The organism is Nocardioides pini (assembly GCF_026712185.1).
Taxonomy (GTDB): Bacteria; Actinomycetota; Actinomycetes; order Propionibacteriales; family Nocardioidaceae; genus Nocardioides; species Nocardioides pini.
On record NZ_JAPPUX010000003.1, the window covers coordinates 222,489 to 450,500 of the forward strand.

The following is a 228,012-nucleotide window of genomic DNA, read 5'->3' on the forward strand; positions in this document are numbered from 1 at the left end:
AGCTGTCCGAAGTGCTTCTGGACGCCGTCCAGCACGACGAGGGGCTCACCCCGGCCGGCGCTGACGGTGCCCGTTTCCTGCGCGGTCATAGGCGCAACCTATCGGCAGGTGGACCGCAAGGGCCATCACGCATGGCCCGTCGGGACTATTACAGACTGGTGACGATTCCGGCGTCGGGATCCCAGCGGCGCAACGATGCGAGCGTCAGGACCGCGTCCTCGTGCCCGAGCACCTCGACGGCGCGGCCCACGTCGGCACGATCCATCCTCCGGGCCAGGGTGACGTGCGGCAGCCAGCCCAGGTGCTGCACGTCGCGCACCCGCGAGCGGAGCAGGAGCACCGCCCGCGCGAGCTCGTCGGGCACGTCGAGGACGCGGACCACGGAGACGCGGGTGCCGCCGAGGAGCGCGATCCCCGATGCCCGCACCTGCACCGGCAGCAGTCCCGCCACCAGCTCGGCGGCCCGCCGCTCGTCGTCCGGGTCGAGCGCCGGGGCGGCCAGCACAGTGACGTGCGGGCTGTTGGTCGCGCCGCGGTGGTCGAGCTGGGAGGGAACGCCGGCGTCGCGCAGCAGCTGCCAGTCACGGCGTACGACGTCGCAGCCGGCGTCGTCGGGCAGCAGCTCGAGGGCGTGCATGCGGGGCATGCCGCGAGCCTAGGAGCGGCCTCGCGATTCCCGGGCCCCCGCCGGTCGCCGTACCCTTGTCCGGTCATGAGCACCGTCGCAGAGACCCCCGCCCGCACCTACGAGGTCAAGACCCACGGGTGCCAGATGAACGTCCACGACTCCGAGCGGCTCAGCGGGCTGCTGGAGGACGCCGGCTACGTCCGCGCCGGCTCCGACGAGCAGGCGGACGTCGTCGTCTTCAACACCTGCGCGGTCCGGGAGAACGCCGACAACAAGCTCTACGGCAACCTCGGCCACCTCGCGCCGGTGAAGGCCCAGAAGCCCGGCATGCAGATCGCCGTCGGCGGCTGCCTGGCCCAGAAGGACCGCGACACGATCACGAAGAGGGCGCCCTGGGTCGACGTCGTCTTCGGCACCCACAACATCGGCTCGCTGCCGGTGCTCCTCGAGCGCGCCCGGGTGCAGGAGGAGGCCCAGGTCGAGATCCTCGAGTCGCTGTCGGTCTTCCCCTCGACGCTGCCCACCAAGCGCGAGTCGGCGTACGCCGCCTGGGTCTCGATCTCGGTCGGGTGCAACAACACCTGCACGTTCTGCATCGTCCCGTCGCTGCGCGGCAAGGAGAAGGACCGCCGGCCCGGCGAGATCCTCGCCGAGGTCGAGGCGCTCGTCGCGGAGGGCGTCACCGAGATCACCCTGCTGGGGCAGAACGTCAACGCCTACGGCGTCGAGTTCGGCGACCGCCAGGCCTTCTCCAAGCTGCTGCGCGCGTGCGGCGACGTCGAGGGCCTCGAGCGGGTCCGCTTCACCTCCCCGCACCCGGCGGAGTTCACCGACGACGTCATCGAGGCGATGGCCGAGACGCCCAACGTGATGCCGTCGCTCCACATGCCGCTGCAGTCCGGCTCCGACAAGGTGCTGCGCGACATGCGCCGCTCCTACCGCCAGTCGAAGTACCTCGGGATCATCGAGCGCGTGCGCGCCGCGATCCCCGACGCCGCGATCACCACCGACATCATCGTCGGCTTCCCCGGCGAGACCGAGGAGGACTTCCAGGCGACGCTCGACGTGGTGCGCGCCGCCCGCTTCTCGGCCGCCTTCACCTTCCAATACTCCAAGCGTCCCGGCACCCCGGCGGCCGTCCTCGAGGACCAGGTCCCGCCGGAGGTCGTGAAGGACCGCTACCAGCGGCTCGTCGAGGTCGTCGAGGAGATCGCCTGGTCGGAGAACACGGCGCTCGTGGGTCGCACCGTCGAGCTCATGGTCGCCGAGGGCGAGGGCCGCAAGGACCTCGCGACCAAGCGGCTCTCCGGCCGCGCGCCCGACAACCGGCTCGTGCACTTCGCCGCCGACTTCTCCGCGGTGTCCGAGGACTCCGTGCGGCCCGGCGACATGGTGACCGTCGAGATCACCTACGCCGCGCCCCACCACCTCGTCGCCGACGGCGCGGTCCGGTCCGTCCGCCGCACCCGCGCCGGCGACGCGTGGGAGCGTCGTACGTCCGCCCCGCCCGCCGCGTCCTCCGTGGGCCTCGGCATGCCGTCCGTCGGCGTCCCGGCACCCCTCCCGCCCGCGGCGAACGCCTGCGGCTGACCGGCGCGCGCGCTCTCCGGCCGCGGCGGTCACCGGATATCCGGTGACTCACCCGCCACCGTGGTGGATCCGAGCCACCAGGTGACCCGGATGCTCCATGATCTCGTCATCCACAGATCCCCGCTGGGCGATCGCGACGGCCGGCCCCGGGCAGCACAGTGGACGGATGACCGATCTCGACGCGATCCTGGCTGTCCAGGGCGGCGTGGTCTCCCAGGCGCAGGCGCTGTCACTCGGGCTGCGACCACATGACGTACGTCGTCTGGTCCGTCGGCGCGAGCTCGCCCCGCTCCTTCCCGGTGTCTACCTCTCGCACACCGGCGACCCCACCTGGGTGCAGCGTGCGTGGGGTGCCGTGCTGGCCTGTGCCAGCTCGCGGGCCCTTGCCGGGGCGGACCTGGGCGCTGCGCTCGGCGGCAGCTCCGCGATGCGCGCTGCGGACGGCCCGGGCCGCACCGACGGCCACGATGGTCCGATCGAGGTCGTGGTCCCGAGGGCGCGACGCGTCGTGGCGCCCGCCGGGGTGCGTGTGACGCGCACGTTCGGCCTCGACGAGCGCGTCCACTGGAACCTGGGTCCGCCGCGCCTGCGCTACGACGAGGCCGCGCTCGACGTTGCCCTGGGCACGGCGGGGGACTTCGCCGCCGTGGGGGTCGTCGCTCGCGCCGTGCAGGGCCGCCACACCACCGCCGTACGCATGCAGCGGGCGCTGGCGTCCAGGACCCGCGCGCCCCGACGGTCGTTCCTCGAGGGCGTCCTCGCGGACGTCGCCCACGGCACCTGCTCGGTGCTCGAGCACGCGTTCCTCACCGGGATCGAGCAACCGCACGGCCTGCCGCGCGCCTCGAGGCAGGTCCGCGCCGGCACGGCGACCGGGATCGTCTTCCGCGACGCCGCCTACGGGGAACGGCTCGTGGAGCTGGACGGTCGGATGTGGCACGACACCGCCGAGCAGCGAGACCGTGACTTCGAGCGAGACCTCGACGCGGCGGTGGAGGGGCACGCCACCGTGCGACTCACGTGGGGCCAGGTGGTCGGTCGTCCGTGCTCGACCGCGGCCAAGCTGTCGCTGCTCCTCCAGCGGGACGGGTGGCCGCCGGGCAGGGCCTGCGGGGTCGGCTGCGCGCTCGCCGTCGTCGCGTGACCGTGGAAGTTCCGAGCCACCCGGTGACTCGGGACTTCCACGGTGGCCGAGCGATCCCCGGATATCCGGTGACCGCCCCCCGGGCGGCGAGACGGGACGTCGGCAGGAGCGAGAGGGCGCCTCAGGCGGGAGGCTCGGGCGAGCCGTCCTCGGCCTCCTGGCCGGCGGAGGGCCCACCATCGGAGTCGGAGTCGGAGTCGGAGTCCGAGCGCGGGGTGTCGGACTCCTTGTCCTCGACCTCCCCCTCGGGCGCCTGCGGCTTCTCGTCGGGTGCGGCGATCTCGTCGGGCAGGACGTCGTCGACGGCGGGGTTGTCCTCGGGGTCGAGGTCGCGCGCGAGGCCCGTGTCGGCGGGGTCCTCCTCCAGCGCGTCGACACCGCCGGGCACCAGCTGGGGCTCCTCGGTGTACGGCTCGGGCATGGGGCTGAGCTCGTCGTGGTTCATCGAATCCCTCCCTGGGGGTCGCTCATCGGAGATCCTGTCGCGGCGGTCGTGCTCCGGCCACCCCCGCCCGGGCGGGCGTCCCACCCGAAGGTGAGGTAGCCGTCCCCGGAGAAGAGGTGGGCGAGGGCGTGCGCCTCGTGCGGCACCATCGGCTCGGGGAGCGCGTCGAGCGCGAACCACCCCAGCTCCGCCGCCTTCTCGGGCTCGACGATCCGCGGCTCGCCGGTCCACGAGCGGGCGGTGAAGAACCAGTCGACCCGCTCCTCTACGGCCGGCCCGAACTGGCTGCGCTGCATCGTCAGGACGAACTCGAGGGCGACGTCGGTGATGCCGAGCTCCTCGAGGGCCTCGCGGCGCGCGGCGTCGTACGCCGTCTCGCCGGGCTCGACGTGCCCCGCGGCCGCGGCCGCCCAGTGCCCCGGCATGTAGGGCACCGGGCCCCGACGCTGCAGCAGCACCTCCGTGCCGTCGGCCCCGTCGCGCAGCAGGTAGACGTAGGACGCCGGGACGAGGGCGAAGCGGTCGGTCACGCGGCCACCGTAGGGGGCGGTCAGCGGGTGGTGCCGGGCGGGATGTCGTCGTTCTTGCCGTCGAGGGAGTCGAGGGCGTCGCGCGCCTTGCCGGTCGCCTGGTCGATCTTGTCGGCGTGCTTGCCGCCGGTCTTCTCGTTGACCACGCTGCCGGCCTTGTCGATGCCCTGCGCGATCTTGTCGCCGTGCTGGTCGACCGCGTCGGTGAGCGCGGCCTTCGCCTTGTCCATGAAGCCCATGGGTCCTCCTCGGTGCGGACGCCGGCCCACCCGGCGGATGGGGACTCCGGCGCTGTCGAGACTAGCCACGCTGCGACAATCGGGGCATGCCTCGTCCGGTCGTCGCCCTCGTCGGCGCCACCGCGTCGGGCAAGACGGGCCTGAGCCTCGACCTCGCCGAGCGGCTCGGGGGAGAGGTCGTCAACACCGACGCGATGCAGGTCTACCGCGGGATGGACGTCGGCACCGCCAAGCTGCCGGAGGCCGAGCGGCGGGGGATCCCCCACCACCTGCTCGACCTCTACGAGGTCACCGCCCCGGCGACCGTCGCGCTCTTCCAGGGCTGGGCGCGTGACGCGATCGCCGACATCCGCGGCCGCGACGCCACCCCGGTGCTGGTCGGCGGCTCCGCGCTCTACACCCGCGCGATCCTCGACCGCTTCGAGTTCCCCGGCACCGACGACTCGTTGCGCCGCGAGCTCGAGGTCGAGCTCGAGCGGGTCGGCAGCCACGCGCTGCACCAGCGGCTGGCGGGCGTCGACCCCGAGGCGGCGGCGCAGATCCTCCCCGACAACGGCCGACGCGTGGTCCGCGCCCTCGAGGTCGTGGCGCTCACCGGCCGGCCGTTCAGCGCGAGCCTCCCGAGGCTGGAGTACGTCGACCCGCTGACCGTGCAGGTCGGCGTGGACATCGACCGGCCGACCCTCGACGCGCGGATCGCCCGGCGGGTCGAGGAGATGTTCGCCAACGGGTTCGTCGAGGAGGTCGAGGCGCTGCTCGCCCGCGGCCTCGCCGACGCGCGCACCGCGTCGCGGGCGATCGGCTACCGCGAGGTGATGGGCTACCTCGCCGGCGACCGGAGTCTGGCCGAGGCGATCGAGCAGACGACGGTCGCCACCCGCCGCTTCGCGCGCCGCCAGGACTCGTGGTTCCGCAAGGACCCCCGCATCGTCTGGGTCGCGCACGACGACCCCGACCGCGTGGAGAAGGCGGTCGGGGCGGTCGAGCGGCTCGGCGGCTGACGTCAGGCCGCGGCCGGCCACGTCCGGTCGAGCGGGTTGTCGGTGGATGGTGCCATGGTGGTCCGATGGCGACGATCTACTACACCGGCTGCACCCTCGACGGCTTCATCGCGACCGACGACCACTCGCTCGACTGGCTGACCTCGCGCGACATCGACGACCAGGGGCCGATGGCCTACCCCGCCTTCCGGGAGCGGCTCGGCGCCTGCGTCATGGGCGCCTCGACGTGGCAGTGGATCCTCGACCACGACGACGACCCGTGGGGTCCGCTGCCGACGTGGGTGCTGACCCACCGCACCTTCCCGGACGCCCCGCCGAGCGTGCGGTTCGACTGCGACGACGTGCCGCGCGTCCACGCCGAGATGACCGAGGCCGCCGACGGTAAGGACCTGTGGGTGGTGGGCGGCGGTGAGCTGGTGGGGCAGTTCCACGACGCCGGCCTGCTCGACGAGGTCTGGATCCAGTACGCCCCGGTGACCGTCGGCAGCGGCGCTCCCGTGCTGCCGCGCCACGTCGAGCTCCGCCTCGAGGAGACCGCCCGCAACCGCGACTTCATGTGCGGGCGCTACTCCGTCGTCCGCTGACGGACGCACCCGCGAGGGTGTTGGACAACCCGCAGGGGCGGAGGCAGGGTGGTGCCATCGACTCTCGGGAGGAAAACCCATGCCCCACCTCGCCCGCCGCGTGACCGCCGGCGTCTCCGCCGCCAGCGGCCTGGCCGTCGCCGCCGCCCTGGTCGCCACCCCGGTCCCGGCCCAGCCCGCGCCGCAGGCCGCGCCGTCGACCACCTCCGACCGCCCCACCGTCAAGGACCCGACCGCGGTCGGCAAGGGCGGCGCGATCAGCACGGTCGACCCCGAGGCGAGCGCGGCCGGGCTCAAGGTGCTCAAGGCGGGCGGCAACGCCGTCGACGCCGCGGTGGCGGCAGCGGCGACGCTCGGCGTGACCGAGCCCTACAGCGCGGGCATCGGCGGCGGCGGCTACTTCGTCTTCTACAACGCCAAGTCCGGCAAGGTCCGCACCCTCGACGGCCGCGAGACCGCGCCGATGAAGATGCCGCAGGACGCCTTCATCGATCCCGCGACGGGCAAGCCCTACACGTTCACCCCCGACCTCGTGACCAGCGGCGCGAGCGTCGGCACGCCCGGCACCCTCGCCACCTGGGACAAGGCCCTCGGCAACTGGGGCACCCTCTCGCTCGCCGACGCCCTCGCCCCGGCCACCAAGGTCGCGCGCCGCGGGTTCAAGGTCGACGAGACGTTCCGCCAGCAGACCCTCGACAACGAGGAGCGCTTCGGGGCGTTCAAGGACTCCAAGAAGCTGTTCCTGCCCCAGGGTGACGCACCGAAGGTCGGCTCGATCTTCCGCAACCCCGAGCTCGCCGACACCTACGACATGATCGCCCAGCGCGGCACCAAGGCGTTCTACCGCGGCAAGCTCGCCCGCCTCATGTCGGAGGTGGTGCGCAAGCCGCGCACGACCGAGAACACCGACCTGCCCGTGCCCGCCGGCTGGCTCACGGCCCGCGACCTGCGCGACTACAAGGTCCGCTCGCAGCGCGCCACCCGTACCAGCTACCGCGGCCACGACGTCTACGGCATGGCGCCCTCGTCGTCGGGCGGCACGACGGTCGGGGAGGCGCTCAACATCCTCGAGCGCTACGACCTGTCGGCGATGACGACCGAGCAGGCGCTCCACCACTACCTCGAGGCGAGTGCGCTGGCCTTCGCCGACCGCGGCAAGTACGTCGGCGACCCGGCGTTCGTCGACGTCCCGACCAAGCGGCTCCTCGACGACCGGTTCGCCGCCGAGCGGGCCTGCTCCCTCAACCCGGCCAAGGCCGCGACCAAGCCGGTCGCGGCGGGTGACGTGTCGTCCTACGACGGCGTGTGTGCCCCGGCGTCGGCGAAGGGCACGACCGACGCCGACACGGAGAACATCTCGACCACCAACCTCACGGTCGCCGACCAGTGGGGCAACGTCGTGGAGTACACCCTCACCATCGAGCAGACCGGCGGCTCGGGCATGGTCGTGCCGGGTCACGGCTTCCTGCTCAACAACGAGCTCACCGACTTCTCGACGGTGTACGACGCCGCCGACCCCAACCGCATCCAGCCGGGCAAGCGCCCGCGCAGCTCGATGTCGCCGACGATCGTGCTCAAGGACGGCAAGCCGTTCCTGGCGCTGGGCTCGCCCGGTGGTTCGACGATCATCACGACCGTGCTGCAGATGCTGGTCAACCGCATCGACCTCGGCATGACCATCGAGGAGGCGATCGCGGCGCCGCGCGCGACCCAGCGCAACACCGCCAACGTGACCGCGGAGCCGGCCTTCATCGCGGCCTACGGTCCGGCGTTGACGGCGCTCGGCCACAACCTGGTTCCCGCGGGTGACGCGTTCACCAGCGCCGCCGAGATCGGCGCGGCCACGGCGATCGAGCTCGGCCCGCGCAAGCGGATGACCGCGGTGGCCGAGCCGAGCCGTCGCGGCAAGGGCTCGGCGAAGGTGGTCGACCCGCGCTGACGGTGGGCGCGCCTGCCACAATCGGGGCGTGAGCTACCCCTTCCTCAAGGGCCACGGCACGGAGAACGACTTCGTGGTGCTGCCCGACGCCGACGGCACGGTCCACGGCGACCTGTCCGCGGAGCGCGTGCGCGCCCTGTGCGACCGCCGTTCCGGCATCGGCGGCGACGGGGTGCTGCGCGCGGTCCGGGAGGGCGACGGGTGGTTCATGGACTACCGCAACGCCGACGGGTCGGTCAGCGAGATGTGCGGCAACGGCATCCGGGTCTTCGCGAGATACCTCCACGAGCGCGAGGGCGAGGCGTTCCCGATGCGGATCACCACCCGCGCCGGCGTCAAGGTCCTCGACCGGGCCGGCGACGAGCTCACCGCCGACATGGGCCGGCCCGAGGTGCTCGGGGAGACCGAGGTGTCGGTGATGGGCCGGACCTGGCCCGCGCTCCACGTCTCGATGGGCAACCCGCACGCCGTGGCGTACGTCGACAACCTGGCCGAGGCGGGTCCGCTGCTCGAGCCACCGGAGCACGACGACGCCGTCTTCCCCGAGGGCGTCAACGTCGAGTTCGTGGTGCGCCGCGGCGAGCGGCACGTCGCGATGCGCGTGCACGAGCGTGGCTCGGGCGAGACCCGCTCGTGCGGCACCGGCGCCTGCGCGGTGGCGGTCGCCACGGCGCTGGCCGACGACGCGCCCCGCGGGACGTCGTACCGCGTCGACGTGCCCGGCGGCACGCTGCACGTGGTGTGGACCGAGGACGACCGCGTGCTGATGACCGGTCCTGCAGTGCTCGTCGCCGAGGGCGTCACCGACCTCTGAGGCGAGCAGCGTGGACCGAGGCACGAGGACGACGGGTGGGCTCGCCCAGGTCGAGTGGCCGCGCGCCTGAGGAACGAAGGCGCGTACGGCTGTACCGAGACCGGGCAATAAGATCCGCGCCATGGACATCACCGGATCCACCGCCATCGTCACCGGCGGCGCGAGCGGCATCGGTGCCGCCGTCGCCCGCGCCCTCGCCGACCGGGGTGCGACCGTCGTGGTCGCCGACCTGAACGCCGAGAAGGGCGAGGCACTGGCCGCGGAGATCAGCGGCGTCTTCGCCGCCGTCGACGTCACCAAGACCGACCAGGTCGCCGCCGCGGTCGTGGCGGCCGCCGAGATCGCGCCGCTGCGCGCGTGCGTCAACTCCGCCGGCATCGGCTGGGCGCAGCGCACCATCGGTCGCGACGGTCTGCTCGAGCAGGCCCACGACCTCGACGCCTTCCGTCGCGTCGTGGAGATCAACCTCATCGGCACCTTCGACATGACGCGCCAGGCCGCGACCGTGATGAGCCGCAACGAGCCCGACGCCGACGGCCAGCGCGGCGCGATCGTCAACCTGGCCTCGGTCGCCGCCTTCGACGGCCAGATCGGCCAGGCGTCCTACTCCGCCTCGAAGGGCGGCGTCGTCGGCATGACCCTCCCGGTCGCCCGCGACCTGTCCGCCGCCGGCATCCGCCTCAACACCGTCGCCCCGGGCCTGATCGACACCCCGATCTACGACGCGTTCCCGGACCCCGAGGAGTTCAAGGCCAACCTGGGGCAGAACGTGCTCTTCCCCAAGCGCCTCGGCCGGCCCGAGGAGCTCGCCAGCATGGTGGTGGAGTGCCTGACCAACTCCTACATGAACGGCGAGACGATCCGCGTCGACGGCGGCATCCGGATGCCACCCAAGTGACGCTCCGCCCCCTGTCGCCGGCCGGCTGACTGGTCCAGACCGTCGTCCACGATTCGGTCGATCCCCACACGCGGCACCCGAAAGGGTGGATGGTGCAGGCGGGAAGCATGCATCACAGCCTGTGGGGGGCCGAGGATGACCAACGTGGTGGGGCCGCGCACAGCTACGGCCGGCAACGACGAGAGCGAGCTCGCGACGCTCGTACGACGATGGGTGGGCGCGCGCCGTGGGGGTGCCCTGCGGGTCGCGCCCGTTCCGCCCGCCGGACCGCCTGCCGAGCCGAGCGCCGAGGTGCTCGCCCGCACCGAGCCGGCCCAGCCGGTCCCGGCGGCCGCGGCGCCGCCTGCCGATGACGCCTCCGGGCTCCCTCCCCTCGCTCCCACGCGGGTGCTCCCGCGGCGCCCGGCCGGCGACGACCCCGAGCAGGCGCGGCGCGTCGCGGTGCTGATCGACGCCCGGCGCACCTCCGCGGACGTCGCTGCCGGGCTGCTCGACCGGCTGCCCGGGCGCGGCTCGGTCACCGTGTGCCGCGCCTACGCCGACTGGACCTCCTCCGACCTCGGGTCGTGGGTCGAGCACCTGCGCCGCCAGGGACTGCACTCCTTCCACCAGCTCGCCGACGACGACGCGCAGGCACGGGTGGCGCTGGCCATCGACGCGGTCGACATCGCCCGCGAGGCCTCCGTCGACGAGGTGGTGCTGGCCGGTGACATGACCTCGATGCTGCCGCTGCTGCACCGCCTCCACGCGGCCGGCGTACGCGTCGTGGTCGTGGGTCCCGGCCACACGCCCCACGACGTGCGCGCGGCGTGCGACGAGTTCGTGGACGAGGGCTCGCTCGTCGGGGCGCCCACGGTGCCCGCCGGGCGGCACCGCGCCTGAGGCGTGCGTCAGCCCTGCGCGAAACCGTTCGCGCGGGTGACGCCCAGCGACCTACCCTTGTCGGTATATGACGAACGCACCTGACTTCAACCTGCGCGACGCCCTCGACGCCACCCGTGGCTGGGACGACGACACGATCGAGCTCGACGACGAGCTCCTCGAGCCCGACGCCCCCTTTGACGAGTCGGGCTACGCCGACGACGGCGACTACGACGACGCCGACCCCGAGGAGCTCACCCTCGGCGCGCAGGAGCTCGCCGAGCGGCACGCCCTGCGCCGCGTCGCCAGCCTGCGCACCGAGCTCGAGGACATCACCGAGGTCGAGTACCGCCAGCTCCGCCTGGAGAAGGTCGTGCTCGTCGGTGTCTGGACCGAGGGCTCGGTCACCGACGCCGAGAACTCCATGGCCGAGCTCGCCCTGCTCGCCGAGACCGCCGGCTCCGAGGTGCTGGAGGCGGTCTTCCAGCGCCGGCAGAAGCCCGACCCGGCGACCTACATCGGCCGCGGCAAGGTCGAGGCGATCCGCGAGATCGTCCAGGCCACCGGCGCCGACACCGTGATCTGCGACGGCGAGCTCGCCCCGAGCCAGCTGCGCAACCTCGAGGACAAGATCAAGGTCAAGGTCGTCGACCGCACCGCCCTGATCCTCGACATCTTCGCCCAGCACGCGAAGTCCAAGGAGGGCCAGGCCCAGGTCGAGCTGGCCCAGCTCCAGTACATGAAGCAGCGCCTGCGCGGCTGGGGCGGCAACCTGTCCCGGCAGGCCGGTGGCCGTGCCGCCGGCGGTGAGGGCATCGGTGGCCGCGGTCCCGGTGAGACCAAGATCGAGACCGACCGGCGTCGCATCAACACCAAGATCGCCAAGCTGCGCCGCGAGCTCAAGGAGATGCGCGGCACCCGCGAGGTCAAGCGCCAGTCGCGCCGCCGCAACCACGTGCCGAGCGTCGCGATCGCCGGTTACACCAACGCCGGCAAGTCCTCCCTGCTCAACCGGCTGACCGACGCGGGTGTCCTCGTGGAGGACGCGCTCTTCGCGACCCTCGACCCGACGACCCGTCGTACGACGACCAGCGACGGCCGCGTCTACACGATGTCCGACACCGTGGGCTTCGTCCGCCACCTGCCGCACGACCTCGTCGAGGCGTTCCGCTCGACGCTGGAGGAGGTCGCCGACGCCGACCTGCTGCTCCACGTCGTCGACGGGTCGCACCCCGACCCCGAGGGCCAGATCGCCGCCGTGCGCGAGGTGCTCGCCGAGATCGGCGCGACCAAGGTCCCCGAGATCATCGTGGTCAACAAGGCCGACGCCGCCGACCCGCTGGTCATCGACCGGCTCCGGCGCCGCGAGCCGCACAGCGTGGTGGTCAGCGCCAAGACCGGTGCCGGCATCGAGGAGGCGCTCAGGACCATCGAGTCCGAGCTGCCCCGGCCGCAGGTCGAGTTCGACGTGCTGCTGCCCTACGAGCGCGGCGACCTGGTCAACCGGATCCACCAGGAGGCCGAGATCGGCTCGATGGAGCACACCGGCGACGGCACGCTCGTCGTCGGCCGGGCCAACGCCGACCTCGCGGGCGAGCTCGAGGCCTACGCCCGCTGACCCGGCTCGTCAGCGATCCCCGGTTGACCGGGGATCGCTGAACGTGTCAGGGCGTGCACGGGCCGACAAGCTCAGGGATCCCCGGCCGACCGGGGATCCCTGAGCCCGTCGATGACTCAGGCCTTGTTCCGCTTGCAGGCGTTGCCCACGTCGATGCTCTCGCCGCGGTCGACGATCACCTCACGGGTCGCCAGCACGTTGCCGCGCTTGTCGGAGCAGCTCAGCAGCCAGGCCTCCTTGGTGCCGGTCGGGCTGGGCGGGTTCGGGTTCCGGAAGGACACCGTGCCCGACCAGTCGTACTGCGCCGTGCCGCCGGCGTAGTTGTCCGCCACCAGGGTGTACGTCCCCGGCTGGGGGTCCGGGACCGTGATCTTCTCCGGGTTGGCCAGCGTGGCGCCCGACCCGACGGGCTCACCGTCGGGACCGTAGAGCGTGAAGTCCCAGTCCTGCGCCTCCGGGTCCGCGGTGGCCGGCCACCCGACCGACAGGTCCAGCCACCCGTTGTCCACGGCCGGCAGGCCCTGCACGGTGAACGTGGTGGACTCGCTGGCCCCCACCGCCGGCACGCCGGCGGGGTTGGTCAGCGTGATCGGCGCCTGCGGGGGAGCCAGGGCCTCGCGGCCGTAGCGCCCCATCACCAGCGGGCGGGTCGAGGGATTCACGTCGAAGTCGAACCTGCCGCCGGTCGAGGTGTAGTCGGTGCGCAGGTTGTCGGTGTAGAGGAGCGGCGGTCCGACGCTGCCGTCGAGCTGGATGACCGGCGAGGTCTCCGACGTCACGGTCTTCGTCACACTGACCGTGTGCTTGGCCGGGGCGGTGCCGGTGATGACCGAGTGCAGGTCGCGGTCGGCGGCTGCCTGCAGCGCGAGCCAGTACGCCTCGCGGTTGCCGCCGAGCCCGGCGCCGTCGGCGGGAGCCAGACCGAGGTACTCGCCGACGACCGCCTCCTCGTAGGCGGGGTGGAAGCCCTCGTCGCCGATCTCGAAGGTGTAGCCGAAGCCACCGGTGACCCAGTAGCTCCAGTCCTCGGTCGAGCCCGAGGTGTCGTACAGCTGGTACGACGCCTGGCTGGTGTAGTCGTTCTTCGACGCCATCGCGTCACCGAGGGCCTTCAGCTCCGGCTCGTCGATCGCGAGGCCGGTGGTCGCGATGGCCGGGGGACGCAGCACCAGGTTGCTGAAGGTGTGGTTGGAGATCATCATCGTGACCGCACGCTCGGAGATGAGCTTGCGGACCGCGTCGCTCTCCGGCTCGCTGCCGGGGCCGTCGCCGCGGAAGGTGTCGCTCGACCAGGCCGGGCTGGCGCCGCCGCCGCCCCAGAAGCCGGGGTAGTTGCGGTTGAGGTCGGTGCCGCGCAGACGGCCGGCGAGGTTGTTGTCGCACGTCCCGGTCCGGTACTGCGCGGGGGTGGCGACCGAGATCGAGCAGTTCTTGCGCTTCATCTCGTAGTCGAACGTGGAGAAGTTGCCCAGCGGTGTCGCGGAGCGCGAGATCTTGAAGCCGTCCACGTTGACGACCGGCACGAGGATCACCCGCGAGCGCGACAGCAGGTCGCGTGCCCGCGCGTCACCGTCCCGGTAGGACTGGAGGAGGTCGAAGGCGAACTCCATGGTGTGCTCGGCGCTGGGCCACTCGCGGGCGTGGTGGGCGCCCATGAGGAGGAACACCGGCTTGCCGTCCTTGACGTTGTCGGCGTCGACGGTGACCTCGATGCCGTGGATGTCCTCCCCGAGGACGGTCTTGTTCGCCAGCGTCAGCGGGCGGGTGAGGGACGGGTAGGTCCGCGCCAGCTGGTCCATGTCGCTCAGGTAGTCGGCGTAGGTGCGGTAGGACGTGCGGCCGCTGGGCAGGCCCGACGCGGCCACCGAGGCGGCGTACACCTTGTCGGCCTTTCGGTTCTTCTTCGTCAGAGCCTCGAGGTCCTTGACGGTGACCCGCCAGGTGAAGCCCGCGTCGCGCAGCGTCCGGGCGTCCTGCGCGTCATGGAGGACGACCTCGATCCCGCGCTGGTCGGCGTGCTCGGTGACGTCGAGCCCGAGGCCGATCACCTCGTTGCGTTCTTCGACCGTCGGCGCGTGCACCATGACGATCTGGGTGGCATCGCCGTCCGCCGTGCGGGCCAGCTCGCGTGGTGCGTCGTCGCGCCCGGCGTTGCCCGTGGCACCCGCCGCGGTGGCGGCGAGTCCGGCGGCGACGAGAGCGGTGACGGTGGCCAGCCTGGTGGCGCCGGCTCGTGGAAGTGGAATGCGTGGTGACATGTGTGCTCCCGAAAGGTGACGCCCGCGAGGGGGGACGCGGGGTGTGATCCACACAACACTGCGGCCTGATGCGCTGTCGATACCCACGACGGCGTACAGTCACTCGCGTTTTGTGTCGCGGGACCCGCCCGGAACCTTCCGCCGCGGCCGCCCGTTGACCCGTCCGGGCCCGGATTCGGGCGTTCGAAGTCTCGTCATGGAGGATGTCGCGCATGTCACGTGGTGTCTGGGTCCGCTTCATCCTCGTCGTCGGGCTCCTGATCGGGTGTGTCGCGCTCGCCGTCAACGTCAAGCCCAACCTGGGCCTCGACCTCCGCGGTGGGGCGCAGTTCATCTTCGAGGCCGAGGGCACCGAGCAGACCCCCGCCAACGCGGAGAACGTCGACAAGACCCTCGAGGTCCTGCGCGGCCGCGTCGACGCCCTCGGTGTCGCCGAGTCCACGCTGGCCCGGCAGGGTGAGAACCGGATCCTCGTCGAGCTGCCCGGCGTCACCAACGACGAGGAGGCCCAGCGGGCCGAGGAGCGCATCGGCAGCACGGCCAAGCTGACGATCCACGAGGTCATCGGCACCGCCCAGCCGGACGCCAAGCCCGCCAAGAAGGACAACCAGGTCCTGCCCTCCGACCAGGGCGACACGATCGAGGTCGGCCCCACGGTCATCCAGGGCGAGGAAGTCACCGGGGCGAGCGCCCAGCAGCCGGACAACAGCGTCGACTGGGTCGTCGGGATCGACTTCAACGGCAAGGGTGGCGACACCTGGGCCGACATCACCGGCAAGGCTGCCTGCAACCCGTCCGGCGACCCGAAGCGTCGCATCGCGATCGTCCTTGACGGCGAGGTCATCTCCTCGCCCGAGGTCAACACCGACGTCGGCTGCAACGTCGGCATCCGGGGCGGCAGCACCCAGATCACCGGCAACTTCACCTCGACGGAGGCCAAGGACCTTGCCGCCCTGATCGAGGGCGGCGCGCTGCCGCTGGAGCTGAAGGCGATCTCCGACCGCCTCGTCGGCCCCTCGCTGGGCGCCGCGGCGATCGACGCCTCCATCGAGGCCGGCATCATCGGCATCGCGCTGACGGGCCTCTTCATCATCTTCGTCTACCGCCTCGTCGGCTTCGCCGCGACGATCGCGCTGGCGTCGTACGCCCTGCTCGCCTACGCCATGCTCGTCGGGCTCGGCTCGACCCTGACGCTGCCGGGCCTCGCGGGATTCGTGCTCGCCATCGGCATGGCGATCGACGCCAACGTCCTCGTCTTCGAGAGAGCCAGGGAGGAGTACGTCGCCTACCCCTCGGCGGGGCTGAGGCGCGCGCTCTCCGTCGGCTTCAACAAGGCGTGGAGCGCGATCATCGACTCCAACGTCACCACGCTCCTCGCCGCGGGCCTGCTGTTCTTCCTCGGCTCCGGTCCGATCAAGGGCTTCGGTGTGACGCTGTCGATCGGTGTCATCGCCTCGATGATCTCGGCGCTGATCGTCGCCCGCGTGCTGTGCGACCTCGCCGTGTCCAACAAGCCGGTCGCCGCCCACCCCAACGTCAGCGGCCTGAGCCACCTCGGCACGGTCCGCACGTGGCTGGACCGCAAGGACCCCCAGCTGATGAAGCGCCGCACGACCTGGCTCGGCCTCACCGCCGCGGCCCTGGTCGTCGCGATCGCGGGCATCGTCACCCAGGGCCTCCAGCTCGGCGTCGAGTTCACCGGCGGCCGCCAGCTCGACTACTCGGTCAGCAAGGACATCTCCATCGACCAGGCGCGCCAGGCCGTCGCGGACGCCGGCTTCCCGGAGGCCGTCGTCCAGACCGCCGACACCGCCGACTTCACCGTGCGCACCGGTGAGATCTCCAACGACGAGGAGCAGCGCATCGAGCAGGAGCTCGCGGCGGTCGGCGGCACCGTGGACAAGATCGACGACCAGACGATCGGCGCCTCGCTCGGCGACCAGCTGCGCAACAACGCGCTCATCGCCTTCGGTGTCGCCTTCCTGGCCCAGCTGCTCTACCTCGCGATCCGGTTCAAGTGGACCTTCGGTGTCTCCGCCGTGCTCGCGATGGCGCACGACGTGATCCTCGTCGTCGGCCTCTTCGCCTGGCTGCACAAGCCCATCGACGGGATCTTCCTCGCCGCCGCGATGACCATCGTCGGTCTGTCGGTCAACGACACCGTCGTCGTCTTCGACCGCATCCGCGAGCGCTGGTGGGGCTCGAAGCCCGACGACAAGTTCATCGACGTCGCCAACAGGGCCGCCGTCGAGACGATCCCGCGCACGGTCAACACGGGTCTGGGCTCGATGTTCATCCTCGCCGCGCTCGTCTTCCTCGGCGGCGACTCGTTGCAGGACTTCGCCATCGCGCTCCTCGTCGGCCTCATCGTCGGCACCTACTCCTCCGTCATCGTGGCCACCCCGCTCCTGACCTACTTCCACGAGAAGTGGCCGATGAGCCGGGTGAAGAAGGAGAAGGTCGAGCGCGCGCCCGAGGACTCCGGCGCCGTCGTCTGAGGCGTGCCTCCCTGGCTCCTCCGTCGGTTTCCCCGCTCGAGCGGGGAAACCGACACCTGGAGGCCGTCCTACACCCCTCCGAGTGTCAGCTTCCGCCGACAGGTCGGCGTTGTCGGCGCCACGTAGGATCACCCCATGTTGTGGATCCTGCTGATCGTCGTCCTGGGCGTGGTCGCCTACCGCTACCGGGTCAAGATCCTCGCCCGGGTCCTCGGCCAGCCCGAGCGCCGCATCGAGCGCCAGATCGGTCGCAAGAAGAACTAGTCCGGTGCGCCGGTCTCTCGCCTGCTGCGCGTCGCCATGCGAGCGCGCTGGCGGCGTTGTCCCGCGCTCGACGGGCCTCCGGCCCGCCTTCGGCGCTCCGCCTTGCCATCACACTCGCCTGACGCCGCTCGCGACGGCGTCGACCGACGCCCCGGACTGATGGCGGCTGTGGACGGCGTACGACGGAGCGTCGGCGCCGCCGCGTAGGGTGCTCTGGTGCCCGAGACCGCCACCGCCGCCCCCTCCGTCGGCACGCCCGTCACCGAGGTCCTGAGCACCGCGGTCGCCGCCCTCGGCGGGCAGCAGCGCGACGGCCAGGTGCAGATGGCGACCGAGGTCGCCGAGGCGATGGAGGAGGGCCGCCACCTCCTCGTGCAGGCCGGCACCGGCACCGGCAAGTCGCTGGGCTACCTGGTCCCGGCGATGCTCCACGACAAGCGCGTCGTCGTCGCCACCGCGACCCTCGCCCTCCAGCACCAGCTCGTCGAGCGCGACCTGCCCCGGCTGGTGGAGGCCGTCAGCCAGATCAAGAAGGACGTGCCCGGCCTCGACACGTCCTACGCCGTCCTCAAGGGCCGCTCCAACTACGCGTGCCTCCACCGGATCCGCGCCGGCGTCCCCGACGACCAGGGCACGCTCGTCGACGTACCCCTCGGCGCCATGGCCGAGAAGGTCCTCGAGCTGCGGGCATGGGCCGAGGAGGAGTCCGAGCAGGGCGGCAGCGGCGAGCGCGACAACGCCCCGCGCCACACCGACCGCGAGTGGCGGCAGGTCTCGGTCAACCACCGCGAGTGCCTCGGCGCGAGCAAGTGCCCCTTCGGCGCCGAGTGCTTCGCCGAGCTCGCGCGCGAGAAGGCCCACCGCAGCCACCTCGTCGTCACCAACCACTCCCTCCTCGCGATCGACGCGATCGAGGACGTGCCGATGATCCCCGACTACGACACGGTGGTCATCGACGAGGCCCACGAGCTGACCGCGCGCGTCACGCAGGCGGCGACCGACGAGCTCGGCGTCTCCGACATCGAGCGCGCGGCCCGCCGTGCGACGCGCTGGACCGACGGCGAGGGCGACCCGGCCGGCGACCTCGAGGACGCCGCCCAGCAGCTGGCCGAGGCGATCGAGGCGACGCCGCCGGGCCGCATCGACCAGATGTCGACGCAACTGTCCGACGCGCTCGTGCTCGTACGAGACGCGGCGCGCGCCTGCCTGTCGGCGTTCCCGCGCGAGTCCGGCGGCGAGGGGGAGGCCGACGCCGGGCGCACGCAGGCCAAGGGCATGGTGCAGGAGGTCTTCGTCAACGCCGAGCGGATGGCCGCCGGCTCACAGGCCGACGTGCTGTGGCTGGGCGAGGCCCGTGACCGCTTCCCGGCCCGGCTGCACGTCGCGCCGCTGCAGGTGTGGGGGCCGATGCGCGACAAGCTCCTCACCGAAAAGACCGTCGTCTTCACGAGCGCGACGCTGATGCTCGGGGGCGAGTTCGGTGCGGTCGCCACCTCGCTCGGCCTCAAGCCGACCGAGCGGGTCGGCCACCAGGTGGCCACCACGGACGCCGACGACGCGCTGCCGTGGAAGGGCATCGACGTCGGCTCGCCGTTCGACTACGGCCAGCAGTCGATCCTCTACGTCGCCCGCCACCTCCCGCAGCCCGGCCGCGACGGCCTCGGCCCGGCGCAGCTCGACGAGATCTGCGACCTCGTCGACGCGCTCGACGGCCGCACGCTCGGCCTCTTCTCGTCCCGCCGCGCGGCGGAGACCGCGGCCGAGGCGGTGCGGTCCCGCCTGCCACACCTCACCACGCTCGCCCAGGGCGACGCCCAGCTGCCCGAGCTCGCCAAGCAGTTCGTCGAGGACCCCCACACCTGCCTCTTCGGCACGCTCTCGCTGTGGCAGGGCCTCGACGTGCCGGGCGACACCTGCCAACTCGTGATCATCGACCGCATCCCCTTCCCACGCCCCGACGACCCGCTGATGTCCGCGCGCCAGCGAGCCGCCGACCAGGCCGGCGGCAACGGCTTCATGCAGGTCGCCGCCACCCACGCCGCGCTCCTCATGGCGCAGGGCGCGGGGCGCCTCATCCGTACGACGTCCGACCGCGGCGTCGTCGCGGTCCTCGACCCGCGCCTCGAGACCGCGCGCTACGGGCGGTTCCTCAAGGCGTCGCTGCCGCCGATGTGGTCCACCACCGACCCCACCCTCGTGCGCCAGGCGCTCAAGCGGCTCGGGCAGGCGTAAGTCCGCCGCGTCCGTGCTCCGGTCGCGCGTCGGCCCGGCCCGGGACGTCATGGCGCACGGTCGCCCGGGCAGCCGCCAGCCATGACGTACGCCGACAACGTCATGGCGCGCGGTCGCTCGGGCAGCCGGCGCCCATGACGTCCGCGACTCAGGCGGGTGGGCGGTAACCGAAGACCTGGTAGTCGCGGGCGTACATCCGCGCCACGAGCTCCCGGAGCTCGTCGGAGACCTGCCGGTCCCGGCCGCCGGGGGCGGTCTGGTTCTTCGGGGCCGTCGGCACGGCGGGAGCGCCGATGCGCTCGCACACCTCGGCGAAGTCGCGGTCGAACGTCTCGAGCCGGCCGACGAAGTCCACGCGGTTGAGGTCGATCATCCGGCTCTGCAGCGTCAGGTGCTGGTCCGTGCCCGGCACGGCGGACAGGTCCTGCGCGGCGGTCCAGCGGGCGAACTCCTCGACCACCTGCATCCGCTCGTGGGTCTCCGGGTCGAAGTCGTAGTAGTTGTTGTCGACGACCTTGTCGTGCCACGCGGAGACGAAACGGTCCAGCGGGTCGCGGACGAAGGCGAAGGTGAAGTAGTCGGCGAAGCTGGCGAGCGGGTAGCGGATCCGCATCGCGTGGTCGACGTCCATGCTCACGCCGTGCGTCTCGCAGTGGTGGCGGATGGTGCGCGTGGCGACCTTGGCCACGCGGTACCAGACGAACCGGTGGCTGTGGCTGATCGTCAGGTTGTACGCCAGCGGGCTGAGCCAGCCGGACGTCTCGCCGGCCGCGGCCAGCCGGTCGACCTCCGCCTGCGCGTCGGGCGTCAGCCGGCGGCGGTTGCCCGGGCGGGTGCGGAAGAGCTCCGGAGGAGGAGCGTCGGGGCCGGCGGCAGACATCGCCGCGAGGCTACACCGGCGCCCCCTCAGCCGAGCGGGATGCGCCCTCGCAGGGACTCGGGGTCCGACACGGGCGACTCGCTGGTCTCCTCGATCAGCTCGCGGGCCTTGTCGACGCTGTCCCAGACGTTCCACAGCAGCACGCCGCGGACCTGGCCCGACCTCAGGTAGTAGACGACGCCGGTGCCGACCTCGCCGTCCTTCCAGTCCTCGACCATGTCGAGCCGGCTGCTGGTCTCGCCGACCGCCTCGTAGCCGTAGTCGAGGATGTCGGACCAGAAGAACGGCGTGTAGCCGTAGGCGTCGTCGGCGCCGGCCATCACCTTACCGGCGTGCTCACCGGACTTCTCGGCGTGGTCGACGTGCTCGACGCGGCGGCGCCCGAGGAGGGCGTCGGGGTAGGACGCGACGTCGCCCGCGGCGTACACGTCCGCGTCGCTCGTGCGCAGGTGCTCGTCGACCACGACGCCGTTGTCGACCTCGAGGCCCGCGGCCTCGGCGAGGCCGGTGCGCGGGAGGACGCCGACGCCGATGACGGCCGCGTCGGCGGTGATGGAGGTGCCGTCGTCGAGCCGGATCCGTACGCCGCCGTCCTCCTCCTGGCCGCCCTCCACCGAGCCGTGGACGACGGTGACCCCGCGGTCCTCGAAGGCCCTGGTGAGCGTGGCGGCGAGGGCGCGGGGGAACATCTGCTCCTGCACGTCCTCGAGGTCGAGCACGAGCGTCACCTGCACGCCGTTCTGCACGAGGGCGGAGGTGATCTCCGAGCCGATGTAGCCGCCGCCGATGACGGCGACGTGGCTGCCCTCGGTCGCGACGGCGCGCAGCCGCTGGTAGTCGGCGGCGGTGCGGTAGTAGATGACCCGCGGGCCGGGGTCGACGGCGAGGACGCGGGGCTCGGCGCCCGTGGCGAGCAGGAGCTTGCCGTAGCCGACGGTGCTGCCGTCGGCGAGGCGTACGACGTGGGCGCCGGGGTCGACCTCGGTCACCGTGGTGTCGGTGACCAGGTCGACGTCGTCGTCGTCGTCGAGGTCGCCGGCGAGCGAGGACCCCTCGAGGGTCTCGTCGTCCTTGAGCCAGAGGTCCTTGGTCAGCACGGGCCGGTAGACCGGCTTGTCGGGCTCGGAGCCCAGGACGGCGATGCGGCCGCTCCCGTCCTGGGACCGGATGCCCTTCACGGCGCTCGCCGCGGCGACCCCCGCCCCGACGATGACGTAGTCGTAGGACTGCTCGACGTTGCTCATGCCGCCATCGTGGCCGGTGGGTCCGTGCCTTTCAACGGCCTCCCACCCCTGCGGTCGTCAGAGGCTGCGCAGCACAGCCGTCACGACGCCGAGGATCGTGGCGTCGTCGCCCGGGATCGGGTCGTAGGCGTCGTTGTGGGGGAGCAGCCACACGTGGCCGTCCTTGCGCTGGAACGTCTTGACGGTCGCCTCGCCCTCGATCATCGCCGCGACGATCTGGCCGTTCTCGGCCGTCTGCTCCTGGCGGATGACGACGTAGTCGCCGTTGCAGATCGCCGCGTCGACCATCGAGTCGCCGGCGACCTCGAGGAGGAAGAGGGTGCCGTCGCCGACGAGCTGCTTGGGCAGCGGGAAGACGTCGGTGACCTGCTCCTCGGCGAGGATCGGGCCACCGGCTGCGATGCGGCCCACGACCGGGACGTTGGTCGCGACGGGGTTGGCGTCGCCGATGCCGGTCTCGTCGAAGGTGCTCTCGTCGGCGCTCGACATGCTGCGTCGCGCGGCCATCACCTCGGGGAGGAACACCTCGAGGGCGCGGGGCCGGTTGGGGTCGCGCTTGAGGAAGCCCTTGCCCTCGAGCACGCGCAGCTGGTGGGCGACGCTGGACGACGACGTGAGGCCGACGGCCTGGCCGATCTCGCGCATCGACGGCGGGTAGCCCTTGGTCTCGATCGAGTCCTTGATCGTGGCGAGCACCCGCTGCTGGCGCGGGGTCAGGCCGGTGGCGTCCGGGGGGCCGTCGGGCATCTCGATGACGTTCTTGTCGTCCTGCTTGGCCATGCGTCCTCCACTAGCGTCGCCCCCTCCGCCCGCGGCTGGACAGGGAGGATCCGGTGCGCCCACCGTAGTCCTCCCGGCGCCGCAGGATCAAACACCTGTTCGAAGCCGCGTGTCGCTACTGTCCGGGCATGCCGACAGCGCTCCAGACCTCGTGCGTCGTGACCGGTGGTGCCCGTGGGATCGGCCGCGGCATCGCCGAGCTGATGGTCGCGCGCGGCCACCACGTCGTGATCGGCGACCTCGACGGGTGGGCCGCGGCCGCCACGGCGGCCGAGATCGGTGCGGTCGCCGGCCTCGCCCAGGACGTACGCGATCCCGCCTCTCACCGCCTCGTCGCGGAGGAGGCCGGGCGGCACGGTGCGCTGACGGCGTGGTTCAACAACGCCGGCGTCGGCGACGACGGCACGCTCGCCGAGCTGTCGGAGGAGCAGGTGCGCCGGCTGGTCGAGGTGAACCTGCTCGGTACGACGTGGGGCACCCGCGCCGCCCTCGCGGCCTTCGGCCCCGCCGGTGGCGACGTCGTCAACATCGCCTCGCTCGCCGGGCTCGGGCCGGTGCCGGGCTACAGCATGTACGCCGCGACGAAGGCGGCCGTCGTCTCCCTCTCGACCTCGGTCAACGCCGAGGCGCCGCGCGGGGTGCGGGTGCACGCCGTGTGCCCCGACGGCGTCGACACCGCGATGCTCGCCGCCCAGGACCCGGCCGGGCTCGGGTCGCAGCTCGTGTGGTCGGGCGGCCCGATCCTGTCGGTCGACGAGGTGGCGACCGCTGCCGTCTCGCTGGTCGGCTCGCGGCGCGTGGTGCGGGCGGTGCCGGGCTGGCGCGGGGGAGTCGTGCGCGGCTCGGCAGTCGCGCCCGGGCTGATGCAGCACGCCGCGAGGGTCTTCGCGGCCCAAGGTCGCCGGGCGATGCGACGGCGCTGAAGTCGTTCGAACACGCCGAACATTTGTTCGACCAGGTCCTTGAGTTGTTCGAACACGTGCTCTAACGTCGTACACATGTTCGATCGAATGTCTGATCGACCCCCGGTGGCCCAGGCCACTGTCGGTGGGTCCGACTAGACATTCGCTCGACAGAACACGACCGGCTGATCTTCCCCAGGAGGCCACCATGAGCACCCTCAGCCTTGCCCCCGCTTTCACCGCCACCCCGCGTGCCCGCTCGACGGTCCGCCTGACCCGTCGCGGCCGCCTGGCGGTCTTCCTGACCTCGCTGTTCCTCGTCCTCGGCGTGGCGTTCATGCTCGCCGGCGGCGCGGTCGGCACCGGGGAGGCCGGTCAGCCGGCTCCGACGGAGATCGTCCAGGTCGCGCCCGGCGACACCCTGTGGGGGATCGCCAGCGAGCTCGCCACCGACGGCGACGTCCGCTCCGTGATGAGCGAGATCGAGCGGCTCAACGCCCTCGAGTCCGCCGGCCTCTCGGCCGGCCAGAAGCTCCGCGTCCCAGTCGTCTCCGACTGACGCAGAGGCCTCCATCAGCCGCTTCGACCCCGGCTGGTGGAACCAAGGGGAAGACCGAGGGGCGGGCCCAGTGGCCCGCCCCTCGGCGCATTTGTGGTCGCGTGTTCCTCGCTCACGGGATCCGGGTGCTCGGGGTGCGGGCGAGGGTGGCGGCCAGTGCGGGCGGCGCGGCCGAGGGTGGCGGCGTACGACATCACCGAGGCACGTGTTGTTGTCGTTCGCCGCCACGGTGAGCGGGGCGGCTGGTTGGCGCGCGAGAGGGTGGCGGCATACGACATGGCCGGGGCCCGTGTTGTTGTCGTTCGCCGCCACCCTGGGTGACTTCTCCACAGGTTTTGCCGTCGGGGTGGTTCCGCGGTCGCCCGGATGGGTAGTTTCAGCGTGCTGACGCTGTTCTCGGGAAGGCCCCTCATGCATCCACGCCGCCTGCACGTACGCCGCGCACTCGCGCTGACCCTGACGGTTCCCCTCCTGCTCGCCGGGTGCTCCGACGACCCCGAGCCGCAGCCGAAGATGCCGGAGACCACCAGCTCCTCGCCCACGCCGACTCCGACCGAATCCGGGACGCCGCAGGCGGAGAGTCCGGAGGACTTCATCCGGCGGTGGGTGAGAGCCGGCGACGAGATGCAGGTGACGGGGGAGACGGCTGAATACGAGAGTCTCGTGGATGGGACATGCAAAGCCTGTATCTCGTTCGTGGAATCGGTGAAGGACGTCTACAGCAACGGCGGGTCGGTGGACTTTGCTGGCTCAGAGGTCAATGCCATCAAGAGGCGTGAGCCGAAGCCGCCCACGTTCGCGCTGACAAAGACACTCCCCAGGACGGTTATCCGACGGCAGCAGGGATCACAGCCCGAAGTCCTCCCGCCTGGGCGGACAACTTTGCTCGTCATCCTCAAGCAGAAGCCGGATGGGTGGGCCATCTCCTATTACGGGATCCTTTGATGCTGCGAGTCGTCCTCGCCTTTGTGCTGGCAGGAATTGGCGTGATGGCCATCCCCTCCGGCGTTCAAGCAGCGGGTTGCCTCGCGGTCGGAATGGACGGTGTTTCAGCCGAGTGCGTCTGGAGCTACTCGGACTACGAGAGCTCGTCCGGCTCAGGCGACGGCCACACCTGGGTCGTGTCCATCCAGTGCGACAACGGCGGCATCTGCACCGAGCACGTCGAGTGCGTCGAGGGCGGCCAGGAGGGATACGTCCACGACGTCTTCATGGACGGCACGGACGTCGGCGACGTCTGCGTGCCGGACAATGCCGTACAACAAGTCGACATCGCCAAGCTGGTGATCCGCCAGTTCAAACGGATCGCGTGGCCGGCGTCCAAGCTCGTCGTGCAACCGCGCGGTGGGCGGACTCTCGTGAACTTCGAGACGAACTTCTACACACCCGACCACCGCTCCATCGATCAGGACCTCACGATCGCCGGCCAGGCGGTGGTGATCCGCGCTGTACCGGTCTCGTACACCTACTACTTCGGCGACGACGACAGCACCACGACCGCGAGCCCTGGGAGCCCGCACCCCGATCTGGAGATCACCCACATGTACACGCGCACGGGCGACGTCGTCGTACGGGTGGACACGACGTACGGCGGTGAGTACCGCATCGGGCAGGGGGAGTGGACGTCGATCCCGGACACCCTGACGGTCCAGGGGGAGGGGCAGGACCTCGAGATCGTCGAGGCGCTCCCGCAGCTCGTCCTCGAGTGACGACAACGTGGAAGATCCGAGCCACCAGGTGACGCGGATGTTCCACGCTCAGCGAGCCGCGCGCTTCCCGCCGACGGGCCGCGGAGGAGCGCCGTCGGAGGGTGGGGGCGAGGTGATCCCCAGCGCCCGCGTCAGCCGCGCCAGCAGCAGCAGCCCGACGAAGAGGCAGGCGATCGCGCCGAGGCAGGCGAGCGCCATGAAGCTCCAGGCCGACCCGCCCGACCCCGCGCGCGCCGCCGTACCGAAGTCGATGGCCGCGTAGACGAGGTAGCCCCAGGCGACCAGGCAGAGGGTGATCGCGGCACCCAGACCGAGGGCAGCCTTGTTCAGGGTCCGCGGCGCCGGGGCGGCCCTCCGCGACCCTGCTCGCTTACCCCCCGTGGACACGGACCTCATTGTGTCGGACGCGGCCTGATCGGGCACGGAATCGGGTGAGGTGTGGGCCCCGACACGCCGCCGGAGGACGTCCCCACGACGGGTGACAGGGGCACTGACCTGCGGTTTTACCGAGGCCCGGAAATTGATCCGACGAGGTCGGGCATTCGCTTGCGCAGCGTTGTGGTCGGGGCGTACGGTTACCACTACATCTAGTAGTTACACCGCTGTAGTTATCCACATCTGGTGCACAGGCCAGAGGGCGAACCACACAGCAACCGGCTAGTTGTCCACAGGAACACCCCCAGTCCACACCCTGTTCTACAGGTGTGTGAAGCGCGCCCGAGAGGAGGGCCCCATGCACTGTCCCTACTGCAAGAACGAGGACACCAAGGTCCTCGACTCCCGGGTCGCCGACGACGGGGGTTCGATCCGCCGCCGTCGTACGTGCGCCGCCTGCGACCGCCGTTTCACGACGGTCGAGAAGATGCAGCTCACGGTGCTCAAGCGCTCCGGCGCGACCGAGCCGTTCAACCGCGACAAGGCGATCGCCGGCGTCCGGAAGGCCTGCAAGGGTCGCCCGGTCACCGACGCCCAGCTCGCCTGCCTCGGCCAGGAGGTCGAGGACGCCCTGCGCCTGAGCGGGCAGGCCGAGTTCGACGCCAACGAGGTCGGGCTCGCGATTCTGGCGCCGCTGCGGGTGCTCGACGAGGTGGCGTACCTCCGCTTCGCGAGCGTCTACCGCGCGTTCGAGTCGGTCGACGACTTCGACGCCGAGATCAAGATGCTGCGGCTCGAGCGAGCCGCGGACGATCAGCCCGTCCAGACGGGCTGACCCACAGACGGCCCGGCAGACCGTGGGGAAGCGGTCTGCCGGGCTCACCAAGCACCCGCGAGAAGACTCGCGATGTTGAAACCACCACCACCACAGGAGACGGCATGACCGAGACGGTGAGCACCCGCGCCAAGGCGAGGGGCAAGGGCCTGAAGCTGGAGCGCGTCTTCAGCACCGAGGGCACGCACCCCTACGACGCCATCACGTGGGAGCGTCGCGACGTCGTCCAGCAGAACTGGAAGACCGGCGAGACCGTCTTCGAGCAGCGCGGCGTGGAGTTCCCCGACTTCTGGTCGGTCAACGCCTCCACCATCGTCACCACCAAGTACTTCCGTGGCGCCGTCGGCACCGACGCCCGCGAGTGGAGCCTCAAGCAGCTCATCGACCGGGTCGTGAAGACCTACACCAAGGCCGGCATCGACCACGGCTACTTCGCCACCGACGGTGACGCCGAGATCTTCGAGCACGAGCTGACCTGGCTGCTGGTCAACCAGTACTTCTCCTTCAACTCGCCTGTCTGGTTCAACGTCGGCACCCCGTCGCCGCAGCAGGTCTCTGCCTGCTTCATCCTCTCGGTCGACGACTCGATGGACTCGATCCTCAACTGGTACAAGGAGGAGGGCTTCATCTTCAAGGGCGGCTCCGGTGCCGGCCTCAACCTCTCCCGCATCCGCTCCTCCAAGGAGCTGCTCTCCTCCGGCGGTACGGCGTCCGGCCCCGTCTCCTTCATGCGCGGCGCCGACGCGTCCGCGGGCACCATCAAGTCGGGCGGCGCGACGCGTCGTGCGGCCAAGATGGTCGTCCTCGACGTCGACCACCCCGACATCGAGGAGTTCGTGATGACGAAGGCGCGCGAGGAGGACAAGATCCGCGCGCTGCGCGACGCCGGCTTCGACATGGACCTCGGCGGCGCCGACATCACCTCCGTGCAATACCAGAACGCCAACAACTCGGTCCGCGTCAGCGACGAGTTCATGCGCGCGGTCGAGGACGGCACCGAGTTCGGCCTGCGCTCGCGCGGCACCGGCGAGGTCATCGAGACCGTCGACGCCCGCGACCTGTTCCGCAAGATCAGCCAGGCCGCGTGGGAGTGCGCCGACCCGGGCCTGCAGTACGACGACACGATCAACGACTGGCACACCAACCCCGAGACCGGCCGCATCACCGCGTCCAACCCGTGCTCGGAGTACATGTCGCTCGACAACTCCTCGTGCAACCTGGCGTCGCTCAACCTGCTGAAGTTCCTCAAGGACGACGACACCTTCGACGCCGCGCTCTTCGCCAAGGCCGTCGAGTTCATCATCACCGCGATGGACATCTCGATCTGCTTCGCCGACTTCCCGACCGAGGCGATCGGCAAGACCACCGTCGACTACCGCCAGCTCGGCATCGGCTACGCCAACCTCGGCGCCCTGCTCATGGCGATGGGCCTGGGCTACGACTCCGAGGGCGGCCGCTCGATGGCTGCCGCGATCACGTCGCTCATGACCGGTACGTCGTACAAGCGCAGCGCCGAGCTCGCCGGCATCGTCGGCCCGTACGCCGGCTACGCCCGCAACGCCGACGCCCACAAGCGCGTGATGCGCAAGCACCAAGCGGCCAACGACGTCGTCCGCGTGCTGCACACCGAGGACGGCCGCGTGCACAAGCTGGCCACCAAGGCGTGGGCCGACGTGATCAAGGTCGGCGAGAAGAACGGCTTCCGCAACGCGCAGGCCTCGGTCCTCGCGCCCACCGGCACCATCGGCTTCATGATGGACTGCGACACCACTGGCATCGAGCCCGACTTCTCGCTGGTGAAGTTCAAGAAGCTCGTCGGCGGCGGCTCGATGCAGATCGTCAACCAGACGATCCCGCGGGCCCTGAAGAAGCTCGGCTACCAGCCCGAGCAGATCGAGGCAATCGTCGCTTACATCGCCGAGCACGGTCACGTCGTCGATGCGCCCGGCCTCAAGACCGAGCACTACGAGATCTTCGACACCGCGATGGGCGCCCGCTCGCTCAAGCCGATGGGCCACGTGCGGATGATGGCGGCCGCGCAGCCGTTCCTCTCCGGCGCGATCTCCAAGACGGTCAACCTGCCCGAGGACGCCACGGTCGAGGAGATCGAGGACGTCTACCTGCAGTCCTGGAAGCTCGGCCTCAAGGCGACCGCGGTCTACCGCGACAACTGCAAGGTCGGCCAGCCCCTCGCCGACGGTGGCGGCAAGGCCAAGAAGGACGCCGCGGACAAGGCTGCCGCCTCGGCTGAGGTCGAGACCAAGGTCGTGGAGAAGGTCGTCTACGCCCCGGTCCGCAAGCGCCTGCCGAAGTCACGCGTCTCCCGTACGACGTCGTTCACCGTCGGCGGTGCCGAGGGCTACATGACCTCCGGCGCCCACGACGACGGCCAGCTCGGCGAGGTCTTCCTCAAGCTCGGCAAGCAGGGCTCGACCCTGGCCGGCGTGATGGACGCCTTCTCGATCGCGGTGTCGATCGGCCTGCAGTACGGCGTCCCGCTGGAGACCTACGTCTCGAAGTTCACCAACCTGCGCTTCGAGCCCGCCGGCCTCACCGACGACCCCGACGTGCGGATGTCGCAGTCGATCATGGACTACATCTTCCGCCGCCTCGCCCTGGACTACCTGTCCTTCGAGGAGCGGTCGATGCTCGGCATCTACTCCGCCGAGGAGCGCCAGCGCCACCTCGAGACCGGCTCCTACGAGCCGCTCGTCGAGGAGACCGGCTCGGCTGCCGAGCTCGTGGAGCCCGCCGCCTCGTCCTCCTCGTCGACCGTCCAGGTCGAGGACGTCGAGACCAAGGACACCCACGGCTCCGAGGCCCGCGAGGTCCCGGCCCACGTGACCACGGGCGAGGCGAAGACCACCGCCGAGCTCTTCGAGAAGCTCACCGGCACCGCCGTCGACTCCCCGCTCTGCATGACCTGCGGCACGAAGATGCGGCCGGCTGGCTCGTGCTACGTCTGCGAGGGCTGCGGGAGCACCAGCGGCTGCAGCTGACCTGATCAAAATGTCGAGGGCGGGCCGCGCACGGCCCGCCCTTCGACGGTGAGACCTGGGGGGTTGCCGTGAACGAGCGTCGGGGGGCTGGTGGCCGACCACCGGACCGGAAGTACAGCGTGATATTCCTCGGTGCTGGAGCATCAAAAGCAGCCGGACTGCCGCTGACCGAGGAACTGCTCCGCCACCTCTGGCCCAGAGAGCACGAAGCGACCTCCACGCCGTGGGATGACTTCAAGACAGCTAGACAATGGAAAACAGACCTTGAGAGTGCAGTCAAGGTGCTTTACCCGGATGGCGAGTCAGATGGTTTCCGGCCCCTAGTGAGTGAGTTCTTCACCCTGCTTGAGGTCATGGATCGTGTTCACTCCGGCCGTGAACGCTTGCCATTGGACGCGGGGGAGCTTCTGCAATCCCTTCGTTCAGAAATTGCGCTGGGTCTGATCCGGGCTGTTGACGGTCAGAGGCGCCGAACCGCGAGGCTTCCGCAGTACAAGTGGCTCACCTCTTCAGTCGGGCGGCCGGCCGTCATCGTGACGTCGAACTGGGACACAATTTCTGAACAGGCGGCGCTCCGTGCTGGCTTGAACGTGAGCCTGGGATGGCCGCGGACAAAATCCGGGGATCGGCTGAAAGAACTTCCAGCTAAGACTGTCGTGATTCTCAAATTGCACGGCTCGACGGATTGGGGTCGCGCGGACGATCCACGCGTGCTTGCGGCAGCGAGGGAGTGGGAGTACGAGCGGCTGGACGTCGTCGTCGAGCCAGGCGTCACGCGACGGCGACACAGCCGCGACGGCAGTGAACAGATCGTCCGCTTCCGAACTTATGATCATCCGGTTGCGAGCGAGAGAGCACGGATGGGATTTGATGAGCCACTCATGGCAACGATGGCTGCGGGAAAGGACACGTTCATCAGTGACCTGCAGGGGATCTGGGACGACGCCTATTGGGTCCTTTCCCGAGCAGACAAGTTGGACATCGTCGGTTACAGCTTCCCTAGTGACGACTTAGAGCTGCGCACACTCCTGAGAGTGTCAACGCGGCGCGCAGGCGCCGCCGGGCTGAGCGATGGCGTAGAGGTGGCAGTCTGCAACCCCTCGCCCGATACCCACGATCGAGCGAGGTCGTTCCTAGGGATGGACCTAGTTTCGTCATATGAAGGCGCCGGCGCTTGGCGTATGCGCAGAAGGAAGAGTTCATGACTGAGAGCTCACATCGAGAAGCAGGTTCAGCCAATGTCCACCCACGCATCGCCGTCACACTTGCACTGATTCTCGCGGTCTCGGGAATAATCTGCGCTGGCGTCGCGATCGCTGCCGCCGACGACGGGGATGCTTCGGCTCTCTTCTCGACAATGGCCATAGCTGGATGGGCGTCCGGCACGCTCGCCTATCGGCGGCGCAGACCGGGACCGTTTCAGGGCTGGCTCGGATACGTGCCGATACTCCTGATGCTGTTGGGCGCCGCAGGCGGTTCCTATGCTTATGGTCGCGGAATGGCCTCCACCTGGGTTGTGGTCAGCCTGCTGTTGCCCGTCGCTCTCGGGTACGCGTTGGAGGCACGGATGGACGGCAAGCGGGAGCCCCTGGTTGAGGGGAGGCGCAAGCGTTCATCGGACGCTGTCGGCGCCCGTCGATAGGGTCATCCTGTGACAGGGGTCGAAAAGGAAAGCCGTCGGGGGACGGTCGCAGCAGTTCCGGAGATCGGGCAGATCGTGACAGTCCGCGGTGCCAACTGGGCCGTGACCGACGTGACGCAGCAGGGTCTGACTCGCAGTAGCGCGGACGATGCCGTCCAGCAGCTACAGCACGCGGTCAGCTTGCAGTCTGTTGAGGACGATCGCCTCGGACACGAGCTTCGCGTCGTCTGGGAGCTCGAGCCCGGACGAAGCGCGAGCGCGCACCGCGGGCTCCCGGAGAAGATCGATCCCGAGCGCTTCGACGACCCCAACAAGCTGGCGGCATTCGTAGACGCGCTCAGGTGGGGTGCGATCACCAGCGCCGACGATCAGACGGTGCAGGCACCGTTCCACTCGGGTGCGAACGTCGAGGCATACCAGTTGGAGCCACTCAAGCGCGCCCTGGCCAGCCCTCGCGCCAACCTCCTGCTGGCCGATGACGTCGGCCTCGGAAAGACGATCGAGGCCGGCTTGGTGATCCAGGAGCTGTTCCTGCGACACCGTGCGCGCACCGCCATCATCGTCTGTCCGGCTGGCCTCCAGCTGAAGTGGCAAGACGAGATGGACCAGAAGTTCGGCCTCCACTTCGAGGTCGTCAACTCCGAGACCATGAAGCAGGTGCGTCGCACCCACGGCATCCACGCCAATCCGTTCACCCTGTTCCCGCGCATCATCGTGTCCATGGCTTGGCTGCCCGGTCAGCGAGCCCAGCGACAGCTCCGCGATGCCTTCAGTGCCAACGACAACCGTTTTGCCTTCGACATCCTGGTCGTGGACGAGGCTCACCATGTCGCACCGAGCAGCCCCTCCCGTACGGACAATGTCGGGCGCGAGCGTCGTGGTTACGCCGTCGACTCCCAGCGAACACGAGCTGTGCGCGAGCTGGCCGAGCGAGCCGAGCACCGGTTGTTCCTCTCGGCCACGCCCCACAACGGATACACGGAGTCCTTCGCCGCGCTCCTTGAGATGGTCGACCCTCAGCGATTCGTACGGAGCAACAAGATCGATCCACAGGCGCTCAGTGAGGTGGCGGTACGCCGCCTCAAGCGTGATCTCCGCGAGGCCAAAGGGTTCCAGGAGCGAGAGGTCCTGCCACTGCCCTACGAACCTAGCGACGACGAGTCCGAGGCCTACGACCGACTCCTGGCCTTCACGAAGCGCCGTGACGCGGAGGTCGCGCGCCATGGTGGAAGCAAGCACGCGAAGGACATGGCGACGCTTCTCCTCAAGAAGCGGTTCTTCTCGTCGCCGGTGGCCTTCGCGCGCACGATCGATGTGTACAAGGACACGCGGACGCGCGGGCTGAACGTCGACTTCGATGCCGAGTACGACGAGATCCTGGGGTTCGCCGCCGACGATCTCGAGGAGGGCAAGGTCGACCAGCCCGAACTCCGGGCGCTCGAACAGACCAAGGGCTCGATGCCGGCGCTCAGCGAACAAGACCTGGCGGATCTGCAATGGCTCAGCGAGTGGGGCCACCAGTACGACGCGCGCCCCGACAGTCGCCTGGAGGCGCTGATCGGCCATCTCGAGGGCCAGCTCCGTCCCACCGGCGACTGGGGCAACGAGCGCATGGTGGTCTTCACCGAGTACGTCGACACCCTGGAGTGGATCAGGAGCATCCTGCGCCAGCAGGGCTACGACAACGATCGCGTGGAGGTGATCGACGGGAGCACCGACGCCGACGCACGTGAGCTCGTCCGGGCACGCTTCAACGAATCTCCCGCCAAGACCCCCGTCCGCGTGCTCTTGGCTACAGATGCGGCCGGAGAGGGCATCGACCTCCAGCGCCACTGCCACCGACTCGTCAACTTCGACATCCCGTTCAATCCGAACCGTCTCGAGCAACGGATCGGGCGCATCGATCGTTACGGACAGAACCAGCCGCCGCAGGTACGCCACTTCGTCCCTCGTGTCACCGCCACAGGCGCCCTAGCTCAGGACACCGAGATGCTGGGTCGGGTGGCATCCAAGGTCGCCAAGATCATGCACGACCTCGGTTCGGCCAACGAGATCATCGCCCCCGACATCCAGCGCCAGCTCGGCGGGATCGACGTCAGACCGAGCAAGCCCAAGGCCGAGAAGGACCCGATCACCGGGATGATGCAGGGCGAGCGAGTGCTCAACGCGGAGCTGACCAGCCTCGAAGCAAGTCTTGTCGAGAGTCGCGACAAGCTGCACCTCCGCCCGGCCAACCTCCAGCGCGTCGTCGAGACAGCGTTCGAGCTCAACCAGTTCCCACCGCTGGCGCTTGAGGGCTCGGAGGACACTGATGTTCCCGTCTTCAGGCTGCCTGCCCTCGACGCGAGCTGGGAGCCGATCACTCGCGAACTGACGAATCGGCTCGACCCGGACCACCTCAGGCCCATCGCCTTCGACCCTCAGGTTCTGGTGGACGACCCGGATGTGGCCCACATGCACTTGGGGAGCCAACTCCTCCAGAGGTCCACTCGGCGACTACGTTCGGCACTGTGGGGCGGTGAGCGCTCACTCCAGCGGGTCAGCGCGATGGTCGTGCCGGATCTCGAGGAATCCTTCGCTGTCGCCGTCACACGACTCGTCCTCGTCGGACGCGCAGGCCTGCGGCTCCACGAAGAGGTCTTTCTCGCTGGCACCCGCCTCGCGCGCCGTCAGGCAGTCGGCGAGCACCGCGCGGAAGAGCTGCTCGAACAGGCCCTCGACACTGACGGTATCCGCCCTGTGTCCACGTCGATCGCCCGGCAGCTCGCCGAGGCCTGGAACTCAGAGGACGGCATCAGTCAGCGCGTCGAGGACGCGATCCGTGACCGAGCCGAACGGCGCCGGCGAGAGGTGGCGGACCTGCTCCAAAGCCGCCGGGAGGCAGATGAGGCACGCGTGGGCAACATCTTCGACCGCTTCTCCGACTCGTTGCGCGACGCCCTGAGGGAGGCCGAGCAGATCGACGCGGATCCGCAGTTCGGCCTCTTCGAAGACGAGCGCCGACAGAGCGAGCGCGACCTCCGGGAGATCCGACGCCGCATCGACGCACTCGACGATGAGCGTGACCGCGAGCTGGCGGCCGTCGCCGGTCGCTACGAAGACGTGCGCGCGTGGGAATTCCCAGCCGCCGTGATCTTCGCGCTGTCACCCGATGACGTGGACAAGGGGATGAACATCCGATGAGGCGCCGTACTCGCTCGGTCGCAGAGCTGCACGAGGACTGGCTGGCTCAGGTCGAGACCGAAGGGCCGTTCCTCGCGCTCCCGGTCATCAAAGACATCTGGCGTGACGGCGTCGACCGCCTCGGCGACGCGGACGACAGGATGGTCACCTTCAAGCAGGCCTTTGTCACCTGGCAGCGCGAGGTGGACGCCTACGCACTCGCCGACCGGACGCCGGAGGTCGTGGAGCGGTACGACGAGGTGAGACATGCCTGGATCCACGCCGTCCTCGATGACCTGGCCGGCTGGGATGGTCTTCGCCACACCACCGATGAGCTCCCCGCGACGTTCGAGATCCGCTCGCCGGGCGAGCAGATCACTGTGCGCCCGAGCGGCGCGCTGAAGGGCCGCGACGCCGAGTACGCCGCACTGCTCCTCGTCGCAGAGCCGACCACCAGCCTGCGCGAGACAGGCCTCGATGGATGGGCCGCCACCGAGATCGACCGGATGGCGATGCTCTTGCGCAAGTCCCATGTAGAGGTCGGCGTCGTCACCGACGGCCAATGGTGGGCCATCGTGTGGGCCAAGGACGGCAAGCCGACCGGCTCCGGCATGGTCAACGCCCTCACCTGGGCCGAAGAACCGCTGCTGCGCGACGCATTCCTGACCCTGCTCGACCAACGGCGGTACCGCGCCAAGGACCCCGATCAGCGACTGCCGCGGCTCTTCGAGCGCAGCGAGCTCGAGGCCGAGGAGATCACCGAAGCGCTCGGCACTCAGGTGCGTCGTTCGGTGGAGCTCCTCGTCCAGTCGTTCTCGGAAGCCAGGCTCGCCGCGGACCGGCAAGGCGATCCCGATCCGTTGACAGAGGATCCGGATGAGATCTACCAGGCCGCCGTGACGGTGATGATGCGGGTCGTGTTCCTGCTCTTCGCTGAGGAGCGCGAGATGCTCCCGACGGAGCAGCTCTATTGGGACTCGTACGCCATTCGCGATCTCCTGTCGGACCTGAAGCGGCAAGCCGCTCAGGGTGAGGAACCGCTCGACGAGTCCTTCGATGCCTGGCACCGACTCCTGGCCGTCAGCCAGGCGCTGTACGGCGGTGTCAACTACGACGAGATGCGAATGCCGGCGTACGGCGGGTCGCTGCTGGATCCCGAACGCTTCCCCTGGCTGCACGCCACCGACGAGCGCGGCCGGTTGCGGCTCGAGGTCTCCGACCGGGTCATGCTGCACGTCCTCGAATCCGTGCAAACGGTGACCGTGAAAAGTGAACAGCGTCGCGTCTCCTTCCGCGACATCGACGTCGAGCAGATCGGCTACATCTACGAAGGACTGCTCGGCTACTCCTGTGCGGTGGTCGAAGACGGAGTGATCATCGGCCTGGTCGGCAAGCCCGGCGAGGAGCCGGAGATCGATGAAGGCACCCTTCAGCGCCTGTACGACGACAGCTCGGACGGAAAGAGCTTCGCCACCGCGCTCCGCGAGTGGATCAAGAACGATCAGCCCGCAGCGACTCCGCTGACCGCAGCGAAGCTGGCAAAGTTCTACGACGCCGAGCTCGGTGCCGCCGAAGAAGCAGACGCGCGACGATTGCTCACCCCGGTCGCCGGTGGCGACGAGGAACTGCTCGGTTTCCTTGTCGACTGGAGCAGATTCATCCGTCGAGACCTCCGCGGCATCCCGCTTGTCATCCCGGTCGGTGGACTGGTCGTGGTCGAGACCCCGTCACGCAAGAACGCAGGCGCTCACTACACGCCTCGCTCACTCGCTGAGGAGGTCGTGCTGCACGCCCTTCAGCCGCTCGTCTATGAACCCGGGCCGTTGCAGACCAACGACGAGAACGCATGGCGGCTGAAGTCCAGTAGCGCGATCCTCGACCTCAAGGTCGCCGACATCGCTGCTGGATCCGGCGCCTTTCTGGTAGCGGCAGCCCGGTACCTCGCTGACCGCGTCGCCGAGGCCTGGACTGTCGAGGGGCGGCTCAACGCGGACCAGGTCGTGGACCCCCAGCGAGTGAAGGACCAAGCGATCCGCGAGGTCATCGCCCGATGCCTCTACGGCGCCGACATCAACCAGATGGCAGTCGAGATGTGCAAGCTCTCGCTCTGGCTCGTGTCGATGGACAAGACCAAACCGTTCTCGTTCGTCGACGATAAGGTTTTCTGCGGGAACTCGCTGCTGGGGGTCACCGACCTCGACCAACTGCGGTACCTCCACCTGTACCCCGACTCGAAACGGATGGACACCCAGCTATTGGTTGACATCGACGGCAAGATCGCCGACGCGATGCGGCTGCGGAGGGAGCTCGCATCCCCGGTCGAAGAGAATGATCCAATGCGTTCCACTCGGGGAAAACTTGCGTTGCTTGCTCAGCTGGGCCAGGCTACGAACGACTTGCGGCTCGTTGCTGACGGTGTAATAGCGGCGGGTCTTCCGCTCGACGGTAAGCCGAGCGGCCGTCTTGATGACGCCTATATGGTGCTGAGTTGGGAGGTCGGTGAGGCATTCCCCGTTGATGGCTCCCAGGGCGATCGTGCGAAGCTTTGGGAGCGTGCTCGCACTGGACTGACTCCGACAGTTGATACGGACTATCAGCAATGGCGGCCATTGCACTGGGTGCTAGAAGCGCCCGATGTGCTGATCGATAGGGGCGGTTTTGACGCGATCATCGGTAACCCTCCGTTCCTCGGGGCGAAGAAAGTCACGCCGGCCCTGGGGAAGAATTTCCGCCAGTGGATCATCAACGTGGTGGCGGGAGGACGGGAGGGAAATGCCGACTTGGTCGCCTACTTCTTCCTCCGAGCGGCCGCCCTGGGGTCGAGCAGGTACGTGAGTGGACTCATCGCAACCAACACGATCGCGCAAGGCGATAGCCGCGAGGTGGGACTCGACCAGTTGGTCCGACGTGAAACGATCCGACGGTGCGTCCGCAGTGAACGTTGGCCGGCCGCATCGGCTCAACTTGAGTATGCAGCCGTTTGGACAACGCGGGTCCCGTTGACTGGCGGTTTATGCGTCGCAGACTCGGTGACATGCTCGCGCATCTCGCCTCTCCTGGAGCCTGAGGGTCGCTCGTCGGGAGTTCCCTACCGCTTAAGTGCGAACCGCAACCGCGCTTCAGTTGGCTCAAACGTGAATGGGACTGGGTTTGTACTCACAGTTCCCGATGCCGCTCGGCTAGTTGCGGAAAGCCCAGAGTCCGAGGCCGTGATCAGGCGCTACCTGCGGAGTGACGAAGTCAATGGCTCTTCATCACATGAATCTACGGCTCGGATCATCGCGTTCGGCGACATGTCTGAGGCTGACGCGCGGAGATTCCACGGAGCCTGGAGACACGTGGAAGCGGCCGTGAAGCCTCACCGATCGCGGATCGCAAACAAGCCGCGGGTACGAGACATCTGGTGGCAGTTCGAGAGCAGCGCCAAAGCCCTCTACGAGCGACTTGAATCGCTCGATCGTTGCATCGCCATTGTGCAGACAAGTAGGACCCAGGTTCCCGTTTTCATCAACCATAAAGATGGCGTCTTTACGCACAAGATTGTGGTTGTCTCGTCGGACTCGGCTGCGGAGCTTGCGGTCCTGACAAGTTCCATGCATTGGTCTTGGATCATCCAGCGGGGATCGACGATGAAGTCGGACACCGTGTACACGCCAACAGACGTCTACCAGACTTTCCCGCGACCAGGACTCATCTCAGGACTGGAACGAGTGGGCACTGAGCTGGACACCGTTCGCCACGAAATTATGCGTCGCCGGGACTTGGGGCTGACCGCTCTCTACAGCCTCGTAAACGATGCCGATGTCCAACGCGACTCTGACGTCGATCGGATCCGTGAGATACACGTGGAGGTTGATCGAGCCACCATGACGGCGTATGGCTGGGACGACGTTGACCTTCATCACGGATTCCACACCTATCGCCAGATGGAGCGGTGGACGGTGGCGCCGGCCGCCCGCGTTGAGATCCTCGACCGGCTGCTTGAGCTCAACCACGAGCGGGCGTGGGCGGAGGGCCAAGACGTGCCGGAGCAAGGAGAGCTCTTCTGATGAGCATCAGTCCGTCGACGGTCGTCCGGTCCGAACTGCTCGGGTTGATCGAACAGGAGCTGCTCGGACCGCGGAGCGGCCCAGAGGAAGAGACCAAAGGGACGCCGCGAGCGGCCTACGCCGTGGGCGGCCTGGCGCCGGTGACCATCGACCCGAGCCGAGTGGGCCCGGTACAGGCAACTGGTGAGGGTGCAGACCCCAACGAGACCGGTCTCGGCATCAACGACATCGACCCGACCACCCAGGGGCAGCGTGGCGTTCCGGTACTCACGGATGAGGAACCGAGCACCGCCGATGATGATGAAGAGCGGGACGAGGGGCCCAAGGGGGCGTTGACCTTCCCGTCGTCGATGGGGCTGCGGTTTCAAGTGCCGCGCGATTGTGAGCTCCTCACCGTTACCGCGAGTTGGGGTCGATACGCCTCGTTCCGTAAGGAGAACGAGGACGGACGCAAGTTCCTGTGGTCCAAGCGGACACCCGTTAAGAAGACTGCGCAGCTAGATGTCCGCGGTCATGATGAGCACGTCGTCCTCGCGCCCATCACGCTCGACGACGACGTCACGCTTCGCGTCGAGCTTTTCCCGCGGACCGACCGGGTCATCGTCGAGCTCGCGCTCAGCAACGACCGGGTCACCGGTATGGACGCACCGCCCGGAGACTGGCTTTTCCAGACCAAGCTCCGCGTCGCGGCGGCCAGTGGTGACGCGGTGTTCTTGCCGACGAGAGACGTCTTGCTGCCCGATTACGACGAGGTCGACGAGGAGCGCCAACGCCTCGATCTCCAGTACCGACACCGACTCGAGTTCGCCATCGGCCGCACCACCTCAGTGACCTGGGACGAGCCGGTCGACGAACACGGCAATGGCATTCGTCTGGCGAGATCCGTGGCGACCACCTGGCTGCCGACGGCTGAGGTGCCGCAGACTATCGCCGGCTCCGCCGGCGCGGCCGTCACTTCGATGCGCGAGCTCGCCGAGCTCGTGGCCGACCAGGCCGAGGCAGCGTTCGGCCCCCTGGTCGACGGCTACCTTGAGTGGTTGCGGGGCCAAGAGGAGACAGCGGACGAGTTGCCTGACCATCTCCGCGACCTCGCCGGCGATGCGATCGCGGAGGCGCAGTTGGTGGCCGACCGGCTCGCCGAAGGCGTACGACTCCTCTCCGAGGGTGGCGAGGCGCTGACCGCGTTCCGCTTCATGAACCGCGCCATGCGCGATCAGCGCATCCGAAGCCAGGTCGCCGCAAAGCGGGCAGCCGACGACGACCTGTCGATCGCCGATGCCCTGTCGGCCGTCAAGGCCGAGGGCGACAAGGCGGCATCCTGGCGCCCGTTCCAGCTGGCCTTCATCCTGCTCCAGCTACCCGCGCTCACCGACCCAGCCCATCCCTACCGCAGCGGCGACGCGGCCAACGTCGAGTTGCTCTTCTTCCCAACCGGCGGCGGCAAGACCGAGGCCTACCTCGGTCTGGCTGCCTTCACGTTCGCCATCCGCCGCCTCCAGGGTGAGCTCGAGACGGATGGCGGAGTCCTCGATGGCGGAGGCGGCGTCGCCGTGCTGATGCGCTACACACTGCGACTGCTCACCTCACAGCAGTTCCAACGTGCAGCAGCGCTGGTGTGCGCTGCTGAACTGATCCGCCAGGAGGACCCGGCGACATGGGGCGAGGAGCCCTTCAGCATCGGCCTCTGGGTCGGGTCCGCGGTGAGCCCGAAGCGGTACGCGGAAGCCGAGGCGCAGGTCCAGGCGGTCCGCAGCAACGACAGTATGCGTGCGTTCGGGCTCACGGTGCTGCAGCTCCAGCGCTGCCCGTGGTGCGGCACGAGGATCGACCCCAAACGCGACGTCCACACGGTGAAGACCCGCGAACGGATCGAGGTCTACTGCGGCGATCGGCATGACGACTGCCCGTTCGCGATCGACGGTGATGCCGACGGACCGCTTCCGATCACCACCGTCGACGACGAGATCTACCGCAACCCGCCGACGTTCCTGCTCGCCACCGTCGACAAGTTCGCCCGACTGGCCCGGGAAGGCGAAGCGGCGAGTCTCTTCGGCTATGTCGTCGAATGGTGTCCTCGGCACGGCTACCGCCATCCAGACTCCCACGGCTCCTGCACCGGGCAGTCCCACAACCCGAAGAGCGAGAATGGGGTCTCCTATCCGAAGGTGACCATCCAGCCCGCGAGCAGGCTGCGGCCACCGGATCTGATCATCCAGGACGAGTTGCACCTCATCACCGGTGCGCTGGGCACAGCGGTCGGGGTTTTCGAGAATGCCGTCGACCTGCTGTCGTCCTACGCGCAGAAGGGGCAGAACGTCCGGCCGCTGGTCGTTGCCTCCACCGCGACGGTCCGGAATGCGGAGAACCAGGTGCGTGCGCTCTACGGGCGCGGGGTTGATGTGTTTCCCCCGCAGGTGCTCGATGTGCGCGACACCTTCTTCTCCAGCGAGAAGAAGGTCACCGACGAGGACCCGGGTCGGAAGTACCTCGGCATCTGCGCCCACGGCATCAGGCTGACCCTTGCCGAGATCCGACTCTCGGAGGTCCTCCTTCTCGCCGGCCAGAAGCTACTGGACACCCACGGGGATACGGCCGATCCCTACATGACCACCGTCGGCTACTTCAGTGCCACTCGTGAGCTCGCCGGCATGCGGCGCTACCTCGACGACGACGTCACGATGCGAGTCGCGGGCAACACCGAACCGTTCCCGCGGCGCACCACGGATTGGGAGCGATTGGAGATCGGTGAGCTGACGTCTCGTATCTCGGCTGAGGAAATCGCCAAGACGCTCGACAAGCTATCGCTGCCGTTTACCGAACGCTGGAGCACTCGTGGCCGGATCGATGTGAACAGGGCGCGAGCGGAGGCCCGCGCCGCGGGCGAGAAGTTGCCGGAGTGGGGCACCAAGCCGTACGACGTGGTGCTCGCAACTTCCATGCTCCAAGTGGGCGTCGACGTTCCCCGGCTCGGGCTGATGCTCGTGGTCGGTCAGCCGAAGAACACGGCGGAGTACATCCAGGCCTCGTCGCGCGTCGGCCGTGACGCCCGCAAGCCGGGATTGGTCGTATCGCTCGCCAACTGGGCGCGACCGCGGGACATGGCGCACTTCGAGCAGTTCCGTCACTACCACGAGACCTTCTATGCCCAGGTCGAGGCGCTCAGCGTCACGCCCTACTCCGAGACTGCGATGGAGCGTGGCCTCATGGGCGTGCTGGTCAGTGCGGTCCGCGTCGCTGACCTTCGCGCGGGTGGTTCGATGTCACCGGAGCGGGGAGCCGGCGAGATCCTCACCAAGATGCCGATCGTCGAGAGGCTCATCGACCAGCTGGTGGATCGCGCGACGCGAGCCGTCGACGACGCCGGCGAAGCCAAGCGGATGCGCGACAAACTCGCCCAGCGCATGGACCGCTGGCATGACAAGGCCGCCGACGCCAGCGGCGCCCTCGTGTACGAGCGTCGTCCGAAGAAGGACGTCGCGTGGCCTCTCCTGATCAGCCCCGAGGACACGTTGCCGTCAGTCGCTGACAGGATCTTCGTGGTCGCGAACTCGATGCGGGAGGTGCAGCCCGAGATCAACCTGCTCGTGAGTCCCAGCGCAAACCGGCTGGCCTTCAAGGAACCGCTCGACAGCCCCGAATGGCACATCCCCGAGGTGACGACGTGACCGACATTCCCGCAGAAGACGGCCTCGTCGCAGCGCTCGATCCCTTGGTGCTGGGCGGGTCTCCGCTCGACCCGATCGCCGACGTCGAGACCAACCGGCCGAAGAACCGCGCCCGGGTCGGCTCGATCCGCCCGTCCGCGATGCTCTACACCAACGGGATCGGCGCAACGGTCGACCTCCCGCACCTGTCGGTCATGCCACACGGGCTCGACGCGTGGGAGCCGATCTACGCGCGCAGATCCGGACCGGCGGAGGTCATCGCCGAGCCGCGGTTGCTGGAGCTCGTGCGGGCGCATCTCGGAAGCCAGGTCACTGAGCTGCGCAAGCCCCCGTGGGCACCGGAAGAGCGGGGTCACGCCGGCTCCGAGGCGATCGATCTCGGGATCCCGGGCCGGATCTTCCCGCAGTGGCTGCGCTGCACCGGCTGCAACATGCTCGCCCCTGTGTCACACGAGCAGTTCAGCTATGTGAACGTGAACCGGTTCCGCCCAGACCAGGCTCAGTTCTTTCACGAGCGGTGCACGGGTTGGGGCGGCGACGACAGGCGGTCGTCACGATCGACGAAGAAGCAGCCAGCTGTCCCAGCGAGATATCTGATCGCCTGCACCAACGGACACCTCGACGAGTTCCCGTACGGGCCTTGGGTCCATCGGGGTCAGCCCTGCGCTAAGGCGCCGATTCCACATCTGCGGATGCGGGAGTGGAAGAGCAACATCGGTCCGGACGTGCAGATCATGTGCGTCTCCTGCGGTGCGTCTCGCGGGATGCTCGAGGCCACCGGCCCCAAGGCTGTCGACAAGCTGCCGCACTGCCGAGGCCGCCATGCCCATCTCGACGCCTTCTATGCGTGTGGTCAGCCAGGGCGACTCATGATGCTCGGGGCTGCTAATCAATGGTTCGCCTCGACACTCGGCCTGCTGGCGCTGCCTCGCGAGGAGGCGCTCACGGCCGAGGATCTGATCCCCCTGCTGCAAGCTCTGCCAATCGGCGTCCTCAGCGCAGCTCCGGTCAAGGAGGCGCTCCCGGGCTTCCGGATCGCCGCGGGGATGATTGCGCAGACTGACGCTTTCGAGGACGTCGACGACGACGTGCTGTGGGAGGCTATCGAGCTGGTCAACAGTGGCGGTTCCACGCCCAAGACAATGTCCGCTGAGCGGCGCGCCGACCCACTGACCGTGCTCGGGCCCGAGTGGACTGTTCTCACAGACGAGCGGAAGTACACCCGGCACAGCGGATCCATGGACTTCCGCGCCGTGCGGCGGGAGGTGCCCCCCGCTCTGGCCTCGATCGTCACCTCGGTCGTCGCAGTAGAGAAGTTGAAGAAGGTCAACGCCTTCATCGGGTTCACCCGGATCGACGCACTCGACCGCATCGACGACGCCTCTGCTCGGGTAGCACCTCTCAACCGCAACGGCCGGCCGACCTGGGTACCCGCAACCGAGGACCGTGGCGAGGGTGTCTTCATCCGCTTCGAGGAAGCAGCAGTTGCAGCGTGGGAGGACCAAGTCCGGGCACTTCCAGTGTGGGCAGCCTTCCGAGACGCACATCGCATCAACTTCCGTCGTCGCACCAGCAAGACAGCCGGTGACATCGACCCCGACTCCCGCTTCCCTGCTCCGCGATACTGGGCGATCCACACGCTGTCTCACCTGCTCATCCGTGAGGCGGCGATGTCCAGCGGGTACGGATCGGCCAGCTTGACCGAGCGCATCTATGCCTGGCCGGCGGACGGTGAGCGCGGACCGGCCGCGGGGCTCCTCATCACGACGACCGCGTCGGACAGCGAGGGCACGCTCGGCGGTCTCGTCGACCTGGCTCGGCCCGGGAAGCTCGGCAAGCTGGTCGCCAATGCGCTCCGGCGTGGGCAGCGATGCTCATCCGACCCGATCTGTTCACACCGGCTGCCCACTGACAAGGAAGAGTTCCTCCACGGTGCCGCCTGCCACTTCTGTCTCTTTGTGAGCGAGACGAGCTGCGAGCGCACCAACCGCTTCCTCGACCGACGTCTCCTGCTGGGGCTCACGACCGATCCGGCCGTGGCGACGCCGGGCCTGCTCGCCGCATTGACGGAGGGCATCTGAGATGACCGCCGTGGGGGAACTCGGCGCCTTGCTGAGCGCCGAGGAGGCGGGCTGGATCGCCGCGGAGCTGCGGCAACGACGCCTGCCGCACCTGGCCGCCAGGCGTGCCTACTCCGAGCATCGGAGCCAGGTGAAGGAACTCCTCGGGCGGCTGCTCGCGGACCAGGGTGCAGTGGAGCTGGCCGCAGCCGTCCTCGACGGCATCGCGTCCGTGCCGCGCCCGGATCCACTCGAAACGGTGTGGACCTGTCCCAGCGTCCCGGGTGGGGAAGGGCGGACCACGCTCGCCGTGGCCGAACTGATCAACGAGGCACACTCGACGGTCTACGCGGCAACGTTCTCAGCGTCTTGGGGGTCGGCTTACGTGACTGCACTGGCCAACGCTGCCCTCCGCGGAGCAGCCGTGACGGTCGTCGTGGACAGGAAGATGCAGAAGGACACGAGTGAGAGGCTCCTGCACCAACTCCCGGGTGCTCGCTTGTGGACGTATTCGCTGACGGACGATTCGCAGTATCCGCCCCGCCAGCACGCGAAGCTCGTCGTCATCGACGAGAGCGCCTCGTTCGTCACCAGCGCCAACTTCTCCGACGCTGCGGCGAAGCGGAACCTCGAGTGCGGCTTGCTGTCTCGCGACATGTCGATCGCTCGGGGGATCAGGTCGCAGCTCGAGACTCTCTACCAACACCACGTTCTCGTGGACTACTGAATTGCCATCGGACTTCGCGTGCTCGAAGATTCTCGCGTGCGCACGGTAGGGCTCTTCTCGGGAATCGGCGGACTGGAGCTGGGGCTCGAACGTGCGGGCGCATCGACTGAGCTGCTCTGCGAGTACTGGGGCCCAGCGGCCGCCGTATTGCGCAAACGCTTCGACGTCGAGGTTGTCGGTGACATCCGCGAGCTGGGCGCGATTCCAGCGGTAGATGTCGTCACGGCCGGGTTCCCCTGCACGGACCTCAGCCAGGTGGGTCGGACCGCAGGCATCGACGGCAGCGAGTCCGGCCTGGTGCGCGAGGCGTTCCGGCTCATCGAGCAGACGCCCCCGCGGTGGGTGGTCCTCGAGAACGTGCCGAACATGCTCAGCCTCAAAGGAGGAGCGGCGATGGCTTTCATCGTCGATTGGTTCGAGGAGCGCGGCTGGAACTGGGCGTACCGCACCGTCGACTCGCAGCACTTCGGGCTCCGCCAGCGTCGCCGGCGTGTGCTGCTCGTTGCCTCGCGGACCGAGGACCCGCGCGGGGTGCTCTTCACCGACGAGGCGGGGCTCCCGACGACACGTCGGAGTCATTCCGCATATGGCTTCTACTGGACCGAAGGAAATCGTGGTGTCGGCTGGGGCGATGGGGTCACGCCGACGCTGAAGGGCGGTTCGAAGCTCGGCATCGCTTCACCGCCTGCGGTCTGGCGGGTCGGCGCCGAAGCGGGTCGTGCGATCACCCGACCGAGCGTTCGCGCTGGCGAGCGGCTGCAGGGCTTTCGAGCCGGGTGGACCGACCTGGGAGCCAAAGACGGCATTCGGTGGAAGATGGTCGGGAATGCAGTTTCGGTGCCGGTCGCGACGTGGATCGGTCGGGGTCTCGCGGAGCCGCGTTCACCTGTCGATGCGGCTCGGAGGCCCCTCGATGTCGGACGTCGTTGGCCCGCAGCGGCAAGTTCCGTCTCTGGCGTCCGAGAGGAGTGGTCACTTTCGGAGCGTCCGCTCGCCATGCGACCGCAACAGACTCTCGCGCGCTTGCTCACCGACCACGGTGCTGACCCACTGAGCCTCAACGCAACCCGCGGATTCACCACCCGTCTGGTCGCCAGCAATCTGCGACGTCGATCGGACTTCGTGGACGACCTACGTGCCCACATCGAACACATGTCGTCCGTCTGATGCCTGAGCCGCTCGACGCCGTGGTCCGCCGTCGGATGAAGCGCCAAGGGCGACGAGACACGTCGGTCGAACTGGCCATTCGGCGGCAACTCCATGCTCTCGGATATCGCTATCGGGTCGACTTCCGCCTCGAACCGTCGCTGCGGTGCCGCGGCGACATCGTCTTCACGCGTCGACGTGTGGTCGTGTTCGTGGACGGTTGCTTCTGGCACGGCTGTCCGGTGCATGCGACAGCACCGAAGAACAACGCCGAGTGGTGGCGCGCCAAGCTCGATGCCAACATCGAGCGGGACAACCGCAACAGAACCGCACTGGCCCAGCTCGGGTGGAACGTCATCCAGGTCTGGGAGCACGAGGAGCCGGCAGACGCGGTGCACCGGATCCGCGATGCGGTCGAGCAGTCCGCAGTCTGACTATGTGGCTCCGTGTCAGCCAGCCAGGAATGTCTCGTAGCGGGCGGCCAACCTCTCGGGATCGGGTCGCTGTGCTCGACTGGTCGGGACATGGAGGCGAATGCCGTGCATCTCTTGGAGCCCGTGCTTCAGCATCGGCCCGTCGACCTCCTCCATGAGATCGCGATTGATCGCGACCGTGAGGTCGGGCGAGACGCCGAGGAGGTTCTGGTCGAACGCCGCATGGTGGATCTTGCACATGCTCATTCCGTTGGGAACAACCGGCTCTCCTTCCTCGGCGTCACCGATGATATGAGCCGCATCGAGGAGTGTGGGGTGCTTGAGACGACAGATCGCGCAGCTGTCTGTGTAGGCCAAGAGCACCTGCATCCGGAACACCCGTTGATGGAGTCGCGCCCTCGTGATGCGCTCGACGTAACGCCGAGTCGTGTCGTCCATGGGAGTGCCGGGGGTGATGAACCGCTGACCTTCGTCGACTGCGAGAGCAAACTGTAGTTCGGCCTGCTCCTCGCCTATGACGTACACGGGATAGATCGGCTCGTACAGTCCGGAGGCCACTCCCACGAACCAGATCAACGGCAGTCGTTGCTCCATCGCGCGACGAAGGGCGACGTTCTCGGGGTGATCGGGGTCGGTGCCGCGGTACTTGTACCGCTGGAGGCCGTCTGCCCCGATCTCGTCGTTGTACGGCGGCAGCTGGTTCGGCGGCGTGAACGTGGTGCGAATTGCCAACGCGGCGTCCATGCCGGCTGGTTTACGGATTCCCCGTTGGCGATCCATGAGCGGGATCCGACGGCCCTCGTAGGTGAAAGTCGCAAGCCACCCGAAATCAACTCTCGGATCCGTACGCTCGTCGAGCCACGCCATGGCTGAAGTGCGTAGGGCGCGACTGTCGCTAGTGGGAGTCACGCTCACAGGGCCTGGTAGTAGTCGCGGATGACGCTGGCCATGAGTCGTCGCCGCTCGGCCAAGAACTCGCGATAGTTCCCCGCTGTGACCTCTGACAAGAAGTCCGGCACTGCGCTCTCGGACAGGCTCCGAGCGAGGTCGGTTGCGTCGGTGATCTCTCCGAGCTTCAGGACTCCACTGGCTATCTGGTCGGCGACCTCGCTCATGTAGGTGGTGGGTGGCTTGTTGCTGATGGCGATGTTGACGGCGGTCTCGGTGAGGGTGAAGTTCGCGACCTGGTTGTAGTCGCCGCGATCGGGGTAGCCGTTCTTGATCAGATAGTCCTTGGGAACGATGTGATGGATGTCGCCGGACTGCTGGTGCATGGCGGCGACTGTGACGCCTTTGGACAGGAAGCCTCGGGCACCGGTGGCGACCTGTGCGGCCAGGAACGTTTGAAAGAACGGGCTGACCGTGCTGGTCGTCTCCAAGTTGTTCGGCAAGGTCACGGCCCAGAACGCATCGGACAGCTCGGACTGCTCGATCTGCTTCAGGTAGTTGGCAGCACCTTGCTCGCCGATTCGGCGGATGTCTTGTTCCCAGGTCGACTCGAAGCTGCCCGAATGGCGCCCCGTCAGCATCGACATCACAAACCAACGCTTCACGATGTGCTTGCGGTCGCCGTCCGACAAGCCCTTGTCGGCCCGCAGCCGGAGGAAGAGTGCGTAGGCGAAGTTCAACGCGTTCTTTGAGTTCACCATGCCGGTCGTGATGAAGCCGGCGGATTTGATGGTCAGAAGGAAGTTCTCGAAGTTGTACTTGTTGACGATCTGAAGGAGTGCGCCTTCCAACCTGTCGTACGCGATGGGGATGCGTGCCTCGTCGACTTTTCGCGTCTCCGGGTCGCGTCCGGACAGCTCACTCACGATGCTCGAAGCCTTGCCTCTGCTGAATCCCACGAGGCCGGCCACGCGGATGATGTCGCTGTAGGCGGGGTCGTACAGGTCCTCCGCGTCGTCCTTCAGCCACGAGATCGCGTGCAGGAACGGTGTGGCGGCGAACTCCGTGTCGTTCTCCTTGATGTCCCCGAAGGCATGCGGTGCGACAGCGAGGTGACAGAAGTAGTCGATCAGCTTCCGGATGTTGCGACCCCTGTCGCCGTACGTCGCGATCTTGCTCATCGCGAAGTCCGCGCTGCTGAGCGGAACGCCCTTGGAGTTGATGCGGATGAAGATCTCGGACACCGTCTCGACGTCGAGCTCATCGGCGAGCGCGATGATGCCGATCTGGGAGTTCTTGATGCCCTCGAGGCGTCCGAGATTGGTCTCGAAGGTCTGTTCGTCGGCCTCGGGATTGGCCGTCAGGTAGTGACGGGCGAAGGACAGCGGCGAGGTGGAGTTGAAGAAGTCGCTGATGTCAGATATCCACTGAGGATTCTTGTCGAGAACCGGTGTCAAGGTGGCGAACTCTTCCGTAATCGGATTGAACGCGATCTTGATGCGCACCGACTTGTACCGCTTGTTGACCACCGGAAGTCCGGCAACGGCAGCTCGGAGTGCCGTGATGCGCTGCTGCCCGTCGATGAGGATCTGCTGGTGTGCAGCGACGTGGCCGCCCTTCAGCTTGGCTCCGACCGACTGCCAGGTGATCAGGTAGCCGACCGGATAACCCTTGTAGAGCGAGTCCATCAGGTCCCGGACCTTCACGCTGTCCCAGACGAAGGGACGCTGCAGCTCAGGGATGGCGATCTTCTCGCCCTTCACGTCGGCCAACAGCTGCGTGACAGCAGACTGCGTCACAGAATACTTCGCCATACGAGTCCCCGTTCCAAGGTCAGCCAGAGTTCGATCCGGAGTGCAACGGCCGTCGCGTGGACGGACTCGCTTCCTGCATGACGAAACACCCCCGTTGATCGTGGTGGACCAGATGATGCCATCTCGCCATCTCCTAGGGGAGGGAACGCGTTCTCAGTCGGCGGACCGATAAGGGCGCGTATTCAGCGCTTTTGATCATTTCGCAGGCAGAAAGGCCCCTCCCGACGCATGATCGTCACTCGTGCTCGGCCTAGGGGGAGAAGAGCTCGTGACTGTTCCTGCCACGCTGGTGTTCGCGATCGATCTGCTCATGGGCCATCACCCGGAGCTGACGCCTGAGGAGCTCTGCGATCAGCTTCGTGCGCGCAACTGGGACATCGACGTCGAGGCCGTCACGGCGCACGTCGTGCAGCGCAAAGCCCATGCCACCGTGCCGGAGGCGGACGCGGTGCCAGTGGCGCCCGTGCCGGCTGCCCTTGTGCGAACGCGCGACCGCGGGCCGTGGCACGTCCAACCAGAGTCATCGGAACAGCTCGTGTTACAGGGAATCGAGCTGGACGCGATCCCGGAGGAGCTGGCCGCCGCTGTGCGGGACTTCGGTGCGGGACCGGTTCTCTTCGATCCCCCATCGCCCCCGTCGTCGACGATGTCTGCCGAGTTCGAGGATGCACTCCAGGAAATCTCGTCGGCGCTCACGGCCGAGATCATGGCGAACTCGGAGCTCGCTGCCGATCGTCGAGTCGCACTGAGGTCTGGCCACTTGTTGAGTCGAGGCCGCAACGGGTTCACTGCTCGGTGGGAAATGGACATCGACATTCCGGTCGTCGACGGCGCAACAGTCAAGCTCACCTCGCAGTCCGTCGTTGCGGACGCTGAAGTCGTCCAGATGGCAGGAACCTCCATCACCCTCTTCGTCGCGGCAACCGAGAAGCTGCTGGACGAGGAGGTACTCCTGGTCCTCGACGCCTCCTTCCTCCTGGAGCTCCGCCGCGCGTATGTACGTCGTCTCCTGAAGGGGGACGCCACACTCGACTCCACAGCCGCCCTTGGCTTCATGAAGGATCCGTTGCCGACCGCACACAGCGGCGATTACCGGGCACCCGGGTTGAATGCCGAGCAGGCTGCGTTCGTGGATCGTGCACTCAATCCCGGCACCACGTGGCTGTGGGGTCCGCCGGGCACGGGCAAGACAACGACCTTGGCTCATCTTCTCCATGAACTACGACGCAAACGCTTGCGAACTCTCTTCGTCTCGAACACCAACGCCGCTGTCGACACCGCCATCCTCAAGTTCCTGGACGGGATCGTCGAAGCGCGCCTGGGCGAGATTGTCCGTATCGGCAATCCGAGCAGTGTGGGAATCGCTGGGCGTCAGGAGACACCTGTGCTCATCGATGAGATCGCCGCGGCATCCGGACTCGAAGCCGGCGCGCATCTGGCGAGCTGCCGTAAGCAGATCAACAAACTCAAGACGGAGAACGCGAAACGGATCCTCAGCCTGAAGGATCCCGTGGCAGCGAGGGATCGTGGTTGGCTCGGTACGCCGGATATGGACTACTTCGAGCTGCTACAGGTGCGCGAGGTTTCCGGCACGGAGGCGGTGCTGGATCGGACCGAAGGGGAGATCGGACGCTTGGTCGAGCAGCGTCGCAGCCTCGAATCGTTGGTGTCACTCATCAAACAAGAGATCGTCGATCGAGGCCGCACGGTCTTCGCCACCGTCCATCAGACCTACCTGAACGCTCTCGAGGGTCAGCGGTTCGACGTCGTCGTGATCGATGAGGCGAGCATGGTTTCGTCCGATCTCGTGACTATCGCTGCTGGGCTGGGAACGGGACACACCATCATCGCCGGTGACTTCCGTCAGCTGAGTCCCATTAGCGCGGCAACGTCAGTTGCTGCAGAGAGATGGCTGAGAGTCAGCCCGTTCGACAAGGCTGGTGTGGCCTCTCGCGTGAGAGAGGGAACCGTTCCTCCGAACTTGACCGCCTTGACGACTCAGCACCGGATGCGCCCGAGCATCGAGCGCGTGATCGGGTCGAGTTTCTATCCTGAGGTGGGTCTGAGATCAGGTGAGTCGATCGCAACCCGACCCCGAGGTCGGCCGACGCCGATCGACGACGAGTTGGTCTTCGTGGACACGTCGGGCTTGAGGCCATGGATGACCCGACGCAACGGCCGTTACTCGAGGCTCAACGTCCTGCATGCCCAAGTCATCGACGCGATCGCTGGTCAGGTCAACGACGGTTCATCGTTCGGAGCCGTCAGTCCTTTTGCGCCGCAGGCTCGTTTGCTCGAGTCGCTCGTGAGTTCACGGGAGGGACACGCGGCAAGCACTGTGCATCGCTTCCAAGGCGGTGAACGCGATGTGATGGCTTGGGACATGACCGAAGGTCGAGCCGGCGCAACCAGAGTGAACCGATGGTTCGACGCCACACACGCCGACGAGGAAGGCGCGCGCCTCATCAACGTCGCGATGTCGCGCGCACGTGACCAGCTATACGTCGTCGCAGACATGGATCGAGCACGATCCGGGTGTTCCGATCGATCGGTGGTCCGGCGTGTACTGGATGTGGTTCAGGCAGAAGGGACGACGGTCTCAGCCGTTGACGTCCTGCGCAGTTCCGCTGGGCGCACAACGGCTCATCGTGCGGGCGATTATCACCCGCTCATGGTTGCTCTCGCCCGGGACGAAGAGTGGGCCGTCGTATACAGCGCCGAGCCTCCGCGTTCGATCGACCCTGCCCTCGAAGTCGAGATCGCTCTGGCCGTCCGAGCTGGACGATCGTTGTATGTCCGCTGCGGGGTTCCCGATCGCGATTCTCAGCGCGCCGCCCTGGCTCGGTTACTGCTACTCGGGTGCCACGTCCAGCTGGTGCGACCGTGCAGAGAGAACATCCTCCTCACGCCTTCCGGCGTGATCACTTCGAGTGGCAGTCTCATCTCGCCGGGAGCCACCCAGCTTTGGCTACACACCGTCGACGTCGGGTTCGCTGGCACTGCGCTCCGACTGATCAGCCGAAGGGGAGACGCGAATCCGGTGAACGGGGAGGCTGACCATTTGTGCCGTCTGGGTCATCCGCTTTTGGTCGATCACGGTCGCGAACACGACTTCAGGGGCCGTTGCCTCACCTGTCAGGGGGACGTGACGGAGCACGTGCGAACTACTCGCTCTCGGACGCGGGGAGCGGCTCGCAGTGCGGCCCGGTGTCATTCCTGCGGACACGAGTTCGATGCGACCGGTTGGTGCAAGTGCTGATCGCGAGCGCAATTTGCCTTCGTCGTTCTCGGGCGGCCGTTGAGAGTGGGAATCGGGTTGGTTCATTCGCCACGCATGACCTGCGTTGACTGTCGGTGGTCATCCCTAGAGTCGTCTTCGTGGGGATCGCGGGGGCGATCCAGATGGGGGTCGAAGCATGCATGGGCAGCTGGACGACGCGGTTGAGGCAGCTTGGCGGGAGTTCCGCCAGCGGCTCGCCGACCACGTGGCCGAGATGGCCGAGGGTGACTCGATCGTGGTGGAGCTGCGGCAGCCGCAAGAGAACGGTGCAGCGCCCTACTGCCAGGTGGCCGGTAGCACTGGGATGGTGCGCGTCGAGGCGGTGAGCAACGTCTACCTCGCGGTCGAGCACGAGCTCGACGAGGCGCAGGAGCGTGCGCTGGAGCGGCTCGGCTTCCATCGCCCCGAGGCCGAGGACTGGTCCGAGGACGAGACCAACTTCTGGATCGACCTCGAGCCGCGTGAGGCGGACCGGGCGGCGGTCATGATCGTGCGCGCGCTGCACGAGGTCTACGGCGTGCTGCACCCGGTCTACCTCGAGGCCGGCGGTCTGGAGCCGGAAGCCGCGGCGCAGCAGACGCCGGCGAGCAGCGACCCCGACCCCGACCAGGTCGTCCGCCCCTCCTCGGTCGACGAGGTGCGAGAGGTCGTGGACCGCGCCGTCGCTGGTCTCTACGACGAGGCGCCGGCGTGGGACAGCGACGGCGACCTCCCGCTGGTCACCGAGCACAACGTCCTCTGGGTGTCGGTCAACAACGCGAGCCCGCGCATCCTCCTGCACTGCTGCTTGCTCGGCGACGTCACCGACACCGCCGTCGCGCTGGAGGAGGTCAATCGCCGCAACCAGACGGAGTTCGGCCTGACCTTCGTGCTCCGCGAGGGCCGCATCTCCGTGACGCGGGAGATATGCGTGGAGGCAGTGACGCTCCGCGCGGTGACAGCTGAGGCCGAGCGGCTCCTCGGGCAGGTCGACCAGTGGGCCGGCGAGATAGCGACGGCGCTCGCACCCCGGCGGGACCAGGATCGCGCGAAGACGCCGAGCCGGTTCGGCACGGCCTACGCCGTGATGGTCGAGCTCGAGCGCGCCCAGCGCGGGTCGGTCGAGCCGGCCACGATGGCACGGATCTTCCACCACGACACGGGGCTGCTGCTGAAGGCGATCCGCATCACCGAGCAGCGCCGCCGCGAGGTGCGGAGCAAGGTGCGGCGGGCGAAGGACGAGGGGCGCCACCGCGACGAGCAGGTGGCGCGTGCGCGGCAGGAGTACATGCGCGAGCTCACGGCTCGCATGCGTGCCGCCCTCCGCCTCATCGTCGACGCGCCGGTGCGCAAGGTGCAGCTCGACCAGCTCGCGCTGTTCGACGAGGACGAGGCCGGGACCGGCCGGTGAGCGCGTTCGCCGGACGAGACGGGCGCGTCGGTGATGGGGTGTCCGCATGCCTCGCCTGATCCCGGAGCAGCCGACCTTCACCACCGAGTCCGAGCAGGCGGTGTGGGAGCGGCTGCGTGACGGCCTCGGTGACGACGACGTGCTCATCACCAACCTGCGCCTCACCGACGAGACCAAGGACCACGAGGTCGACATCGTCGTCCTCATGCCCGACATCGGCATCGTGGCGCTCGAGGTCAAGGGCGGCAGCGTCTGGTGGGACGACGGCTGGCGCATCAAGCGCCGCGGCCGCGAGGCGGTCATCCACCCGGTCGACCAGGCCCGCGACGGCAAGTACGCCCTGCGTGCCTACGTCGAGCGCGACGAGCGCTGGGGGAGCCGCACCCGCGTCGCATGGGCGCACGCGGTCGTCACGCCGTACTCCGAGTTCGACGCCGACTTCGCTCTGACCGACCTGCCGCGCTGGTCGCTCCACGACACCAAGGACCAGGAGCACCTCGTCGGCCGGCTGCGGCAGAACGCCCAGAAGATGACCCACGGCCAGCGGGTCGCGACCGCCGACGACGTCGACGCGATCGTCGACATCCTCACGGGTCGGCTGCCCACGTCGTACGACATCCGCGCCGAGGCCGACGAGCGAGCCGGCGTCGCGGACCGGCTCACGCTCGAGCAGGCCACCATCCTCCAAGTGACCCGGCTGCTCCACCGCGTAGAAGTGCGCGGTGGCGCCGGCAGCGGCAAGACCGTGCTCGCCCTCCAGCAGGCAAAGGAGCTGACCCGTGGCGGGCAGGACCGCAAGCCGCAGCGGGCCGCCGTGCTCTGCTACTCGATCGGGCTTGCCGAGCACCTCAAGCGCGAGGTCGCCACCTGGCACCACCGCCACCGACCTGCCTTCGTTGGCACCTTCCACGACTTCGGGCGCCAGTGGGGAGCCACTGATGGCGACCGCCAGGACAGTGAGTTCTGGGAGGAGCGGCTGCCGGCCGAGATGGCCGAGCTCGCCGCGGCGCTTCCCGACAACCACAAGTACGACGCGGTCATCGTCGACGAGGCCCAGGACTTCGCCGACTCGTGGTGGACGCCCGTGCTGCGCGCGTTGCGCGACGAGGAGGAGGGCGGCCTGTTCGTCTACTCCGACGAGAACCAACGGATCTTCGCCCGCTTCGGCCGCCCGCCGGTCGCGCTGGTCCCGCTCGTGCTCGACCACAACCTCCGCAACACCAAGCAGATCCACGAGTCGTTCGGGCCGCTCGCGCCGAGCCGGATGTACTCGCGTGGCGGCGAGGGTCCGACGGTCCGCTTCATCGACGTCGGCGACGATGACCCGCTCGACGTCGCGGACGACGAGGTCGACCGGCTGCTCGACGCTGGATGGGACCCCCAGCACGTCGCGCTGCTGACCACCGGACATCGGCACCCGATCCAGGTCGAGCGGACCGACTTCCACGACCAGGAGGGCTACTGGCGCACCTACTGGGACGACGACGTCTTCTACGGCCACGTCCTCGGCTGCAAGGGGCTCGAGCGCCGCGCAGTGGTGCTCTGCCTCAACGAGGACGGGTCCCGCGACCGCGCGCGCGAGCGGCTCTACGTCGGGATGTCGCGCGCGACCGACGAGCTGGTCGTCGTCGGCGAGCCGGAGACGGTGCGTCGGGTCGGCGGACCCGACGTGGCACGGCGGCTGGGGGTGTGAGCGGCCGCTATCGCGGGCGGTGCAGCCTCTTAAGCCTGCCGCCGTCCAGCGGCGTACCGCGCCACGTGGCTCGCGCGGTCCCGGTCGAGAGGGAGCACTCGACGTCCAGGCGATGAGGTGTCTCGAGGAAGATCGCCTCGACGCGGAAGGTGTCGTCGTCGATCCAGCCGACCGATGCCGCAACAGGTACGGCGTCCCCTGAGGCGTCGCTCGGCTCGGAGACGAGCCACTCGCCGGCGCCCGCTGCGAAGGTCAGGGCGTTGTCCGGCTCGTGGAGCGTGAGGCCGACGCTGCCGTGCGCCGTCTCCACCGCGACGGACGACAGCGTGGACACAATCTCGGCAGCGGAGGAACCCACCACCGAGAACGTCGTGCCGCTCCAGTCCTCCCACCGCGGCGGCGCCGGCGCACCCGGGCAGGGAGGCAGGCGCAGCGTGCGGAGCCTCTCCACCAGGCGTGGGTGTGCGTCCTCGGTGATCTCGGTCCCGCCACCGAGGCTGGGGAGCAGGTGCTCCCAGACGTGGTCCAGGACCGTCTGCATCGCCTCGGTGCCGCCGGTGATGGCGACCACGGCGTCCTGCTCCGGCAGCACCAGGCAGAACTGGCCGAAGGCGCCGTCGCCGCGGTAGCCGTGCCGCGACATCCAGAAGCCGTAGCCGTAGCCCTGGCTCCAGTCGACCTTATATGCATCCGCATCCACTGTGGCCACCGCCCGGGACGTCGCCTGGGCGACGTACGACTCGGGGATCAGCTGCTGCCCGCCCCAACGGCCGCGCTGGAGGTAGAGCTGGCCGAGCTTCGCCACGTCCTCGGCGCGGGCGAAGAGACCGCTGAAGCCCTGTTCGCGTCCCGGCGGCAGGCAGAACCAGGCGACCGGGTCGATCCCGAGCGGCTGGAGCAGCCGCGGACCGAGGTACTCGCTCAGCCGCTGCCCCGTCACGCGCTGGATCACAGCGGCGACGGTGTAGGTGCAGGGCTGGCTGTAGGCGAAGACGCTGCCCGGGGTCGCCTCCGGTGGAATCAGCAGGAACCCGCGGACCGGGTCCTCGCGGTCCCGCGCCACGGCCTCCGGCCACATCTCCCGGTCGTGGCCGCTGGACATCGAGATGAGGTGCCGCAGGGTGAGCGACCGGCTGCGCGCATCGACGATCTCGTCGGCGTACTCCGGGAAGTGCTGCAGCACCGTGTCGTCGAGGCCGACCAGTCCCTCGTCCACCGCGAACGCCAGGGCCGTCGATGTGAAGCTCTTGCTCAGCGAGTAGACCAGCCGCGTCCGCTCGGCCGTGTGTGGCGCCCACCAGCCCTCGGCGACGACGTGCCCGCCGGAGCACCATCAGCCCGTGGAGCTCGACGCTCGGGTCAGCGTCGACCGCGCTCACGAACGCCAGGACCCCGGCCGGGTCGACACCCTGGCTCATGGGCGTGGCTCGTGGGAGCTGGCGCACGCCGCCAGCGTACGGCGGGACGAGCGCCGGTGGCCGCCATGTTGCCCGGGTGGGTAGGGCCTTTCGGCCCTGCGGCGGCGCGGGCCCGCGCTGGTTGGGTGGTCGTCGAGACGGCAGGACCGGAGCCAGCGGGCTCGGTGGGCCGACAGCACGTCCGCCCCGACCGTGCCCCTGCGGGGTGACCGGTCCTGTCGTCTTGGTGCTTGCCCCGGTACGCCGTCCACTGCGCGTCGGCGCGGACGGCGACGCGCCGGCGGTGGGCGGGGGGCGCCTGATCCGCCCTGTGGAGGGAGCGCCGCGGCTGTCGGTGAAGCGTCGTAGCGTCCTGCGGACCACGAAGGGGGACCACATGGGCGCCAACAGCAGGAAGCGGAAGGCAGCGCGGCAGCGCACGCAGGAGCGGAACGAGCAGCCCGGTGAGGACCCGACGCGGGCCGGTGAGAGCTGGGACGCTGCGCGGGCCTACGCGGTCGTCGAGGCGCACGTGCACCACGCACTGCGACAGCTCATCCGCAAAAAGCTCAGCTCCGACGAGGTCGCGCGAGTCGCGCAGCACCTCGTCACGAGGGCCGCGCCCCACCCGAGGCACGTGGTCGAGATCGTGCTGCACGACCTGGCGCACGTGGTGCTCGGCCACGTGGTGGACGGCGGGTGGTCGCCGTCAGACCTCGGCGAGCTGGTCATGCGCAACCTCGGCCCGGCGCACCTCCCGCTGCTGGCGACGGCGCTGCGCGAGCACGAGCGCAGCAGTGCATGTGCTCAGGCATGGCGGGACGCGGTCGACGCACTCGACGAGCCGGCACTCGCGCTGGGTCCCGGCGAGCCTGTCGCTGCGCTGCTCGGACTGGTCGCCCTGCTCAACGTCGCGCCCCGGCTGACCGATGCGATCGCCGGCACCGCTGAGCAGACGGGTCCGGAGCACCCGAAGCTCGCGCGGGTCCGGGCGCTGCTCGCCAAGGCCGAGTCCACCGAGTTCGACGAGGAGGCCGAGGCGTTGTCGGCCAAGGCGCAGGAGCTCATCTCCCGCTACGCGCTGGACCAGCTGCTCGATGACGGGCCCGCGAGCGGACGCAGCGACCTGCGGGTGCGGCGCCTGTGGCTCGACAGGCCCTACGTGCGGGCCAAGACACTGCTGGTCTCGGCCGTGGCCTCGGCCAACCGGTGCCGTGCGGCGGGTGCGGACCAGCTCGGGTTCAGCGTGGTGGTCGGGTCCGCGTCCGACCTCGACGCGGTCGAGCTGATGGTGACCTCCCTGCTGGTGCAGGCGGATGCTGCGATGTTGCGCCACGGTCGCCGCACCAGCGCGACCGGGACGACGCGGATGAAGTCGTTCCGCCAGTCCTTCCTCACCGCCTACGCCCTCCGCATCGCGGACCGGCTGGAGCGGGCCAACATCGAGGCCGCCCGCGCCACCGGTGCCGACCTGCTCCCCGTGCTCCGGTCGCAGGAGGCGAAGGTCGCCGAGGAGTTCGTCCGGCTGGTGCCGCACAGCGTCGGCAGGAGCACGACCGTGAGCAACAGCGAGGGCTGGACGGCCGGTCTCGCGGCGGCCGACCTCGCGCAGCTCGGGGTCAACGGACGCCTCGACCACGCCGGGTGACCACGCGTCAGGACCAGTGGCGCCGCATGACCGTGGTGGCTGCGAACGGGTCCTCACCCGAGACCGCGGCCACGATCCCAGCACCCTCCGGCTTGGCGGCAGCCAGCAGGCGGCCCTCGCCGACCCACCTGCGCCAGGCGTCGAGGTAGTGGCCGGCGTTGGTGGCGTTGCGGCCGAGGACGGTCGGGACCGGGTGCCACGCCTCGCCGGTGGGCCCGGCGGCCAGCAGCGCCGATCGGGCGCCCCGGCGCGTACGGATCGGGCGGCCCGGCAACTGCGCGTCGGTATAGCGGGACACGAGGTAGCGCGGGGCGCCGACCGGTCCGATCGCCTCGTCGAACGCGGCTGCAAACACCGCGGCGTCGTCCTCGGTGCCGACGAGGCGGAAGCGGTACTCCCCGCCCGGGTGGACCTCGACCGCGAGCGCCGACGCGCCGATGCTCGTCAGCCCGGCCGCGGCGAGAGCGTCCGCGACTGCCGCCGCGACCGCCTCCAGCGGCGGGACGGCTGCCGTCCGGGCGACCTGCTCTCGCACCCACGACGTGAGGTCGTCCGCCTGCGCGCGTCCGGTGACCGCACTCCGGCCGAGGGCGGCGAGCCCGCCGACGGCGCCGGCCACGAGCGCCCAGTCGCCGACGGCGAACGAGGCGGCACCGGCGCCGGCCGAGCCCGCGGCGAGCACCCACGACGTACGCCAGCTGGTCTCGGGCACCGGGGCCTCGGTCGTCATGCCGTCCGAGGTCAGCCGCCACGTCGGCGGGGCAGGCGTGAGCGTGACGACCTCGTCGAGCGGCGTGATGTCCGAGGCGGGGCGGCGTACGCGCAACGACGCGAGCGTGACGTCCTGGTAGGGCTCACCCACCTCCCAGGCGTCGCGGATCGCGTCGCGGTCGGCGGCAGCGACGAGCATGCGGGCGTTCAGGGCGTCGAACGAGTCGACCGGCGGAGGCGCGTAGGGGGAGAAGGACGCGTCGATGTGGGCGACCCCGTCGACGATGTCGCCGTCGGCGTCGATGCCGTGGAACCCCTGGTGCTTGCGGACCAGCCGGGACCAGTCGTTGTCGCCCTTGGGGTGCGCCTCCGACACGCACACGACGGTCCAGTTGGTGGCGACCTTGTCCGGCCAGGTCGGGTCGGTGCGCAGCGCCCGGCCCCGCGTCTGGACGACGGCCGTCAGGGTGGTCGCGGTGGTCAGGTCGATGAGGGTGGACACGCCGCGGGCGTTCCAGCCCTCGCCGAGGAGGCCGCGGGTGCCGACGAGGACCTGCGTGCGGCCGGCCTCGAAGAACGCGGTGACGTGGGTGACCCAGGTGCGCGAGGTCCATCCGGACGTGCACGTCGCGACCGGGCCGGCGCTCGTCTCGACGCGGAGCCGCGAGGCCAGGTCGGGGTCGCGGCCGGCGACGAAGGCGACGAGGTCGTGCAGCGTCGACTCGGACGCGGCGACGACGGACCCGGTGACCAGCATCGGGTCGAGAAGGGCGGTGCTCGGGTCTGCCAGCAGCGCCTCGAGTGCCGCGATCGCCGATCCGGCCTCGGCATCGAGGACCCCGTCCAGGGTGACCGGCACCGTCGCGGCCGCGCGCTCGTGGTCGCACAGCACCAGCACCCGCGCGCGGTCGCCAAGGGCGGCGTGCTCGGCAGCGATGATCTGCGCGGCGGCGCCGGGCTTGGCGTACGACCGGGCGAGCACGCGGTCGACGGTGGAGCGCCCACGGCGTACGCCGCGACGCGTCCACTGGTAGCCCACCGACGGCAGCGCGGCCCTCACCACCGCGAGCACCTCTGCGTCGGCCGGGTCGTCGGACTCGGCGACGTGGTGGAGCAGCCAGTCGCCGAGGAGCCGGACCCAGTCCTCGGCCGACGGGGCGTGCCGGTGCTCCTCGCGCAACCGGGCGCCGACGGGCAGGGCGAGCAGGCCGGCGTGGTGCATGCGCAGGGCGCCGTCGCACAGGTCGGGCTCGCGCTCGGCGAGCGCCGCCCAGGTGGTCGTGGCGGGGACCGGTTCGACGAACCGGGTGGTGAGCCACTCGTAGAACCCGACCGAACCGAAGCCCGGGGTGGTGAGCAGGGCGGTGAGCTCGGTGAAGCGCAGCGCCTCGCTGGTGAGCCAGTCCTCCTCGGTGGGCGTGGGGGTGGTCAGCCAGACGAGCTCGTCGAACGGCGCGAGGTGGCCCTCCTTCACCACCGCCGGCACCGAGACGCGGTAGCGGATGTTCCCGAAGAGCTGGTCGACGAGGGCGCGCTGCTCGCCGGCGAGGCTCTCGGGCGGAGTCGCGGTGAGCGCCAGGACGTGCGCGCGGCCGACGGCGTCGAGCAGCTCGGCGAGCAGGCGCCCCCACACCTCGAGCAGGTGGTGGCACTCGTCGAGGACGAGCACCAGGCGGGTCTGGGCGCGGATCCGCTCGAAGAGGGCGACGCCGTTGGGGTGGAGCCGGTCGACGACGGTGTTCGCGTCGGCGTCCGTGGCTTCGGAGTCGAAGACGGCCAGGGACTGGTAGGTCAGGCAGGTCAGCGGACTGGCGAGTGACGTGTCGTCGCTCGCGTCGAGCCCCAACGTCCGAGCCTCGGCGATCCACTGGGACTGGATGGCGGTGTTGGGGGCGAGCACGACGGCGCGCGTGTCGGGATGTGTGCGGAGCTCGCCGGCGACGGCCTCGAGGCCGACACGGGTCTTGCCCGCGCCGGGAGGCAGCACGACCCAGGCCCGCGGGTGGTCCGCGTCGTCCCACGCGCGGGCGAGCGCCTCGAGCGCCTCACGCTGGTGGACGCGCAGCGGTGGCACGGCCAACGTGTCCGGGTCGGGCACGGTTCACGCCTCCTGCGCGTCGACGACGTACGCGTCGTGGTCCGAGAGGCGCTTGCCCCCGCGCCTCGCCACGACCCGCCACGTGGACGCAGCCGACCCCGCAGGCACGGCGACGTGGTCGATGCTGAGCAGGCCCTCGATCGCGTGCGGCAGGTAGGTCGTCGGCACGACCAGGCCGAGCTCGTCGAGGGCGCCGGTGATCGCGTCCCGACCGGCCTTCGACCCCGCGTGCTCCTTGCCGGTCAGCGCGTGGTTCCAGTCGCCGCCCCACACCAGGGACGGGGCGGCGCGAAGCCGCAGCAGCAGGTCGTCGACGGCATGCGCGGTCTTGTCGGCGTGACGCTCGCCGACCCACACCGGCCCTGATCGGGCACTGCGCCACGGCAGCACCGAGCTGACGTACGTCGTCGCACCGACCTGGGCGGCCGCGCTCGCGGGGTGCGGGTCGGGGCTTGAGACCATCGGCAGCCGGCTGGCGACCGCGGCCCAGCGCCGGCGGGCCGCCATTGGCGCGGCCGACAGGTGCACGGCGAAGCCGGGAAGGCTCGTCCGCTCGTTGACCTCCGTCAGCAGCCAGACGTCGCAGTCGGCCTCGAGCAGGAGCCGTCGATGATCGTCCGACCACCGGCCGGCGAGGTTCCACGTCCCGATACGCACGCCCGCATCCTGTCGGACGGATCGGACGCCCGCCGGAGGACCCCACCTCCGGCGGGCGTTCGGCGCGCCCACCCCGTTTGCGGACCACCGCCGCGTCGGTCAGTGGACGACCGGTGCCGCCCGGGACGACGACACGGCTGTCGCGGAGTCACGCTCACGGGCGATCCGGCGGCCGAGGATCCCGAACGCGAAGGAGATCGGCAAGAACACGCTGCCGAGCGACGTCACCTCCGAGATCACGAACAGCCCCGGGAAGGTGAGCGCGAGCAGCCACGCCGGCAGACCGAGGCCGCGTCGGATCAGCACGATGCCCAGGAAGGTCGAGGCGACCATCGTGAGCAGCAGGACCGGGATGAGGACGACGAAGACCGCCTCGAGGAGTCGCTCGTTGCCGTCGCCCCACTGGGTCCAGTACTCGGCGAAGCACCCGACCGTGGCCAGCACCAGCGCGGTCAGGGTGATGCGCCACGCCCAGCGCTCGGCCCCGCGAAACCCGGCGACGGACCGCCGACGGTGGACGACGAACGCGGCCAGCGTCGCTGCCCCGACGACGGGGCCCCAGACCTTGCCGTAGGTCAGGTAGACCACGGCGGGCGAGGACCAGTCGAGCAGCGGCGCGAGCGCCGTCGACGCCGGCTCGGCCCAGAGGTGCATGAGCCCCTCGTCCGCGTCGGACGCGCCGTCCCTGGTGGCGACCCGGGCGAGCGCGTGCAGCTGGCCGACGACGAGTCCGACCCACGCCATCACCCAGGCGAGGCGGCCGATCCGGCGCTGGTGCTCGGGCCGGTCCAAGATGGTGAGAAGCGACATGGCTGCTCCTTCGCTCGACGGACCTCCACCATCGACCGGTCGCGGGGCGCGCCGCATCGGCGTGGGGTCCGATCTGCGATCAACCCCTGGTTTGACGGAAGCCGGGAGCCGAGCCGCGTAGCCTCGACGTGTGAGAGGGCGCGCGCCGTCGACCGTGACCGACTGGGGCGTCCCGGCGGTCATCGCCGCGGCGTCCCTGCTCGAGATCGTCCTCGTACGACCCGAGGGAGCCGTCGCGGCAGCCGTGCTGGCGGTCGCGGCCTGCCTGGCCCTCGTCCCGCGTCGTCGGTGGACGGTGCTGTCCGCGCTGGTGGCCGGGACGCTGACCCTGTTCACCCCCTGGTTCGGCGCCGAGCTGGACGACCTCGCGGCGCCGATCATGGTCCTGGCCGTCGTGGCCTACTCGCTTGCGCGGTGGGTGCCCAGCTACGGCGGCCTGCTCGTGCTCGGCGTGCTCATGGTGCTGCTCGCCTCCGACTACCTCTTCACCGACGAGCGGGACAACGACGTCACCGACGTCTTCTTCGTGGCCTCGCTGCTCGTCCCGCCGTACGTCCTGGGGCGGGTGACGCAGCGGCTGGCCGCGCAGGCCGCCGAGCTCGAGCGCCGGCAGGACCTGATCCGGGAGCAGGCGGTCCGCGACGAGCGCGACCGGATAGCCCGCGACCTGCACGACGTGATCGCCCACTCGGTCAGCGCGATGGTGGTGCAGACGGCCGCCGCCCAGGACCTCCTCCGCACGGATCCGGACAGGGCCGCCCGGGCCCTGGACGTCGTCGCCGCCACCGGGCGACAGGCGCTCGCCGAGACGGGGCGGCTCCTGCACCTGATCCGCGACAGCGCGGACGAGCTCGGACTGGCGCCGGCCCCGGGGCTGGCCCAGCTGCCCGAGCTGGTCGAGCGCTTCCGCGTCGACGGTCTCGAGGTGGACCTGCAGCTGGCCGACCCGGCCCCCGAGCTGCCCGCCGGCGTGGACGTGTCGGCGTACCGCATCGTGCAGGAGGCCCTGACCAACGCCCTGCGCTACGGCGCCGACCGACGCGCGGAGGTCACGATCAGCTGCGACTCCGACATGGTGCGGATCCGTGCCGCCAACCAGGTCGACGGGCGCTCCGGCCAGGGGAGCGGGCTCGGGCTGCTGGGCATCGCCGAACGGGTCCACGTGCTCGGCGGCCACCTCGTCCACGGGGTCACCGACGGTCGGTACGAGGTGGACGCGAGCCTGCCGGTGGACGCGACGTGACGGCGCCGACCCGGGTGGTCATCGCCGACGACCAGGACCTCGTCCGCAGCGGCCTGCAGCTGGTGCTCGAGGCGCGCGGGATCGACGTCGTCGACGCGGTCGGTGACGGCCGGGAGGCCGTGCGGTCGGTCGCCGCGCACGTGCCCGACGTGGTGCTGATGGACGTCCGGATGCCGGTGCTCGACGGCATCGCCGCGACCCGGGAGATCGTCGCCGGAGGCGGGCCGACCCGGGTGCTGGTGCTGACGACGTACGACATCGACGCCTACGTCTACGGCGCGCTCCGGGCGGGCGCCGCGGGGTTCCTCCTCAAGGCCACCCCTCCCGAGCGGCTGGTCGCCGGCATCGAGACCGTGGTCGCCGGTGAGGCGCTCCTGGCTCCCGCCCTGACCCGGCGCCTCATCGAGGACCACGTGCGCCGGCCGCGGGGGAGCGACGCCGCGCTCGACGTGCTCACCGAGCGCGAGCGGGAGGTGTTCGTCCTGATGGCCCGCGGCCTGGCCAACGCCGACATCCAGGCGCAGCTGGTGATCTCGGAGGCGACCGTGAAGACCCACGTGAACCGCATCCTGACCAAGCTCGGCCTCTCCACCCGGGTGCAGGTCGTGGTCCTCGGTTACGAGACCGGCGTGGTGCGCCCGGGCGACGGCGTGCTGCCGTCCGCCCGGGCGTGACCGCGGTCCGCAGCCTCAGGAGTCGAAGGCCTCCACGTTGGCCCGTCCCTCGGTGGCCAGGATGAGCGAGACCCAGCCGTCGGTGCCGCGCAGCTTGCGCTGCGTGGCGTCGGCGACGACGTAGCGGCCCACGAAGCGGTGGGTGACTACGTAGGTCGCGTCGGCGTACTCGCCGCACACCTCGCCGACGGCGTCGAGGGACAGCGTCCGCTTCGGCGACGTCACGTCGAGCGTGCCGGTGGCGGGCTCGCACGAGCCGGGTGCGGGCAGCGAGCCGTCGTCGGCGGCCAGCGTGGCGACGTACGCGCCGTCGAAGGGGTCGCCGGTGACGGACCCCGAGAGGTGCGCGGTGCCGGCCGCGTCCAGGGCGTACGTGCCGACGTCGGCGCCGCGGAGGTCCACGAGGGGCTTGGGCGCGGCGACGGCGGGGGAGGCGATGGCCGGCACGGCGAGCGCGGTGACGGCCAGGGCGGTGAGACGGGTGGTGCGGTTCATCGGTGTGCTCCTGACGTGTTCGTTCGAGGAGACCACCGTCGCGCGGAGGCCTTGGCGTCGACTTGGAGCCCACTTGAGGAGTGGCGCAGCGTGCCCAGAATCGGGGCCGCGGACAGCCGTCGAAGCGCCCTATCCTCGACGGAGGTCGACACGAGGAATGGGGTGGACGGACAGCCGGATCTCAACCTGCACGTGCTCGGCGAGCTCACGGCCACCCGGGATGGCGCGGTCGTGGACCTCGGCGGGCGACGCCAGCGCGCCGTGCTGGCGGCGCTGGCGATGCAGCGTGGCCAGGTCGTGACCGCTGACCACCTGGTCTACTGCGTGTGGGGCGACCACACGCCGGCGAACGCGAGCGGCGCGCTGCAGGCGTACGTCAGCCACCTGCGCAAGCGGCTCCAGCCCGACGCGACAGCACGGCAGCGTGACGGGGTCATCGCCCGGGCCGGGCCCGGCTACGTGCTGCGGCTGCCGCCCGACGCCGTGGACGCGTGGGCGTTCGAGGCCGCGGTCGAGGCGGCGGCGGGCCAGGCGCCGGGGGACGCGGTGTGCACGCTGGAGACGGCGCTGCGCACCTGGCGCGGGCCGGCGTACGCCGACTACGCCGGGGAGGCGTGGGCCGAGGCCGAGGTCGCCCGGCTCACCGAGCTGCGCGGGGTCGCCCGCGAGCGGCTGCTCGCCACCCGGCTCGAGCTCGGGGAGGCGCAGCTCGTCATCGGCGACCTCGAGGCGCTGGTCAAGGAGGACCCGCTGCGCGAGGAGCGTTGGCGGCTGCTCACCCTCGCGCTCTACCGGGCGCACCGGCAGGCGGCCGCGCTCGAGGCACTGCGACGGGCGCGGACGGTGCTCGCCGACGAGCTCGGTGTCGACCCCGGACCGGCGCTGCGCGCGCTGGAGGCCGAGGTGCTCGCGCAGTCGCCCGACCTCGACGGGCCGCGGGCCGCACCGACCGCCGCCCCGGCGACGCTGGTCCCACGACCCCGCACCCCCGACGGTCTCGTCGACCGCGACCACGAGATGGACCTCCTCAGGACCAAGCTCGACGAGCTGGCCGACGGGACGTCGGGCTGCGTGCTCATCGAGGGTCCGGCGGGGATCGGCAAGACGCGGCTGCTCGAGGAGCTCCGCCGCCTCGCCGTGGCGGCCGGCACCTGGGTGCGGTCGGCGCGGTGCAGCGCGCTGGAGCAGGACTTCGAGTGGGGAGTGGCCCGGCAGCTCTTCGGCGCCGGGGTGGACGGCGTCCTGGCGCGCGACGAGCGCTTCGCCGTGCTGCGAGGGCTGTGCGAGCTGACGACCCGGCTCGCCGAGGAAGCGCCGTTCGTGCTGTGCGTCGACGACGTCCAGCGGTGCGACGAGGCGTCGCTGCAGTTCCTCGCGTACCTCGTCCGGCGCCTCGAGGGACTGCCCGTCCTCGTCGTCCTGGCGATGCGCACCGGCGAGTCGCACCAGGCCGACGACCTCGCCGAGCTGGTCGCGGACGAGACGGTGACCGTCGTACGCCCCGAGCCGCTCACCGAGCAGGGCACCGCCGCGCTCGTCACCGACCGGCTCGGTCGCGGCGCCGACGCGTTCGTCGCCACCTGCCACCGGATGACGTCGGGCAACCCGCTGCTGCTGCGCCAGCTGCTGCGCGCGCTCGCCGACCAGGGCATCCCGCCCGACGCCGCCCACGTCGACACCGTCCGGGCCGTGGGCTCGCGCGCGGTGACCTCGCTGGTGACGCTCCGCCTGCGGCGGATGCCGGCCGCGGTCACCACGGTCGCGCGCGCGGTCGCCATGCTCGGGCCGATGGCCGACCTGCGGAGCGTCGCCGACCTCTCGCAGCACTCTGAGGAGGAGGTCGCGAGCGCCCTCGACCTGCTCGCGCGCAGCGAGATCCTGCGCGACGGGCACCCGCTGGACTTCGTGAACCCACTCGTCCGCGACGCGATCCACGCCGACGTCCCCACCGGCGAGCGCGCCCTGCTCGTCGAGCGGCTGAACCGGCGGCTCAAGTCAGCCTCAAGTTCTGCTGACCATGCTGGAGCGCCGAGATCGTGAGGTGGTGACGGTGAAGCAGGCCGAGGGTCTACGCCCACTGGCGGGCGGTGCTGTCCACCTGCCCGGCGACCCCCTCTACGACGAGGCGCGGATGCCGTGGAACCTCCAGGTCGACGAGCACCCGGCCGCGGTCGCCTACCCGGCCGACCCGCACGAGGTCGCGCGGATCGTCCGCGCCGCCACGGAGGCCGGCCTCCGGGTCGCGCCCCAGGGCACCGGCCACGGGGCCCCGCCCCTCGCGGGCCGGCTCGGCGACGCGGTGCTGCTGCGCACGTCGGCGATGACCGGGCTGCGCGTCGACGCCGCCGGTCGTACGGCGCGCGCCGAGGCCGGCGTGCTGTGGGGCGACGTCGTCACCCGCGCCGGCCGCGTCGGTCTGGCCGGTCAGCACATGTCCAGCCCGGGCGTCGGCGTCGTCGGCTCGTCGCTCGGTGGCGGCGTGAGCTGGTACTCGCGCCAGCACGGCCTGCAGTGCAGCGGGATCACGGCCGTCGAGCTCGTGCTCGCCGACGGGACGTTCGTCCGCGCCACCGACGACCAGGACCCGGACCTGCTGTGGGCGGCCCGCGGCGGCAGCGGCGGCTTCGGGGTGGTCACCGCGCTCGAGTTCGACCTGCTGCCGATCCGGACGGCGTACGCCGGCATGCTGGCGTGGGACTGGCGGCACGCCCAGCGCGTGCTCACCGCCTGGGGCGAGTGGACGGCGGACGCCCCCGAGTCGGTGACGAGCGTCGCGCGGATCTTCCAGGTGCCCGACATCGAGTGGCTGCCCGGCGAGCTGCGCGGCCGGAAGATGGTGATGATCGACGCCGTCGCGCTCGGCGACGCCGAGGAGGGTGCCCGCTCCATCGCCCCGCTGCGCGCGCTGAAGCCCGAGATCGACACCTTCACGCAGATGCCTGCACCCGACATCGCGCACCTGCAGATGGACCCGCAGGAGCCCACCGCGGTCTACGCCAACAGCGTCCTCGTCGAGGGCTTCCCCGCGGGCGCGGTCGACGCGCTCGTCGAGGCCGCCGGCCCCGAGTCCGGCAGCAACCTGCTCTTCGTGGAGCTGCGCCAGCTGGGCGGCGCGCTCTCGCGCCCCTCGCCCCGCGGTGGCGCGCTCGACCATCTGCCGGCCGCGTTCCTGGTGCTGGGCGTCGGCCTCGACGTGGGCACCGGGTGGGACGCCGTCCGGGCGGACGCCCTGCGGATCCTGGACTCGCTGGCGCCGTGGTCGTCGCGTGCGTCGTACCTCTCCATGGCCTACGAGGCCGCCGCCCGGCGCGGGTTCGCGGCAGAGGCCTACGAGCGGCTGGTGCGGATTCGTGAGTCCGTGGACCCCAATCGTGTGTTTGTCGCACCTCGCGCATCCGCCGACGACTGAATCCGCGACGCGGCTCAAGTCGACCTCAAGTCTTCTGCAAGTGCCCGGGTGCACCTTCGTGACGTCAACGACGACATCACACGGAGGAAGCAATGACCATCGCACAGACCAGCCCCGCAGCCGTACCGTTCGCGGAGCTGGACGCACTCACGATCGGCACCGTCGCGGTGCCCGGCGACAAGGCGTACGACGCCCTCGTCTCGCCGTGGAACCTCGCCGTCCCGGTCCAGCCGGCCGCCGTCCTGGCCGCCTTCGACGCCTGGGACGTCGTCGAGGCCGTGCAGTTCGCGGCCCGCCACGGCATCCGCGTCACCCCGCAGGCCACCGGCCACGGCCCGATGGCGGAGCTGACCACCGAGCTGCTGGTCACCACCAAGGAGCTCGACGAGGTCGTCATCCACCCCGAGGAGGGCTGGGCCCGCGTCGGAGCCGGCGTGAAGTGGCTGAAGGTCGTGGAGGCGGCCGCGCCGTACGGCCTGGCGCCCCTCTCGGGCTCGATCACCGACGTCGGGATCGTCGGCTACACCACCGGCGGCGGGCTCGGCCCGATGGCCCGCACCCACGGGCTCGCGATCGACAAGGTCCGCGCCATCGAAGTCGTGACCGGTGACGGCGCGCTGCGGAGGGTCACGCCGACCGAGCACCCCGAGCTCTTCTTCGCCCTGCGGGGCGGCAAGGGGATGCTGGGCATCGTCACGGCGATCGAGTTCGACCTGGTCCACCAGCCGCGCTTCTACGGCGGCTCGACGTGGTTCGACGGCGCGGACGCGCCGGCGGTCATCGAGGCCTGGCGCGCGTGGTCGGCCGAGCTGCCCGAGGAGGGCACGACGTCGTTCGCGCTCTTCCAGCTGCCCGAGATGGAGGGCGTGCCGCCGATGCTCGCCGGCCGGCTCACCCTGTCGATCCGCTTCGTGTGGACCGGCTCCGCCGAGGAGGGGGAGCGCTGGTTCGCCGCGATGCGGGCCGCCGCGCCGGCCATCCTCGACGACGTCACCGAGAAGCCCTACGCCGCGATCGACTCGGTGCACACCGACCCGCTCGACCCGACGCCGGCCCACGAGGCGGCCGAGGTGCTCGCCGAGTTCCCCGCGGAGGCGGCTTCTGCCTTGCTGGAGCTGACGGGACCGGGCGTCGCGTCTCCGCAGATCCTGGTCGAGGTGCGCCAGCTCGGTGGCGCGTACGCCCGGCCGGGCGAGCACCCCGCCGCGTTTGCCTCGCGCGACGCGGCGTACTCGCTGCTCGTCGTCGGCATCGCCGCGATCCCCGGTGTGGAGGACCACGCCGCCGCGATCCTCGAGGCGATGGCGCCGTGGGTCGGCGGCCACCGGCTGCCGAACTTCACGTTCACGCCCGAGGAGTACGTCGACGCCTACGACGAGGTGACCCTCGCCCGGCTGCGGCGCGCGCGCCGGACGTACGACCCGGACGGCGTGCTGATGATCGGCGGCGTGCTGGCGTGACCCCCCGGCGACCCGTGGCCCCCTGGTTGGTGGGGCCACGGGTCGTGTCGCGCCTCGAGGCCGTTGTCCACAGATGCGCGGGAGCGTCTGGCGCCGCGCCGACGTGACGCCGTTCAGTGGGGACATGCCTCGATCACGTCACCGTCGAAAAGGACGCAGCCGCACATCGCATTCGTCTCCGGTGCGACCCCTCGCATCGCCATTCGACGTCGACATCCGGGCCCAGATGCCCTGGCTCCGGCGGATGCTGGCTGTCGACGATGCCGAAGCCGCGGGCAACGCCGCGAAGGCGCTCGCCTTGGTTGAGGGAATGCCCATTGGGCCCGATGGCAGGCCGTGGTGGCGGCCCCAGCGCGTGCGCAGGCTGCGCCAGCTGGTGGCCCTCGGCGACGCGGTGCCCGACTGGGTGTGGGGGCGCTGGGTGATCGCCCAAGCGGCACAGCCGAGGCCCGGCCGCGACACGGACGCCTCGGACGTCGCCGTCGAGATCCGGGGTGGTCGCAGCACGCTCTGGGGCGTGGACCCGGACGACGCCATGACCAAGGTCATCGGCCACGACTGGGTCTTCCGTCAGCTGATCCTGCACGAGCGCGGCGGTCTCGACCACTTCCTGCGACGCGTCGCGGGGCCGCGCCTCCTCGATCTAGCCGGCGACGTCCACTCCTGGGTCGGGGTCCCCATGGGCGCGTTCGAGCTCGTGTCCGAGCGGGCCGACCGAATCGTGTGGCGCGATCTCGGCACCGGGGTGGCCGTCGACACCCTCAATCTCGGAGGGGCGTCATTGATGGCGCTGGGTGAGGCAGCCATCGGTCGCGTCGTGCGCTCAGGTGAGGTGTCTTTGTTCGAGAGCCCTCCGCTCTGTGTCCCGCCCGACGTCGCGCACGACGTCGCCACGTCACCAGCCAACTGGATGGATGCCCTGAATCGGGGGTGCCGCGAGGAGTGGGGTGCCGTCCTGGCGGACCTGATCGCGAAGGCCCACGAGTTCGACCTCCTCTTCGACCTGTCCTCACGCCTTCGTCGACACGTCCTGCAACCGGTCGACCCGGACCTGCGCTGCGACAACGTGGGCACCGGGGGCAACGGAGCGGACTACGACGTGGCGCTGGTGCTTGCTGCTCTGGGCGGCGAGCTGCCGCTCAAGGGTGACGACGCCTACGACGCGCGGTGGGGAGCCGATGCCATGCGACCACTTGCGCCGCTGGTCTCGGCCGCGCTCCTTGAACCGGACACTCGCGCGGCGATCGAACCGCTCCTCCTGGCGTCGGACGCCGCGGCCGTGTCGCGTCTGGTGGACGTCCTCGTGCCACCCGCCGACGCGTTATGCCGGCAGATCCGCGACCAGCTCTCCGGCGCGGCCTGATGCCATCGGCGCGGTATGATCATGGTATGACCGCGAAGATCGCCGTGAGCCTGCCCGACCACCTGGTCGAGGAGGCACGTGCCGCGGTCGCCGGGGGTCGCGCCACATCGGTGTCTGCTTACGTCGCCGAAGCGCTTGCCGAGAAGTCGAGGCGCCGCACGCTCTCAGAGGTGCTGGACGAGATGGACGAGGAGCTGGGTGCCCCCGACGCCGCAGCCGTGGCTCGGGCGGCCCGCATCCTCGAGGCTCTCCACTCCCAGTGAGCGGGATCAGCCTCGACGCAGGGGCCTTGATCGCGATCGAACGAGGAGACCCTGAGGTCCGCGCGCTGCTGCGACAGGCAGCAGAACGAGGGCTGGAGGTGCATGTGGTTCCCGAGGTCGTCGCCCAGGTGTGGCGCGGCGGATCGCGGCAGGCGCGGCTCGGTGCGTTGCTCTCGGCGCGAGGCGTGACGACGCCGGAGTACGACGTGCACGCCGCGCGCGAAGTCGGCCGGCTCTGCGGCACCTCAGGACGTCACGACGTCGTCGACGCGCACGTCGTCTGGCATGCCCGTCGTCTCGGCCACCTCGTCGTCACGTCGGACCCGGAGGACCTGCACGCCATCGACCCCACGGTGCCGCTCGTGTCGGTCTGAACGCCCCGGACCCCAGGCCGTGGAGGACTCAGGTCGTCTGGCGTCAGTCGCGCTCCCAGGGCGCCTCGTCACCCATCTTCGAGTAGTACTTCGCGAGGTGGCTCTTGACGCGCTCGACGTCCTTCGACGGCAGGTTCACGCCGCCACGGCCGCCCGCCATGACGTTGCCGGCGGCCATCACGCCGCGGGGGACCGCGCGTAGCCGGCCGTCGACCACGTCGGCGATCAGCAGCTTGTAGGCGGTGAAGTTGTCCTTCTTGTCCGCGTCGTACCAGACATGGGCGTCGCGGTACTTCTCGTTCGGTTCGGCCTCTGCGCCAGCCCACGTGCGTACGCGCTTCTCGGCGGCGTCGCCGTCCCAGTCGTGGTCGCGGTCGGCGAGGGGCAGGTCCTGGAAGCTCGTCACAGCCATGCCGTCACGGTTCCTCTGTCCCGCGCGGTGGGGCACCCCCGAAGAGGCGGGTGGTCGTGCGACCGCGACGGTGGGCGGCACGCGCATCCACGTGCGGGGGCGGCGTGGTGTCCTGATCCTGCGCGGTCTGGTGCGACCCGTGGCCACCTTGTTGGTGGGGTCACAGGTCGTTGGCGTCAGTCGGCCCACTCCAGCTCGAGGTCGTCGGTGATCTCCAGCTCCTGGTGCTCGCAGACCTCACGGTCCGCGAAGTCGTGGCTGACGCGCACGTCGCCGTCGCCGTCGCGGACCTCGAACGAGCCGTCCTCCGCCACGAGGCACTGACGCTCGCGGTCGGTGAACTGCGTGTCGAACCGGAACGCCGGGTCCAGGGCGGCCTCCCTGAACGGCTTGCCGTTCCCGTCGAGCACGACGACGCGCAGGTCGTCGCGGCCCGACGTGTTGGTGAGCAACGCCGTTCCGTCGTCGCTCGCCTCGGTCCCGGTGCAGCCGGCCAAGCCGACGAGCACGCCAGCGAGCACGCCAGCGATCGCGAGGACGAGGCGCTGACGAGCGGTCATGGCGTCATCCTCCACGGCCTTCGCTCGCGGCGGGCGCGATCGGGAATCATGTTTCAGCCGGTAGAACATGCTTGCGAATAGTGCCGATCCTCGGGTAGAATCGAGCTACGCTCCGCCAGATCAGGGCCACCAGGACGAGTCACCAGTGCGCCAAACCCTGGCTCGTGGGGCGAGTTGCGAGGGTCATGTAATTGCCTCCCCAGCTGGGGGCCTCCAGGAGCGACGACCGTTGATCAGCCGCGCGCGTGCGCGGCGGACCCGTCGTCGTTGTCGTGAGGAGGACCATCGTGAGTCACCCGATCCTCGTCGCCGCCTCCGACGTCCGGTCGACGCTCAAGGCCGTGGCTGATGCCAACCCGACCTTCATGACAACCGGGGAGAAGGCCGAGGCTCTGCGGGAGCTCGTGGCGGCGGAGGCCCAGGTCACCGAGCTGCGGCTGAGGATCCTCGCGGACGCCGGTGACCTCGCTGCGGAGACTGCGGCGAGGGACGCAGCGGGATGGCTGGCACAGCACACGCGCACCCGGTACGCCGACGCCCGCGCCGACCTGCGCCTGGCCGTGGCGCTGGACCGGGACCGGCCGCTGCTCGACGCTGCCATGCGCGACGGCAGGACCACCTTGGCCCAGGCGCAGGTCATCGACCACGCACTCGCCGCTCTTCCGGCCGAGGTCGATGCCGCGACGGTGCACCGGGCGGAGGCCCACCTGGTCGAGGCGGCGGGCGAGTTCGGGCCCAAGGAGCTGGGGCGGATCGGTCGCCACATCCTCGACGTTGTCGCCCCCGAGCTCGCCGAGGCGGTGGAGGGCGCCCGGCTCGCGGAGCTCGAGGCCGACGCGCGGGAGGTCACCCGGTTGACCATGCGCCGGCTCGGTGACGGCAGCACCCGCCTCTCCGCCCGGATCCCAGACGCGGCCGCGACGCGGCTCGCGACTTACCTCGAGTCCTTCGCGAACCCTCGTCGCGTCGCTGCCGGCGGCGACCTCGCCGATCGAGCGTGCACGTCCGACACGGCCACGTCGCACGACCCGGTGGCCCGGCTGGCCTATCCGCGCAGGATGGGTGAGGCGTTCGTCGCGTTCCTCGAGGCCGCCGATGCCAGCCGCCTGCCGATCCACGGCGGCAACGCCACCACGGTGGTCGTCACCATCTCGCTGGAGGCTCTCCGGGCCGAGCTGGCCAGCGCCGGTCTCGTCGGGGCGGGGCTGGTGCCGGGTGACGACCTCAGCGGGGATCGGATCACCGCCGCGCAGGCCCGCCGGCTGGCGTGCACCGCTCAGATCATCCCGGCTGTCCTCGGCGGCAGCAGCGTGCCGCTCGACCTCGGCCGGGCGCGTCGGCTCTTCTCACCGGCCCAGCGCCTGGCGATGGGTGTGCGTGACACGATGTGTCGTGCCGAGGGCTGTGACGTCCCCGCCACCTGGTGCGAGGCCCACCACCTCCATCCGTGGGAGCACGGCGGGCGCACCGACATCGACGACGGCGCCCTGTTCTGCGGCCATCACCACCATCGGATCCACGATCCGGCCTATCGCGCCGATCGCCTCGCCAACGGCGACTTCCGGTTCAACCGACGCAGATAGGGGGCGGAGTCGTACGACGTGTCACGCGCCGAGCGCGTCGAGGCCGTAGTAGACGGCGAAGGCCGGCCAGACGATGCCCTCCAGGATGGCGAGGAGGTGCTGCCAGAGTCCGTCCGCCTGCATCCAGAAGTAGACCCAGGCGCCGAAGATGCCGAGTCCGTAGATGGCGTTGCCTGCCTGGCCCGCGGCCGTGCCGGTGCGATCGCTCATGGTGGTGCTCCCTTCACCACCCACGCTAGGCAGCGGGGGTCCGCCTCGGCAGGGTCCTTCGGCCTGACCCGCGGCACTAGCCTGAGGCCATGGCGGTGCCCGGCACGAAGCTGCGCGTGCCGCTGTCGCGCCGAAAGCTCGTGGACCGCACCCGCCTCACGGACCGGCTGCCCACCGGCCGCGACGCGATGCCACGGCTCGTGCTGGTGGCGGCGCCGGCCGGGTCGGGGAAGACCACGCTGCTGGGCCAGTGGCTCGCGGCCGGTGACGTCCGGTCCGCCTGGCTCTCGCTCGACGCGGCGGACGGTGACCTGCGGCGGTTCCTCACGCACCTCGTCGCGGCCGTCCGGTTGTGCGCGCCCGAGGTGGGTGCCGAGGCCGCGGCGCTGCTCGCCGACGGGCGGAACGTCCGGGCGGAGGACCTGCTGGCCGGCTTGGTCGACGACCTCGACGCGCTGGCGGGACCCACGGTCATCGCGCTCGACGACTACCACGCTGTCGACGGCACCGAGGTGCACGAGGCGGTCTCCTTCCTGCTCGACAACCTGCCGCCGCGGGTGACGGTGGCGATGACGACGAGGTCAGACCCGCCGCTGCCCCTGTCGCGGCTCCGGGCCCGTGGTGACCTGCTCGAGGTCCGGGCCGGCGACCTCCGGTTCACCACCGCGGAGGCGACGACGTTCCTCAACGAGGTCATGGGGCTCGGCCTCGAGCCCCGGCACGTCGCCGCGCTCGAGCAGCGCACCGAGGGGTGGGCCGCCGGGCTGCAGCTCGCCGCACTGTCGGCCGCCGGCACGGCCGACCCGGACGGCTTCGTCGAGGCGTTCGCGGGCAGCCACCGGTTCGTCCTCGACTACCTCGTCGACGAGGTGCTCGCCGGCCAGCCCACCGACGTCCGGTCGTTCCTGCTCGACACCTCCGTCCTCGACGACCTCAGCGGGCCAGTGTGCGACGCCGTCACCGGCCGGACCGACGGCCAGCAGCTCCTGGAGGCGCTCGAGCGGGCGAACCTCTTCGTGGTCCCGCTCGACGACGAGCGGCAGTGGTGGCGCTACCACCACCTCTTCGCCGAGGCGCTGCGCGCGCGGCTCGCTGCCGGCGGCGCCGAGCGCGCCGGGCACCTCCACCAGCTCGCGGCGAGCTGGTACGCCGAGCACGACCGCCTCCCCGACGCCGTCAGGCATGCCCTCGCCGGTGGCGACGTCGACCAGGCCGCCGACCTCGTGGAGCTCGCCGTGCCCGGGATGCGCCAGCGACGAGAGGACCGGGCGATGCGCGAGTGGCTGCGGGCCCTGCCGGAGGACGTCGTACGACACCGCCCGCTGCTGGCGATGCACCTCGCGTGGGCACGTCTGTCCGAAGGGGACCTCGACGGGCTCGACCGGTGGCTCGACGCGGCCGAGACCGCCTTGGAGTCGCCGCGGGCGCCGCGGCCGTCGGCCGTTCCGGCTCACGCACGCGAGGAGCGCGACCGTGACCTGGCGACCTTGCCGGCCATGGTCGAGGTCTACCGGGCCACCGTCGCCCAGGCCCGGGGCGACGTCGGCGGGACGACCGCCCACGCGACCCGGGCCCGCGACCTCGTCGGGCCCGACGACCACTTCGTGCTCGGGGCATCGTCGGGCTTCCTCGGCCTGGCCGCCTGGGCCGCCGGGGACCTGGCGGGTGCTTCGGAGACGTTCGGCGAGGCGGCGCGCCACATCCGGGCCGCGGGCAACATCGCTGACGGGCTCGGGATGACGGTCGTGCTGGCCGACATCGCCCGCGGGCGGGGCCGACCGGACGAGGCCCGACGCCTCCTCGAGCGCGCACTGGCGACGGCCGAGTCGACCCCTGGTCCGCTGTCGACCACCGGCGACCTGCACGTCGCGCTCGCCGACGTGCTGGTCGAGCACGGCGCGCTCGCCGAGGCCGAGGCACACCTGCACGCGGCAGCCGAGCTGGGCGAGCGGGCGTCCCTGATCGAGAACCGGCACCGCCTCCACGTGGCGCGGGCCGCGCTGCTCCGGGCGCGTGGTGACCTCGACGGCGCGGTCACCGCGCTGGACGAGGCGCAGGCGCTCCTGCTGCCCGGCTACCTCCCGGAGGTGCGGCCCGTCCCGGCGCTGCGGGCCCGGATCCGCATCGTGCAGGGCCGGCTCGACGACGCACGGGAGTGGGCGTCCGCGCACGGGGTGGACCTCGAAATGGGGGACCACCTCAGCGAGGTCGACCGGCTCACCCTCGCCCGGCTGCTCGTCGCGGAGGGCGACCGACTCGACGACGTGGTCGCCGCGACCGAGCGGATCGCGACGGAGGCCGGGGCCGCCGGGCGCGGGGGAAGCGTCGTCGACGCGCACGTCGTACGCGCCCTCGCGCACCGGGCCGAGGACGACCGCGACGCCGCGCTCGCGGCCCTGGGGGAGGCGCTCGCGCTCGGGGTGCCCCACGGGTGTCGCCGGCTCTACCTCGACGAGGGCGCCGCGATGGTCGGGCTGCTCGAGGCGCGCGGGGACGAGCTCGCGGCCACAGTGCTCGCGGCGGGTGCGAACGACGAGCCCGCGCCGCGGCCCGCGCAGGCCAACGGGCTCAGCGAGCGCGAGCTCGCGGTCCTGCGGCTGCTCGCGACCGATCTCAGCGGACCCGAGATCGCGCAGCGGCTCTACGTCTCGCTCAACACCCTCCGCACCCACACCCGGCACATCTTCGCCAAGCTCGACGTGAACACCCGCCGGGCCGCCGTGCGCAGCGCGACGGAGCGCGGGCTGCTCTGACGCAGATCACCACGCAGGTCACACGACGATGCGATGTGGGGTCACCACCTTGCTCCCTAGCGTCCTGGACATCGCCGGAGCCTCCGGCCACCACCGTCCAGGAGCCCACCATGACCATCACCAGCACCGGACTCACGAAGGCCGCCGGCGTCGCCGCCGCGGCCGCCGGGACCATCTTCATCGCCGTCCAGGTCAACCACCCCGCCGAGGCGGCCTTCGACACCGAGACGACCGAGTGGGTCGTGCGGTGCTCCGCCAAGGCTGTGATGACGGTGCTCGCCCTCGCGGGGATCACCGGCATGTACCTCCGCCAGCACCGGCAAGCCGGCCCGCTCGGCCTCGTCGGCTACCTGGTCTTCACGCTCGGCTACCTGCTGCTGCTCAGCGTCGAGGTCGTCGCCGCCGCCGTCCTCCCGGCGCTGCTCGACACCGACCCCGGCTACGTGATGGACGTCGTGAGCGCCGCGGCCGGAGGCAAGCCGGACGGTGACATCGGCGGCATCCAGGTCGTCCTCAACGTCGCCGGTGCCGGCTACGTCCTCGGCGGCCTGATCTTCGGCATCGCCCTCTTCCGCACCGGCATCCTGCCCCGCTGGGCCGCGGCGTTGCTCGCCGTCAGCACCGTCAGCACCGCCGCGCTCGCCGTCCTGCCCGAGTCCTTCAACCGCCCGTTCGCCGTCCCCGAGGGCATCGCGCTGATCGCCCTGGGCATCGCCCTGTGGCGCAACCCCGGTGACGCCGACGCTCGCACCGCCGACCCCGCCGCCGTCCTCGAGCCCGCGGTCCGATGACCCGCCGCACCGGCTGGGCGCTTCCCGTCGCGTTGCTCGCCCTGTGTTTCGTGCCCGTGCTGTCGGGAGGCCTCCGGCTGGTGCAGCTGGCCGGGGGGCCGGAGATCATGCCGGCCGACGACCGGTGGGCGGGCTGGCCCGTGGCGCTGGTCGTGCACATCGTGGGGTCGGCCGTCTTCGCCCTGGCCGGTGCGTTCCAGCTCGTCCCCGGCCTCCGCAGCCGCCACCCGCGGTGGCACCGGAGGGCGGGCCGGGTCGTCGCCGTGGCCGGGCTGATGGTCGCCGGGTCGGCGCTGTGGCTCACCCTGTTCCACGACCCGCAGCCCGGCACCGGCCCGCTGCTCCTCGTCCTGCGGCTCGTCGTCGCGCCGGCGATGGCCGGGTGCCTCGTCGTCGGTGTGGCGGCCGCCCGCCGCCGCGACTTCTCCGCACACCGCGCCTGGATGATCCGTGCCTACGCGATCGCCGTCGCGGCCGGGACGCAGGTCTTCACGCAGGGCTTCGGCGAGGCCGTCGTCGGCCACGGCGAGCTCCGCGGCGACCTGCTCAAGGCGGCGGGCTGGGTGATCAACCTGGCCGTCGCCGAGTGGGTCATCCGGCGGCCCGCCCGGCGTCGTACGCCACGCCCGGTGCCGGTCGAGGTCGGCGCGCCATGACCGCGGCGTACGCCATCCGCGTCGAGGGGCACCTCGACGACCACTGGTCCGACCGGCTCGGGGGCCTGGCGGTCACGCGCCACGACGACGGCACCACCACCCTGTCCGGTCGGCTCGCCGACCAGTCCCAGCTGTACGGCGTGCTCTCGGGGCTGCGCGACCTCGGCGCCACGTTGCTCTCGCTCGAGGTCAGTCCAGGGCGCTGAGGTCGGGCGGCACGTCGACGGAGTGCGCCCGCAGCACCTCGAGGGGTACGACGTCGAGCGCGCGCTCCGAGGTCGCCGACAGCACGACCGGGGCGGCCACCCCGGCGTCGTACGCCTGGAGCCAGCGGACGGCGACCACGCACCACCGGTCACCGGGGACGAGACCGGGGAAGTGCCACTCCGGTCGGGGGGCGGCCAGGTCGTTGCCCACCGACGCCTGGTGGGCGAGGAACTCCTCGGTCATCACCGCGCAGACGGCGTGGAGGCCCACGTCCTGCGGGCCGACGGTGCACGTGCCGTCGCGGTGGAAGCCCGTCAGGGGGTCGGTGCCGCACGGGTCCAGCTCGCCGCCGAGGACGTTGCGTTCCGTCATGGGGAGATCATCGCGCGAGGAGGGCAGAAGGTCCCTTGCCGGGAGGCCGGGAGCGGCGCATGGTGGACGGATGAAGGCTCAGGTGGGCGACAACCTGGTCGCCGAAAGCAACAAGGTGGACGCCGCGCCGAGGCGCGGCGAGATCGTCGAGGTGCGCGGCGAGGACGGTGGCCCGCCCTACGTCGTGAGGTGGAGCGACGGCCACGAGGGACTCGTCTACCCCGGCAGCGACGCGCACGTCGTACCCCACGACTGAGGGCCGGCGCCCCCCCGAGGGGAGCGCCGGCCCGGGGACGCCGGTCGGGCTAGACCCCGACGAGCTCGCGCTCGGGGGTCGGCTCCTCCTCGGCCTCGACCCGGACGGTGGGCAGCAGCCGGTCGAGCCAGCCGGGGAGCCACCAGTTCCAGTGCCCGAGCAGCGACATCGTGGCCGGCACGAGCACCATCCGGACGAGGGTCGCGTCCAGGACGATCGCGACGGCCATCCCGAGCCCGAGCTGCTTGACGACCACGTCGCCCTCGGTGGCGAAGCCGAGGAACACGACCACCATGATCGCGGCGGCCGAGGTGATGACCCGGCCGGTCGACGAGAGGCCGCGGACCACGCTGCCGCGCGGGTCGCCGGTGCGCAGGTAGTCCTCGCGGATCCGCGACAGCAGGAACACCTCGTAGTCCATCGACAGGCCGAACAGGATCGCGAACTGCAGGATCGGCATCCAGCTCGAGACGGGCATGGGCTGGTCGACGCCGATCAGCTCCGCCGCCCAGCCCCACTGGAAGACCGCGACCAGCACGCCGTAGGCGGCGCTGATGGACAGCAGGTTCATCGCCGCGGCCTTGAGGGGCACCAGCACCGAGCGGAACATCAGCGCGAGCAGCAGCACCGAGACGCCGACGACGAACGCGATCACCAGCCACAGGCGCTGCTGCAGCATGTCGGAGATGTCGGAGAAGTACGCCGTCCAGCCGGTCACCTCCGCGCTCGCCGGGAGCGCCGCCCGCAGGTCCTCGACCAGGGCCGGGGTGCGCTCATCCGTCGGCCCGAAGGCGGGCTCGGCCGTGATGATCGAGAGCGCGCCGTCAGGGGTGGTGACCACCGGTTCGACGCCGGCGATGCGGTCGTCCGCACGCAGCGTCGCCACCGCCTCGTCCGCGGCACCGGTGGCGGAGGTCGGCACCACCACGGTCAGCGGGCCGTTCGCACCGGGACCGAGCTCGGCGGCGACCAGGTCGTACGCCTGCCGCGTGGTGTTGCCGGCCGGCTGGCTGCTCGCGTCGCCGGGCCACGTGCGCAGGTCGAGCACGGGCGCAGCGAGCACCAGCAGGGCGCCGAGGCTGACCAGCGCCCAGACCAGCGGCCTGCGTCCGACGCGCGTGGCCCAACGGGCGGTGAGCGGCTCGCGGGTGCGCACCGGACGGTTGCGGCGGACGGCGCGGGGCAGCAGCCGGCGACCACCCAGCCGGCACAGCGCCGGCACCAGGGTCAGGGCCGCCCCCGCGACGAACACGACGGCGATCGCGGTGGCGAGGCCGAACGAGTCGTACGTCGACAGCCCGGCGAGGCGCAGGCCCATCAGCGAGACCAGCACGGTCACCGCGGCGAACACGACCGAGCGGCCCGACGTGGCGACCGCCCGGCCGGCGGCCTCGACGGCGTCGTGCCCGAGGCGGAGGTTCTCCACGTGGCGGGTCACCATCAGCAGCGCGTAGTCGATGCCCACGCCCAGCCCCACCATGGAGGCGACCATCGGCGCGGAGGTGCTCACCGTCATGGTGGCGGCGAGCAGGGCGATGCCCGAGCTGCCGACGGCGAGACCGGCGACGGCCGCGCCGATCGGGATCCCGGCGCCGACGGCGGAGCCGAGAGCGATCACGAGGATCAGCAGGGCGACCCCCACGCCGACGAGCTCACCGGTCCCGCCGATGGCCTCGCCGGCGGTGTCGGGGACCTCGCCGCCGAGCTCCACCTGCAGGCCGGAGTCGATCGTGGCGGCGATCGCGCCCTCGAGCGGCTCGATGTTGCCCATCAGGTCGGGGTGCGTGATCGGTTCGGCGTACTGCACGGTGAGGACAGCGGTGTCGCCGTCGTCGCTGAGCCGGGCCGGACCGACGTCGGCGACGTGCTCGAGGCCGCGCAGGCGCTCGGTCAGCGCGCCGACCTCGGAGGAGGGGAGCGCGTCGCCCTCGCGGTCGTGGACCACGACGCGGGCGCTGGCGAACCCGCCGACGCCGTGCTCGCGCAGCTGGTCGATGCCCTGCTGGGCACGGGCGCCCGGGACGTCCCAGTCGTCGCGCAGCGGGGCGCCGAGCGACGAGGCGAGCGCCGCGGCGGTGGCCACGAGCAGGACCCAGGCGCCGATCACCCGCCACGGATGGGCGGCGGACGAGCGGCCGAGACGGTTGAGGTACGACGACATGGTGGTCTCCTGCGGGTGCGGGTCGGGCTGACCCCACGACCCTGCGGCCGCGACCTTCGGGCGCACTTGGACCTCGCTTGGGTCCTCGACCCAAGAGCGCCCCAACCGCTCAGAAGCCGAGCTGCTCGCGGCGCGCGACCAGCCAGTCGGCGTACGCCGTGAAGCCCCACTCCTCGCCCTGGTGCAGGGCGCGGGCTGCCGCCTCGGCCGCCTCCTGCCGCCGTCCGGTGGCGGCCAGGGCCAGCGCGAGGTAGCCGTCGATCGGGCCCATCACGGTCGAGATGCCGCTGATCGCGATCCGACCGCGCAGCGGTGCGAGGCGCGCGGCCATCTGCTCGGACAGGGGTACGTCGCCCGCTACGGCCGCCGCCTCGGCGACGGCGCACCACGTGGTCGCGCTGCTCCAGTTGTCCACCCGGTGGATGATCGGCGTGACCAGCTGCGCGCGCAGCCGGCCGAGGTCGCCGACGCGGGCGATGGCGAGGAGCAGGACGTCGGCGGCCATGTCGTTGTCGGCGACCTCCATCGCCGTTGCGATCGGTTCGATGAGCTCACCGATGCGCTCGTCCCACAGGTGCGACATCAGGTGGATGCCCATGAGGTGCAGTGCCTCGTTGCCCGCGTTCAGCCGCGGTCGCAGGGCGTGGAGCTCGCCCGCCAGCCGACCCACGGTCGCCTCGTCGCGCCGCAGCGAGGCGAGGCTGAGGTCGATCCACCCCAGCGCCACCTGCGCGTAGGAGTTGCGGCGGCGGGACGCGAGCCGGGCGGTCGCCGCCGCGGCGTCGACGTACGCTGGCCGGTCGCCCAGCTCCAGCAGGTTGCCGGTCAGCAGGACCGACGCGACGACCTCGGCGTCCGGGTCCGCCGCCTCCCGAGTGGCGCGCAGCGCCTCCCGCGCCAGCTCGAGCCGGGCGTCGGCGTGGGCCGGGGTCCAGAGGGCCTTCCAGGCGGTCTCCGCCGCCCAGGCCAGCAGCGCGGGGTCGCCGACCCGGCGGGCCATGGCGACGCCCTCCTCGGCGAGCGCGCGCACCTCGGCGCGGGCAGAGGGCTCGTAGTAGAGGAGCACTGCGAGCGCCAGCATCACCCGGCACCGCTCCACCGAGTCACCGTGTGGCAGCTCGGCCATCGCCCAGCGCAGGTCCTCGACGGCGTCCTCGGGCACGTCGTTCCACTGCTGCGGCATCCAGACCGACCCGTCGGACGCGGCCGCTGCTGCCGCGGCGAGCCGGGGCAGGTCGCCCTCGCGACGGGCCAGGGCGATCGCCTCCTCCGCGCACGGCAGGACCTGGTCCCACTCCGCGTTGGGACGGCAGTCGTGCGCCCGGGTCAGCAGGAGGTCGATCCGCTCCTCGGTCGTGCCGAGGGGGTCGCGACGGTGCGCGTCGATCGCCGCGGCGACGAGCTGCTCGGCCTCGACCCACGAGAAGGTACGACGGGCCTGCGCCGCCGCGTCGGCCGCTGCCCGCCAGGCCCGGCCGACGTGGGTGGGTCCGGCAGCGAGCCAGTGCCGGGCGAGCTCGGCGACGCGCTCCTCGCGGCCGACCGTCCCGCCGGCCGCGGCGTCGTCGGCGAGGGTGTGGGCCACCTGGGCGTGCAGCCGCGCGAGCCGCGACGGGCTCGCGGTCGTCACGACGGCGTCGCGGGTGAGGGCGTGCGTGAAGGCCACGACGCCGGCCTCGGGGTCCTCCACCAGCCCCGCCTCGCGTGCCGGGGTCAGCGCGTCGTCGACGTCCTCCGCCGGCTCACCCGCCACCGCCGCCACGAGGTCGAGCGAGGAGCGCCGGCCCAGGACGGCGGCGAGGAGGAGCAGCTCGCGGGTCCGCTCGGGCAGGTCCTGCAGCCGCCGCACGATGACGTCGCGGACGGTCGCTGGCAGCGTGGTGCTGTCGCGGGCGTCGAGCCGGGCGAGCTCGACGAGGAAGTAGGGGTTGCCGCCCGAGCGCCGGTGCCAGTCGTCCAGCACCTCGGCGGGTACGACGGTGCCCGTCACGGCGTCCACCAGGCTCCGGGCCTCCTGCGGGGTCAGGCCGGAGAGGTCGAGACGGGTCACGTGGTGGCGCGCCAGCTCCTCGCCGACCTCGGCCAGGTCGCCGGTCGGCTCGGGCAGCCGGCGTCGTGTCACGACCACCGCGAGCCGGTGCCCGGGTGCGGCGCTCGTGACGAGGTGGCGCAGCACCTTGAGGCTGGCCGTGTCGGCCCAGTGCAGGTCGTCGAGCACCAGCAGGACCGGACCGGACGACGACCGGGAGGTGACCTCGTGCGCCAGCCGCTCCCGGGCGAGGAACGCCTCGCGCTCGGCGTTGCCGTCGGTGCCGGACGGTGCGCCGGCCAGCAGCTCCGCGACGCGGCTGTCGAGGTCGCCGTCGGAGAGCTCGCGCAGGGCCTGGCCCCAGGGCCACAGGCTGGGGGCGCCGTCGTCCTGCGAGCACCTGCCGGTCGCCACCCGGAACCCGCGCTCGCGTGCCGCGGCCATCACCTGGGAGACCAGCCGCGACTTGCCGATGCCGGGCTCGCCGACGAGGAGGGCGGTCGCCGGCGTGCCGGCCTCGGCGCGGGCCAGCACGTCGAGCAGCGCGGCCTCCTCGGCCTCGCGGCCGACCGTCGGCCACCCGACGGTCGTCCCGGTCGTCGATGCCCCCGGTGCCGGTGACGGTGCCGGGGTGTCGGCCGCCGGCGCGGGCGCGGGAGCGGACCCGTTCGCGCTGGCGCGCAGCCAGCGGTGCAGGGCGGGGTCCTGGACGAGCACGGCCTGCTCGAGCTCGCGCAGCTCGTGCCCCGGGTCGAGGCCGAGCTCGTCGGCGAGGACGGACCGGATCTGCCGCAGCGCGGCGAGGGCCTCGGCCTGCCGGCCGGAACGGGTCAGGGCGAGCGCGTGCATCGCCCAGACGCGCTCGCGGAGCGGGTACCTCGCCGTCGCCTCCTCAGTCGCGGCCACGACCACGGCATGGTCGCCGAGGGCGAGCAGGCCCAGGACCCGCGCCTCCTCGGCGTCGAGCCGGAGCTGGTCGAGGGACGTGCGCTCGAGGACGACCTCGGGCTCGTCGGGGAGGTCGGCGTACGCGTCACCGGTCCACAGGGCGAGCAGCTCCTCGATCCGGTCCACGCTCCGCGAGACCTCCTCCCGGCTCGGCCAGTCGGCCCTCGGCCCGGTGGAGAGCTGGCCGGCGAGGGGCGCGAGCGACCGGTGCAGGCTGCGGACCTCGTCGGCGAAGCGGTGGGCGTCGACGTGCTCGCGGTCGAGCGCCAGCCGGTAGCCGTGGTCGCTGGTCAGCAGCACCCGGGGCTTCTCCCGCGGGCCGAGGCCGGGCTCGAGGACGCGACGGACGCCGGAGAGGTAGGAGTGCAGGGTGCCGTGCGCGCCGCGGGGCGCGTCCTCGCCCCAGACGAGACGGACCAGCGCGTCGGGCGGGACGTCGCTGCCGAGCCGGAGGGCCAGTGCGGCGAGGACGGAGCGCGGCTTGCGGGCGCCGACGTCCACGGTGGCGGCCGGTTCGTCGCCGAGCGCCACCTGGCTCGTACCGAGCACGCGGACCCACACGCGCAGCAACGTAGCGGGAAACGGGCCCAAGTCGCTCTGGAGTGTGGCTCAAGAGTCGGGGGAGATCGTGCTCGCACCACCACCCGAGGAGAGCCCGATGAAGCACAGCGACACCAGCCCGACGTCGTACCGCCCGCAGCTGACCCTGCCCGGCCAGGCGCACACCGCCGAGGGGCCGCACGACCAGACGGGGATGTACGTGATGCACCACGCCCTGCGGCGCGACTTCGACAGGTTCGCGGCCGCGGTGGCGAGCACGCCGGTCGCGGAGCACGAGGTGTGGGCCGCGCTGGAGCGGCGCTGGGTGGCGATGGCCGAGGTGCTGCACCACCACCACTCCGCCGAGGACGACGAGCTGTGGCCGCGGCTGCAGCAGCACGCGGAGGCCGCCGGTGCCGAGGCGGACCTCCGGGTGCTCGCCGAGATGGAGGACGAGCACACCGACATCGACCCGGCGCTCGAGAACGTGCGCGACGCCTTCGCCGCGATGGGCGCGCACCCGTGCACCGACCACCGCAACGCGCTGGAGATCCGGCTCGGAGCCGCCCACGAGCTGCTGCTGTCGCACCTGGCCCACGAGGAGCGGCACGCGCTGCCGATGCTGCAGCGCACCCTCACCGAGGAGGAGAACGCGGCGTTCGAGAAGGCGGTCGAGAAGCGCTACCCGCTGCGATCGGTCCCGTTCATCCTCCCGTGGGCGATGGACGGGGTGCCGGCCGACGCCCGCGAGCGCCTGCTCGAGTCGACCCCGCCCGGCTACGGCCTGCTCCTGCGGATCTTCCGACGCCGCTACGAGCGCGGGGAGCGCCTCGCCTTCCGGTTCGCCTGAGAGGACCTGACATGACCACCACCCCCGTCCTCGGGGCCGCGCCCGCCACCGCCGATCGCACGCTGGCACGGCTGAGCGCCGGCTTCGGCATCGCGTTCGCGTTGGGCCAGCTCCTGGTGATGACCGGGATGTCCGTCCTCGTCCTCCCACACGTCGGCGCGCCCGGTGACCCGGCAGCCCAGCGTGGGCAGGACATCCTCGACGTCGAGACCGCCTACCGGGTGAGCAACTACGCCTTCATGGTCGCCGGCACGCTCCTGCTCGGGTTCCTCGGCGTGGTCCACGTCCGCCTGCGTCGCGCCGACGCCAGCGGCGTCCTCTCGACCGTCGCCGTCGCGGCCGGGAGCCTGCTGGCGCTGGTCTGGCCGTTCGCCGGGGTGCTGCACGACGTCGCGACGGGCGCCGCCGCGGAGGGCACGGACGTACGCCTCCTCGCGGGGTGGGACGCGGTGGCGCCGTACTCGTTGGCGTTCTCCGTCTTCCCGCGCCTGTTCTTCGTCGGCGCTCTCGTCGTCGGCCTCCGGCTGGCCGGGACGTCGCCGTGGCTGCAGCGGATCGGGCTGGTGCTGCTGCCGGTGAGCCTGCTCGGCAGCGCGACCCTGCTCACCGACGCCCTGTTCCCGCTGCTCGCCCTCAGCACCCTCGCGTACGAGCTGTGGGTCGGCGCACTCGCGTGGCAGTGGCTGCGCGCGGAGCGACTGCCTGGCTGACCGCCGCCGTCAGTTGGCGGTCGTCGTGGCGAGGATCAGCTGCGTCGCGGCAACGGCTCGGAGGTGTAGCGCGGGTACCACCCGCGGTAGCCGAGTGTCCGGCCGACCAGCGCGAGGGGCGTGAAGACGACTCGCTGGACCACGGCGGGCGGGCGAGCCAGCCGGATCTCGTCGTCGTACTCCTGCAGGATCACTGCCGTGCTCAGGGGATTGGGCAGCCCCTTGTCGTTGGTCCTGCCGTCCTTGGCCAGCCCGAAGAAGGTCTCGAAGAACATCTCGGTGCGTAGCGCCGGCGTGATCTCGACGCGCACGCAGGCTTCCTCGTCGCCGACGTTGGCCCACGTGTGGGCGCACCCGGGAGGGACGGACGCGGTCTCGCCGGCGCCCAGGATCCGCTCGGTGCCGTCGACCTCGAGGCGCACCGTGCCGTGCACGATCCGGAACCGTTCCTCCTGGTGCGGGTGCCCGTGGGCGGCGGCGGGGTGCCCGCCCGGCCTGGCGAACATGTCGGCCTCGAGCATCCGGCCGCCGGTGTCGCCCGCGACCTTGAGCCAGACGATCGTCTCGCCCGTCCGCGGGTGCTCCAGCAGGTCACCTGCCCTGGCCACGGCACACCTCCCGACACCCGACTGTAGGACGGCCGTCGGACGTCCGTCATCACCAAGGCGAGGGGGTCCAGCCCACCTCCCCTCAGGCGCTCGTCCGGCGTGCGGCCTTCTTCGCCGCCGCCTCGTCGCGCCGCTCGACAAAGCGCGTCGCCTCGCCGTCGAGCGCGGCGACGGCTGCGGCCAGCTCGTCGCGGGCCGCCTCGCCGTCGGCGTCCAGCCCAGTCAGCTCCCACACGCCCCACTGCCGCAGCAGCGGGCTGACGATGTCGTCGTGGTGGATGCGGAGGTCGTAGATGCCGGCCTTGGCCATCTGCACCGCCTTGCGCGAGAAGCCCGGGATGACGCTGCCGGGCATCTCGAACCCGACGACCTCCTCGGTGATCGCGCGCATGGTCTGGCTGGGCGCGATCTCGAGGGCCGCGGCGACGAGGTTGCGGTAGAAGATCATGTGCAGGTTCTCGTCCTTGGCGACGCGGGCGAGCAGCTTGTCGGCGATCGGCTCCTCGGTGTAACGCCCGGTGTTGCGGTGCGAGACGCGGGTGGCGAGCTCCTGGAACGAGACGTACGCGCACACGTTGAGCAGCGACTTGTCCATCGCCTCGTAGCCCGTCTCCATCGTCTCCATCCGGGCGCGCTCCAGCTCGACGGGGTCGACACCGCGGGTGACGAGGAGGTAGTCGCGGATGCAGAACGCGTGCCGCCCCTCCTCGGCCGTCCACCGGTTCACCCAGGTGCCCCACGCGCTGTCGCGGCCGAAGGCGCGGTCGATCTCGCGGTGGTAGCTCGGGAGGTTGTCCTCGGTCAGGAGGTTGACCTCCAGCGCGGTGCGCGCCACGGGGGAGAGCTGCGACTGGGCGAGCTCCCACGGCTCGCCGCCGAGGTCGGCGAAGTCCCGGCCGAGGCTCCACGGGACGTACTCGTGGGGCATCCACTCGTCGGCGATGGACAGGTGCCGGTTGAGGTTCTCCTCGACCACCGGCTCGAGCTCGGTCAGCAGGGCGGTGCTCTCGAGTGCGGCCATGCCATCTCCTCGTCCGGCGGGCGCGAGGACGGGTGGCCTCGCCCTCCTTGCCTACACCCGCGGGCGGCCCGGTGGATAGGGCTCGTCGACCGCTCAGGCCGGCCCGGGCCGTGTGGCGGCCACCCACATGACCGCGCCGCCGGCGCCGACGGAGGCCCAGAACGCCCACGCCCCGGGCGCCAGGTCCGCGAGCGGGTAGACCGAACCCCAGCCCAGGAACCCTGTGACGATCACCGGCGCCAGGACGGCGAACGAGACGACGGAGGCCAGGAGCGAGCCGGGCGTGCCCACCTCGCGCCGGGAGGCCAGGGCGGCCACGCCGGAGACGAGGGCAGTGGTCGCCGCTCCCACGGACCACCACGCCCATCGGTCGAGCGGCAGGTCGCCCGGGCCGGCCAGCACGACCGCGCCCCACACCGCGAGCGGCAGGAGGGCCACGGCCAGCCGCGACACCTGCCGCCATCCGCCGCCGCGCGGGGTGACGGCGACGACCGTGACCGCGTGCTCGTCGAAGGCGAACGCAACCCCAGCGGCACAGCAGGCGAGCAGCGCCGGCAGCAGGACGACGGCTGCCTCGGGCCACTGGTCGAGGGCGACAGCGAGCGCGAGCGCAGCGCCGCAGCAGCCCAGGAGGGCAGTCCATGCGACGCCGCGACGGAGGTAGCACCAGCGCGGGGCCATCACTCCACCCGGAACGGGACCGGCTCCGAGATGCGGTTGTCGTCGGGACCGGTGGTCATGGAGAGGACGAGGCACGCCAGGCCGACCACGACAGTGCCGATGATCGCCCCTCGCAGACGGGGAGTCCGCGCGGTGCGGTCGTGCCACACCGCGACGAGGAGCGCAGCGACGCACAGGGAGAGGAGGTACCCGAGGTGGGCCAGGGGGTTGCCGGCCATCAGCTCCTGCGTGCCGTCCTCGAGCGTGCCGGAGTGCCACATCGGCCACGGCACCCAGAGCCGCAGCTCCGAGCTGTCGCCGTACGCGATCGGGACCGACCCGGCGAAGCTGACCAGCACGGCCGCGACCGCCACGACCGCGGGAGCCCCGGGGAAGCGCAGCCAGCGGCCGGTCAGCACGCCGAGCAGCGCGCCGCCCAGGCAGGCGACGGGGCCGCTCGAGACGAGGATGCTCCACACCTGCCAGTCGGGAAGCGTGCCGAACCACCACTCCTGCTCGGCGACGCCGAGGGACGCGGCGAGCGCGACCTCGACCGCCACGAAGACCAACCCGACGCCGAACGGTACGAGGCACGCGAACGCGAGCGCCGACGTGCGCTGGGCCTCGGTGCCCGGCGCGGTGCCGACGGCCTCGGCGGCCGCCTCGGTCGACCGGGTCTGACGCGCCATGGCGACCAGGCTCGTCAGGCCGACGAAGAACGCGGGGATCAGCGGGATGGGGAGCAGGTCGGTGTACTGAGGGTCGTCGTTCGTCAGCACCATCAGCGCGAGGACGCCGAAGGCGAGTGCCACGCCGACGACGAAGATCGGGTTGCGGAGGAGTCGACGGGTCTCGATGCCGGCCATCCCGGAGAGGGCGGCGGATCCGGAACCCGGAACGGGCAGGGCAGTGCTGGTCATGGTGGCTCCTCGAGATGGCAGCAGTGGTACGAGCGGTGGGCGCCCGAGGCGCAGGTGGAGGTCGGAGTGAGGTCAGGCGGGGGCGCGGACGTCGTGCGCGTCGACGCCGAGCATGAGCAGGTAGGCGTCCTCGAGCGTCGGCTCGGCCGCGACGGCGCCCGGCGGTGGCGTTCCGCCCACGACGTGGTGGCGTCCCGTCCCGGTGCGCCAGCTGACGAGCGCGTCGGGTCCGGGGTCGTCGCAGAGCCACACGCGGCCGGCGGCGGTGGCGACGAGGTCGGTGACGGTGCCGTCGAAGCGGACGGTGCCGCCAGCGAGGACGACCACCCGCTCGCAGAGGGCGGCGACGTCCTCGGTCTGGTGGGTGGAGAGCAGGACGGCGCAGTGTCCGCCGAGGGCGGAGAGCGTGCGCCGCAGGTCGGCGCGTTGGGTCGGGTCGAGGCCGGTGGTCGGCTCGTCGAGCACGAGGATCCGCGGGTCGCCGAGGAGGGCCTGCGCGAGTGCCACCCGGCGCCGTTGCCCACCCGAGAGCCTGGACACCCGCTTGGTGGCCATGGTGCCGAGACCGACCAGCTCGAGCACGCGTCGTACCTCCCGGAGCCGGCGGCGGCGGTCGTTCCACTCCTTGAGGACGGCGACGTACTCCACGAACCCGAACGCGGTCATGTCGCCGGGGTATCCCAGCTCCTGCGGGAGGTAGCCCAGCTCGCGACGGATCGCCGTGAGCTCGGCGTGGGAGCCGTGCGGGTCGCGCCCGAGCAGTCGTACGTCGCCGCTGTCGGCGCCGATCGACGTCGCCACGATCCGCAGCAGGGTGGTCTTGCCCGCGCCGTTCGGGCCGAGGAGCCCCGTGACCCCTCGGTCGAACGTCAGGTCGACGGCGTCGAGCGCGCGCGTGCGGCCGTAGGTCTTGGTGACGGCGGTGAGCTCGACGGCGTTCACAGCACTGCTCCGATCCGGCGGTCCCGCCTGGCGCGGACGGCCAGCACGACGACGGACCCGGCGGCCACGGCCAGGTAGCCGAGCTGCTGGGTGGCCCCGACCGGCCACGTGGCGGGCAGGCCGCGCAGCGAGAAGAGCACGACGGCGCTCCATCCCAGGGCGACCACGGCGATCCCGATCCGTGGCCCGACGAAGCTGGACAGGGCGAGCAACGTCGGCACGAGCGCGAGGGCGGGCCCGAGCCAGGCGGCCGCGATCCAGGCCGGTCCGGGCAGGAAGAGCCCGAGGAGGATCGTGAGGGGCAGCACCGAGGCCAGCACCGCCAGGGTGCGCACGAGGATCAACCGGGTGCGGCCGTAGGGTGCCGTCACGACGAGCGTCTCGAGCGGGTCCTGCTGGTGGCCGTAGGCCGCGGCGACGCCGACCACGGGCACGAGGGGTGCCACGAGCAGGAACGGCGCGAGGAGCTCGCCTCCTGCCAGCACGACCGCCAGCGTCGCGAAGGTCAGCGCCAGGAACGATCCCACCACCCATGCCGTTCGCAGCGAGGTGGCTGCGGCCAGCAGCACCGCGGTCGACTCCGGGAGGCCGCAGCGGCGCGCGAGCCGCACGGGTAGGGGGAGGGCTGGGGACTGGACGGTGTCACGGACGGCGTCCCAGCCCTGAGCCAGCAGCTGCGGGTCGACCAGCGTCGTCGTGGCAGCGCGACAGTCGGCGCACCGGGCGACGTGCTGCTCGACCGAGGCTCCCACGATCGCGTCGAGCCGACCGGCGACGTAGGCGGCGAGCAGGTCGTCGTGGACGTGCCAGGTGGTGGTGGTCATCGCCATCCCTCCTGCGGCAGGGCGAGAGATCCGCGCAGCTGGGCCTTGGCCCGGTGCAGGCGGGTCTTCACGGTGTTCTCGCGGACGCCGAGCAACCTGCCGGCCTCCTTGGTGGTCAGTCCGTCCAGCACGCACGCCTGGACCACGGAGCGGAACTCGGGGGAGAGCCGCGCGAGGGCGCCGGCCAGGTCGCCGTACTCCACCCCGAGCAGCACCTCGTCCTCGGCTGCGGGCACGTGCCCGCGGCCGACGGTGTCCCACTCGGGGAGGAGCACGACGTCCTTGCGCGACCGGAGTCGCGACACCATCCGTCGGAACGCGATACCCCAGAGCCAGCCCGCGACCTCCCCTGTGCCGCGGTACTTGCGCGCGTCCTTCCACACCGTGACGAAGGTGTCCTGCACGACGTCGAGCACGACGTCGGAGTCGTTGCAGCGTCGCATCAGCCGGGCGACGAGCCAGGCCGCGTGACGCCCGTAGAGCTCCTCGAGCGCTGCACCGTCACCCCCGGCCACCAGCGCGACAAGCACGGTGTCGTCCTGGTCCGCGAGTGCCGAGCTGCTCCCCATGACAAGACTGTCGCACCGGACGGCCGGGATCGTTCCCCGCGCGACCCGGCAATTTCGGGGCGTTGCAGGAGGGGGTTGTCGGCGCTAGCGTCTTACTCATGCAAGTAACCGAGCGGTCGGACGCGGCGACGGCCCGGCGCGCCCAGGTCGTCGAGGCAACGATCGGGGTGATCGCGGAGGAGGGCTTCGCGCGAGCGTCGTTCGCGCGGATCGCCGAGCGAGCCGGGCTGTCGAGCACCCGGCTGATCAGCTACCACTTCGCCGGCAAGGCCGAGCTGGTCTCCGCCCTGGTCGAGCACGTCGTCGGCGACATCGGCCGCCACGTGGGTGGCCTGGTGATGGCGGCGGAGTCGCCGGGTGCGCGCCTCTCGGCGTACATCGAGGGCGTGGTGGGGTACGCCGACTCGCACCGCGCGCAGATGTCCGCGCTGATGCAGGTGGCGATGGCGGGCGCCGGTGGCGAGGCGACCTCCGGGCCCAGCGACCTCGGCCACCTCGAGCGCATCCTCGCCGACGGCCAGTCCCAGGGGGAGATGCGCGACTTCGACACCCACGTCATGGCGACGACGATCCAGCGAGCCGTGGAGACCGTGGTCTTCCGGCTCCAGGCGGACCCTGCGCTGGACTGCGCGGCGTACGCCCGCGAGCTGGTCGAGCTGTTCGACCGCGGGACCAGGGCCGACCGATGACGCTGGTCCGGCCTGCCGTCGGCATCCTCGGCTCGACCGCGCTCTACTACCTGATGCGCCACCTCGGAGTCAGCGTCTACGCCGCGCTCGTCGTGGGCGCCGTGCTGTCGCTGCTGCCGGCGTGCGTGTCGCTGCTCCGGGGCCACCGGCCCAGCGGTCTCGAGGCGTTCTTCACCGTGCTGCTCTTCGCGAGCTTCGCGGTCTCGCTGCTTCCCGGCGACGAGCGGTTCCTGCTCGCCAAGGACGCGCTGGTCACGAGCGGTGTCGGCCTGTGGTTCCTCGCCAGCCTCTGGTGGGCCGATCGCCCGCTGGCCTACCAGTTCGCCAGGCCGATGGCCGAGGGTCGGTTCGGTTGGCCGCGTGACTGGGAGGCGCTCTGGGCGCGCGAGCCGTGTTCCGGCAGATGTGGCGCACGTCGAGCACGCTGTGGGCGGTCGGCACGCTGCTCGACGCGTGCGCGCGGGTGGCGATGGCGTACACCCTCCCGGCCGACGTGGTGCCCGGGCTCAACCTCGGGATGTACGTCGCCACGGTGGTCGTGCTCAACGTCGTGACGACCGTCGTCTACGTACGGGCCGGGGTGCTGGGTCGGCGGCGCGCACCAGTCGCCTGATGCGACCCTGCGCGCAGGCGCAGGGGGGGCGACGCAGCGGGCCGGTGAGCATGTCGGGCGCTCGAAGGAGGCCCCTCCCGGGGGCGACCGACCAAGAATGTGATATCTATTTGTCATCACATTCTTGAGAGAGGTTGGGCACATGGACGGGGAGCGGGCAGTGCAGCAGGGGGAGACCGGCGAGTCGGAGGGTGGCGAGCCGGCGGGGCGCCCGGTGGGTCACGAGGGCACGCGCGTCGACGTCACCGAGCGGCAGGCGTGGTCGGTCGACGGCTTCGCTGGGCTCGCGGTGTCGCTGCTGCTCCTCGGCCTGGGCGGCTGGATGACGGTGACCGGCATCATCGACGCGGACGCGGGTCGTGGCGGCATCGGCCTCATCGTCGGCGGAGTCGCGATCGTCGTCCTGGGGCTGCTGCTCTCCGCGTCGCTGACGATCGTGGCGCCGGGGCAGACGCGGGTCGTGCAGTTCTTCGGCCGCTACGTCGGCACCGTCCGCAAGCCGGGGCTGCGGATGATCGTGCCGCTGACCACCCGGCGCAACGTCTCGGTCCGCGTGCACAACTTCGAGACCAACGAGCTCAAGGTCAACGACGCCGATGGCAACCCGGTCAACATCGCCGCCATCGTCGTCTGGCAGGTAGCCGACACGGCCCGGGCGACCTTCGCGGTCGAGGACTACGAGGACTTCGTAGCCGTGCAGGCCGAGTCGGCCCTGCGGCACGTGGCGATGAGCCACCCGTACGACAACGCGGCCACGGAGGTCACCCTGCGCGGTGACACCGAGGTGATCTCGGCCGAGCTCGCATCGGAGGTCGCGGAGCGGATCGCGCTGGCCGGGCTGGAGGTGATCGAGGTGCGGATCTCTGCCCTGGCGTACGCCCCCGAGATCGCCCAGGCGATGCTGCAGCGCCAGCAGGCCTCGGCCGTCATCGCCGCGCGCGAGAAGATCGTCGACGGTGCGGTCGGCATGGTCGAGAGCGCGCTCGCGCAGCTCGAGCAGAAGGACATCGTCGAGCTCGACGCCGAGCGCAAGGCGGCCATGGTCTCCAACCTGCTCACGGTGCTCTGCTCCGAACGCGGCACGACCCCCGTCGTCAACACCGGCTCGCTCTACACCTGATCGGGCCGTCCGGTGACCGAGGAGGCGGGGGAGTCGGCTCCCAGGCGAGGCGCAGGGCGCAAGTCCGTGCTGCTGCGCCTCGACCCTGCCGTCCACTCCGCCCTGCAGCGCTGGGCTGCCGACGACCTGCGGAGCGTCAACGCCCAGATCGAGCTGCTCCTGCGCGACGCGCTCCGGGAGGCCGGACGCGCGCCGCGCGACGCCGGTCCGGTTCCCAGACGGGGACGCCCCCCGAAGGACAGCGGGGACTGACGGGGACGCGTCCCCCCGGGGCTCCCGAGCGCCCCGGTGCACCCACGGGACGTCTCAGCGCGACGCGAACCAGGGACGGTGCAGGTCGTAGAACTGCGCGTCCGCCATGGCGTACTCGAGGTCGGACCGCACCTCGGGCGGCGGCTCGAGCTGCTCGCCCTGCCGGGCCGCGTCCTCGCTGGTGAACGCGACGGTCTCGGTGAAGGTGCCGTCCGGCTCGATCGCGAGCGTGCCGCCGAGGATCTCGGGACGCATCTCGTGGAGCGAGTCGGTGTCGGCGGTCATCATCGACTTCAGCCGGTCGACGTCGTCGACCCTGCCCCTGATGACCTGGACGAAGCCGGCGTCGTCGGACCCGCCGTCCATCATGAGGGTGACGTCGTCGCAGTCGTGGAACTCGACCGGGCCGTGGAAGAGCTCCATCATGCGGGCGGCCCAGGCGTCCTGCTCGGGCCGGCCGGAGTTGGACATCGCGGCTTCCCGCGACTCGAATCGGACGACGCCCACGAACATGTCGTCGTCGGTGAACCCGTAGGTCCCTCCGAGCCAGCCCTGTGCTCCGGAGCTGAGCTCGTTGCGCCACTTGTCCAGGTGCTCGTGGAGCTCCTGCTGGCGCGTGCACCTGCCTTGGATGATCTGGATGAACACGCTGCCCCTCCTCGGTGTGGTCACCCACCTCTCGGGATCGGGGGTGGGAGGGCAGTCCTCGAATCTACGCCGGTCGGCGGGGTCGGCGGCAGGCGTGGCGGATCGGTCTGGACCGCCTGTCGTCACACCAGCCCGTGCTCGAAGGCGTACGCCGCCGCGGCCGTGCGCGAGCCGACGTCGAGCTTGCCGAAGATGTTGGAGAGGTGCCGGGCGACCGTCTTCTCGCTCAGCACCAGCTCGGCCGCGATCTGCGGGTTGCTGCGACCCGAGGCGACGAGGCGGAGCACCTCGACCTCGCGGGCGGTCAGGCCCCCGGGAAGCGAGGCGGGTGCCAGGAGCGAGGAGGCGAGGTCGGCCATCGGTGCCGCCCCGACCTGCCGGAAGACTGTGCGCGCGGCCGCGAGCTCGTGCTCGGCCGACGGGTCGGCGAGGGCGAGCAGGCACCGGCCGGTGGAGAGTCGCGCGACGGCGGCGTCGTACGTCGCGGAGGTCTTGGTCCACAGCTGGTGGGCCCTGCGGAAGTAGGGCAGCGCGCCCGCCGCGTCCCCGGCAGCGAGCTCGACCGCGCCGAGGGCCTGGGCCCCGGAGGCCACGAGTGCCGCGGCGCCCGAGGAGGCCGCCAGCGAGGACAGCTCCTCGGCGAGCGCCTGCGCGGGCTCGACCTGCCCCGTGGCCAGCAGCACCTCGATCGCGCCGGGCAGCAGCCGGCACCGCTGCACCGGTCCGGCGGGCGCGGCCAGGAGACGGTCGACAGCGGCCTTCGCCGCCTCGCTCCGGCCGCTCGCCAGCCACAGCAGGGCGAGGCCCGGCTGCGGGTCGACCCCGAGGTCGGCCGCGTGCTGGTAGGCCTCGTCCGCCCCCGACAGGTCGCCTCGCAGGCGGAGCACGTCACCCGTCTCCATGGCGGTCAGCCCGATCGCGTCGGGCGTGCCGATCCGGACGTAGCGCTCGGCGGCGCGGGCGTACTCCCGCAGGGCCTCGTCCCAGGTGCCGTGCAGCCGCATCAGCTGACCGCGGTGCACGGCGCACTGCCCGGTGAACGCGAGCAGGCCGGGCTGGGCGTCGCACCAGCGCTCGAGCGCGGCCGTCCACTCGGCCACCCGGGCGAAGTCGCTGATCTCCTGGGCGCCCTCGATCGCGGTGCAGTAGACGTTGCCGGCGATGAACGGGGTCGCCTCCCCGGCGATCACCCGCACCATCGCCTCGTCGAGGTGGGCGAGACCCTCCGCGAACCGACCGTGGTAGAGCGCGACGCGGCCCCGGGCGCAGGTGCTCGTGGCGATGAGGTCGGCGTCGTGGAAGCGGCGGCCCGCAGCGTAGGCCTCGTCGGCGCAGGTCTGGGCAGCAGCGAAGTCGCCCGCGCCGATCGCCCGGAACATCAGCAGGAAGGCGACCCAGCCGCGCTCGGCGCAGTCCTCGTCGATCTCCGCGACCAGGTCGGCGGCCCGGGCCGTCCAGCCCGCCGCGAGGGCCGGCTCCCCGTGGCTCGACGCGGTCATGGCGAGACGGAACGCGCACCGCACCGCCTGGCGCAGGTCGCCGGCCTCCTGGTTGCGGAGGAACGCGCGCTGGAGCGCGCGGACCAGGTCGTCGTGGTGGCCCACGAGGCCGGCGGCCGTGCCGAAGCGGTCGAGCTCGTCGGCGTCGAGGCCGTCGAGCCCCTCGCGGGACCACGCGTCGTACGCGGCCTGCCAGTCGCCGCGCGCGAAGTCCTCCGAGGCCCGGCTCACGGTTCGAGGGTACGTCCGCTCACGCGGCCGCGGGCAGGCTCGTCGTGGCCGTCCCCAGCCTGCGGGAGCGGGCCGTGATCCGGTCGGCGACGTACGCCGCGTCGCGACCGACGCCGGGCAGGACCATCGAGCTGAACGCGTACTGGAAGCACAGGCCGCAGAAGAACAGCCCCGGCGCCTCCGCGACGACCCCGCGCATCTCCTTCGGCCACCCGTCCGCGCCGAGGACCGGCAGGTGGATCCAGTCGAAGGTCTGCCGGAAGCCGGTGGCCCACACGACGGTCGAGACGTCGCGCGGCGTCCCGTCGACCACAGGGCGTCCGTCGCGGACCTCCTCCACGCGGCTGGTGACGCGCTCGACGCCACGATCGACCAGGTCGCGCCGCTTCACGCGCAGCATCGGCCCGCCGTGGTTGCGCAGCTCGCCGACCAGCTTGCGGCCGACAGGGGTGCGACGGGTCAGCACGTGCTGCCAGGCGAAGAGCATCACCGGGAAGACCACCCGGAACGCGGGCGACTCGAGCCGCGGTGGGATCTCGCCGCAGTCGCGGCCGGCGAGGACGGTCGGGTGCGTCTGGGCCAGCTCGTAGGCGATGTCGGTGCCGGAGTGGCTCGCGCCGACGACCAGCACCGGCCCGTCGTTCACCTGGCTGGGCCGGCGGTACTCGCTGGAGTGCAGCTGGAGGATCGCGGGGTCGAGCTCCGCCGCCAGGTCGGGGACCGCGCCGGTGCGGCCGAAGGTCCCCGTGCTCACGACGACGTTGCGGCAGGTGTAGCGACCGCGGTCGGTGGAGACGAGGTAGCCGTCGCCGTCGGGGTCGAGGGCGCGGACGCGCGTGCCCAGCCGCACCGGCAGGTCGAAGGTGCGGGCGTACGTCTCGAGGTAGTCGCCCACGGCGTCCTTGCCCGGGAAGGTCCAGCGCCGAGCGGGGAAGGGCAGGCCCGGGAGGCCGTCGACCTGGGCGGGGGAGTAGAGCCTCAGGCTGTCCCACTGCCGGCGCCAGTTGTCGCCGACGCGGCCCGCGGCGTCGAGGATGACGAAGGGGATGCCGCGGCGCTGGAGGTGGTAGCCGGTCGCGAGGCCGGCCTGGCCCGCGCCGATGATCACGGTGTCGATGTCTGTGGTGGTGTCGTCGATGTCCATGCCTCGACGCTATTTCGCGCGGGCCTCGCCTCGCGTCGGGCGCGATGCCCATCCCAGAGGGCCGCCCGATGGGTGGATCCACCCATCGGGCGGTCAGAGGGAGTCGAGCGTGACGACCAGGTCCGCTGCGTCGCGCGTGCCGCGGACGAGCGCTGCATTGGGCTCGTCGACCTGGTCGACCCAGTCGCGGGCAGCGGCGGGGGACTTGCCGAACTGCTCGTGCCGGCGCACCAGTCGTTCACGGCGTACGTCGTCGTCGACCTCGACGTGCCAGACCTCGGTCAGCAGCGGGCGTACGCGCTCCCATCCTCCGTCGGGCAGGAGGAGGTAGTTGCCTTCCGTGACCACGAGCCGCGCCGACGGCGGGATCGCGATGGCGGCGGCGACGGGCTGTTCGAGGTCGCGCTCGAACCCGGGGGCGAAGAGCGTGCGGTCGGGTTCGTCGTGCAGGCGCCGCAACGCGGCGACGTAACCGTCGACGTCGAAGGTGTCGGGCGCACCCTTGCGGTCGCGACGTCCGAGTCGGTCGAGCTGGACGTCCGCGAGGTGGAAGCCGTCCATCGGCAGGTGGCCGACAGCGTCTGTGTCCATTGCGGCGCACAGGTGCGTCAGCAGGGTGTCGGTGAGCGCCGACTTGCCGGCACCGGGTGCGCCGGTGACCCCGAGGGTGACGCGACCAGGCTTGTCGAGGAGTGACGTCGCGCGGTCGACGAGCGCGGACAGGGTGTTCGTCACGGGCGACGGCCGCTGGGATACGTGAGGGATGAGACGCTCATGACCTGAGCGTAGACGGCTGAACATGCATCGAACATGCTTGCGAATAATGGTGAACACCAGTAGGATGGCGATGAACCTCGGCTGAGAGGTGTGCTACGAGGGCTTCGGCCCAGTTGGCGTCCTGGTGACGACCCGTTGACCTGCCGCACGTGAGTGCGGCGTGTGACCCGTCGTCGAAGGAGGCCGCCCGTGACCCGTCACCCGATCGTTGCTGCGGCCTGCGACGTGCGTGCCTCGCTCAAGGTCGTGGCCGGCGCGAACCCGACGTTCATGTCGACGGGGGAGAAGGCTGCCGCGTTGCGCGAGCTGGTGGCGGCGGAGGCCCAGCTGGTGGAGCTGCGGTTGCGGATCCTGGCCGATGCCGGTGACCTCGCCGCTGACACGGCGGCGAAGGACGCCGCGGGCTGGCTGGCGCAGCACACCCGGATGTCGTACGCCGACGCCCGAGCCGACCTGCGACTCGCCTCGGCGCTGGACCGGGAGCGGCCGGTGCTGGCGGCGGCGATGCGCGAGGGTGCCGTGTCGCTGGCCCAGGCGCGGGTGATCGACCGCGCGCTCCGCCTGCTGCCCGCTGCGGTGGATGCGGGGACGGTGGCGCTGGCCGAGGCGCACCTCGTCGACCGCACCGGGGAGTTCGGTCCGAAGGAGCTCGGCCGGATCGGCCGACGGATCCTCGACGTCGTCGCCCCCGAGATCGCCGAGGCCGCCGAAGCCGCCCGCCTGGCCGATCTCGAAACCCAAGCCGAAGACCACACCCGTCTGACCATGCGGCGCCTGGGGGACGGCACCACCCGCATCTCCTCCCGGGTCCCGGACGCCGCCGCCACCCGACTCGCGACCTACCTCGAAGCGTTCACCAACCCGCGGGTCGCTGGTGACCGGAACACTCCGCCTGCCGGCGACCCGGTGGCGCGGCTCGCCTACCCGAAGCGGATGGGCCGCGCGTTCGTCCAGCTCCTGGAGTCCCTCGACCCCACCCGGCTCCCGGTCCACGGCGGCGACGCCACCACCGTCGTGGTCACCATCGACCTCGACGCGCTGAGGGCCGACCTCGCCACCGCCGACCTCATCGGCGCCGGCCTCGTCCCCGGCGACGACCTCACCGGCGACCGCATCACCGCCGCCCACGCCCGACGGTTGGCGTGCACCGCGAAGATCCTGCCCGTCGTCCTCGGCGGCGACAGCCTCCCCCTCGACCTCGGCCGCACCCGCCGCCTCTTCAACGCGAAGCAGCGCCTCGCGATGGCCGTCCGCGACAAGACCTGTCGCGGTGAGGGATGTGACGTCCCTGCCGCCTGGTGCGAGGCCCACCACCTCCACCCGTGGGAGCACGGCGGGCGGACCGACCTCGCCGACGGCGTCCTGCTCTGCAGTCATCACCACCATCGCGTGCACGACGCGAGATACCGCGTCGAGCGCTCCTCGGCAGGCGCCTTCACCTTCCACCTCCGCAGATAGGTCGGCGGATCAGTCCCCGTCGTCGGTCCACCTCGCTCGACGTGCGTCCAGCGTCTCGCGCGCCAGCACGTCGTAGTGGTCCGGAGGCAGGTCGAGCGCCCGCCGGACGCGCCAGCGGCCGACGAGCGCGTACTCCTCCTCGTAGGCGGGACGGTCCTGTTGTGGGTCGAGATCGCGGAGTCCGATCGTGAACCAGCGCATCGCCTCGCGCAGCCGGCCCGCCTCCTCGAGGGCGTCGGCGACCCTCTCGAGAGCCTCGTCCGGCAGGCGGGGACCGCGGCGACGGAGGTCGTGCAGGAGTGGCTCTGCCTGGTCAGCGCGGCCGCCCTCGATGAGGTACGCGACGCGCATCGCCCGCAGGACCTCAGCGTCGTCGTCCGACGTGGGGCCAGCCTGATCGAGGAAGGCGAGCGCCGCGTCGACCTCACCTCGCATGGCTCGGTGGTCGGCGATCACGTGGAGCACGTCGAGTCTTCCGGGGTCGCCGACGGCCATCCCCGCGAACAGCTCCACGGCCGGCACGACGGTGTCGACCTCGGGGTCGATCTCCCACGAGTCGATCAGGTCGTGCACTTCGTCCAGCGAAAGCGGCATGGCGCCATCGTCCCGCATGCTGCGCGAACGACTACCTGATCCCGACCACGTCGGCTGGGATCGGACGGATCGCACCGCGGGTGGCGAGGTGCACGACCTCGCACGGCACCGCGGCGCGACGTGCGGCGGCGTAGAGGCTCGTCGCCCAGGCGCGGTCGGTGTCGGTGACGGTGCCCTTGCCCGGGCGGGAGCGGAGGAATGCGACGCGGAGGCCGGGGGCGACCTCGCGCTCGAGCATGACCAGGAGCTTCGCGAGGCCGTCGAGCTCCTCGGTCCCGGGTGGGTGCGCGGTGTCAGCGATCTCGGTCAGTTGGGGCAGCGGGCGGTCGTCGACGATGAGCATCATCCAGACGCTGTGGCCGCCGTAGCTCCACGGGCCCATCAGCTCGCGCCAGGCGTCCTCCAGCTGCGACTGGGTGGTGAGGACTGGTTCGTACATGCCGTCGAGACTGCTCCCGGACGCTGCCCGTGGCGAACGAGTCTCCACAGGGTCGGGGTTGTCCACAGATCCGCTCGAGCGGCTTGTGGCGGCGATCCGCGCGGGCCTTGGGTGGAGGCATGTCTCGGAACCTCACTCCCGGCTTTCGCCGGCTGCCGCGCGTCGCCGACCGGATGACCGCGGCCCACTTCGACCTCGTGGCGCAGTCCCTCGCTGCCGAACGGAGCGGCGACGCTACCCGCGCGCTTGAGCTGCACTCTCGCGTGCCGGCCCTCAACCTCAGGAGTCGCCACCACGTACTGCTCACCCAGCTCGCCTCGCTCGGCAACCACTTCCCGAACTGGGTGTGGGCGCGCTGGATCGCGTACCAGGCCGTGCGCTGCGAAGACCGGGAGTCGGAGACGGGACAGGCCCAGCGGCTCGCACCGAAGTACGCCATCGACACCTTCCACGACGACCAGCTCGCCGACTGCCACGCCGACGGAGGCGACCCGGTCCGGGTGATGGCCCGGGTGGCGTCGGAGTCCTGGCTGTTCCACCAGGTCCTCGTCCACGAGCTGGGCGGGCTGGAGCGCTTCGTCACGAGCTCGCGACCGGGCGTCTCGCCGACCACGCGGAGCTTGCGCGATCCTGGGTGGGAGCACGCCTGGGCGGCTACCGGGTCGGGGCGAGCCTGCCCGGCGGGCGGCTGCGCGTCCACGACCCGGCTGCCGGCTCCTGGCTCGAGGTCCTCGATCTCGGCCCCGGTCGGACGCCGGTGACGACGAATGGGTCCTCGGGCGGCTGGTGCCGAGCGGTGTCGACGACCTCCCCATGTTCGACACCCCGCCGATCGCCGTGCCAGAGGCCGTCGCCCGCGACGTGGCCGGGGGATGGCAACCGTGGACGTGCATCAAGGAGGCGCTCGACGAGGGCACGCTCGTGGAGCGCCACTTCATGCGCGCCGACCACGAGCTGGTGACCGACGTGCTGTCGATCGACCTGCTCCGGATCGGCACGGCGCCCGCCGACCTCGAGCGGGTCACCGCGCAGCTGCGGTCGGGGAGCGACGAGGTCCCGCGGGCGGCCTTCCGCATCCTGCGGCGAGCCGTCGACGGCGGCGTACGACAGTTCGACGCGTCGCACGTCGCGGCGGCGGTCCTCCGGCCGAGCGCCCGGGCCGACGCGCGCAGGATGCTCGTCCGCGAGGGCCAGTACGACGTCTGGGCGCGGTTTGCGGCACTGGTGCACGAGCCCGCGCGTAGCCTGCTCCTCGACCTCGCCGAGGCGGACCGGGCGGCCGGGTGAGGCCGGCGGCTACCGCGTCCCGTAGGCCCGGCTCACGACCTCGTCGAAGACCCGGTCCGGCAGCAGGTCGCGCGAGGTCGTGATGACGCGCGCGCCACGGCCGACCGGGTAGCGCGCGGCGGGCCGCTTGGCGAGGGCGGCCTTGACGATCTTGTCGGCCACCTCCTCGGGGGTGGAGGCGCGCGACGGCTCGTCGAAGCGCTCCATGACGTCGTGCGCGTGCCGGGCGTACGACGCGTAGGGGCCGTCCCCGGACCGCTCGAGCAGCGAGTCGCGGGCGATCTCGTTCCAATCCGTGCGGATCGGGCCGGGCTCGATCAGCACCACCTGGACGCCGAAGGGCCGGAGCTCCATCCGGAGGCTGTCGCTGAAGCCCTCCACGGCGAACTTCGTGGCGTGGTACCAGGCACCGAACGGCTCGTAGAACTTCCCGCCGATCGAGGAGATGTTGATGATCCGGCCGGACCCTTGCGCCCGCATGTGCGGCGTCACGAGCTGGGCGAGGCGGGCCAGGCCGAAGACGTTGACCTCGAACTGCCGGCGCGCCTCGTCGATCGGGACGTCCTCGACGGCGCCGTACGACCCGTAGCCGGCGTTGTTGACCAGGACGTCGATGCGTCCCTGCTCGTCGATGATCCGCTCGATGCCGGCGACCATGGCGGCGTCGTCGGTGACGTCCATCGCGTGGGTGTGCACACCGAGCTCGGCCAGGGCGGCCATCCGGTCGACGCGGCGGGCGACGGCGTGGACGACGAAGCCCTTGGCGAGCAGGGCGCGGGCGGTGCTCTCGCCGATGCCGGACGAGCCACCGGTGACGAGCGCGACGGGGGAGGTCATGGGACGAGCGTACGGTCGGGACGTGGTGGACCTCGAGGAGACGGTGCGACCGTTCGTGGACTCCGGTGACGTCCCGGGCCTCGTCGCCCTCGTGGCGCGGGGTGGGGACGTCGAGGTGGTCACCCTCGGCACCCGGGACTCGGGCGGTGCGCCGATGGCGCGCGACTCGCTGTTCCGCGGGGCGTCGATCACCAAGCCGGTGACGGCCGCGCTGGTCATGACGCTGGTCGAGGACGGCCTCGTCGACCTCGACGCCCCGGTCGCCGACCTGCTCCCCGAGCTCGCGGAGCCGCGGGTGCTGCGCACGCTCGGGTCCCCGCTGGACGACACGGTCGCGTGCGACCGGCCGATCACCGCGCGGCACCTGCTCACCGGGACGGCGGGCCACGGCTTCTGCACCTGGGAGTCGGAGGTGACGCCGCTGCTGACGCAGCAGCTGCACCAGGCGGCCGACGACGTCCACGAGGTCCCCGCGCCGGACGAGTGGATGCGCCGGCTCTCGACGATCCCGCTGATGCACCAGCCGGGCGACGGCTGGACCTACAACGCCTCCTACGACGTGCTGGGCATCCTCTGCGCCCGTGCGGCCGGGCAGGATCTCGCCGACGTGATGACCGAGCGGCTGCTCGCCCCGCTCGGCATGGTGGACACCGGCTTCCACGTGCCCGCCGACGAGGTGGACCGGCTCACCACGATGTACGGCGACGACGACGGCGAGCTGGTCGTGCGCGACGAGCCGGACGGGTTCTTCACCCGCCCGCCGGCCTTCCCCTCGGGGTCGGGCGGGCTGGTCACCACCGCGGACGACTGGCTCGCCTTCGGCCGCATGCTGGTCGCCGGCGGGGGTGACGTGCTGAGCGCCGCGTCGGTGCGGCAGATGACGACCGACCACACGACGGCGCGGCACCGCGAGATGGGTGGCTTCTTCCTCGACGGCCAGGGATGGGGGTTCGGCGGCGGCGTCGACACGGAGCTCATCGACCCGTGGAACGTCGTCGGCCGCTACGGCTGGGTCGGCGGCACCGGCACGTCGGCGTACGTCCACCCCAACGGCACCGTGGCGGTCCTCCTGACCCAGGTGGTCCTCGGCTCGCCCGGCATCGAGGAGCTGCTGAAGGCGTTCTGGACGGCGACCCCGTCAGCACACCCCGTTGGACGGTTGTCCCCACCACGCGGCTCACTACGGTGGTCGCATGACTGACGAGGTGAAGCAGGCAGCGATCGAGGCCGCGCAGCGAGTGGTCGACGAGGTCTCCTCCTGGCAGTACAGCGCCGAGGACAGCACCATCGCCGACCAGCTCGACGAGGGCCTGGCCAAGGCGCAGGTGGCGTTGAGCGACGACGAGCGCACCCGCATCCTCGCGGAGATCGACGGCATGAAGGACGAGCAGTCCTCCGCTCCGCAGGTCAGGTCCGCGGCGCCGGCGGAGTGACGCCGTGGACGTGCGTGGGCTGCTGACCGAGGGCTTCGGCCGGATCACCGAGCTGTACGCCGGCCTCGTGGAGGACCTCGACGACGAGGCGCTCCACCACCGTCCGGGCGGCACGGGCAACCCGATCGGGTGGCTGCTGTGGCACCTGGCGCGGGTGCAGGACGACCACGTGGCCGACCTCGCGGGGCAGCCGCAGGTCTGGGAGCGGTTCCAGGACCGCTTCGGCCTGCCGAACGGCACCGACGACATCGGCTACGGCCACACGAGCGAGCAGGTCGACGCGCTGCGGATCGAGGACCCGGCGCTGCTCGCCGACTACCACCACGAGGTCACGCTCGCGACCGCTCGCTACCTGCAGACCGTCGACGAGGCGGAGCTCGAGCGCGAGGTCGACCAGCGGTGGGACCCGCCGGTCACGGCCGGCGTACGACTGGTGAGCATCCAGGGCGACTGCCTGCAGCACCTGGGTCAGGCTGCATATGTGAAGGGACTTCTCGGGTCACGCACGCCCTGAGGGGGGCGGTGTCGAGGCCATCCCTAACCCGACTAACCTAGTCGAGTTAGTTATCAAGGCCGAAAGGATTCGTCATGCCCTCCTCACACCGTCCGATCACCGTCGACCGCCGCGGATTCCTGGGGTTGGTGGGGGCCGCGGGTCTCTCCTACGCCGCCACCTCCTGCGCCGGTCCCGGCTCGACCTCCGGCGGCGGTGGCGCCGCTCCGACAGGCGGGTCCGCGACCGACACGATCTCCTTCGCCCACTGGCGCGCCGAGGACCAGCAGGTCTTCGACAAGATCATCGCGGGCTTCGTCGATGGCAACGCCGACGCCGGCGTCAAGCAGGACATCTCGCCGTCCCAGGACTACCAGTCCAGCGCGATCCAGCGCCTTCGTGGCGGCGAGGTGGGCGACGCGTTCACCGCCTTCCGCGGCGCGCAGTTCGAGGACATGGTCTCGGCCGGCCTCTTCGCCGAGCTCACCGACCAGGACTTCACGTCCGGCTACAGCGAGCGCTTCACCCCGGTCGGCCAGAAGGACGGCACGCAGTACGGCCTGCCCTACCAGGTGGTCTTCCTCCAGCCGATCTACAACGTCGACCTCTTCGAGAAGGCCGGCGTCTCCGAGCTCCCCAAGGACTGGGACGGCTTCCTCGCCCTGTGCGAGCAGCTCCGGTCGGCCGACGTCACGCCGATCGCGTGGCCCGGCGGCGACGCGGGCAACGCCGCGCAGCTGTTCAACTCGATGACCATGAACAACGCCCCGTCCGACGACTTCGGCACGAAGATCGAGGCCGGGGAGTACAAGTGCACCGACGACTGGTTCCTCAAGACGCTGGGCCAGTACGCCGAGCTCGCGCCGTACATGCAGAAGAACGCCTCCGGCAGCGCGCCCGAGCCGCTGCAGCAGCTGTTCAACGAGCAGAAGGCCGGGATGCTGGCCACCGGCAGCTACCACATCGCGGCCACCCGGGCCCTGGGCGCGGAGTTCGCGATGGACATCCTCGCTCCGATCACCACGACCGCCGACGAGGCGCGCTACGAGGGCGTGCACAACGCGACGTTCATCCTCGGCGTCAACAGCAGCTCGGACAAGCAGGAGACCGCGGTCGCCTGGCTCGAGCACCTGTCCGACCCCGAGGTCGCGGGCGAGTACGCCAACGGCACGGCGCAGCACGTGACCGTCGACGGCGTGGAGTACACCAACGCCGACCTCAAGCGCATCGAGCCGTGGCTGTCGAAGAACACGGCCCTCGCCCCGCGCTACCAGTTCCTCGACCTCGACGTCGAGGCCGCGGTCGAGGCCGCGTGCGTCGCGGTCGTCGGCGGGCAGTCGCCCGAGCAGGCCGCCGAGGAGGCCCAGAAGATCGTCGACGAGCAGATCGGATGACGAAGCTGACCGGACCGGGACGTCCCCACCCGGCCCTCTACCTCTTCCCCCTGCCCGCGGTCGTCCTCTACGTCGTCTTCTTCGTCATCCCGACGGTGCAGGCGGTGCAGTACGCCACGACCGACTGGGACGGCTTCACCCCCGACTACGAGAGCGTCGGCGCCGACAACCTCGTCAAGCTGGCGACCGGCGGCGACTCGCTGTTCACCAACGCGCTGACGAACAACCTCACGTTCCTGCTGGTCGTCGTGGTGCTGCAGACGCTGCTGTCGCTGGGGCTGGCGCTGATGCTGCTGCGCAACAGCAAGGTGTCGGTCTTCGTGCGCTCGGTCTACTTCCTGCCCGCGATCCTGTCGTCGGTGTCGGTGGCCTTCATCTGGCGCTTCATCTACGACCCCAACGTCGGGCCGATCAACCAGGCGCTGGGCGCGGTGGGCCTCGAGTCCCTGCAGTCGGGCTTCCTCGGCGACCCGGACCAGGCGATCTACTGGGTCGCGATGACGCAGGTCTGGGCGCACGCGGGCCAGCTGATGGTCATCTTCATCGCCGGCCTGCAGCAGATCCCCGAGGACCTCTACGAGGCCGCCCGGCTCGACGGCGCCGGGCGCTGGCAGCAGTTCCGTCACGTCACCTGGCCGCTGGTCGCGCCGACCACCGCGATCGTCGTCGCCTACACGACGATCCAGTCGTTCAAGGCCTTCGACCTGATCCTCGGTCTCGGCGGCAACCCGCCGCGCGGGTCGCTCGACATCCTGTCCACCCGCATCTACACGACCTTCACCAACTCCGAGTTCGGCTACGCCGCGGCGCAGTCGCTCCTCTTCATGGCGATCATCCTCGCCGTGACGGTCCTGCAGCGGCGCGCGCTCGCACTCACCCAGCGGGGAGCGTGAGGACGCCATGACCGCCACCGTCAGCCGCCGGTTGCTCCTCACCGGCTACACGCTGCTCATCCTGATGCCGCTGTCGCTCGTGCTCACCGGCAGCTTCAAGAGCACGCCCGAGCTCTTCGACTCGCCGTTCGGCCTGCCCGACTCGCTCGGCCTCGACAACTACCGCACCGTGCTGGGCGAACAGGCGATGTCGACCGCGCTGCGCAACAGTGCGCTCGTCGCGGCCGGCGGGGTGACCCTCACGCTGGTGCTGGCGATCCTGGCGGCGTACGGCATCGCACGCATCCCGGGGTGGCGGGGCTGGGTGATCCACGGCTTCCTCGTGCTCGGGATGGCCGTGCCGGCCCAGGCCAACATGATCCCGCAGTACGTCCTCTTCGACCAGCTCGGCCTGCTCAACAGCCTGGTCGGCCTGGTGCTGATCGAGACCGTGGTCTGCCTGCCCGTCGCGGTCTTCATCCTCGCCGGGTTCATGCGCACGCTGCCGCCCGAGCTCTACGAGGCGTCCGCCCTGGACGGGGCCGGCCCGTGGCGCACGCTCCAGTCGATCGTGCTGCCGCTGTCGCTGCCGCCCATCGCCGCCACCGCGATCTTCCTCGTGGTGATCCAGTGGAACGACCTGCTCTACCCGCTGCTGTTCATCCAGACGCCGGAGAAGCGGACGCTCCCCCTCGCGCTGCTCGACTTCCAGGGCGAGTTCCTCACCAACTACCCGCTGCTCTTCACCGGGGTGATCGTCGCCTCCACGCCGCTGGTGATCGCCTACGTCTTCCTCCAGCGCTACTTCGTCGCGGGGCTGACCGCGGGCTCCGTGCGAGGTTGAGGAGGACGGATCTCGGTCCGATGCCCCATCCGTCGCCCAGGAGGCGCATACTTGGGTGGATGACCACTCCGCGCGGCCCCCGGCCGAAGCACCTCTCCAGCAGTCCGTTCAAGCCCGCCGTGGAGCCGGTGGTCGAGGTGTTCGAGGTCGGCGACCGCGTCACCCACGACCTCTACGGCCTCGGTCAGGTGTCCCACGTCGACAGCCACGCCGTGACCGTCGACTTCGGGTCGAAGGCGGTGCGGATCACGCCGCCGTACCCCAAGCTGCACCACCTCTGAGGCCGTGCCGCCCGTCGGCGCGCCTGCCTAGGCTGGCCGGATGACGACGCGGTGGCTCTTCGGCGACCAGCTCGGGCCGCACTTCGTCGACGACCATCGCGGGCCGCTGCTGATGGTCGAGTCGACCGGCGTGTTCCGGCGTCGGCGCTTCCACCGGGCCAAGGCGCACCTCGTGCTGAGCGCGATGCGCCACCGGGCCGCCGAGCTCGGTGACCGGCTGACCTACGTGCAGGCCGAGACGTACGCCGAGGTGGTGCGCCCGCTCGCCTCCGCCGGCGACGTCGAGGTCGTCCACCCGACGTCGTACGCCGCGCTGGGGCTCGTCGAGCGGCTCGGCTGCACGGTCCTGCCACCTCGCGGCTTCGCGACCGCGCGGGAGGACTTCGAGCGCTGGGCCGAGGGGCGCCGCGGCAAGCGGCTGCTGATGGAGGACTTCTACCGGCGGGCGCGCCAGGCGCACGGCGTGCTCCTCGACGGCGGCGAGCCGGCCGGGGGTCAGTGGAACTTCGACCACGAGAACCGCCAGCCGCCACCGAAGGGCGCCGACACCCTGGGGGTCACCGAGCCGTGGTGGCCCGGCGAGGACGACATCGACGCGCAGGTGCGCGAGGACCTCGACCGCTGGGAGCGCGACGGCGAGGTGTCGTTCATCGGGCGCGACGGGCCGCGGATCTTCCCGGCGACCCGACGTCAGGCGCTGCGGGCGCTCGACCACTTCGTGGAGCACCGGCTGCCGGAGTTCGGGGCGCACGAGGACGCGATCCTCGAGGGTGACCCGTGGATGGCGCACAGCCTGGTCAGCGCGCCGATGAACCTCGGCCTGCTCGACCCGCTCGAGGTGGTCGAGCGCGCGGAGGAGGCCTACCGCAGCGGCGCGGCGCCGATCGAGAGCGTCGAGGGGTTCGTCCGCCAGGTCATCGGGTGGCGCGACTACGTCTGGCACGTCTACTGGCACATGGGTGACGGCTACCGTCGCGAGAACGCGCTGGCCGCGCGGCAGCGGATCCCGCAGTGGTTCGCCGAGCTCGACGGCGACGCCACCGACGCGCGCTGCCTGTCCCACACCCTCGACCGGGTCGCGGAGCACGGGTGGGTGCACCACATCCCGCGGCTGATGGTGCTGGGGTCGTACGCCCTGCAGCGCGGGTGGGCGCCGGCGCAGGTGACGGACTGGTTCCACCGGGCGTTCGTCGACGGTTACGACTGGGTGATGGTGCCCAACATCGTCGGGATGTCGCAGCACGCCGACGGCGGCCAGATGATGACGAAGCCCTACACGTCGGGCGGCGCCTACATCAACACGATGAGCGACCACTGCGGATCGTGCCGCTTCGACCCCAAGGTGCGGGTGGGGGAGGACGCGTGCCCGTTCAGCGCGGGCTACTGGTGGTTCCTCGACCGGCACCGCGAGCGGTTCGAGGGCAACCACCGGATGTCGCGCGCGGTGCGCGGGCTCGACCGGCTCAAGGACCTCGCCGAGCTCGTCGAGCAGGAGGACGCTCGCGGCAACCGGGCGCCCTGAGGCGTTCGCACGTGCACCATGACGGCAGTTGGCGGCCCGCGGCGGCTGATTGAGCGTGGAATGGGAGGCCGCATGCGCGAACTGCCTTCATGGTGCACGCAGCCCGACCTACGAGTGGTTCAGCGGCAGGGGAGCGAACCGAGGCGGGCGAGACCCTCGCGGTCCCCGGGTCCGAGCTCGACCTGCCCGGTGTTGTCGGCGTACATCAGCTCCATCGGTTCGCTGACGTGTCCGAGCCCGACGACGTGCGCCACCTCGTGCAGCACGATCGCCTCCATCACTCGCGGCTGCTGCGCGACGGTCGTGGCGGTGAAGGCCTCGACGTCGAGGACGATGCCTCCGCTGACGTAGCGCAGCCGGCCGCCGCTGCCGCTCTCGGCGACGCCTCCGCCCACGCCGGCGACCTGTCCGGCGAGGTCCGGGTACTCCCCGGCGTCGGCCCACCCGATGACCACCGGGTCAGGGCGACCGAAGAGCTGCACCCCGCCGGGGAACGGGCGGTCGTCGGTCTCGCCCTCGTCCTCGAACGCCAGCCCGGTCGCGGCACTCGCGCGGTCCAGTGCCCTGCGGACCAGCTCGGCCCCGCCGGGCGGCTCGCCGGCCGGGTTGATCTCGTAGCGGATGGGCTCGCACGGGTCCCACCCGACCGGCTCGTCGCTGTCCGGCTGCGTCATCGCCCACGTGAACGTCCCGCCCTGCCGTACGACGCTCGGCGCGGGCAGCGGCCGCTCGGCCCCCAGCCCCACCGCGCGCCGGACGGGGTCGAGCTGCTCGGCCGGGTGCCACACCACGACCGCAGCCAGCATCGCGGCAGTGGCTGCGAGCGTCACGGTCGTCGCGGAGCGGGGCACCGGGACAGTGTGGCTCTCAGACGCGCCTGCGCGCGGTGGATCGAGGAAGCTGAGATCAGTTGGCCCGGCTCAGGGACTGTGCTCCCGCCGATGCGCTGCGCAGGCGGTCGCGGAGCTGCACCAGCCAGGCGCGGTCCCCCAGGTCCGAGACGAACGTGCAGCCCAGGGCGCGAAGGCGCTCGTCCAGCGCGCGATCGTCCAGCGGCTCGTCGAGGAGCGCCTGCAGGCCGACGACGGCACCCGCCACGCGGTCGGGGGACCGGTGAGCGAAGTCGTCCACGGCTTCTTCCCACGAGCCGTACTCGTACTCGTCCCACGCCTCGTAGAAGTAGGCGCTGAAGAGGTGCGTGAGGTCGTCCACGTGATCGTCCTAGTCGGGATACGCCGTGAGCAGCTGCCAGCCCGAGGCGTTCTTGCTCGGGATGAGCACCACTCTCACAGCCGTTGCTTCCACCATTGTGCCGTCACCGAGTGCGATCGTGCCCGTGCGCTCGTCCAGATCGCTCCGAAGTACGAGCTTGTCGGAGCCTCCGGCCCGGCGCCAGGCTTCGATCTCGGCCTCGAACCGGGTCAAGACCCTCTCGATGCAGCGTTCCGCATGTGCCTGGTCGACGAAGGAAGAAGCCTGCCGTCGTCCGGTGCTCTCCAAGCGTTGCAGCAGCTCGTCGGCCGACTTGCCGACGTGGCGTTCCAGGGTGTGCCCCGGTGGGACCTCATGTTCTCTGAGCCAACCCCGTCGCCGCGGCAGCCACCCACCCGGGTGCCTGATCGTCCCGGACTCACCCCGCGCCGGGACCCGGAGGAACTTCTCCAGCCTCGTCCGGACGGCGGACAGCTCGTCCGCGGCCCGCTCGAGCCTCGTGGCCGCGGTGGCCACGCCGGCACGCAGGGTGACCAGGAGTGCGTAGAAACGCGGTGCCACGGACCGTACGCGCGCTGCCGCGGCCGCGCCCGCGGCACCGCCGGCGAGCCCGCCGGAGATGCCGGCGGCGATCACCGAGATCACGGCGCCCTCCACGATCATCCGCGCGACCTCGCCGAGCAGCGCTCGGGTCCGGTCGTGTGCGGCCTCCACGGCGGAGGCGTACTCGTCGCACGCCGTCGCGAGGCTCGACAGCTGCCACGCGGTGTCGCCGACCAGGGTCGTGAGCTCGGCGAGCGCGTCGACCGCGAGGGGGACCTCGGGGGAGCGCTGCGCCTCGAGGAGGGTGACGGCGACGTCGACGTAGTCCGCGAGCCGTGACGTCGAGGCAGCGGCCTGCCGCCACGCGTCGGCCGCGACGTGCAGGGCGGCGACGTCCGCCCCCGGCCAGACGAACCCCTCGACCTGGTCGAGGATCCACGCGTCGACCACGCCGAGGGACGGCTCGTCGGCGCCGATGCTCGACGGCACCGTCGGCGGCACGATCCGCATGAACGCGCCGTCGTCGCCCCCGGCTGCCTCGTCGTACGACCGGCCGGCGGCCGCGGCCTCGGCGCGCACATGGTTGGCGCCGGTGGCGGCGAGGAGACGCCCGGCACCGGTGAAGGCGTGGGTCAGGTCGGCCAACGCCGCCGCCGCCTCCCGGGCGGTCGTGTCGTACGCCGACGAGAAGTCGGCGCTCGTCGCGTCGTCGCCGGCCATGCCGGAGGTGCCTGCGAGCCGCGAGCCGAGGGACTGCGTCAGCAGGGCCGCGACCTGGTTCGCCGTCAGGCAGGCGTCCGCCGCCCGGCTGAAACCGCTGCACTCCACCGTGATCCGCACGCCGTCCACCCTTGTCGAGCCGCACCGCGCGGCGACAGGGGGCGCGACGGATCTGTGGATGCACCTCCCGTCCTCCACAGATGTCGAGGCCGGCGTTTCCAGCGGCACCGGACGGGCACGGAACGTCGTATACCCGAACCGACGAGGAGGACGCATGGCGCTCGACCCACGCTTCATCGGCTGCATCCGGATCCAACCGGCCCTCAACGACGCCGAGTGCGACTTCCTCCTCGACGTCCTCGACTCCGACGGCACGCTGCGCGGCACGCCGACGGGTCGCGGCGACACGGACGTGCCGTTCGCCCGTCTCGCGTGGGAGCCGTGCCCCGACGGCTGCTGCCTGCAGTGGAACCCCCACCTCGAGGACCCGAGGTGGATGGTCGAGTCGCTCCGGTTCGTCGTCGACCACCTGCTGCGTCCGGGCGCGAAGGGACAGGGCCACCCGAGGCTGGCCGGCTTCACCTTCGACCACGAGGCCTCCGGCGTCGTGGTGGGCCGCGGGCACGGCGACCGCACGACCCGGATGGTCACCGTCGAGGGCAACGGGGTCTCCGGGTCGGTGGTGCGGACCGCGGGCGAGGACGAGACGGCGAGGCCGCAGCCAGCGCGGTCCCACGGCGGCCGGTTCGCGAACGTCATCGAGCTCCGCCCGCGCCGCGCCTGAGCCCGTGCGCCGGAGCCGTGGAACCATGGCCGCATGCTGGCCGAGCTCGTCGTACGCCAGGCCGGGTTCGCGCCGGTCAAGGGCATGCGGCACCTCGCACTCGACGCGGTCGAGCTCGACGCGCAGGGTGCTCGGGGTGACCGGTCCCACTGCCTGGTCGACGTCGACGCGGCTCGCGTCCTCAGGACGGTGCAGCACCCGGCGCTGGTCGGTGTCGTCGCGCGGGTGGACGGGGACGTCGTGTCCCTCACGCTGCCGACCGGGGAGGCCGTCTCGGCGCCGGCCGTGCGGAACGGCCGGACGATCACCTGCGACTACTGGGGGCGGCCCGTCGCCCTCGAGCTCACCGACGGCCCGCACGCCGCGCTCCTCTCCGACTGGCTGGGTCGGCCCGTGCGGCTCGCCGCCGCGCCACGCGGCGGGGTGGTGTTCGCCGACCCGGTCACCGTCGTCGGCACGGCGTCGCTGCGTGAGCTGGCGCGACGTACGGGCCACGAGGCACTCACCCGGCAGGCGGCGCGCCTGCGGTCGACGCTGGTCGTCGAGACCGACATGCCCTTCGTCGAGGACACCTGGGCGGGCCGCGACGTGGTGGTGGGGGAGGCCACCGTCCGCATCGGCGGTCCGATCCCACGCTGTGCCGTCGTCGACCACCACCCGGAGACGGGCACGAAGGACGTCCGGTTGCTGAAGGCGCTGGTGCGGGAGCGACCCACCAACCGGGCGGGTGAGCCGATGCTCGGGGTCTACGCCACGTGCACGCGGCCCGGTCGGGTCGCCGTCAGCCGCTGACCTGTCGCCAGAGCGCCAGGTTGGCGTCGACGGCCGACGAGTAGTGGTCGTCGGCCGCGGCGACGATCCGCCGCAGCGCCGCGAGCGAGGTGACCATCTCCGCGCACCCGTCGCGCCACGAGTCGTACGACGACGCCTGCGCGTCGCCCGCCCGACCGAGCCAGTCGTCCTGCAGCCGGTCCTGTGCGTGGTCGATGTCCACCGCGAGGCCGAGGAGGTCGCGCTGGCAGGCCGCGAGCTGCGCCACGGCGAGCCGGAGCTCGGCGAGGTCGACGTCGTAGGCCGTCACGGCAGCCTCCCGCCCAGGCGACCGCTGAGGTGGTCGCCGGCGACGGCACGCCGGTCGTCGGCCCTCACGACGTCGGACGCCGCGGCGGGAAGCGTGTCGACGGCCGCGCCCAGGTCGCCGATAACCCTGGCCGACGCGCTGCTCCACACCTCCCACTGCTCCTGGAAGGCGGATGCCGCGTCGCCGCGCCACGCGGCGAGCAGGCCGTCCACCGCGGACGTCGCCGCCCGGCGGCGCGCCTCGAGGTCGGAGAGCCGGTCGGCGAGCGAGGCCGTGGCCGCCGCGTGGGCGACCGGGTCGAGCTGCAGGGTTCCCGAGATGATCATGGTCCGATCGTCGTCGCCGGCGGGCACCCGGCGGCACCCCGCGGGACCGATCTGTGGAGAACTCAGTGCTCCACCTCGCGCCGGTCGACCTGGCGCGGCACCGTCGGCCGGTGCCCCTGGTCCGCGAGCTCCTCCCGCGCGAGCTCCAGCTCGCCCACGAGGGCCGTCAGCGCGTCGATGGCGTCGCGGGCGGCGTCGTCCCACTCCTGCCAGCCCGAGCGCTGGTGGCGGGCGGTGCCGCCCCGCCAGGCCACGACGAGGGCGTCGATGCTCGCCTCGGCGGCCCGCCGGCGGGCGTCGACCTCGGCGATGCGGGCGGCCGCGAACGAGGAGACCACCGCGCGGCCCGTGCGGTCGTGCTGGAGGTGGCCGGAGATGATCATGGAGGGCCCGTACCCCGTCCTCGGGCGGCTCCACACCTGCTTGACGAGATCTGGAGACAATCGAGAGCGCTCCTTTCCCCGCGGAGCGCCCGAGGCCGACGGTGGGCGAGGTCCTAGGGTGGAGCGACCCCACTCGCCCATCTCGGAGGCTCCCCCGTGGACACCATGACCCCCGTCTACGCCTCGGCGACGCTGCTGATCATCGCCGCGCTCGCCGTCGCCGTCCTGCTCGTCCTGATCATCGTGCTGCGCATGCACGCCTTCGTGGCGCTGGTCCTCGTCAGCTTCGGCACCGCGGTCGCGGCCGGTGTCCCCGTCGCGGACGTCCCGACGGTGGCGATAGCCGCCTTCGGCAGCACGCTCGGCACGGTGGCGCTGCTCGTCGGGCTGGGTGTGATGATCGGCCGCCTGCTCGAGGTGACGGGCGGAGCCCAGGTGCTCGCGGACACCCTCGTGAGCCGGTTCGGCGAGAAGCGGGCGCCCCTGGCGCTGGGCATCGCCGCGCTCCTGTTCGGGCTGCCGATCTTCTTCGACGCCGGGCTCGTGGTCTTCCTCCCGATCATCTTCTCGGTCGCCAAGCGCTTCGGCGGCTCCGTCCTGATGTACGCCCTCCCGGCCGCGGGCGCGTTCGCCGCGATGCACGCCATCGTCCCGCCGCACCCCGGGCCGGTCACCGCGGCCACCGAGATCGACGGCAGCATCGGGCTCACGCTGCTCGTCGGTGTCGTCGTGGCCGTCGTCGCCTGGTTCGCCGGGGTCTATGCCGTCACCCTCTCGTGGCTCGGCAAGATCTACGTCCCCATCGACGACTCGGTGCTCACTGGCGGCCGCGAGGCCGACACGGAGAACCCCCCGGCGTTCGCGCACGTGCTCGGCATCCTGCTCCTCCCGCTCGTGCTCATCGGGGCCAACACGATCCTCACGACCCTGCGGGCCAACGGGACCATCGCCGAGGAGGGTGCCTGGGCCGACGTCCTGGTCTTCGTGGGCCAGACGCCGGTGGCCCTGCTCATCGCCCTGCTCGTCGCCACCTACACCCTGGCCGTCCGTCGCTACTCGCGAGGCGAGGTCGAGTCGCTCCTCAACGACTCGCTCGGCCCCATCTGCGCGATCATCCTCATCACCGGCGCCGGCGGCATGTTCGGCGGCGTGCTCCGCTACAGCGGCATCGGCGACGCGCTGTCGGACTCGCTCGCGGACCTCGGCCTGCCGCTCATCGTGAGCGCCTTCGTGATCGCCACCATCCTGCGGGTGGCCCAGGGGTCCGCGACCGTCGCGCTGACGACCACCGCGGGACTGATCTCCGCGGGCGTCGCCGCGGCCGACCCGACCGACCTCCAACGCGTCGCCCTCGTGCTCGCGATCGCGGCCGGTGCGACCGTGCTGTCGCACGTCAACGACTCGGGCTTCTGGCTGGTCGGCCGGTTCTTCGGGATGGACGTGAAGACGACGCTGCGGACCTGGACGGTCATGGAGACCACGCTCGGCGTGAGCATCTTCGTGCTCTCCCTCGGACTGTGGGCCGTGGGATGACGCCTCCCGGCTCGCCCCTCCACCTCGTCTTCATGGGCGTCTCCGGCTCGGGGAAGTCGACCGTCGCGCGGGCGGTGCAGGAACGGCTGGGCTGGGAGCTCGCCGAGGGCGACGACTTCCACCCGCCCGAGAACGTCGCCAAGATGAGCCAGGGCATCCCGCTCACCGATGCCGACCGCTGGGGGTGGCTGGAGTCGCTCGCGGAGTGGACCGCCGAGCGCGATGCCCGCGGCGAGCCCACGCTGATGGCCTGCAGCGCCCTGCGCAAGACCTACCGCGACGTGCTGAGGCGAGGGGGAGTAGGCACGTTCTTCGTGCACTGCACCGGAGACAAGCACATGCTGCTGGCGCGGATGAACGCCCGCGACCACTTCATGCCGCCGAGCCTGCTGGAGTCCCAGCTCGACACCCTCGAGCCGCTCCAGCCCGACGAGCACGGGATGGACGTCGATCCGGCGCTGCCGGTCGACCGCCTGGCCGCGATGGTGCTCGCCCGGCTCGACCTGCCCTGACCGCGCTGCCGCGTCGGCCGCCTCAGGACACGCGCCGCGCCCGCAGCACCGCGTCGGCGATGTCGACGTCCTCGCCCGTCTCGGGGTGGGCCTGCGTCCTGGGCCGCGACTCGCACACCTCGACCTCCCACGCGTCGTCGAGTGCCGGCAGCAGCTGGTCGGCGGTGTGCATGAACGAGTGGTGCCCGTGCCGGAGCCCGGTGTGAACGTCGCTCGGCGCGTGGCCCACCACGAGCAGCGTGCCGCCGGGTGCGACCGCGGCCGCGAGGCGTCGTACGACATCGACCATGCCGCCGTCGGGGAGGTGCACGAAGTGCGAGGTGACGAGGTCCCACGTCTCGCCGTCCGGCTCGAAGGTGCGTACGTCGATGCGCCGCGTCTCGACGCGGTCGCCGAGGCCGGCCTCCGCGGCGTGCTCCGCGACCCGCGCCAGCGCTGCGTCGGCGAAGTCGCACGCCGTCACCTGCCAACCGTTCCGCGCCAGCCACAGGGCGTCGCCGCCCTCGCCCGCCCCGACGTCGAGCGCGCGGCCCGGCGCCAGCCCGGCGGCCTCGGCCTCGAGCTGGACGTTGACGCGCCCGCTCCACACGCGGTCGCCGGAGTAGCGCTCCTCCCACGCCGGCTGCTCGAAGAAGTCGTCGCGCAGGGACTGCACGGCCTTCCTGGCGTCGGCGTCGGCGAGAGCGGCGTTGATCCAGGCGCCGACCCGGTTGCCGTGGGCAGCGGAGGCCATGAGCGTCATCGCGATGTCGGTCGCGTTGCCGGCGGCGAAGACGCCCGGCACCACGGTCGCGCCGGTGGGCTCGACCGCGATGACGGAGCCGAGGACGGCGCCCGCCATCTCGAACGGCGTCGGCTCGATCCCGAGCGGACCGAGGAAGTCGGCTCGCACGTGGGGCTTCGTCGCGACGACGATCGCGTCCCGCTCGAGGACCGTGCCGTCGGCCAGTCGCAGCCCGACCAGTGCGTCGCCGTCGGTCACGACCTCCTGCGGCGTTCCGTGGGCGAACCGCACCCCGATGGCGCCCAGCTTCTCGGCCTCCTCGTCGGGCAGGTCGACGCCGTCGTGCACGACCACGACCACGTCGTCGGAGAGCTGCCGGAAGAGCATGGCCTGGTGCCCGGCCATCGGGGTGGTCGCGAGCACGGCGATCGCCTGGTCGCGCACCTCCCAGCCGTGGCAGTAGGGACAGTGCAGGACGTCGCCGCCCCACCGCTCGGCCAGGCCCGGCACGTCGGGGAGCTCGTCGACGACGCCACCGGTGACCAGCACCCGGCGCGCGCCGTACCTCCGCCCGCCCTCCGTGGTGACCAGGAAGTGGTCGGCCTCGCCGGACAGGCCGACCACCCGGTCGGTGACCACGTCGACGCCGTACTGCCTCACCTCGGCGCGGCCGGTGGCGAGCAGCTCCAGCGGGGAGACGCCCTCGCGCCCCAGGTAGTTGTGGGCGTGGGCGGCGGGGGCGTTGCGGGGCTCGCGCGCGTCGATGACGAGCACCGAGCGCTTCGACCTGCCCAACGCCATCGCGCCGCTCAGGCCGGCCGCGCCACCACCGATGACCACCACGTCGTACGTCTTGTTCTCACTCATGACACCGAGCATGCAGACACCACGGCGATATTGACAAACATTCTTGCTGGAGTGGCAAACTGGGTCGGATGGACGACGAAGGAGTGCTGCGCGCCGTGGGCCCGCGGCTGCGGCAGCTGCGGCTCGAGCGGGAGGCGACCCTCACCGACCTCGCCGAGGAGACCGGCATCTCGGTGAGCACCCTGTCGCGGCTGGAGTCGGGGCAGCGCAAGCCGACCCTCGAGCTCCTGCTGCCGCTCGCCCGTGCCCACCGCGTCGCCCTCGACGAGCTCGTCGACGCGCCCGAGACCGGCGACCCGCGCATCCGGTCCAAGCCGGTCGTGCGCCACGGACGCACCTTCATCTCCCTCACCCGTCGTCCGGGAGGGCTGCAGTCCTTCAAGATGGTCATGCCGGTCGAGAAGGACCCGCGCCCGACGCTGCAGACCCACGAGGGCTACGAGTGGCTCTACGTCCTCAGCGGCAAGGTCCGGCTTGTGCTCGGCAGCCGCGACCTCGTCCTCGAGCCGGGGGAGGTCGCCGAGTTCGACACCCGCACGCCCCACTGGATCGGCAACCCCGGCCCGACGCCCGCGGAGGTGCTGGCGATCTTCGGCCCGCAGGGCGAGCGGATGCACGTCCGATCCTGAGGGGTGGGCCGCGGCGTGGCGCGCGATGGCACGCTCGGACGCATGGCGATCCGCACCGGCACGACCGTGAAGTGGAAGTGGGGCTCCTCCTGGGCCGAGGGCACCGTGAAGGAGGTCCACCACGAGGAGGTCTCCCGCACGACCAAGGGCGAGAAGGTGACGCGCAAGGGCAGCGACGACGACCCGGCGTACGTCATCGAGCAGGAGGACGGCACCACCGTCCTCAAGCTCCAGAGCGAGGTCGAGCGGGCCTGACCCACCTGCGCGCGGCCGGCCTTCTCGTCCGACGCCCCGTTGCCGGCGCGCGGCGCTGACACGACGGCCTGGACCCGGGAGCAGACCGGCTCGCGACCCTGCGACCGTTCCTTACACCGCCTCGACCCCAGTTCTGTGAAAACGCCACGGAATGTCGCCGAACTCCTTAAGTTGAGCCTGCGCCGCTCCGAGCGGCGCGTTCTCGGCTTTCGACGTAGTCGCTCACCCAAACGCGAGGCACACATGACTCAGGATGCAGCCCAGGCCCGGACGGGCGCGGGTCTCTCGGTCGCCGGTTGGCCATTGGGCCGGAAGATGGCCCTGGCTCTGGCGATCCCGCTGCTGCTCGCGGCCGTGCTCGGTGGCCTGCGCGTCGCCGGCGACTACGGCGACTCGCGCCAGGCCGCGCGGAGCGCCCAGCAGGTGACGATCATCCAGCCCGCGGTGGACTACCTCACTGCCTCCGAGGCCGCGATGGTGGCCGCGCAGTCCGACAGCGCCGCCAGCCAGGGCGACCTCATCGACGCCATCAGCGACATCTCCACCAACGCCGAGACCTTGGTCCAGGCCCGCGACGAGGCCGACCTCGACGAGCTGCAGACCGCCCACGTCAACGCGCTGCTCGACCTGAGCCAGGCGATGCGCGGGGAGGGCGCCGAGACCCTCGGCCCCGCCACCTGGATCGCCCTCGTGCGCCAGCTCGAGTCCAGCGTCTCCCAGCTCATCACCACCGTGAACGCCGCCCAGGAGACGCCCGAGCCCCGCCTCGAGCAGCTCTCCCAGGCCATGAGCGGCCGCCTGTCCCTCGCCCTCCAGCAGGGCCTCCTCGCGACCACGCTGTCGCAGTCCAGCTCGCAGGAGCTCTTCTCGGAGATCGGCGTGGAGGCGGCTGCTATCGACCGTCTCGCCGGGTCGGTGGAGGGCGCGGACGAGCAGACCGCCCTCCTGCGCCAGCAGAACACCCGCCATGCCGGGCAGATCCGCGACGACGCCGCGACCGACCTCGACGGCCGCGACGCCTACACGCCCTACGACGAGATCACCGAGACCCTCGTCACCGGTGTGACCGAGACCCTCGACGACGCGGCCGGTGCGGCCCAGCGCAACGCCTTCGTCGGCGCCGTGCTCACGCTCCTCGCGCTCGCCGCGGCGATCGCGCTCGCCTTCTTCATCGCCCGCAGCCTCCTCGGCCCGATCGGCAAGGTCCGCGACGGCGCCCTCGCGGTGGCGCGCCACCGCCTGCCCGACGCCGTCGCCCGGATCCGCGCCGGCCAGGAGCCGGAGCCGATCAAGACGATCGACGTCCACACCAACGAGGAGATCGGCCAGGTCGCGCGAGCGGTCGACGACCTCCACCGCCAGGCCATCCACCTCGCCTCCGGTGAGGCCCAGCTCCGCCAGACCGTCAACGCGATGTTCGTGACGCTTTCGCGCCGCTCGACCTCGCTGGTCAACCAGCAGCTCGCCCAGATCGAGCGTCTGGAGCACGACGAGGAGGACCCGAAGCGCCTCGAGTCGCTGTTCCGCCTCGACCACCTCGCCTCGCGCATGCGCCGTACGGCCGACTCCCTGCTGATCCTGGCCGACGCCCCGAACCGCGCCGCCGGCCAGTTCAGCCTCACCGTCGGCGAGGCACTGCAGGCCGCGACCTCCGGTGTGCAGGACTACCAGCGCGTGCAGATCCTCTCCAACCTCAACACCCGCGTCGGTGACGAGGCGGCGGCCGACGTCGTCCACCTGCTCACCGAGCTGGTCGACAACGCGCTCAGCTTCTCCCCGCCCGCCGAGCCGGTGCGCCTCGCCGCCAAGCAGGGCCCCGAGGGCGTGACCATCACGATCACCGACTCCGGTCTCGGCGTGCCGCCGGCCGAGCTCGAGCAGCTCAACAAGGACCTCCAGCACGGTGCCGAGGCCACGCCCGACACCGCCCGCCGCATGGGCCTGTTCGTGGTCTCCCGCCTCGCCGAGCGCCACGACATCCACGCCCACCTGGCCCGCAACCCCGGTGGCGGCATGACGGCCAGCGTCCTGCTCCCGCCGTCGGTCCTCCCCGACGTGCCGCAGTCCGGGGCGCCCGTCGCCCCGGCCGCCGCCGAGGCCACCACGGCCGCGGCCGCGGCCGACGCCGAGCTCGTCGGCGCCGGGTCCGCCCCGGTCGTCTCCAAGCGTGAGGCCCGCAACCGGGCCCGCGCCGAGAAGGCCGAGGCCAAGGCCGCCGAGCGCGCCGCCGCCAGTGAGGCGAAGGCGAAGGCCAAGGCCGCCAAGGCGGAGGCCGAGCTGGAGCCGGCTCCGGCCACGACGGGTACGACGACCGCCACGGACGACGCGTCCGACGTGTCCGACGCCGCTCCCGCAGCGTCCACGGCTGCCGCCCCCTCGTCGTCGGAGCCGACCCCCGACCGTCCGCCGCTCGGCAGCCTCCTGCCGCGCCGCGACCCCGGCGCCAACATGCCCCGCACCGGAGCCGACGCCTTCCTGCCGCCGGAGACGTCCACGGCGACCGGCCCGCTCTTCGGCAAGCGCGCCGACACCGACGCCCCCGCCGCGTCGAGCGCCGGCGCCGAGGGTCCCGCTGCGGAGCGCGCCGAGAAGGTCGCCCGCGTCGTACCCATCACCGCCCTGGCCTCGCGCCAGCGGGCCCAGGCCGAGCAGGAGGCGCGCAGCGCCGAGGTCGCTGCCGAGCAGCCGGCCGAGGTCGCCGCCGAGGTCGCCGCCGAGACCCCCGCCGAGGAGCCGACCGAGCAGCCCGCTGAGGCCACGGTGACCGAGCAGCCCGCCGAGCAGCCCGTTGAGCAGCCCGCCCGGGCCCACGACCCGCTCTCCGACCCGCTCTCCGACCCGCTGTCCGACCCGCTGCCCGCCGACGCCTTCGACGAGCCCCGGTCCGCCGAGCAGCCCGAGCCCGCCGCCGAGGTCGAGCCCGAGCCCGCCGAGACGGAGCCGGCACCCGAGGTCGAGGCGCGTGACGAGGTCGAGGTCGACGCCGACGACCCGCTCGGCCTCGACACCCCGACCCGCCCGGTCGAGCCCGCGCCGGTCGTCGAGCCCGACCCGGAGCCGGTCAGCGAGGTCGCCGCCGAGCCGGTCGCCGACCCCGAGCCCCGCACCGAGGTGCGCCAGGAGCCCGAGCTCGAGCCGGTGCCGTCGTACGACGCCGCCGCCCTGCTCACCGACGGCCACGGTCTCAACGGCACGAACGGACACGGCACCAACGGCTCCAACGGCCACGGGTCCAACGGCTCCAACGGCCTCTCGCACCACGGGGCCGAGCCGGCCCGCGCGGGCGGCGAGTCGCCGATCTTCAAGTCGATGCGCTCCGGCTGGCTCGCCGGCGAGGGCAAGGGCGAGTGGCACGAGACCGAGGTCGACCGTGGCTGGGAGATCGCGGAGCACGTCGCCGAGCCGGCGCCGGTCGTCGACTCCACGCCGGTCGGACTCCCGCGACGCGCGCCCGGGGAGCGGCTCGTCCCCGGTAGCGTGACCCCGCCCACGGCAGCCAAGACGCGCGACCCCGAAGCGATCCGCCGCCGTCTCCAGGCTCACACCGCGGGGGTCTCCCGCGGTCGACGAGCAGCCCAGAGTTCCACCCAGCACACGGAAGCAGGCCCCGCATGACTCACGACACCTCCGCCGCCCCCGTTGCCAGCTCGACCGGCGACGACCGAGACCTCGACTGGGTGATGTCGCGCTTCGTCGACGACGTACCCGACGCAGCGCACGCGATCCTCGTGTCCGCCGACGGTCTCCTCATGGCCTCGAGCACCAGCATCCCGGGCGAGCGCGCCGAGCAGGTCGCGGCCGTCTCCTCCGGTCTGGCCAGCCTCGCGGTCGGCGCCGCCCGCCTCTTCGAGGGCGGTTCGGTGATGCAGACCATCGTCGAGATGGAGATGGGCTTCCTCATGCTCATGAGCGTCGGTGACGGGTCGAACCTCACCGTGCTGACGACCGAGGAGGCCGACATCGGCCAGGTGGGCTACGAGATGGCCCTGCTGGTGGACCGCGTGGGACGTACCGTCGAGGCCCAGGCCCGCGTCGGTACGAGCGGCTGACCGGACCCGTGCCGTGACGCCACCCGAGCCGGAGGACGAGGGCTACCGCCCTCGGCTGATCCGGTCCTACACCCTCACCGCAGGTCGGACGGCCTCGAAGGTAGAGCTGGCCATGGAGGCCACGCTCCGCCTGCAGGCCGGTGTGGAGGCCCCCGTGCTCTCCCCGTCCGCTGCGCAGGTTCTCGAGGTCTGCGACCGGCGTTCCGTGGCCGAGGTGTCGGCCCTCACCAAGATGCCGATCGGCGTCACCCGGGTGCTGCTGGGCGACCTGATCGAGCAGGGCCTGGTCCGAATCCAGGCCACCATCACCGACAGCACGTCGACTGATGAGCGTCTCGAGCTCATCGAAAGGACCCTCCGTGGACTTCGAAACTACTAAGGCGCAGCGCGCGGCCGCGTCGACGAAGATCGTCATCGCCGGCGGCTTCGGCGTCGGCAAGTCGACGCTCGTCGGCGCCGTGTCGGAGATCGACCCGCTGCGCACCGAGGCACTCGTCACCAACGAGTCCGAGGGCGTCGACGATCTCGCTGCCGTGCCCACCAAGGCCACCACGACCGTGGCGATGGACTTCGGCCGCCTCACCCTGGCCGAGGACCTCGTGCTCTACCTCTTCGGCACGCCCGGCCAGCGGCGCTTCTGGTTCATGTGGGACGACCTGTGCCGCGGCGCCATCGGGGCGATCGTGCTGGTCGACGTGGCGCGGCTCGACGAGTCGTTCTCCCCGCTGGACTACTTCGAGTCCAAGGGCATCCCGTTCATCGTCGCCGTCAACGAGTTCGACGGCGTCCCGCGCTACCCCGCCGAGGAGATCGCCGCCGCGCTGGCCCTGCCCGCCGACGTACCGATCATCAGCCTCGACGCCCGCGACCGCGAGCAGGCCAAGGGTGCGCTCGTGAAGATCACCGAATACGCCCTCATGCGACTGCGCGAGTCGCTCACCGTGAATGCGAACTGACGCCATGACCCGCACGATCCGACGGCAGCCCCGACGCATGGGCCCTGCTCGCACGGCCCTCGCCGCCCTGTCCTCCGTGGCCCTGATGGCCACGCTGAGCGCCTGCGGTGGCAGCGCCAGCGCCGACGAGGCCGACGCCCTGAGCGAGGTGTCGCTGGTCTTCAGCGGCGCGCTCACCGTCTGCACTGACATGCCGTACGCCCCGTTCGAGTACGAGGAGGGCGGCAAGCCCACCGGCTTCGACATCGACCTGGTGCGCAAGGTCGCCGACAGCCTCGACGCCGACCTCGACGTGATCGACGTGTCGTTCGACGACATCACCTCGGGCAACTCGCTCAACACCGACGCGTGCGACCTCGCCATCTCGGCGATGACCATCACCGGCGAGCGGGCTCGCGTCCTCGACTTCTCCAGCCCCTACTTCGACGCCAAGCAGGCGCTCATCACGCCGCGCGGCTCGGGCCTGGACCAGCTCGAGGAGCTCGCCGGCAAGCGGGTCGGCGTCCAGAAGGACACCACGGGCGAGACCTACCTCAGCGACTTCGCGCCGGAGTCCACCCAGGTGACGGCGTACGACGACGCGGCGGGCCTGCAGGCCGCGCTGGCGGCGGGTGAGCTCGACGCGGCGATGCTCGACAACACCGTGTCCGGCCAGTTCGTCTCCGACAACCGCAAGCTCAAGCTGGCCCGCGAGTTCGACACCGGCGAGCAGTACGGCATGGCGGTGAAGAAGGACGGCAACATCCCGCTCCTGCGCGCCATCAACGGCACCCTCGCCGACCTCCGCGAGGACGGCACCTACGACAAGATCTACGGCAAGTACTTCGGCTGATCCACGCGCTCACGCGGCCCCGGCAGGACTCCTGCCGGGGCCGCGGTGCGTCCGGCCTCGTCCTGCCGGCGCGGGCGCTACGGCGCGACGGTGAGGAAGAGGAAGGCGGCCAGGAGCACGAGGTGGACGCCGCCCTGCAGCGGCTTCGCCCGACCCGGTACGACGGTGAGGATCGCGACGGCCGCGGTCAGGAGCAGCAGCACGGACTGGAGCTGGTTGAGGCCGAGCTCGAGCGGCCCGTCCAGCCAGATGCTGGCCACCGCGATCGCGGGGATGGTGAGGCCGATGGAGGCCATCGCGGAGCCGAGCGCGAGGTTGAGGCTGACCTGGACGCGGTTGCGGGTCGCGGCCCGCACGGCAGCGATCGTCTCCGGGGCGAGCACCATCAGCGCGATCACGACGCCGACGACCGCCGGCGGGAAGCCGAGGGCGGCGACGCCGGACTCGATGGCCGGGGACTCGATCTTCGCGAGCCCGACGACGGCGACCAGGGAGACGACGAGCAGCCCGAGGCTGGCGAGGGCGGCCCGGTCGGTGGGCGGGTCGGCGTGCCCGTCCTCGTCGAGGTCGACGGGCTGGTGCTCGAACGTGCCGGCGTCGGCGGCCGCGCGGGCGGCGGCGGCCTCCGCCGCAGCCCTGGAGGTGACGAGCGGCGAGTGGGAGTCCTGGGTCACCGGCAGGAAGAAGTCGCGGTGCCGGATGGCCTGGGTGAAGACGAACATCCCGTAGAGCGCGAGGGAGGCGATCGCGGCGAAGGCGAGCTGCGCGTCAGTGAACTCCGGCCCGGGCTGCGACGTGGTCACCGACGGCACCACGAGGCACAGCACCGCGAGGGCGATGACGGTCGCCAGGGCCGCACCCGTGCCCTCCGGGTTGAACACCGCGAGGTGGTGCCTGAGCGCGCCGACGAGCAGTGAGATGCCCACGATGCCGTTGAGGGTGATCATCACCGCCGCGAAGACGGTGTCGCGGGCGAGCCCGGCGGTGTCCTTGTCGGTGGTGACCATCAGCGTGACGATGAGGCCCACCTCGATGATGGTCACCGCGACCGCCAGCACCAGCGACCCGTACGGCTCGCCCACCCGGTGTGCGACGACCTCGGCGTGGTGCACGGCCGCGAGGACGACGGCGACGAGCAGGACGGAGAGGATGCCGAGCACCGGCCCGCTGTCGGGGTGCAGGGGCCAGGCGATCGCCAGGGCCACCGCGGCGAGCAGGGGAGTGACGAGGGTCCACGACAGCCGGGGCATGGCACAACCCTAGGGGCGGCGCCGGCGGCCGGGCAGCCGTCAGCCCTCGGGCGTGGTCAGCTTCTCGAGACGCGCGCGCAGCAGGGGGACCCGGTGGCTGTTGCCCTCGAGGGTGACGTACTGCTCCCCGAAGATCGCGAGCAGCGCGTCGTCGAGGCGTCGCACGGCACCGGCGGGGTAGCGGTATCCCATCCTGCGGATCACCGCGTCGGCGTCGACGGAGGTGAGCAGGTCGTCGAGGTCGTCGATGGTGTCGATGCCGAGCTCGGTGAGCAGGCTGGCGATCCAGTCGTAGTGGTCGGTGTGAGACCAGCCGGCGTCGCTGTAGTGGCCGGCCAGGAAGGTGGCCAGCTCCTGCCCGACGATGTGGTCGGCGTCGGCCTCCGCGGTGCTGCCGGGCGCGGCCGCCTGGATGCGCTCGCGGATGGTCGCGAACTCGCGGTCGGCCAGCTCGATCAGCCCGGCGGCGAGGGTGAAGCGGCGGTCGAGGTCGGCGGCGGCGTCCTCCGGCACGTTGCCCTTGTAGCGGATGTCGTGCTCGAACTCCGCCCACGCGTGCTGCAGCACCGTGCGGACCTGGATGCTGGCCAGCTCGCCGGCGAGCTCGGGGTGCTCCTCGCCCCCGTTGGTGCGCACCAGCAGGTGGCGGCTGGCGTAGCCGAACCGGCCCGACCGGGCGGTCTCCTCGCCGAGGTCGCGGTCGTCGATGATGGTCAGCTCGTCGTCGAGCAGCTCGGCGACGGCCGCCACGTCGCTGTGGACGTAGGTGATGACGCGCACGCCGATCTGGTCAGTCACTTCGCGCAGCGGGTCGGCGTAGAGCGGCCGGCCGTCCTGGGTGCGGTTGGCCTTGGCCGAGAACGACGCGACGCTCTTCGTGCGACCGGTGACGCTGAGGTAGTCGATGCCGGCATCGTCGAGCAGCGTGCGGATCAGCGTCACCCATCCGGCGGTCGCTGCCACGAGCTGCGGTTGCCGTGCGGCGTAGGCGCGAACGGCCTCGCGGACCGGCTCGGCCTGGTTGTCGGGGCCACTCATGTCGCCAGCCTGCCAGTGCGGTCCTCGCGGAGTCGACGCGACGTCCCGCGTGCGAGCCTTCCGGGGGAGCCGGACCGGCGTCGATATCGTCGAAGCACCATGAGCACCTCACCGCGCCGCTCGGGCGCCCGCACCCGGTCCGCCTCCGCCCTCCTCGCCGCGCTCGCCCTCGCCGGCGGGCTCTCGGCCTGCGGGGACGACGACGGCGCGACGGCGACCGACCTGGCAGGTACGACCAGCACGCCGAGCCCGTCCGACGCCGAGATCCCCAGCGAGACGCCCAGCCCCTCCGACAGCCCCTCGGAGCCGTCCGCGGACCCGGGCGCCACGCCGATCGACGCCGAGGGGTCCGCCGGGGTCACCGAGGCCGTGCTGGTCGACGCCACGGAGGGCGGCGGGTCGCCGTCGACCCTGGCGTTCGCCCTCGACACCGACCAGGCCGTCTCCGACTTCGTCGTCGGGCTGCAGAACGGGCTGCCGGACGAGGTCGCGGCCGCCGTCCACGAGGTGCACGCGCCCGGCTCGACGCCGTACGGCGCCGTCGTGTCGACGGGGTGCGAGCCCCCGCGCAGCGTCGCGATCGACGCCGGCGAGGCCGGCTTCGAGGTCGTGCCGGCGCTGCCGAAGAGCACCGTGCAGTGCCTCGCGCCGGTGACGTACGTCGTCGTCTTCGCCGCGCCCGACGCCTGAGCCGGGCCTCCGGTCAGGGGGCCGGCGTCGGCGGCGTCGTCGGCGGCGTCGTCGGCGGGGTGGTCGGCGTCGGCACCGGGGTGGTCGGCGTCGCGGTCGGCGTGGGAGCCGGCGGGAGGATCGGCACGACCGGCGGCAGCTCGCCGTGGTAGACCAGCCCGAAGGAGTTGGGCACGAGGCGCTCGTTGCCGTCGGAGGGCTCGTTGACGATGCCGAACGCGCCGGTGCCGGTGCGGGTGTACATCGCCGACGAGCCGCCGCCGTCGAGGTTGATCGCGTTCTCCGCGCCGAGGGCGGTCATCATGTCGGCGAGCTCGACCATCGTGTAGCCGCGGCTGACCGTGGATCGCCCGTCGACCACGAGGATCAGCAGCTTGCGGCCGTCGGCGTCGATGCCGACCGCCGTGCGCGGGTGGGCGATCGTGTTGTTGATGACGGTGCGCACGCCGTTGACCAGGAGCGGGCGGTCGCCGCTGATCGCGACCGTCGGCTTGCCGCCGACCATGCGCCTCGAGAGCGTGAGCTTCTTGCCCTTCTTGAGGGTCTTCAGCTTGGCCGCGGCGGGACCGGTGCCGATCAGCACCCGCTCCTTCTGCTTGATCTTGCGGCCGTCGGAGAGCTTGGGCCGGTTGGAGATGACGCGGTTCTTGCGGAGCACGACCTCGCGGGCCCGCTTCTTGCCGGCGGTCACCTTGTAGCCGTCGGTGCGGTGCCAGTCGGTGGTGAAGACCCCGATCTGGCCCGACGGGACGCGCGGGTGGTTGACGCCGCTGATGGTCCACGCCCGGCGCTGGCGGATGGTCCACTCGAGGGCGAGCGGGCTGACGTGCGGGCCGGAGTCGTCGAACCACAGGGACGAGTTCACGCCGGGGATCCAGCCCTCGCGGTAGCCGGTGAGGACGCCCTTCTCGCGGTTGACCGTCACGCCGAGCGGGGCGTCGGTGCTGCCGATGTCGAAGAAGTCGCCGTTGACGGCGCCGAGCGCGCCGTTCCACGCGCCGAGCTGGCTGACCTTCTTGCGGCTGGTGACGTAGGTGGGGGAGAACTCCTCGAAGGTGATGTTGGGGGCGTCGAGGCTGACGCTGAGGAGGTTCATCCGGACCTGCCCGACCGGCTGGCGGCCGTCGACCTGGTCCCACTCCCGCAGCACGACGCCGGGCGCGATCTCGTAGCTCGTGTCGTTCAGGACCGTGACAGCGCGACCGCGGGCGTTCACCGGCGGGCCGACCACGATGCCGGGCTTGCCGTCGGAGGTCTGGTTGCGGCCCCGGTAGCCGCTGTCGCCGCCGTACGTCAGCCCGCCCTGCTTGCTGCTCGTGCGGTCGCCCTCGTCGGCGACCGACGGACCGACGCCGACGTTGAGCGCGAGGCCTGCGACGAGGACGCCGGCGGAGGCCAGCGTCAGGGCTCGACCGCGGGTGCGAACCGGGCGGCGTGCGGAGGGCTGGGAGCGACGCGTGGAGGAAGACACGCGCTCCACAGTAAAGGACGTCGTGGGACTGGTGGGAAAATTGGGATCAGCGATTCCGGCGCCCGTGCCGAGCGCCTAGGCTGCCGAGCGTGTCCGCCGCGTCGTCGTACCCCGCGTGGAACACGCTCCACGTCGGCGACAACCTCGACGTGCTGCCCCGGATCCCCGCCGGGTCCGTCGACGTCGTCTACACCGACCCGCCCTACAACACCGGCAACGACTTCGCCTACGCCGACCGGTTCCGCGACGGCTCGCACGCCGACCCGTACGCCGGCCGGCACGCCGCGTGGACGGCGATGATGCGGCCACGGCTCCAGGCGGTGCGTGCGGCGCTGGCACCGCACGGGGCGGTCTTCGTGAGCATCGACGACAACGAGGCCGCCCACCTGCGGCTGCTGATGGACGAGGTCTTCGGGGAGGCGAACTTCCTCGCGCAGGTCGTGGTCAACCTCAACCCCAAGGGCCGCCAGCTCGGCCGCGGGTTCGCGACCAGCCACGAGTACGTCCTGGCGTACGCCCGCCACCTGCCGTCGTGCCTGGTGGACGGGTCGACGACCGAGGCCGTCGACGAGGCCGACTTCCCGCTGGTCACGCCCGACGGGCGGCGGTTCCGCTACCTGCCGCTGCGCAACACCAACAAGAAGTTCAACCCCGTGAGCGCGCCGACGCTCCACTACCCGCTGCACGGCGACCCGGAGACGGGCCGGGTCTCGGTGACCGCGTTCGACGGCAGCACGGCGCTCACGCCCGTCTTCGGCGACGGTCGCCCGGCCGTGTGGCGGTGGTCCCGCCCGCGCGTCGAGGAGCGGCCCGACGACCTCGAGTGCCGGGTGATCCGCGGCCGCAGCGGGGAGCGGGCCGACATCTTCCAGCGCGACTGGCTGCACCGCGAGGGCGGTCGCCGCAGGAAGCTGCGCACCATCTGGCTCGCCGAGGAGATCGGCTCGACCGACACCGCGGTCGCCGAGCTCAAGGCGCTGGTGGGCCACGTCTTCGAGTCCCCCAAGCCCACGGGTCTCGTGCGTCGGATCCTGTCCATGCTGCCGCCCGACGCAGTGGTGCTCGACCCCTTCGCCGGGAGCGGCACCACCGGTCACGCGGTCGCCCTCGCCAACGTCGCCGACGGCGGCACCCGCCGCTGCCTCAGCATCAACTCCGCCGAGCCCACCCGCGAGGGCTCCAACGCCCGGCTCGCCGGTCTCGCCACCGTCGCCGACATCACCCGCGCCCGCCTCGCCGCCGTCGCCGACCGGGTGGGCGGGGGCCTCGAGGTGGTGCTGGAGTCACCGGATATCCGGTGAGTTTCGTGCTTCTAGGTAGAGATCTCTACCTAGAAGCAGGGCGGTCACCGGATATCCGGTGACCGCCCCACTCAGGCGGCGCCGGCGGCGCGCTCGAGGGCGGTGAGCTCCTCGTCGAGGTACTGGAGCAGGACCTGGAGGTGGGGGACGGTACGGCGGCAGCCGGTGAGGCCGAAGCACATCTTGCCGTCGTACGACGTGCAGGTGATGTTGAGCGCCATCCCGTTGATCGGGATGGAGAGCGGGTAGGTGCCGGTCAGCTTCGCGCCGTTCCAGTAGTGGGTGGTGCGGGGTCCGGGGACGTTGCTGACGACGAGGTTGTACGGCGGGCGCACGATGCCCTGCATCCGGAAGAGCGGGCCGAGGATGGCGGGCGCCTGGCCGAGGGCGCTCATTGCCAGGATCTGGGTCGGCGTCATCGCCGACAGGCTGTCCTTGCCGTCCTTCATCGATCGGTGGATCGCCGCGAGGCGGTCGGCCGGGTCGGGCAGGTGGGTGCCGAGCTGCACCATGACCGAGCCCACCGCGTTGCCGCCGTCGGCCGAGGCGAGCTGCGACTCCTTGGCGTTCAGCCCGACCGGCACCATCGAGATGAGGGTGGTGTCGGGCAGCGCGTCGAAATCGAGCAGGTAGGTCCGCATCGCACCGCTGACCATCGCCAGCACGACGTCGTTGATGGTGGTGCCGCTCGCGCGACCGACCGCGCGCAGCCGCTCGACCGGCCAGTCCTGGGCGGCGAAGCGCCGCGAGCCCGTGATGTTCTGGTTGAGCATGGTGCGCGGGGCGTAGAGCGACAGCGCGGACGTCTCGTTGCGCACGCTCCGGTTGAGGGTGCGGACCAGCGCGCCCGGCATGCCGGCGGCCTCCGACGCCATCGCCAGCGCCGTACGCAGCGCGGCGGCCGTGACGTCGGACCGCGACGTGGCGGCGGACGTCACGCGCTCCTCGCGCGGCTCGCGCGGTCGCAGCGCCCAGGGGGCGGGCATGTCGCGCTTGTCGGGGTCGGTCGACAGCACGCTCGCGAGCAGCCGCATCGCCGAGACGCCGTCGACGAGGGCGTGGTGGGTCTTGGTGTACATCGCCACGCGCCCGTCGCGCAGGCCCTCGATGACCGTGGCCTCCCACAGCGGCCGCTCCCACGCGAGCCGGGTGCTGTGCAGCCGCGAGCAGAGCTCGAGCAGCTCGCGGATCCGGCCGGGCTTGGGCAGCGCGCTGTGCCGGACGTGGTGCTCGATGTCGAACTGCTCGTCGGGCACCCACACCAGCTGGCCCGCCGTACGCGCGGAGCGGTGCGGGTGCTTGAGGAAGAGCGGCGCGACCTGCTCGACGTCGCGCATCTGCTCGTACATCTCGCGGACGTATCCGCGACCGGCGCCGGCGGGCTTCTCGAAGAGCTGGAGCCCGCCGACGTGCATCGGCATGTTGCGGTTCTCGGCGAGGAGGAAGCCGGTCGCGGTCGGGTCGATCGGGTCCACCACTGGCTGCTCCTCCGGTTGGGCCTCGACGCCGAGCGAGGCGGGGAGGTCCGGGCATCCTCTCGCCCCCGGCGACCCGCCACAAGGGCGCGGACGGCGAGCGGCCTCAGGACTCCAGCGAGTGGGCGAGCTCGGCGACGAGCGCGTCGACGACCGCGACCAGGTCGCCACCGGACTCGTGGGCGACGGCGCGCTGGCGCTGGTACGACGCCCCGCGGACGGGGATGTCGGCGACGCTGCGCAGCTCGGCCTCGCAGTCGAGCCGCTTGGCCACCGGGGTGAGCCGCTCGAGCAGGTCGTCGAGGTCCTCGGTGACGAGCCGTTCGCGGTTGCGGTCGTCGAGGATCACGATCGCGTCGAGGCCGTAGCGCGCGGCACGCCACTTGTTCTCCTGCACCTGCCACGGCGGCAGGGTGGGCAGGTCCTCACCGGCGGCGAGCCGCGTGTCGAGGTCGACGACGAGGCAGTGGACCAGCGCGGTGAGGGCCCCGAGCTCGCCCAGGTCGGACATGCCGTCGCACACGCGGTGCTCGAGCGTGCCGAGGTGCGGCGCGGGGCGCAGGTCCCAGCGGACGTCGGCCATCGAGTCGATGATCCCGGTGGTGGTCTGGTCGGCGATGCACTTCTCGAACTCCGACCACGTGTCGAAGGCGAAGGGCAGCCCCGCGGTCGGCAGCTGCTGGAACATCAGGGCCCGGTTGGACGCGTAGCCGGTGTCCTGGCCCGCCCAGATCGGCGAGCTCGCGGAGAGCGCGAGGAGGTGGGGGTACGTCGTCAGCATCGACGCCAGGACCGGCATCACCCGGTCACGCTCGGGCATCCCCACGTGGACGTGGACGCCCCAGATCAGCATCTGGCGGCCCCACCACTGCGTGCGGTTGATCAGCTCGGCGTAGCGGTGGCCCTCGGTGAGCTGCTGGTGCGACCAGTCGGCGAAGGGGTGCGACCCGGCGCCGAGGAGGTCGACCCCGAGCTCGGCCGCGGCGGGCGTGACGACGGCGAGGGTCTCGCGCAGGTCGGTGACGGCCTCCCCGACGGTGTCGCAGATGCCGGTGACGATCTCGACGGTGTTGCGCAGCAGCTCCTTGTGCAGCCGCTCGGGCCGGTCGAGCCGGCCGCCGGCGAGCTCGTGCACCTCCGAGGCGATGCTGACGAGGTCCCGGCTGGCCCGGTCGACGAGCGCGAGCTCCCACTCGACACCGAGCGTCGGCTGCGGCGACGCGTGGAAGTCGATGCGCATGGCTCGAGTCTAGGGACGCCCCCGGCAGGCAGGGCTCACCCCTGTGCCGGGTGGGATCCGACCTTTGCCACCATGGCCGGGTGGACCAGCAGGACGGGCGACCGCGCACCCAGGACGAGGACGATCCGCAAGCCGAGCTCGAGGCCCGGCTCGAGGCCGAGCGGGCCCGCGAGGTCCACCTGACGATGGACCTCTGCCTGCGCATCGGGGAGATGCTCCTGTCGTCGGGTGCGGGCGCCGCGGACGTGACCGCGACGATGCGCTCGGTGGCCGACCACCTGGGCCTGCGCGCCGCCGAGATCGACGTGACCTTCACGGCCCTGTCGATGAGCTACCAGCGCACGTCGGACGACGTACCGACCCTGATGCTGCGCCACGTGCAGCAGCGCGACATCGACTACGAGGACCTCACCGCGGTCGACCACCTCGTGCGCGACGTCCTCACCGATCGCGCCGACCTCTATCTCGCGCGCTCGCGGATGGCCACCATCGTCTCCCTCGGCCACGCCTTCCCGCGCTGGGCCGTGACGATCGCGTGGATGGTGATGGCGGCCGCCGTCGGCGTCTTCCTCGGCGGCGGGCTGGTGGTCTCGCTCGTCGCGGCCGTGGCCGCCGCGCTCATCGACCGGGTGCAGCTCGTGCTCGCGCGCCGACGGCTGCCCTACTTCTACCTCCAGGTCGCCGGCGGCGCGATCGCCACCCTCCTCGCCGGCGCGGTGGCCGCGACGCCGATCGAGGTCGACCCGTCCCTGGTCGTGACCGCCAACATCATCCTGCTGCTCGCCGGGATCGGCCTGATGGGCGCCGTGCAGGACGCCCTCACCGGCTTCTACCTGACCTCGAGCGCCCGTCTCATCGAGGCGATGATGGCGACGGCCGGCATCATCGCCGGCGTCGCGCTCGGCATCGCGCTGGCCGAGGGGGTCGGGCTCGAGCTGGGTCAGCTGGTGCCGGGTGCGTTCGGGGTCTCGGAGCTCCCGGCGGTGCTCGGCGGTGCGGCGGTGTCGGCGGCCGCCTTCAGCGTCGCGTCGTACGCCCCGCGGCGTGCCGTCGTGCCGATCGCCGTCACGACCGCGGCCGCGGCGCTGATCTCGCAGGCCGTGACCGTGCTGGGCTTCGGCCGGGTGATGTCGGCGGGCGCGGCGGCCTTCTTCATCGGCCTCGTGGCCTACGCCGTCGCCGGTCGGGTGCGGGTGCCACCGCTGGTCGTGGCGGTGCCGGCGATCGTGCCGTTCCTGCCCGGCCTGTCGATCTACCGCGGCCTGACGTTCCTCGCCGAGGGCGGCTTCTTCGTCTCGCAGGGGATCCTTGCGCTGATGACGGCGATCTCCGTCGCCATCGCGCTGGCCTCGGGCGTGATCCTGGGCGAGTACGTCGCCCAGCCGCTCAAGCGCGAGGCCCGCAAGCTCGAGAGCCGGCTCGCCGGACCCCGCCTGGTCGGGCCGTTCCGGGCCATGACCCGTGCGGAGCGTCGGGCCCTCAGGCGGTCGTCAGGCGACTGAGCTCCGCCAGCCAGCGCTGGTGCGACCCGTCGTACGGCGCCAGGCCGGCGCGCACCGCCGCGACCAGCTCGTCGCAGCTGGCCTGCGCCGCGGCCACGACGTCGGTGGGGTAGCCGTAGGCGACCTGGTGCTCGGCGAACTCGTCCTCGTCGTCCACGAACACCTCGCCCGGGCCGGCCGGGGGGACGTCCCAGGGTGCGGACGCGACCGGCGGGAGCGGGTCGGGCAGGCGGATCACGTCCAGGTCGAGGTCGACCGCGCGGAGGACCTCGCCCTCCCAGACGGCGGGCGTCGTGACGTCGACGTACAGGTCGCACCAGATCCCGGGCGCCTGGAACGTCGGCAGGTGCCACCGGTCGGGCTGGACCAGCGTCACGCAGTCGACGGCGGAGTGGAACTCGTGGCCGGGGCGGTGGTTGTGGGTGCCGGCCGGGAACCCCAGCCAGTCGCCGTGCTCGTCGGAGCCGAGGAAGACCCCCTCGAAGCGCCAGTGCGGACGGTCCCCCCACTTCGACATCTCGCAGCTGATCGGGGTCCCGGGATCCATGGACCTCAACCTAGGTGATCGGGCACTTCCTCGCGCCAGGAGGCGTCGACCGGGCACTTCCTCGCCCCAGGAGGCGTCGACCGGGCACTTCCTCGCGGAGGAGCACGACGCCAGCGCGAGGAAGTGCCCGCTCGGCCGTGTGCAGCGCGAGGAAGTGCCCACTCGGCAGTCTGCAGCGCGAGGAAGTGCCCGCTCGGCAGTGTGCAGCGCGAGGAAGTGCCCGCTCGGCGGTGTGCAGCGCGAGGAAGTGCCCACTCGGCAGCCTGCAGCGCGAGGAAGTGCCCACTCGGCAGTCTGCAGCGCGAGGAAGTGCCCGCTCGGCGGTGTGCAGCGCGAGGAAGTGCCCGCTCAGTGGGTGCGGGGCGCGAGGCGGGCGACGACGTCCTGGTAGCGGGCACCCAGGAGGCGGGCGACCTGGTGGATGACGTGCGCGTCGAGGCCCACGAGGACGCGGGGCTTCCCGGCCAGCACGCCGTCGAGGATGATCTCGGCCGCGCGGTCGGGCGACATCCGGGCGAGCCGGTTGTCGAAGAGCGCGTCGATGCGGGCGGCGTCGAGCCCGGCGGCCTTCCGGCCGCGGCGGCTGATGCCGGTGCGGACGCCGCCGGGGTGGACGCAGGTGACCGTCACGGGGTGCCGGTGGACGAGCATCTCCTCGCGGATCGCCTCGGTCAGCCCGCGGACGGCGTACTTCGTGGCGTTGTACGCCGACTGGCCGGGCACGGACACGAGCCCGAAGAGCGAGGAGATGTTGACCAGGGCGCCGTCGCCGCTCGCGACGAGGTGGGGCAGGAACTCCTTCGAGCCGTGGACCACGCCCCAGAAGTTGATGCCGACGATCCAGTCGAGGTCGTCGTAGGCGAGGTCGGTGAAGTCGCCGGTGGCGCTGACGCCGGCGTTGTTGACGACGAGGTTGACGCGTCCGAGCTCCTCGACCACGTCGGCGGCCCACGTCGCGACGGCCGCCCGGTCAGAGACGTCGACGACGTCCTGGCGGACCTTCGTCGCGCCGGCCTGCTCCGCGAGCGCGACCGTCTCGGCGAGGCCGTCGCGGTCCCAGTCGGACAGGGCGAGGAGGGCGCCGGCCCGCGCGCAGCGGAGCGCGAGGGCGCGACCGATGCCCGATCCGGCGCCGGTGATGACGACGACCCGGTCGGTGAGGGTGCTGAGGCTCATGACGCCCACTGTAACTCGCGTTTACGTCGCCTGGGAGGGCAGGACGACGGCGATCGTGGTGTCGCCCGGCCGGCTCTCGAGCGTGACGGCGCCGCCGTGGGCGCCCACGATCGCCTCCACGAGGGACAGCCCGAGACCCGCGCCGCCCCGGGTGCGGGCGGCGTCGCCGCGGGTGAAGCGCTCGAACGCCCGGGGGGCGAGGTCGGGCGGGAAGCCCGGACCGTCGTCGTGCACGGTGAACCCGGCGCCGGCCGGACCGGTCGTGCCGGTCACCGTCACGGTGCTGCCGCGCGGCGTGTGCTTGCGGGCGTTGGTGAGCAGGTTGCTCACGACCTGGTGCAGGCGGGCCTCGTCGCCGGTGACGGTGATGGGCTCGTCGGGCAGCGAGAGGCGCCAGGACCGGTCGGGGTCGACGACGCGGGCGTCGTCCACCGCCTCGAGCAGCAGCCGGGAGAGGTCAACGGGGCGTCGCTCCAGCGGGCGTCCCGAGTCGAGGCGGGCCAGGAGCAGCAGGTCCTCGACGAGGGCGGTCATGCGCGCCGCTTCCGTCTCGACCTTGGCGAGCGCGGTGCCGCTGGTCTCGGGCCGGTGCCGGGCCAGCTCGGTGTAGCCGGCGATCGTCGCGAGGGGCGTCCGCAGCTCGTGGGAGGCGTCGGCGACGAACTGCCGCACCTGCTGCTCGCTCAGGTGCCGCTGCCCGAGCGAGTGCTCGACGTGGTCGAGCATCGCGTTGAGCGCCGAGCCGACCTGGCCCACCTCGGTGCGCTCGTCGGTCAGCCGCGCCGGCACGCGGTCGGTCATCTCGATCTCCCCGGACGCCAGCGGCAGCTCGGCGACGCGGTGCGCCGTGGCCGCGACCTCGCGCAGCGGCGACAGCTGGCGGCGTACGACCCAGGTGCCCACGCCGGCGGCGGCGAGCACGCCGAGGAGGCCGGTCAGCAGCTCCAGCTGGACGAGCCGCTCGACCGTCTCCTGCACCTCGCCACGGGGGAGGCCGGCGACGATGGTCCCGCCCGGCACGTCGGTGACCAGCACCCGGTAGCTGCCGAGGCCGGGCAGGTCGACGGTCTGCGGCTCGCCCGCGGCGTCGAGGTCGTCCACCGCCGCCAGCTGGTCCGCGTCGAGCGCCGTCGACGCCGACCAGCTCGCGCCCTGCTGCTCCGACAGGACCGTGCCCCAGGGCTCGCCCGAGTCGGGGCGGTAGGCCTGCAGCGAGCCGAACCGTTGCCCCGGGCCGAAGTCGTCGCCGTCGCGGTCCGGGTGACGGGGACCGGCGGCGAAGCGGGCGGCGTCGCGCACGTCCGCATCGAGGCGCTGGTCGAGGTTGCGCTGCATGGCCAGGGTCGTCGCCACGGCGATCAGGACCGCGGACACCGCGACCAGCAGCACGACCACCGCCACCAGCCGGGCGGTGAGGGTGAGCGGCCGCCGCGGTCTGAGCGTCACGGCGCCGGCTTCAGGACGTAGCCGGCGCCGCGCATCGTGTGGATCATCGGCTCGCGGCCGGCGTCGACCTTCTTGCGCAGGTAGGAGATGTAGAGCTCGACGACGTTGGCCTGGCCGCCGAAGTCGTACTGCCAGACACGGTCGAGGATCTGTGCCTTGCTCAGCACCCGCCGGGGGTTGCGCATGAGGAAGCGCAGCAGCTCGAACTCGGTGGCGGTCAGCGCGATCTCCTCGCCGGCCCGGTGCACCTCGTGGCTGTCCTCGTCGAGGGTGAGGTCGCCGACGACCAGCACGTGGCCGGCGTCGGCCTGGGCCGCCGTGCCGCCGCGCCGGATGAGCCCGCGCAGCCGCGCGACCACCTCCTCCAGCGAGAAGGGCTTGGTGACGTAGTCGTCGCCGCCCGCGGTGAGGCCGGCGATGCGGTCCTCGACGGCGTCCTTGGCGGTGAGGAAGAGGACGGGTACGTCGCTGCCGTCGGCGCGCATCCGGCGCAGCACCTCGAGGCCGTCGAAGTCCGGCAGCATGATGTCGAGCACCACGGCGTCGGGGCGGAAGTCGCCCGCGGCGGCGACCGCGTCGCTCCCGCTGTGCGCCATCCGGAGGTCCCAGCCCTCGTAGCGGAGCGCCATCGCGAGGAGCTCGGCGATGTTCACCTCGTCGTCGACGACGAGCACGCGCACGGGGGAGCCGTCGGGGCGGGTGAGCTGCTGCACGGACAGCATCCTGCCGGGGCAACCTGTGAGGTTGCTGTGCGACGCCTGTCAGCGGACCGCCCGGTTGAGCCGGGCGGCCTCGCGGGTCAGGTGGGTGCGCTCGGCCAGGTCGGTCGCGAGCCCGGCGGCCTCGGCGTAGAGCCGCGCGGCGGTGGCGAGGTCGCCGTCCTTCTCGTGGAGGTACGCCGACGCGGCGCGGTGGCGGGGGAGCGCGGGGTCGACCTCGGCCAGGGCCGCGAGCCCCGCGCGGGCGCCGTCCGCCTCGCCCACCGCCACCGCCCGGTTGAGCCGCACGACCGGGCTGCCGGTGAGCGCCAGGAGCTCGTCGTACCACTGCACGACCTGCACCCAGTCGGTCTCCGAGGCGCTGGGCGCGTCGGCGTGCAGGGCGGCGATGGCCGCCTGGAGCTGGTACTCGCCGCGTCTCTGGCGGGCCAGCGCGCCCTGCAGGACGGCGACGCCCTCCTCGATGAGGGCCGTGTCCCACATCGAGCGGTCCTGGTCGGCGAGGGGGACGATCGTCCCGTCGACGCGCAGCCGCGCCGGGCGCCGCGCGTGGTGCAGGAGCATCAGCGCGAGCAGCCCGTCGGTCTCCGGGTCCTGCTCGTCGGGACCGGCCAGCGCGGCCAGCTGCCGGGTCAGCCGGATCGCCTCGGCGGCGAGGTCGACGTCCCCGGAGTAGCCCTCGTTGAAGACCAGGTAGAGCACGCGCCGCACCGTCGCGAGGTCGCCCGGCCGGTCGAACGACTCGCCCGACACGGTCCGCTTCGCCCGGCTGATGCGCTGCGCCATCGTCGCCTCGGGCACCAGGTAGGCCTCGGCGACCTGCCGGGTGGTCAGGCCGGCCACGGCCCGCAGCGTCAGGGCCACCGCCGAGGCCGGCGTGAGGGCCGGGTGCGCGCAGAGGAAGAACACCCGCAGCGTGTCGTCGGCGGTCTCGGTCGGGCCCTGCCCCGGCTCGAGGTCCACCGCGAGCTCGCGCCGCTGCCGCGCGGTCTCGGAGCGTACGACGTCGAGGAAGCGTCGCCAGGCGACGGTGACGAGCCAGCCCTTGAGGTCGCGCGGCGGCTCCGCGGACCCGGCGCCGAAGGTGCGCCACGCCTCCACGAGCGCCTCCTGCACGGCGTCCTCGGCCGTCGCGAAGTCGGCTCCGCGACGGACGAGGACGCCGATGACCTGGGGCACCACCCCGCGCAGGACCGCCTCGTCCACGGGTCGGCTCACTCGATGGTCTCGGAGTGGTGCTGGAGGAACGGGCGCACCTCGAGCCACTCGTGGATCGGCTTCCCGCCGTTGCCGGGCGCGGCCGAGAGCTCGCCGGCGAGCTCGATCGCCCGGTCCCGGTCCTCGACGTCGATGACCATCCAGCCGGCGATGAGGTCCTTCGTCTCGGCGAACGGGCCGTCGACGACCGGCGGCTTTCCCTCCCCGTCGTGGCGGACCCACATCCCGTCGGGCGCGAGCGCCTGACCGTCGACGAACTCGCCGGTCTCCCGCAGCCGGTTGGCGAAGTCGTCCATGTAACGCAGGTGCGCGTCGACCTCCTCGGGGGCCCACTGGTCCATGGGGACGTCGTTCACGGCGGCAGGCGCGCCGCGGTAGTGCTTGAGGAGCAGGTACTTCGGCATGTCGTCATCTCCTTGTCCGGTGCGGCCATTGTGGCCGCGTCCATCCCGGGGACGGAGCCGCCGGCGGGTCCTCGACATGGTCGACGAGGATTTCTCACGGCCGGGGCACAGCCGCGCCACAGGTTCGGGGCGCACGCTCCTGCCATGAGCGAGAACGACGAGCAGGACGAGACCCAGCCGGTCCGTCGCGACGGCGCCGCGACCCCGCCGCCCGCGGCGGCCGGGTCCATCCCCACCGCGCCGCCCGTGACGGAGCCGGCGCCCGCGGCAGCGACCCCCGCGGAGGCGCCCGTCGCGCGGCGGGGCTTCCGCGAGCGCCTCCGGGCGGCGCGCCGCTCCGACGGCAGCCGCGCCTACAGCCTGGGGGCGCTGGTCGCCTCGGCGCTCGCCGGCATCATCGTCGGCGGACTGGGCGTCAGCGCGATCGACGCGGTCGCCGGCGACGACCACGGCCCCGGCCGCGACGGCTGGGTCCGGCACGACGACGACCGCGGGCCGGGTGGGCGTGAGGGCATGCACGGCGGCCCCTACGGCGTACCGGGTCAGCTGCCGCCGACCACCGTTCCGGACGACGAGGAGGGCTCCAGCTCCTGAGGCGACCGGGCGAGCCGGCGACCGGGCGCGAATTCGGTTGCCGCCGTGGGCGAGAATGGCGCCCGTTGTGAAGATCACCTACCCGGCCGAGCTCCCGGTCTCGGCGCGCCGCGACGACATCGCCGCTGCCATCCGTGACCACCAGGTCGTCATCGTCGCCGGCGAGACGGGCTCGGGGAAGACGACCCAGCTGCCCAAGATCTGCCTCGAGCTCGGCCGCGGCAGGGGCCGCGCCGACGGCGGCGGTCTGATCGGGCACACCCAGCCCCGGCGCATCGCCGCCCGGTCGGTGGCCGAGCGCATCGCCGAGGAGCTCGGCACGGAGCTCGGCGACGTCGTCGGCTACCAGGTCCGGTTCACCGACCGCACCAGCCGTGCGAGCCGCATCAAGCTGATGACCGACGGCATCCTGCTGGCCGAGCTGCAGCGCGACCGCGACCTGCGCAAGTACGACACCATCATCATCGACGAGGCCCACGAGCGCAGCCTCAACATCGACTTCCTGCTCGGCTACCTCCGGCGCCTGCTGCCGCGCCGTCCCGACCTCAAGGTCATCATCACCAGCGCCACGATCGACGTCGAGCGCTTCGCCGCGCACTTCCGGGCCCCGGTGGTCGAGGTCTCGGGCCGGACGTACCCGGTCGAGGTCCGCTACCGCCCGCTCCTCGAGCTGCCGGAGGAGGACGAGGAGGGCGAGCCGGTCCAGCGCGACCAGACCGAGGCGATCCTCGACGCCGTCCGGGAGCTGTCGGCCGAGGGGCCGGGCGACGTGCTCGTGTTCCTGCCCGGCGAGCGGGAGATCCGCGACACCGCCGATGCCTTCGATGCGCTCAAGAGTGACCGCCTCGAGATCGTCCCCCTGTACTCCCGCCTCAGCGCGGCCGACCAGCACAAGGTGTTCTCCAGCCATCCGTCCACCGTGCGCCGCGTCGTGCTGGCCACCAACGTCGCGGAGACGTCGCTGACCGTCCCCGGCATCCGGTACGTCGTCGACACCGGTGTCGCGCGCATCAGCCGCTACTCCGTGCGCACCAAGGTGCAGCGGCTGCCGATCGAGCCGATCAGCCAGGCCTCGGCCAACCAGCGCTCCGGGCGGTGCGGCCGCGTCTCCGAGGGCATCGCGATCCGGCTCTACTCCGAGGAGGACTTCGAGGCGCGCCCGGAGTTCACCGACCCCGAGATCCTGCGCACCAACCTCGCCAGCGTCATCCTCCAGATGGCCTCGCTCCGGCTCGGCGACATCGCCCGGTTCCCGTTCGTCGAGCCGCCCGACCGCCGCAACGTCAAGGCCGGCACCGACCTGCTCGAGGAGCTGGGCGCCGTGACCGTCGCGGACGCGCGCCCGCGCCTGACCGACGTCGGGCGACGCCTGGCCCGGCTCCCGATCGACCCGCGACTGGGCCGGATGATCCTCGAGGCCGAGCGCCTCGGCTGCCTGCGCGACGTCCTCGTCATCGCCGCCGCGCTCTCCATCCAGGACCCGCGCGAGCGCCCCGAGGAGCAGCGGGCGCAGGCCGACCAGCTGCACGCCCGCTTCAAGCACGACTCCAGCGACTTCCTCACGTGGCTCAACCTCTGGCGCCACGTCAAGCAGCAGCAGCGCGAGCTCTCGTCCAGCGCCTTCCGTCGCATGTGCCGGCGCGAGCACCTCAACTACATGCGCATCCGCGAGTGGCAGGACTACGAGTCCCAGCTGCGGCAGGTGTGCAAGGAGCTCAAGCTGGGTCTCGATACACGCGGCTCGTCCCTCACCGCGCACTCGACCACCGGGAAGGGAGAGGGCGGAGCGGCGTACGACGAGGACGGCATCCACCAGGCGCTGCTCTCCGGCCTGCTGAGCCACATCGGTGCGCTCGAGGAGCGCGAGAAGGGCAAGCCGGGGGAGCGGCGCCCGATGCGGGAGTACCTCGGTGCCCGCAACGCGCGCTTCGCGGTCTTCCCGGGCAGCGTGCTGAAGGGCCGCAACCCGGACTTCCTGATGAGCGCGGAGCTGGTCGAGACCTCGCGGCTGTGGGCGCGGCAGAACGCCGCCATCAAGCCCGAGTGGGCCGAGCGCCTCGGTGCGCACCTGGTCAAGCGGACCTACTCCGAGCCGCACTGGTCACGCAAGCGCGCCGCGGTGATGGCGCGCGAGCGGGTCACGCTGTACGGCGTCCCGCTGGTCGCCGACCGCCTCGTGCAGTACGGCCGGATCGACGCGCCGCTCGCCCGCGAGCTGTTCATCCGTCATGCCCTCGTCCAGCGCGAGTGGGACTCCCGGCACCGCTTCCTCGCCGAGAACACCCGCCTCCTCGAGGAGGCGGAGGAGCTCGAGCACCGGGCCCGGCGTCGCGACATCGTCGTCGACGAGGAGACCCTCTTCGAGTTCTACGACGCCCGCGTGGGTGCCGACGTGGTCAGCGGGCAGCACTTCGACCAGTGGTGGAAGCGCGCGCGGCAGAAGAAGCCCGACCTGCTCACCTTCGACCCGGACATGCTCACCCACGACACCGCCGGCGAGGTGCGGGCCAACGACTTCCCGACGCAGTGGCACGACAGCGACGAGGCCGGTCTGACCTTCCCGATCAGCTACCACTTCGAGCCCGGTGCCGCCGACGACGGGCTCACCATCGACGTCCCCGTCGCCACGCTCAACCGGATCGAGGCCGACGACTTCTCCTGGCTCGTGCCGGGGCTCCGCGAGGAGCTGGTGACCGAGCTGATCCGTTCCCTGCCCAAGAACTTCCGCGTCGCGATGGTCCCCGCCCCCAACACCGCCCGCGAGTTCCTCGACGCCACGCCCCCGGGGGCCGAGCCGCTGCTCGACGCGCTCGAGCGGTTCGCGCGGAGCACCCGCAGCCTCGTCATCCCGCGCGAGGCGTGGGACTGGTCCAAGGTGTCCGCCCACCTGCGACCCACCTACCGCGTGGTGACCGAGGAGGGGGCCGAGGCCGGTCGCGGCAAGGACCTCGACGCGCTCAAGGAGCCGCTGCGGCCGACCTTCGAGCAGGCGATGGCCGACGTCGCGTCCGACTCGGGCGTGACCGCCACCGGCCAGAGGGCGTGGACGTTCGGCACGGTGGACGAGTCCTTCGTCCAGCGGCGCGCGGGTCACGAGGTCCGGGGCTTCCCCGCCCTCGTCGACGAGGGTGCGACGGTCGGCCTGCAGGTGCTCGCGACGGCCGACGAGGCCGCGGCGCACCACCGGCTCGGCGTACGCCGCCTGGTCCTGCTCGCGCTCGGCCCGGCCGATCCCGTCGACGACGTCCTCGCGGCGGCGGGCCTCGACCGGCACGGTCAGGCCAAGCTCGCCCTCGTGGGGTCGCCCTACCCGTCGGTGGCCGACCTCCTCGACGACGTCCGCGCCGGCATCGTCGGCGAGGTCGTCGACCAGCACCCCACGGTGCGCGACGAGGCGGCGTACGACGCCGTGGTGGCCGCCTCCCGCGAGGCCGTCGCGACCGGGCTGGCGCCGGCGGTGCACGACGTGATGCGCGTGCTGGAGGCGTGGCGCACCACCGACAGGGCCATCTCCGGGCGCGCCGACCTGATGACGCTCCCGGCCCTCACCGACATGCGCGCCCAGGTCGGCCGGCTGATGGCGACCGGCTTCGTGGGGGAGGCGGGCGTACGACGGCTCCGCGACTACCCGCGCTACCTCGCCGCCGTGACCCACCGGCGCGAGCGGCTCGACGGCCAGGTCGTGCGGGACCGGCAGCTCATGGACCAGCTGGCGGGGCTCCAGGAGGCGTGGCTGCACGCCGTCGCCGCGCTCCCGGACGGGCAGCCGATGCCGCAGCACCTCCGCGACGCGCGGTGGCTGCTGGAGGAGTACCGCGTCTCGCTCTTCGCCCAGCAGCTCGGGACCCGGGAGAAGGTCAGCGACCAGCGCATCCGCAAGGTGATGGCCCGCACGGGTTGAGTGCGCTCGCGGTGTTAGTCGCACCGTGGCCGCGCACTCGACCTAGGGTGGAGCGATGACCGGCCGCACGCACCACCGCCCGATGACGCCCGGAGACGGGTTCTTCGCCGACATCGTCGGAGGAGTCGACCCCGCGCAGGTCCGCGAGGCCGGCGACGTGGCCGCCACCGTCCTCGTGCGGGGCGCCCGCGAGTCCGACGACCCCGAGCTGGCCGAGCGCGTGGTCCGCCTCGCCGACACCGAGGGGCTCGAGACGCTGGCCGAGGTGTGGTCGGGTGCTCCCGCCGACACCCTGGCGGGGAGCCTGTGGCGGCTGTTCCTCCTCCGCTCGTGGGTGCACGCCAGCCCCGACCGGGTGGCCGCCGACTACGAGGCCGGGCAGCGGCGCGTGGACGTCGCCCGCGTGGTCGCAGGGGTGGCCGACCCGCCCGGGCCGGACGAGCTGCGCGGCATGGTCGACGACGTGCTGCGCGGCATCACCCGCGGCGACTTCGCCGTCACCCTCCTCCGCGCCTCCGCCTTCGCCCGCATCGTCGCCGCCGGCCGCGCCGCGCTCGGCAGCGCCTCGCACGAGGAGATCACCCGGATGCTCACCCTGTCGGAGCAGCTCGAGGCGGCGGGACACGTGGAAATCAGGGACACGCTCGCCTGAGGCGTTAAAATGTCCGTGAGTGCGTCGGGCTGTGGCAGCCCCGGGTCCCAAAATCAGCCGCTACGAGCGGCCACGCGCCGTGAGGCGCTCCCGGTCCGGCGCACTCACTCATTTCCCGCGTCGGTCTAGGCTCCGGACGTGGGCATCGCCAAGCGCCTCGGCGCGCTCCTCTCGGGCATCTCCAGGACCGGTACGACCGCTCCCGGCACGACCGCACCGACGTCCGGAACCGGCTCGACGTACGCCCCCGAGCGTGACGGCGAGCCCGATCCCGGCGAGGTCGTGTGGGCCTGGGTGCCCTACGAGGACGACCCCAGCCAGGGCAAGGACCGGCCGGTGCTGGTGCTCGACACGGCCGGGGACGGCTGGGTCGGGCTGATGCTCAGCAGCCAGGACCACGACCGGGACGCCGAGGACGAGGCCCGCTGGGGGCGCCACTGGATGGACGTCGGCACCGGCGGGTGGGACTCCCAGGGGCGGCCGAGCGAGGTGCGCCTCGACCGGTTGATCCACCTCGCACGCGACGGCGTACGACGCGAGGGAGCCGCCCTGGACGAGACGATCTTCACTGCCGTCGTGGAGGCCCGGCGTGGTCTGTCCCGATAGGGTCTGGCCGTGTCTCGCTCCGCCTTCCGCCGCAGTGCCCTCCTCGCGACCGCCCTCACGGTCGCGCTGACGACGGCCGCGTGCACCGGGAACGCCGAGCCCGCGTCCGAGCCCTCGAAGCCGCCGGCCTCGTCGGGCAAGCCGACGGAGAAGCCCCGCGAGGTCACCTTCGGCGCCTACGGCACCGAGGAGGAGGTCGCCGCCTTCCAGAGCGTCGTCGACTCCTTCAACGCCTCCTCCACGACCCGCGAGGTCACCTTGAAGTCGTGGCCCGACCACGAGTCCGCCGTCGCCGACGTGCTCGCCGGCAACGCCCCGGACGCCTTCCTGACCTCGCGCATCGACCTCGACCAGCTCGTCGAGGGCGAGGCGCTGCAGCCGGTGAGCCTGCTGCTCGACGAGCGCGGCGTGGACTTCGGCGACCGCTTCTCGCGCGACGCCGTCGACGCCTTCGCGATGGACGACGAGCTCCAGTGCATGGCGTACTCGGTGTCCCCGATGGTCGTCTACTACAACACCGACATCGTCGACTTCGACAAGATGGAACGTCGCGGCTTCGACGTGCCCTCCGCCAACGACGAGGGCAAGCGGGAGCGCTGGACGCTCGCGCAGTTCGGCGCGGCCGCCCAGTTCGCCAGCCGTCGCGGCGACCGTCGTGGCGTCTGGATCGACCCGACCCTGCAGGGCCTGGCGCCGTTCATCTACTCCGGCGACGGCCAGGTCTTCGACGACGACCGCGAGCCCACCTCGCTGGCCTTCTCGGACGACAACACGCGCGAGGCGCTCAGCGAGACCCTCGCGATCCTCCGCGACTCCGCGGTCACCCCGACCAACGCCCAGCTCGCCCGGGCGACGCCCGTCCAGCTGTTCAAGCGCGGCGAGCTCGCGATGGTCGCCGGCTTCCGCAACCTCGTGCCGCAGCTGCGCGACGCCGAGGACCTCGACTTCGACGTGCTGCCGATGCCGACCATCGACAACCGCGCCACCGTCGGCGACATCAGCGGGCTGTGCATCTCGGCGGACTCCGAGGTGGTCAACGACGCGGCCGACTTCATCGCGTACGCCGTCTCCGACGAGGCGATCGCCACGGTCGCCTCCACCGGCTACATCGTCCCGGCCAACACCTCGGTCGCCGCCTCGCCGGAGTTCCTCGCGCCCGACGACGAGCCGCGCAGCTCCGAGGTCTTCAACCAGAGCATCCGCTACATGGTGGTCCCGCCGTTCATCGACCAGCGCGAGGAGCTCATCGAGGCGGTCACCCCGTTGCTCGAGCAGCTCGTCACCGCGCCCGGACCGCTCGACCTCGAGGGGCTGACCGAGGAGATCGACCTGACCTCGCAGGAGATCCTCTCGCCCGTGGAGACCGAGCAGCCCGACGAGTCGGACACGACCGATCCCACCGAGGACCCGACCGAGTCGCCCTCGGAGTGAGGCCCGCTGGCCGGTCCGGGCCCGCTGCGTCATACGAGCCGGGACCTATAGGTGCGGATCGGTATGACGCTGCTCGGTCGGGCGCTGCTGCGTCATACGAGCCGGGACCCATAGGTGCGGATCGGTATGACGCAGCCAGGCGCCAGCCGCCCTCGGAGTGAGGCCCGCTACTCCCGCTCGGCGCCCAGGATCGCGCCGACGAGCGCGCCGGTCACCAGCTCGGCCTGCCAGGGCCGGGCGCCGTAGGACGCCAGCTGGGCGCGGACGGCCCCGGCCAGCTCGGCCGGCTCCCGGGTCGACGGGGGCGCCCACATCAGCCGGCGGAGGTAGTCGGGGGTGAGGAGGTTCTCCACCGGCAGGTGGTGCACCTCGGCGAGGTTGAGCATCGCCTCGCGCGCGGCCTTGAAGCGCCGGTCGGCGACCGGCTCGCGGTCGGCCCAGGTGCGGGGGTGCGGGGGTCCGTCGCCGCGCGGGGCGCGGGTGGGCAGGTCGTCCTCGTCCATGTCGCGGACCCGCTGCAGCGCCTCGACCCACGTCGTGGCGTAGCGGCTCGCGCCCCGTCCGTGGAAACCCTGCGTCGACAGCAGCGCCCGCCGGTCGGTCGGCATCGCGGTGGCCGCGACGACGATGGCCGAGTCCGGGAGGATCCGGCCGGGCGTCACGTCGCGCTCGGCGGCGATGGCGTCGCGGGCCTCCCACAGCGCTCGCGCGGCGCCCAGTGCGCGGCGCCCGCGCAGCCGGTGCACCCCGGACGTACGACGCCACGCGTCGACGCGGACGGCCGGCTCGAAGCCCAGCAGGTGGTCGAACTCCTGCCGCGCCCACTCGGCCTTGCCGGCCCGCTCGAGCTCGGTGGCCATGTGGTCGCGGAGCTCGAGGAGGACCTCGACGTCGAGCGCGGCGTACTCCAGCCAGGGCTTGGGCAGCGGACGGGTCGACCAGTCGGCGGCCGAGTGCTCCTTGCGCATGCGCTGGCCGAGCACGGTCTCGACCAGGGTGGCGAGGCCGACGCGGGGGTAGCCGAGGAGGCGGCCGGCGAGCTCGGTGTCGAAGAGGCTCGTCGGGGTCAGCCCGACCTCGCGCAGGCAGGGCAGGTCCTGGGTGGCGGCGTGCAGGATCCACTCGGTGCCGTCGAGGGCCTCCTGCAGCGGCGCCAGGGTCGACATGCCGATCGGGTCGACCAGCCAGGTGCCGGCGCCCTCGCGGCGCAGCTGGATGAGGTAGGCGCGGTTGGAGTAGCGGTAGCCGGACGCGCGCTCGGCGTCGATGGCGACCGGCCCGGTCGCGGCGGCGAGGGCGGCGCAGGCCTCCAGCAGGCCCTCGTCGGTGTCGACCACCTCGGGCAGGCCGTCGCGGAGCTCGAGCAGCGGGGCAGGCGGCGGGGGCGGCGTCTCGACCTCGGCCGGCTCGCCCTCGGGTGGGGCTCCGGCGGGGGAGTGCTCCGCGTTGTCGGGCATCGGGTCAGGTGCCGCGCTGTCCGCGTCGGCTGGGGATCGCCGTGACCCCCTCGGGCACCGGCGGCAGCCCGACGGCGGTGCACATCAACTCGCCCCACGCCTCCACGTGCGCGGTCATGTCGAGGCCACCGGCCTCGTCGACGTCGGGGGTCCAGGACGCGCGGATCTCGACCTGCGCGGTGCCGGCCTCGTCGGCCATCCCGCCGAAGCTCTCGGTCGTGACGCAGGTGACCGTCCCGGAGGCGGCGTGGTGGCCGGCCCCGTGGGCGTCGAGCGCCTCGACCAGCCACGACCAGCCGACCGCGGCCAGCATCGGGTCCGCGCCGAGCTCGGGGTCGATGTCGGCGCGCGCGTAGGCCACGCAGCGGAACGTGCCGTCCCACGCGTCGTTGCCGGCCGGGTCGTGCAGCAGGATCAGGCGCCCGGTGCCGAGGTCCTCCTCGTCGACCGTGACGTCGGCGCTCAGCGCGGAGGACCACGGCGCGATGCGCTGCGGAGCGGGCATCTCCTCGCAGAAGACCTCCGGGCGCAGCGAGGCCCGACGCATCGACTCCACAGCCGCGCGGAACTCCGCGGGCCCAGCCGCGGCAGCATTGCCCGGGTGGGTCTCGTGACGGGCCACCATGAGGTCAGAGTAGGCCAGCGCCCGGCTCCGCCGATGTGCCGCCACGCCGCCTGACCTGCGAAGATTCACGGGTGACCGACGCCGTGCCCACGCCCCACCCCGGACTGGCCCAGAGCCCCTTCCTCGCGGCGGCGCGCGGTGAGGTCCCGTCCCACACGCCGGTCTGGTACATGCGGCAGGCGGGCCGCTCGCTGCCCGAGTACCTCAAGGTGCGCGAGGGCATCGGGATGCTCGAGTCCTGCATGGACGCCGACCTGGTGACCGAGATCACCCTGCAGCCCGTCCGTCGCTACGGCGTGGACGCGGCCATCTTCTTCTCCGACATCGTGCTGCCGCTCAAGGCCGTCGGCGTCGACCTCGACATCAAGCCGGGCGTCGGTCCCGTCGTGGCCTCACCGGTGCGCACCATGGCCGACGTGGAGGCCATCCCCGACCTCACGGCCGAGCACGTCCCCTACATCTCGCAGGCCGTGCGCCAGCTCGTCGCCGAGCTCGGCGCGACGCCGCTGATCGGCTTCGCCGGCGCGCCCTTCACCGTGGCGTCCTACCTCGTCGAGGGCGGGCCGTCGAAGGAGCACGCCAGGACCAAGGCGATGATGTTCGGCGCCCCCGACGTGTGGGACGCGCTGATGCACAAGATCGCCGGCATCGCCGCCGCCTACCTCCGCATCCAGGTCCGGGCCGGGGCCTCAGCCGTCCAGCTCTTCGACTCGTGGGCGGGCGCCCTCACGCCGGCCGACTACCGCGCGTCGGTCATGCCGCACTCCCAGCGCGTGCTCGCCGCGGCCGGCGAGCTCGGCGTGCCGCGCATCCACTTCGGCGTCGGCACCAGCAACCTGCTCGGCCTGATGGGCGAGGCGGGCGCCGACGTGGTCGGCGTCGACTGGCGTACGCCGCTGGAGCAGGCGATCCCGCTGGTCGGCGACCGGGCGGTGCAGGGCAACCTCGACCCGACCCTGGTCTTCGCGCCCACCGAGGTGATGACCGCGCGCGCGGCCGAGATCATCGAGGCGGGCCGCCGGGCCAAGGGCCACATCTTCAACCTCGGCCACGGCGTCATCCCCTCGACGGACCCCGGTCAGCTCACGGCGCTGACCGAGTTCGTGCACGGCTGCTGATCGGCGTCACCGGCGTCAGGTCCGCCGTGGCTTCCGCCGCCGGGTCGGACGCGGTCGCGGGCAGCTCGACCGACGACAGGTAGATCCGGGCCTGGCGGACCAGCGCGCGCTGCAGGTCTCGCAGCGGCTCGGGCACCCGCTCGGCTCGACGCCGCAGCATGAGCAGCATCACCGTCGTCTGGTCGGTCTGGATCGGACGCGTGGTGAGCACTCCTGCCTCGACGAGCGGGTCGGCGACGATGGAGAAGTCGGGGAGCACCGAGATCCCGAGCCCAGCGGCCACCATCGCCTTGCCCATCTCCGCCCCGTCGGTGGCATAGGTCGTGCCCGGCAGGTTGCCGGCGAAGAGGCGGTGGGCGTAGCGGTGCATCACGAAGCCGGGCCTCATGAGCACGTGCGGCTCGGCGCGGAGGTCGTCCACGGTGACCCGCTCCTTGGCGGTCAACGGGTGTCCGACGGGGAGGCAGGCGACCGGCGTGCCCTCGATCAGCCGGTCGGCGACGAGCGTCGGCGGCACCTCGTCGCCGGGCAGCACGTTGACCAGGCCGAGGTCGAGCGATCCCTCGGCGAGGCCCTGCTGGATGTCGACCTGCCGGCCGTTGACGACCTCGACGCCGCCGGAGCCGTGGCGGGCGTGCAGGTCGCGCAGGGCGGGGGCGAGCAGGCTGGACGAGGCGGTGACGACCGTGCCGATGCGCAGGTCGCGGCGACGGACGGACTGCTGGCCCGCCGCCTGCCGCAGCCGGTCGACCGCCTCGAGCACCTCGGTCATGTTCTGCAGCAGGTCGAGGCCCTGCCGGCTGATCCGCGACCCGGTGCGCCGGCGGTCGAGCAGCGTCGTGCCGAGCTCCTTCTCCAGCTTGGTCACCGCCTCGCTCAGGGCCGGCTGGGAGATGTGCATCGCCTCGCTCGCGCGGCGCAGCGAGCCGTGCTCGGTCACCGCCGCGAGGTATTCCAGCTGTTCGATCCGCACGCTCTGCTCCTGCCGGGGGGTCTGGTCTGGCTCTGGTCTGGTTGTCCGAGGTGGTGCTGTCGGGGCCGTGGTCGCGGGGTGGACGGCAAAACCTGCTACCGGGAGTTCGTGGTCCGCGACCTCGATTCCCTAAAGTCTACTAAGTAACTATACAAAACGGGAGGAACTCACCCATGACCACCCTGCGTGTCCGGCCCACCCGCAGCCGCGACGACTCCGCGCCCCGCCGCCAGCCCACCGACTGGAGCGCGGTGCTCGCGTCCATCTCCGAGGGCGCGCTGCGGCGCGAGGTCGACGGCGAGCTGCCGGTCGAGGCGGTGCGCCTGCTCAAGTCGGAGGGGTTCGGCGCGTTGCGCGTCCCGGCCGCGTCCGGCGGCGGCGGGTTGGGCCTCGTCGACCTCGCGCGCCTCTGGATCGAGCTGGCTGCCGTCGATGCCAACCTGCCGCAGGCCTTCCGCGGGCACTTCGCGCTGGTCGAGGACCGGCTGTGGCACCACGCCCGCACCAGCGACCAGCGGGTGTGGTTCGACCGGTTCGTCGCCGGGGAGATGGCCGGCAACGCCTGGGCCGAGGTCGGCTCCGACATCGACCTGCCGCGCACCGTGCTGCGCCCGCGCGCCGACGGGACCTACCGGCTCGACGGCACGAAGTACTACACGACCGGCACGATCTTCGCGGAGTGGACCGACGTGCACGCACGACTCGCGCGGCCCGGGCACCCCGACGAGGTGGAGGAGCCCACCGCCATCGCGCTCGTCGACACCCGCGACCCGGGCGTGCGCACGGTCGACGACTGGAACGGGTTCGGCCAGAAGGGCACCGGCAGCGGCACGACCACGTTCGACAACGTCGGCGTGCCGGCCGAGCACGTGCTGCCCTTCGAGGACCGGTTCCCCTACCAGACCGCGTTCTACCAGCTGAACCTCCTCGCCACGCTGACCGGGATCGCCCGGGCCGCGCTCCGCGACGTGGTCGACGCCGTGCAGAAGCGCACCCGCAACTTCTCGCACGCCAACGCGCCGCGCGTGCGCGACGACGCCCAGGTGCTGGCGCTGGTCGGCGAGATCGCCGCCGCGGTCTACGCGGCCGAGGCTGCCACCCTGCGGGTGGCTGGCAGCATCCAGGCCGTGGCGGACGCGTCGCTCGCGAGCGCCGACGAGATCGCGGCCCTCGTCGAGGCGAGCGAGATCGAGTCGTCGACCGCCCAGGTCGTGGTCTCCGAGCTGGTCCTGCGGGCCACCTCCGACCTCTTCGACGCGCTGGGGGCCTCCGCCACCGCACGGCCGCTCGCGCTCGACCGCCACTGGCGCAACGCGCGCACGGTCGCCTCGCACAACCCGCGCATCCTCAAGGCCCGGGTCGTCGGCGCCCACGCCGTCAACGGCACCCCGCCGCCGTACGCCTGGTCCATCGGCGGGACGCGCCGTCGCCAGGACTGGGACGACACGAGGCCTCGCTCCGGCGACGCCGGCTGAGACCGACCGGTCACGCACCGGCTCCGGAGGGGGTGGAGGGAGGTGCCTTGCGTTGCCTGCAAGGCATCTCCTTCCACCCCCTCGACATCCCCGCGCGAGGCCGGTCCCGGGATCGGGGCTCGACGCTGCTACCTTTGTCTACAAGATCAATAGAGTTTGTGCTGGAGGAGAGATGAGCGCTGTCGTCGTCCCCGAGGTCGGAGCCGTCCCGGTCCTGACCCGCGACGAGGCGATCGCGGTCGCCACCGAGATCGCCGCCGAGCTCGCGGCCACGTCGCTCGAGCGCGACCGCGACCGCGTGCTGCCCAGGCGCGAGCTCGACCGCCTCTCGACCTCGGGCCTGCTCGCGGTGACGGTCCCGACCGAGCACGGCGGCGCCGGTCTCCCGGTCGAGACGCTGGCCGAGGTCTTCCGGATCCTCGCGACCGGCGACCCGAGCGTGGCCCAGGTGCCGCACAGCCACTTCGTCTACGTCAACGCGCTGCGCCACCAGGGCACGCGCGAGCAGCAGTGGTTCCTCTTCCGCGAGGTGCTGGCCGGCAAGCGGTTCGGCAACGCGCAGTCCGAGGTGGGCACGAAGCACGTCCGCGACATCCGGACGACGCTGACACCGGCCGGGCACGGGCGCTGGACGCTGAGCGGCACCAAGGGCTACAGCACGGGCGCGCTCTTCGCCGACTGGATCCCGGTGCTCGCCCGCCAGGACACGCTGGCCGCGCCGGGCACCGGCCCGCTGCACGTGGCCTGGGTCGAGCGGCACGCCCCCGGCGTGAGCGTCACCGACGACTGGGACGGCATGGGCCAGCGCACCACCGCCAGCGGCACCGTGCGGCTCGACCAGGTCGAGGTGGGCGCCGACCGGATCACGCCCTACCACCTGACCTTCGAGGGCCCGCAGACCTACGGCGCGTTCGCGCAGGTGCTGCACGCCGCGCTCGACGTCGGCATCGCCCGCGCCGCGCTCACCGAGGCGGCGGCGTTCGTCCGCACGACGTCGCGCCCCTACCCGGATGCCGGCGTCGACCGGGCGGCCGACGACCCGCTGGTCGTCCAGGCGCTCGGCGAGATGGAGCTCGACGTACGCGCCTCGGAGGCGCTGCTGCGCGAGGCCGCCCGTGCCGTCGACGCCGCCGACGCCGACCTCACCGCCGACACCGCGGCGACCGCGAGCCTGGCCGTGGCCGCCGTACGGGCCCACTCGGCCCGCGTGTCCGTCGAGGTCGCAAGCCGGCTCTTCGAGGTGTGCGGCACCCGCTCCGCCCTCGCCTCGCTCAACCTCGACCGCCACTGGCGCAACGCCCGCACGCACACCCTGCACGACCCGGCCGCCTGGAAGGTGCAGCACCTCGGCAGGTACGTCGCCGACGGCACGCCGCCGCCCAACCACGGCCAGCTCTGACCCCGCGAAAGGATCAACGATGAAGTTCCACTGGTTCCTGCCCACCAACGGCGGTGACGGCCGGCAGGTCGTCAGCGGCGGCCACGGCGTCTCCCACGGCTCCGGCGGCCGGCCGGCGAGCGTTCCCTACCTCGGGCAGATCGCCCGCAGCGCCGAGCAGCTCGGCTTCGAGGCCGCGCTGACCCCGACCGGCGCCTGGTGCGAGGACGCGTGGCTGACGACCGCGATGCTGGCGCCGCTGTCCGAGCGGCTGAAGTTCCTCGTGGCCTTCCGGCCCGGGATGACGTCGCCGACGCTGGCCGCGCAGATGGCCGCGACTTTCCAGAACCTCTCGGGCGGTCGCCTGCTGCTCAACGTGGTGACCGGGGGCGAGTCCCACGAGCAGCGCGCCTACGGCGACTTCCTCGACAAGGACGCGCGCTACGAGCGCTGCGACGAGTTCCTCGAGATCGTCCGCAGGCTCTGGACCGGTGACGAGGTCACCTTCGCCGGCCGCCACCTGCGGGTGGAGCAGGCGCGGCTCCAGCAGCTGCCCGACCCGGTCCCCGGCATCTACTTCGGCGGCTCCTCGCCGGCCGCAGGGATCGTGGCCGCCAAGCACGCCGACGTCTACCTCACGTGGGGCGAGCCGCCGGCCGCCGTGGCCAGGAAGATCGCCTGGATCCGCGAGCTCGCCGACCAGCAGGGTCGCGAGATCCGCTTCGGCATCCGCATGCACACCATCAACCGCGACACCTCCGAGGAGGCGTGGGCCGAGGCCGACCGCCTGCTCGAGGGCATCGACGACGCCGAGATCCGGCGCGTGCAGGAGGGCCTCAAGAGGTCGGAGTCGGTCGGCCAGCAGAACATGCTCGCCCTCAACAACGGCTCGCGCGAGGGCCTGGAGATCCACCCCAACGTCTGGGCCGGCGTCGGCCTGGTCCGCGGCGGGGCCGGCACCGCGCTCGTCGGCAGCCACGAGGAGGTGGCCGACCGGATCGAGGAGTACGCCGCCCTCGGCATCGAGGAGTTCGTGCTCTCGGCCTACCCGCACCTCGAGGGCGCCTACCACTTCGGCGAGGGCGTGCTGCCGGTGCTCGAGAGGCGCGGCCTGTGGACCAACCCCGCCCCGGTCGCGGCCCGCGCGTCCGTGCCCTTCGGCGGTCAGCGAGCCGCGTCGTGAACAACATCCACAAGAACAGCGCCCGCGTCGCCGTCGTCGTCGGCAACCCCAAGCCACGCTCGCGCACCTACGAGTCCGCGCTGACCCTCGCCGACCGGCTCGGCGGCGCCGACCTCGTCGTCGACCTCGCCGACCACGCCTCCGTGCTCTTCGACTGGGGCTCGCCGCGCGTCACCGAGCTGGTCGAGGAGGTCGCCTCCAGCCTCGTGGTGGTCGTCGCCAGCCCGACCTACAAGGCGACCTACACCGGCCTGCTGAAGGCGTTCCTCGACCGCTTCCCCCACCAGGGACTGGGCGGCGTCACCGCCATCCCGCTCATGCTCGGCGCATCGCCGGTCCACTCGCTCGCCACCGAGCACGGGCTCCGCCCGCTCCTGGTGGAGCTCGGCGCGTCCGTGCCGACCCGGGGGCTCTACGTCCTCGACTCCGAGCACGACCGGCCCGAGACGTACGACGCGTGGTTCGCCACCGCGCAGCAGCTCCTGCCGACCCTGCCCGCTCCCGCCCCCTCCCTGGAGGTGTCGTCCGCATGACCGCACACGCCCACTCGCACCCCGCGTCCGTCCCGGCCATCGACCAGCGCACCCTGCGCGACGCGTTCGGCGCGTTCCCCTCCGGCGTGGTCGCCGTCGCGGCGTCGGTGAAGGGACAGCTCACCGGGATCGCCGCGTCGTCGTTCACCTCGGTGAGCATCGACCCGCCGCTGGTGTCGTTCTCCATCGCGGCCTCGAGCTCCACCTGGCCGCTCCTCCGCGAGGCCGAGCACCTCGGCATCAGCGTCCTCGCCGACCACCACGACACGGTGTGCCGCCAGCTCGCCGGTCCGCGCGAGGAGCGCTTCGCCGGCCTGCCCTTCAAGGTCACCGGCAACGGCGCGGTCCTGCTCGACGAGGCCGTGGCGACCTACGACTGCTCGCTGCACGAGGAGGTCGTCGCCGGCGACCACGTCATCGTCCTGCTCGAGGTGCACGAGGTCGGTGCGGGCGACGGCGAGCACCCGCTCGTCTTCCACCGCTCCGCCTTCGCCAAGCTGCACCGCGACGACCTCGACCCCGCTCGCCTCGACGGCCGGATCAACGGTGCCGAGGTCGACCGGGGTGACCGCGAGAGCGATGCCTCGACGCAGTCGCACGACGACGCGGAGGACGCGGCGTGAGCGCCCACGCCGCGCAGGCGGCTCCCACCCCTCGCCGCGTCGCGCTGGCCTCGGCCGTCGGCGCCACGATCGAGTGGTACGACTTCTTCCTCTACGGCACGGCCGCCGCGGTCGTCTTCGACAAGCTCTACTTCAACGGCCTCGACGGCCCGGCCGCGCAGTTCGCCGCCTTCGCCACCTTCGCCGTCGGGTTCCTCGCCCGGCCGGTCGGCGGGCTCGTCTTCGGCCACTACGGCGACCGCATCGGGCGCAAGCAGATGCTGCTGCTGACCCTGGTCATCATGGGCGTCGGCACCGCGCTCATCGGCCTGCTGCCGACCTACGACCAGATCGGCGTCTGGGCGCCGATCGCGCTGGTGGTGCTGCGGGTGCTGCAGGGCATCGGCGTGGGCGGCGAGTACGGCGGCGCGGTGCTGCTCGCCGTGGAGTACGCCCCGGCCCGGCGCCGCGGCTTCTACGGCAGCTTCGCGCACATCGGCGTGCCCGGCGGGCTCGTCCTCGCCGCCGGCGCCTTCTCGATCGCCGGGCTCCTGCCCGAGGAGGCCTTCCTGGCCTGGGGGTGGCGGGCGTGCTTCCTCGTCAGCATCGTGCTGCTCGGCATCGGCGCCTACATCCGGCTCTCCGTCATGGAGACCCCGGAGTTCGCCAAGGTGCAGGAGCGCAAGGAGATCTCGCGGCTGCCGCTGCGCGACCTGTTGCGCGAGCAGCCCCGCCCGCTGCTCCTCGGCATGGGCACCCGCTACATCGAGGGCTTCACCTTCAACCTGTTCTCGGTCTACCTCCTCGCCTACGTCGCCACCAACCTCGAGCTGCCGCGCAGCTGGGCCCTCGACGCGATCCTGGTCGGGGCGGCACTCGGCGTCGTGCTCGTTCCGGTCGCCGGCGCGCTCAGCGACCGGGTCGGTCGCAAGCCCGTCTACCGCGTGGGCGCGTGGATCGGGCTGCTGTTCGCCTTCCCGGCGGCGTACCTCGTGCAGACGGAGAACCGCTGGGCCATCTCCCTCGTCTTCGTGGTCGGCCTCGGCGTCATCTACGGGACGGTCTACGGACCGCTCGCGGCGTTCTGGTCCGAGCTGTTCGACACCCGGTACCGCTACACGGCGCTCAGCACGCTCTACCAGGTCTCCGGCATCGTCGCGTCCGGGCTGACGCCGCTCATCGCGGCCTGGCTGGTCACCCGAGGCGACGGGACGCTGTGGTGGGTCGCGACCTACAACGTGCTGGTCGCGGCGATCTCGCTGACCTGCGCGCGCTTCCTGCCCGAGACCCGCGGCCGTGGGCTCGACAGCGCCGACCCGACGCAGGAGCCCGTCCGCGAGCGCATCCCGGCCTGAGGGTGCAGACTGGCTGACGCGTCGACACGCGGACAGCACCCTCAGCCGGACTCCCGTCCCACGCCTGGCGCCGCAGGCGTGGGACGGGTCATGTCAGCGCGTCTACGCCGCCGGCGTCCGCGACGCGGCGCTCCGGCGACGTCGTACGACGAGCCAGACCGGCCATCCCAGGACGAGGCCCACCGCGGCGAACGGCAGCAGCGCGCCGATGAGCGTGCTGACGATGGTGAACAGCGTCCCCATCGCCTTCGCGCCGCCGTCGAGCCCGGCGAGGAACCCCGTCGGTCGCTCCTGGTCGGGCTCGTCCTCGACGACGTGCTCGGCGGAGATGTCGACCGTGATGGTCGACAGCGACGTCTGGTCGGCCAGCCACGACTGCTGCGACTTCAGCGAGTCGAGCTCGGCCTGCCGGCCGGTGAGCTGTGACTCGATCCAGATGACGTCCTTGAGGTCACGCGCGTCGGCCAGCAGCAGCTCGACGCGCCGCAGGCTCGCCTCCTGCGCGCGGACGCGGGCGCCGGTGTCGATGACCTGGGTGGTGACGTCCTCGGAGCCTCGGTCGGAGGAGCGCAGTACCCCGACCTGCTCGAGCGCGGACATCGTCTCGCCGAACCTGCGGCTGGGCACCCGCACCACCATCCGCACGTAGGACGTGTCCCCGTCGGAGTCGGTCTCGGTGGTCTCGTCGGTGATCTCGCCGCCCTGCGCGTCGACGACGCGCTGGACGTCCTGGCGGGTCGCCCGGACGTCCTCGCCGGCCAGCGAGACCGTGCCGGTCGAGATGACCGAGCGCTGCAGCTCGGGCGCGGTCGGCCCGTCCGAGCCCGCCGACCCCGACGAGGAGCCCGTCGAGCCGGTGGCGTCGTCCGAGGTGGCACCGGCGTCGGACTGCGACGCCGACCGCCCGGCGCCGGAGTCCGACGAGCTCCCGGCGTCGGACGTCTCGCTCGACACGTCCCCGGAGACGGCGTCGCTGCCGCTGTCGTCGGTCGAGCAGGCGGCCAGCAGGGCCGTCATGGTGAGGAAGGGGATGAGGAGTCCCGCGGTGCGGGAGCGGGTCGCGGTGAGGGTCATGGCCGTCCGACGACACCGTCGCGCGCGCCGTTCCGGCCGTGACGGAACTGTGACGTGTCAGGTCTTCGCGCTCGACGCGCGCTTCGCCGCGCGCTTGGTCGTGGTGACCTTCGGCGGCGCCGCCTTGGTGGCCGCCTTGGCGGGTGCCTTGGTGGGCGCCTCCTTGTCGGCCACGTTCTTGTCGGGCAGCTTCCGGCCGCCCGGCTTCTGGCCCTTGAGCCGCACCCGCATGGCGTTGCCGTTGCCGGAGGTCTCCAGGTAGGGCTGGGCGGTCACAAGGGTGCTCAGCCGGGCGCCCGGGCCGGCGAAGTTGCGGGCGTCGAACGACGGGTGGGTGCGGATCAGCTGGTTGCCCAGGGCGGGCAGGAGCGCCCAGCCGTCGTCGTCGGAGACGGCGTTGACCGCGCGGGTGAGGGCGCTCTGCAGGTTGATCGAGGGCGCGTCGGTCTCGCCGCCGTCGTCGGAGTCGTCGTCGGAGTCCTCGCCGTCGCCGGAGCGGTCCGTGACGACCGCGAGGTCGATGAACTTGTCGCAGGCGTTGCGCAGCGACTCGGGCGCCTTGTTCTCGCCGAGCACGTAGACCTTCTTGCCGGACTCGCGCAGCCGGTGGGCGAGGCTGGTGAAGTCGCTGTCGCTGGTGACGAGCGCGAACGCCTCGACGTTGCCGTCGTACAGCAGGTCCATCGCGTCGATCACGAGCGCGAGGTCGGTGGAGTTCTTGCCGGACGTGTAGGCGTTCTGGTGCATCGCGCGGAGGCCGAGGCGGTTGAGCTTGCGCGCCCACTGCGTCAGGTGCGGGTTGGTCCAGTCGCCGTAGACGCGCCGGATGGTCGGGTCCCCGTACTTCGCGACCTCCCCGAGCACCTCGTCGGCATAGGCGGGCCGGGTGTTGTCGGCGTCGATCATGACGGCGATCCGGTCGGCGGCTCCGTGGGACTCCATGGGTGCAGCCTAGGGCGCGCCGGAGCGTCGCGACCTCCTCTGGCAGGGTGGAGGGGTGAGGCGTGACGCGGTGGTCGTGGGCGGCGGGATCGCCGGTCTGGTCGCGGCTCGCGGTCTCGCCGCGGCCGGGCGTGACGTGCTGCTGCTCGAGGGCTCGCCGCAGGTCGGTGGCAAGCTGCGCACCGCAGAGGTCGCCGGACTCACCGTCGACGTCGGCGCAGAGGCGATGCTCGCCCGCCGGCCCGAGGGGGTGGCCCTCGCCGAGGAGCTCGGCGCCGCGGTGGTCAACCCGACGCCCGCGACGTCGGCGGTCTGGTCGCGCGGCGCCCTGCGCACGATGCCGCGCTCGCTGATGGGGGTGCCCCTCGACCTCGACCAGCTGGCCGCGACCGAGGTGCTGAGCCCCGAGGGCCTGGCCCGGGCGAGCACCGAGGCCACCACCCCGGTCGACGACGACGTCTCGGTCGGCGACCTGGTCGCGGCCCGGCTCGGTGACGAGCTGGTCGACCGTCTCGTCGAGCCGCTGCTCGGAGGGGTGTACGCCGGCCACGCCCGCCGCATCTCCGCGGCCGCCGCCGTGCCGCAGCTGCTCGCCATGGCCCGCCGCGGCGGCCTCCTCGAGCAGGCCGCCGGCGTGCCGACCTCCGGCGCCCCGGTCTTCGCCGCGCTCCCCGGCGGGATGGGCCGCCTGCCCGCCCTGGTCGCCGACGGCGCCGGCTTCGAGGTGCGGACCTCGGCGACCGTCCGCGCGCTGCGGCGCACGTCGACCGGCTGGGCGCTGACCGTCGGCCCCACCGTCGCCGCCGAGACGGTCGAGGCCGACGCGGTCGTGCTGGCCACCCCCGCCCCGGCCACCGCCCGCCTGCTCGGCGAGGTGCTCCCGGACGCCGCCGCCGGCCTCGGCGCGGTCGAGGCCGCGAGCGTCGCCGTCGTCACCCTGGCCTTCCGCGCGCAGGACGTCCCGGACGCGTTGTTCGACCGGTCCGGGTTCCTCGTGCCGCCGGTCGAGCGGCGCACCATCAAGGCCTCGACCTTCTCCTTCGCCAAGTGGGCGTGGGTGCGCGACCTCGACCCCGACGTCGTGGTGCTCCGCACCTCGCTCGGGCGGCACCGCGAGGAGGCCACCCTCCGGGCCGCCGACGAGGGGCTGGTGCGGGTGTCCCTCGCCGACCTCGCCGCCCTGGTGGGCATCACCGCCCGGCCCGTCGACACCCACGTGCAGCGGTGGGGCGGCGCGCTGCCGCAGTACGCCGTCGGCCACCTCGAGCGGGTGGCGCGGGTCCGTGCCGCCGTCGGTTCGCAGCCCGGCCTCGCGGTCTGCGGGGCGGCGTACGACGGCGTCGGCATCCCCGCGGTGATCGGCTCGGCCCGCCGCGCTGTGGCCTCGCTCACGGGGGCAGAATGACGTCATGACCGAGTCCACCGAGACGCAGACCAACGCCGCTCGCACGCGGGAGCTCAACGACACGATCCGCTACACGATGTGGTCGGTGTTCCGGCTCCGCGACGTCCTCGGCGACGACGCCGACCGTGCGGCCGAGGCGACCGACGTCGAGGCGCTCGTCGAGGTGCTGGGGGAGCAGGACGTCGTCGTGCGCGGCCTGTACGACGTCAGCGGCCTGCGCGCCGACGCCGACGTCATGGTGTGGTGGCACGCGCCCGACTCGCAGCAGCTGCAGGGCGCCTACAACGCCTTCCGGCGCACGGCCTTCGGCCGCCGCCTCGACCCGGTGTGGTCGCAGATGGCGCTGCACCGTCCGGCGGAGTTCAACAAGTCGCACATCCCGGCGTTCCTCGCCGACGAGGAGCCGCGCGCGCACGTGTGCGTCTACCCGTTCGTCCGGTCCTACGAGTGGTACCTGCTCGACGACGGCGAGCGACGCCGGATGCTCGCCCAGCACGGCCAGCAGGCCCGCGGCTACGCCGACGTGCGCGCCAACACCGTCGCCTCCTTCGCCCTCGGCGACTACGAGTGGCTGCTGGCCTTCGAGGCCGACGAGCTGCACCGCATCGTCGACCTGATGCGCGACCTGCGCGCGTCCGACGCGCGTCGCCACGTGCGCGAGGAGGTGCCGTTCTACACCGGTGCCCGGGTCACGCCGAAGGAGCTGCTCGACCGCCTGCCCTGACGCGGCGCGCCGGGTCGTGGACATCGCTCCGGCCGCCGTCTCCGCAATGTAGAGTAAGTCACTCAACATTGTTTCAGGAGGATTCATGACCGCCACCTTCCCCGCCTCCCCGCTTCCCGGCATCCGCCGGAGCGGTCGCACGTCGAGCAGCACCACCGACCGGTTGCAGGCCGCGCGCACCGCCCTGGCCGAGCACCTCGCCACCCGCGACCCGCTCGCGCACGTCGACCTGTCCGTCCCGGAGCGCACCTGGGCCCGCGTCGGCACCGGTGCCGGCGCCGACATCTGGCTCATCACCTGGCCCGCCGGCTCGAGCACCGGCTGGCACGACCACGGCTCGGCGAGCGGCGCGTTCGTCGTCCTCACCGGGTCGCTGACCGAGTACGTCTGGACCGGCGTGGCCAGGGCGGCGACCCTCCGTGCGTCGACGGTGCGCGAGTTCGACGGCAGCCACGTCCACGACGTGGTCAACCACGGCACCGACACGGCCGTCTCGCTGCACGCCTACGCCCCCGGCCTGGCCGCGATGACCCGCTACGAGCTCGTCCGCGGGCGGCTCCAGGTGACCAGCGTCGAGCAGCGCGGCGAGACCTGGTGAGCACCGTGTCGAGGACCGCGCCGGGCCCCGCCCGGTACGACGGCGTCGACGCCCTGCTCGCCGACGCCCGCAGCCGACTGGACCGGGTCGACGTCGAGACCGCCTACCGGGAGGCGCTCGGCGGCGCGGTGCTCGTCGACATCCGTCCCGCGGCACAGCGGGCGGCCGAGGGCGAGGTGCACCCCGCGGTGGGTCCGCTGGTCGTCGAGCGCAACGTGCTCGAGTGGCGCTTCGACCCGCGCTCGGACGCGCGCCTCGCGGAGGCGTCGTACGACACCCGCATCCTGGTGCTGTGCCAGGAGGGCTACACCTCCAGCCTGGCCGCCGACGCGCTGCGCAGCCTCGGGCTCGACGCGACCGACGTCGTGGGGGGCTTCCGGGCGTGGCGCGAGGCGCAGCTGCCCGTCGCGTGCCGGGCCGGTCGACCGGGGGAACGGCTCGGGCCGCAGTAGCGTCGGAGCATCATGAGGATCCTCGCCGCTGCCGCCGTGCTGACCGTCCTGGGCTCCGCCACCGCCTGCTCCACCGAGGCGGACATGCGGGCCGTCGACCGCGCCGACGCGGGCGCCACCCCCGACGCACCCTCGGGCGGGGCGCCGACGCCCGTGCCGGAGGGGGAGGTGCGCACCAGCGGCCTGGTCACGGTGCTCGACTCCGGTGGCGGCCCGGAGATGTGCCTGGGTGCCGTCGCCGAGTCCTACCCGCCCCAGTGCGGCGGGCCGGCGCTCGCCGACTTCGACTGGGGCGACGTGGGCTCCGAGGAGGCCGCCGGCGTGCGATGGGGCTCCTACGCGCTGACCGGCACCTACGACGGCTCCACCTTCACCGTGACCGACGCGATCCCCGCCGCCCTCTACGACACGACGGCCCAGCCCCAGCCGGAGCCGCTCGCCGCCGCCTGCGACGAGCCGACGACGACCGACACCGCGAAGGCGACCCCCGAGGACCTCGACGCCACGCTGGCCGCGGCCTCGGCGCTGCCGTCGTACGCCTCCGCGTGGCTGACCGGCAACACGATCAACGTCGCCGTGACCGGGGACGCCGAGGCCGCGGAGGCCGAGCTGCGCCGGACGTGGGGCGGGATGCTCTGCGTGACCACCGTCGAGCGCACCGACGCCGACCTCACCCAGGTCAACGAGGAGCTGCAGGCCGCGCTCGGCGACCAGCTGCTGACCAGCGGCTCGACGTCCCCGGACTCGCTCGACGCGCAGGTCGTCTACGACGACGGCTCGGTCCAGGAGTGGGCCGACGCGACGTACGGCGACGGGCTGGTGACGGTCACCTCGGCCCTGGCGCCCGTCGGCTGAGGGCTACTTCTTCTCGTTGAGCGTGATGCTGATCGAGTTGATGCAGTAGCGGTCACCGGTGGGCGTGCCGAAGCCGTCCGGGAAGACGTGGCCGAGGTGGGAGCCGCAGGTCGCGCAGCGGACCTCGACGCGCTTCATCCCGTGGGAGTTGTCCTCGATGTACTCCACGGTGTCGGTCATCGGCTGGTAGAAGCTCGGCCAGCCGCAGCCGGAGTGGAACTTCGTGTCGCTGGTGAACAGCTCGGAGCCGCACGCCTTGCAGGAGTAGGTGCCCTCGGTCTCGGTGTCGGTGTACTCACCGGTGAACGCCCGCTCGGTGCCGGCCTGGCGGAGGACGGCGTACTCCTCGGGGGTGAGCTGCTCGCGCCACTGCTCGTCGGTCTTCTGCACGTCGTAGGCCATGCGCCCAGTTTACGGAGGCGCTCCAGCGGGACCGGCCGCTAGGTTGGGGGAATGGCGAAGGCGTCGGAGGCGTACGTCCGGGCGGGGGAGCGCGAGGTGAGGATCTCCTCGCCGGAGCGGGTGATCTACGAGGCGACGGACACGACCGCCGAGGTCACCAAGCTGATGGTCGCGGAGTACTTCGCGAGCGTCGAGGACGGCCTGATGCGCGCGCTGCGCGACCGGCCGACGGCGCTCGAGCGGTGGACGGCGGGCGTGCGTCCGGGGATGAGGCTCGCGACCGGTCCGCAGGACCGCAACGCCGACGCGTTCTACCAGAAGCGGGTCCCGAAGGGGGCGCCCGACTACCTCGAGACGGCCACCATCACCTTCCCCTCGGGGCGCACGGCCGACGAGATCTGCCCGACCGAGATCGCGGTGCCGGTCTGGTGCGCCCACATGGGCACGCTGACCTTCCACCCGTGGCCCGTGCGTCGCACGGACGTCGACCACCCCGACGAGCTGCGCATCGACCTCGACCCACAACCGGGGACGACGTTCGCCGACGCCGTGCGGGTCGCGGGGGTGGCGCACGGGCTGCTCGGCGACCTCGGCATGACCGGGTTCGCCAAGACCTCCGGCAACCGCGGGGTCCACATCTACGTGCGGATCGAGCCGTCGTGGGACTTCGCGGCCGTGCGGCACGCGGCCATCGCCTTCGGTCGCGAGCTCGAGAAGCGCGACGACGGGGTGACGACCGCGTGGTGGAAGGAGGAGCGCGGGGAGCGGATCTTCGTCGACTTCAACCAGAACACCCGCGACCGCACCATCGCCTCGGCCTACTCGCTGCGCCCGATCCCCGGGGCGCCTGTCTCGACCCCGGTCACGTGGGACGAGCTCGCGACGCTCACCTCGCCGGCCGACTTCAACCTCTTCACCGTGCCCGAACGGCTGGCCTCCGACGGCGACCCGTGGGCCGCCATCGACGACGTGCACCACTCGCTCCAGCCGCTGCTCGACCTCTGGGACGAGCACCCGGTCGAGCTCAACTTCCCGCCCGACCACCCCAAGATGCCGGGCGAGCCACCCCGCGTGCAGCCCTCGAAGAAGGTCGAGTCGCACTGGGACGCCGACGGCAACCGGATCGCCGACTGACCGTCGTACGGCCGGCGGGCGGTGTCCCAGCCACATCCAGAGCCGCGCGAATGTGGCTCACGCACCGCTCAGCCGAGCTCCCAGGGGGCGGGGATCGGGAAGTACTGCTCGAGGAAGTCGTGGAGCAGGCCGTCGGCGCGCTCCTCGTCGAAGGCGGCGAGGAGGTTGTCGGCGATGCAGAAGAAGTCGCGGTCGCGACGGAGCATCTGTCGCAGCTGGACGGGCAGCTGCTGGTGGCCGAGGTCGACGTAGCCGTGGTGGGCGCCGGCGCGGAAGGCCTGGCCGGTGATCAGCCCGTAGGTCTGCGCGAACGACGAGAGCATCGACAGGTCGGTCGCGGAGCGGAACGGCGCGTGGGTGGTGCGCTCGACCTCCTCGGGGAAGCGGGCGGCGATCTCCTCCAGGGTCGTACGACGCTGCGGGTGGGGGCTGTGCATCATCGTGTGGGTCAGCGCCACCCCGAAGGCGTCGGCGAGCACGCGGCGGTTGTTCTGCGCGGCGGTCAGGTAGGGCCGGTCGTCGGTGCCGGGCAGGCCGACGGCGCGGTGGTCGGCGACGAAGGCGGCGTACTGCCCACCGGGCCGGAAGAAGTGCTCGGGCCGGCGCGGCCGGCCGAGGAAGACGTCGTCGTTGACGTAGACGAAGTGCTCGGCGAGGTCGGGCACGGCGTGCAGGCGGGTCTCGATCGCGTGCGAGCTGAAGGTCGGCAGCGCGGAGGCGGGCAGGATCTCGCGGTGGTCGACGACCCGCACCATGTCGTGCGTCGTGTCGAGCCACGACGGCACCTGACCGGCCGTGACGAGGTGGATCCGCCGCACCCAGGGGGCGAAGAGGTGGATGCTGCGCATCGAGTAGCGCAGCTCGTCGCGGCTGCGGTAGCGCGAGGCACCGCCGGCGCGGTCGCTCGGGGTGCCGCCGAGCTCGCGGATCCGCTCGTCGCGGGCGGCGAGCCACTCCTCGTCGTCGCCGTCGACCCAGGTGTAGACGACGTCGACGTCGAAGCGGCAGTCGTCGACCGTCGGCAGCGCCATCACCTCGAGGGTCGGCGCCTCGACGCCCTCGACCGTGATGGTGGTGCGGGGGGTGCCGACCGGCACCCGGTCCCCGTAGCGGTTCGGCCCGGGCGCGTGCAGGTCGCCGTCGGGCGACTCCTCCCAGAACTGCACGCCGACCTCGACGCCCTCGCCGAGCATGCCGTCGTGCCCGCCGCGCATCGGCCACGGCTCGAGGAAGAGCGTCGCCGTGCGGGTGCGCGCGAGCTCCTCGGTCATCACCGCGACGGTGCCGCGGCGCTCGGGCCAGCCGCGCTCGGCCGGGTCGCGCACCGACAGCCAGTCCGGCACCGACCCGGAGGCCAGCGCGGAGAGGAAGGCGCCGCGGCGTGACGACGGCACGACGACCACGGGGTGCGGGTCGAGGCCCCGGGCCGGCACCACGAACCACCCCTCGCCGGTCGCGGCGGCCGCGGCGGTCAGCGCCCGCAGGGACGTCGTACGAGCCCGGGCGGGCGTGACGCCCGCGGCTCCGGTGGTCTCGGGCAGGTCGCCGAGCGGGCCGGGGCGGAGGCCGTGGAGCACGCGGCGCGGGGCGAGCGGGTCGGCTCGCCGGGCCACAGCGGTGCGGAAGGTCTCGACCCACTGGCGGGCCAGCACCTCGCCGTCCCAGCGGTGGGAGCGCTCGAGCGCGGCGGCGCCGAGGCGGGCGCGCAGGTCGTCGTCGGTGGCGATCCGGAGCATCGCGGCGGCGAGCGCCGCCTTGGAGGCCGGCGGCACGAGGAGGCCGTCGACGTCGTGGGTGATCATCTCGCGCGGTCCCGACGGGCAGTCGTACGTCACCGGGGGCACGCCCGCCGACATGGCCTCCTGCAGGACGAGCGGGTAGCCCTCGCCGCGGGACGCGAGGACGGCCACGCTGGTGCGTGCCCACTCGGCGGCGAGGTCGTCGGTCGAGCCGGGCAGGTGGACGCGGTCCTCGAGCCCGAGCTTGCGCACCTGCGCGGCGAGGTTGTCGGCGCGGGGCCCGTCGCCCCAGATGGTGAGCGTCCAGCCGGGCACCTGCTCGTGGATGCGCCAGAAGGCGTCGACGACGTGCTCGAACTGCTTCTCCGGCGCCAGCCGGCCGGCCGTCACGAAGGTCTTCTGGTCGAGCGGCGACCGCGGCTGCGGGTGTGACGGCAGGGGGTTGGGGACGACCTGCAGCTCGGGGGCGGCCCCGCCGAGGCGGCCCGCCAGCCACCGTGACATCGACTCGGTCAGGGAGACGACGACGTCGGCCCGCGGCGCGAACTGCAGCAGCGCACCGAGGTCGTTGACCCGGCTCGAGGACGCCCGGTGCTCCTGGTGCACCAGGGCGACGTCGGCGGGCGCCAGCTGCGCGACCGCGGCGAGCAGCTCGGGGGTCGTCGTGACGAGGACGTCCGCGTCGATGCTCCCGAGCGCCTCGCGCATGGTGGCGTCGGTGAGGGCGTTGTAGAGGGCGTCCCAACTGCGGGGCACGATCGTCGACTCGCGGTCGGCCAGCTCGGCCGGGTGGTCGCCGGACACGGCGACGGGACGCTCGGGTCGTACGTCGACGAGGTAGGTGACCTCGATCCCGTCGGCCAGCGGGTAGTGGGTCGTGTCGCCGCTGCGCGTCACGCTGAGGATGCGGACGCGGTGGCCCTCACCGAGGCCGACGAGCGCGTTGGCCTGCTCGATGCCCGAGCGCGCGGTGCCGCCCATGCCGTCGGCGTTGAAGAGGACGTAGACGACGTCGAGGGGTCCGTCGCGGCGCACCCGGCGCATCGCGGAGCGCACCTTCCCGCCGAGCCTGTCGGTCAGTGCCACGTGGTCCTCAGTCCTGTCCGGGAGCGGGGTCGCCACGATCCTAGGGGGCGCGACACCGGCCGATAGGGTGACCCGCATGCCGACGTCCACCACCCCGCTCGTCCTGGTCTCCGGCTCCGGCCGCAGCGGAACGAGCTCCCTCGCCGGCACCCTGAAGCGGCTCGGCCTCCACGTGCCGCAGCCCGAGGTCGAGGCGTCGGAGACCAACCCGCGCGGGTTCTACGAGCCGCAGTGGGTCATCGACTTCCACAAGCGCCACCTCAAGGAGCTCGCGCTCTTCAACATCGACAGTCGCCCGGCCGCCGTCGACATCGTCGCGCGCCACGTCGGGACGGGCGTCCCGACCGGCGAGCTCCACGAGTGGCTGTCCGGCCAGCTCGCCCAGTACGACCAGCCGGGCGACCAGATCGTGGTCAAGGACCCGCACGCGTTCTGGTTCGCCCAGGTGTGGGAGGTCGTCAGCGCCGAGCTGGGCGCCGACCTGCGCTGGCTGACCGCGCTGCGCCATCCCGCCGAGGTCGTCGGCTCCCGCGACATCGCCTACCTCTCCAGCCAGTCCGACGAGCTGCGGCTCACCAAGGAGACGTCCAACGTCGCCGGCTGGGTGCACGCCGCCCTCCTCACCGAGCAGGCGGGCCGCGGCTCGAAGCGCTCGTTCGTGCGCTACGTCGACCTGCTGGCCGACTGGCGCGCGGCCCTCGCGCCCGTGCAGCAGCAGCTCGAGCTGACCTTCGACACCGACCTCTCTGCCCCGCCCGGGCAGCGCGACCACCACCCGGTCGACGACTTCGTCGAGCCCTCGATGCGCAAGTCGCAGCTCACCTGGGACGACGTCCGCACGCCCGACTGGCTGCGTGACATGGCCGAGGAGGTCTGGCAGCTGCTCGGCGTCCTCACCACGACGCCGCACGACCCCGACACGCTCGCGCGGCTCGACGAGGTCCACGAGGACTACCGCGCGCGCTACGCCGACGCCGTCGCCCTCACCTTCGACCACACCAAGGCCGAGTCCACGCTCGCGGCTCGCCAGGCGCGCGACGCCCAGCGCGCGACCGTCCAGCAGCTGCGCCGCGACCTCGAGCAGGCGCGCCGTGGCACCGAGCACACCGTCGGTGGCCGGGAGGCGGCCGCCATCCTCCGCCGCGCCGTCGTACGCCGCGTCACCCGCCGCTGACGCGACGGCTCAGACGCCGGTGACGCCCTCGCCGGAGCCGGAGGCCTGCTCGTCGAAGTTCTCGTGCTCGATGAGGTGGAGGACCGGTACGCCGAGCTTGCGGCGGGCGCGGGAGGTCCAGTCGACGTGGAAGAACTCCGCCACCACGTGGGGGCGGGTCAAGATGATGGCCTCGCGCGCGTCGACCGCCGTGACGAGCGCGGCGAGCGCGTCGACGGGCGGCTCGGAGGTGACCTTGCCGGTCGCCTTCCCGCCCGCGTCGTGGATCGCGATGAGGGTCCTCTTCAGGTCGGAGGAGGAGTTCTCCTCGCACTCGCGGCGCAGCGCCTCGATGTCGACGTCGTTCATCGCCAGGGCCGGGGCGGCCATCAGGTCGCCGGCGCCGAGCGTGCCGAGCGAGGCCTCGATGCGGGCCGCGGCGTCCTCGAGCGGGAAGAGGACGTGGTAGACGACCGGGTCCTCGATCTCGACGTGGAGCGAGCGCACCTGCTTCGCGTCGGCGGGCGTGAGGGCCTGTTCGACGAGAAGCACCACGTCGTAGGTGCCCTTCCCGTCGTGGATCGAGTCGTCGGGGATGTCGGTGTGGTCGGTCATGACTCGCCTCCGGGTTCGGTACTGAGAATTCTAGTGAGGTCGTAGCCGACCGGCTCGTCGAGCTGGGCGTAGCCGCAGCTCTCCGGGTCGCGGTCTGGGCGCCACCTCTTGAAGTGGGCGGTGTGCCGGAACCGCCGGCCCTCCATGTGGTCGTACTTCACCTCCAGCACCCGCTCGGGGCGCAGGGCGGTGAACCCGAGGTCCTTGCCCGCGCTCCACCGGCTCTGGGTGCCGGGGACGCGGTCGGGGTTGGCGGTGAGGAACTCGTTCCACCGGCCCCACGGGTGGTCGGCGATGTCGCAGACCAGCGGCTGCAGCTCCTGCCAGAGCTCGGCGCGGCGCGTGGCGGTGAAGCTGGCCGAGACGCCGATGTGCTGCAGCTCCCCGTCGTCGTCGTACAGCCCGAGCAGCAGGGAGCCGATCAGCGGCTCCTCGGGCGTGGACGTCTTGTGCTCGCGGTAGCCGGCCAGGACGACGTCGGCGGTGCGCTCGTGCTTGATCTTGAGCATGGTGCGCTTGTTGGGCTCGTAGGCCGACCCCAGCGGCTTGGCGACCACGCCGTCCAGGCCCGCGCCCTCGAACTCCTCGAACCACCGCTCGGCCTCGGCCGGGTCCTCGGTGGTGCGGGTGAGGAAGCACGGGCCGCTGCCGTCGAGGTGGCCGAGCGCCTCGACCAGCGCGGCACGGCGCTCGGAGAGCGGCCGGTCCATGAACGACTCGTCGCCGAGCGCGAGCAGGTCGAAGGCGACGAACCCGGCCGGCGTCTCGACGGCCAGCTTGTCGACCCGGCTCGCGGCGGGGTGGATGCGTTCCTGGAGGGTCTCGAACTCCAGCCGCCACCCGTCCGGTCCCTGCAGGCCGACGAAGATCTCGCCGTCGAGCACGATGCGCTCGGGCAGCTGGCGACGTACGGCCTCCACCACCTCGGGGAAGTAGCGCGTGAGCGGCTTGGTGTTGCGGCTGGCCAGCTCGACCTCGTCGCCGTCCTTGAAGACCAGGCAGCGGAACCCGTCCCACTTGGGCTCGAAGCTGAGGCCACCGTGCTTGGCCGGGTCGGGCACGCCGCTCACGCTCTTGGCGAGCATCGGCTGCACCGGCGGCATCACGGGGAGGTCCACACTCCGAGCCTAGTGGGGCGGGGCGTGCTTCTCCCGCGGCCCTCGACGCGTGCGCGTGGCGCGCCGCTACTCGTCGCCGGTGAGGGAGAACGAGCGCAGCCGGTCGCCGGCGAACCACGCCCCGACGACCGTCACCACGAGGCTGGCGACGATCGCGTAGCCCAGGTTGGCCGGGTCGGGCAGCGCGCTGGAGACCTCGTGCCCGATGCGCAGGCCCCACTGGCTGATGCTCAACCAGGCGATGCCGGTGAAGAGGTTGCCGAGCAGGCTCTCCCAGACCAGCACGAACATCAGCGACGCGATGACGGCGTGCCGGGTGACTGCGGAGATCGCGAGGAAGAGCGCGGAGTACGCCGTCCCGGCGACGACGGCGCCGACGAACAGCGCGGTCGCCCGGGTGCTGTCACCGGTGATGAGGGCGGCGACGAGGATCGGCAGCGCGCCGGCGACCAGGGTGGCGCCGAGCGCCACCAGCCACTTGCTGATCGCGATGCCGTAGCGGTTCACCGGCTTGGAGAGCAGGTAGACGATCGAGCCGTCGTCGACCTCGGGGCCGAGCACCGAGGACGCCGCGAGGATCGCCACCAGCGGGAGCACGAGCGGGTAGCCGAGGCCGGGCAGGACCTCGTAGGCGGCGTCGCCGTCGACGAGCGCGGTGACGAGCGCGACCAGCCCGATGAGCAGCACCGGGAAGGCGAGCAGGAGGAAGAAGCGGCGTCGGCCGAGCAGCGCCTGCAGGGCGAGCTTGGCGATCGTCGTGTTGATCATCGGGCCACCAGGTAGGCGAAGACGCTCTCCAGCGACTCGTCGCTGGGGGAGAGCTCGAACAGGGTCACGTCGTGCTGCCGGGCCAGCCCGGGGAGGTCCACCGCGAAGCTGCCGAGGTCGCCGACCTGGACGTCGAGGTGCTCGCCGCGCAGGCTGACGGCGCGCACCGACTCCTGCGCCATCAGCACCGAGGCGAGGGTGCGGTTGTCGCTCGACTGGACGGCGTACTGCACCGGCCGGTCGGTCATCAGCCGGCGGATCGCGCCGAAGTCGCCGGAGGCGGCGTGCCGGCCGGAGACCACGACCTCGATGTGCCGGGCGAGCCGCTCGACCTCCTCGAGGATGTGGGAGCTGAAGAGCACCGTGCGGCCCTCGTCGCCGAGGCGGTGCAGGAGGTCCATCAGGTGCATCCGCTGGCGCGGGTCGACACCGTTGAACGGCTCGTCGAGCAGCAGGACGGCCGGGTCGTGGACCAGCGCCGCCGCGATCTTGATGCGCTGCCGCATGCCCTTGGAGTAGGTGTCGAGGCGCCGGCCCGCCGGCTCGACCATGTCGACCACGCCGAGGATGCGCTCCGTGGCGGCTGCGGCGTCGGGCAGGCGGTGCAGGTCGGCGTTGGCGCGGACGAACTGGCGCCCGGTGAGGTAGCCGAAGCTCAGCTCGCGCTCGGGGACCAGGCCGATCTGCCGGTAGGTCTCGGTGTTGCGCCAGACGGGCCGGCCGTCGAGCGTCACGTGCCCGGCGGACGGGGCGAGGAAGCCCGACATCATCGCCATCAGCGTGGTCTTGCCCGCGCCGTTGGGGCCGAGCAGGCCCGTCACGCCGGGGCCGATGGTCAGCGACACGTCGTTGACGGCGACCACGTTGCCGAACCAGCGCGACGCGGAGTCGAGGACGAGGGTGCTCATCGCGACCCCACCTTCCGGAAGCGGGCGACCAGGCCCAGCAGGCAGGCGGCGACGAGCAGCACCGCCACGATGGCGTACGCCGGCACCCAGGCGCCGTCGACCGGCACCGGGGTGTCGACGCCGGCGTCCCAGGCGTTGGCCAGCCCGTTGACCAGCGACCACGGCGACAGCAGCCCGACACCGATCGAGACCGACTCGCTGTCGCCCTCGTAGTAGGCGATGTTCTGCAGCACCGTGACGATGCCGGTCAGGACGATGAGCGCCATCACCGAGCCGACGACCGCGAAGCCGCGGCGCAGGGACACCGACGAGATCAGCCCGCTGACGCCGGCGACCAGCATCGCGAGCAGCACCTGCAGCGCCACCGCCTTGAGGGCCGCCGTCGTCTGGTCGCTCTTGTCGAGCCCCGACAGCATCGCGCCCGCGAACAGCACGACGGTCGGGATCGCGGTGAAGAGGAAGACCGCGACGGTGAGCGACGACCAGCGGACGAGCGCGAGGACCGGCGCGGGGAGCGGCCGGGCGAGGTAGAGCACGATCGAGCGGTGGCGCAGGTCGCGCGAGAACAGCACCGGTGCCTGCGAGGCTGCGAAGAGGCTGACGAGCAGCTGCGTCCGGTTGGTGTAGTCGGCGTAGGACAGCGGCAGCTCGCCGAGACCGGTGAGCACCACGACGCCGACGACGATCGTGGCCGGCAGCAGCGACATCGCGAGCAGCACGAACGGCATCACCTTGGACTTGCCCGACCGGCCCAGGCCGTACGCGTGGCGCAGGCCGGTGGTGAAGAGCGTGCGGGCGATCGCCGGGGTGCCCTCGCGGACGCCGTCGAAGTGGCGGTAGCCGAGGTCGTGGATGACGCCGGGGCGACCGGCGTGGGGGGAGAGCTCAGACACGGGTGCCTCCTTCGAGGAAGACGTCCTCGAGGTGGCGCCGGTCGGGCTGGAGCCGCATCAGGCCCAGGCCGAGGTCGGCGGCGACGTCGCGGATGAGGTCGTGGACCGCCCCGCCCTCGGCGAGCTCGGGTGGCGGCGGGTCGATCGCGACCATCGCGCCGCGGGGCCGGCAGGTGAGCCCGCGCTGGGCCAGCGCCTCGCCGAGACGGTCCCGCTCGGACTCGGTGCCGACCACCTCGACCAGCAGGCGGCCGGTCTGCTGGAGGAAGTCGCCGGTGGCGCTGCTGCGCAGCAGGTGGCCGCCGTCGAGGACGATGACGTGGTCGCTGACCTGCTCGAGCTCGCCGAGCAGGTGGGAGGTGACGAGGACGGCGATGCCGAAGTCGCTGCCGATCCGCTCGACCAGGCGGAGCATGTCGGTGCGGGCGGCCGGGTCGAGGCCGTTGGTCGGCTCGTCGAGGAAGACCAGCCGCGGGTCGTGGGCGAGCGCCTGGGCGAGCTTGGCGCGCTGCTTCATGCCGGTGGAGTAGCCCCCCATCGGCCGGTAGCGCTCCTCGTCGAGCCCGACGTGGCGCAGCACGTCGGCGGCACGCTCGCGGGCCGCCGACGCCCCGAGGCCCGACATCCGCGCCATGTGGACGACGAAGTCGCTGGCGCTGACGTCGGGCGGCAGGCAGTCGTGCTCGGGCATGTAGCCGACGAGCCGCCGGATCTCCTGGCTCTCGTGCTCGATGTCGTGGCCGAGCACGCGGGCGTGCCCGCCCGTGGGCTCGAGCAGGCCGAGCAGGATCTTGATCAGCGTCGACTTGCCGGCGCCGTTCGCGCCGACCAGGCCCGTCACGCCCTCGCCGACGTCGACCGTGAGGTCGGTCAGCGCGTGGACCGTCCCGTAGTGCTTGGTGAGGCCGGCGGTCGAGATGACCGGCGGCTGCCCCATCAGTTCCCCCGTCACGACCGCCACGCTAGCGGGGGTGGCCGCCCCCGGGCATCAGGGATGGCCCGGATCCGTGTGGAGGTGTCGTGAAGATCGACGCTCCGGCCGGCTGCGTCATGCGAAGGCGTACGCATGGGTGCGGGTCGGTATGACGCTCGGGCCCGTCCCCTCTGAGACCGAGGCGGGCCCTAGGCTTGGGCGCACATTCCCCGGTTGGTCTGCCGGTAGGGCCCGCCTGACTTTGAATCAGGACTAGCGACGTAGGTTCGACTCCTACCCGGGGAGCCCGGTCCGTCGTCGGTCACCGCCCGTGGGCGGCCCGGCTACCGTCGAGGCATGCCCGTCTCCGAGGTCGTCGGCGTCTACGACGCGGACGGCGGCCTGCTCGGCGAGGCGGCGTACGTCTGGGGCAAGGTGCGCGGCACCCGGCACTGCGGGTTGTGCGACATCACCCACGCGACCGTGCGGCGCAAGCGCGAGTGGGACGAGATGGTGGCCACGCTGCCGGTCCCGGTGCGGCTGCTGCACCTGAACGAGCTCGACGACGGCCTGCGAGCGGCGGTCGCGGCGACGGGTGCGCCGGTGGTGCTGGCGCGCGACGCGGGCGCGTGGCACCAGGTCGTCGGCGCGCGCGAGCTCGACGCCATGGAGGGGTCGGTCCGGGCCCTCGAGGCCGCGGTGCGCCTCCACCTGGACGAGGACCGTCCGGCGTGACGACGTGGGCGCCGACCCTCGCCTGGTGCGCGCTCGTCGTGGCGTTCGCCGCCCTGGCGAACGCCTGGAACGGCCACGACCCCGGCTGGTACGCCGGGCTCCGCCGCCCGTCCTTCCAGCCACCCGACGTCGTGTTCGCGGTGATGTGGCCCCTGAACTTCGGGCTGCTGCTCCTCGTCGGCCTGACCGTCGTCCGCACGGCGCCTCGCGCAGAGGCGTGGACCGCCACCGGCGTGCTGGCCCTGTCCGTCGCCCTGGCGCTCGGCTGGGCGTGGACGTTCTACGTCCCCCACGCGCTGGTGGCGGCGGCTGCGTGCCTGGCGGGGGCGACGGTCCTGACCTGGCTCCTGGTCGCAGTCGTGGCGGGGGTCGAGGCCTGGGGCGGCCTCGCCCTCGTGCCCTACGCGGGGTGGCTCACGGTCGCGACCGCGCTGTCGGTCTCCTACGCCCGCCACGGCTGAGGGTCCACCGGCTCCACCCTGCGGCCGGGGCGGCTGCTCCTACATCTCGAACACGAGGCGTGCGGGCACCTCGCCGGCGAGCACCTCGTCGAAGCAGGCGTTGACGTCCTCGAGGCGGCGGCCCTCGGTGACGACGCGGGTGAGGCCGCGGGCGTGGAGGTCGAAGCAGTCGGCCAGGTCGTTGCGGGTGCCGACGAGGGAGCCGATCACCGAGATGCCCTTGAGGACGGTCTCGAAGACCGGGAGCTCGAGCCGGTTGTCGGCCGGGAGCCCGACGAGCACCAGGCGTCCGTTGGGGTTGAGGGCCGCGTGCGCGGCGCGCATCGCGGCCGGCGAGGGCACCGTCACGAGGGCGACGTCGACGCCGCCGAGCGCCTCGAGCTCGGCCTGCTGGTCCCCGCGGGCGTCGACCACCTGGTCGGCGCCGAGGTCCTTGGCCAGCTGCAGCTTCTCGTCGTGCACGTCGACCGCGACCGTGCGCGAGCCGAAGACGCGGGCGTACTGCAGGCCCAGGTGGCCGAGGCCCCCGATGCCGACGACCATCGCGGTCTCGCCCGGCTGCGGCGCCGCGACCTTGAGCCCCTTGTACGTCGTCACGCCCGCGCAGGTCAGGGGCGAGGCGTCGCGGGAGGTCACCGCGTCGGGCACGGGCACGACGTGGCTGGCGTACGCCACGGCGTACTCGGCGTAGCTGCCGTCCATCGTGTAGCCCATGTAGGCCGGGCTGGTGCAGTAGGTCTCCCAGCCGGCGACGCAGGAGCGGCAGTGGCCGCAGGCGTGCCCGAGCCACGGGAGCGCGACGCGCTGCCCGAGCGTGACGGGGAGGTCGCCCTCGCCGAGCGCCTCGACGGTCCCGACACCCTCGTGGCCCGGGATGAGCTGGTCCTTGGGCTTGACCGGCCACTCGCCGCGCGCGGCGTGGATGTCGGTGTGGCACAAACCGCAGGTCTCGATCCTGACGAGCACCTGGCCGGGGCCGGGCTCGGGGACCGGTACGTCGCGGATCTCCAGGGGCGCTCCGAGCGCGGGGACCACTGCTGCCTTCATCGTTCTCTCCTCGATGCGTTGCGGACGGGTACGGCGATGAGCAGGGCGCCGGCGAGCAGGGTCAGGCCGGCGAGGACGAGGAGGACTGCGACCACGGCGTTGATGACGGGGAGCTCGGCGCCCGTGGAGACGTCGGCCGCGACGCCGGCGGTGCCGTCCTCCCGCATCAGCACGACGGTCCAGTCGCCGTCCTCGAGGTCCCAGGTGAGGGTGGCGTCGGTGCCGGTCGCCCGCGTCACCCAGAACGTCTGGTCGGTGGGCGCCGTGGCGGGCGCCCCGCCGTCGGTGGTCTCCAGGACGGCGTCGCCGGCGCGGTAGTCGGTCAGGGTGTCGCGCGAGACGTCGCCGAGGTAGCCCTCGACGTCCGACGTCGCGGCGACGCCGACGAAGAGCGGCGCGCTGCCCTCGGCCCGGGCGTGGACCCGGACCTCGCCGAGCCACATCCCCGGCACCCAGGAGGGTGCCCCCTCGGTGTCGATCTCTGCGTCCTCCGACGTGATGGCGAAGGTCTCGCTGTCGAGCGTCGTCGAGGGCGTCATCAAGAACCCGTCGTCACGCTGGGTCGCGCCGACGAACGCCAGGGTGCCCCCTGCTCCCGCGAAGCCCAGGCCGACGAGCACGAGCAGCGATCCGATCACCGCGGTCACGACGCGGCCGGCCGTCCAGCCGCCGCGGCCGCCCGGCTCGTACGGCGGGGGCGGGGCGGGAGGTGGCGGCGGTGCCGAGGTGGTGCCGGAGCTCGGGGCCACCGGCGGGAGCACGGCGGCGTGGGGCTCGTGCCCGCCCATGTCGAGCCGGAACGGCGGGTACTGGTCGGTCATCAGCGAGACGTAGCCGGCGACGCGCAGCACCCACCGGTTGAGCCCCAGGACCAGGTCGAAGACCTGCTGCGGGTAGCGGCCGGTGAAGAGCAGCACGACCGCGGCGACCAGGACCAGCACGCCGATCAGCCCGATGCTCGCCCAGGACTCGTCGTCCGCGCTGCCCACGCCGTACGCCACCCCGCCGACGAAGAGCCCGACGATCAGGTAGTGGGGGATGGCCAGCAGCCACCACTTGACCAGCACCAGTCCGCGCGAGAGCCGGTCGGGCCGGTCGACGGAGAGGTGGGCGGGGTAGTCGGGCACCTCCGCAAGCGTGAAGGGCGGGTAGCGGTCGGTCCCGAGCGCGCCGCACGCGTAGTAGGACACGCGCCAGCTCCAGCGCATCACGCCGACGTTGAAGTCGAAGATCGCACGGGGGTAGCGGCCGGTGAACAGGATCGCGAAGAACGCGACCACGCTCAGCACGGCGAAGGCCACCCACAGGAAGGCGAGCACCACGTAGTGGGGGACGGCGAGCACCCACTTCACGAGCCACAGGCCCCGGCTGAGGTCGGGGTCGAGGTCGGCGTCGACGTGGACGGGGTAGGGACCGGGCGCGGTCGAGGTGGTCATGACGAGTCCTTCCTCCTCCGGCGGCCCCGCGGCCGGTGCGTGACGCGGCCACGGGGCCGCTTCCTCCCTTCGATCGTCTCGCCGGCGGCCGGGGGCGGGGAGGGCCGAACGGCACGTGTTCGCCGGGTATGCCCGGGACCAAGGACCCTGTTGGGCCGCACACGGGGGAGTGAGACTCGAACCCCCGGACCCAGGAGGCCCCCTCGTGATGACCAGTGCGCCCGCCCGCCAGCCCCACGCCGTACGCGTGGTGGTCGAGGACGTCCCCGAGCTCGACGACCTCGTCGAGGAGGCGGCGCGCCGCGCCTTGGCGTCCGACCGGGTGCTCGAGCTCGTCGAGGGCGCCGTGCCCGAGTGCGACCACGCCGCCCGCGCGCGGCTGATCCGCTGCATGGACGAGGCGCTGGGCGTGGCCCGGCGCACCGCCCCCGGTGTCCCCATTCGGGTGGGCTGTGCCATCGAGCTGCCCCGCCCACGCCACGCGCTGTGAGCGGCGTCGCTGAGGTCAGCGTCCGGCCGGTGCCCCTGCACCGGCTGGAGCCGCTGTTGACGGCCGAGCGGGTCGAGCGGCTCCGGGCGACCGTGGACGCGGCGCGAGGGCTGCTCGACCGACGCACCGTCTGGAACGTCAACTCGACCGCGCGCGGCGGCGGCGTCGCGGAGATGCTGCACACCCTCGTCGCCTACGCGGCGGGCGCGGGGGTCGACACCCGCTGGCTGGTGGTCGACGGTGACCCGGAGTTCTTCGCCGTCACCAAGCGGATCCACAACCGCCTGCACGGGGTACGCGGGGACGACGGCAGGCTCGACGCCGGGGCGCGGGCGACGTACGACGCCACGCTGGCGCGCCAGCGCGACGAGGTGGTCGACCGTGTGCGGCCCGGCGACGTGGTCCTGCTCCACGACCCGCAGGTCGCCGGGCTCGCCTGCCACCTGCGGGACCGGGGCGCCGTCGTCGTGTGGCGCTGCCACGTCGGACAGGACGACCACAACGAGTGGACCCGCGAGGCGTGGGGCTTCCTGCGGGAGCTGGTCGAGCCGGCGCAGGCCTGCGTCTTCTCGCGGGAGGCGTTCGCCCCCGACTGGGTCGACCGCCGGTGGCTGCGCGTCATCCCGCCCTCGCTGGACCCGTTCAGCCCCAAGAACGCGGACCTCCGCGCCGACGAGGTCGAGGCGCTCGTCCGCCGCGACGGCCTGGTCGTCGAGGGGGCACCGCTGCCCACGGACGGCCGGGTCGTGCTGCAGGTCAGCCGGTGGGACCGCCTCAAGGACATGGGCGGGGTGCTGGCTGCCTTCGGCGAGCACGTCCGGCTCCTCCCGGACGACGTCCACCTCGTGCTGGCGGGCCCCCAGACCGACGGCGTCGCCGACGACCCCGGCGCCGCCGAGGTGCTGGCGGACTGCCGCGACCTGTGGCATGCGCTGCCCCCGCGGGCCCGCGACCGCAGCCACCTCGTGTCGGTGCCGATGGACGACCTCGACGACAACGCGCGGGTCGTCAACGCGCTGCAGCGCTGGTCGACAGTGGTGGTCCAGAAGAGCCTCGCCGAGGGTTTCGGCCTCACCGTGACCGAGCCGATGTGGAAGGGCAGGCCGGTGGTGGCCTCGGCGGTGGGCGGGATCCGCGACCAGGTCGAGGACGGCGTGAGCGGCGTCCTCCTCGACGACCCGCGCGACGGCGCCGCGCTGGTGGCGGCGCTAGCACCCCTGCTGGAGGACGCCGACCGGCGCCGGGAGATGGGACGCGCCGCGCACCTGCGGGTGCGCGACCACTACCTCGCCGACCGGCACCTCATCCAGTACGCCGAGCTCTTCGCGCAGCTCGTGGGCGAGGGCTGAGCACTCCCGGCCGAGTTCGAGCAGGGCTAATGTGGACGTCGTGCTGCCGTGCCCGAGGAACGCGTTCAGGCGCCACGGCCGGAAGGTGGATTCGTATGGGACCAGCTGCCCGTCGATCACTCGCATCTCTGTGGATCGCGACGATGATTGCCGCCGGAGCGAGTGTGGCACCTGCTTCGACCAGCGCCGAACCGGTCGCAGGTGACCGCGTGTTCGCCGTGGCCGACCAGGCAAGGAGTGTCACATCCGGGTCGGCTCGTGAGACGCAGCGCCTGCCGTGGCCCTCCGCCGCGAACACGGGTGTCCCGCGAGGAGTGAAATTGAAGCCGTTCAAGGGGCCCTGCACCGTCACGCGTGACAACACCAGGATCGTTGGCAAGCTCGTCAACTGCAATCTGAGCATCCAGGCGTCCGGGGTGCGAATCATCAACTCGAAGATCAATGGCACGGTGTGGAACGACCCGGACACCCCGGGCTACTCCTTCACCATTCGTCGCTCGAACGTCGACGCGGGCGAGCAGGTGTGGTCCGGCGTCGGGTCAAGGAACTTCACCGCGCGGCGCATCGAGGTCGTCGGGGGAACCAGATCGATGATGTGCTGGTTCGCCTGCAAGATCGTCAACAGCTATGTCCACGGACAGCTGAAGGATGAGGCTGGTCGTGAGCACGAGTCGGGCATTCGCATGGGGTCACAGGCCACGCTGATCCACAACACCATCACGTGCGACGCCCCTCCCGTGCCCCCAGACGCGGGTTGTTCCGCCGGACTCACGGGCTACGGCGACTTCGCCGTGGTGGAGGACAACCTGATCCAGAACAACCTCTTCCTCTGGTCGACTGGCGGAACGTGCGCCTACGGAGGCTCGACCAGAGGCAAGCCCTACTCGGCGGGCGTCAACAACATCCGGTTCCTCGACAACGTCTTCGAGCGTGGCCCGACGGGAAACTGCGGAATCTGGGCGGCGACAATGGACTTCGATTCCGATGCCCCGGGGAATCTGTGGACCGGCAACCATTGGCGTCACAGCCATAAGAAGGTGCGGCCGTGGGAGGTGTGAGTCCCCGCCGTGCCGGCCCACTGTTCGTCCAGTTGGGGACCTCGCGGCGATCAGACGCTGTCGCCGAGCAGGTCGTCGTAGAGGTCGAGCATCTTCTTCACCCGGTGATCCCAGAGATGCGTGTCCTCCACCAGCTGCCTCCCAGCCGCCCCCATGCGGAGCCGTAGTTGGCGGTCCGTGCTCAACAGTCGCAGCGCTGCGGCGCAGTCACGGGCGAGCTGGTCAGGGTTGTTCGCAGCAAGTGTGATCGCGCAATCCTCGTTGACGTTGGCGCCGGGGCCGCCTCGCTCGCACACGATCACCGGCAGACCTGAAGCCATTGCTTCGAGAGCAACATTCCCGCCGGGCTCGCGGTAGCTCGGGAACACGAAGATGTCGGCGGCATCGTAGAACGCGTCGACCTCCCTCCGCGGCAAGGATCCATGGAAGACGACGACTCCGTCGAGCGCGAGCTCGCGGACGAGCGCTTCGCAGGCCGCACGATCGTTGCCGTCGCCGATGACGTCCAGCCTCACATCCAGGTCTCGCAGAAGGCTCAAGCTCCGGATCACGTCTCGAAGCCCTTTGGTCCGGATGACCCGTCCGACCCACAACAGCCTCGTCGCGCCCGTACGCCCCGATCGGTCCACCAGGGGGGGCAGTCGCCGCACTGCCGTCTCGCTCATCGTCTCGAGCCGCTGCAGGTGAAGGTCTGCAAGCAGCTGGTTCACGTAGGGTGCGATTCCTACGACGCAGTCTGCTTGTTCGTAGGTCCTTCGCAGGAGTGGGTCGCGCTTGAACCGCCATTGATCCAGTGAGCGAAGTCGTTGGTACCACGGCGTCGCGCCCTCTTCGAGGGTGAACGCGGGCGGTGAGTCCAGGCCTCCGCCCACTGGTCCGATGACCATCGGCACCCCTACCCCCGAGGCGGGACTGGGGTAACGCATCGCGACCGGAACGACCTGATGAGCGATGTCGAAGTGCGTGCCCTTGGCGAGCTCGGCTTTGATCCACCTCCGAGCTCGAACGTAGAAGAGCGGGTATCCGGGTTGCAGCAGGCTGTTGAAGCGTTCGAAGCGGCCCACGCCTCGTGGTTCCGGCCACTCGACGACCCGTACTCCCGACAACTGTTCAGACGGCGGGATGTGATCGCGCTTGTGACTCGTCAGGAGGGTGACGCGGGCATGCTTCGACAGCAGGTCCGCCCACTGGTGGGCAAGCCAGGACTCGCCGACGTCCTGGCCGTCGCAGACGGGCGCGATCAGCAACACCTCTCGCATCAGTCGTTCACGTCCTGTCATCTGGGTAGCAGGTGGTGTGAAGCGCCGAGCACCTCGGGGCGGCGGCCGGGCCGCAGGAGTGCGTGGAGTGTGGGCCAGGAGCGCCTGTGGCCCGTGAGTGCTCGTCTGAGCTCGTTGGCCACAGTCGCGGAGAAGTACACCCACGCCAGAGGGGTTCCTGCGCGCCGGTGGTAGATCCGGACCCTGTTGATGATCTTCATCGTGTGCGTCATCGCGCTCTCGCCGGACCCTCCGCCCACGTGCATTCCGCCGGCATCAGGGGTGTAGACGGTCGTCCAGCCCAGGTCCCTGGCGCGCAGACTGAAGTCCGTCTCCTCGGAGTAGAGGAAGTAGGTTTCGTCAAGGCCACCCACGGTTCGGTAGCAGCGCGCGTCGATGAGGAGGATCGCTCCCACCGCCCAGTCCACGACGTGCACGGTGTCGTAGGCCGAGGAATCCTCGATACGTTCGGTGAAGACCGGCAAGCCGGTGAAGCTGAGGCCGCCGACGCGACCGAGAGTTGGTGCTCGACGCAGCGTGGGGGAGAGTCGCCCGTCTGCTTCTCTGACTCGCGGTGCCACGATCCCGGCTCCGTGCCCGCGCAGGACGTCGAGCATGGCCGGGACCGAACCCGCGTCCAACGTGGCGTCCGGATTGAGTATCAGGTAGGCAGACGCGTCCGCGGATCGGGCAATGCCGAGATTGACGCCAGCCGCATAGCCGCGATTCGTGGACTCGACGAGGACGCAGTCCGTCCGTTGTGAGACGAGGGAACGCGTGCCGTCACGCGAGCCGTTGTCGACAACCACGACCGAGTACGGCGTCGCACCCATCGCCGCCGGGATGCTGTCGAGCAGCTGCGCCACGTGTTCTTCGCTGTTGTAGGTGACGACCACGACTGCGACGCCCACGGACACAGCGGCACTATATCCATCTGCCGAGCCCGTGTTGTCCTTACGGATCAACAGCTCTGACGGACGCTCCCCCGACATGCGGCTGCGTCTCGTTTCCCTGCCCTAGTCGACGAACAGTCCCAGCCAGTCCGAGCAACAGGAAGAGCACGCCCATAGTCTGCGGGAAGGCGAAGGCGTCGAACAGCGCGAGACTGATGAAGCCGACGACGACACTGGCAGTCAGCGCAAGGGAGAGGTCTCTGATGGCGGGATCATTCGTCCGCCTCCTCGTGCGGAGCAATGCGCGGACTGCCACCACGCCGACGCCGAGGAAGGCCACGCTGCCCAGCAGTCCGATCGTGACGAGCAGCAGCAAGTACTGGTTGTCGAAGACGCGATACTTCGGTAGGAAGGTTCCGAGACCGCGGCCCAGCACGGGCGACCGGTCGATGAATTGCGAGGCCAGGTCGAAGCTGCCGGTGCGGGACGACACGCTGGAGTCCTCGGACGCACCCGAGAACAGCTTGACGATCGAGTTCAGCAGGTTCGGTGTCACGACCAGCATGGCGACCACGCCAAGCCCGGCGGCACCCGCCACCCACCACCGGCGGCGCGGTTCCCAGCCGATCATGCAGATGAGCGTCCCCACCGTTACCCCGATGTACGCAGACCGTGACGAGGTCAACGGCACGAGAACACCCATGGCGACGAGCGGGAACCACCGCGTGGCCATACGTGCTGTAGAGAAGAACGCCACGTGAAGGGCGACGGGGAACAACATGGCGATGACGACGCCGAACTCGATCGGATGCACGGCGGTACCGGACGGGCGTGGGAATCCACCGCGGTCGAAATTCCCTGCGGCCTGCGTCAGCGTGAGGCCGGGTATCGCAACACGGTCCACCCACACCTCTCGTGTGAAGGCCTGGAGCAGCCCGAGGACAGCGAGCGCTCCACCAGCGAGCGCGAGGCGCTTCAAGAGCCTGTCGAGCTCCTCGCGCGTGTCGAGGGCGTCGTGGGCGATGAGGAACGTGCCTGCCCAGGAAATGAGCGCCAAGACGGCGACATCCGCCGGGCTCACCTCATCTGGACTTATGGGGTGGCTCATCGCCCAGGCGTACGTCGCGCCCACGCAGAGGAAGAACACGAGCACTGCTCGTCGAATGGGTTGATAGCTCGACGGCGTGGACCGTTCGGCGGCCGCCCGGGAGATCGTCCACAGCAGGAAGCTTCCGAGGCCGAAGACCATCGCGAGAGAACCAGCGCTGCCCAGCGGCCCGACGATCTGCGTGGAAGGGACAGCGAGCAGGAGCACCAGGTACGTGGTGAGCCAGGGGACGGGTCTCATGCAGCTGGACAGAGACGCGCAGCGTTAACGTCCGCGGCCACGGTTCTTTCCCTTTCGCGGACGACGGCTGATGTTCCCGGTGTCGTGGGCTCGTGCTCCGTGCTCCGGGCGAGCCTCTGCAGAGTCGCTCGTGCGGATCATCGCCAGATCGCGTCGCCCAGGCGCGCCTGAGGGCGGTGGCGGATCAGTCGGGGAGACGTCTCCATGCTTTGGGACGGGCGACGCCTCTTCCCCCGTGGGGTCGGGAGCGGGTCCCCCGGCGTCGTCAGGCGCGTCCCGTGCGTGCTGGGGCGCGCCTTCGGCCGGGTCAGGTTGCCGCGAGACTGAGTCCTCGTTTGCGTCCTCGTGCTCGCGTCGCGTTGCTCGACGCTGTTGGCTACGTCCATCGATCGCGCTCGCAGCGAACAGCGTCGCGACAAGACCCGCTATCAAGCCCGCGATGGCGAGGCGTACGGTGCCGCCACGTTGTTCGGTGGCTGAACGATCCTGCGCCAGCACCATGGACCTGATCGTTGCGTTGGCCGGAGCTTCGACCTCAGCCTGGAGTCGCTCGAGTGTTGCTCGCGACTCCTGCATGAGGTACGGCAGGGCCTCGAGTGTCGCGCCATCCGTCGGCCCAGTGACGTCCAAGGCGATGACCGGGCCTCGCGTCGACTCCTCGATGGACACGGCGTAGTCGATGTCCGGGAATTCCTTGCCGACTGCTTCTCTGGTGGATGTGCTCGTCAATGACGAGACGACGACTCGTGCGGGCAGGTCCAGGCCGCTGAGGTCGAGGAAGGGGTTGCCGTTCGGGCCGACGGTCGACTGTGACGGGAGAAGCAGCACGAGGGCCCTCGCAGCGTAGTGGGGAGGGCTGGCCAAGGTGCCGGCATACGCCAGCCCGAGCGAGACCATCAGGCCGGCTAGGAGGACGTACCAGCGGCGGCGCGCGACGCCAATCAGCGCTGGCTTGTCCATGGTGTGCACGTCCCCGTGAGTCGGCCGTCGATAGGCTCCGCTTGGTACGCTCGGCCGAGGCATAAGCCTATCAACCGACTTCAACCGCGTTCCGACGTTTGAGGACGTTCGTTCGATGACAGTAACCGACCTGCTGGTCGCGGCATGGCGACAACGCATCGTGGTCTGCATCGGCATCGTGCTCACTGCTGTTGCGGGCCTCCTGGCCATTCAGGACAGGTCGGTGTTCTGGACGCGTGCGGAGGTCGTCTTCCTTCCGCCCCAAAACGAGTACTACCCGAATGCGCTCCGGTCCTCGTCCGAGTCTGTGATCATCACCGCGGGGGCCGTCGCCAAGCGCGTGCTGGGTCCTGATCGGGTGCCGAAGTACGCGTCCCCGGAGGTGAATCTTGTCGGTGTCGGCGTCCGCGAGGGGTGGTCGATCAGCCTTCCGGACACCGGCGGTCAGTGGTCGTACAGCTTCGACAGCCAGGTTCTGGCGATCGAAGCTGTCGGGCCCTCCCGGGAGTTCGTGCTCGAAACCGTCGCCGAGGTACGTCATCGTGTGTCGAACAGCTTGAGGGCCGTGCAAGTTGCGGAGAGCGTGCCCCCGGAGACCAGGATCTCCCTCAGGGCGTCACCCGGTCAACCGGTCGTCTATGGCGTCGGAGGCAATCGGCCGCGTGCGCTGGGGATGACCGCGGTGCTCGGAGGAATACTGACCTTGTGCGCCGCGCTGGCACGTGACAAACGGCAAGCTCGACGGAAGCGAACGGTGGGCTCCGTGCCCGCCGACCCGGCGTCCCCCTGAGCAGCCCGATGGCGCGGTGACAGACTGCGCCCATGGACAACCTCACCGTCATCGTCCTCGCCGCCGGCGGCGGCACCCGCATGAAGTCGAAGACCATGAAGGTGCTGCACCCGGTCGGCGGGCGCTCCATGATCGGCCACGTGCTCCACGCCGTGCAGGCCGTCGAGCCGACCCGCGTGGTCGCGGTCGTCGGCCACCAGCGCGAGCAGGTGGGGCCGCACATCACCGAGCTGATGCCGTCCGCGGTGCTCGCGGTCCAGGAGACGCAGGAGGGCACCGGGCACGCCGTACGCGTCGCGATGGAGGCGTCCGGCACGACGACCGGCACCGTCATCGTCGCGGCCGGCGACACGCCGCTGCTGGAGGGGGAGTCGCTGCGCGCGTTCGCCGAGGAGCACCACGCCGCGCAGCGGGCGGTGAGCATCCTCAGCGGGCGGCTGGCCGACCCCTTCGGCTACGGCCGGATCGTGCGCAACCACGAGGGCGACGTCGAGGCGATCGTCGAGGAGAAGGACGCCACGCCCGAGCAGCGCGAGATCGACGAGATCAGCTCCGGGATCCTGGCCTTCGACGCGGAGTTCCTCGTCTCCGCGCTGGCCCGCATCACCAACGACAACGCCAAGGGCGAGTACTACCTCACCGACGCCGTCGGCCTGGCGCGCGAGGACGGCCTGACCGTCGGCGCCCACCTCATCGACGACGTCGCGCAGACCGCGGGCGCCAACGACCGGGCCCAGCTCGCCGAGCTCGGCCGCGAGCTCAACCGCCGCGTCGTCACCCGCTGGATGAAGGACGGCGTGACGGTCATGGACCCGGCGACCACGTGGATCGAGGCCGACGTGGTCCTCGAGCCCGACGTGACGATCCTGCCCGGCACGCAGCTGCTCGGCGCGACCGTCGTGCGCGAGGACGCGGTGGTCGGGCCCGACACGACGCTCAAGGACTGCGAGGTCGGCGTCGGCGCGCGCGTCGTACGCACGCACGGCGAGCTCGCCGTGATCGGCGACGAGGCGTCGGTCGGGCCCTTCGCCTACCTCCGGCCCGGCACCCACCTCGGCGTGAAGGGCAAGATCGGCACGTTCGTCGAGACCAAGAACTCGACCATCGGCGACGGCGCCAAGGTCCCGCACCTCTCCTACGTCGGTGACGCCGAGATCGGCGAGGGCACCAACATCGGGGCCGGCACGATCTTCGCCAACTACGACGGGGTGGCCAAGCACCGCACGGTCGTGGGCCGCCACGCCAAGACCGGCTCCAACAACACCTTCGTCGCCCCGGTGGAGATCGGCGACGGCGCGGGGACCGCGGGCGGCACCGTCGTACGCCGCGACGTGCCGGCCGGGGCGCTGGCGGTCAGCAGTGCTCCGCAGCGCAACCTCGAGGGCTGGTCGGAGTCCAGGCGGGCCGGCACGGCGCAGGCCGAGGCCGCGCGAACGGCGCGTGAACAGCAGGGGACGCCCGGGGAGTGACCCCGGGGTTGGTGGTGGCCGGGATGTGGGTCAGACTTCTGTCCAGCACCTCCGAACGAGCCTTCCCCCGAGGCTGACCAGGACAGCGAGGAGTCGCGTCGCGTGACCGGAATGAAGCGGACCACCGAGAAGAACCTGATGGTCTTCAGCGGAAGGGCCTACCCCGACCTCGCCGGCGAGGTCGCCGATCTCCTCGGATCGGGCCTGGTCCCGCAGGACGCGCGGGCCTTCGCCAACGGCGAGCTCTACGTCCGCTACGAGGAGTCGGTCCGCGGGTGCGACGCCTTCGTGATCCAGAGCCACACCGCTCCGATCAACGAGTGGATCATGGAGCACCTGATCATGGTCGACGCGCTCAAGCGGGCGTCGGCCAAGCGGATCACCGTGGTCATGCCGTTCTACGGCTACGCCCGCCAGGACAAGAAGCACCGTGGACGCGAGCCGATCTCGGCCCGCCTGGTCGCCGACCTCTTCAAGACCGCCGGCGCCGACCGGCTGATCACCGTCGACCTGCACGCCGACCAGATCCAGGGCTTCTTTGACGGTCCCGTCGACCACCTGATGGCGCTACCGATCCTCACGGACTACGTCAAGCAGAAGTACGGCGACCAGCAGCTCGCCGTCGTCTCGCCGGACGCCGGCCGGATCAAGGTCGCCGAGCGCTGGTCGGCCCGCCTCGGCGGCGTACCCCTCGCCTTCATCCACAAGACCCGCCGCGTCGACGTCGCCAACGAGGTCGTCGCCAACCGGGTCGTCGGTGAGGTGAAGGGCAAGATCTGCATCCTGACCGACGACATGATCGACACCGGCGGCACGATCGTGAAGGCCGCGGAGGCCTGCGTCGCCGACGGTGCCGCCGGCGTGATCATCGCCGCGACCCACCCGATCCTGTCCGACCCCGCCGTCGACCGGCTGAAGAACTCCTCCGCCGTGGAGGTCGTGGTCACCAACACGCTCCCCGTGCCGCCGGAGAAGCAGTTCGACAAGCTCACCACCCTCTCCATCGCACCGCTCATCGCCCGGGCGATCCGCGAGGTGTTCGAGGACGGCTCGGTGACCTCCATGTTCGACGGCCACGCCTAGGCGTAGTGCCCGAAGCAAGCCCCTGTCGAAGTCCCCGCCTGAGCGGGGACTCCGACTCGTGTAGGGGGTTGTACCGGGCACCAGGTGACGGACTCCCCGCCCGAGCGGGGACTCCGACGCCCGGGAAGTGAGGACTACAGCGTCCGGTCGAGGTCGTCGAGGGAGTCGTTCCACGAGCGGGCGAGGACGGTGGGCACGTCGCCCTCGAGGGCGGTCGCGACCGCGGTGCGCAGCTCGCGGCGCGCGTCGAGCGGGAGCGGGAGCACCGGGAAGGCGTCGCCGATCACGTCGCCCATCGCCTGGCCGGAGCGCTGGGCCAGGGCGAGGCCGTCGGTGACGTAGCGCGAGAGGTAGGGGCGGACGAGGTCCGCCTGGCCCCAGCCCCAGAACCCGGACCCGACGGCGTCGAACTCGTGGCTGCCCAGCTCGCCGCCCATCAGCTGCGCCCAGGCGGCGGCCTTGGCCTCCGGCGTGGGTACGGCGGCGCGGGCGGCGAGCGCGGCGTGGTGGCCGGAGACCGACTTGTCGCGCTGCTCCTCGCGGGCGATCCAGGAGTCGTCGCCGAGCTCGGCGAGCCGGTGGACGGCCGCCCAGCGGACGGTCTGGTCGACGTCGTCGCGGCCGAGCCACTCGAGGAGGAAGTCGCGGTCGGCGCTGATCCGGGCGAGCACGCGCGACGCGCCGGCGGCGAGGGCCGGGTCACCACCGTCGACGGCACCGCGGGCGATGTCGGCGACGACCGCGAGGTGCTCGGCCGCCTCGGCGGGCTCGGCGTAGCGCCGGGTGATCGACTGGAGCGCGCGCATGACGCCCTCGAAGACCAGCGGGTGGGTCTCCGGCCGCAGGTGGGTGTCGGCCATGGCGATGAAGTCGGCGACCGGGACGACCTGCGACTCGCAGAGGTCGACCGCGGTCCACCACAGCATCGCGCGGGTGAGCTGGGACTCGACCGACGACAGTCCGCCGGTGATCGCGGCCCACGACTGCTCGTCGGGGCGGACCACCGCGAAGGTCTCGTCGCCGGAGTTGGGCACCACGACCCTGCCGGCGAGGTCGTCGAGGCGCAGCGGCTCGTCGCCGAGGAGCACGTCGCGGGAGTCCACGAGCCGCATCGCGTCGTCGTACGCCGACACGGTGATGCGGTGCGAGCGCGAGCCCTCGCGGGTGAGCACGGGCACCCCGTCGTCGCCGCGGGTGACCCGCAGGGTGTCGAAGCCGGTCGCGCGGAGCCACGCCTCGGCCCAGCCCCGCACGTCCTTGTCGGTGGCGGAGTCGAGGGAGTCGAGGAACGCCGCGAGGTCGGCGTTGCCGAACGCGTGTGTGGTCAGGTGCTTGTTGACCCCGGCGAGGAAGTCCTCCTCGCCGAGCCAGTGGCCGAGCTGGGCGAGCGCCGCGTTGCCCTTGGCGTAGGTGATCATGTCGAAGTTCGCGAAGGCGGTGTCGACGTCGACGATCTTCTCGGTGTCCTCGGCGATCGGGTGCGTCGAGCGGCGCCGGTCTGCGCGGTAGCCGGCGGGCTTGCGGGTGATCGCGGCCGACGTCCAGGCGTCGGTGTAGCCCGCCGCCACGCCCGCCACGTCGTAGCCCATGAAGTCGGCGAACGACTCGTTGAGCCACGAGTCCTCCCACCACTTCATGGTCACCAGGTCGCCGAACCACATGTGCGCCATCTCGTGGGCGATCGTCGAGGCCAGCCACTCGCGCTCCAGCTCGGTGGGCGTGCCCTGGGTGAGCGCCTGGTCGCGGAAGACCACGCACCCGGGGAACTCCATCGCACCCCAGTTGAGGCCGGGCGCGAAGACCTGCTGGTAGTCGGCGTAGGGGTAGTCCGGCTCGAAGACGGTCGTGTAGTGCTGGAAGCAGGCGCTGGTGATGCGCTTGAGCTCCTCGGCGTCGCGCTGCAGCTCGCGGCCCTGCGACGCCCGCGCGTGCCAGCCGAACGGCAGCGTGCCGCCGGGCGCCGGGGCGTACGGCTCGTCCCAGGTCACCGACACCCACGGGCCGCCGACGAGGGTGAACAGGTACGACGAGAACGGCGGGGTGGTGCCGAAGGTCCAGGTGTCCGCGGCGTCGTCGCCCTCGTCCGACGTGCGCCCCCCGAGCGGGCCGTTGCCGAGCACCGTCCAGTGCGACGGCGCGGTGACCGTCAGGGTGAACGTCGACTTGATGTCGGGCTGGTCGAAGCAGGGGACGACCTTCTGCGCGATGTCCATCGAGGTGTGCGCGCAGACGTAGCGCTCACCGTCGGCCGGGTCGACCGTCACGGTCATGCCGTCGCCGTCGGTGACGTACGGCATCCGGGCCGTGACCCGGACCGAGTTCGACTCGGCGAGGTCGGTCAGCGCGATCCGCCCGTCGGCGTACGGCGCCGGCGCGCCGTCGAGGGTCACGTCGGTGCCGCCGTTGAGCTCGAGGAACGTCGACGCCCCGGGCCGGGTGCAGCCGAAGGAGATCGTCGCCTCGACGCCGAAGTCCTCGGTCGAGGTCAGGTCGAGGTGGAGCTCGGTGTGGACGTCGGTCAGCAGGACGGCGCGCTCGCGCGCCTCGGGGAGCATCAGGGGCACCGGGACACCCTAGACAGCGGTCCGTGACCGGCGCCTGCGACTTGTCGTGCCGCGACGGCCCCGCCGTGATTCGACCTCGCGCCCGACCCCGGTCTAGGCTTGGGAAGTTGCCTCGGCGAGGGAGCCTGCACGAACAGGACTCCGTGATCGACTGGGCCGGCCCGCACCGCTGCGCCGCGCCCCCGATCCGGAGCGCGGCGTTCGTCGTCTCCGGCCCGAGGCCCCCCGAACCCCGCACCGACCTACGGAGAACACGATGTCTGCCCCCGAGAAGATCACCGCCGAGCCCCGCACCGAGTTCGGCAAGGGCGCCGCCCGCCGGATCCGTCGCGAGGACAAGATCCCCGCCGTCATCTACGGCCACGGCAACGACCCGGTCCACGTCATCCTGCCCGGCCACCAGACGATGATGGCGCTCAAGCACGGCGGCGCCAACGCGCTCCTCGCGCTCGACGTCGACGGCTCCGAGCAGCTCGCGCTGACCAAGGACGTGCAGATCGACCCGATCCGCCGCGTCATCGAGCACCTCGACTTCGTCGCCGTCCGTCGTGGCGAGAAGGTCACCGTCGACGTCCCGGTCCACGTCGTGGGCGACGCCGCTCCCGAGACCCTCGTCGTCAACGAGAACACGGTCGTCTCCGTCGAGGCCGAGGCCACCCACATCCCCGAGTTCTTCGAGGTCTCCGTCGAGGGCGCCGCAGCCGGCACCCAGATCCTGGCCAAGGACCTCGACCTCCCGTCCGGCACGACCCTGCTCGCCGACGAGGAGCTGCTCATCGTCAACGTGACCGAGCAGATCTCCGCCGAGGCCCTCGAGGCCGAGCTGGAGGAGGCCGAGGCCGAGGCCGGCATCGAGCACGACGCCCCCGAGGGCGAGACCGAGGCGCCCGCGGGCGACGAGGCCGCTGCCGAGGACGCCGCCGAGGGCACCGACTCCGAGTGACCCCCTGAGCGGGCACTTCCTCGCGCTGGATCACACCGACCGGGCACTTCCTCGCGCTGCAGCGCGACGAAGTGCCCGGTCGGCGCATCTCAGCGCGACGAAGTGCCCGGTGGGCGATGGAAGGATGACGACGTGACGACGGACCAGACCGGCGGGTCGAGCGACGTGTGGCTGGTCGTCGGGCTCGGCAACCCCGGTCCGGCGTACGCCGGGCACCGGCACAACATCGGCTACCTGGTCACCGACGAGCTCGCGTCCCGCATGGGATCGCCGTTCCGGTCCCACAAGTCGGGTCGCGCCGACGTCGTCGAGGGCCGGCTGTCGCTCGGCGGGCCGCGCGTGGTGCTGGCCCGCGGCCGCGGCTACATGAACGAGTCCGGCGGCCCGGTGAAGGCGCTCGCGACGTTCTACAAGGTCGACCCGGCCCACATCATCGCCGTCCACGACGAGCTCGACATCGCCTTCGGCACGCTGCGCGTCAAGCTCGGAGGCGGCGACAACGGCCACAACGGGCTGAAGTCCATGCGGTCCTCGCTGGGCACCGGCGACTTCTACCGCGTCCGCGCCGGCATCGGCCGGCCGCCCGGGCGCCAGGACGTCGCCGACTTCGTGCTGTCCAACTACTCGACCGTCGAGCGCAAGGAGCTGCCGTTCCAGGTCTCCGACGCCGCCGACGCCGTCGAGTCGCTCATCACCGACGGCCTCGAGAAGACCCAGCAGCGCTTCAACTCCTAGCCGCCCCGGCCGGGCCCGTCCCCCGTTTGGGGCATGAGGGCGCGCGCGCCAGCGCCTAGCGTCGGCACGGACGGACGGGGGACCTCGATGGCTCGAGCCGGCTCATCCGGTGGGCGCCGGCGCCCGCGGCCGCGCCGTGTGCTGGCGGTCGCCGCGCTGCTCGGCGTGCTCGGGCTCGGGGTCGCCGTGCTGCTCGACCTCAGCCTGACCAGCCGGATGGGCCGCATCGACGGCGCCTTCGACGGCCTCGGCGACCGGCCGCCGGCTCAGCCCGGCGAGACGATCCTGATGGTCGGCACGCGACCGGGCGGCGAGGCGGACGTGACCTGGCTGCCCGGCGAGCAGTCCGTCGAGGCGGTCATGGTCGTCGAGGTCACTCCCGACGGGCGCAGCGCGCGGGTGGAGTCCGTGCCCGTCCCGTACGACGAGCGGGCGGAGCTGGGCGGGCAACCGGCCAGCGCTGCCGTGGCGGCGGTGGAGTCGACGCTGGGGCGTCGCGTCGACCACCTGATGGCGATCGACTGGCAGACGTTCGCCGACCTCGCCGCCGACAACGGCGTGGACGCCACCTACCGCTACGGCTCCACCCCCGTCGCCCAGCACGACTACCTGCGCCTCGTCCTCGAGGGCACCCTCCACGCCGAGCTGCGCAAGCAGCCCCTCGCGCTCTACCGCGCGCTGCGCACCACCGCGTCCGGCGTCGCGGTCGACGACACGTGGTCGGTGCTCGAGCTCGACCTCCTGGTGCTCCACCTGCGCGACCTCCGCTCGGCCGACATCACCTTCACCGCAGCCCGGTAGGGCTCCCCAAAATGGGCGAAAGCCCCCGTGAGCGGTCCGTCCGGGCCGTCGCGGTCCACAAGATCGGAGCATGTCGGGCGTGGGGCCCGGCGCGCGAGCCCGGGGGAGTGAGATGGCTGTCGCCAGTGTCGTCATACCTGCCCACAACGAGGCAGCCACGATCGGCCGCAACCTGCGCGCCCTCCGCAAGGGCACCGGTGCCGACCTCGACGTGGTCGTCGTCTGCAACGGCTGCACCGACCGGACGGCCGACGTGGCACGCGCCGCCGACCCGGGTGCACGCGTCATCGAGATCGCGCAGCCCTCGAAGGTCGAGGCCGTGCGGGTCGGCAACGCCGCGACCGACGTCTTCCCGCGCATCCACCTCGACGCCGACATCGAGCTCGACGGGGCCGCCGCGCTCCGGCTCATCGAGCCGATCGCCCGCGAGGAGGTCCTCGCCACCGCTCCCCGACGCGACGTCCCCCGCACCGGCTGCTCACGCTGGGTGCGCTGGTACTACGACGTCTGGGAGGCGCTGCCCCAGGTGGAGCACGGACTCTTCGGCCGCGGCGTCGTCGTCCTCTCCGAGCAGGGGCAGGCGCGGGTCGCCGCGCTCCCGCGGATGATGAGCGACGACCTCGGCATGTCCGACTCGTTCAGCAGCGACGAGCGTCGCGTCGTGCCCAGCGCCGTCGCCGTCGTGCACCCGCCGCGCACCGTCCGTGACCTGGTGCGGCGCCGGATCCGCATCGCGACCGGCAACGCCCAGGCCGGCCAGCTCGGCGTACGTCGCCCCGCCTCGCGCACCAGCGCGCGCACCCTGCTCGGCCTCGCCGTCACCCGGCCCGGCCTGGCCCTCCGACTCCCGGTGTTCGTGGCCGTCCACGTCGCCGCCCGGCTCGGCGCCCGCGGGGCGCTGAGGTCCGGGGACTTCACCACCTGGCAACGAGACGAAAGCTCACGCACATGACCTCACTGTCCAACGCGCGGTCACGCGACCGCGCCCTCGTCGCTCCCACGGCGACCGTCGAGGACGGCGCCCGCGTCGGTCCCGGCGCCCAGGTGTGGGACCAGACCGTCGTGCGCTCGGGGGCGCAGGTCGGCGACGGCACCATCCTCGGGCGCGGCGTCTACGTCGGCCCCGGGGCGCGCATCGGGGAGCGCTGCAAGGTGCAGAACCAGGCGCTGGTCTACGAGCCGGCCGTCCTGGGCGACGGTGTCTTCATCGGCCCGGCGGTCGTGCTCACCAACGACACCTACCCCCGGGCCGTCACGACCGACGGCCGGCGCAAGAGCGCCGAGGACTGGGAGCCGGTCGGCGTGACCATCGAGGAGGGAGCGTCCGTCGGGGCGCGCGCCGTGTGCGTGGCCCCGGTGCGGATCGGCCGCTGGGCCAGCGTCGGGGCGGGCTCGGTCGTGACGCGCGACGTGCCGGACCACGCGCTCGTCGTCGGCTCGCCCGCGAGGCGGATCGGCTGGGTCGGGCGCAGCGGTGTCCCGCTCGTCTCGGACAACCGTGACCGGTGGATCTGCCCGGTCACCGGAGAGGTCTACGTGGAGGCCGACGGCCGACTGGAGGAAGCACGATGAGCACCCGCACCACCGGCCCGCTGGGCATCGCCGTCATCGGCGCCGGCTACTGGGGCCCCAACCTGGTCCGCAACTTCGGGGCGTCCCCCGACTGGAGCCTCGAGCTGGTCTGCGACCTCGACCTCGAGCGGGCCCGGCGCATCGCCGGCCCGCACGTCGAGGTCACCGACAGCGTTGACCGGGTGCTCGACGACCCGCGGATCGACGCGGTCGCCATCGCCACCCCGGCGCGGACCCACCACGGCCTGGCGCTGCAGGCGCTGAGCGCGGGCAAGCACGTGCTGGTGGAGAAGCCGCTGGCAGACAGCGTCGTTCGCGGCCGCACCATGGTCGACCTGGCGGACGCGCAGGGCCTGACCCTGATGACCGACCACACCTACTGCTACACCCCGGCCGTGCAGAAGATGCGCGAGCTGGTGAGCAGCGGCGAGCTCGGCCAGGTGCACTTCGTCGACTCGGTCCGCATCAACCTCGGGCTCGTGCAGCCCGACATCGACGTGCTCTGGGACCTCGCCCCGCACGACCTCGCGATCCTCGACTTCGTGCTGCCGGGCGGTCTGCCGACCACGGGCATCGGCGCGACCGGCGCCGACCCCATCGGCGCCGGCCGCGCCTGCGTCGGCCACCTGACCCTGCCGCTGCCGGACGACGGCCTCGCGCACGTGCACGTCAACTGGCTGAGCCCGACCAAGATCCGCCAGATGGTGATCGGCGGCTCGCGCCGCACCCTGGTGTGGGACGACCTCAACCCGCAGCAGCGGCTGAGCATCTACGACCGCGGCGTCGACCTCGCCCGCACGTCGGTCGCCGGCGCCGACCGCGCCGCCTCCACCGTCTCCTACCGCCTCGGCGACACGTGGTCCCCGGCGCTGCCCGAGCGCGAGGCCCTCGGGTCGATGGTCACCGAGTTCGCCGCGGCCATCCACGAGGGCCGTCCGGCCCTCACCGACGGCCGGTCCGGGCTGCGCGTCCTGGAGGTGCTCGAGGCCGCCTCGCGGCGGCTGGCCGAGCGCGCGGAGACGGCGTACGACACCGCGCTGCCGGTCCCGGCCGGCCCGCCGCCGGTGCCCCGCCAGGCCGGATCCACGAGCGAGCCCGTGATGGAGGGCGCCCGATGACCGCGCTGGCCGGAGCGACCGCCCTGGTGACCGGCGGTGCCGGCACGATCGGGTCGACGCTCGTCGACCAGCTCTTCGACGCCGGGGCCGCCCAGGTGCGGGTCCTCGACAACTTCGTCCGCGGACGCGAGGCCAACCTCGCCGACGCCCTCGGCCGCGACGGCGCCGACCTCGTCCTGGTGCGCGGCGACATCCGCGACCGCGACCTGGTCCACGACCTGACCAGCGGCTGCGACGTCGTCTTCCACCAGGCGGCCATCCGGATCACGCAGTGCGCGGAGGAGCCGCGGCTGGCGCTGGAGGTGCTCGTCGACGGGACCTTCAACGTCATCGAGGCGGCGGCGACCACGCCCGGTGTCGACAAGGTGGTGGCGGCCTCGTCGGCGTCGGTCTACGGGCTGGCCGAGGAGTTCCCGACCCCCGAGCACCAGCACCCCTACGACAACGACACCTTCTACGGAGCGGCCAAGACCTTCAACGAGGGCATGCTGCGCAGCTTCCGCGCCATGAACGGCCTCGACTACGTCGCCCTGCGCTACTTCAACGTCTACGGCCCGCGGATGGACGTGCACGGCCTCTACACCGAGGTCCTCGTGCGGTGGATGGAGCGCATCGACGACGGCATCCCGCCGCTGATCTTCGGCGACGGACGCCAGACCATGGACTTCGTCTTCACCACCGACATCGCGCGCGCCAACGTGCTCGCGGCGTCCAGCGGCGTGGTCGAGGGCGTCTACAACGTGGCCCGCGGCGAGGAGACCAGCCTGCTGGGGCTCGCCGAGACCCTGCTGCGGGTGATGGGCTCCGACCTGCCCGTCGAGCACGGGCCGGAGCGCGGCGTCAACGGTGTCGTACGACGCCTCGCCGACACGTGCGCGGCCGAGCGTGACCTCGGCTTCGTCGCGACCACCGGCCTCGAGGACGGACTGCGCCAGCTCGTCGAGTGGTGGCGTCCGCAACGCGAGCAGATCGCCGCCGGGCGCCCCGTGGCGGTGACGTCATGAGCCTCGACCACCTCGCCGAGCAGCAGCTGACGCGCATCAACGTGATGCAGCCGTGGCTCGGCGAGGAGGAGGTGGCCGCCGTCTCGGAGGTGCTCCGCTCCGGATGGGTGGCCCAGGGTCCGAGGGTGGCGGAGTTCGAGGCCGCCTTCGCCGCGTCCCAGCAGGTCGCCCACGCGGTCGCGCTGAGCAGCTGCACGACGGCGCTGCACCTGGCGCTCGTCGTCGCCGGGGTCGGCCCCGGGGACGAGGTCGTGGTCCCGTCGTTCTCCTTCGTCGCCACCACCAACGCACCGACCTACGTCGGCGCGACGCCGGTCTTCGCCGACGTCGACCCCGTCACCGGCAACCTGACGGCCGCCACGATCGCCACGGTGGTCACCCCGCGGACACGCGCGGTGATCGCCGTGGACCAGGGCGGGGTCCCGCTCGACCTGCGCGCGATCCGCGCGTGGTGCGACCCCCTCGGCATCACGGTGGTCGAGGACGCCGCCTGCGCCGCCGGATCCACCGCGCACGGCCGCCCGACCGGGTCGGAGGCGGAGATCGCCACCTGGTCGTTCCACCCGCGCAAGCTGCTCACCACGGGCGAGGGCGGGATGCTCACCACCTCACGCGCGGACTGGGCCGCGCGCGCCCGCCGGCTGCGCGAGCACGCGATGAGCGTCTCCGCCGCCGACCGGCACGCCAGCCTCCTCGCACCGCCCGAGAGCTTCGACGAGGTCGGCTTCAACTTCCGGATGACCGACCTCCAGGCGGCCGTCGGGCTGGTCCAGCTCGGCCGGCTCCCCGAGATGGTCGCCCGCCGCCGCGAGCTCGCCGCGAGGTACGCCGACGCGGTCGCCGCCATGCCCGGCCTCCGGCTCGTGGGCGACCCCGCGTGGGGCACCACCAACTACCAGTCCTGCTGGCTCGAGGTCCTCCCGGAGCACCCGATGGACCGCGAGCAGATGATGGAGCACCTCGCCGCCGCGGGCATCTCGGCGCGGCGCGGCATCATGGCCGCCCACCGCCAGCCGGCCCACGCGGACCGGCCCCACGTGCCGCTCCCGGTCACCGAGCGGCTGACCGACGCGACACTCGTCCTGCCGCTGTTCCACCAGATGACCGACGCGGAGCACCAGCGGGTGTGCGACGCCCTCGCCTCGGCGTGGCGACCGTGAGCGGGCTGGTGCTGGTCGGCGCCAGCGGGCTGGCCCGGGAGGCGACCGCGGTCGCGGTCCTGCTCCAGCACGACGGCCCGGTCCAGGTGGTCGACGACGACCACGCCCGGTGGGGCACCCTGCACGGCCTCGCGCCGGTGCTCGGTGCGGTCGACCTGGTGCCCGGGCTGGTCGACCACGAGGTCGTCCTCACCCTCGGCAAGGGCCGGATCCGCCGCCGGGTCGCGACGCGCCTGGCCATGCTCGGCCTCGACGCCTCGCGCTACACCACCCTGCTGCACCCGCGGCTCGTGCTGCCTGGCAGCTGCCACATCGGCCGGGGCTCGATCGCCCTCGACGGGGTGGTGCTGACCGCCGACGTCGAGGTCGGCGAGCACGTCGTCCTGATGCCGCACGTCACCCTCACGCACGGCTGCACCGTCGCCGACTACGCCACCCTCTGCGCCGGGGTGTCCCTCGGGGGTGACGTCGAGGTCGGCGAGGCCGCCTACCTCGGCATGAACGCCTCCGTGCGCGAGGGCGTGCGCATCGGGGCCGACGCCACCGTCGGGATGGGCTCGGTGGTCCTCGACGACGTACCCGCAGGAGAGACCTGGGTGGGAGTGCCCGCCCGACCGATCCGGACAGGAGTCCATGCATGAGCAGCAACAGCAGCACCGTCCCCTTCGTCGACCTCGCCTCGCAGCACGCGGAGGTCGCGGCCGAGGTGGAGGCGGGGATCGCGGCGGTCTTCGCTGCCACGGCGTTCGTCGACGGCCCGGCCGTCGCGGACTTCGAGCACCAGTACGCCTCGTTCGTCGACGTCGACCACTGCGTCGGCGTCGCCAACGGCACGGACGCGCTCGAGCTCGCGCTGCGGGCGGCGGGGGTCGGGCCGGAGGGCGAGGTCGTCATCCCGGCCAACACCTTCATCGCCACCGCCGAGGCGGTCTCGCGGATCGGCGCGGTCCCGGTCCTCGTGGACTGCGACGACGAGCGCCTGCTCATCGACCCCGACCTGGTCGAGGGGGCGATCACCGACCGCACCCAGGCCGTCGTGGCCGTGCACCTCTTCGGCCAGCTCGCGCCCGTGGAGCGGCTCGCGCAGGTCTGCGGCGACGCGGGCGTCCCCCTCGTCGAGGACGCCGCGCAGTCGCAGGGCGCCCGGCTCGCCGGCCGCGGCGCGGGTGCGCTCGGCACGGTCGCGGCGACCAGCTTCTACCCCGGCAAGAACCTCGGTGCGGCGGGCGACGCCGGCGCGGTCACCACCGACGACGCGACCATCGCCGCCGAGGTGCGCCGCCTGCGCAACCACGGGTCCTCGACCCGCTACGTGCACGACGTGATCGGCATGAACTCCCGGCTCGACACGGTGCAGGCGGTCTACCTGCGCGCCAAGCTCGACCGGCTCGAGAAGTGGAACGAGCTGCGGGTCCGCGCGGCTGCCCGCTACGACCGCCTGCTGGCCGACGTGCCCGGCGTACGCCGCCCGCTGCTCGGCGCGGAGGGGCAGCACGTGTGGCACCTCTACGTCGTCCGGGTCGCCGAGCGCGACCGGGTCCTGGCGGAGCTGGGCCGGGCCGGCGTCGGCGCCGGCATCCACTACCCCTACCCGGTGCACCGCACCGGCGCCTACGCGCACCTCGGCCTCGGGCCCGGGACGGCGCCGGTCGCGGAGGCCGCGGCCGGGGAGATCCTCTCGCTCCCGATGCACCCGCACCTCACCGAGGCGCAGCAGGACCGCGTCGTCGAGGTGCTCGCCGACGCGGTGGCGGGCGGCCGGTCGTGACCACCCTGCTCGTCGCCAACGACGGCGGCCACCTGATGCAGCTGCACACCCTGCGGCCGCGGCTCGGCGTGGGCGACGACGTGGTGTGGGTGACGCCCCGTACGCCGCAGACGGAGTCGCTGCTCGCGGGGGAGCGGGTCCACTGGGCACTGCCCTGCCCGCCCCGGGACACCCGGGCGCTCGCGCGCAACGCGCTCGCGTGCCGCAGCCTGTTCGCCGACCACGACGTCACGCTGGTCGTCAGCACCGGCGCCGCGCTCGCCCTGGCGGTGCTCCCGCAGGCGCGGCTGCGCGGCATCGAGACGGTCTACATCGAGAGCGCGACCCGGCTGGCCGCGCCCTCGCTGTCCGGCCGCGCCCTCGCGATGGTGCCCGGCATCGCGACCTTCAGCCAGTCCAGCGCCCTGGCGCGGGGCCACTGGCAGTTCCTCGCCTCGCCGTGGGAGCTGTACGAGACGGCACCCGCCGTCGAGCGACCGGTGCGGTCCATGGTGGTGAGCCTCGGCACCCAGGACGGCTACGGGTTCCGCCGCCTCCTCGACCGGCTGGTGCCCCTCGTGCCGGAGGGCGCCGAGGTGCTGTGGCAGACCGGCGGCACCGACGCCAGCGGCCTCGGGATCGACGCCCGCGAGCGGGTGCCTTCGGAGGAGATGGCGTCCGCGATCCGCGCTGCCGACGTCGTGGTCGCCCACGCCGGCACGGGCATCGCGCTCATGGCCCTCGAGAACGGCAAGTGCCCGATCCTGGTGCCCCGCCGGGCCATGCACGGCGAGCACGTCGACGACCACCAGCTCACGATCGCGCTCGAGCTCGCGCTGCGCGACCTGTGCATCTCCCGCGACGCCGACAGCCTCAAGGCGCGCGACCTCGTGGCCGCCGCGAGCCGCACCGTCACCAAGGTGAGCGACCCGCCGCCGCTGCACATCAGCGGACTGCGGATCCCGCGCCAGCGTTCGCGCGGCGCTCCGGCCCAGGCGGCGGGTGCCTGATGGCGTCCTGAATTTGGGGATATCGGGTCCCAGCGGTCGTCGCTCGGGTGGCGCGCCAAGAAGATCTGACCGTGGCGCCGTTGGGGTGCGTCAAGAGGATGGGGATGAGATGGACAGCGCTGTCGCGAGTCGTACGGTTGGTCTCGGACGGGCATGGACGGTGCGGTTGCTTGTTCTGGCGGTGGTCGCGGCACTCAACGCGCTCCTGGGTCCGGCGTCGCTGGGCGGGCCTGCCCCCGCGAACGCGGCCGATCCCTGTGCTCCGGGCGGCAACAAGATCGCGTGCGAGAACTCCAAGCCTGGCACCGACCCCGCTGTGTGGGATGCGATCTGGGGAGCGGGCGACGAGTCGATCCAGGGGTTCTCGACAGACATTTCTGTCAACGTGGGCCAGCGCATCGACTTCAAGATCAAGACCGACGCGTCGGCCTACACCATCGACATCTACCGCATCGGCTACTACCAGGGCAACGGCGCCCGGAAGATCACCTCCGTCACGCCGTCAGCCTCGTTGCCGCAGAGCCAGCCCAACTGCATCTCGGACCTGACTACTGAGACCTACGACTGCGGTAACTGGGCCGTGTCGGCATCCTGGAACGTACCGTCCACCGCTGTCTCGGGGATCTACATCGCGCACCTCAAGCGCGGCAATGGAGACGCCAGCCACATCACCTTCGTCGTGCGCGACGACGCGAGCACCTCCGACGTGATCTTTCAGACCTCGGACACGACGTGGCAGGCCTACAACACCTACGGCGGCTCGGACTTCTACCGGGGCGGAGCCAACGGTCGTGCCTACAAGGTTTCCTACAACCGCCCCGTGCTGACTCGCGGTGGAATCGGTGGACGGGACTTCTTCTTCGCCAATGAGTACCCCATGGTGCGCTTCCTGGAACGCAACGGGTACGACGTCTCCTACATGGCCGGCGTCGACTCCGACCGCCGCGGCCAGCTCATCAAGAACCACCGGGTGTTCCTCTCGGTCGGGCACGACGAGTACTGGAGCGGCGCGCAGCGCGCCAACGTCGAGGCGGCCCGAGACGCCGGAGTGAACCTGCAATTCCTCAGTGGTAACGAGGTGTACTGGCGCACGCGCTACGAACCCTCGATGGACAGCAGCCACACTCCCTACCGCACTCTTGTCACCTACAAGGAGACGTGGGACCGGATGAAGTCCGACCCCGCCCCGCAGTGGACAGGGACGTGGCGAGACCCGCGATACGCACCGACCTCGCAAGGCGCGGGGCGGCCTGAAAATGCGCTGACAGGCACTATGTACCAAGCCAACTACAGCGACCTCCCGGTCACCGTCAGCGCAGAAGAAGGAAAGTATCGGCTTTGGCGCAACACCTCTCTGGCAAGCCTGACGACCGGTCAGTCTCGGCAGTTGGCGCCGCACACCGTCGGTTACGAATCAAACGAGGACATCGACAACGGCCACCGGCCTGCGGGGCTGGTGCGGCTGTCGACGACCGTCGGGCCGACGCCTGAATACCTCCGCGACTACGGGAACTCCGTGACGCCAGGAACCACTACCCACAACCTCACCCTCTACCGCGCAACGAGCGGTGCGCTCGTCTTCAGTGCCGGGTCGGTCCAGTGGACTTGGGGCCTGGACGGCGAGCACGACTCGCCCTTCCTCGCCGAACCTCCGGACATCCGGATGCAGCAGGCCCAGGTCAACCTGCTGGCCGACATGAACGCCCAACCCAGCACGTTGATGGGCGGGCTCGTGACTGCGACGAAGTCCACCGACACCACCGGTCCGACCGTTACGATCACCTCGCCGGCTGCCGGCGCCACGATCGCCAACGGGACCCAGCGCACCGTCAACGGCACCGCGACGGACGTGGGAGGCGGCCGTGTCGCCGGGGTCGAGGTCTCGACCAACGGGGGCGACACCTGGCACCCCGCCACGGGTACCACATCGTGGTCGTACAGCTACGTCCAGAAGGGGATGGGCACCGTTGCGGTGCGCGTCCGCGCCAGCGACGACAGTGCCAACATCGGCTCGGTCGCGACCCGAAACGTCAACGTCAGCTGCCCGTGCTCGATCTTCGGTGCGGAAGTCCCGCCGGTTGCGGCCGCGGACGACAGCGGCGCGGTCGAGCTCGGGCTTCGCTTCACCCCCACCAGCGACGGCTACATCTCCGGTGTGCGCTTCTACAAGGGCACCGGCAACGGCGGTAGCCACAAAGGCTCCCTGTGGAGCAGCAGCGGCGCCCAACTCGCGACCGGCACCTTCGCGAACGAGACCACCACTGGTTGGCAGACCCTCAACTTCACCTCACCCGTGCCGGTGATCGCCAACCAGACCTATGTCGCTTCTTACACCGCCCCCCAAGGAAGGTATGCCCTGGGCACGGACGCGTTCTGGGCCGCATCGAGAGCGGCACCGCCGTTGACCGTCCCCGGCGGATTCGGGAGTGCGCCCTCCGGGGTCTTCGGATACGCGGGACTGTTCCCGGCCAACAGCTACCAGAGCAGCAACTACTACGTGGACGTGCTGTTCACCACCGTGGACAACTCGCCGCTGGTGACCACGAGCCAGTGGCCGGTCGCCGGCTCCACCAGCGTGCCGGCCAACACGACGGTGCGCGCCACGTTCTCGAAGCCCATCACACCCGGCTCGGCCACCATCGTGGTCAAGGACGCGCTCGACCAGACAGTGGCGGGCAGCTCCGCCTACGACGCGACGACGCGGACGATCACTTTCACGCCGTCAGCACCCCTGGCAAGCTTCGTCGAGCACACCGCCACGGTGTCGGCGACCGACAGCTTGGGCCAGCAGGTCTCGGCCGGCAAGACGTGGACGTTCCGGACCGCCAAGCCGCCCACCGCGCCGGGCGTGTGCCCGTGCAGCCTGTTCGACGACGGGTCCCAGCCGAGCGTCCTGGAAGACTCCGACCAATCACCGGTCACGCTGGGCGTGCGCTTCAGCTCCTCGGTCGACGGCAGCGTCACCGCCATCCGGTTCTTCAAGGGCCCGAACAACACCGGGAGCCACGTGGGCACCCTCTGGTCCGCCAACGGCACGCAGCTGGCGACGGGCACGTTCAACGGCGAGTCCACGTCGGGGTGGCAGACCCTGGTGCTCAGCACCCCCGTCACGATCACCAAAAATACCGACTACATCGCCTCCTACCGCGCACCTGCGGGTCGCTACTCGGTCACGCCCAACGGATTCTCCTCCGGCTCGCTCTCCCGTTCGCCGCTCAATGTGGCGAGCAACGCGGGCGCCTACACCTACGGAACGGGTTTCCCGTCGAACACCTCGCCCAGCAACTATATGGTGGACGTGGTCTTCGAGAAGGCGCCGGCGCCCCTGACGGTGACCGGGCAGTCGCCGGCACCCGGCGCTACCCAGGTCGGCCGTGGCAGTCAGGTCGTGCTTGAGGTGAGCACGCCGCTGGCAAGCGGCTACTCGGTGGCCGTCACCTCGGGCGGTATGCCTGTCCCGGGCACGACGACCCTCGGTGCGGGAGGCACCCGACTGACCTTCACCCCAACCAGCACGCTTCCTGCCGGGGCGACCATCAACGTAGTGGCGTCCGGTCTCACGTCGATCGAGGGCGCCACCCTCGTCAACCAGTCCTGGTCCTTCCAGACCCGAAGCAGCGAGCCGGCCGAGGTGCAGAACTTGTTCGGGTCCGTGACGCCCGCCAACGCCACGAACGATGACAGCTCGCCCGTCGAGCTCGGGGTCGAGTTCACCCCGACGAAGGCCGGGCAGGTCACCGGGATCCGCTTCTTCAAGGGTGCAGGCAACAACGGGGTCCACCAGGGCTCCCTGTGGTCGGCCAGCGGCACCAAGCTCGCCGGGGTCACCTTCGTCGGCGAGACCGACTCCGGCTGGCAGACGGCCATGTTGAGCACGCCCGTCGACGTCACGGCCGGCACGCCGTACGTTGTGTCGTACTTTGCCCCCCAGGGCCACTACGCGACGACGGCCGGATTCTTCAACAACCAGTGGGTGTCCGGCGATCTGCGATCGTCCGCGACGACGAACGGCCGCTACCGCTACGGCGCCAGCGGCGGGTTCCCACAGTTCTCCTGGAACGCCACGAACTACTTCGTCGACGTGCTGTTCGAGAAGACGCCGTCTGCGGTCACCATTGCCTCCCGTACGCCGGACGCCGGCGCCACGGGTGTCGTGGCGGACGTGTTGCCGAGGATCACCTTCTCCGACGCCATCACCGCGACCGGGTGGTCGATGACGGTCAAGCAGGGAAGCACGAGCGTCCCAGGATCGGCGTCCCTATCAAGCGACGGTACCCAGATCACGTTCGACCCGACTGCGGACCTCACGGCCAGCACGACGTACTCCGTGGAGGTCGCGGGCGTGAAGTCGGCCGACGGGATCGCTATCGCTACCGAGTCGTGGTCGTTCACGACGGCGGCCTCGACGGCCCCTGTCAGCAGGCTCCTCGACGGACTGACCCCTGCTGCCCACGTTCAGGAGAACGACCCCCTCGAGCTGGGAATGGCCTTCTCGACGAGCTCCGCGGGATCGGTCACCGGCGTGCGGTTCTGGAAGGGTCCGGGCAGCTCCGGTACCCACACCGGATCGTTGTGGAACTCCGCCGGGACGCGGCTCGGGACGGTGACCTTCGCCAACGAGTCGACCGACGGCTGGCAGACGGCCGAGTTCTCCTCGCCCATCGCGGTTGGCCCCGGGCAGGAGTACGTGGTCTCCTACTATTCGCCCAGCGGCGACTACTCGGTCACCGGCGCCTACTTTAGTCAGGCGCGCACAGTCGGACCTCTGACGGCGCCGGCCGGAGACAACGGGCGCTACCGCTACGGGAGCGGTGGCGGGTTCCCGACCGGGTCGTGGAACTCAACCAACTACTTCGTCGACGTGCTCTTCCGGCAGGCGCCGTAGCAGTGCTCGTGTCCACGCGCAGAGATGGGCTGCTCCGAGGGGGGACGATGCCATGACGACGACCGTCACGCCCGATGCGCGGGCGAACGCGGGTCGCGCGCTTGCTTGGAGCCTGCTCAACACGGCAGTGGCCAAGTTCGGTACGGTGGCGATCGGCATCGCCCTGGCCAGGATGCTCGGCCCGGAGGAGTTCGGCACCTTCGCCGTCGCGACGGTCGCGCTGCTCGCTGTCCTCAGCTTCAACGAGCTCGGCGTCAGCCTCGCCATCGTGAGATGGGAGGGCGACCCGGCCGACATGGCCCCGACCGTGACCACGATCTCGACGGTCATGAGTCTCGTCCTCGGCGTGATGATGGTCGCCGCTGCGCCTGCGTTCACTGCCGCAATGGGAGCTCCGGAGGCGACGCTGCCCGTGCAGCTGCTCTCGCTCAGCGTGCTGATCAACGGCGTGGTGGCCACGCCGGTCGCTCTGATGCAGCGTGCCTTCCGGCAGGACCAGAGGATGATCGCCGACCAGGTCAACGTCTGGCTGGGCGCAGCGGTGTCGCTCGCCATGGCAGTCATGGGCTTCGGCGCCATGTCGCTCGTGGTGGGCAGTCTCGTAGGAGGCATCGTCTCCGGCGTCCTCTTCCTCCGATTCTCGCCGCACCCGCTTCGTTTCGGGTACGACCACGTCCTGGCTCGTCGGCTGCTGGCCTTCGGTCTCCCGCTGGCGGGGGCGAGCATCATCGTGTTCCTGGTCAGCTTCATCGACCAGCTCGTGGTGGGTCGCATGCTCGGCCCCGAGCAGCTCGGCTACTACGTGCTCGCTGTCAACCTGGCCAGTTGGCCGCTGACCCTGTTCTCGAAACCGCTGCGCAGCGTGGCACCCGCGCTCTTCTCACGGATGCAGCACGATCCAGAAGCCATGAGCAGCTCATTCGGCCGCGTGCTGAGGCCTGTCGCGGCCGTGGGCTTCCCGCTGTGCGCGCTGATCGCTGTTGCCGCTCCGCAGATCGTCGCCTTCCTCTACGGTGAGGCGTGGAACGGTGTGGGAGAGGTACTGCGCTGGCTCGCGGTTCTCGCCGCGGCCCGGCTGTTCTTCGAGCTGAGCTACGACTATCTCGTCGTGCGGGGGCGCTCGCGTGCGCTGCTCCGCATCCAGGTGGTCTGGCTCCTGTGCCTGGCGCCGGCTGTCTGGCTCGGCGTGCGCGGGGGTGGCACGGAAGGCGCCGCACTGGCGTTGCTCTTGACGTCGGTGTGCGTGAGCTTCCCCATGTACGTGCTCGAGCTACGCCGGGTCGGGGTCGGGTCGCGAGGTGTGGCGACCGCGGTGTCTGCCCCGGTCTTGGGTTCGGTGCTCGTGATGGTCGTCGTGCTGGCCGTGCTGCACCAAGGGTCATCCGGGATCGTGCCGTTGATGGTCTCCGGGATGGTGGCCGTCCTAGCGGCAGCCGTGCAGATGTGGTGGATCAGGGGGGACCTGTCGGTGTTCCGGACGGGTGCCGCATGAGGGGGGAGAACACATGAGGGTGATCGTCTATCCGCACGCTATGGAGCTCGGGGGCAGCCAGCTCAACGCCATCGAGCTCGCGTCGGGGGTGCAGGCCCTCGGTCACGACGTGACGCTCTACGCCGATCCGGGAGATCTCGTCTCCTACGCGCAGGCGCGCGGCCTGGAGGTCATTACCCGCCGTAGATCGCCGCTCTGCCCTTCGCCCGAGCGGGTCGTTGAGCTGCGTCGCCTTGCTGCTCGCCGCTCCGCACAGATTCTCCACGGCTACGAGTGGCCGCCGATCCTCGAGTGTCACGCGGCGAGCTGGGGTCGTCCGCAGCTGGCGCCGGTGGGGACCGTGATGTCGATGGGGGTCGCGGGCTTCATTCCTCGCTCGTCGCCGCTCGTCGTCGGGACCGAGCGCCTGCGGCGTCGAACGGCGGAAGGTCGGCCGGGCCCCGTCCTGCTGATGGAACCCCCCGTCGACACCGTCGCCAACGCGCCAGGCACGAACGGGGCGGCGTTCCGCGCCTCGCTCCCTCCGGCGCCGGGCTACCTGGTCGTGATCGTGTCGCGGCTCGCGCACGAGCTCAAGCTCGAGGGGATCCTCACCGCGATCCGGTGCATCGGCGACATGGCCCACAGGCGGGACGTCCGTCTTGTCATCGTCGGCGACGGTCCTGCTCGGCGCGTGGTGGAGGAGGCGGCAGCGGCCGCCAATCGCGGTCATGCCAGCGACGCGGTCATTCTGACGGGCGCCCTCGAGGACCCGCGCGGGGCGTATGACGCCGCGGACGTGTGCATCGCGATGGGCGGCTCGGCCTTGCGGGCCATGGCCTTCGGCAAGCCGCTCATCGTGCAGGGAGAGCGCGGATTCTTCCAGACCGTGACCGCCCAGACCGTACCCCTCTTCCTCGAGCAGGGGTGGTACGGGCAGGACCATCTCGACCGCGAGGAGGCGGCGGCGAGGCTGGCGGGCCTGGTCTGCGAGCTCCTCGACGACCCCGCCCGGTCGGCTGAGCTCGGCGCGTCCGGGCGATCGCTGGTGCTGAACCGGTTCAGTCTCGAGGCGGCCGCCAAGTCCATGGTGTCCATCTACGAGACGGCACTGCTCGACACGCCGCGGTTCCCGCAGCCCAGGGAGGTGCTGGAGTCCGCGGGGCGGTTGGCGACGCACAAGGTGCAAGCGCGGTGGGAGTCCCTGCAAGGACGCGGTCACCGCGACGACTTCAACGCGAACCCGTTGTGACCTCTCCGCGGGCGGGCAGGCCGATGATCTCGAGGAGCTGACGGGCGCGGCTGTCCCAGTCGTGGGTGTAGGCAAGCTCCCGGCGCGCGCGCACGAGAGCGTCGTCGCGGTCGCGACGGGCGAGTCGCTCCGCGGCGACGGCGAAGGCATGCGGCGTGCTCGCGCACTCGACCAGCTCGGTGTCCAGCGCCGTGACGCCGGGCAACGGCGTTGATAGGGCAGCGCGTCCCGCCGCGAGGTACTCGAGCGTCTTGAGCGGCGAGCTCGCCTGGTTGAACGCTGAGGTCACGTAGGGAGTGAGCCCGACGTCCATCACACGCAAGTAGGACGGGAGCTCGGCGTAGGCCTTGTTGCCCACCCACACCACGTTGGGACGCTGCACCAGCTCCTCGAACCGCTGGCCCCCCCACTGCTCCACTCGGGGTCCGACCAGGAGGAGGGTGATGGGTCGGGCCGCTACCGCCTCCAGCACGTCGAGGTCGATGCGGGCGGACAGGTGGCCCACCACGCCGACGACCGGTCCCTGCGCCTGCACGTCGTCGGGGAGGGGCGCGTCGTCCACGCCGACGTAGTGTCGGGTGTTGGCCCCGTTGGGCAGGACGAAGGTGGGTCGGTCCACCTGCCAGCCGTCGGTGATCACCGAGGAGACCGCGCCGACGTGGGTAGCTTCGACGAGCCGCCGGCGCTCGAGCTCGCGCAACCAGCCCGGGTCGCGGCCGAGGAGGTCCGCGCCGGCGTCGTACGCGTCGGTGGCGTAGTACACCCGAGTGGGGGCGGAGCTCACGTCAAGCGGCGCGAAGGGACTAGTCGACACGACGGCGTAAGCCCGGCGCCCGTCGGAACGCACGACCCGACTCACGCACGCCCGCACCCAGGCCTCCGTGACGGAGAACATCCACCTGCGGTGCGGCATCGGTGGGACGGCGATACTGAGGCGCCGGACGCCCGCGGCCTCGTCCTCCAACCGGGGGAGGAGCCGGTCGCCCGGCCGTCGCGTCATCACCGAGCGCGGCGGATCGATCCACAGCACGTCGACGTGGGGCGCAAGTGCGGCGACGAGCTGCCGGTCAGTGCCCGCGAGCGAGTCCCACCTTGTCCCCGCGCGCCACAAGACCAAGGGTCGTGCGCCGTCGTCTCTGGTCCCGTCCGTCCTGGCTCCCTTCATGTCCTTCACCGCCAGCGCTTGATGGCTCCGACGAGGTGCCGCTCGGCCTGCCGCGCCGGGGCCTGCCTGCCGAGCACCGAGGTCCGCACGCTGGCGCCGGTGTCGCTGCTCACGACCGAGAAGCGCGGCTGCAGCCACGACCCCTCGTGTGCCCAGCGCCGGTCGCTGGTGTGTACAGCCGTGTAGCCCAACCGGCGCAGCTCACGAAGGAGGCGACGGTCGTACCTGCCGAGGGGAAGTGCCGCTTGGTCGACCGGTGCACCGATGACACCCGCGATCACGTCCCTGGCGTCCTCCAGCTCGCGTCGACTCTCTGCGGGAGTCAGGCCGCGCCACGGTCGATGGGCCATGCCGTGGGTGCCGATCGTCATGCCGGCGGCAGCGAGCGCACGCACGTCATCGGAGCCGAGGCTGCCAGGCTGGTCGAGCCGGCCCGCGAGCACGAAGAAGGTGGCGGTAAGACCGCGCGCCAGCAACGCGGGCAGGCCGTGGACCATGTCGGAGGCGTTGGCGTCGTCGAAGCTGATCCTGACGCGATCGTCGCCGGCGATGGCGTCGAGGACCCCGAGGAAGGTGTCGTGCGAAACCCAGTAGGGCGCCTCGCCCGGCTCGAGCTCGCGCCCCGGGATGCCGATCCCATGGAAGCACACGTTGACGCGCGTCGGACCCCCCATGACCATGCCGTCACGCTAGGAGCCCCGAAGGTGGTCGTCGACCTGCCCGACGTTGATACCCCAAATGTGGGTAATGCCCGGGCCCTGGCGTCCCAGCGCATGCGCGCGTCGGATGCTGAGGGCATGGGGGGTTCCGCAGTCGTGCTCGCTCCGATCTCCGGGACTGACGTCCCCGAGGTGGGGGCGTACCTGCACCACGCCCTCAACCCGAGGCTCAGTGCTGATCAGTGGGCGCGCTCGATGGTGCCACCCTGGCCGAGCGAGGCGCCCAACCACGGGTTCCACCTACGTAGTGACGGCCGCGTGGTCGGCGCGGCCCTGGCCTTCTACTCCGAGCGTCCTGTAGACGGACGTGTCGAGCGCTTCTGCAACCTCGCGGCCTGGTGCGTCGACGACGAGCACCGCTCGCAGGGCCTGCGGCTGCTGCGCGCCCTTCTCGGCCAGCGTGGGTACTCCTTCACCGACCTGTCGCCCAGTGGCAACGTCGTCGCGCTGAACGAGCGGCTGAAGTTCCGTCACCTCGACACCGCGACACGACTCGTGCTCAATGCGCCACTCCCCTCACGCGGCGTCCACCTCACCACCGATCCAGGGGGGATGGCGAGCCGTCTCAGCGGGACCCCACGCCGCATCCTCGAGGACCACCTCGGTGCGGCGGCGGCCCGCCACGTGGTTCTCGACGTCGACGGCGAGCCGCTCTACGTCATCCACCGCAAGGACCGCCGCAAGCGGATGCCGGTCTTCGCGACGCTGCTCTACGTGTCATCCGCCGAGCTGCTCCCGCGCGCCTGGAACCGGCTCTCGCGCCACCTCCTGGCGCAGGGAGCGCTCGCCACTCTCGTCGAGGACCGGGTGGCCGGCTGGACGCCGCCCGGCGGAGTGGTCCTGGCCAATCCGAGACCGAGAATGTTCCGTAGCGACGCGCTGGGGGCTGCGGACGTCGACTACCTCTACAGCGAGCTGACCTGCGTCTCGTGGTGAGCGGTCGAGGTGATCTGAGTTGGATGGTAGATGTGAGGACAGGCCGCATGTGAGCGGCAAGAGGGGGAGGCGTCGATGAGGACCCGGGTGCACCACTTGCTCGAGGAGGCGGCCGCGCGCCATGGCGCGCGTGCGGCACTGACGGCGGGCGCCGTCACCCGCACGTACGACGAGGTGTGGGGAGACGTGCGCTCGGTGGGCGCCGGGTTGGACCGCTTGGGTGTGGTCCGTGGCGACCGGGTGGCGGTGTTCCTCGACAAGCGCATCGAGACCGTCGTCTCCATGCTGGGGGCCTCGCTCACCGAGGCTGCTTTCGTGCCCGTCAACCCGGTCTTCAAGCCGCGCCAGGTCGCCCACGTGGTCCGCGACAGTGGTTCGGTGGTGCTCGTGACGACCGAACGACGCTGGGCCACGCTGGCCGGTGAGCTCGAGGGAGCCGACCTCCGGCATGTGATCCTCGTCGACCGCGACACCTCACTGGGCCCCACGGAGGGTGTGGCAGGAGGCGTGTGTCTGCACTCGTGGGCCCGGCTGTCGGACGCGGACCCGCTGCCCACGCCGTCCCCGCGACTGCCGGACCTCGACCGTGCCGCAATCCTCTACACCTCCGGGAGTACCGGGTCACCCAAGGGCGTCGTGCTCAGTCACCGCAACCTCGTGGTCGGTGCCGAGAGCGTGAGCAGCTACCTCGGCAACACCTCCGACGACGTCATCCTCTCCGCGCTGCCGCTCAGCTTCGACGCGGGCCTGAGCCAAGTCACCACCGCAATGGCGGTCGGCGCACACGTGGTGCTCGCCAACTACCTCGTCGCTCGCGACCTCATCGCCCTGTGCGCCCGGCATCAGGTGACTGGGCTGACCTGCGTGCCTCCCCTCTGGATCCAGCTGACCGACCAGGAATGGCCAGATGAGGCGACTCGGTCCTTGCGCTACTTCGCAAATACCGGTGGACGGATGCCAGCGACGACCCTCAAGCGACTGCGTGAGACGTTTCCGGACGCCGCGCCCTTCCTGATGTACGGACTCACCGAGGCGTTCCGATCGACCTACCTCGACCCGGCACAGGTGGACCAGCGGGGGGACTCGATCGGCAAGGCCATCCCCAACGCCGAGATCCTCGTCCTGCGCCCAGACGGCACGTCGTGCGACCCGGGCGAGGAGGGGGAGCTCGTCCACCGCGGTCCACTGGTTGCGCTGGGCTATTGGAACGATCCCGAGCGCTCCGCCCAGCGTTTCCGACCGCTCCCGGGCACCCCCGGTTGGCAGGCAGCGGAGCTCGCGGTGTGGTCCGGGGACACGGTGGTCGCCGACGAGGAGGGCTACCTCTACTTCGTGGGCCGCACGGACGACATGATCAAGACCTCGGGATACCGGGTGAGCCCCACCGAGATCGAGGAGGCGGCCTACGACACCGGGCTGGTCCGGGACGCGGTGGCACTGGGCATCCCCGAGGACGGCCTGGGGCACCGCGTCGTGCTCGCCGCCGCCCCACACGCGCGCGGCGACGGCCTCGACGTGGCGGCCCTGCTCAGGGTGCTGCGGCGCGAGCTGCCGCTCTACATGGTGCCGGCGGAGGTCGTCGTGCGCGAGGAGCTTCCGCGCTCGCCGAACGGCAAGTTCGACCGGGTCGCGCTCGCAGCGGAGGTTGCCCGCGACCTCGCGGATCGCGGGACGGGAGGTGCATCGTGATCGCCGCAGAGCATGCACGACGCTTCCTCTTCGAGGACGGTCGCGTCCGGGTTGGCGGCCTTGGCCTCGAGCGCCTGGCGGCGAGGGTGGGCTCCACCCCCTTCTTCGCCTACGACCGGGGACTACTCACCGCGCGGGTGGCCGAGGTGCGCGCCGCGCTGCCCGACGATCTCGACCTCGGGTACGCGGTGAAGGCCAACCCGATGCCGGCGCTCGTCCAGCACCTAGCCGGCCTCGTCGACACCCTCGACGTGGCGTCGGCCGGTGAGATGGCGGTCGCGCTCGACACGGGCACGCCGGCCGAGCGCATCACCTTCGCAGGTCCCGGCAAGACCGACGACGAGCTGCGTCGCGCCGTGGCGGCCGGGGTGCTGGTCGAGGTCGAGTCCGAAGGGGAGGCTCGACGGCTCGGAACCGTCGCTCGCGCGTTGGGTCTGGCCGCCCGCGCCGCGATCCGCGTCAACCCCGACTTCGCGGTCAAGGGATCCGGGATGCGGATGGGAGGTGGACCTCAGCAGTTCGGCGTGGACGCCGAGGCCGTCCCTGCGCTGATGGACCGGTTGGCCGGCATCGGGATGGAGCTGGAGGGGTTCCACGTCTTCGCCGGCTCGCAGAACCTGCACGCCCCTATCCTCGCCGAGGCCCAGGAGCGCACGGTGGACCTGGTGCTCCAGCTGGCCAAGTACGCCGCCGGACCGGTCCGCTACGTCAACCTCGGCGGTGGGTTCGGCATCCCGTACTTCGAGAAGGACCACCCCCTCGACCTCGACGCCGTCGGGGCGAACCTGAGGCGACTGTGCGCCGAGCGTCTCCGTCCGGTGCTGGGGGAGGCCCGCATCGGTGTTGAGCTGGGGCGCTACCTCGTGGGGGAGGCCGGGGTCTACGTGACCCGGGTCGTCGACCGCAAGGTGTCGCGCGGGGTGACCTACCTCGTAGTCGACGGCGGCATGCACCACCAGCTCGCGGCCTCGGGGAACTTCGGCCAGGTCATCCGTCGCAACTACCCGATCACCGCGGACGTCGCAGGCGCGGCGGACCCTGAGGGCGAACGCGAGGAGGTCACGGTCGTCGGCAGCCTCTGCACTCCGCTCGACGTCCTGGGCGACAAGGTACGACTGCCGTCCGCCGACGTCGGCGACCTCCTCGTCGTGCACCAGGCCGGCGCCTACGGCCTGACGGCCAGTCCTACGGCGTTTCTCGGGCACCCGGCACCAGCAGAGGTGCTGGTATGACTGCTGGCGCGCCGACCACGCACCTCGCACGCAGCACATCCGAACGAAGCACAGAGCCGGAGGCATCCATGCAGCCCAGCCATGACCACGTCCATGCGGTTATCGAGGTGCTCGTGAGCACCTTAGGCATCGAGGACCAGGCATCGACCCTCGATGCCTCGACGCCGCTCTTCGGCGAGCTACCTGAGCTCGACTCTCTCGGCGTGGTGGAGCTCGCGGCGGCGCTCGAGGAGCACTTCGACATCGAGGTCGCCGACGATGACGTCACCGGGGAGGTCTTCGAGACGGTCGGCAGCTTGGCCGACTTCGTGGCGGGGAAGCAGGTCTCCAGCGCTCCGTGAGCGGACGGTAGCTCTTTTCCCCACTTTGGGGTAGTCCGCACTCCTGACCTGCGACGATGCCGGTGCGTGGGCCGCGATCGACCGCGTTCGAGCCGACTGCCGCTTTGCCGTGGTCGCTCACCGGTAGCCATAGTGAGCCCCCAACCGACTCCCCCGACGGTCAGGCAGCCCCTATGTCCTCCTCGTTCCACCATGCCCCCACGCGCCCTCGCGCCCTCAGCGCGACCCTTTCGCTGGTCGTCCTGGCCGCACTCGTACTCAGCGGTTCGCTCGTCTCGCCGACGACGGCCCACCGATCCGATCTCGAGCCCGCGGTCCGCGTGGCTACCGGGGAGGTCGGACTCTTCGCCGAGTCCGAGCCTCGGGAGATGACCAAGGTCCGCAATCGGCGTCCCACGGAGATCGGCCTCCAGTTCGTCGCTGCCACCGCCGGAAGCGTGAGCGGTGCGCAGGTCTACAAGGTCGCGCGGGCTCCAGGAGCGACACCTCGGCGTGCGTCGTTGTGGAACGCGCGCGGCAAGCGCCTCGCGAGCGTCGAGGTCACCCCCCATGACGGCAAGGGCTGGGTGACGGTCCGGTTCGCGTCGCCTGTCAGGGTGCGTGCCAATAGGACCTACACGGTGTCGGTTTTCGCTCCGAAGGGCCGTTACGCCATGACCGAGCGAGGTCTGCGGAAGGCTCGAGTCCGCGGTGATCTCCGCACGGGGCAGACGCGGCTGGGCGTCCGCCGGCACGGCGCGAAGTCTCGCTTCCCGACGAAGACGTGGCGCAAGTCCAACTACTGGGTCGACGTCCTGTTCGTGCCGGCCAGCACGGCGACCGACCCGACCGAACCGACCGTCCCGCCGGACCCGACCAACACCGCATGGCCCAACGCCGACAACACCGGGGTCCCGGCAGGTACGACGCTGACGCCGTACACGGGTCCCATGACGATCCAGACACCCGGCACCGTCATCGACGCCAAGCAGATCAATGGCTTTCTCGACATCCTGGCGCCCAACGTGACCGTCTCGCGCTCGTCGATCGTCGGCAACGTGCGCATCAGCGAAGACGCCAGCCTCACCATCACCGACACCGACATCAATGCCGGTGACGAGGCGGGCACCGGGCTGGAGGCGCACAACTTCACGGCCACCCGTGTGCACGTAGTTGGGGGGAGCAGGTCGATGTCGTGCGTGTCGAACTGCACTATCCGCGACTCCTACGTGCACGGCCAGATGACCGACGAGACCGGGGTGCACCACGAGTCGGGCATCCGGATGGAGCAGAACACGACCTTGATCCACAACACGATCACCTGCGACGCACCGGCCGTCCCGCCGGACGCGGGCTGCTCGGCCGGACTGACCGGTTACGGCGACTTCGCCGCCGTGCGCGACAACCTGATCCAGAACAACCTCTTCCTCCCCTCCACTGGGGCGACGTGCGCCTACGGCGGGGCCTCCGGTGGCAAGCCCTACTCCGACGCCACGGCGAACATCAGGTTCGTCGACAACGTCTTCACGCGCGGCACCGAGACCGGGAACTGCGGAATCTGGTGGCCCATCACGGACTACGACGAGGACGCTCCGGGCAACCAGTGGACGGGCAACGTCTGGGAGGACGGAACCCCCATCACTCCCTGATCGGCGAGACCGCTGCCCCGGAGACCCTCGAAATTCGGGACGTGCGAACCCGCGCGCGCTCCTACGATGGGGCCATGCAACAGGGGGTGCTGGTCCTATCGCGCGGTCGCGCGCCGTCCAACGTGATTGACGTGTGGGCGGCACTCAGCGAGATCGGCATCACGGACGCCGTCGTCGAGGAGCACGGCTCCCTGGTCACGGCTGCCTGGGGTGACCTGGGGACGGTGGTTGACGAGTGCCTGATGCTCAGTCGCGGCCCGCGGCGACGAGAGCGCGACGCTTCGCCCCGGGATATCGCCAGCCTCATCGCCCGCAGGGACACCACCGCACTGGGCGAGCTGTTGCCCCCCTTCGCGGCCATGAGGACCGGACCGGGGCACGAGGAGGCAGCCGCCGTCACAGACGCGCTGGGCTTTCGTCACCTCTATCACTCAGAGGGCAGGGCGGGGGCGGCTGTGAGCACGTCTGCCCGGCTCCTGGCCGTGCTGGGCGGGCACGGGGTTGACCGCGATTCGGTGTCACTGCAGAGCCTGGTCGGCTGGCAGGTCGGTCAGTGGACCCTGTTCGACGGGGTCACCAAGCTCGGCGCCGGCGCCCTTGCCCACCTGCAGGGTGGGCGGCTCACGATCCACGGCGGGCACCGTCCGGACCCCGAACGTCTCTCGCTGGACGACGCGGTCGAGCGGGCGGCTCACGTGCTCCGTGCGAACCTCACCGCCTACCTCGCCGACCATCCAGGCGCCACCCTCCAGCTCACGGGTGGCCAGGACTCCCGCATCCTGCTGAGCGCCATCCCGCCGGAACTCCGTCGCGGCCTCACGGCCGTGACGCTGGCCGTGCCCGGGAGCGAAGACGTGGGCCTCGCGGCGCAGATCTGCGCCAGGACGGGGACACGTCACCAGGTCGAGGCGCTGGACAGCCTCGAGGGCCTCGACCCGGGGGTTGCCTACGACCTGTGCGTAGCGTCGAGCGCACGACTCGAGGGCATGGCCGATCCGCTCGCACTTGCGGCGCTCACCGTGGCCGAGAGGCGCTTGGACCAAGGCCACCGGATCGCGGGGCTCGGCGGGGAGGTGGCCAGGGGCTTCTACTACCTGGGTCGTCCCCGGGACCCGTCGGTCACCCGAGCCCGGGTGGCGCGGCTGGCCGGCTGGCGCATGTTCGCCAACGAGTCCGTCGATCCCGCATCGGTCGATCCGACGCTTCGCGAGGGTGCGCGTGAGCGGGCCGTCGACCGCATCCACGGGTTGATGGCAGCGACCGGGAAGGACTGGCTCGACGCGACTGACGATTTCTACCTCTTGCAGCGGATGCAGAGGTGGGCAGGTGTCACTGACACGGCCATCTGCATGGACCGTTCCGTCGTCAACCCGATGCTCGATGACCGGTTCATCGCCATCGCGCAGGGGATGTCGCCTGACAGCAAGCGGAACTCGTTGTTCCTGGGTCGGCTCCAGATGGCATTGGACGAGGAGCTGGGGCGCATACCGCTGAACGGCCGCCCCCCGCCGGAAGCCTACGCCTATCCCAACCTGTCCGACCGCCTGCGAGGAGCGCGGACGCTTGCGCAGAAGGCGTCGAGCAAGGCCCGACAGCGGCTCTCGCGGTCGACCCGTCCACCGGCGGGAGGGGCGGTACTGGCCGGCAAGGTCGTGCAGCACTGGCGGGCGAATCCGGAGGTGCTCGATGCGGCGCGGAACCAGCGAGTGCTCGACGATGCTTGGATTGACCGCCTGGTCGCTGGCGAAGTTGACCCAGATCCCAGCACGGTGGCCTTCATCCTCAACGTCTCCTGTCTACCGAGCCCTCGCACGACTGCATCGCCGGACTGAGCGCACCTGCCGACCTCGTCTTTCCTAGCGCACGACGGTTGCCGACCAAGCCTGCTCGATCAGCAGCTGTGGGGTCGCGTCGGGCGTCGTGTCGACCGCCCAGGTGTCGGTGACGCCGGGCTCGTCGGCGCGGGGCATCCCGTAGATCAGGGTGTCGTCGTCGAGCCACTCCACCTGGTCGTCGAGGCCCCGCGGCCCGGACTCGAGGAGCGTGCGCTCATCCGTCGCGAGGTCCTGCACGGCGACCTGCCACACGACGCGACGCCCCGGGTCGACGTCGACCTTGAAGGCGACCCGGGTCCCGCCGGGCGAGAGCGACGGGCACTCGGCGTCCGGGGACACCGTGGTCAGCGTGCGGTCGTCGAGGTCCCCCTCGACGAGCCACGTCCGGCCGCCGGTCGCGACGGTGGCGTAGAACGTCTCGTCGTCGGCGAAGGTGACGCCCCACACGTTGCGGTCGACGGGGTCGACCTCGCGGCCGTCGATGACCAGCTGGAACTTCTCCAGGTTGCCCCACCGCTCGCCCCCGCCGAACTCGTGCACCTCGGTGGCCGTGGAGAAGCCGGTCGACATGTAGGAGTGGCCGGCGACGAACACCGTCGTCGCCACGAGCGTCCCGTCCGGGCTCAGCCGGGTGCGGCTCGGGATGCCCGGGAGGTCGTTGGTCGCCACCTGCTTCCAGTCGGGGTCGAGCTCGAATCCCTCGTACTTCGCGGCGACGCCCTCGTCGGTGACCAGGCACGAGGCGCCCTCGGGACGCGCCGCGACCCGGTCACAGGAGACACCGGTGAACGCTCGGGGGCCACCCGGGTCGTCCAGCGGCACCACGGCCACGATGCCGTACTGGTTGTCGATCCCGGTGTGGCGGAACACGATCCGCGGGCCGCCGGTCACCTCGGTGATGGGCGCCTGCTCGGCCTCGGGCTCGGCCGCCCGCTCGGCGGTCACCTCGCGCCGCTCGACGACGACGTAGGCGGTCGCCGCGACGGCGATCGCCACCACGACCGCGGCGAAGGCCAGCACGCGGACCCGGGTGCTCACGAGGTGACCGCGGCGCCGTCGAGGCGCGTGATCCGGGTGGCAGCCGCGACGACCGCGAGCGCCAGCAGCGCGGCGACGGTCGCCATGGCCGCCGTCGGGCCGAGCAGCAGCCACAGCACGCCGAACCCCGCGGAGGCGAGCATCCGGGCGAGCGCCACCACCGTCTGGGCGGCGGCGATGCCGCTGGACCGCGCCTGGACGGGGACGAGACGGCCCGCGACGGCGGCGATGACGCCGTCGGTGGCGGCGTAGAAGGCGCCCAGGAGGACCAGCGTGCCGACGGTGGCGGCAGTGGTCGAGGTCGGCAGGACGGCGCACAGGTAGGCGCCGACGAGGGCGAGGTGGCCCACGACCAGCGTCCGGGCCCGCCCGACGCGGTCGGCCAGGCGGCCGACCGGCACGGCCAGCAGCAGGTAGGCGACGTTGGTGCCGACGTAGAAGAGCGGGAACCAGGCCACGTTGACGCCGCCGTGGTCGAGCAGCGCGAGGTAGATGAACCCGTCGCCGATCGTCAGCAGGCCGAGGACGCCCGCGACGGCGAGCAGCGGGCGCAGCCGCCTGTCGGTCAGGTCGCGCCACCGGAACGGCGGCGGCGTCGGTCCGCTCGCCTCGGCGCGGTCGCGTCGGGCGCGGACGTCGGGCCCGAGCAGGCCGAGGAGGGCCACCCCGGCGATCGCGAAGGCGAGGGAGACCACGAGCACCACGGAGTAGCCGCCGGGCACGAGCCACAGCAGGCCGAAGGCGATGAGGGGCCCGAGCGCCGCGCCGATGGTGTCGAGCATCCGGTGCACCCCGAAGGCACGGCCGAGGTGCTCGGTGGGGGTCGCGGTGCTGATCATGGCGTCGCGGGGCGCCGTGCGGATGCCCTTGCCGATCCGGTCGGCGGTGACGACGGCGGCGATCCCGGCGGCACCGGACGCGAACAGCAGGAACACGCGTGCGACCGCGGAGAGCCCGTAGCCGAGGAACGCGACCCACTTGGGGCGGTCCGAGGCGTCGGCCAGCCAGCCCCCGCCGAGGCGGACCAGCGCACTGACGCCCTGGTAGAGGCCGTCGATGAGGCCGTACGCCACCGGCGTGAGGCCGACGACCGCGGTGAGGTAGAGCGGGAGGATCGCCGAGACCGACTCCGACGACACGTCGGTGAGCAGGGAGACGATCCCGAGCGTGATGACGACCCGGCCCACGGGGGGCCGGGTCGAGGTCGCGCCGCGGGTGGTGGTGCCGGCTGCCGGCCGGTCGCGGACGGAGATGTACATCCCGCTCACCCGTCCGCGGCGCGCAGCGAGGCGTGGACGGCGTAGCTCGTCCGGGAGCCCTGCGGGGTGACGGTCACCGTCACGACGCTGTCGCCGCGGCGGAACGCCGCCGCACGGGAGCCGGCGACGCTCGGCGGGGCCGCCGTCTCGTCCAGGCCGCGGCGGGCGAGACGGGTGCGGTAGGCGAGCAGGACCTGGTCCGCCGAGAGGGACGTCGTCGCCACCAGCCCGACCTGCAGCCGATCACCCGTCGGCGAGAGGCTGCTGCTCTGCACGCGTGCGGCCCGGGTCGGGCGGAGGGCGTCGGGGAACTGCCGCACCAGCCGGCCCTCCGCGCTGGCGCCCCGGGGGAGCGGCGTCGTGACGAGCGGCGCGGGGTTCGTCGGGGCGAGCAGCTCCGAGAGGCTGGACACGGGGGACTCCGGCGCCTCGGGCATCTCGAGCGCGGGCGCCGAGCCCGGCGCGGTCCCGTCGCCGTCGGAGCCGTCGGAGCCGTCGGTGGTGGAGTCGCTGGTCGCGTCATCGGGTCCGGCGGACTCGCTTCCTCCGGGCTGCGGTGCTCCCTTGCCGCCCGACGCCCCGTTCCGCGCTCGGTCCCGGCCCGAGCCGGGTCCGTCGGAGGGGTTCCCGGGCGACGGCGACTCGGTGGTGGCGGCGGAGGACGCGGCCGGGGTGGCTGCGTCCGGGGACGCCTCGTCGGCGCCGCAGCCGCCCAGGAGAAGGCTGGCCACGACGCCGATCACGGCGACCCGCACAGGACTGCTGTTCATCTGATGCTCGACCCCCACGGTCGTTGACGAGACGGTGCCCGCGCGCTCAGTATGCGCCGCGATGACCGAGCACCGCTCGCACCGTGCGGACGAGGATCGAGAGGTCGTGGCGCAGCGACCAGTTCTCGACGTACTTCAGGTCGAGCCGCACCGACTCGGCCCAGGTCAGGTCCGAGCGGCCCGACACCTGCCAGAGGCCCGTCACGCCCGGCTTGACCACGAGCCGGCGTCGCGGGTCGATGTCGTAGGCGGCGACCTCGCACGGCAGGGCCGGACGGGGACCCACGAGGGACATGTCGCCGCGGACCACGTTCCACAGCTGGGGCAGCTCGTCGAGCGAGTAGCGGCGCAGCTTGCTGCCCAGCGGGGTGATCCGCGGGTCCTGGGCGATCTTGAACAGGACGCCGTCCTTCTCGTTGTCATCGGCCAGCGCGAGGCGCGCTTCCTCGGCGTCGACGCTCATCGAGCGCAGCTTGAGCATGGTGAAGGGGACGCCGTCGCGCCCGATCCGCTCCTGGCGGAAGAACGCTGGCCCCGGGGACTCCATCCGGATGGCCACGGCGAGGGCGGCGAGCACCGGGAGGGTGAGGACCAGCGCCCCGAGTGCGACGACCCGCTCGACCAGGTCCTTCACGAGCCTGCGCGGCCCGCGCAGCGTGGGCTTGCCGACGTGGAGCACGCCGAGCCCGGCGGTCGACATCACCCGGGTGCGCTGCGGCTCGACGTCCAGCAGGCCCGTGCCGAGGAAGAGCTCGGTGCCCAGGCCGGCCAGCGACCAGTGCAGCCTGCGCACCTCGGCGGGCGACAGCTTCGCGCCCGGCAGGACCACCAGGGCGTCGGCACCGTGGTCGTGGGCAGCGGTCGAGGACGCCTGGAGGCCCACGTAGACCGGCACGTCGCCGTCGACCGGGGTCTTGGACGCGCGGCTGAGGCAGACGGCGACGACCTCGTGGGTGCCGCTCGCCCGCAGGTGTGCCACCGCCTCGCGGACGTCGCGGGACCGGCCGGCCAGCACGACGCGCGGCAGCGGACGGCGTACGCCGGCCACGAACGGCAGGCCGCTGGCGACGGTGAAGCCGGCGACGAGCGTGGCGAGGGCCAGCGGGTCCGCGTGCCAGAGCAGAGGGGAGACGGCCAGGGTGAGCACGGCCGTGCGGGCGCCGGCCCCGAGGACCACGGCGGCCCGGGCGGCCCGGGACTGGCCGAGCGCCTGACGGCGGTAGCGGCCGGAGACGGCGAGGATCGGCGGCCACGCGAGGGCCGTCGCGAGGGCGGCCGGCAGCTCGAGCCGGCCCTGGGACACGGACAGGACGGCGAGCCCGAGCGCGAGCACCAGGTCGAGGACGACCGTCGGCCACGTCGGCGCCGACCGGGTGGCCCTCCGCTGCGGGAGCTCGGGCACGGCCGGCGAGTCGACCGGCGGTTCGACCGGCTCCGGGAGCGGAGCCGGCGCGGGTGCGGCGGGGCTGACGGGCGGCAGGGTGATGACCCCTCGCGGGCGGGGGATCTGCCTGTCGAGCAGGGCACCCTCCGCGGCGACGACGTCGACCACCATGTCGGCCACGTCGGTCACCGGGTCGGGCGCCGCGACGGGCACCACCCCGGACACCGTGTCGGTCACGACCTGCGTCATTCCCATCAACCCCCCTTCGAGGCACCGCCCAAGGCGCCCCGTTGCTGACCTTGCAGCGAGCCTAGGAACACCCCTCCGGAGGGGCATGCCGCAAATGAGCGAAAGCCGTGCAGGCCCGGGAGATACCCATTCAGAGGGATGGGCAGTCCAGCCGCGGCGGACCTACCCTCGAAGAGGTGCACCAAGCACTGGTTCACACTTCTCGGGCCAGCCCCGCACTGGCCGCCTCCAGGTGGCCGCTGGCGTGACGCGGAACCCCACGCTTCGTCACCCGGAACCCGATGTGAACCAGTGGGCGGCGGTCGAGGTCCCCCTCCTCGGCCGCCGCGTTCCACGTCCGCGCCGTGGCGCCTGATCGGTGCCTTCACCACGGCGCCGAGCTGGTCTCGGCTCAGGCGCCGACCTTCCAGCCGACCTGGTTGGCCATGCCGACGGCCGCGAGCTGCGAGGAGACCTCGAGCTTGCCGAGGATCGACTTCACCTGGGTGCGGACCGTCGCCTCCGACACCACGCTGTCCTGGGCGATCGCGCGCACGGTGCGCCCCTCGATGAGGGCGCCCAGCACCTGGCGCTCGCGCGGGGTGAGCAGGTCGAGCCGGCGGCGGACGTCGTCGTGGGCCTGCCGGTCGCGGGCCCACGCCTCGAGCAGCGACTCGAGCTCCTCGCGGGTGACCACCGGCAGCCCCTGGTGGAGCCGCCGCACGGTGGCGAGCGCCTGCTGCAGGGCGCCGGTCTTCGACAGCACCTTGCGCGCTCCGAGCCGCATGCACGCGCCCCAGCGACCGACGTCGTCCGACGCCGTCAGGACCACGACGTTGGCGTTGGCCCGGGCCAGCGGCGCGACGAGGTTCATCCCGTCGCCGAACCGGCCGAGGTCGAGGTCGAGCAGCACCGTGCGGGGGTTGGCCCGCAGCGCGAGCGACCGCAGGGTGGCCATCGACCCGCCCTCGTCGGGCGGCTCCAGACGTCGTACGTCGTAGCCCTCCAGCGAGAGGGCGAGCTCGAGCGACTCCGCGAAGAGCACGTGGTCGTCGATGATCAGGACCCGGTGCTCAGCCCGTGACGCGCCAGGCACGGCCGTCCTCCATCGTCCGTCGCGGTGCGGGAAGCCGGGTCACGCCGAGGTCGTTCTCGGTCGAGCGGCGGGCCGCGGGGAGGGAGATGACGAACGACGACCCCGCGCCGTCCCGGTCGGCCAGCCGCAGCGAGCCGCCGGCCTCGGTCATCAGCCGCTGGGCCACGTTGAGCCCGATGCCCTCGCCCATCGACTCGGTGCCGCGCTTGCCCCACTCGAAGATCTGCCCCTGCTGCTCGCGGGGGATCCCGCGGCCGAAGTCGGTCACCGTGATGTCGACGGTCTCCTCGTCGCGCCGCATCACCTCCACCACGCTCTCGTCGGTGCCACCGTGCTTGGCAGCGTTGTCGACGAGGATGTTGAGCACCTCGGCGAGGGCGTCGAACGGAGCCCGGACGACGTCGCCGGTGGAGTGCAGCTCGACGCGGCGACCCTTGAGCCGCTGCAGGTCGAGGATCTGGGTCAGGGCGTCGTCGAGGCGCAGGTCGGTGGTCTGCGCGCCGGTGCCGGTGAGCATGCGCTCCATCCGGTCGAGCTCGCGCCGCAGCGACGCCCACAGCCGCTCGCGCACCTCGCTGGGGAGGTCCTCACGGTCGAGGAGTGCTGACCCGCTCACGAGCCCGGCGATCGTGCTCCGCAGCTCGTGGAGCCGCTCGCGCTCCTCGCGGCCGGCGTTGACGAGCACGTGCTCGAAGGAGTCGATGCGCCGCCGCTCCTCCTCGAGGGTCCGGCGCAGCGCGGCCCAGGCGATGCCGAGCCAGGCGGCACCGACAGCCGTGCGGGCGAGCCACAGGGCGGCGTCGACGTTGCCGCCGGCGAGCCCGGACGGCGGGACCAGCTGGCCGAGGACGACCACGCCGACCGTGACGAGCAGCAGGGCGCTGACCGGCCGGGACGCGGCGCGCTGCTGCAGCACCAGGACCGCGGCGAGCAGGTGGGTGCACAGGAGCACCCCGATGAGGAGCTGCATGATCGTCGACGGTGGCTGGACCCGCGGGAACTGGAGCAGCAGGTGGCCTGCTGCCACGAGTCCCAGCCCGAGGCCGATGACGAACGTCTCGTCGACGACGCGCCGGACGCGCTCGGGAGCCAGGAGCGGGACGACCACCCCGAGCATCCC

The 228,012-nt window shown here is 71.6% G+C and carries 206 protein-coding genes, 1 tRNA gene and 1 pseudogene (2 of these 208 running past the window's edge); 125 read left to right on the plus strand and 83 right to left on the minus strand.

Annotated features, from left to right (window positions below):
* Window positions 1–89, minus strand: the start of a protein-coding gene (locus tag NYO98_RS10865) for an amino acid ABC transporter ATP-binding protein (protein ID WP_268111689.1). 688 nt of this gene lie to the left of the window's left edge; only the first 89 of its 777 coding nucleotides appear in the window; the start codon lies at window positions 87–89; its stop codon lies beyond the left edge, outside the window.
* A gap of 59 nt (window positions 90–148) precedes the next feature.
* A complete protein-coding gene (locus NYO98_RS10870) occupies window positions 149–646 on the minus strand; it encodes a 2'-5' RNA ligase family protein (RefSeq protein ID WP_268111690.1) in 498 nt (165 codons plus the stop codon).
* Window positions 647–712: 66 nt separating this feature from the next.
* Here NYO98_RS10870 and miaB point away from each other — a divergent pair, with 66 nt between their 5' ends.
* Window positions 713–2,218 carry a tRNA (N6-isopentenyl adenosine(37)-C2)-methylthiotransferase MiaB gene (miaB, locus tag NYO98_RS10875; protein WP_268111691.1) on the plus strand — a complete coding sequence of 502 codons (1,506 nt, stop codon included), beginning with the start codon at window positions 713–715 and terminating at the stop codon, window positions 2,216–2,218.
* Window positions 2,219–2,384: 166 nt separating this feature from the next.
* Window positions 2,385–3,362: a hypothetical protein gene (locus NYO98_RS10880; protein WP_268111692.1), complete on the plus strand. Its 978-nt coding sequence runs from the start codon at window positions 2,385–2,387 to the stop codon at window positions 3,360–3,362.
* Window positions 3,363–3,483: 121 nt separating this feature from the next.
* Here NYO98_RS10880 and NYO98_RS10885 read toward each other — a convergent pair whose 3' ends face one another.
* Genes NYO98_RS10885 through NYO98_RS10895 form a run of 3 tightly spaced genes read right to left on the minus strand, consistent with a single transcriptional unit; the run spans window position 3,484 to window position 4,576 of the window.
* Window positions 3,484–3,807, minus strand: a complete 324-nt coding sequence (locus tag NYO98_RS10885) for a hypothetical protein (RefSeq protein WP_268111693.1) — start codon at window positions 3,805–3,807, stop codon at window positions 3,484–3,486.
* Window positions 3,804–4,337 (minus strand): NUDIX hydrolase, encoded by a 534-nt coding sequence (locus NYO98_RS10890; RefSeq protein WP_268111694.1) that lies wholly within the window; start codon window positions 4,335–4,337, stop codon window positions 3,804–3,806. The genes NYO98_RS10885 and NYO98_RS10890 overlap by 4 nt, the downstream gene beginning before the upstream one ends.
* 20 nt (window positions 4,338–4,357) lie before the next feature.
* The gene (locus NYO98_RS10895) at window positions 4,358–4,576 is read right to left on the minus strand and encodes an antitoxin (RefSeq protein WP_268111695.1); all 219 of its coding nucleotides are present in this window, start codon (window positions 4,574–4,576) and stop codon (window positions 4,358–4,360) included.
* Between the two features lie 86 nt (window positions 4,577–4,662).
* Here NYO98_RS10895 and miaA point away from each other — a divergent pair, with 86 nt between their 5' ends.
* The 7 genes from miaA (at window position 4,663) to hflX (ending at window position 12,291) form a co-directional block, all read left to right on the plus strand.
* Entirely contained in the window at window positions 4,663–5,577 is a 915-nt protein-coding gene (gene miaA, locus NYO98_RS10900; protein WP_268111696.1) for a tRNA (adenosine(37)-N6)-dimethylallyltransferase MiaA, read from the plus strand.
* Window positions 5,578–5,642: 65 nt separating this feature from the next.
* Window positions 5,643–6,161, plus strand: coding sequence for a dihydrofolate reductase family protein (locus tag NYO98_RS10905; RefSeq protein ID WP_268111697.1), 519 nt, complete (start codon window positions 5,643–5,645; stop codon window positions 6,159–6,161).
* A 79-nt stretch (window positions 6,162–6,240) separates the two neighbouring features.
* Complete coding sequence (gene ggt, locus NYO98_RS10910) at window positions 6,241–8,100, plus strand: gamma-glutamyltransferase (protein ID WP_268111699.1); 1,860 nt, start codon at window positions 6,241–6,243, stop codon at window positions 8,098–8,100.
* A gap of 28 nt (window positions 8,101–8,128) precedes the next feature.
* The gene (gene dapF / locus NYO98_RS10915) at window positions 8,129–8,914 is read left to right on the plus strand and encodes a diaminopimelate epimerase (RefSeq protein ID WP_268111700.1); all 786 of its coding nucleotides are present in this window, start codon (window positions 8,129–8,131) and stop codon (window positions 8,912–8,914) included.
* A gap of 121 nt (window positions 8,915–9,035) precedes the next feature.
* On the plus strand, window positions 9,036–9,812 hold the full coding sequence (locus tag NYO98_RS10920) for an SDR family oxidoreductase (protein ID WP_268111701.1): 777 nt from the start codon (window positions 9,036–9,038) through the stop codon (window positions 9,810–9,812).
* Between the two features lie 135 nt (window positions 9,813–9,947).
* Window positions 9,948–10,694, plus strand: coding sequence for an NYN domain-containing protein (locus NYO98_RS10925; RefSeq protein ID WP_268111703.1), 747 nt, complete (start codon window positions 9,948–9,950; stop codon window positions 10,692–10,694).
* Between the two features lie 67 nt (window positions 10,695–10,761).
* Window positions 10,762–12,291, plus strand: coding sequence for a GTPase HflX (hflX, locus tag NYO98_RS10930; RefSeq protein WP_268111704.1), 1,530 nt, complete (start codon window positions 10,762–10,764; stop codon window positions 12,289–12,291).
* A gap of 116 nt (window positions 12,292–12,407) precedes the next feature.
* On the opposite strand, the gene NYO98_RS10935 is transcribed toward hflX, so the two are convergent.
* Window positions 12,408–14,549, minus strand: a complete 2,142-nt coding sequence (locus tag NYO98_RS10935; protein WP_268111705.1) for a M14 family metallopeptidase — start codon at window positions 14,547–14,549, stop codon at window positions 12,408–12,410.
* A 212-nt stretch (window positions 14,550–14,761) separates the two neighbouring features.
* Between NYO98_RS10935 and secD the strand changes: the two genes are divergently transcribed.
* From secD to NYO98_RS10950, 3 genes are all read left to right on the plus strand, one after another.
* On the plus strand, window positions 14,762–17,047 hold the full coding sequence (gene secD / locus NYO98_RS10940) for a protein translocase subunit SecD (RefSeq protein ID WP_268111706.1): 2,286 nt from the start codon (window positions 14,762–14,764) through the stop codon (window positions 17,045–17,047).
* A gap of 135 nt (window positions 17,048–17,182) precedes the next feature.
* A complete protein-coding gene (locus tag NYO98_RS10945) occupies window positions 17,183–17,311 on the plus strand; it encodes a hypothetical protein (RefSeq protein WP_268111707.1) in 129 nt (42 codons plus the stop codon).
* Window positions 17,312–17,524: 213 nt separating this feature from the next.
* Window positions 17,525–19,543: an ATP-dependent DNA helicase gene (locus tag NYO98_RS10950; RefSeq protein WP_407673913.1), complete on the plus strand. Its 2,019-nt coding sequence runs from the start codon at window positions 17,525–17,527 to the stop codon at window positions 19,541–19,543.
* Between the two features lie 148 nt (window positions 19,544–19,691).
* Here the strand turns inward: NYO98_RS10950 and NYO98_RS10955 are convergent, their stop codons facing one another.
* The 3 genes from NYO98_RS10955 to lexA are packed head-to-tail and all read right to left on the minus strand — an operon-like array spanning window position 19,692 to window position 22,447.
* Window positions 19,692–20,423: a sulfotransferase family 2 domain-containing protein gene (locus NYO98_RS10955; RefSeq protein ID WP_268111710.1), complete on the minus strand. Its 732-nt coding sequence runs from the start codon at window positions 20,421–20,423 to the stop codon at window positions 19,692–19,694.
* 26 nt (window positions 20,424–20,449) lie between these two features.
* Window positions 20,450–21,667 (minus strand): NAD(P)/FAD-dependent oxidoreductase, encoded by a 1,218-nt coding sequence (locus NYO98_RS10960; protein WP_268111712.1) that lies wholly within the window; start codon window positions 21,665–21,667, stop codon window positions 20,450–20,452.
* Window positions 21,668–21,724: 57 nt separating this feature from the next.
* A complete protein-coding gene (gene lexA / locus NYO98_RS10965; protein ID WP_268111713.1) occupies window positions 21,725–22,447 on the minus strand; it encodes a transcriptional repressor LexA in 723 nt (240 codons plus the stop codon).
* A gap of 128 nt (window positions 22,448–22,575) precedes the next feature.
* Between lexA and NYO98_RS10970 the strand changes: the two genes are divergently transcribed.
* From NYO98_RS10970 to NYO98_RS10985, 4 genes are all read left to right on the plus strand, one after another.
* Window positions 22,576–23,370: an SDR family NAD(P)-dependent oxidoreductase gene (locus tag NYO98_RS10970; RefSeq protein WP_268111714.1), complete on the plus strand. Its 795-nt coding sequence runs from the start codon at window positions 22,576–22,578 to the stop codon at window positions 23,368–23,370.
* Window positions 23,371–23,557: 187 nt separating this feature from the next.
* The gene (locus tag NYO98_RS10975) at window positions 23,558–23,908 is read left to right on the plus strand and encodes a LysM peptidoglycan-binding domain-containing protein (protein ID WP_268111715.1); all 351 of its coding nucleotides are present in this window, start codon (window positions 23,558–23,560) and stop codon (window positions 23,906–23,908) included.
* Window positions 23,909–24,289: 381 nt separating this feature from the next.
* The gene (locus NYO98_RS10980; protein WP_268111716.1) at window positions 24,290–24,853 is read left to right on the plus strand and encodes a hypothetical protein; all 564 of its coding nucleotides are present in this window, start codon (window positions 24,290–24,292) and stop codon (window positions 24,851–24,853) included.
* Window positions 24,854–25,029: 176 nt separating this feature from the next.
* Window positions 25,030–25,617 (plus strand): PKD domain-containing protein, encoded by a 588-nt coding sequence (locus tag NYO98_RS10985; RefSeq protein ID WP_268111717.1) that lies wholly within the window; start codon window positions 25,030–25,032, stop codon window positions 25,615–25,617.
* A gap of 48 nt (window positions 25,618–25,665) precedes the next feature.
* Here NYO98_RS10985 and NYO98_RS10990 read toward each other — a convergent pair whose 3' ends face one another.
* Window positions 25,666–26,004, minus strand: a complete 339-nt coding sequence (locus tag NYO98_RS10990) for a hypothetical protein (RefSeq protein WP_268111718.1) — start codon at window positions 26,002–26,004, stop codon at window positions 25,666–25,668.
* Window positions 26,005–26,350: 346 nt separating this feature from the next.
* Between NYO98_RS10990 and nrdR the strand changes: the two genes are divergently transcribed.
* The 11 genes from nrdR to NYO98_RS11045 all read left to right on the plus strand — a co-directional run bounded on the left by nrdR (window position 26,351) and on the right by NYO98_RS11045 (window position 46,711).
* Window positions 26,351–26,827, plus strand: coding sequence for a transcriptional regulator NrdR (gene nrdR / locus NYO98_RS10995; protein WP_268111719.1), 477 nt, complete (start codon window positions 26,351–26,353; stop codon window positions 26,825–26,827).
* Between the two features lie 104 nt (window positions 26,828–26,931).
* Window positions 26,932–29,826, plus strand: a complete 2,895-nt coding sequence (locus NYO98_RS11000) for a vitamin B12-dependent ribonucleotide reductase (RefSeq protein WP_268111720.1) — start codon at window positions 26,932–26,934, stop codon at window positions 29,824–29,826.
* A 68-nt stretch (window positions 29,827–29,894) separates the two neighbouring features.
* On the plus strand, window positions 29,895–31,031 hold the full coding sequence (locus tag NYO98_RS11005) for an SIR2 family protein (RefSeq protein ID WP_268111721.1): 1,137 nt from the start codon (window positions 29,895–29,897) through the stop codon (window positions 31,029–31,031).
* Window positions 31,028–31,468 (plus strand): hypothetical protein, encoded by a 441-nt coding sequence (locus NYO98_RS11010; protein WP_268111722.1) that lies wholly within the window; start codon window positions 31,028–31,030, stop codon window positions 31,466–31,468. The genes NYO98_RS11005 and NYO98_RS11010 overlap by 4 nt, the downstream gene beginning before the upstream one ends.
* A 9-nt stretch (window positions 31,469–31,477) precedes the next feature.
* The gene (gene drmD / locus NYO98_RS11015) at window positions 31,478–34,651 is read left to right on the plus strand and encodes a DISARM system SNF2-like helicase DrmD (protein ID WP_268111723.1); all 3,174 of its coding nucleotides are present in this window, start codon (window positions 31,478–31,480) and stop codon (window positions 34,649–34,651) included.
* Window positions 34,648–38,679, plus strand: a complete 4,032-nt coding sequence (locus NYO98_RS11020; protein WP_268111724.1) for an Eco57I restriction-modification methylase domain-containing protein — start codon at window positions 34,648–34,650, stop codon at window positions 38,677–38,679. Before drmD ends, NYO98_RS11020 begins: the two co-directional genes overlap by 4 nt.
* Window positions 38,679–42,344, plus strand: coding sequence for a DISARM system helicase DrmA (gene drmA / locus NYO98_RS11025; RefSeq protein WP_268111725.1), 3,666 nt, complete (start codon window positions 38,679–38,681; stop codon window positions 42,342–42,344). The genes NYO98_RS11020 and drmA overlap by 1 nt, the downstream gene beginning before the upstream one ends.
* Window positions 42,341–44,425 carry a DUF1998 domain-containing protein gene (drmB, locus tag NYO98_RS11030; protein WP_268111726.1) on the plus strand — a complete coding sequence of 695 codons (2,085 nt, stop codon included), beginning with the start codon at window positions 42,341–42,343 and terminating at the stop codon, window positions 44,423–44,425. The genes drmA and drmB overlap by 4 nt, the downstream gene beginning before the upstream one ends.
* 1 nt (window position 44,426) lies before the next feature.
* Window positions 44,427–45,131 (plus strand): DISARM system phospholipase D-like protein DrmC, encoded by a 705-nt coding sequence (gene drmC / locus NYO98_RS11035; protein WP_268111727.1) that lies wholly within the window; start codon window positions 44,427–44,429, stop codon window positions 45,129–45,131.
* A gap of 36 nt (window positions 45,132–45,167) precedes the next feature.
* The gene (locus NYO98_RS11040; RefSeq protein WP_268111728.1) at window positions 45,168–46,298 is read left to right on the plus strand and encodes a DNA cytosine methyltransferase; all 1,131 of its coding nucleotides are present in this window, start codon (window positions 45,168–45,170) and stop codon (window positions 46,296–46,298) included.
* On the plus strand, window positions 46,298–46,711 hold the full coding sequence (locus NYO98_RS11045) for a very short patch repair endonuclease (RefSeq protein ID WP_268111729.1): 414 nt from the start codon (window positions 46,298–46,300) through the stop codon (window positions 46,709–46,711). Before NYO98_RS11040 ends, NYO98_RS11045 begins: the two co-directional genes overlap by 1 nt.
* A 15-nt stretch (window positions 46,712–46,726) precedes the next feature.
* On the opposite strand, the gene NYO98_RS11050 is transcribed toward NYO98_RS11045, so the two are convergent.
* Together NYO98_RS11050 and NYO98_RS11055 are read right to left on the minus strand one after the other, a co-directional pair.
* A complete protein-coding gene (locus NYO98_RS11050) occupies window positions 46,727–47,578 on the minus strand; it encodes an HNH endonuclease (RefSeq protein WP_268111730.1) in 852 nt (283 codons plus the stop codon).
* A 44-nt stretch (window positions 47,579–47,622) separates the two neighbouring features.
* Window positions 47,623–49,413, minus strand: coding sequence for a GmrSD restriction endonuclease domain-containing protein (locus NYO98_RS11055; RefSeq protein ID WP_268111731.1), 1,791 nt, complete (start codon window positions 49,411–49,413; stop codon window positions 47,623–47,625).
* 268 nt (window positions 49,414–49,681) lie between these two features.
* On the opposite strand from NYO98_RS11055, the gene NYO98_RS11060 reads away from it, so the two are divergent.
* The 3 genes from NYO98_RS11060 (at window position 49,682) to NYO98_RS11070 (ending at window position 55,776) form a co-directional block, all read left to right on the plus strand.
* Window positions 49,682–52,672 (plus strand): DEAD/DEAH box helicase, encoded by a 2,991-nt coding sequence (locus NYO98_RS11060; RefSeq protein WP_268111732.1) that lies wholly within the window; start codon window positions 49,682–49,684, stop codon window positions 52,670–52,672.
* A gap of 157 nt (window positions 52,673–52,829) precedes the next feature.
* A complete protein-coding gene (locus NYO98_RS11065; protein ID WP_268111733.1) occupies window positions 52,830–54,083 on the plus strand; it encodes a TY-Chap domain-containing protein in 1,254 nt (417 codons plus the stop codon).
* Window positions 54,084–54,129: 46 nt separating this feature from the next.
* Window positions 54,130–55,776: a nuclease-related domain-containing DEAD/DEAH box helicase gene (locus NYO98_RS11070; protein ID WP_268111734.1), complete on the plus strand. Its 1,647-nt coding sequence runs from the start codon at window positions 54,130–54,132 to the stop codon at window positions 55,774–55,776.
* 7 nt (window positions 55,777–55,783) lie between these two features.
* On the opposite strand, the gene NYO98_RS11075 is transcribed toward NYO98_RS11070, so the two are convergent.
* The gene (locus NYO98_RS11075; protein WP_268112215.1) at window positions 55,784–57,043 is read right to left on the minus strand and encodes a serine hydrolase domain-containing protein; all 1,260 of its coding nucleotides are present in this window, start codon (window positions 57,041–57,043) and stop codon (window positions 55,784–55,786) included.
* A 527-nt stretch (window positions 57,044–57,570) separates the two neighbouring features.
* On the opposite strand from NYO98_RS11075, the gene NYO98_RS11080 reads away from it, so the two are divergent.
* Window positions 57,571–58,821, plus strand: a complete 1,251-nt coding sequence (locus NYO98_RS11080) for a DUF2786 domain-containing protein (protein WP_268111735.1) — start codon at window positions 57,571–57,573, stop codon at window positions 58,819–58,821.
* A gap of 7 nt (window positions 58,822–58,828) precedes the next feature.
* Here the strand turns inward: NYO98_RS11080 and NYO98_RS11085 are convergent, their stop codons facing one another.
* From NYO98_RS11085 to NYO98_RS11095, 3 genes are all read right to left on the minus strand, one after another.
* Window positions 58,829–61,630 carry a DEAD/DEAH box helicase gene (locus tag NYO98_RS11085; protein ID WP_268111736.1) on the minus strand — a complete coding sequence of 934 codons (2,802 nt, stop codon included), beginning with the start codon at window positions 61,628–61,630 and terminating at the stop codon, window positions 58,829–58,831.
* A 3-nt stretch (window positions 61,631–61,633) separates the two neighbouring features.
* On the minus strand, window positions 61,634–62,287 hold the full coding sequence (locus NYO98_RS11090) for an endonuclease/exonuclease/phosphatase family protein (protein ID WP_268111737.1): 654 nt from the start codon (window positions 62,285–62,287) through the stop codon (window positions 61,634–61,636).
* A gap of 99 nt (window positions 62,288–62,386) precedes the next feature.
* Window positions 62,387–63,097: a hypothetical protein gene (locus tag NYO98_RS11095; protein ID WP_268111738.1), complete on the minus strand. Its 711-nt coding sequence runs from the start codon at window positions 63,095–63,097 to the stop codon at window positions 62,387–62,389.
* Between the two features lie 130 nt (window positions 63,098–63,227).
* Here NYO98_RS11095 and NYO98_RS11100 point away from each other — a divergent pair, with 130 nt between their 5' ends.
* Window positions 63,228–64,340: a sensor histidine kinase gene (locus NYO98_RS11100; RefSeq protein ID WP_268111740.1), complete on the plus strand. Its 1,113-nt coding sequence runs from the start codon at window positions 63,228–63,230 to the stop codon at window positions 64,338–64,340.
* Complete coding sequence (locus tag NYO98_RS11105) at window positions 64,337–65,014, plus strand: response regulator (RefSeq protein WP_268111741.1); 678 nt, start codon at window positions 64,337–64,339, stop codon at window positions 65,012–65,014. Before NYO98_RS11100 ends, NYO98_RS11105 begins: the two co-directional genes overlap by 4 nt.
* A 15-nt stretch (window positions 65,015–65,029) precedes the next feature.
* Here the strand turns inward: NYO98_RS11105 and NYO98_RS11110 are convergent, their stop codons facing one another.
* A complete protein-coding gene (locus tag NYO98_RS11110; RefSeq protein WP_268111742.1) occupies window positions 65,030–65,509 on the minus strand; it encodes a hypothetical protein in 480 nt (159 codons plus the stop codon).
* A gap of 162 nt (window positions 65,510–65,671) precedes the next feature.
* On the opposite strand from NYO98_RS11110, the gene NYO98_RS11115 reads away from it, so the two are divergent.
* From NYO98_RS11115 to NYO98_RS11140, 6 genes are all read left to right on the plus strand, one after another.
* On the plus strand, window positions 65,672–67,549 hold the full coding sequence (locus tag NYO98_RS11115; RefSeq protein WP_268111743.1) for a BTAD domain-containing putative transcriptional regulator: 1,878 nt from the start codon (window positions 65,672–65,674) through the stop codon (window positions 67,547–67,549).
* A 4-nt stretch (window positions 67,550–67,553) separates the two neighbouring features.
* Window positions 67,554–68,918, plus strand: a complete 1,365-nt coding sequence (locus NYO98_RS11120; RefSeq protein WP_268111744.1) for an FAD-binding oxidoreductase — start codon at window positions 67,554–67,556, stop codon at window positions 68,916–68,918.
* 92 nt (window positions 68,919–69,010) lie between these two features.
* A complete protein-coding gene (locus NYO98_RS11125; protein ID WP_268111745.1) occupies window positions 69,011–70,378 on the plus strand; it encodes an FAD-binding oxidoreductase in 1,368 nt (455 codons plus the stop codon).
* Window positions 70,379–70,622: 244 nt separating this feature from the next.
* Window positions 70,623–71,741, plus strand: a complete 1,119-nt coding sequence (locus tag NYO98_RS11130; protein ID WP_268111746.1) for a hypothetical protein — start codon at window positions 70,623–70,625, stop codon at window positions 71,739–71,741.
* Window positions 71,742–71,767: 26 nt separating this feature from the next.
* Entirely contained in the window at window positions 71,768–72,004 is a 237-nt protein-coding gene (locus tag NYO98_RS11135; protein WP_268111747.1) for a hypothetical protein, read from the plus strand.
* Window positions 72,001–72,378 (plus strand): PIN domain-containing protein, encoded by a 378-nt coding sequence (locus tag NYO98_RS11140; RefSeq protein WP_326494433.1) that lies wholly within the window; start codon window positions 72,001–72,003, stop codon window positions 72,376–72,378. The genes NYO98_RS11135 and NYO98_RS11140 overlap by 4 nt, the downstream gene beginning before the upstream one ends.
* A gap of 43 nt (window positions 72,379–72,421) precedes the next feature.
* On the opposite strand, the gene NYO98_RS11145 is transcribed toward NYO98_RS11140, so the two are convergent.
* Entirely contained in the window at window positions 72,422–72,790 is a 369-nt protein-coding gene (locus NYO98_RS11145) for a hypothetical protein (RefSeq protein WP_268111749.1), read from the minus strand.
* Window positions 72,791–72,966: 176 nt separating this feature from the next.
* Entirely contained in the window at window positions 72,967–73,350 is a 384-nt protein-coding gene (locus NYO98_RS11150) for a hypothetical protein (protein ID WP_268111750.1), read from the minus strand.
* Between the two features lie 287 nt (window positions 73,351–73,637).
* Here NYO98_RS11150 and NYO98_RS11155 point away from each other — a divergent pair, with 287 nt between their 5' ends.
* Complete coding sequence (locus NYO98_RS11155) at window positions 73,638–74,933, plus strand: HNH endonuclease signature motif containing protein (RefSeq protein WP_268111751.1); 1,296 nt, start codon at window positions 73,638–73,640, stop codon at window positions 74,931–74,933.
* A gap of 21 nt (window positions 74,934–74,954) precedes the next feature.
* Here NYO98_RS11155 and NYO98_RS11160 read toward each other — a convergent pair whose 3' ends face one another.
* Window positions 74,955–75,143: a hypothetical protein gene (locus tag NYO98_RS11160; RefSeq protein WP_268111752.1), complete on the minus strand. Its 189-nt coding sequence runs from the start codon at window positions 75,141–75,143 to the stop codon at window positions 74,955–74,957.
* A gap of 89 nt (window positions 75,144–75,232) precedes the next feature.
* On the opposite strand from NYO98_RS11160, the gene NYO98_RS11165 reads away from it, so the two are divergent.
* From NYO98_RS11165 to NYO98_RS11180, 4 genes are all read left to right on the plus strand, one after another.
* A complete protein-coding gene (locus NYO98_RS11165) occupies window positions 75,233–77,896 on the plus strand; it encodes a LuxR C-terminal-related transcriptional regulator (protein WP_268111753.1) in 2,664 nt (887 codons plus the stop codon).
* 110 nt (window positions 77,897–78,006) lie between these two features.
* Window positions 78,007–78,687: a hypothetical protein gene (locus tag NYO98_RS11170; RefSeq protein ID WP_268111754.1), complete on the plus strand. Its 681-nt coding sequence runs from the start codon at window positions 78,007–78,009 to the stop codon at window positions 78,685–78,687.
* A complete protein-coding gene (locus NYO98_RS11175) occupies window positions 78,684–79,343 on the plus strand; it encodes a DUF2306 domain-containing protein (RefSeq protein ID WP_268111755.1) in 660 nt (219 codons plus the stop codon). The genes NYO98_RS11170 and NYO98_RS11175 overlap by 4 nt, the downstream gene beginning before the upstream one ends.
* Window positions 79,340–79,549, plus strand: a complete 210-nt coding sequence (locus NYO98_RS11180) for a hypothetical protein (protein WP_268111757.1) — start codon at window positions 79,340–79,342, stop codon at window positions 79,547–79,549. The genes NYO98_RS11175 and NYO98_RS11180 overlap by 4 nt, the downstream gene beginning before the upstream one ends.
* Here the strand turns inward: NYO98_RS11180 and NYO98_RS11185 are convergent.
* Window positions 79,533–79,922: a DUF2237 family protein gene (locus NYO98_RS11185; protein WP_268111758.1), complete on the minus strand. Its 390-nt coding sequence runs from the start codon at window positions 79,920–79,922 to the stop codon at window positions 79,533–79,535. The two genes, NYO98_RS11180 and NYO98_RS11185, sit on opposite strands and share 17 nt — an antisense overlap.
* Window positions 79,923–79,992: 70 nt before the next feature.
* On the opposite strand from NYO98_RS11185, the gene NYO98_RS11190 reads away from it, so the two are divergent.
* Window positions 79,993–80,178 carry a DUF1918 domain-containing protein gene (locus tag NYO98_RS11190; RefSeq protein ID WP_268111759.1) on the plus strand — a complete coding sequence of 62 codons (186 nt, stop codon included), beginning with the start codon at window positions 79,993–79,995 and terminating at the stop codon, window positions 80,176–80,178.
* Between the two features lie 49 nt (window positions 80,179–80,227).
* Here NYO98_RS11190 and NYO98_RS11195 read toward each other — a convergent pair whose 3' ends face one another.
* Both NYO98_RS11195 and NYO98_RS11200 read right to left on the minus strand, forming a co-directional pair.
* Window positions 80,228–82,339, minus strand: coding sequence for an MMPL family transporter (locus NYO98_RS11195; RefSeq protein WP_268111760.1), 2,112 nt, complete (start codon window positions 82,337–82,339; stop codon window positions 80,228–80,230).
* 109 nt (window positions 82,340–82,448) lie between these two features.
* Entirely contained in the window at window positions 82,449–85,877 is a 3,429-nt protein-coding gene (locus NYO98_RS11200) for a BTAD domain-containing putative transcriptional regulator (protein WP_268111761.1), read from the minus strand.
* A 97-nt stretch (window positions 85,878–85,974) separates the two neighbouring features.
* On the opposite strand from NYO98_RS11200, the gene NYO98_RS11205 reads away from it, so the two are divergent.
* On the plus strand, window positions 85,975–86,706 hold the full coding sequence (locus NYO98_RS11205) for a hemerythrin domain-containing protein (RefSeq protein ID WP_268111762.1): 732 nt from the start codon (window positions 85,975–85,977) through the stop codon (window positions 86,704–86,706).
* Between the two features lie 11 nt (window positions 86,707–86,717).
* The gene (locus tag NYO98_RS11210; protein WP_268111763.1) at window positions 86,718–87,416 is read left to right on the plus strand and encodes a hypothetical protein; all 699 of its coding nucleotides are present in this window, start codon (window positions 86,718–86,720) and stop codon (window positions 87,414–87,416) included.
* Between the two features lie 35 nt (window positions 87,417–87,451).
* On the opposite strand, the gene NYO98_RS11215 is transcribed toward NYO98_RS11210, so the two are convergent.
* The 7 genes from NYO98_RS11215 to NYO98_RS11245 all read right to left on the minus strand — a co-directional run bounded on the left by NYO98_RS11215 (window position 87,452) and on the right by NYO98_RS11245 (window position 92,960).
* Complete coding sequence (locus tag NYO98_RS11215) at window positions 87,452–88,024, minus strand: cupin domain-containing protein (protein WP_268111765.1); 573 nt, start codon at window positions 88,022–88,024, stop codon at window positions 87,452–87,454.
* Window positions 88,025–88,106: 82 nt separating this feature from the next.
* The gene (locus tag NYO98_RS11220; RefSeq protein WP_268111766.1) at window positions 88,107–89,045 is read right to left on the minus strand and encodes an acyl-ACP desaturase; all 939 of its coding nucleotides are present in this window, start codon (window positions 89,043–89,045) and stop codon (window positions 88,107–88,109) included.
* A 93-nt stretch (window positions 89,046–89,138) separates the two neighbouring features.
* Window positions 89,139–89,726, minus strand: a complete 588-nt coding sequence (locus NYO98_RS11225) for a hypothetical protein (protein WP_268111767.1) — start codon at window positions 89,724–89,726, stop codon at window positions 89,139–89,141.
* Window positions 89,726–90,625: a hypothetical protein gene (locus NYO98_RS11230; RefSeq protein ID WP_268111768.1), complete on the minus strand. Its 900-nt coding sequence runs from the start codon at window positions 90,623–90,625 to the stop codon at window positions 89,726–89,728. The genes NYO98_RS11225 and NYO98_RS11230 overlap by 1 nt, the downstream gene beginning before the upstream one ends.
* Before the next feature lie 72 nt (window positions 90,626–90,697).
* Complete coding sequence (locus tag NYO98_RS11235; protein ID WP_268111770.1) at window positions 90,698–91,567, minus strand: ATP-binding cassette domain-containing protein; 870 nt, start codon at window positions 91,565–91,567, stop codon at window positions 90,698–90,700.
* Complete coding sequence (locus tag NYO98_RS11240) at window positions 91,564–92,391, minus strand: zf-HC2 domain-containing protein (RefSeq protein WP_268111772.1); 828 nt, start codon at window positions 92,389–92,391, stop codon at window positions 91,564–91,566. The genes NYO98_RS11235 and NYO98_RS11240 overlap by 4 nt, the downstream gene beginning before the upstream one ends.
* Window positions 92,388–92,960, minus strand: coding sequence for an RNA polymerase sigma factor (locus NYO98_RS11245; RefSeq protein ID WP_268111773.1), 573 nt, complete (start codon window positions 92,958–92,960; stop codon window positions 92,388–92,390). Before NYO98_RS11245 ends, NYO98_RS11240 begins: the two co-directional genes overlap by 4 nt.
* Window positions 92,961–93,058: 98 nt before the next feature.
* On the opposite strand from NYO98_RS11245, the gene NYO98_RS11250 reads away from it, so the two are divergent.
* The 5 genes and pseudogenes from NYO98_RS11250 to NYO98_RS11265 all read left to right on the plus strand — a co-directional run bounded on the left by NYO98_RS11250 (window position 93,059) and on the right by NYO98_RS11265 (window position 95,634).
* On the plus strand, window positions 93,059–93,649 hold the full coding sequence (locus NYO98_RS11250; protein ID WP_268111774.1) for a TetR/AcrR family transcriptional regulator: 591 nt from the start codon (window positions 93,059–93,061) through the stop codon (window positions 93,647–93,649).
* Window positions 93,646–94,020 (plus strand): annotated as a pseudogene (locus tag NYO98_RS21905) (VC0807 family protein); the annotation flags it as partial. The gene NYO98_RS11250 and the pseudogene NYO98_RS21905, both read left to right, overlap by 4 nt.
* Before the next feature lie 20 nt (window positions 94,021–94,040).
* Window positions 94,041–94,262 carry a DUF3159 domain-containing protein gene (locus NYO98_RS11255; protein ID WP_268111775.1) on the plus strand — a complete coding sequence of 74 codons (222 nt, stop codon included), beginning with the start codon at window positions 94,041–94,043 and terminating at the stop codon, window positions 94,260–94,262.
* Window positions 94,263–94,404: 142 nt separating this feature from the next.
* The gene (locus NYO98_RS11260; protein ID WP_268111776.1) at window positions 94,405–95,382 is read left to right on the plus strand and encodes an SPFH domain-containing protein; all 978 of its coding nucleotides are present in this window, start codon (window positions 94,405–94,407) and stop codon (window positions 95,380–95,382) included.
* A gap of 66 nt (window positions 95,383–95,448) precedes the next feature.
* Window positions 95,449–95,634, plus strand: a complete 186-nt coding sequence (locus tag NYO98_RS11265; protein WP_268111777.1) for a hypothetical protein — start codon at window positions 95,449–95,451, stop codon at window positions 95,632–95,634.
* A 54-nt stretch (window positions 95,635–95,688) separates the two neighbouring features.
* Here NYO98_RS11265 and NYO98_RS11270 read toward each other — a convergent pair whose 3' ends face one another.
* The 4 genes from NYO98_RS11270 to NYO98_RS11285 form a co-directional block, all read right to left on the minus strand.
* Window positions 95,689–96,282, minus strand: a complete 594-nt coding sequence (locus NYO98_RS11270; protein WP_268111778.1) for a hypothetical protein — start codon at window positions 96,280–96,282, stop codon at window positions 95,689–95,691.
* 122 nt (window positions 96,283–96,404) lie between these two features.
* On the minus strand, window positions 96,405–98,012 hold the full coding sequence (locus tag NYO98_RS11275; protein ID WP_268111780.1) for a helix-turn-helix transcriptional regulator: 1,608 nt from the start codon (window positions 98,010–98,012) through the stop codon (window positions 96,405–96,407).
* Between the two features lie 19 nt (window positions 98,013–98,031).
* Window positions 98,032–99,156: a flavin-containing monooxygenase gene (locus tag NYO98_RS11280; RefSeq protein WP_268111782.1), complete on the minus strand. Its 1,125-nt coding sequence runs from the start codon at window positions 99,154–99,156 to the stop codon at window positions 98,032–98,034.
* Between the two features lie 93 nt (window positions 99,157–99,249).
* On the minus strand, window positions 99,250–99,891 hold the full coding sequence (locus tag NYO98_RS11285; protein WP_268111783.1) for a nucleoside/nucleotide kinase family protein: 642 nt from the start codon (window positions 99,889–99,891) through the stop codon (window positions 99,250–99,252).
* A 231-nt stretch (window positions 99,892–100,122) separates the two neighbouring features.
* Between NYO98_RS11285 and NYO98_RS11290 the strand changes: the two genes are divergently transcribed.
* On the plus strand, window positions 100,123–101,391 hold the full coding sequence (locus tag NYO98_RS11290; RefSeq protein WP_268111784.1) for an HNH endonuclease signature motif containing protein: 1,269 nt from the start codon (window positions 100,123–100,125) through the stop codon (window positions 101,389–101,391).
* Window positions 101,392–101,400: 9 nt separating this feature from the next.
* Here the strand turns inward: NYO98_RS11290 and NYO98_RS11295 are convergent, their stop codons facing one another.
* Together NYO98_RS11295 and NYO98_RS11300 are read right to left on the minus strand one after the other, a co-directional pair.
* On the minus strand, window positions 101,401–101,985 hold the full coding sequence (locus NYO98_RS11295; protein WP_268111785.1) for a hypothetical protein: 585 nt from the start codon (window positions 101,983–101,985) through the stop codon (window positions 101,401–101,403).
* A 31-nt stretch (window positions 101,986–102,016) separates the two neighbouring features.
* Complete coding sequence (locus NYO98_RS11300) at window positions 102,017–102,424, minus strand: hypothetical protein (protein ID WP_268111787.1); 408 nt, start codon at window positions 102,422–102,424, stop codon at window positions 102,017–102,019.
* A 119-nt stretch (window positions 102,425–102,543) separates the two neighbouring features.
* Here NYO98_RS11300 and NYO98_RS11305 point away from each other — a divergent pair, with 119 nt between their 5' ends.
* Together NYO98_RS11305 and NYO98_RS11310 are read left to right on the plus strand one after the other, a co-directional pair.
* Window positions 102,544–103,185 (plus strand): hypothetical protein, encoded by a 642-nt coding sequence (locus tag NYO98_RS11305; protein ID WP_268111788.1) that lies wholly within the window; start codon window positions 102,544–102,546, stop codon window positions 103,183–103,185.
* A gap of 52 nt (window positions 103,186–103,237) precedes the next feature.
* Window positions 103,238–103,711, plus strand: a complete 474-nt coding sequence (locus NYO98_RS11310; RefSeq protein ID WP_268111789.1) for a hypothetical protein — start codon at window positions 103,238–103,240, stop codon at window positions 103,709–103,711.
* A gap of 9 nt (window positions 103,712–103,720) precedes the next feature.
* Here the strand turns inward: NYO98_RS11310 and NYO98_RS11315 are convergent, their stop codons facing one another.
* The gene (locus NYO98_RS11315; protein WP_268111790.1) at window positions 103,721–104,548 is read right to left on the minus strand and encodes an oxidoreductase; all 828 of its coding nucleotides are present in this window, start codon (window positions 104,546–104,548) and stop codon (window positions 103,721–103,723) included.
* A 22-nt stretch (window positions 104,549–104,570) separates the two neighbouring features.
* Here NYO98_RS11315 and NYO98_RS11320 point away from each other — a divergent pair, with 22 nt between their 5' ends.
* The 8 genes from NYO98_RS11320 (at window position 104,571) to NYO98_RS11355 (ending at window position 111,387) form a co-directional block, all read left to right on the plus strand.
* Window positions 104,571–105,749: a serine hydrolase domain-containing protein gene (locus NYO98_RS11320; RefSeq protein WP_268111791.1), complete on the plus strand. Its 1,179-nt coding sequence runs from the start codon at window positions 104,571–104,573 to the stop codon at window positions 105,747–105,749.
* Complete coding sequence (locus NYO98_RS11325) at window positions 105,742–105,981, plus strand: hypothetical protein (RefSeq protein ID WP_268111792.1); 240 nt, start codon at window positions 105,742–105,744, stop codon at window positions 105,979–105,981. Before NYO98_RS11320 ends, NYO98_RS11325 begins: the two co-directional genes overlap by 8 nt.
* A 4-nt stretch (window positions 105,982–105,985) precedes the next feature.
* Window positions 105,986–106,495, plus strand: coding sequence for a mycothiol transferase (locus NYO98_RS11330; protein ID WP_268111793.1), 510 nt, complete (start codon window positions 105,986–105,988; stop codon window positions 106,493–106,495).
* Between the two features lie 74 nt (window positions 106,496–106,569).
* Entirely contained in the window at window positions 106,570–107,868 is a 1,299-nt protein-coding gene (locus tag NYO98_RS11335) for an ABC transporter substrate-binding protein (protein WP_268111795.1), read from the plus strand.
* The gene (locus NYO98_RS11340; RefSeq protein ID WP_268111796.1) at window positions 107,865–108,761 is read left to right on the plus strand and encodes a carbohydrate ABC transporter permease; all 897 of its coding nucleotides are present in this window, start codon (window positions 107,865–107,867) and stop codon (window positions 108,759–108,761) included. Before NYO98_RS11335 ends, NYO98_RS11340 begins: the two co-directional genes overlap by 4 nt.
* Before the next feature lie 7 nt (window positions 108,762–108,768).
* On the plus strand, window positions 108,769–109,584 hold the full coding sequence (locus tag NYO98_RS11345; RefSeq protein WP_268111797.1) for a carbohydrate ABC transporter permease: 816 nt from the start codon (window positions 108,769–108,771) through the stop codon (window positions 109,582–109,584).
* A gap of 59 nt (window positions 109,585–109,643) precedes the next feature.
* Window positions 109,644–109,865, plus strand: a complete 222-nt coding sequence (locus tag NYO98_RS11350) for a hypothetical protein (protein WP_268111798.1) — start codon at window positions 109,644–109,646, stop codon at window positions 109,863–109,865.
* 40 nt (window positions 109,866–109,905) lie between these two features.
* On the plus strand, window positions 109,906–111,387 hold the full coding sequence (locus NYO98_RS11355; protein WP_268111799.1) for a cryptochrome/photolyase family protein: 1,482 nt from the start codon (window positions 109,906–109,908) through the stop codon (window positions 111,385–111,387).
* A gap of 119 nt (window positions 111,388–111,506) precedes the next feature.
* Here NYO98_RS11355 and NYO98_RS11360 read toward each other — a convergent pair whose 3' ends face one another.
* The 3 genes from NYO98_RS11360 to NYO98_RS11370 are packed head-to-tail and all read right to left on the minus strand — an operon-like array spanning window position 111,507 to window position 113,982.
* Window positions 111,507–112,238: a matrixin family metalloprotease gene (locus NYO98_RS11360; protein ID WP_268111800.1), complete on the minus strand. Its 732-nt coding sequence runs from the start codon at window positions 112,236–112,238 to the stop codon at window positions 111,507–111,509.
* A 55-nt stretch (window positions 112,239–112,293) separates the two neighbouring features.
* Entirely contained in the window at window positions 112,294–112,599 is a 306-nt protein-coding gene (locus NYO98_RS11365) for a contact-dependent growth inhibition system immunity protein (RefSeq protein ID WP_268111801.1), read from the minus strand.
* Window positions 112,600–112,608: 9 nt separating this feature from the next.
* On the minus strand, window positions 112,609–113,982 hold the full coding sequence (locus NYO98_RS11370) for an RNase A-like domain-containing protein (RefSeq protein WP_268111802.1): 1,374 nt from the start codon (window positions 113,980–113,982) through the stop codon (window positions 112,609–112,611).
* A gap of 154 nt (window positions 113,983–114,136) precedes the next feature.
* Between NYO98_RS11370 and NYO98_RS11375 the strand changes: the two genes are divergently transcribed.
* Window positions 114,137–114,646, plus strand: coding sequence for a hypothetical protein (locus NYO98_RS11375; RefSeq protein WP_268111804.1), 510 nt, complete (start codon window positions 114,137–114,139; stop codon window positions 114,644–114,646).
* Window positions 114,647–114,679: 33 nt separating this feature from the next.
* Window positions 114,680–115,438, plus strand: coding sequence for an MOSC domain-containing protein (locus NYO98_RS11380; protein ID WP_268111805.1), 759 nt, complete (start codon window positions 114,680–114,682; stop codon window positions 115,436–115,438).
* Here NYO98_RS11380 and NYO98_RS11385 read toward each other — a convergent pair.
* The 3 genes from NYO98_RS11385 to NYO98_RS11395 form a co-directional block, all read right to left on the minus strand.
* Complete coding sequence (locus NYO98_RS11385; RefSeq protein WP_268111806.1) at window positions 115,428–115,727, minus strand: WXG100 family type VII secretion target; 300 nt, start codon at window positions 115,725–115,727, stop codon at window positions 115,428–115,430. The genes NYO98_RS11380 and NYO98_RS11385 overlap by 11 nt on opposite strands.
* Complete coding sequence (locus NYO98_RS11390; RefSeq protein ID WP_268111808.1) at window positions 115,724–116,053, minus strand: WXG100 family type VII secretion target; 330 nt, start codon at window positions 116,051–116,053, stop codon at window positions 115,724–115,726. Before NYO98_RS11390 ends, NYO98_RS11385 begins: the two co-directional genes overlap by 4 nt.
* Window positions 116,054–116,115: 62 nt before the next feature.
* Complete coding sequence (locus tag NYO98_RS11395) at window positions 116,116–116,436, minus strand: WXG100 family type VII secretion target (protein WP_268111809.1); 321 nt, start codon at window positions 116,434–116,436, stop codon at window positions 116,116–116,118.
* A gap of 165 nt (window positions 116,437–116,601) precedes the next feature.
* On the opposite strand from NYO98_RS11395, the gene NYO98_RS11400 reads away from it, so the two are divergent.
* Both NYO98_RS11400 and NYO98_RS11405 read left to right on the plus strand, forming a co-directional pair.
* Window positions 116,602–117,969, plus strand: a complete 1,368-nt coding sequence (locus tag NYO98_RS11400; protein WP_268112216.1) for a GntP family permease — start codon at window positions 116,602–116,604, stop codon at window positions 117,967–117,969.
* Complete coding sequence (locus NYO98_RS11405) at window positions 117,966–118,481, plus strand: gluconokinase (RefSeq protein WP_268111810.1); 516 nt, start codon at window positions 117,966–117,968, stop codon at window positions 118,479–118,481. Before NYO98_RS11400 ends, NYO98_RS11405 begins: the two co-directional genes overlap by 4 nt.
* Before the next feature lie 22 nt (window positions 118,482–118,503).
* Here the strand turns inward: NYO98_RS11405 and NYO98_RS11410 are convergent, their stop codons facing one another.
* On the minus strand, window positions 118,504–120,072 hold the full coding sequence (locus NYO98_RS11410) for a bifunctional NAD(P)/FAD-dependent oxidoreductase/class I SAM-dependent methyltransferase (RefSeq protein ID WP_268111811.1): 1,569 nt from the start codon (window positions 120,070–120,072) through the stop codon (window positions 118,504–118,506).
* Between the two features lie 68 nt (window positions 120,073–120,140).
* On the opposite strand from NYO98_RS11410, the gene NYO98_RS11415 reads away from it, so the two are divergent.
* From NYO98_RS11415 to NYO98_RS11445, 7 genes are all read left to right on the plus strand, one after another.
* Window positions 120,141–120,701 (plus strand): helix-turn-helix domain-containing protein, encoded by a 561-nt coding sequence (locus NYO98_RS11415; protein ID WP_268111813.1) that lies wholly within the window; start codon window positions 120,141–120,143, stop codon window positions 120,699–120,701.
* 42 nt (window positions 120,702–120,743) lie between these two features.
* Window positions 120,744–120,956, plus strand: coding sequence for a hypervirulence associated TUDOR domain-containing protein (locus NYO98_RS11420; protein ID WP_254182300.1), 213 nt, complete (start codon window positions 120,744–120,746; stop codon window positions 120,954–120,956).
* A gap of 315 nt (window positions 120,957–121,271) precedes the next feature.
* Window positions 121,272–124,571 (plus strand): ATP-binding protein, encoded by a 3,300-nt coding sequence (locus tag NYO98_RS11425; RefSeq protein WP_268111814.1) that lies wholly within the window; start codon window positions 121,272–121,274, stop codon window positions 124,569–124,571.
* Complete coding sequence (locus NYO98_RS11430; protein WP_268111815.1) at window positions 124,568–125,005, plus strand: roadblock/LC7 domain-containing protein; 438 nt, start codon at window positions 124,568–124,570, stop codon at window positions 125,003–125,005. The genes NYO98_RS11425 and NYO98_RS11430 overlap by 4 nt, the downstream gene beginning before the upstream one ends.
* A gap of 13 nt (window positions 125,006–125,018) precedes the next feature.
* Window positions 125,019–125,384: a DUF742 domain-containing protein gene (locus tag NYO98_RS11435; protein WP_268111816.1), complete on the plus strand. Its 366-nt coding sequence runs from the start codon at window positions 125,019–125,021 to the stop codon at window positions 125,382–125,384.
* Window positions 125,365–125,961 (plus strand): GTP-binding protein, encoded by a 597-nt coding sequence (locus tag NYO98_RS11440; protein ID WP_056906137.1) that lies wholly within the window; start codon window positions 125,365–125,367, stop codon window positions 125,959–125,961. The genes NYO98_RS11435 and NYO98_RS11440 overlap by 20 nt, the downstream gene beginning before the upstream one ends.
* 4 nt (window positions 125,962–125,965) lie before the next feature.
* The gene (locus NYO98_RS11445) at window positions 125,966–126,793 is read left to right on the plus strand and encodes an ABC transporter substrate-binding protein (RefSeq protein ID WP_268111819.1); all 828 of its coding nucleotides are present in this window, start codon (window positions 125,966–125,968) and stop codon (window positions 126,791–126,793) included.
* Between the two features lie 77 nt (window positions 126,794–126,870).
* Here the strand turns inward: NYO98_RS11445 and NYO98_RS11450 are convergent, their stop codons facing one another.
* Both NYO98_RS11450 and NYO98_RS11455 read right to left on the minus strand, forming a co-directional pair.
* Entirely contained in the window at window positions 126,871–128,043 is a 1,173-nt protein-coding gene (locus NYO98_RS11450) for a calcium:proton antiporter (RefSeq protein ID WP_268111821.1), read from the minus strand.
* 39 nt (window positions 128,044–128,082) lie between these two features.
* Window positions 128,083–129,081, minus strand: a complete 999-nt coding sequence (locus tag NYO98_RS11455) for a GTP pyrophosphokinase (RefSeq protein WP_326494434.1) — start codon at window positions 129,079–129,081, stop codon at window positions 128,083–128,085.
* A gap of 99 nt (window positions 129,082–129,180) precedes the next feature.
* Between NYO98_RS11455 and NYO98_RS11460 the strand changes: the two genes are divergently transcribed.
* On the plus strand, window positions 129,181–129,771 hold the full coding sequence (locus NYO98_RS11460) for a hypothetical protein (RefSeq protein WP_268111822.1): 591 nt from the start codon (window positions 129,181–129,183) through the stop codon (window positions 129,769–129,771).
* 13 nt (window positions 129,772–129,784) lie between these two features.
* On the opposite strand, the gene NYO98_RS11465 is transcribed toward NYO98_RS11460, so the two are convergent.
* Complete coding sequence (locus NYO98_RS11465) at window positions 129,785–131,242, minus strand: phosphodiester glycosidase family protein (RefSeq protein ID WP_268111823.1); 1,458 nt, start codon at window positions 131,240–131,242, stop codon at window positions 129,785–129,787.
* An 89-nt stretch (window positions 131,243–131,331) separates the two neighbouring features.
* Here NYO98_RS11465 and NYO98_RS11470 point away from each other — a divergent pair, with 89 nt between their 5' ends.
* Window positions 131,332–132,543 (plus strand): site-specific DNA-methyltransferase, encoded by a 1,212-nt coding sequence (locus NYO98_RS11470; RefSeq protein ID WP_268111824.1) that lies wholly within the window; start codon window positions 131,332–131,334, stop codon window positions 132,541–132,543.
* A 71-nt stretch (window positions 132,544–132,614) separates the two neighbouring features.
* Here the strand turns inward: NYO98_RS11470 and NYO98_RS11475 are convergent, their stop codons facing one another.
* Together NYO98_RS11475 and NYO98_RS11480 are read right to left on the minus strand one after the other, a co-directional pair.
* Window positions 132,615–134,021, minus strand: coding sequence for a WS/DGAT/MGAT family O-acyltransferase (locus NYO98_RS11475; protein WP_268111825.1), 1,407 nt, complete (start codon window positions 134,019–134,021; stop codon window positions 132,615–132,617).
* Between the two features lie 103 nt (window positions 134,022–134,124).
* Window positions 134,125–135,258 carry a glutamate--cysteine ligase gene (locus tag NYO98_RS11480; RefSeq protein ID WP_268111827.1) on the minus strand — a complete coding sequence of 378 codons (1,134 nt, stop codon included), beginning with the start codon at window positions 135,256–135,258 and terminating at the stop codon, window positions 134,125–134,127.
* A gap of 80 nt (window positions 135,259–135,338) precedes the next feature.
* Here NYO98_RS11480 and NYO98_RS11485 point away from each other — a divergent pair, with 80 nt between their 5' ends.
* A complete protein-coding gene (locus tag NYO98_RS11485) occupies window positions 135,339–136,760 on the plus strand; it encodes a threonine/serine exporter family protein (RefSeq protein WP_268111828.1) in 1,422 nt (473 codons plus the stop codon).
* Here NYO98_RS11485 and NYO98_RS11490 read toward each other — a convergent pair.
* From NYO98_RS11490 to NYO98_RS11515, 6 genes are all read right to left on the minus strand, one after another.
* Window positions 136,738–137,307: a DUF402 domain-containing protein gene (locus NYO98_RS11490; protein ID WP_268111829.1), complete on the minus strand. Its 570-nt coding sequence runs from the start codon at window positions 137,305–137,307 to the stop codon at window positions 136,738–136,740. The genes NYO98_RS11485 and NYO98_RS11490 overlap by 23 nt on opposite strands.
* 348 nt (window positions 137,308–137,655) lie before the next feature.
* The gene (locus NYO98_RS11495) at window positions 137,656–138,483 is read right to left on the minus strand and encodes an SDR family NAD(P)-dependent oxidoreductase (RefSeq protein WP_268111830.1); all 828 of its coding nucleotides are present in this window, start codon (window positions 138,481–138,483) and stop codon (window positions 137,656–137,658) included.
* 21 nt (window positions 138,484–138,504) lie between these two features.
* On the minus strand, window positions 138,505–139,929 hold the full coding sequence (locus NYO98_RS11500) for a sensor histidine kinase (protein ID WP_268111831.1): 1,425 nt from the start codon (window positions 139,927–139,929) through the stop codon (window positions 138,505–138,507).
* On the minus strand, window positions 139,926–140,651 hold the full coding sequence (locus NYO98_RS11505; RefSeq protein ID WP_268111832.1) for a response regulator transcription factor: 726 nt from the start codon (window positions 140,649–140,651) through the stop codon (window positions 139,926–139,928). The genes NYO98_RS11500 and NYO98_RS11505 overlap by 4 nt, the downstream gene beginning before the upstream one ends.
* Window positions 140,652–140,690: 39 nt before the next feature.
* A complete protein-coding gene (locus tag NYO98_RS11510) occupies window positions 140,691–141,866 on the minus strand; it encodes an RNA polymerase sigma factor (RefSeq protein WP_268111833.1) in 1,176 nt (391 codons plus the stop codon).
* Window positions 141,863–142,270, minus strand: coding sequence for a YciI family protein (locus NYO98_RS11515; protein ID WP_268111834.1), 408 nt, complete (start codon window positions 142,268–142,270; stop codon window positions 141,863–141,865). The genes NYO98_RS11510 and NYO98_RS11515 overlap by 4 nt, the downstream gene beginning before the upstream one ends.
* Window positions 142,271–142,414: 144 nt before the next feature.
* Here NYO98_RS11515 and NYO98_RS11520 point away from each other — a divergent pair, with 144 nt between their 5' ends.
* The 5 genes from NYO98_RS11520 (at window position 142,415) to NYO98_RS11540 (ending at window position 149,454) form a co-directional block, all read left to right on the plus strand.
* Window positions 142,415–142,864 carry a hypothetical protein gene (locus NYO98_RS11520; protein WP_268111836.1) on the plus strand — a complete coding sequence of 150 codons (450 nt, stop codon included), beginning with the start codon at window positions 142,415–142,417 and terminating at the stop codon, window positions 142,862–142,864.
* Between the two features lie 55 nt (window positions 142,865–142,919).
* The gene (hrpA, locus tag NYO98_RS11525) at window positions 142,920–146,765 is read left to right on the plus strand and encodes an ATP-dependent RNA helicase HrpA (protein WP_268111837.1); all 3,846 of its coding nucleotides are present in this window, start codon (window positions 142,920–142,922) and stop codon (window positions 146,763–146,765) included.
* Window positions 146,766–146,820: 55 nt separating this feature from the next.
* Window positions 146,821–147,417 (plus strand): hypothetical protein, encoded by a 597-nt coding sequence (locus NYO98_RS11530; RefSeq protein WP_268111838.1) that lies wholly within the window; start codon window positions 146,821–146,823, stop codon window positions 147,415–147,417.
* A gap of 138 nt (window positions 147,418–147,555) precedes the next feature.
* A complete protein-coding gene (locus NYO98_RS11535; protein ID WP_268111839.1) occupies window positions 147,556–148,023 on the plus strand; it encodes a type II toxin-antitoxin system PemK/MazF family toxin in 468 nt (155 codons plus the stop codon).
* Window positions 148,024–148,032: 9 nt separating this feature from the next.
* Window positions 148,033–149,454 (plus strand): ABC transporter substrate-binding protein, encoded by a 1,422-nt coding sequence (locus tag NYO98_RS11540; protein WP_268111840.1) that lies wholly within the window; start codon window positions 148,033–148,035, stop codon window positions 149,452–149,454.
* Between the two features lie 167 nt (window positions 149,455–149,621).
* On the opposite strand, the gene NYO98_RS11545 is transcribed toward NYO98_RS11540, so the two are convergent.
* Together NYO98_RS11545 and NYO98_RS11550 are read right to left on the minus strand one after the other, a co-directional pair.
* Window positions 149,622–150,911, minus strand: a complete 1,290-nt coding sequence (locus NYO98_RS11545; RefSeq protein ID WP_268111841.1) for an HRDC domain-containing protein — start codon at window positions 150,909–150,911, stop codon at window positions 149,622–149,624.
* Window positions 150,912–150,915: 4 nt separating this feature from the next.
* The gene (locus NYO98_RS11550; RefSeq protein WP_268111842.1) at window positions 150,916–151,536 is read right to left on the minus strand and encodes a DUF3000 domain-containing protein; all 621 of its coding nucleotides are present in this window, start codon (window positions 151,534–151,536) and stop codon (window positions 150,916–150,918) included.
* A 71-nt stretch (window positions 151,537–151,607) separates the two neighbouring features.
* Here NYO98_RS11550 and hemE point away from each other — a divergent pair, with 71 nt between their 5' ends.
* On the plus strand, window positions 151,608–152,654 hold the full coding sequence (gene hemE / locus NYO98_RS11555; protein WP_268111843.1) for a uroporphyrinogen decarboxylase: 1,047 nt from the start codon (window positions 151,608–151,610) through the stop codon (window positions 152,652–152,654).
* On the opposite strand, the gene NYO98_RS11560 is transcribed toward hemE, so the two are convergent.
* Window positions 152,620–153,627 carry a LysR family transcriptional regulator gene (locus tag NYO98_RS11560; RefSeq protein WP_268111844.1) on the minus strand — a complete coding sequence of 336 codons (1,008 nt, stop codon included), beginning with the start codon at window positions 153,625–153,627 and terminating at the stop codon, window positions 152,620–152,622. The two genes, hemE and NYO98_RS11560, sit on opposite strands and share 35 nt — an antisense overlap.
* A 173-nt stretch (window positions 153,628–153,800) precedes the next feature.
* Here NYO98_RS11560 and NYO98_RS11565 point away from each other — a divergent pair, with 173 nt between their 5' ends.
* The 6 genes from NYO98_RS11565 (at window position 153,801) to NYO98_RS11590 (ending at window position 160,153) form a co-directional block, all read left to right on the plus strand.
* Entirely contained in the window at window positions 153,801–155,102 is a 1,302-nt protein-coding gene (locus NYO98_RS11565) for an acyl-CoA dehydrogenase family protein (RefSeq protein WP_268111845.1), read from the plus strand.
* A 172-nt stretch (window positions 155,103–155,274) separates the two neighbouring features.
* Window positions 155,275–156,501, plus strand: coding sequence for an SfnB family sulfur acquisition oxidoreductase (locus NYO98_RS11570; protein WP_268111846.1), 1,227 nt, complete (start codon window positions 155,275–155,277; stop codon window positions 156,499–156,501).
* A 19-nt stretch (window positions 156,502–156,520) separates the two neighbouring features.
* Window positions 156,521–157,663 carry an LLM class flavin-dependent oxidoreductase gene (locus NYO98_RS11575; RefSeq protein ID WP_268111848.1) on the plus strand — a complete coding sequence of 381 codons (1,143 nt, stop codon included), beginning with the start codon at window positions 156,521–156,523 and terminating at the stop codon, window positions 157,661–157,663.
* A complete protein-coding gene (locus NYO98_RS11580; protein ID WP_268111850.1) occupies window positions 157,660–158,196 on the plus strand; it encodes an NADPH-dependent FMN reductase in 537 nt (178 codons plus the stop codon). Before NYO98_RS11575 ends, NYO98_RS11580 begins: the two co-directional genes overlap by 4 nt.
* Window positions 158,193–158,819, plus strand: coding sequence for a flavin reductase family protein (locus NYO98_RS11585; RefSeq protein WP_268111851.1), 627 nt, complete (start codon window positions 158,193–158,195; stop codon window positions 158,817–158,819). The genes NYO98_RS11580 and NYO98_RS11585 overlap by 4 nt, the downstream gene beginning before the upstream one ends.
* Window positions 158,816–160,153 carry an MFS transporter gene (locus tag NYO98_RS11590; RefSeq protein ID WP_268111852.1) on the plus strand — a complete coding sequence of 446 codons (1,338 nt, stop codon included), beginning with the start codon at window positions 158,816–158,818 and terminating at the stop codon, window positions 160,151–160,153. Before NYO98_RS11585 ends, NYO98_RS11590 begins: the two co-directional genes overlap by 4 nt.
* A 102-nt stretch (window positions 160,154–160,255) precedes the next feature.
* Here NYO98_RS11590 and NYO98_RS11595 read toward each other — a convergent pair whose 3' ends face one another.
* On the minus strand, window positions 160,256–161,227 hold the full coding sequence (locus NYO98_RS11595; protein WP_268111853.1) for a DUF4349 domain-containing protein: 972 nt from the start codon (window positions 161,225–161,227) through the stop codon (window positions 160,256–160,258).
* A 57-nt stretch (window positions 161,228–161,284) separates the two neighbouring features.
* Complete coding sequence (locus tag NYO98_RS11600) at window positions 161,285–162,169, minus strand: NYN domain-containing protein (RefSeq protein ID WP_268111854.1); 885 nt, start codon at window positions 162,167–162,169, stop codon at window positions 161,285–161,287.
* Between the two features lie 55 nt (window positions 162,170–162,224).
* On the opposite strand from NYO98_RS11600, the gene hemG reads away from it, so the two are divergent.
* The 5 genes from hemG (at window position 162,225) to NYO98_RS11625 (ending at window position 166,203) form a co-directional block, all read left to right on the plus strand.
* A complete protein-coding gene (hemG, locus tag NYO98_RS11605; protein WP_268111855.1) occupies window positions 162,225–163,574 on the plus strand; it encodes a protoporphyrinogen oxidase in 1,350 nt (449 codons plus the stop codon).
* 4 nt (window positions 163,575–163,578) lie between these two features.
* On the plus strand, window positions 163,579–164,298 hold the full coding sequence (gene hemQ, locus NYO98_RS11610; RefSeq protein ID WP_268111856.1) for a hydrogen peroxide-dependent heme synthase: 720 nt from the start codon (window positions 163,579–163,581) through the stop codon (window positions 164,296–164,298).
* An 85-nt stretch (window positions 164,299–164,383) separates the two neighbouring features.
* The gene (locus NYO98_RS11615; RefSeq protein WP_268111857.1) at window positions 164,384–164,896 is read left to right on the plus strand and encodes a cysteine dioxygenase; all 513 of its coding nucleotides are present in this window, start codon (window positions 164,384–164,386) and stop codon (window positions 164,894–164,896) included.
* Window positions 164,893–165,348, plus strand: a complete 456-nt coding sequence (locus NYO98_RS11620; RefSeq protein ID WP_268111858.1) for a rhodanese-like domain-containing protein — start codon at window positions 164,893–164,895, stop codon at window positions 165,346–165,348. The genes NYO98_RS11615 and NYO98_RS11620 overlap by 4 nt, the downstream gene beginning before the upstream one ends.
* Window positions 165,349–165,360: 12 nt before the next feature.
* The gene (locus tag NYO98_RS11625) at window positions 165,361–166,203 is read left to right on the plus strand and encodes a hypothetical protein (protein ID WP_268111860.1); all 843 of its coding nucleotides are present in this window, start codon (window positions 165,361–165,363) and stop codon (window positions 166,201–166,203) included.
* A 3-nt stretch (window positions 166,204–166,206) separates the two neighbouring features.
* On the opposite strand, the gene msrB is transcribed toward NYO98_RS11625, so the two are convergent.
* Window positions 166,207–166,605 carry a peptide-methionine (R)-S-oxide reductase MsrB gene (msrB, locus tag NYO98_RS11630; protein WP_268111861.1) on the minus strand — a complete coding sequence of 133 codons (399 nt, stop codon included), beginning with the start codon at window positions 166,603–166,605 and terminating at the stop codon, window positions 166,207–166,209.
* 51 nt (window positions 166,606–166,656) lie between these two features.
* Here msrB and NYO98_RS11635 point away from each other — a divergent pair, with 51 nt between their 5' ends.
* Entirely contained in the window at window positions 166,657–167,739 is a 1,083-nt protein-coding gene (locus tag NYO98_RS11635) for a DNA polymerase domain-containing protein (protein ID WP_268111863.1), read from the plus strand.
* A 68-nt stretch (window positions 167,740–167,807) separates the two neighbouring features.
* On the opposite strand, the gene NYO98_RS11640 is transcribed toward NYO98_RS11635, so the two are convergent.
* Window positions 167,808–170,564, minus strand: a complete 2,757-nt coding sequence (locus NYO98_RS11640) for a stealth conserved region 3 domain-containing protein (protein ID WP_268111864.1) — start codon at window positions 170,562–170,564, stop codon at window positions 167,808–167,810.
* Window positions 170,565–170,640: 76 nt separating this feature from the next.
* Here NYO98_RS11640 and NYO98_RS11645 point away from each other — a divergent pair, with 76 nt between their 5' ends.
* The gene (locus NYO98_RS11645; protein ID WP_268111866.1) at window positions 170,641–171,738 is read left to right on the plus strand and encodes a sulfotransferase family protein; all 1,098 of its coding nucleotides are present in this window, start codon (window positions 170,641–170,643) and stop codon (window positions 171,736–171,738) included.
* 9 nt (window positions 171,739–171,747) lie between these two features.
* On the opposite strand, the gene NYO98_RS11650 is transcribed toward NYO98_RS11645, so the two are convergent.
* The 6 genes from NYO98_RS11650 to NYO98_RS11675 form a co-directional block, all read right to left on the minus strand.
* Window positions 171,748–172,332, minus strand: coding sequence for a hypothetical protein (locus NYO98_RS11650; protein WP_268111868.1), 585 nt, complete (start codon window positions 172,330–172,332; stop codon window positions 171,748–171,750).
* Window positions 172,329–173,450, minus strand: a complete 1,122-nt coding sequence (locus NYO98_RS11655; protein WP_268111870.1) for an ATP-dependent DNA ligase — start codon at window positions 173,448–173,450, stop codon at window positions 172,329–172,331. The genes NYO98_RS11650 and NYO98_RS11655 overlap by 4 nt, the downstream gene beginning before the upstream one ends.
* Window positions 173,451–173,516: 66 nt before the next feature.
* The gene (locus NYO98_RS11660; RefSeq protein ID WP_268111871.1) at window positions 173,517–174,218 is read right to left on the minus strand and encodes an ABC transporter permease; all 702 of its coding nucleotides are present in this window, start codon (window positions 174,216–174,218) and stop codon (window positions 173,517–173,519) included.
* On the minus strand, window positions 174,215–175,126 hold the full coding sequence (locus tag NYO98_RS11665) for an ABC transporter ATP-binding protein (protein WP_268111872.1): 912 nt from the start codon (window positions 175,124–175,126) through the stop codon (window positions 174,215–174,217). The genes NYO98_RS11660 and NYO98_RS11665 overlap by 4 nt, the downstream gene beginning before the upstream one ends.
* Window positions 175,123–176,019 carry an ABC transporter permease gene (locus NYO98_RS11670; RefSeq protein ID WP_268111873.1) on the minus strand — a complete coding sequence of 299 codons (897 nt, stop codon included), beginning with the start codon at window positions 176,017–176,019 and terminating at the stop codon, window positions 175,123–175,125. The genes NYO98_RS11665 and NYO98_RS11670 overlap by 4 nt, the downstream gene beginning before the upstream one ends.
* Window positions 176,012–176,971, minus strand: coding sequence for an ABC transporter ATP-binding protein (locus NYO98_RS11675; RefSeq protein ID WP_268111874.1), 960 nt, complete (start codon window positions 176,969–176,971; stop codon window positions 176,012–176,014). The genes NYO98_RS11670 and NYO98_RS11675 overlap by 8 nt, the downstream gene beginning before the upstream one ends.
* Window positions 176,972–177,159: 188 nt before the next feature.
* On the opposite strand from NYO98_RS11675, the gene NYO98_RS11680 reads away from it, so the two are divergent.
* From NYO98_RS11680 to NYO98_RS11690, 3 genes are all read left to right on the plus strand, one after another.
* Window positions 177,160–177,238: transfer RNA gene (locus tag NYO98_RS11680), tRNA-Gln, on the plus strand.
* 51 nt (window positions 177,239–177,289) lie between these two features.
* The gene (locus NYO98_RS11685) at window positions 177,290–177,667 is read left to right on the plus strand and encodes a hypothetical protein (RefSeq protein ID WP_268111876.1); all 378 of its coding nucleotides are present in this window, start codon (window positions 177,290–177,292) and stop codon (window positions 177,665–177,667) included.
* Window positions 177,664–178,128 (plus strand): tryptophan-rich sensory protein, encoded by a 465-nt coding sequence (locus NYO98_RS11690; RefSeq protein ID WP_268111877.1) that lies wholly within the window; start codon window positions 177,664–177,666, stop codon window positions 178,126–178,128. The genes NYO98_RS11685 and NYO98_RS11690 overlap by 4 nt, the downstream gene beginning before the upstream one ends.
* Before the next feature lie 39 nt (window positions 178,129–178,167).
* Here NYO98_RS11690 and NYO98_RS11695 read toward each other — a convergent pair whose 3' ends face one another.
* Window positions 178,168–179,175, minus strand: a complete 1,008-nt coding sequence (locus tag NYO98_RS11695) for a zinc-dependent alcohol dehydrogenase (protein WP_268111879.1) — start codon at window positions 179,173–179,175, stop codon at window positions 178,168–178,170.
* Window positions 179,172–180,611 carry a DUF4389 domain-containing protein gene (locus tag NYO98_RS11700; protein ID WP_268111881.1) on the minus strand — a complete coding sequence of 480 codons (1,440 nt, stop codon included), beginning with the start codon at window positions 180,609–180,611 and terminating at the stop codon, window positions 179,172–179,174. Before NYO98_RS11700 ends, NYO98_RS11695 begins: the two co-directional genes overlap by 4 nt.
* 208 nt (window positions 180,612–180,819) lie before the next feature.
* On the opposite strand from NYO98_RS11700, the gene NYO98_RS11705 reads away from it, so the two are divergent.
* The 3 genes from NYO98_RS11705 (at window position 180,820) to NYO98_RS11715 (ending at window position 183,508) form a co-directional block, all read left to right on the plus strand.
* Window positions 180,820–181,101, plus strand: a complete 282-nt coding sequence (locus NYO98_RS11705) for a hypothetical protein (protein ID WP_268111883.1) — start codon at window positions 180,820–180,822, stop codon at window positions 181,099–181,101.
* Window positions 181,102–181,130: 29 nt separating this feature from the next.
* Entirely contained in the window at window positions 181,131–182,450 is a 1,320-nt protein-coding gene (locus NYO98_RS11710; RefSeq protein WP_268111885.1) for a glycosyltransferase, read from the plus strand.
* A gap of 143 nt (window positions 182,451–182,593) precedes the next feature.
* Window positions 182,594–183,508, plus strand: coding sequence for a hypothetical protein (locus NYO98_RS11715; protein WP_268111887.1), 915 nt, complete (start codon window positions 182,594–182,596; stop codon window positions 183,506–183,508).
* 50 nt (window positions 183,509–183,558) lie between these two features.
* On the opposite strand, the gene NYO98_RS11720 is transcribed toward NYO98_RS11715, so the two are convergent.
* The 4 genes from NYO98_RS11720 to NYO98_RS11735 are packed head-to-tail and all read right to left on the minus strand — an operon-like array spanning window position 183,559 to window position 187,968.
* A complete protein-coding gene (locus tag NYO98_RS11720; RefSeq protein ID WP_268111888.1) occupies window positions 183,559–184,758 on the minus strand; it encodes a glycosyltransferase family 4 protein in 1,200 nt (399 codons plus the stop codon).
* Window positions 184,759–184,784: 26 nt separating this feature from the next.
* A complete protein-coding gene (locus NYO98_RS11725) occupies window positions 184,785–185,678 on the minus strand; it encodes a glycosyltransferase family 2 protein (protein WP_268111890.1) in 894 nt (297 codons plus the stop codon).
* Between the two features lie 43 nt (window positions 185,679–185,721).
* Window positions 185,722–186,975, minus strand: a complete 1,254-nt coding sequence (locus tag NYO98_RS11730; protein WP_268111892.1) for an O-antigen ligase family protein — start codon at window positions 186,973–186,975, stop codon at window positions 185,722–185,724.
* Between the two features lie 57 nt (window positions 186,976–187,032).
* Entirely contained in the window at window positions 187,033–187,968 is a 936-nt protein-coding gene (locus NYO98_RS11735; protein ID WP_268111894.1) for a hypothetical protein, read from the minus strand.
* A 115-nt stretch (window positions 187,969–188,083) separates the two neighbouring features.
* Between NYO98_RS11735 and NYO98_RS11740 the strand changes: the two genes are divergently transcribed.
* From NYO98_RS11740 to NYO98_RS11750, 3 genes are all read left to right on the plus strand, one after another.
* A complete protein-coding gene (locus tag NYO98_RS11740; protein ID WP_268111895.1) occupies window positions 188,084–188,758 on the plus strand; it encodes a hypothetical protein in 675 nt (224 codons plus the stop codon).
* 32 nt (window positions 188,759–188,790) lie between these two features.
* The gene (gene glmU, locus NYO98_RS11745) at window positions 188,791–190,227 is read left to right on the plus strand and encodes a bifunctional UDP-N-acetylglucosamine diphosphorylase/glucosamine-1-phosphate N-acetyltransferase GlmU (RefSeq protein ID WP_268111897.1); all 1,437 of its coding nucleotides are present in this window, start codon (window positions 188,791–188,793) and stop codon (window positions 190,225–190,227) included.
* A gap of 111 nt (window positions 190,228–190,338) precedes the next feature.
* Window positions 190,339–191,310: a ribose-phosphate diphosphokinase gene (locus NYO98_RS11750; RefSeq protein ID WP_268111899.1), complete on the plus strand. Its 972-nt coding sequence runs from the start codon at window positions 190,339–190,341 to the stop codon at window positions 191,308–191,310.
* Between the two features lie 134 nt (window positions 191,311–191,444).
* On the opposite strand, the gene pepN is transcribed toward NYO98_RS11750, so the two are convergent.
* Window positions 191,445–193,865 (minus strand): aminopeptidase N, encoded by a 2,421-nt coding sequence (gene pepN, locus NYO98_RS11755; protein ID WP_268112217.1) that lies wholly within the window; start codon window positions 193,863–193,865, stop codon window positions 191,445–191,447.
* A gap of 265 nt (window positions 193,866–194,130) precedes the next feature.
* On the opposite strand from pepN, the gene NYO98_RS11760 reads away from it, so the two are divergent.
* The 14 genes from NYO98_RS11760 (at window position 194,131) to NYO98_RS11825 (ending at window position 211,572) form a co-directional block, all read left to right on the plus strand.
* A complete protein-coding gene (locus tag NYO98_RS11760; RefSeq protein WP_268111901.1) occupies window positions 194,131–194,817 on the plus strand; it encodes a 50S ribosomal protein L25/general stress protein Ctc in 687 nt (228 codons plus the stop codon).
* Between the two features lie 132 nt (window positions 194,818–194,949).
* Window positions 194,950–195,552: an aminoacyl-tRNA hydrolase gene (gene pth, locus NYO98_RS11765; protein ID WP_268111902.1), complete on the plus strand. Its 603-nt coding sequence runs from the start codon at window positions 194,950–194,952 to the stop codon at window positions 195,550–195,552.
* 87 nt (window positions 195,553–195,639) lie between these two features.
* Window positions 195,640–196,353 (plus strand): hypothetical protein, encoded by a 714-nt coding sequence (locus NYO98_RS11770; protein ID WP_268111904.1) that lies wholly within the window; start codon window positions 195,640–195,642, stop codon window positions 196,351–196,353.
* A gap of 112 nt (window positions 196,354–196,465) precedes the next feature.
* Window positions 196,466–197,305 (plus strand): glycosyltransferase, encoded by an 840-nt coding sequence (locus tag NYO98_RS11775; protein WP_268111905.1) that lies wholly within the window; start codon window positions 196,466–196,468, stop codon window positions 197,303–197,305.
* Window positions 197,302–197,925 (plus strand): acyltransferase, encoded by a 624-nt coding sequence (locus NYO98_RS11780; protein ID WP_268111907.1) that lies wholly within the window; start codon window positions 197,302–197,304, stop codon window positions 197,923–197,925. The genes NYO98_RS11775 and NYO98_RS11780 overlap by 4 nt, the downstream gene beginning before the upstream one ends.
* Window positions 197,922–199,043 (plus strand): Gfo/Idh/MocA family protein, encoded by a 1,122-nt coding sequence (locus NYO98_RS11785; RefSeq protein WP_268111909.1) that lies wholly within the window; start codon window positions 197,922–197,924, stop codon window positions 199,041–199,043. Before NYO98_RS11780 ends, NYO98_RS11785 begins: the two co-directional genes overlap by 4 nt.
* Window positions 199,040–200,047 (plus strand): NAD-dependent epimerase/dehydratase family protein, encoded by a 1,008-nt coding sequence (locus NYO98_RS11790; protein WP_268111910.1) that lies wholly within the window; start codon window positions 199,040–199,042, stop codon window positions 200,045–200,047. Before NYO98_RS11785 ends, NYO98_RS11790 begins: the two co-directional genes overlap by 4 nt.
* The gene (locus tag NYO98_RS11795; protein ID WP_268111912.1) at window positions 200,044–201,207 is read left to right on the plus strand and encodes a DegT/DnrJ/EryC1/StrS family aminotransferase; all 1,164 of its coding nucleotides are present in this window, start codon (window positions 200,044–200,046) and stop codon (window positions 201,205–201,207) included. Before NYO98_RS11790 ends, NYO98_RS11795 begins: the two co-directional genes overlap by 4 nt.
* A complete protein-coding gene (locus NYO98_RS11800) occupies window positions 201,195–201,848 on the plus strand; it encodes a NeuD/PglB/VioB family sugar acetyltransferase (protein ID WP_268111913.1) in 654 nt (217 codons plus the stop codon). The genes NYO98_RS11795 and NYO98_RS11800 overlap by 13 nt, the downstream gene beginning before the upstream one ends.
* Window positions 201,845–202,975, plus strand: a complete 1,131-nt coding sequence (locus tag NYO98_RS11805; RefSeq protein ID WP_268111914.1) for a DegT/DnrJ/EryC1/StrS family aminotransferase — start codon at window positions 201,845–201,847, stop codon at window positions 202,973–202,975. The genes NYO98_RS11800 and NYO98_RS11805 overlap by 4 nt, the downstream gene beginning before the upstream one ends.
* On the plus strand, window positions 202,972–203,964 hold the full coding sequence (locus NYO98_RS11810) for a glycosyltransferase (protein WP_268111915.1): 993 nt from the start codon (window positions 202,972–202,974) through the stop codon (window positions 203,962–203,964). The genes NYO98_RS11805 and NYO98_RS11810 overlap by 4 nt, the downstream gene beginning before the upstream one ends.
* A gap of 109 nt (window positions 203,965–204,073) precedes the next feature.
* Window positions 204,074–208,849, plus strand: a complete 4,776-nt coding sequence (locus NYO98_RS11815) for a DUF4082 domain-containing protein (RefSeq protein ID WP_268111916.1) — start codon at window positions 204,074–204,076, stop codon at window positions 208,847–208,849.
* 52 nt (window positions 208,850–208,901) lie between these two features.
* Window positions 208,902–210,341, plus strand: a complete 1,440-nt coding sequence (locus NYO98_RS11820; protein WP_268111917.1) for a lipopolysaccharide biosynthesis protein — start codon at window positions 208,902–208,904, stop codon at window positions 210,339–210,341.
* A 13-nt stretch (window positions 210,342–210,354) separates the two neighbouring features.
* Window positions 210,355–211,572, plus strand: coding sequence for a glycosyltransferase family 4 protein (locus NYO98_RS11825; protein ID WP_268111918.1), 1,218 nt, complete (start codon window positions 210,355–210,357; stop codon window positions 211,570–211,572).
* Here the strand turns inward: NYO98_RS11825 and NYO98_RS11830 are convergent.
* Window positions 211,553–212,356 carry a glycosyltransferase gene (locus NYO98_RS11830; RefSeq protein WP_268111920.1) on the minus strand — a complete coding sequence of 268 codons (804 nt, stop codon included), beginning with the start codon at window positions 212,354–212,356 and terminating at the stop codon, window positions 211,553–211,555. The genes NYO98_RS11825 and NYO98_RS11830 overlap by 20 nt on opposite strands.
* 386 nt (window positions 212,357–212,742) lie before the next feature.
* Window positions 212,743–213,417, minus strand: coding sequence for a polysaccharide deacetylase family protein (locus NYO98_RS11835; protein ID WP_268111921.1), 675 nt, complete (start codon window positions 213,415–213,417; stop codon window positions 212,743–212,745).
* Window positions 213,418–213,534: 117 nt separating this feature from the next.
* On the opposite strand from NYO98_RS11835, the gene NYO98_RS11840 reads away from it, so the two are divergent.
* From NYO98_RS11840 to NYO98_RS11865, 6 genes are all read left to right on the plus strand, one after another.
* Complete coding sequence (locus NYO98_RS11840; protein ID WP_268111922.1) at window positions 213,535–214,392, plus strand: hypothetical protein; 858 nt, start codon at window positions 213,535–213,537, stop codon at window positions 214,390–214,392.
* 75 nt (window positions 214,393–214,467) lie between these two features.
* Window positions 214,468–216,081, plus strand: a complete 1,614-nt coding sequence (locus NYO98_RS11845; RefSeq protein WP_268111923.1) for an acyl-CoA ligase (AMP-forming), exosortase A system-associated — start codon at window positions 214,468–214,470, stop codon at window positions 216,079–216,081.
* Window positions 216,078–217,313 carry a pyridoxal-dependent decarboxylase, exosortase A system-associated gene (locus NYO98_RS11850; protein ID WP_268111925.1) on the plus strand — a complete coding sequence of 412 codons (1,236 nt, stop codon included), beginning with the start codon at window positions 216,078–216,080 and terminating at the stop codon, window positions 217,311–217,313. The genes NYO98_RS11845 and NYO98_RS11850 overlap by 4 nt, the downstream gene beginning before the upstream one ends.
* Window positions 217,310–217,654: an acyl carrier protein gene (locus tag NYO98_RS11855; RefSeq protein WP_268111926.1), complete on the plus strand. Its 345-nt coding sequence runs from the start codon at window positions 217,310–217,312 to the stop codon at window positions 217,652–217,654. The genes NYO98_RS11850 and NYO98_RS11855 overlap by 4 nt, the downstream gene beginning before the upstream one ends.
* Before the next feature lie 56 nt (window positions 217,655–217,710).
* Window positions 217,711–219,282, plus strand: coding sequence for a DUF4082 domain-containing protein (locus NYO98_RS11860; RefSeq protein ID WP_268111927.1), 1,572 nt, complete (start codon window positions 217,711–217,713; stop codon window positions 219,280–219,282).
* 74 nt (window positions 219,283–219,356) lie between these two features.
* Window positions 219,357–221,114 (plus strand): hypothetical protein, encoded by a 1,758-nt coding sequence (locus tag NYO98_RS11865; RefSeq protein ID WP_268111928.1) that lies wholly within the window; start codon window positions 219,357–219,359, stop codon window positions 221,112–221,114.
* Between the two features lie 24 nt (window positions 221,115–221,138).
* Here the strand turns inward: NYO98_RS11865 and NYO98_RS11870 are convergent, their stop codons facing one another.
* From NYO98_RS11870 to NYO98_RS11895, 6 genes are all read right to left on the minus strand, one after another.
* Window positions 221,139–222,155, minus strand: a complete 1,017-nt coding sequence (locus tag NYO98_RS11870) for a hypothetical protein (protein ID WP_268111929.1) — start codon at window positions 222,153–222,155, stop codon at window positions 221,139–221,141.
* Entirely contained in the window at window positions 222,152–223,414 is a 1,263-nt protein-coding gene (locus NYO98_RS11875) for an MFS transporter (protein WP_268111931.1), read from the minus strand. Before NYO98_RS11875 ends, NYO98_RS11870 begins: the two co-directional genes overlap by 4 nt.
* A gap of 5 nt (window positions 223,415–223,419) precedes the next feature.
* Window positions 223,420–224,184, minus strand: a complete 765-nt coding sequence (locus NYO98_RS11880; RefSeq protein WP_268111933.1) for a hypothetical protein — start codon at window positions 224,182–224,184, stop codon at window positions 223,420–223,422.
* A gap of 46 nt (window positions 224,185–224,230) precedes the next feature.
* The gene (locus tag NYO98_RS11885) at window positions 224,231–225,823 is read right to left on the minus strand and encodes a sugar transferase (protein WP_268111934.1); all 1,593 of its coding nucleotides are present in this window, start codon (window positions 225,821–225,823) and stop codon (window positions 224,231–224,233) included.
* A 385-nt stretch (window positions 225,824–226,208) separates the two neighbouring features.
* Window positions 226,209–226,892, minus strand: a complete 684-nt coding sequence (locus tag NYO98_RS11890; protein WP_268111936.1) for a LuxR C-terminal-related transcriptional regulator — start codon at window positions 226,890–226,892, stop codon at window positions 226,209–226,211.
* A protein-coding gene (locus NYO98_RS11895) for a sensor histidine kinase (protein WP_268111938.1) crosses the window boundary here: on the minus strand, window positions 226,870–228,012 show its 3' portion. 306 nt of this gene lie beyond the right edge of the window; 1,143 of the gene's 1,449 nt are visible here — the last part of the coding sequence; the start codon falls outside the window, past its right edge; its stop codon occupies window positions 226,870–226,872. Before NYO98_RS11895 ends, NYO98_RS11890 begins: the two co-directional genes overlap by 23 nt.

Bases quoted from the DNA above. Each gene is read 5' to 3' on its own strand.
- miaA (WP_268111696.1), top strand. From the start codon at position 4,663: ATGCCTCGTCCGGTCGTCGCCCTCGTCGGCGCCACCGCGTCGGGCAAG.
- NYO98_RS11340 (WP_268111796.1), top strand. From the start codon at position 107,865: ATGACGAAGCTGACCGGACCGGGACGTCCCCACCCGGCCCTCTACCTC.
- NYO98_RS11165 (WP_268111753.1), top strand. From the start codon at position 75,233: ATGGCGGTGCCCGGCACGAAGCTGCGCGTGCCGCTGTCGCGCCGAAAG.
- hemQ (WP_268111856.1), top strand. From the start codon at position 163,579: ATGACCGAGTCCACCGAGACGCAGACCAACGCCGCTCGCACGCGGGAG.
- NYO98_RS11345 (WP_268111797.1), top strand. From the start codon at position 108,769: ATGACCGCCACCGTCAGCCGCCGGTTGCTCCTCACCGGCTACACGCTG.
- NYO98_RS11335 (WP_268111795.1), top strand. From the start codon at position 106,570: ATGCCCTCCTCACACCGTCCGATCACCGTCGACCGCCGCGGATTCCTG.
- NYO98_RS11625 (WP_268111860.1), top strand. From the start codon at position 165,361: ATGAGGATCCTCGCCGCTGCCGCCGTGCTGACCGTCCTGGGCTCCGCC.
- hflX (WP_268111704.1), top strand. From the start codon at position 10,762: ATGACGAACGCACCTGACTTCAACCTGCGCGACGCCCTCGACGCCACC.
- NYO98_RS10880 (WP_268111692.1), top strand. From the start codon at position 2,385: ATGACCGATCTCGACGCGATCCTGGCTGTCCAGGGCGGCGTGGTCTCC.
- nrdR (WP_268111719.1), top strand. From the start codon at position 26,351: ATGCACTGTCCCTACTGCAAGAACGAGGACACCAAGGTCCTCGACTCC.
- NYO98_RS11305 (WP_268111788.1), top strand. From the start codon at position 102,544: ATGTCTCGGAACCTCACTCCCGGCTTTCGCCGGCTGCCGCGCGTCGCC.
- NYO98_RS11740 (WP_268111895.1), top strand. From the start codon at position 188,084: ATGACAGTAACCGACCTGCTGGTCGCGGCATGGCGACAACGCATCGTG.
- NYO98_RS11380 (WP_268111805.1), top strand. From the start codon at position 114,680: ATGCTGGCCGAGCTCGTCGTACGCCAGGCCGGGTTCGCGCCGGTCAAG.
- NYO98_RS11650 (WP_268111868.1), bottom strand. From the start codon at position 172,332: ATGACCGACCACACCGACATCCCCGACGACTCGATCCACGACGGGAAG.
- NYO98_RS11160 (WP_268111752.1), bottom strand. From the start codon at position 75,143: ATGAGCGATCGCACCGGCACGGCCGCGGGCCAGGCAGGCAACGCCATC.
- NYO98_RS11415 (WP_268111813.1), top strand. From the start codon at position 120,141: ATGGACGACGAAGGAGTGCTGCGCGCCGTGGGCCCGCGGCTGCGGCAG.
- NYO98_RS11405 (WP_268111810.1), top strand. From the start codon at position 117,966: ATGACGCCTCCCGGCTCGCCCCTCCACCTCGTCTTCATGGGCGTCTCC.
- NYO98_RS11855 (WP_268111926.1), top strand. From the start codon at position 217,310: ATGACTGCTGGCGCGCCGACCACGCACCTCGCACGCAGCACATCCGAA.
- NYO98_RS10960 (WP_268111712.1), bottom strand. From the start codon at position 21,667: ATGAGCAACGTCGAGCAGTCCTACGACTACGTCATCGTCGGGGCGGGG.
- NYO98_RS11410 (WP_268111811.1), bottom strand. From the start codon at position 120,072: ATGAGTGAGAACAAGACGTACGACGTGGTGGTCATCGGTGGTGGCGCG.
- NYO98_RS11840 (WP_268111922.1), top strand. From the start codon at position 213,535: ATGGGGGGTTCCGCAGTCGTGCTCGCTCCGATCTCCGGGACTGACGTC.
- NYO98_RS11495 (WP_268111830.1), bottom strand. From the start codon at position 138,483: ATGAGCCTCAGCACCCTCACCGACCGGGTCGTCGTCATCACCGGCGCC.
- NYO98_RS11585 (WP_268111851.1), top strand. From the start codon at position 158,193: ATGACCGCACACGCCCACTCGCACCCCGCGTCCGTCCCGGCCATCGAC.
- drmC (WP_268111727.1), top strand. From the start codon at position 44,427: ATGACCGCCGTGGGGGAACTCGGCGCCTTGCTGAGCGCCGAGGAGGCG.
- NYO98_RS11245 (WP_268111773.1), bottom strand. From the start codon at position 92,960: ATGGGGAGCAGCTCGGCACTCGCGGACCAGGACGACACCGTGCTTGTC.
- NYO98_RS11185 (WP_268111758.1), bottom strand. From the start codon at position 79,922: ATGACGGAACGCAACGTCCTCGGCGGCGAGCTGGACCCGTGCGGCACC.
- NYO98_RS11445 (WP_268111819.1), top strand. From the start codon at position 125,966: ATGACCCGCACGATCCGACGGCAGCCCCGACGCATGGGCCCTGCTCGC.
- NYO98_RS11790 (WP_268111910.1), top strand. From the start codon at position 199,040: ATGACCGCGCTGGCCGGAGCGACCGCCCTGGTGACCGGCGGTGCCGGC.
- NYO98_RS11430 (WP_268111815.1), top strand. From the start codon at position 124,568: ATGACTCACGACACCTCCGCCGCCCCCGTTGCCAGCTCGACCGGCGAC.
- NYO98_RS11135 (WP_268111747.1), top strand. From the start codon at position 71,768: ATGACCGCGAAGATCGCCGTGAGCCTGCCCGACCACCTGGTCGAGGAG.
- NYO98_RS11175 (WP_268111755.1), top strand. From the start codon at position 78,684: ATGACCCGCCGCACCGGCTGGGCGCTTCCCGTCGCGTTGCTCGCCCTG.
- NYO98_RS11750 (WP_268111899.1), top strand. From the start codon at position 190,339: ATGAAGCGGACCACCGAGAAGAACCTGATGGTCTTCAGCGGAAGGGCC.
- NYO98_RS11795 (WP_268111912.1), top strand. From the start codon at position 200,044: ATGAGCCTCGACCACCTCGCCGAGCAGCAGCTGACGCGCATCAACGTG.
- NYO98_RS11480 (WP_268111827.1), bottom strand. From the start codon at position 135,258: ATGCGCATCGACTTCCACGCGTCGCCGCAGCCGACGCTCGGTGTCGAG.
- secD (WP_268111706.1), top strand. From the start codon at position 14,762: ATGTCACGTGGTGTCTGGGTCCGCTTCATCCTCGTCGTCGGGCTCCTG.
- NYO98_RS11170 (WP_268111754.1), top strand. From the start codon at position 78,007: ATGACCATCACCAGCACCGGACTCACGAAGGCCGCCGGCGTCGCCGCC.
- NYO98_RS11805 (WP_268111914.1), top strand. From the start codon at position 201,845: ATGAGCAGCAACAGCAGCACCGTCCCCTTCGTCGACCTCGCCTCGCAG.
- NYO98_RS10970 (WP_268111714.1), top strand. From the start codon at position 22,576: ATGCCGACAGCGCTCCAGACCTCGTGCGTCGTGACCGGTGGTGCCCGT.
- NYO98_RS11000 (WP_268111720.1), top strand. From the start codon at position 26,932: ATGACCGAGACGGTGAGCACCCGCGCCAAGGCGAGGGGCAAGGGCCTG.
- NYO98_RS11150 (WP_268111750.1), bottom strand. From the start codon at position 73,350: ATGACCGCTCGTCAGCGCCTCGTCCTCGCGATCGCTGGCGTGCTCGCT.
- NYO98_RS11570 (WP_268111846.1), top strand. From the start codon at position 155,275: ATGAGCGCTGTCGTCGTCCCCGAGGTCGGAGCCGTCCCGGTCCTGACC.
- NYO98_RS11190 (WP_268111759.1), top strand. From the start codon at position 79,993: ATGAAGGCTCAGGTGGGCGACAACCTGGTCGCCGAAAGCAACAAGGTG.
- NYO98_RS11875 (WP_268111931.1), bottom strand. From the start codon at position 223,414: ATGTACATCTCCGTCCGCGACCGGCCGGCAGCCGGCACCACCACCCGC.
- NYO98_RS10920 (WP_268111701.1), top strand. From the start codon at position 9,036: ATGGACATCACCGGATCCACCGCCATCGTCACCGGCGGCGCGAGCGGC.
- NYO98_RS11770 (WP_268111904.1), top strand. From the start codon at position 195,640: ATGGCTCGAGCCGGCTCATCCGGTGGGCGCCGGCGCCCGCGGCCGCGC.
- NYO98_RS11695 (WP_268111879.1), bottom strand. From the start codon at position 179,175: ATGAAGGCAGCAGTGGTCCCCGCGCTCGGAGCGCCCCTGGAGATCCGC.
- NYO98_RS11705 (WP_268111883.1), top strand. From the start codon at position 180,820: ATGACCAGTGCGCCCGCCCGCCAGCCCCACGCCGTACGCGTGGTGGTC.
- NYO98_RS11260 (WP_268111776.1), top strand. From the start codon at position 94,405: ATGGACGGGGAGCGGGCAGTGCAGCAGGGGGAGACCGGCGAGTCGGAG.
- NYO98_RS11665 (WP_268111872.1), bottom strand. From the start codon at position 175,126: ATGAGCACCCTCGTCCTCGACTCCGCGTCGCGCTGGTTCGGCAACGTG.
- NYO98_RS11315 (WP_268111790.1), bottom strand. From the start codon at position 104,548: ATGACCTCCCCCGTCGCGCTCGTCACCGGTGGCTCGTCCGGCATCGGC.
- NYO98_RS11210 (WP_268111763.1), top strand. From the start codon at position 86,718: ATGACCACCACCCCCGTCCTCGGGGCCGCGCCCGCCACCGCCGATCGC.
- NYO98_RS11845 (WP_268111923.1), top strand. From the start codon at position 214,468: ATGAGGACCCGGGTGCACCACTTGCTCGAGGAGGCGGCCGCGCGCCAT.
- NYO98_RS11420 (WP_254182300.1), top strand. From the start codon at position 120,744: ATGGCGATCCGCACCGGCACGACCGTGAAGTGGAAGTGGGGCTCCTCC.
- NYO98_RS11325 (WP_268111792.1), top strand. From the start codon at position 105,742: ATGACTGACGAGGTGAAGCAGGCAGCGATCGAGGCCGCGCAGCGAGTG.
- NYO98_RS10870 (WP_268111690.1), bottom strand. From the start codon at position 646: ATGCCCCGCATGCACGCCCTCGAGCTGCTGCCCGACGACGCCGGCTGC.
- NYO98_RS11455 (WP_326494434.1), bottom strand. From the start codon at position 129,081: ATGAGTGGCCCCGACAACCAGGCCGAGCCGGTCCGCGAGGCCGTTCGC.
- NYO98_RS11865 (WP_268111928.1), top strand. From the start codon at position 219,357: ATGCAACAGGGGGTGCTGGTCCTATCGCGCGGTCGCGCGCCGTCCAAC.
- drmA (WP_268111725.1), top strand. From the start codon at position 38,679: ATGAGCATCAGTCCGTCGACGGTCGTCCGGTCCGAACTGCTCGGGTTG.
- NYO98_RS11685 (WP_268111876.1), top strand. From the start codon at position 177,290: ATGCCCGTCTCCGAGGTCGTCGGCGTCTACGACGCGGACGGCGGCCTG.
- NYO98_RS11885 (WP_268111934.1), bottom strand. From the start codon at position 225,823: ATGGGAATGACGCAGGTCGTGACCGACACGGTGTCCGGGGTGGTGCCC.
- NYO98_RS10975 (WP_268111715.1), top strand. From the start codon at position 23,558: ATGAGCACCCTCAGCCTTGCCCCCGCTTTCACCGCCACCCCGCGTGCC.
- NYO98_RS11515 (WP_268111834.1), bottom strand. From the start codon at position 142,270: ATGCCGAAGTACCTGCTCCTCAAGCACTACCGCGGCGCGCCTGCCGCC.
- glmU (WP_268111897.1), top strand. From the start codon at position 188,791: ATGGACAACCTCACCGTCATCGTCCTCGCCGCCGGCGGCGGCACCCGC.
- NYO98_RS11505 (WP_268111832.1), bottom strand. From the start codon at position 140,651: ATGCTGTCCGTGCAGCAGCTCACCCGCCCCGACGGCTCCCCCGTGCGC.
- NYO98_RS11645 (WP_268111866.1), top strand. From the start codon at position 170,641: ATGCCGACGTCCACCACCCCGCTCGTCCTGGTCTCCGGCTCCGGCCGC.
- NYO98_RS11230 (WP_268111768.1), bottom strand. From the start codon at position 90,625: ATGACCAGCACTGCCCTGCCCGTTCCGGGTTCCGGATCCGCCGCCCTC.
- NYO98_RS11565 (WP_268111845.1), top strand. From the start codon at position 153,801: ATGACCACCCTGCGTGTCCGGCCCACCCGCAGCCGCGACGACTCCGCG.
- NYO98_RS11300 (WP_268111787.1), bottom strand. From the start codon at position 102,424: ATGTACGAACCAGTCCTCACCACCCAGTCGCAGCTGGAGGACGCCTGG.
- NYO98_RS11010 (WP_268111722.1), top strand. From the start codon at position 31,028: ATGACTGAGAGCTCACATCGAGAAGCAGGTTCAGCCAATGTCCACCCA.
- NYO98_RS11860 (WP_268111927.1), top strand. From the start codon at position 217,711: ATGCCGGTGCGTGGGCCGCGATCGACCGCGTTCGAGCCGACTGCCGCT.
- NYO98_RS11835 (WP_268111921.1), bottom strand. From the start codon at position 213,417: ATGGTCATGGGGGGTCCGACGCGCGTCAACGTGTGCTTCCATGGGATC.
- NYO98_RS11425 (WP_268111814.1), top strand. From the start codon at position 121,272: ATGGCCCTGGCTCTGGCGATCCCGCTGCTGCTCGCGGCCGTGCTCGGT.
- NYO98_RS10955 (WP_268111710.1), bottom strand. From the start codon at position 20,423: ATGTCTGCCGCCGGCCCCGACGCTCCTCCTCCGGAGCTCTTCCGCACC.
- NYO98_RS11375 (WP_268111804.1), top strand. From the start codon at position 114,137: ATGGCGCTCGACCCACGCTTCATCGGCTGCATCCGGATCCAACCGGCC.
- miaB (WP_268111691.1), top strand. From the start codon at position 713: ATGAGCACCGTCGCAGAGACCCCCGCCCGCACCTACGAGGTCAAGACC.
- NYO98_RS11550 (WP_268111842.1), bottom strand. From the start codon at position 151,536: ATGGTGGCCCGTCACGAGACCCACCCGGGCAATGCTGCCGCGGCTGGG.
- NYO98_RS11130 (WP_268111746.1), top strand. From the start codon at position 70,623: ATGCTGGCTGTCGACGATGCCGAAGCCGCGGGCAACGCCGCGAAGGCG.
- NYO98_RS11490 (WP_268111829.1), bottom strand. From the start codon at position 137,307: ATGGATCCCGGGACCCCGATCAGCTGCGAGATGTCGAAGTGGGGGGAC.
- NYO98_RS10925 (WP_268111703.1), top strand. From the start codon at position 9,948: ATGACCAACGTGGTGGGGCCGCGCACAGCTACGGCCGGCAACGACGAG.
- hrpA (WP_268111837.1), top strand. From the start codon at position 142,920: ATGGCGCCCGTTGTGAAGATCACCTACCCGGCCGAGCTCCCGGTCTCG.
- NYO98_RS11220 (WP_268111766.1), bottom strand. From the start codon at position 89,045: ATGGCCGCACTCGAGAGCACCGCCCTGCTGACCGAGCTCGAGCCGGTG.
- NYO98_RS11065 (WP_268111733.1), top strand. From the start codon at position 52,830: ATGCATGGGCAGCTGGACGACGCGGTTGAGGCAGCTTGGCGGGAGTTC.
- NYO98_RS11600 (WP_268111854.1), bottom strand. From the start codon at position 162,169: ATGGAGTCCCACGGAGCCGCCGACCGGATCGCCGTCATGATCGACGCC.
- NYO98_RS11355 (WP_268111799.1), top strand. From the start codon at position 109,906: ATGACGACGCGGTGGCTCTTCGGCGACCAGCTCGGGCCGCACTTCGTC.
- NYO98_RS10905 (WP_268111697.1), top strand. From the start codon at position 5,643: ATGGCGACGATCTACTACACCGGCTGCACCCTCGACGGCTTCATCGCG.
- NYO98_RS11775 (WP_268111905.1), top strand. From the start codon at position 196,466: ATGGCTGTCGCCAGTGTCGTCATACCTGCCCACAACGAGGCAGCCACG.
- NYO98_RS11660 (WP_268111871.1), bottom strand. From the start codon at position 174,218: ATGATCAACACGACGATCGCCAAGCTCGCCCTGCAGGCGCTGCTCGGC.
- NYO98_RS11820 (WP_268111917.1), top strand. From the start codon at position 208,902: ATGACGACGACCGTCACGCCCGATGCGCGGGCGAACGCGGGTCGCGCG.
- NYO98_RS11195 (WP_268111760.1), bottom strand. From the start codon at position 82,339: ATGTCGTCGTACCTCAACCGTCTCGGCCGCTCGTCCGCCGCCCATCCG.
- NYO98_RS11460 (WP_268111822.1), top strand. From the start codon at position 129,181: ATGAGCACCTCACCGCGCCGCTCGGGCGCCCGCACCCGGTCCGCCTCC.
- NYO98_RS11280 (WP_268111782.1), bottom strand. From the start codon at position 99,156: ATGGACATCGACGACACCACCACAGACATCGACACCGTGATCATCGGC.
- NYO98_RS11635 (WP_268111863.1), top strand. From the start codon at position 166,657: ATGGCGAAGGCGTCGGAGGCGTACGTCCGGGCGGGGGAGCGCGAGGTG.
- NYO98_RS11295 (WP_268111785.1), bottom strand. From the start codon at position 101,985: ATGCCGCTTTCGCTGGACGAAGTGCACGACCTGATCGACTCGTGGGAG.
- NYO98_RS11310 (WP_268111789.1), top strand. From the start codon at position 103,238: ATGTTCGACACCCCGCCGATCGCCGTGCCAGAGGCCGTCGCCCGCGAC.
- NYO98_RS11180 (WP_268111757.1), top strand. From the start codon at position 79,340: ATGACCGCGGCGTACGCCATCCGCGTCGAGGGGCACCTCGACGACCAC.
- NYO98_RS11825 (WP_268111918.1), top strand. From the start codon at position 210,355: ATGAGGGTGATCGTCTATCCGCACGCTATGGAGCTCGGGGGCAGCCAG.
- NYO98_RS10945 (WP_268111707.1), top strand. From the start codon at position 17,183: ATGTTGTGGATCCTGCTGATCGTCGTCCTGGGCGTGGTCGCCTACCGC.
- NYO98_RS11070 (WP_268111734.1), top strand. From the start codon at position 54,130: ATGCCTCGCCTGATCCCGGAGCAGCCGACCTTCACCACCGAGTCCGAG.
- NYO98_RS11225 (WP_268111767.1), bottom strand. From the start codon at position 89,726: ATGGCCCCGCGCTGGTGCTACCTCCGTCGCGGCGTCGCATGGACTGCC.
- NYO98_RS11125 (WP_268111745.1), top strand. From the start codon at position 69,011: ATGACCATCGCACAGACCAGCCCCGCAGCCGTACCGTTCGCGGAGCTG.
- NYO98_RS11045 (WP_268111729.1), top strand. From the start codon at position 46,298: ATGCCTGAGCCGCTCGACGCCGTGGTCCGCCGTCGGATGAAGCGCCAA.
- NYO98_RS11595 (WP_268111853.1), bottom strand. From the start codon at position 161,227: ATGACCCTCACCGCGACCCGCTCCCGCACCGCGGGACTCCTCATCCCC.
- NYO98_RS11450 (WP_268111821.1), bottom strand. From the start codon at position 128,043: ATGCCCCGGCTGTCGTGGACCCTCGTCACTCCCCTGCTCGCCGCGGTG.
- NYO98_RS11350 (WP_268111798.1), top strand. From the start codon at position 109,644: ATGACCACTCCGCGCGGCCCCCGGCCGAAGCACCTCTCCAGCAGTCCG.
- NYO98_RS11095 (WP_268111738.1), bottom strand. From the start codon at position 63,097: ATGTCGCTTCTCACCATCTTGGACCGGCCCGAGCACCAGCGCCGGATC.
- NYO98_RS11080 (WP_268111735.1), top strand. From the start codon at position 57,571: ATGGGCGCCAACAGCAGGAAGCGGAAGGCAGCGCGGCAGCGCACGCAG.
- NYO98_RS11145 (WP_268111749.1), bottom strand. From the start codon at position 72,790: ATGGCTGTGACGAGCTTCCAGGACCTGCCCCTCGCCGACCGCGACCAC.
- NYO98_RS11815 (WP_268111916.1), top strand. From the start codon at position 204,074: ATGGACAGCGCTGTCGCGAGTCGTACGGTTGGTCTCGGACGGGCATGG.
- NYO98_RS11205 (WP_268111762.1), top strand. From the start codon at position 85,975: ATGAAGCACAGCGACACCAGCCCGACGTCGTACCGCCCGCAGCTGACC.
- NYO98_RS11055 (WP_268111731.1), bottom strand. From the start codon at position 49,413: ATGGCGAAGTATTCTGTGACGCAGTCTGCTGTCACGCAGCTGTTGGCC.
- NYO98_RS11780 (WP_268111907.1), top strand. From the start codon at position 197,302: ATGACCTCACTGTCCAACGCGCGGTCACGCGACCGCGCCCTCGTCGCT.
- NYO98_RS11715 (WP_268111887.1), top strand. From the start codon at position 182,594: ATGATTGCCGCCGGAGCGAGTGTGGCACCTGCTTCGACCAGCGCCGAA.
- NYO98_RS11395 (WP_268111809.1), bottom strand. From the start codon at position 116,436: ATGATCATCTCCGGCCACCTCCAGCACGACCGCACGGGCCGCGCGGTG.
- NYO98_RS11400 (WP_268112216.1), top strand. From the start codon at position 116,602: ATGACCCCCGTCTACGCCTCGGCGACGCTGCTGATCATCGCCGCGCTC.
- NYO98_RS11250 (WP_268111774.1), top strand. From the start codon at position 93,059: ATGCAAGTAACCGAGCGGTCGGACGCGGCGACGGCCCGGCGCGCCCAG.
- NYO98_RS11545 (WP_268111841.1), bottom strand. From the start codon at position 150,911: ATGCCCGACAACGCGGAGCACTCCCCCGCCGGAGCCCCACCCGAGGGC.
- NYO98_RS11880 (WP_268111933.1), bottom strand. From the start codon at position 224,184: ATGAACAGCAGTCCTGTGCGGGTCGCCGTGATCGGCGTCGTGGCCAGC.
- NYO98_RS10935 (WP_268111705.1), bottom strand. From the start codon at position 14,549: ATGTCACCACGCATTCCACTTCCACGAGCCGGCGCCACCAGGCTGGCC.
- NYO98_RS11520 (WP_268111836.1), top strand. From the start codon at position 142,415: ATGAGCGAGAACGACGAGCAGGACGAGACCCAGCCGGTCCGTCGCGAC.
- NYO98_RS11020 (WP_268111724.1), top strand. From the start codon at position 34,648: ATGAGGCGCCGTACTCGCTCGGTCGCAGAGCTGCACGAGGACTGGCTG.
- NYO98_RS11110 (WP_268111742.1), bottom strand. From the start codon at position 65,509: ATGAACCGCACCACCCGTCTCACCGCCCTGGCCGTCACCGCGCTCGCC.
- NYO98_RS11240 (WP_268111772.1), bottom strand. From the start codon at position 92,391: ATGACCACCACCACCTGGCACGTCCACGACGACCTGCTCGCCGCCTAC.
- ggt (WP_268111699.1), top strand. From the start codon at position 6,241: ATGCCCCACCTCGCCCGCCGCGTGACCGCCGGCGTCTCCGCCGCCAGC.
- NYO98_RS11530 (WP_268111838.1), top strand. From the start codon at position 146,821: ATGACCGGCCGCACGCACCACCGCCCGATGACGCCCGGAGACGGGTTC.
- msrB (WP_268111861.1), bottom strand. From the start codon at position 166,605: ATGGCCTACGACGTGCAGAAGACCGACGAGCAGTGGCGCGAGCAGCTC.
- lexA (WP_268111713.1), bottom strand. From the start codon at position 22,447: ATGGCCAAGCAGGACGACAAGAACGTCATCGAGATGCCCGACGGCCCC.
- NYO98_RS10895 (WP_268111695.1), bottom strand. From the start codon at position 4,576: ATGGGCTTCATGGACAAGGCGAAGGCCGCGCTCACCGACGCGGTCGAC.
- NYO98_RS11615 (WP_268111857.1), top strand. From the start codon at position 164,384: ATGACCGCCACCTTCCCCGCCTCCCCGCTTCCCGGCATCCGCCGGAGC.
- NYO98_RS11760 (WP_268111901.1), top strand. From the start codon at position 194,131: ATGTCTGCCCCCGAGAAGATCACCGCCGAGCCCCGCACCGAGTTCGGC.
- NYO98_RS11050 (WP_268111730.1), bottom strand. From the start codon at position 47,578: ATGGCGTGGCTCGACGAGCGTACGGATCCGAGAGTTGATTTCGGGTGG.
- pepN (WP_268112217.1), bottom strand. From the start codon at position 193,865: ATGCTCCCCGAGGCGCGCGAGCGCGCCGTCCTGCTGACCGACGTCCAC.
- NYO98_RS10885 (WP_268111693.1), bottom strand. From the start codon at position 3,807: ATGAACCACGACGAGCTCAGCCCCATGCCCGAGCCGTACACCGAGGAG.
- NYO98_RS11700 (WP_268111881.1), bottom strand. From the start codon at position 180,611: ATGACCACCTCGACCGCGCCCGGTCCCTACCCCGTCCACGTCGACGCC.
- NYO98_RS11390 (WP_268111808.1), bottom strand. From the start codon at position 116,053: ATGATCATCTCGGGAACCCTGCAGCTCGACCCGGTCGCCCACGCGGCG.
- NYO98_RS11785 (WP_268111909.1), top strand. From the start codon at position 197,922: ATGAGCACCCGCACCACCGGCCCGCTGGGCATCGCCGTCATCGGCGCC.
- NYO98_RS11735 (WP_268111894.1), bottom strand. From the start codon at position 187,968: ATGGACAAGCCAGCGCTGATTGGCGTCGCGCGCCGCCGCTGGTACGTC.
- NYO98_RS11575 (WP_268111848.1), top strand. From the start codon at position 156,521: ATGAAGTTCCACTGGTTCCTGCCCACCAACGGCGGTGACGGCCGGCAG.